General features: G+C 72.2%; 198 protein-coding genes, 3 pseudogenes and 2 riboswitches (2 of these 203 only partly in view). Of the genes and pseudogenes, 86 read left to right on the top strand and 115 right to left on the bottom strand.

Translation table 11 applies throughout. The features are described 5' to 3' along the window. Together BJ968_RS22900 and BJ968_RS22895 are read left to right on the top strand one after the other, a co-directional pair. Nucleotides 1–5,599, top strand: partial view of a DNRLRE domain-containing protein gene (locus tag BJ968_RS22900; RefSeq protein ID WP_179755840.1) — the 3' portion only. 2,525 nt of this gene lie to the left of the window's left edge; the window shows 5,599 of its 8,124 coding nt (coding positions 2,526–8,124); its start codon lies beyond the left edge, outside the window; it ends in the stop codon at nt 5,597–5,599. A gap of 857 nt (nt 5,600–6,456) precedes the next feature. Then, nucleotides 6,457–6,741: a hypothetical protein gene (locus BJ968_RS22895; RefSeq protein WP_179755838.1), complete on the top strand. Its 285-nt coding sequence runs from the start codon at nt 6,457–6,459 to the stop codon at nt 6,739–6,741. A gap of 51 nt (nt 6,742–6,792) precedes the next feature. Here the strand turns inward: BJ968_RS22895 and BJ968_RS22890 are convergent, their stop codons facing one another. The 7 genes from BJ968_RS22890 to BJ968_RS22860 form a co-directional block, all read right to left on the bottom strand. Beyond that, a complete protein-coding gene (locus BJ968_RS22890; RefSeq protein ID WP_218885257.1) occupies nt 6,793–7,848 on the bottom strand; it encodes a site-specific integrase in 1,056 nt (351 codons plus the stop codon). Between the two features lie 130 nt (nt 7,849–7,978). Continuing rightward, nucleotides 7,979–8,203, bottom strand: a complete 225-nt coding sequence (locus BJ968_RS22885; RefSeq protein WP_179755833.1) for a hypothetical protein — start codon at nt 8,201–8,203, stop codon at nt 7,979–7,981. A 45-nt stretch (nt 8,204–8,248) separates the two neighbouring features. Continuing rightward, entirely contained in the window at nt 8,249–9,520 is a 1,272-nt protein-coding gene (locus BJ968_RS22880; protein WP_179755830.1) for an SIR2 family protein, read from the bottom strand. Between the two features lie 49 nt (nt 9,521–9,569). Continuing rightward, nucleotides 9,570–11,003: an SAVED domain-containing protein gene (locus BJ968_RS22875; RefSeq protein ID WP_179755828.1), complete on the bottom strand. Its 1,434-nt coding sequence runs from the start codon at nt 11,001–11,003 to the stop codon at nt 9,570–9,572. 79 nt (nt 11,004–11,082) lie between these two features. Further along, complete coding sequence (locus BJ968_RS22870) at nt 11,083–11,646, bottom strand: Mov34/MPN/PAD-1 family protein (protein ID WP_179755825.1); 564 nt, start codon at nt 11,644–11,646, stop codon at nt 11,083–11,085. Further along, the gene (locus BJ968_RS27075) at nt 11,639–13,246 is read right to left on the bottom strand and encodes a ThiF family adenylyltransferase (protein ID WP_179755822.1); all 1,608 of its coding nucleotides are present in this window, start codon (nt 13,244–13,246) and stop codon (nt 11,639–11,641) included. The genes BJ968_RS22870 and BJ968_RS27075 overlap by 8 nt, the downstream gene beginning before the upstream one ends. Continuing rightward, complete coding sequence (locus BJ968_RS22860; protein ID WP_179755819.1) at nt 13,243–14,289, bottom strand: nucleotidyltransferase domain-containing protein; 1,047 nt, start codon at nt 14,287–14,289, stop codon at nt 13,243–13,245. Before BJ968_RS22860 ends, BJ968_RS27075 begins: the two co-directional genes overlap by 4 nt. Before the next feature lie 330 nt (nt 14,290–14,619). Here BJ968_RS22860 and BJ968_RS22855 point away from each other — a divergent pair, with 330 nt between their 5' ends. Further along, nucleotides 14,620–14,874, top strand: a complete 255-nt coding sequence (locus BJ968_RS22855; RefSeq protein WP_179755816.1) for a hypothetical protein — start codon at nt 14,620–14,622, stop codon at nt 14,872–14,874. A gap of 166 nt (nt 14,875–15,040) precedes the next feature. Then, nucleotides 15,041–15,271: a hypothetical protein gene (locus BJ968_RS22850; protein ID WP_179755813.1), complete on the top strand. Its 231-nt coding sequence runs from the start codon at nt 15,041–15,043 to the stop codon at nt 15,269–15,271. Between the two features lie 17 nt (nt 15,272–15,288). On the opposite strand, the gene BJ968_RS22845 is transcribed toward BJ968_RS22850, so the two are convergent. Further along, entirely contained in the window at nt 15,289–20,169 is a 4,881-nt protein-coding gene (locus BJ968_RS22845) for an RHS repeat-associated core domain-containing protein (RefSeq protein ID WP_179755810.1), read from the bottom strand. 25 nt (nt 20,170–20,194) lie between these two features. Here BJ968_RS22845 and BJ968_RS22840 point away from each other — a divergent pair, with 25 nt between their 5' ends. After that, on the top strand, nt 20,195–20,503 hold the full coding sequence (locus BJ968_RS22840) for a hypothetical protein (protein WP_179755807.1): 309 nt from the start codon (nt 20,195–20,197) through the stop codon (nt 20,501–20,503). 805 nt (nt 20,504–21,308) lie between these two features. Here the strand turns inward: BJ968_RS22840 and BJ968_RS22835 are convergent. After that, nucleotides 21,309–22,106 (bottom strand): hypothetical protein, encoded by a 798-nt coding sequence (locus BJ968_RS22835; RefSeq protein WP_179755804.1) that lies wholly within the window; start codon nt 22,104–22,106, stop codon nt 21,309–21,311. A gap of 1,488 nt (nt 22,107–23,594) precedes the next feature. Between BJ968_RS22835 and BJ968_RS22830 the strand changes: the two genes are divergently transcribed. Together BJ968_RS22830 and BJ968_RS22825 are read left to right on the top strand one after the other, a co-directional pair. Next, entirely contained in the window at nt 23,595–24,335 is a 741-nt protein-coding gene (locus tag BJ968_RS22830; RefSeq protein ID WP_179755802.1) for an HNH endonuclease, read from the top strand. A gap of 104 nt (nt 24,336–24,439) precedes the next feature. Further along, entirely contained in the window at nt 24,440–25,201 is a 762-nt protein-coding gene (locus tag BJ968_RS22825) for a hypothetical protein (RefSeq protein ID WP_179755797.1), read from the top strand. Between the two features lie 63 nt (nt 25,202–25,264). Here the strand turns inward: BJ968_RS22825 and BJ968_RS22820 are convergent, their stop codons facing one another. Both BJ968_RS22820 and BJ968_RS22815 read right to left on the bottom strand, forming a co-directional pair. Further along, nucleotides 25,265–25,981 (bottom strand): hypothetical protein, encoded by a 717-nt coding sequence (locus tag BJ968_RS22820; RefSeq protein ID WP_179755794.1) that lies wholly within the window; start codon nt 25,979–25,981, stop codon nt 25,265–25,267. Between the two features lie 227 nt (nt 25,982–26,208). After that, nucleotides 26,209–27,342, bottom strand: a complete 1,134-nt coding sequence (locus tag BJ968_RS22815) for a hypothetical protein (RefSeq protein WP_179755791.1) — start codon at nt 27,340–27,342, stop codon at nt 26,209–26,211. A 217-nt stretch (nt 27,343–27,559) separates the two neighbouring features. On the opposite strand from BJ968_RS22815, the gene BJ968_RS22810 reads away from it, so the two are divergent. Then, nucleotides 27,560–27,853 carry a hypothetical protein gene (locus tag BJ968_RS22810; protein WP_179755788.1) on the top strand — a complete coding sequence of 98 codons (294 nt, stop codon included), beginning with the start codon at nt 27,560–27,562 and terminating at the stop codon, nt 27,851–27,853. Between the two features lie 171 nt (nt 27,854–28,024). Further along, nucleotides 28,025–28,714 carry a helix-turn-helix domain-containing protein gene (locus tag BJ968_RS22805; protein ID WP_179755786.1) on the top strand — a complete coding sequence of 230 codons (690 nt, stop codon included), beginning with the start codon at nt 28,025–28,027 and terminating at the stop codon, nt 28,712–28,714. A gap of 282 nt (nt 28,715–28,996) precedes the next feature. Here the strand turns inward: BJ968_RS22805 and BJ968_RS22800 are convergent, their stop codons facing one another. The 7 genes and pseudogenes from BJ968_RS22800 to BJ968_RS22770 form a co-directional block, all read right to left on the bottom strand. Next, nucleotides 28,997–29,305, bottom strand: a complete 309-nt coding sequence (locus BJ968_RS22800) for a PDDEXK family nuclease (protein WP_179755783.1) — start codon at nt 29,303–29,305, stop codon at nt 28,997–28,999. Further along, the gene (locus BJ968_RS22795; protein ID WP_179755780.1) at nt 29,281–30,156 is read right to left on the bottom strand and encodes a PDDEXK family nuclease; all 876 of its coding nucleotides are present in this window, start codon (nt 30,154–30,156) and stop codon (nt 29,281–29,283) included. The genes BJ968_RS22800 and BJ968_RS22795 overlap by 25 nt, the downstream gene beginning before the upstream one ends. Next, nucleotides 30,153–31,024 (bottom strand): annotated as a pseudogene (locus BJ968_RS22790) (DNA-methyltransferase). The gene BJ968_RS22795 and the pseudogene BJ968_RS22790 overlap by 4 nt, the downstream one beginning before the upstream one ends. A gap of 1,034 nt (nt 31,025–32,058) precedes the next feature. Next, complete coding sequence (locus tag BJ968_RS22785) at nt 32,059–32,658, bottom strand: hypothetical protein (protein WP_179755777.1); 600 nt, start codon at nt 32,656–32,658, stop codon at nt 32,059–32,061. A gap of 16 nt (nt 32,659–32,674) precedes the next feature. Beyond that, nucleotides 32,675–32,950, bottom strand: a complete 276-nt coding sequence (locus BJ968_RS22780; protein ID WP_246314189.1) for a putative toxin — start codon at nt 32,948–32,950, stop codon at nt 32,675–32,677. Between the two features lie 256 nt (nt 32,951–33,206). Continuing rightward, nucleotides 33,207–34,016, bottom strand: a complete 810-nt coding sequence (locus BJ968_RS22775) for a transposase family protein (RefSeq protein ID WP_179755772.1) — start codon at nt 34,014–34,016, stop codon at nt 33,207–33,209. A gap of 84 nt (nt 34,017–34,100) precedes the next feature. After that, nucleotides 34,101–34,637 (bottom strand): RBBP9/YdeN family alpha/beta hydrolase, encoded by a 537-nt coding sequence (locus BJ968_RS22770; RefSeq protein WP_179755770.1) that lies wholly within the window; start codon nt 34,635–34,637, stop codon nt 34,101–34,103. A gap of 129 nt (nt 34,638–34,766) precedes the next feature. On the opposite strand from BJ968_RS22770, the gene BJ968_RS22765 reads away from it, so the two are divergent. Then, nucleotides 34,767–35,255, top strand: a complete 489-nt coding sequence (locus tag BJ968_RS22765) for an Lrp/AsnC family transcriptional regulator (protein WP_179755768.1) — start codon at nt 34,767–34,769, stop codon at nt 35,253–35,255. A gap of 163 nt (nt 35,256–35,418) precedes the next feature. On the opposite strand, the gene BJ968_RS22760 is transcribed toward BJ968_RS22765, so the two are convergent. Continuing rightward, entirely contained in the window at nt 35,419–36,507 is a 1,089-nt protein-coding gene (locus BJ968_RS22760) for a cell wall-binding repeat-containing protein (protein ID WP_179755766.1), read from the bottom strand. A 389-nt stretch (nt 36,508–36,896) separates the two neighbouring features. Between BJ968_RS22760 and BJ968_RS22755 the strand changes: the two genes are divergently transcribed. Then, complete coding sequence (locus BJ968_RS22755; RefSeq protein ID WP_179755764.1) at nt 36,897–37,778, top strand: CARDB domain-containing protein; 882 nt, start codon at nt 36,897–36,899, stop codon at nt 37,776–37,778. A gap of 343 nt (nt 37,779–38,121) precedes the next feature. On the opposite strand, the gene BJ968_RS22750 is transcribed toward BJ968_RS22755, so the two are convergent. The 3 genes from BJ968_RS22750 to BJ968_RS22740 all read right to left on the bottom strand — a co-directional run bounded on the left by BJ968_RS22750 (nt 38,122) and on the right by BJ968_RS22740 (nt 40,175). After that, nucleotides 38,122–38,913 carry an LGFP repeat-containing protein gene (locus tag BJ968_RS22750; RefSeq protein WP_179755762.1) on the bottom strand — a complete coding sequence of 264 codons (792 nt, stop codon included), beginning with the start codon at nt 38,911–38,913 and terminating at the stop codon, nt 38,122–38,124. A 660-nt stretch (nt 38,914–39,573) separates the two neighbouring features. Continuing rightward, nucleotides 39,574–39,864 carry a hypothetical protein gene (locus BJ968_RS22745; protein WP_179755760.1) on the bottom strand — a complete coding sequence of 97 codons (291 nt, stop codon included), beginning with the start codon at nt 39,862–39,864 and terminating at the stop codon, nt 39,574–39,576. A 71-nt stretch (nt 39,865–39,935) separates the two neighbouring features. Next, entirely contained in the window at nt 39,936–40,175 is a 240-nt protein-coding gene (locus BJ968_RS22740; protein ID WP_179755757.1) for a DUF2283 domain-containing protein, read from the bottom strand. A gap of 113 nt (nt 40,176–40,288) precedes the next feature. Here BJ968_RS22740 and BJ968_RS22735 point away from each other — a divergent pair, with 113 nt between their 5' ends. The 3 genes from BJ968_RS22735 (at nt 40,289) to BJ968_RS22725 (ending at nt 41,964) form a co-directional block, all read left to right on the top strand. Then, entirely contained in the window at nt 40,289–40,732 is a 444-nt protein-coding gene (locus BJ968_RS22735) for a hypothetical protein (protein ID WP_179755754.1), read from the top strand. Nucleotides 40,733–40,757: 25 nt separating this feature from the next. Next, complete coding sequence (locus BJ968_RS22730) at nt 40,758–41,429, top strand: hypothetical protein (protein ID WP_179755751.1); 672 nt, start codon at nt 40,758–40,760, stop codon at nt 41,427–41,429. Between the two features lie 130 nt (nt 41,430–41,559). After that, the gene (locus BJ968_RS22725; RefSeq protein ID WP_179755749.1) at nt 41,560–41,964 is read left to right on the top strand and encodes an alpha/beta hydrolase; all 405 of its coding nucleotides are present in this window, start codon (nt 41,560–41,562) and stop codon (nt 41,962–41,964) included. A gap of 75 nt (nt 41,965–42,039) precedes the next feature. Here BJ968_RS22725 and BJ968_RS22720 read toward each other — a convergent pair whose 3' ends face one another. Further along, entirely contained in the window at nt 42,040–42,186 is a 147-nt protein-coding gene (locus BJ968_RS22720; protein WP_179755747.1) for a hypothetical protein, read from the bottom strand. Nucleotides 42,187–42,799: 613 nt separating this feature from the next. Here BJ968_RS22720 and BJ968_RS22715 point away from each other — a divergent pair. Then, a complete protein-coding gene (locus BJ968_RS22715; RefSeq protein WP_179755745.1) occupies nt 42,800–43,276 on the top strand; it encodes a hypothetical protein in 477 nt (158 codons plus the stop codon). Nucleotides 43,277–43,542: 266 nt separating this feature from the next. Here BJ968_RS22715 and BJ968_RS22710 read toward each other — a convergent pair whose 3' ends face one another. The 4 genes from BJ968_RS22710 to BJ968_RS22695 all read right to left on the bottom strand — a co-directional run bounded on the left by BJ968_RS22710 (nt 43,543) and on the right by BJ968_RS22695 (nt 48,805). Then, nucleotides 43,543–46,023, bottom strand: a complete 2,481-nt coding sequence (locus BJ968_RS22710) for a transglycosylase domain-containing protein (RefSeq protein WP_179755742.1) — start codon at nt 46,021–46,023, stop codon at nt 43,543–43,545. 278 nt (nt 46,024–46,301) lie between these two features. Continuing rightward, nucleotides 46,302–47,372: a hypothetical protein gene (locus tag BJ968_RS22705; RefSeq protein WP_179755739.1), complete on the bottom strand. Its 1,071-nt coding sequence runs from the start codon at nt 47,370–47,372 to the stop codon at nt 46,302–46,304. Continuing rightward, the gene (locus tag BJ968_RS22700) at nt 47,365–47,838 is read right to left on the bottom strand and encodes a sigma-70 family RNA polymerase sigma factor (protein ID WP_179755736.1); all 474 of its coding nucleotides are present in this window, start codon (nt 47,836–47,838) and stop codon (nt 47,365–47,367) included. The genes BJ968_RS22705 and BJ968_RS22700 overlap by 8 nt, the downstream gene beginning before the upstream one ends. Nucleotides 47,839–48,496: 658 nt before the next feature. After that, a complete protein-coding gene (locus BJ968_RS22695) occupies nt 48,497–48,805 on the bottom strand; it encodes a hypothetical protein (RefSeq protein WP_179755734.1) in 309 nt (102 codons plus the stop codon). Between the two features lie 598 nt (nt 48,806–49,403). Here BJ968_RS22695 and BJ968_RS22690 point away from each other — a divergent pair. The 3 genes from BJ968_RS22690 to BJ968_RS22680 all read left to right on the top strand — a co-directional run bounded on the left by BJ968_RS22690 (nt 49,404) and on the right by BJ968_RS22680 (nt 51,676). Beyond that, nucleotides 49,404–49,889 carry an RNA polymerase sigma factor gene (locus BJ968_RS22690; RefSeq protein WP_281373416.1) on the top strand — a complete coding sequence of 162 codons (486 nt, stop codon included), beginning with the start codon at nt 49,404–49,406 and terminating at the stop codon, nt 49,887–49,889. A gap of 82 nt (nt 49,890–49,971) precedes the next feature. Next, nucleotides 49,972–50,931, top strand: coding sequence for a hypothetical protein (locus BJ968_RS22685; RefSeq protein ID WP_179755731.1), 960 nt, complete (start codon nt 49,972–49,974; stop codon nt 50,929–50,931). 97 nt (nt 50,932–51,028) lie between these two features. After that, the gene (locus BJ968_RS22680) at nt 51,029–51,676 is read left to right on the top strand and encodes a hypothetical protein (RefSeq protein ID WP_179755728.1); all 648 of its coding nucleotides are present in this window, start codon (nt 51,029–51,031) and stop codon (nt 51,674–51,676) included. A gap of 380 nt (nt 51,677–52,056) precedes the next feature. Here the strand turns inward: BJ968_RS22680 and BJ968_RS22675 are convergent, their stop codons facing one another. Together BJ968_RS22675 and BJ968_RS22670 are read right to left on the bottom strand one after the other, a co-directional pair. After that, nucleotides 52,057–53,394 (bottom strand): IS110 family RNA-guided transposase, encoded by a 1,338-nt coding sequence (locus BJ968_RS22675; RefSeq protein ID WP_179755725.1) that lies wholly within the window; start codon nt 53,392–53,394, stop codon nt 52,057–52,059. 270 nt (nt 53,395–53,664) lie between these two features. After that, nucleotides 53,665–54,132 carry a hypothetical protein gene (locus tag BJ968_RS22670; protein WP_179755722.1) on the bottom strand — a complete coding sequence of 156 codons (468 nt, stop codon included), beginning with the start codon at nt 54,130–54,132 and terminating at the stop codon, nt 53,665–53,667. Nucleotides 54,133–54,271: 139 nt separating this feature from the next. On the opposite strand from BJ968_RS22670, the gene BJ968_RS22665 reads away from it, so the two are divergent. Further along, complete coding sequence (locus tag BJ968_RS22665; RefSeq protein WP_179755719.1) at nt 54,272–54,865, top strand: hypothetical protein; 594 nt, start codon at nt 54,272–54,274, stop codon at nt 54,863–54,865. A 126-nt stretch (nt 54,866–54,991) separates the two neighbouring features. Here the strand turns inward: BJ968_RS22665 and BJ968_RS22660 are convergent, their stop codons facing one another. Beyond that, entirely contained in the window at nt 54,992–55,177 is a 186-nt protein-coding gene (locus tag BJ968_RS22660; RefSeq protein ID WP_179755716.1) for a hypothetical protein, read from the bottom strand. A 281-nt stretch (nt 55,178–55,458) separates the two neighbouring features. Between BJ968_RS22660 and BJ968_RS22655 the strand changes: the two genes are divergently transcribed. Next, nucleotides 55,459–55,857: a hypothetical protein gene (locus tag BJ968_RS22655; RefSeq protein ID WP_179755713.1), complete on the top strand. Its 399-nt coding sequence runs from the start codon at nt 55,459–55,461 to the stop codon at nt 55,855–55,857. A gap of 88 nt (nt 55,858–55,945) precedes the next feature. On the opposite strand, the gene BJ968_RS22650 is transcribed toward BJ968_RS22655, so the two are convergent. The 3 genes from BJ968_RS22650 to BJ968_RS22640 all read right to left on the bottom strand — a co-directional run bounded on the left by BJ968_RS22650 (nt 55,946) and on the right by BJ968_RS22640 (nt 58,108). Next, complete coding sequence (locus tag BJ968_RS22650; RefSeq protein WP_179755711.1) at nt 55,946–56,419, bottom strand: hypothetical protein; 474 nt, start codon at nt 56,417–56,419, stop codon at nt 55,946–55,948. Between the two features lie 558 nt (nt 56,420–56,977). Next, nucleotides 56,978–57,397, bottom strand: a complete 420-nt coding sequence (locus BJ968_RS22645) for a PH domain-containing protein (RefSeq protein ID WP_179755708.1) — start codon at nt 57,395–57,397, stop codon at nt 56,978–56,980. A gap of 117 nt (nt 57,398–57,514) precedes the next feature. Next, on the bottom strand, nt 57,515–58,108 hold the full coding sequence (locus BJ968_RS22640; RefSeq protein WP_179755705.1) for a hypothetical protein: 594 nt from the start codon (nt 58,106–58,108) through the stop codon (nt 57,515–57,517). 223 nt (nt 58,109–58,331) lie between these two features. Here BJ968_RS22640 and BJ968_RS22635 point away from each other — a divergent pair, with 223 nt between their 5' ends. Together BJ968_RS22635 and BJ968_RS22630 are read left to right on the top strand one after the other, a co-directional pair. Continuing rightward, on the top strand, nt 58,332–58,832 hold the full coding sequence (locus tag BJ968_RS22635; protein WP_179755702.1) for a hypothetical protein: 501 nt from the start codon (nt 58,332–58,334) through the stop codon (nt 58,830–58,832). Nucleotides 58,833–59,119: 287 nt separating this feature from the next. Next, the gene (locus BJ968_RS22630) at nt 59,120–59,692 is read left to right on the top strand and encodes a DUF6924 domain-containing protein (protein ID WP_179755700.1); all 573 of its coding nucleotides are present in this window, start codon (nt 59,120–59,122) and stop codon (nt 59,690–59,692) included. A gap of 166 nt (nt 59,693–59,858) precedes the next feature. Here BJ968_RS22630 and BJ968_RS22625 read toward each other — a convergent pair whose 3' ends face one another. After that, nucleotides 59,859–60,377 (bottom strand): hypothetical protein, encoded by a 519-nt coding sequence (locus BJ968_RS22625; protein WP_179755699.1) that lies wholly within the window; start codon nt 60,375–60,377, stop codon nt 59,859–59,861. 191 nt (nt 60,378–60,568) lie between these two features. Between BJ968_RS22625 and BJ968_RS22620 the strand changes: the two genes are divergently transcribed. Next, complete coding sequence (locus BJ968_RS22620) at nt 60,569–61,276, top strand: SMI1/KNR4 family protein (RefSeq protein WP_179755697.1); 708 nt, start codon at nt 60,569–60,571, stop codon at nt 61,274–61,276. Between the two features lie 169 nt (nt 61,277–61,445). Here BJ968_RS22620 and BJ968_RS22615 read toward each other — a convergent pair whose 3' ends face one another. From BJ968_RS22615 to BJ968_RS22580, 8 genes are all read right to left on the bottom strand, one after another. After that, nucleotides 61,446–61,979: a hypothetical protein gene (locus BJ968_RS22615; RefSeq protein WP_179755695.1), complete on the bottom strand. Its 534-nt coding sequence runs from the start codon at nt 61,977–61,979 to the stop codon at nt 61,446–61,448. 313 nt (nt 61,980–62,292) lie between these two features. Further along, nucleotides 62,293–62,694, bottom strand: a complete 402-nt coding sequence (locus BJ968_RS22610) for a hypothetical protein (RefSeq protein ID WP_179755693.1) — start codon at nt 62,692–62,694, stop codon at nt 62,293–62,295. Nucleotides 62,695–62,844: 150 nt separating this feature from the next. Continuing rightward, a complete protein-coding gene (locus tag BJ968_RS22605) occupies nt 62,845–63,213 on the bottom strand; it encodes a hypothetical protein (RefSeq protein ID WP_179757212.1) in 369 nt (122 codons plus the stop codon). Nucleotides 63,214–63,422: 209 nt separating this feature from the next. Next, nucleotides 63,423–64,097 (bottom strand): hypothetical protein, encoded by a 675-nt coding sequence (locus BJ968_RS22600; RefSeq protein ID WP_179755691.1) that lies wholly within the window; start codon nt 64,095–64,097, stop codon nt 63,423–63,425. A gap of 138 nt (nt 64,098–64,235) precedes the next feature. Then, nucleotides 64,236–65,744 (bottom strand): glycosyltransferase family 39 protein, encoded by a 1,509-nt coding sequence (locus BJ968_RS22595; protein WP_179755689.1) that lies wholly within the window; start codon nt 65,742–65,744, stop codon nt 64,236–64,238. A 661-nt stretch (nt 65,745–66,405) separates the two neighbouring features. Beyond that, on the bottom strand, nt 66,406–67,008 hold the full coding sequence (locus tag BJ968_RS22590; RefSeq protein WP_179755687.1) for a hypothetical protein: 603 nt from the start codon (nt 67,006–67,008) through the stop codon (nt 66,406–66,408). Between the two features lie 41 nt (nt 67,009–67,049). Continuing rightward, nucleotides 67,050–67,652, bottom strand: coding sequence for a helix-turn-helix domain-containing protein (locus tag BJ968_RS22585; RefSeq protein WP_179755685.1), 603 nt, complete (start codon nt 67,650–67,652; stop codon nt 67,050–67,052). Then, nucleotides 67,652–68,122 carry a nuclear transport factor 2 family protein gene (locus BJ968_RS22580; RefSeq protein WP_179755683.1) on the bottom strand — a complete coding sequence of 157 codons (471 nt, stop codon included), beginning with the start codon at nt 68,120–68,122 and terminating at the stop codon, nt 67,652–67,654. Before BJ968_RS22580 ends, BJ968_RS22585 begins: the two co-directional genes overlap by 1 nt. A 281-nt stretch (nt 68,123–68,403) precedes the next feature. Between BJ968_RS22580 and BJ968_RS27070 the strand changes: the two are divergent. Next, nucleotides 68,404–69,875, top strand: a pseudogene (locus tag BJ968_RS27070) (purine-cytosine permease family protein). A gap of 254 nt (nt 69,876–70,129) precedes the next feature. On the opposite strand, the gene BJ968_RS22570 reads toward BJ968_RS27070, so the two are convergent. Beyond that, nucleotides 70,130–70,975: an ABC transporter substrate-binding protein gene (locus BJ968_RS22570; RefSeq protein WP_218885252.1), complete on the bottom strand. Its 846-nt coding sequence runs from the start codon at nt 70,973–70,975 to the stop codon at nt 70,130–70,132. A gap of 343 nt (nt 70,976–71,318) precedes the next feature. Between BJ968_RS22570 and BJ968_RS22565 the strand changes: the two genes are divergently transcribed. Together BJ968_RS22565 and BJ968_RS22560 are read left to right on the top strand one after the other, a co-directional pair. Then, nucleotides 71,319–72,152, top strand: coding sequence for an MEDS domain-containing protein (locus BJ968_RS22565; RefSeq protein WP_179755679.1), 834 nt, complete (start codon nt 71,319–71,321; stop codon nt 72,150–72,152). Next, nucleotides 72,149–73,096, top strand: a complete 948-nt coding sequence (locus tag BJ968_RS22560; RefSeq protein WP_179755677.1) for an anti-sigma factor RsbA family regulatory protein — start codon at nt 72,149–72,151, stop codon at nt 73,094–73,096. The genes BJ968_RS22565 and BJ968_RS22560 overlap by 4 nt, the downstream gene beginning before the upstream one ends. Nucleotides 73,097–73,468: 372 nt before the next feature. Here BJ968_RS22560 and BJ968_RS22555 read toward each other — a convergent pair whose 3' ends face one another. The 3 genes from BJ968_RS22555 to BJ968_RS22545 all read right to left on the bottom strand — a co-directional run bounded on the left by BJ968_RS22555 (nt 73,469) and on the right by BJ968_RS22545 (nt 75,741). Further along, complete coding sequence (locus BJ968_RS22555) at nt 73,469–73,621, bottom strand: hypothetical protein (protein ID WP_179755676.1); 153 nt, start codon at nt 73,619–73,621, stop codon at nt 73,469–73,471. Between the two features lie 359 nt (nt 73,622–73,980). After that, complete coding sequence (locus BJ968_RS22550) at nt 73,981–74,508, bottom strand: hypothetical protein (RefSeq protein WP_179755674.1); 528 nt, start codon at nt 74,506–74,508, stop codon at nt 73,981–73,983. Nucleotides 74,509–74,553: 45 nt separating this feature from the next. After that, on the bottom strand, nt 74,554–75,741 hold the full coding sequence (locus tag BJ968_RS22545; RefSeq protein WP_179755672.1) for an MFS transporter: 1,188 nt from the start codon (nt 75,739–75,741) through the stop codon (nt 74,554–74,556). A gap of 56 nt (nt 75,742–75,797) precedes the next feature. On the opposite strand from BJ968_RS22545, the gene BJ968_RS22540 reads away from it, so the two are divergent. From BJ968_RS22540 to BJ968_RS22515, 6 genes are all read left to right on the top strand, one after another. After that, nucleotides 75,798–76,187: a MerR family transcriptional regulator gene (locus tag BJ968_RS22540; protein ID WP_179755670.1), complete on the top strand. Its 390-nt coding sequence runs from the start codon at nt 75,798–75,800 to the stop codon at nt 76,185–76,187. 741 nt (nt 76,188–76,928) lie between these two features. Further along, nucleotides 76,929–77,537 (top strand): exonuclease, encoded by a 609-nt coding sequence (locus BJ968_RS22535; protein ID WP_179755668.1) that lies wholly within the window; start codon nt 76,929–76,931, stop codon nt 77,535–77,537. 540 nt (nt 77,538–78,077) lie between these two features. Beyond that, nucleotides 78,078–78,533 (top strand): hypothetical protein, encoded by a 456-nt coding sequence (locus BJ968_RS22530; protein WP_179755666.1) that lies wholly within the window; start codon nt 78,078–78,080, stop codon nt 78,531–78,533. A gap of 146 nt (nt 78,534–78,679) precedes the next feature. Further along, nucleotides 78,680–79,558, top strand: a complete 879-nt coding sequence (locus BJ968_RS26085) for a cupredoxin domain-containing protein (RefSeq protein ID WP_179755664.1) — start codon at nt 78,680–78,682, stop codon at nt 79,556–79,558. A gap of 76 nt (nt 79,559–79,634) precedes the next feature. Continuing rightward, nucleotides 79,635–81,050 (top strand): multicopper oxidase family protein, encoded by a 1,416-nt coding sequence (locus BJ968_RS22520; protein WP_218885251.1) that lies wholly within the window; start codon nt 79,635–79,637, stop codon nt 81,048–81,050. Between the two features lie 131 nt (nt 81,051–81,181). Next, entirely contained in the window at nt 81,182–81,805 is a 624-nt protein-coding gene (locus BJ968_RS22515) for a TetR family transcriptional regulator (protein ID WP_179755662.1), read from the top strand. Nucleotides 81,806–82,172: 367 nt separating this feature from the next. On the opposite strand, the gene BJ968_RS22510 is transcribed toward BJ968_RS22515, so the two are convergent. Then, the gene (locus BJ968_RS22510; RefSeq protein WP_179755660.1) at nt 82,173–83,537 is read right to left on the bottom strand and encodes an MFS transporter; all 1,365 of its coding nucleotides are present in this window, start codon (nt 83,535–83,537) and stop codon (nt 82,173–82,175) included. 53 nt (nt 83,538–83,590) lie between these two features. Next, nucleotides 83,591–83,700: riboswitch (SAM riboswitch) on the bottom strand. A gap of 846 nt (nt 83,701–84,546) precedes the next feature. On the opposite strand from BJ968_RS22510, the gene BJ968_RS22505 reads away from it, so the two are divergent. Continuing rightward, a complete protein-coding gene (locus tag BJ968_RS22505; protein WP_218885250.1) occupies nt 84,547–84,843 on the top strand; it encodes a hypothetical protein in 297 nt (98 codons plus the stop codon). Nucleotides 84,844–85,133: 290 nt separating this feature from the next. On the opposite strand, the gene BJ968_RS22500 is transcribed toward BJ968_RS22505, so the two are convergent. From BJ968_RS22500 to BJ968_RS22470, 7 genes are all read right to left on the bottom strand, one after another. After that, complete coding sequence (locus tag BJ968_RS22500; RefSeq protein ID WP_179755657.1) at nt 85,134–85,892, bottom strand: iron ABC transporter ATP-binding protein; 759 nt, start codon at nt 85,890–85,892, stop codon at nt 85,134–85,136. Then, entirely contained in the window at nt 85,889–86,950 is a 1,062-nt protein-coding gene (locus tag BJ968_RS22495) for an iron chelate uptake ABC transporter family permease subunit (protein ID WP_218885249.1), read from the bottom strand. Before BJ968_RS22495 ends, BJ968_RS22500 begins: the two co-directional genes overlap by 4 nt. Beyond that, entirely contained in the window at nt 86,940–87,878 is a 939-nt protein-coding gene (locus BJ968_RS22490) for an iron chelate uptake ABC transporter family permease subunit (RefSeq protein WP_218885248.1), read from the bottom strand. Before BJ968_RS22490 ends, BJ968_RS22495 begins: the two co-directional genes overlap by 11 nt. Nucleotides 87,879–87,996: 118 nt before the next feature. After that, nucleotides 87,997–89,019, bottom strand: a complete 1,023-nt coding sequence (locus BJ968_RS22485; protein ID WP_179755653.1) for a siderophore ABC transporter substrate-binding protein — start codon at nt 89,017–89,019, stop codon at nt 87,997–87,999. Nucleotides 89,020–89,951: 932 nt separating this feature from the next. Further along, a complete protein-coding gene (locus BJ968_RS22480) occupies nt 89,952–90,350 on the bottom strand; it encodes a DUF2200 family protein (RefSeq protein WP_179755651.1) in 399 nt (132 codons plus the stop codon). 253 nt (nt 90,351–90,603) lie between these two features. Further along, a complete protein-coding gene (locus tag BJ968_RS22475) occupies nt 90,604–91,992 on the bottom strand; it encodes an APC family permease (protein WP_179755649.1) in 1,389 nt (462 codons plus the stop codon). Further along, nucleotides 91,989–92,930, bottom strand: a complete 942-nt coding sequence (locus tag BJ968_RS22470; RefSeq protein WP_179755647.1) for a proline iminopeptidase-family hydrolase — start codon at nt 92,928–92,930, stop codon at nt 91,989–91,991. The genes BJ968_RS22475 and BJ968_RS22470 overlap by 4 nt, the downstream gene beginning before the upstream one ends. Before the next feature lie 83 nt (nt 92,931–93,013). Between BJ968_RS22470 and BJ968_RS22465 the strand changes: the two genes are divergently transcribed. Beyond that, nucleotides 93,014–93,799, top strand: a complete 786-nt coding sequence (locus BJ968_RS22465) for a FadR/GntR family transcriptional regulator (protein ID WP_425491549.1) — start codon at nt 93,014–93,016, stop codon at nt 93,797–93,799. Nucleotides 93,800–94,003: 204 nt separating this feature from the next. On the opposite strand, the gene BJ968_RS22460 is transcribed toward BJ968_RS22465, so the two are convergent. After that, on the bottom strand, nt 94,004–94,762 hold the full coding sequence (locus BJ968_RS22460; RefSeq protein ID WP_179755645.1) for an SDR family NAD(P)-dependent oxidoreductase: 759 nt from the start codon (nt 94,760–94,762) through the stop codon (nt 94,004–94,006). A gap of 162 nt (nt 94,763–94,924) precedes the next feature. On the opposite strand from BJ968_RS22460, the gene BJ968_RS22455 reads away from it, so the two are divergent. Continuing rightward, nucleotides 94,925–95,788, top strand: coding sequence for an MmyB family transcriptional regulator (locus tag BJ968_RS22455; RefSeq protein WP_179755643.1), 864 nt, complete (start codon nt 94,925–94,927; stop codon nt 95,786–95,788). 57 nt (nt 95,789–95,845) lie between these two features. Next, on the top strand, nt 95,846–96,733 hold the full coding sequence (locus BJ968_RS22450; RefSeq protein WP_179755641.1) for a hypothetical protein: 888 nt from the start codon (nt 95,846–95,848) through the stop codon (nt 96,731–96,733). Nucleotides 96,734–96,886: 153 nt separating this feature from the next. Here the strand turns inward: BJ968_RS22450 and BJ968_RS22445 are convergent, their stop codons facing one another. Then, a complete protein-coding gene (locus BJ968_RS22445; RefSeq protein ID WP_179755639.1) occupies nt 96,887–97,723 on the bottom strand; it encodes a glycosyltransferase family 8 protein in 837 nt (278 codons plus the stop codon). A gap of 68 nt (nt 97,724–97,791) precedes the next feature. Further along, nucleotides 97,792–99,171 carry a D-arabinono-1,4-lactone oxidase gene (locus tag BJ968_RS22440; protein WP_179755637.1) on the bottom strand — a complete coding sequence of 460 codons (1,380 nt, stop codon included), beginning with the start codon at nt 99,169–99,171 and terminating at the stop codon, nt 97,792–97,794. Between the two features lie 173 nt (nt 99,172–99,344). On the opposite strand from BJ968_RS22440, the gene BJ968_RS22435 reads away from it, so the two are divergent. From BJ968_RS22435 to BJ968_RS22410, 4 genes are all read left to right on the top strand, one after another. Further along, nucleotides 99,345–99,575, top strand: a complete 231-nt coding sequence (locus BJ968_RS22435; RefSeq protein ID WP_179755635.1) for a hypothetical protein — start codon at nt 99,345–99,347, stop codon at nt 99,573–99,575. Further along, nucleotides 99,572–100,714 carry a glycosyltransferase family 9 protein gene (locus BJ968_RS27065; RefSeq protein ID WP_218885247.1) on the top strand — a complete coding sequence of 381 codons (1,143 nt, stop codon included), beginning with the start codon at nt 99,572–99,574 and terminating at the stop codon, nt 100,712–100,714. Before BJ968_RS22435 ends, BJ968_RS27065 begins: the two co-directional genes overlap by 4 nt. A gap of 49 nt (nt 100,715–100,763) precedes the next feature. Then, nucleotides 100,764–102,857 carry a PfkB family carbohydrate kinase gene (locus tag BJ968_RS22415; RefSeq protein WP_218885246.1) on the top strand — a complete coding sequence of 698 codons (2,094 nt, stop codon included), beginning with the start codon at nt 100,764–100,766 and terminating at the stop codon, nt 102,855–102,857. A gap of 243 nt (nt 102,858–103,100) precedes the next feature. Beyond that, nucleotides 103,101–103,649, top strand: coding sequence for a hypothetical protein (locus tag BJ968_RS22410; protein WP_179755633.1), 549 nt, complete (start codon nt 103,101–103,103; stop codon nt 103,647–103,649). Nucleotides 103,650–103,668: 19 nt separating this feature from the next. Here the strand turns inward: BJ968_RS22410 and BJ968_RS22405 are convergent, their stop codons facing one another. Continuing rightward, entirely contained in the window at nt 103,669–103,995 is a 327-nt protein-coding gene (locus BJ968_RS22405) for a hypothetical protein (protein ID WP_179755631.1), read from the bottom strand. Nucleotides 103,996–105,124: 1,129 nt separating this feature from the next. Between BJ968_RS22405 and BJ968_RS22400 the strand changes: the two genes are divergently transcribed. Further along, nucleotides 105,125–105,400, top strand: coding sequence for a hypothetical protein (locus BJ968_RS22400; protein WP_179755629.1), 276 nt, complete (start codon nt 105,125–105,127; stop codon nt 105,398–105,400). Nucleotides 105,401–106,306: 906 nt separating this feature from the next. Beyond that, nucleotides 106,307–108,091 (top strand): bifunctional metallophosphatase/5'-nucleotidase, encoded by a 1,785-nt coding sequence (locus BJ968_RS22395; protein ID WP_425491548.1) that lies wholly within the window; start codon nt 106,307–106,309, stop codon nt 108,089–108,091. 281 nt (nt 108,092–108,372) lie between these two features. Here BJ968_RS22395 and BJ968_RS22390 read toward each other — a convergent pair whose 3' ends face one another. After that, complete coding sequence (locus BJ968_RS22390; RefSeq protein ID WP_179755627.1) at nt 108,373–108,573, bottom strand: hypothetical protein; 201 nt, start codon at nt 108,571–108,573, stop codon at nt 108,373–108,375. A 142-nt stretch (nt 108,574–108,715) separates the two neighbouring features. Between BJ968_RS22390 and BJ968_RS26075 the strand changes: the two genes are divergently transcribed. Continuing rightward, a complete protein-coding gene (locus BJ968_RS26075) occupies nt 108,716–108,841 on the top strand; it encodes a hypothetical protein (RefSeq protein WP_281372766.1) in 126 nt (41 codons plus the stop codon). Nucleotides 108,842–109,309: 468 nt separating this feature from the next. Here BJ968_RS26075 and BJ968_RS22385 read toward each other — a convergent pair whose 3' ends face one another. Next, nucleotides 109,310–109,930, bottom strand: a complete 621-nt coding sequence (locus BJ968_RS22385) for an HDIG domain-containing metalloprotein (RefSeq protein WP_218885245.1) — start codon at nt 109,928–109,930, stop codon at nt 109,310–109,312. Between the two features lie 259 nt (nt 109,931–110,189). Here BJ968_RS22385 and BJ968_RS22380 point away from each other — a divergent pair, with 259 nt between their 5' ends. Then, nucleotides 110,190–111,878: a CYTH and CHAD domain-containing protein gene (locus tag BJ968_RS22380; RefSeq protein ID WP_179755625.1), complete on the top strand. Its 1,689-nt coding sequence runs from the start codon at nt 110,190–110,192 to the stop codon at nt 111,876–111,878. 348 nt (nt 111,879–112,226) lie between these two features. On the opposite strand, the gene BJ968_RS22375 is transcribed toward BJ968_RS22380, so the two are convergent. The 3 genes from BJ968_RS22375 to BJ968_RS22365 all read right to left on the bottom strand — a co-directional run bounded on the left by BJ968_RS22375 (nt 112,227) and on the right by BJ968_RS22365 (nt 115,984). Beyond that, on the bottom strand, nt 112,227–113,282 hold the full coding sequence (locus BJ968_RS22375; protein WP_179755623.1) for a substrate-binding domain-containing protein: 1,056 nt from the start codon (nt 113,280–113,282) through the stop codon (nt 112,227–112,229). Between the two features lie 81 nt (nt 113,283–113,363). Next, the gene (locus tag BJ968_RS22370; protein WP_179755621.1) at nt 113,364–114,440 is read right to left on the bottom strand and encodes an ABC transporter permease; all 1,077 of its coding nucleotides are present in this window, start codon (nt 114,438–114,440) and stop codon (nt 113,364–113,366) included. Then, on the bottom strand, nt 114,437–115,984 hold the full coding sequence (locus BJ968_RS22365) for a sugar ABC transporter ATP-binding protein (RefSeq protein WP_179755619.1): 1,548 nt from the start codon (nt 115,982–115,984) through the stop codon (nt 114,437–114,439). Before BJ968_RS22365 ends, BJ968_RS22370 begins: the two co-directional genes overlap by 4 nt. A 104-nt stretch (nt 115,985–116,088) precedes the next feature. Between BJ968_RS22365 and BJ968_RS22360 the strand changes: the two genes are divergently transcribed. The 3 genes from BJ968_RS22360 (at nt 116,089) to BJ968_RS22350 (ending at nt 118,673) form a co-directional block, all read left to right on the top strand. Beyond that, complete coding sequence (locus BJ968_RS22360; protein ID WP_179755617.1) at nt 116,089–117,309, top strand: ROK family transcriptional regulator; 1,221 nt, start codon at nt 116,089–116,091, stop codon at nt 117,307–117,309. Nucleotides 117,310–117,634: 325 nt separating this feature from the next. Then, a complete protein-coding gene (locus BJ968_RS22355) occupies nt 117,635–117,793 on the top strand; it encodes a hypothetical protein (RefSeq protein WP_179755615.1) in 159 nt (52 codons plus the stop codon). Nucleotides 117,794–117,857: 64 nt separating this feature from the next. After that, on the top strand, nt 117,858–118,673 hold the full coding sequence (locus tag BJ968_RS22350) for a DUF4240 domain-containing protein (protein ID WP_179755613.1): 816 nt from the start codon (nt 117,858–117,860) through the stop codon (nt 118,671–118,673). 124 nt (nt 118,674–118,797) lie between these two features. Here the strand turns inward: BJ968_RS22350 and BJ968_RS22345 are convergent, their stop codons facing one another. From BJ968_RS22345 to BJ968_RS26065, 3 genes are read right to left on the bottom strand one after another with little or no spacing between them, the layout of a single operon-like run. Continuing rightward, on the bottom strand, nt 118,798–120,048 hold the full coding sequence (locus tag BJ968_RS22345; RefSeq protein WP_218885244.1) for an aminotransferase class III-fold pyridoxal phosphate-dependent enzyme: 1,251 nt from the start codon (nt 120,046–120,048) through the stop codon (nt 118,798–118,800). 20 nt (nt 120,049–120,068) lie between these two features. Beyond that, nucleotides 120,069–120,575 (bottom strand): APC family permease, encoded by a 507-nt coding sequence (locus BJ968_RS26070; protein WP_179755610.1) that lies wholly within the window; start codon nt 120,573–120,575, stop codon nt 120,069–120,071. Next, on the bottom strand, nt 120,496–121,479 hold the full coding sequence (locus BJ968_RS26065; protein ID WP_179755608.1) for an APC family permease: 984 nt from the start codon (nt 121,477–121,479) through the stop codon (nt 120,496–120,498). Before BJ968_RS26065 ends, BJ968_RS26070 begins: the two co-directional genes overlap by 80 nt. Before the next feature lie 139 nt (nt 121,480–121,618). Here BJ968_RS26065 and BJ968_RS27060 point away from each other — a divergent pair, with 139 nt between their 5' ends. Further along, the gene (locus tag BJ968_RS27060; protein WP_179755606.1) at nt 121,619–122,215 is read left to right on the top strand and encodes a TetR family transcriptional regulator C-terminal domain-containing protein; all 597 of its coding nucleotides are present in this window, start codon (nt 121,619–121,621) and stop codon (nt 122,213–122,215) included. Between the two features lie 147 nt (nt 122,216–122,362). On the opposite strand, the gene BJ968_RS27055 is transcribed toward BJ968_RS27060, so the two are convergent. Then, nucleotides 122,363–122,674 (bottom strand): hypothetical protein, encoded by a 312-nt coding sequence (locus tag BJ968_RS27055; RefSeq protein WP_179755604.1) that lies wholly within the window; start codon nt 122,672–122,674, stop codon nt 122,363–122,365. Nucleotides 122,675–122,911: 237 nt separating this feature from the next. Between BJ968_RS27055 and BJ968_RS22320 the strand changes: the two genes are divergently transcribed. Next, a complete protein-coding gene (locus BJ968_RS22320; RefSeq protein WP_179755602.1) occupies nt 122,912–123,880 on the top strand; it encodes a substrate-binding domain-containing protein in 969 nt (322 codons plus the stop codon). Between the two features lie 58 nt (nt 123,881–123,938). On the opposite strand, the gene BJ968_RS22315 is transcribed toward BJ968_RS22320, so the two are convergent. Beyond that, nucleotides 123,939–125,882 carry an adenylyl cyclase gene (locus tag BJ968_RS22315; protein ID WP_179757192.1) on the bottom strand — a complete coding sequence of 648 codons (1,944 nt, stop codon included), beginning with the start codon at nt 125,880–125,882 and terminating at the stop codon, nt 123,939–123,941. 229 nt (nt 125,883–126,111) lie between these two features. Further along, nucleotides 126,112–126,930 carry a hypothetical protein gene (locus BJ968_RS22310; protein ID WP_179755600.1) on the bottom strand — a complete coding sequence of 273 codons (819 nt, stop codon included), beginning with the start codon at nt 126,928–126,930 and terminating at the stop codon, nt 126,112–126,114. A gap of 441 nt (nt 126,931–127,371) precedes the next feature. On the opposite strand from BJ968_RS22310, the gene BJ968_RS22305 reads away from it, so the two are divergent. Further along, nucleotides 127,372–127,989: a hypothetical protein gene (locus BJ968_RS22305; RefSeq protein ID WP_179755599.1), complete on the top strand. Its 618-nt coding sequence runs from the start codon at nt 127,372–127,374 to the stop codon at nt 127,987–127,989. 48 nt (nt 127,990–128,037) lie between these two features. Here the strand turns inward: BJ968_RS22305 and BJ968_RS22300 are convergent, their stop codons facing one another. Next, nucleotides 128,038–128,748 (bottom strand): SDR family NAD(P)-dependent oxidoreductase, encoded by a 711-nt coding sequence (locus tag BJ968_RS22300; protein ID WP_179755597.1) that lies wholly within the window; start codon nt 128,746–128,748, stop codon nt 128,038–128,040. 46 nt (nt 128,749–128,794) lie between these two features. Further along, nucleotides 128,795–129,157 carry a putative quinol monooxygenase gene (locus BJ968_RS22295; protein ID WP_179755595.1) on the bottom strand — a complete coding sequence of 121 codons (363 nt, stop codon included), beginning with the start codon at nt 129,155–129,157 and terminating at the stop codon, nt 128,795–128,797. Between the two features lie 98 nt (nt 129,158–129,255). Here BJ968_RS22295 and BJ968_RS22290 point away from each other — a divergent pair, with 98 nt between their 5' ends. Beyond that, nucleotides 129,256–130,101, top strand: a complete 846-nt coding sequence (locus BJ968_RS22290; protein WP_179755593.1) for an MmyB family transcriptional regulator — start codon at nt 129,256–129,258, stop codon at nt 130,099–130,101. 214 nt (nt 130,102–130,315) lie between these two features. Continuing rightward, entirely contained in the window at nt 130,316–131,170 is an 855-nt protein-coding gene (locus tag BJ968_RS22285) for an EthD domain-containing protein (RefSeq protein ID WP_218885242.1), read from the top strand. A 50-nt stretch (nt 131,171–131,220) separates the two neighbouring features. Here BJ968_RS22285 and BJ968_RS22280 read toward each other — a convergent pair whose 3' ends face one another. From BJ968_RS22280 to BJ968_RS22215, 14 genes are all read right to left on the bottom strand, one after another. Next, a complete protein-coding gene (locus BJ968_RS22280) occupies nt 131,221–131,601 on the bottom strand; it encodes a hypothetical protein (protein WP_179755589.1) in 381 nt (126 codons plus the stop codon). 220 nt (nt 131,602–131,821) lie between these two features. Then, nucleotides 131,822–132,775, bottom strand: coding sequence for a substrate-binding domain-containing protein (locus BJ968_RS22275; RefSeq protein ID WP_218885241.1), 954 nt, complete (start codon nt 132,773–132,775; stop codon nt 131,822–131,824). Nucleotides 132,776–133,044: 269 nt separating this feature from the next. Then, nucleotides 133,045–133,839: an SDR family oxidoreductase gene (locus BJ968_RS22270; RefSeq protein WP_179755585.1), complete on the bottom strand. Its 795-nt coding sequence runs from the start codon at nt 133,837–133,839 to the stop codon at nt 133,045–133,047. Further along, nucleotides 133,836–136,352: an ATP-binding cassette domain-containing protein gene (locus tag BJ968_RS22265; protein WP_179755583.1), complete on the bottom strand. Its 2,517-nt coding sequence runs from the start codon at nt 136,350–136,352 to the stop codon at nt 133,836–133,838. The genes BJ968_RS22270 and BJ968_RS22265 overlap by 4 nt, the downstream gene beginning before the upstream one ends. A gap of 68 nt (nt 136,353–136,420) precedes the next feature. Continuing rightward, entirely contained in the window at nt 136,421–137,542 is a 1,122-nt protein-coding gene (locus tag BJ968_RS22260) for an ABC transporter permease subunit (RefSeq protein ID WP_218885240.1), read from the bottom strand. An 88-nt stretch (nt 137,543–137,630) separates the two neighbouring features. Beyond that, a complete protein-coding gene (locus BJ968_RS22255; RefSeq protein WP_179755581.1) occupies nt 137,631–138,560 on the bottom strand; it encodes an NAD(P)-binding domain-containing protein in 930 nt (309 codons plus the stop codon). Beyond that, a complete protein-coding gene (locus tag BJ968_RS22250) occupies nt 138,557–139,675 on the bottom strand; it encodes a zinc-binding dehydrogenase (protein WP_218885239.1) in 1,119 nt (372 codons plus the stop codon). Before BJ968_RS22250 ends, BJ968_RS22255 begins: the two co-directional genes overlap by 4 nt. Next, nucleotides 139,672–140,649 (bottom strand): zinc-binding dehydrogenase, encoded by a 978-nt coding sequence (locus BJ968_RS22245; RefSeq protein WP_179755579.1) that lies wholly within the window; start codon nt 140,647–140,649, stop codon nt 139,672–139,674. Before BJ968_RS22245 ends, BJ968_RS22250 begins: the two co-directional genes overlap by 4 nt. Nucleotides 140,650–140,849: 200 nt before the next feature. Beyond that, entirely contained in the window at nt 140,850–141,638 is a 789-nt protein-coding gene (locus tag BJ968_RS22240; RefSeq protein WP_218885238.1) for a glucose 1-dehydrogenase, read from the bottom strand. A gap of 28 nt (nt 141,639–141,666) precedes the next feature. Beyond that, nucleotides 141,667–142,875: a metabolite traffic protein EboE gene (gene eboE / locus BJ968_RS22235; protein WP_179755577.1), complete on the bottom strand. Its 1,209-nt coding sequence runs from the start codon at nt 142,873–142,875 to the stop codon at nt 141,667–141,669. Between the two features lie 55 nt (nt 142,876–142,930). Continuing rightward, on the bottom strand, nt 142,931–144,370 hold the full coding sequence (locus BJ968_RS22230) for a M24 family metallopeptidase (protein WP_179755575.1): 1,440 nt from the start codon (nt 144,368–144,370) through the stop codon (nt 142,931–142,933). A 42-nt stretch (nt 144,371–144,412) separates the two neighbouring features. After that, nucleotides 144,413–145,480, bottom strand: coding sequence for a zinc-binding dehydrogenase (locus BJ968_RS22225; protein WP_179755573.1), 1,068 nt, complete (start codon nt 145,478–145,480; stop codon nt 144,413–144,415). A 75-nt stretch (nt 145,481–145,555) separates the two neighbouring features. Then, a complete protein-coding gene (locus BJ968_RS22220; protein WP_179755571.1) occupies nt 145,556–146,392 on the bottom strand; it encodes an SDR family NAD(P)-dependent oxidoreductase in 837 nt (278 codons plus the stop codon). A gap of 45 nt (nt 146,393–146,437) precedes the next feature. Continuing rightward, entirely contained in the window at nt 146,438–147,295 is an 858-nt protein-coding gene (locus tag BJ968_RS22215) for an SDR family oxidoreductase (protein WP_179755569.1), read from the bottom strand. Between the two features lie 217 nt (nt 147,296–147,512). Between BJ968_RS22215 and BJ968_RS22210 the strand changes: the two genes are divergently transcribed. Together BJ968_RS22210 and BJ968_RS22205 are read left to right on the top strand one after the other, a co-directional pair. Continuing rightward, nucleotides 147,513–148,571 carry a 2-dehydropantoate 2-reductase gene (locus tag BJ968_RS22210; protein ID WP_179755567.1) on the top strand — a complete coding sequence of 353 codons (1,059 nt, stop codon included), beginning with the start codon at nt 147,513–147,515 and terminating at the stop codon, nt 148,569–148,571. 32 nt (nt 148,572–148,603) lie between these two features. Then, nucleotides 148,604–149,317: a helix-turn-helix domain-containing protein gene (locus BJ968_RS22205; protein WP_179755565.1), complete on the top strand. Its 714-nt coding sequence runs from the start codon at nt 148,604–148,606 to the stop codon at nt 149,315–149,317. Nucleotides 149,318–149,384: 67 nt separating this feature from the next. Here the strand turns inward: BJ968_RS22205 and BJ968_RS22200 are convergent, their stop codons facing one another. After that, the gene (locus BJ968_RS22200) at nt 149,385–150,521 is read right to left on the bottom strand and encodes a substrate-binding domain-containing protein (protein ID WP_179755563.1); all 1,137 of its coding nucleotides are present in this window, start codon (nt 150,519–150,521) and stop codon (nt 149,385–149,387) included. Between the two features lie 271 nt (nt 150,522–150,792). On the opposite strand from BJ968_RS22200, the gene BJ968_RS22195 reads away from it, so the two are divergent. Beyond that, a complete protein-coding gene (locus tag BJ968_RS22195; RefSeq protein WP_179755561.1) occupies nt 150,793–151,866 on the top strand; it encodes an SDR family oxidoreductase in 1,074 nt (357 codons plus the stop codon). Between the two features lie 46 nt (nt 151,867–151,912). Here BJ968_RS22195 and BJ968_RS22190 read toward each other — a convergent pair whose 3' ends face one another. Together BJ968_RS22190 and BJ968_RS22185 are read right to left on the bottom strand one after the other, a co-directional pair. Further along, the gene (locus tag BJ968_RS22190) at nt 151,913–152,572 is read right to left on the bottom strand and encodes an FCD domain-containing protein (protein WP_179755559.1); all 660 of its coding nucleotides are present in this window, start codon (nt 152,570–152,572) and stop codon (nt 151,913–151,915) included. A gap of 58 nt (nt 152,573–152,630) precedes the next feature. Further along, nucleotides 152,631–153,164, bottom strand: coding sequence for a VOC family protein (locus BJ968_RS22185; RefSeq protein WP_179755557.1), 534 nt, complete (start codon nt 153,162–153,164; stop codon nt 152,631–152,633). A gap of 119 nt (nt 153,165–153,283) precedes the next feature. Here BJ968_RS22185 and BJ968_RS22180 point away from each other — a divergent pair, with 119 nt between their 5' ends. The 3 genes from BJ968_RS22180 (at nt 153,284) to BJ968_RS22170 (ending at nt 157,973) form a co-directional block, all read left to right on the top strand. Then, entirely contained in the window at nt 153,284–155,461 is a 2,178-nt protein-coding gene (locus BJ968_RS22180) for an alpha-ketoacid dehydrogenase subunit alpha/beta (RefSeq protein WP_179755555.1), read from the top strand. Nucleotides 155,462–155,494: 33 nt separating this feature from the next. Beyond that, complete coding sequence (locus tag BJ968_RS22175; protein WP_218885237.1) at nt 155,495–157,021, top strand: 2-oxo acid dehydrogenase subunit E2; 1,527 nt, start codon at nt 155,495–155,497, stop codon at nt 157,019–157,021. 64 nt (nt 157,022–157,085) lie between these two features. Further along, nucleotides 157,086–157,973 (top strand): hypothetical protein, encoded by an 888-nt coding sequence (locus BJ968_RS22170; protein ID WP_179755554.1) that lies wholly within the window; start codon nt 157,086–157,088, stop codon nt 157,971–157,973. 277 nt (nt 157,974–158,250) lie between these two features. On the opposite strand, the gene BJ968_RS22165 is transcribed toward BJ968_RS22170, so the two are convergent. Further along, nucleotides 158,251–158,979, bottom strand: coding sequence for a hypothetical protein (locus BJ968_RS22165; protein ID WP_179755552.1), 729 nt, complete (start codon nt 158,977–158,979; stop codon nt 158,251–158,253). 115 nt (nt 158,980–159,094) lie between these two features. Here BJ968_RS22165 and BJ968_RS22160 point away from each other — a divergent pair, with 115 nt between their 5' ends. Continuing rightward, the gene (locus BJ968_RS22160) at nt 159,095–159,757 is read left to right on the top strand and encodes a TetR/AcrR family transcriptional regulator (protein WP_425491596.1); all 663 of its coding nucleotides are present in this window, start codon (nt 159,095–159,097) and stop codon (nt 159,755–159,757) included. A 32-nt stretch (nt 159,758–159,789) separates the two neighbouring features. Here BJ968_RS22160 and BJ968_RS22155 read toward each other — a convergent pair whose 3' ends face one another. Further along, nucleotides 159,790–160,137 carry a hypothetical protein gene (locus tag BJ968_RS22155; RefSeq protein ID WP_218885236.1) on the bottom strand — a complete coding sequence of 116 codons (348 nt, stop codon included), beginning with the start codon at nt 160,135–160,137 and terminating at the stop codon, nt 159,790–159,792. Between the two features lie 131 nt (nt 160,138–160,268). On the opposite strand from BJ968_RS22155, the gene BJ968_RS22150 reads away from it, so the two are divergent. Beyond that, entirely contained in the window at nt 160,269–161,018 is a 750-nt protein-coding gene (locus BJ968_RS22150; protein WP_218885235.1) for an alpha/beta hydrolase, read from the top strand. A 4-nt stretch (nt 161,019–161,022) separates the two neighbouring features. Here BJ968_RS22150 and BJ968_RS22145 read toward each other — a convergent pair whose 3' ends face one another. After that, nucleotides 161,023–161,952, bottom strand: a complete 930-nt coding sequence (locus BJ968_RS22145) for an SDR family NAD(P)-dependent oxidoreductase (protein ID WP_179755546.1) — start codon at nt 161,950–161,952, stop codon at nt 161,023–161,025. A 101-nt stretch (nt 161,953–162,053) separates the two neighbouring features. On the opposite strand from BJ968_RS22145, the gene BJ968_RS22140 reads away from it, so the two are divergent. Further along, nucleotides 162,054–162,998: a cupin domain-containing protein gene (locus tag BJ968_RS22140; RefSeq protein ID WP_179755544.1), complete on the top strand. Its 945-nt coding sequence runs from the start codon at nt 162,054–162,056 to the stop codon at nt 162,996–162,998. An 81-nt stretch (nt 162,999–163,079) separates the two neighbouring features. Here the strand turns inward: BJ968_RS22140 and BJ968_RS26050 are convergent, their stop codons facing one another. The 4 genes from BJ968_RS26050 to BJ968_RS22120 form a co-directional block, all read right to left on the bottom strand. Continuing rightward, the gene (locus BJ968_RS26050; RefSeq protein ID WP_179755542.1) at nt 163,080–165,569 is read right to left on the bottom strand and encodes an AAA family ATPase; all 2,490 of its coding nucleotides are present in this window, start codon (nt 165,567–165,569) and stop codon (nt 163,080–163,082) included. Beyond that, nucleotides 165,569–167,038, bottom strand: coding sequence for a metallophosphoesterase (locus BJ968_RS22130; protein WP_179755541.1), 1,470 nt, complete (start codon nt 167,036–167,038; stop codon nt 165,569–165,571). Before BJ968_RS22130 ends, BJ968_RS26050 begins: the two co-directional genes overlap by 1 nt. A 1,375-nt stretch (nt 167,039–168,413) precedes the next feature. Next, the gene (locus BJ968_RS22125; RefSeq protein WP_179755539.1) at nt 168,414–170,996 is read right to left on the bottom strand and encodes a Hint domain-containing protein; all 2,583 of its coding nucleotides are present in this window, start codon (nt 170,994–170,996) and stop codon (nt 168,414–168,416) included. A gap of 182 nt (nt 170,997–171,178) precedes the next feature. After that, entirely contained in the window at nt 171,179–172,468 is a 1,290-nt protein-coding gene (locus tag BJ968_RS22120) for a hypothetical protein (protein WP_179755537.1), read from the bottom strand. A gap of 801 nt (nt 172,469–173,269) precedes the next feature. After that, nucleotides 173,270–173,364: riboswitch (SAM riboswitch) on the top strand. Nucleotides 173,365–173,678: 314 nt separating this feature from the next. On the opposite strand from BJ968_RS22120, the gene BJ968_RS22115 reads away from it, so the two are divergent. Genes BJ968_RS22115 through BJ968_RS22085 form a run of 7 tightly spaced genes read left to right on the top strand, consistent with a single transcriptional unit; the run spans nt 173,679 to nt 182,822 of the window. After that, on the top strand, nt 173,679–174,776 hold the full coding sequence (locus BJ968_RS22115; protein WP_179755535.1) for an LLM class flavin-dependent oxidoreductase: 1,098 nt from the start codon (nt 173,679–173,681) through the stop codon (nt 174,774–174,776). After that, nucleotides 174,773–176,146, top strand: a complete 1,374-nt coding sequence (locus BJ968_RS22110) for an NtaA/DmoA family FMN-dependent monooxygenase (RefSeq protein WP_218885234.1) — start codon at nt 174,773–174,775, stop codon at nt 176,144–176,146. Before BJ968_RS22115 ends, BJ968_RS22110 begins: the two co-directional genes overlap by 4 nt. Continuing rightward, on the top strand, nt 176,143–177,501 hold the full coding sequence (locus BJ968_RS22105) for an NtaA/DmoA family FMN-dependent monooxygenase (protein WP_179755533.1): 1,359 nt from the start codon (nt 176,143–176,145) through the stop codon (nt 177,499–177,501). Before BJ968_RS22110 ends, BJ968_RS22105 begins: the two co-directional genes overlap by 4 nt. A gap of 23 nt (nt 177,502–177,524) precedes the next feature. After that, complete coding sequence (locus tag BJ968_RS22100; RefSeq protein ID WP_179755531.1) at nt 177,525–179,135, top strand: ABC transporter substrate-binding protein; 1,611 nt, start codon at nt 177,525–177,527, stop codon at nt 179,133–179,135. Further along, nucleotides 179,132–180,181 (top strand): ABC transporter permease subunit, encoded by a 1,050-nt coding sequence (locus BJ968_RS22095; protein ID WP_218885233.1) that lies wholly within the window; start codon nt 179,132–179,134, stop codon nt 180,179–180,181. Before BJ968_RS22100 ends, BJ968_RS22095 begins: the two co-directional genes overlap by 4 nt. Continuing rightward, complete coding sequence (locus tag BJ968_RS27050; RefSeq protein WP_218885232.1) at nt 180,178–181,104, top strand: ABC transporter permease subunit; 927 nt, start codon at nt 180,178–180,180, stop codon at nt 181,102–181,104. Before BJ968_RS22095 ends, BJ968_RS27050 begins: the two co-directional genes overlap by 4 nt. A gap of 41 nt (nt 181,105–181,145) precedes the next feature. Then, nucleotides 181,146–182,822: an ATP-binding cassette domain-containing protein gene (locus BJ968_RS22085; RefSeq protein WP_218885231.1), complete on the top strand. Its 1,677-nt coding sequence runs from the start codon at nt 181,146–181,148 to the stop codon at nt 182,820–182,822. A gap of 46 nt (nt 182,823–182,868) precedes the next feature. Here BJ968_RS22085 and BJ968_RS22080 read toward each other — a convergent pair whose 3' ends face one another. Beyond that, on the bottom strand, nt 182,869–184,026 hold the full coding sequence (locus tag BJ968_RS22080; protein WP_179755529.1) for an FAD-binding oxidoreductase: 1,158 nt from the start codon (nt 184,024–184,026) through the stop codon (nt 182,869–182,871). Then, nucleotides 184,023–185,285 (bottom strand): SRPBCC family protein, encoded by a 1,263-nt coding sequence (locus BJ968_RS22075; protein WP_179755527.1) that lies wholly within the window; start codon nt 185,283–185,285, stop codon nt 184,023–184,025. Before BJ968_RS22075 ends, BJ968_RS22080 begins: the two co-directional genes overlap by 4 nt. A gap of 201 nt (nt 185,286–185,486) precedes the next feature. Here BJ968_RS22075 and BJ968_RS27045 point away from each other — a divergent pair, with 201 nt between their 5' ends. Next, nucleotides 185,487–186,269 (top strand): IclR family transcriptional regulator domain-containing protein, encoded by a 783-nt coding sequence (locus tag BJ968_RS27045; protein ID WP_218885230.1) that lies wholly within the window; start codon nt 185,487–185,489, stop codon nt 186,267–186,269. 31 nt (nt 186,270–186,300) lie between these two features. Here the strand turns inward: BJ968_RS27045 and BJ968_RS22065 are convergent, their stop codons facing one another. From BJ968_RS22065 to BJ968_RS22025, 9 genes and pseudogenes are all read right to left on the bottom strand, one after another. Further along, on the bottom strand, nt 186,301–187,917 hold the full coding sequence (locus tag BJ968_RS22065) for a BCCT family transporter (protein WP_179755525.1): 1,617 nt from the start codon (nt 187,915–187,917) through the stop codon (nt 186,301–186,303). 138 nt (nt 187,918–188,055) lie between these two features. Next, nucleotides 188,056–188,907 carry a formyltetrahydrofolate deformylase gene (gene purU, locus BJ968_RS22060; protein WP_179755523.1) on the bottom strand — a complete coding sequence of 284 codons (852 nt, stop codon included), beginning with the start codon at nt 188,905–188,907 and terminating at the stop codon, nt 188,056–188,058. A 67-nt stretch (nt 188,908–188,974) separates the two neighbouring features. Continuing rightward, nucleotides 188,975–191,443, bottom strand: a complete 2,469-nt coding sequence (locus BJ968_RS22055) for a GcvT family protein (protein ID WP_179755521.1) — start codon at nt 191,441–191,443, stop codon at nt 188,975–188,977. 108 nt (nt 191,444–191,551) lie between these two features. Beyond that, nucleotides 191,552–192,151 carry a sarcosine oxidase subunit gamma gene (locus BJ968_RS22050; protein WP_179755519.1) on the bottom strand — a complete coding sequence of 200 codons (600 nt, stop codon included), beginning with the start codon at nt 192,149–192,151 and terminating at the stop codon, nt 191,552–191,554. Then, complete coding sequence (locus BJ968_RS22045) at nt 192,144–195,026, bottom strand: FAD-dependent oxidoreductase (RefSeq protein WP_179755517.1); 2,883 nt, start codon at nt 195,024–195,026, stop codon at nt 192,144–192,146. Before BJ968_RS22045 ends, BJ968_RS22050 begins: the two co-directional genes overlap by 8 nt. Further along, the gene (locus BJ968_RS26040; protein ID WP_179755515.1) at nt 195,023–195,337 is read right to left on the bottom strand and encodes a sarcosine oxidase subunit delta family protein; all 315 of its coding nucleotides are present in this window, start codon (nt 195,335–195,337) and stop codon (nt 195,023–195,025) included. Before BJ968_RS26040 ends, BJ968_RS22045 begins: the two co-directional genes overlap by 4 nt. Nucleotides 195,338–195,350: 13 nt before the next feature. Beyond that, the gene (locus BJ968_RS22035) at nt 195,351–196,625 is read right to left on the bottom strand and encodes a sarcosine oxidase subunit beta family protein (RefSeq protein ID WP_179755513.1); all 1,275 of its coding nucleotides are present in this window, start codon (nt 196,623–196,625) and stop codon (nt 195,351–195,353) included. Next, nucleotides 196,622–197,062: pseudogene (locus BJ968_RS22030) on the bottom strand (serine hydroxymethyltransferase); the annotation flags it as partial. The pseudogene BJ968_RS22030 and the gene BJ968_RS22035, both read right to left, overlap by 4 nt. Nucleotides 197,063–197,431: 369 nt before the next feature. Beyond that, nucleotides 197,432–198,232: an IclR family transcriptional regulator gene (locus BJ968_RS22025; protein WP_179755509.1), complete on the bottom strand. Its 801-nt coding sequence runs from the start codon at nt 198,230–198,232 to the stop codon at nt 197,432–197,434. Between the two features lie 130 nt (nt 198,233–198,362). On the opposite strand from BJ968_RS22025, the gene BJ968_RS22020 reads away from it, so the two are divergent. Then, nucleotides 198,363–199,040 carry a GntR family transcriptional regulator gene (locus BJ968_RS22020; RefSeq protein WP_179755507.1) on the top strand — a complete coding sequence of 226 codons (678 nt, stop codon included), beginning with the start codon at nt 198,363–198,365 and terminating at the stop codon, nt 199,038–199,040. 12 nt (nt 199,041–199,052) lie between these two features. Here the strand turns inward: BJ968_RS22020 and BJ968_RS25260 are convergent, their stop codons facing one another. The 7 genes from BJ968_RS25260 to BJ968_RS27040 form a co-directional block, all read right to left on the bottom strand. Next, nucleotides 199,053–199,937, bottom strand: coding sequence for an ABC transporter permease subunit (locus BJ968_RS25260; protein WP_218885229.1), 885 nt, complete (start codon nt 199,935–199,937; stop codon nt 199,053–199,055). Next, nucleotides 199,934–200,818 (bottom strand): ABC transporter permease, encoded by an 885-nt coding sequence (locus tag BJ968_RS22010; protein ID WP_179755505.1) that lies wholly within the window; start codon nt 200,816–200,818, stop codon nt 199,934–199,936. Before BJ968_RS22010 ends, BJ968_RS25260 begins: the two co-directional genes overlap by 4 nt. Further along, nucleotides 200,818–201,987, bottom strand: a complete 1,170-nt coding sequence (locus tag BJ968_RS22005) for an extracellular solute-binding protein (protein WP_179755503.1) — start codon at nt 201,985–201,987, stop codon at nt 200,818–200,820. Before BJ968_RS22005 ends, BJ968_RS22010 begins: the two co-directional genes overlap by 1 nt. Continuing rightward, on the bottom strand, nt 201,984–203,129 hold the full coding sequence (locus BJ968_RS22000; RefSeq protein WP_218885228.1) for a polyamine ABC transporter ATP-binding protein: 1,146 nt from the start codon (nt 203,127–203,129) through the stop codon (nt 201,984–201,986). The genes BJ968_RS22005 and BJ968_RS22000 overlap by 4 nt, the downstream gene beginning before the upstream one ends. Beyond that, nucleotides 203,126–206,329, bottom strand: coding sequence for an FAD-dependent oxidoreductase (locus tag BJ968_RS21995; RefSeq protein ID WP_179755501.1), 3,204 nt, complete (start codon nt 206,327–206,329; stop codon nt 203,126–203,128). Before BJ968_RS21995 ends, BJ968_RS22000 begins: the two co-directional genes overlap by 4 nt. After that, on the bottom strand, nt 206,326–207,720 hold the full coding sequence (locus BJ968_RS21990) for an aspartate aminotransferase family protein (protein WP_179755499.1): 1,395 nt from the start codon (nt 207,718–207,720) through the stop codon (nt 206,326–206,328). Before BJ968_RS21990 ends, BJ968_RS21995 begins: the two co-directional genes overlap by 4 nt. A 75-nt stretch (nt 207,721–207,795) precedes the next feature. After that, on the bottom strand, nt 207,796–208,263 hold the full coding sequence (locus BJ968_RS27040) for an AsnC family transcriptional regulator (RefSeq protein ID WP_179755497.1): 468 nt from the start codon (nt 208,261–208,263) through the stop codon (nt 207,796–207,798). A 6-nt stretch (nt 208,264–208,269) separates the two neighbouring features. Here BJ968_RS27040 and BJ968_RS21980 point away from each other — a divergent pair, with 6 nt between their 5' ends. The 6 genes from BJ968_RS21980 to BJ968_RS21955 all read left to right on the top strand — a co-directional run bounded on the left by BJ968_RS21980 (nt 208,270) and on the right by BJ968_RS21955 (nt 217,574). After that, a complete protein-coding gene (locus tag BJ968_RS21980) occupies nt 208,270–209,721 on the top strand; it encodes an NAD(P)/FAD-dependent oxidoreductase (RefSeq protein ID WP_179755495.1) in 1,452 nt (483 codons plus the stop codon). 159 nt (nt 209,722–209,880) lie between these two features. Continuing rightward, a complete protein-coding gene (locus BJ968_RS21975; RefSeq protein WP_343078205.1) occupies nt 209,881–211,242 on the top strand; it encodes an SWIM zinc finger family protein in 1,362 nt (453 codons plus the stop codon). After that, nucleotides 211,239–212,879, top strand: a complete 1,641-nt coding sequence (locus BJ968_RS21970) for a DUF5691 domain-containing protein (RefSeq protein WP_179755491.1) — start codon at nt 211,239–211,241, stop codon at nt 212,877–212,879. Before BJ968_RS21975 ends, BJ968_RS21970 begins: the two co-directional genes overlap by 4 nt. After that, a complete protein-coding gene (locus BJ968_RS21965) occupies nt 212,876–214,006 on the top strand; it encodes an ATP-binding protein (protein WP_179755489.1) in 1,131 nt (376 codons plus the stop codon). Before BJ968_RS21970 ends, BJ968_RS21965 begins: the two co-directional genes overlap by 4 nt. A 26-nt stretch (nt 214,007–214,032) precedes the next feature. Beyond that, on the top strand, nt 214,033–216,354 hold the full coding sequence (locus BJ968_RS21960) for a DUF5682 family protein (protein ID WP_425491594.1): 2,322 nt from the start codon (nt 214,033–214,035) through the stop codon (nt 216,352–216,354). Then, nucleotides 216,351–217,574: a VWA domain-containing protein gene (locus BJ968_RS21955; RefSeq protein ID WP_179755485.1), complete on the top strand. Its 1,224-nt coding sequence runs from the start codon at nt 216,351–216,353 to the stop codon at nt 217,572–217,574. The genes BJ968_RS21960 and BJ968_RS21955 overlap by 4 nt, the downstream gene beginning before the upstream one ends. 92 nt (nt 217,575–217,666) lie before the next feature. On the opposite strand, the gene BJ968_RS21950 is transcribed toward BJ968_RS21955, so the two are convergent. Further along, entirely contained in the window at nt 217,667–218,356 is a 690-nt protein-coding gene (locus BJ968_RS21950) for a response regulator (RefSeq protein WP_343078204.1), read from the bottom strand. Beyond that, on the bottom strand, nt 218,349–220,025 hold the full coding sequence (locus BJ968_RS27035) for an ATP-binding protein (RefSeq protein ID WP_179755483.1): 1,677 nt from the start codon (nt 220,023–220,025) through the stop codon (nt 218,349–218,351). The genes BJ968_RS21950 and BJ968_RS27035 overlap by 8 nt, the downstream gene beginning before the upstream one ends. A gap of 259 nt (nt 220,026–220,284) precedes the next feature. Between BJ968_RS27035 and BJ968_RS21940 the strand changes: the two genes are divergently transcribed. The 10 genes from BJ968_RS21940 to BJ968_RS21895 form a co-directional block, all read left to right on the top strand. After that, the gene (locus BJ968_RS21940) at nt 220,285–221,325 is read left to right on the top strand and encodes a Bug family tripartite tricarboxylate transporter substrate binding protein (RefSeq protein WP_179755481.1); all 1,041 of its coding nucleotides are present in this window, start codon (nt 220,285–220,287) and stop codon (nt 221,323–221,325) included. Further along, nucleotides 221,322–221,849, top strand: a complete 528-nt coding sequence (locus BJ968_RS21935; RefSeq protein ID WP_179755479.1) for a tripartite tricarboxylate transporter TctB family protein — start codon at nt 221,322–221,324, stop codon at nt 221,847–221,849. The genes BJ968_RS21940 and BJ968_RS21935 overlap by 4 nt, the downstream gene beginning before the upstream one ends. Then, a complete protein-coding gene (locus BJ968_RS21930) occupies nt 221,849–223,402 on the top strand; it encodes a tripartite tricarboxylate transporter permease (protein ID WP_179755477.1) in 1,554 nt (517 codons plus the stop codon). The genes BJ968_RS21935 and BJ968_RS21930 overlap by 1 nt, the downstream gene beginning before the upstream one ends. Beyond that, nucleotides 223,399–223,800 (top strand): universal stress protein, encoded by a 402-nt coding sequence (locus BJ968_RS21925; protein WP_179755475.1) that lies wholly within the window; start codon nt 223,399–223,401, stop codon nt 223,798–223,800. Before BJ968_RS21930 ends, BJ968_RS21925 begins: the two co-directional genes overlap by 4 nt. Before the next feature lie 524 nt (nt 223,801–224,324). After that, a complete protein-coding gene (locus BJ968_RS21920; protein ID WP_179755473.1) occupies nt 224,325–225,458 on the top strand; it encodes an ABC transporter permease in 1,134 nt (377 codons plus the stop codon). 38 nt (nt 225,459–225,496) lie between these two features. Next, a complete protein-coding gene (locus tag BJ968_RS21915) occupies nt 225,497–226,480 on the top strand; it encodes a sugar ABC transporter substrate-binding protein (RefSeq protein ID WP_179755471.1) in 984 nt (327 codons plus the stop codon). After that, the gene (locus BJ968_RS21910) at nt 226,480–228,042 is read left to right on the top strand and encodes a sugar ABC transporter ATP-binding protein (RefSeq protein ID WP_179755468.1); all 1,563 of its coding nucleotides are present in this window, start codon (nt 226,480–226,482) and stop codon (nt 228,040–228,042) included. The genes BJ968_RS21915 and BJ968_RS21910 overlap by 1 nt, the downstream gene beginning before the upstream one ends. Continuing rightward, entirely contained in the window at nt 228,032–229,090 is a 1,059-nt protein-coding gene (locus tag BJ968_RS21905; protein WP_179755466.1) for an ROK family protein, read from the top strand. Before BJ968_RS21910 ends, BJ968_RS21905 begins: the two co-directional genes overlap by 11 nt. After that, complete coding sequence (locus tag BJ968_RS21900; RefSeq protein ID WP_179755464.1) at nt 229,087–230,088, top strand: Gfo/Idh/MocA family protein; 1,002 nt, start codon at nt 229,087–229,089, stop codon at nt 230,086–230,088. Before BJ968_RS21905 ends, BJ968_RS21900 begins: the two co-directional genes overlap by 4 nt. Next, nucleotides 230,089–230,686, top strand: partial view of a Gfo/Idh/MocA family protein gene (locus BJ968_RS21895; RefSeq protein WP_179755462.1) — the 5' portion only. The gene runs 464 nt beyond the window's last position; only the first 598 of its 1,062 coding nucleotides appear in the window; the start codon lies at nt 230,089–230,091; the stop codon falls past the right edge of the window.

Below are 230,686 nucleotides of genomic sequence, written 5' to 3'. Positions count from 1 at the left end.
CTACTTCCAGGCCGTCGGCGCTGACGGCGCCGGCTGGGCGGCCCCGTCCAACCCCGCCAACGCCTACAACGGCGCGATCTACTACAAGAGCGGCGCGGCGCAGGCGTTCTCGGTGCACGGCCGGATCTGGGAGGTCTACCGCTCCCTGGGCGAGACCGCATCCTGGCTGGGGTACCCGGTCAAGAACGAGTTCCACCCCACCGTGATGCCCGGCGGTGGGGCGGCCCCGGCCGATGCCAAGCAGAGCACCTTCGAGAACGGCATCATCTACGGCGACCCCCGCAACGGGTACACCGCCATCGTCAAGACCGCCGCGGCCACGATGCAGGCCCCGCGGGTCAACCAGCACACCGCCCGCCGGCTGCCGCTGGAGTTCACCATCAACGCCCCCGTCACCGACGCCGACACCGGCGCCACCGGCGTGGACTGGTCGGCGCGGCTGACCAACCCGATCGTGCAGTGGCGCCGCGGGGCCAAGGCACCGGTAGCCACCGGCGCCGGGAGCACCTACACCAGCCTCAGCGCCGGGTCGGTGTGGACCACCATCAAGGCCAGCGACCTGTACTGGCCCGACGGGACCCAGCTGGACGCCACCAACGACGCGACCCCGATCCCGATGGACATCAAGAACCAGACGATGACCATCCAGTCCGGGCACGGGGTGGGCCGGCTGTCCTGGGACGCCGGCAAGGCGCTGGGCGGCCAGGGCGGGATCCTCGACGTCCGCATCGTGTTCACCGACTCCACCACCGGCAAGCAGGTCCCCATCGCCTCGGTCGGTGGGGTCGAGTACGACCCCGACGCCGGTCAGTCCGGCAGCACCGCGGTCGGTCCGGGCAGCGTGAACCTGCTCACCGGCGCCTACGACCTGTCGGCCACCGACGCCTCCGCGTTCGGGGTCTCCATCACCCGCACCGCCTCCTCCCGCCGCACCGACGCCGGCAGCCAGAACCCGGCCGGGTCCGCGTTCGGCCCGCAGTGGGCCGTGGGCGGGGTCGATGAGGACGTCGACGTCGACTGGACTTCAATCCGGCAGACCTCGGCGTACTCCCTGGACGTCATGAGCGCCGACGGGGAAGCGACCTCCTTCGTCGTCGACGACGCCGGCACCACCTGGTACCCCGAGGACGGCGCCGAAGACCTCAAGCTCGTCCCCTCCGGCCCCAACTGGAAGCCCGAGACCCCGTTCAAGGCCGACACCTGGACCCTGACTGACGGCGAGGGCACCGTCACCACCTTCGGGCAGATGAGCACCGTCAACATCGCCGGTGCCAGCGACCCGATCCAGACCAACGACGGCACCAAGTCGACGTGGCAGACGACCGGCGTCATCCCCGCAGCAGCCTCGAGCGCCGAGGGGAACGCCGGGGCCGACGCCGCCAAGCGCAACGCGACCCGCTACGCCTATACCCAGCAGACCGTCTCGGGGGCCACCACCTGGCGGCCGTCCCGGATCGAGGCGGCCAACCCGGCCCTGACCGACGCCCAGCAAACCGCGTGCCTGAGCGCAGCCACCCCCGGGGCCGGTTGCCGCGTCCTGCAGCTCAACTGGGGTACCACCCCTGACAACAAATTCACCCGGGTGCTGTCGATCAGCCTGTACGCCACCGACCCCGCCGGAGGAGCCACGAGCCCGGCGACGTTGGCGACGTACAGCTACGACGGCTCCGGGCGGCTGGCCTCGGTCACCGACCGCGCCGGGCTGCAGACCCTCTACGGCTACGGCGCCGACTACACCGCCGCGCGCGGCACCACGTCGGTGGTCGTTCCCGCCCCGGTCACCAGCCTGACTCCGCCGCGGGAGCTGCCGTGGGCCTTCGAGTACGACACGACCGGGGCGGTGACCTCGGCTCACGACGCCGGTCAGGTCGGCGCCCAGGGCCGCCTGCTGACCGTCAGCCGCGACACCCTGGCCCCCTACACCACCGACACCACCAACGGGACCAGCGCGCGGGCGAAGTGGAACCTCGTCTACGGCGTCCCGCTGGACGTCACCGCCTGGGGTGCCTACCCCATGAGCGCGGCGGCGGCGACCACCTGGGGTCAGGACACCCCGCCGCTGGATGCCACCGCCGTCTTCGGCCCCACCGCCCAGGCCGACGCATTCGTGGGGGACCACGACGCCTACAACGACGCCCCTTCGAAGGGCAACACCGGCAACGCCACCGCCCGGAACTGGTCGACCGCGGCAGTGACGTACCTGGACGTCAACGGCCACACCATCAACGTCGCCGCCCCCTCCAAGGCCGCCGGCAAGTGGGTCCCGTCGGGAACCTGGGACCCCAACGCCTCCACGAGCGCGAACCTGAACACCGCCACGGACTACTCCCTCGATGGCGGCCGCAACAGCGACGGGGTCTTGGGCCCGACCGGGACCGGTGGCACCAGCCCCGGCACCAACGTGGTGGCGATCCCGGCCCGCGGCGCCCGCATCACCGCCGCCCTGGTCGACGACGCCGGCAACACCACCTTGAGCCTGACCGCCGCCAACCGGGCCCTGGCCCTGGGCCAGGACGACGTCGAGGCCGTCGCCGCGGGCGCCGCCGCGGCCAAGGACCAGCTGGTCAAGCTGTCCGGGACGGTGAACCTCACCCAGCTGCAGACCTGGCAGCGGGCGCAGCTGCTGTCCACCCAGACCCGGTGGGTCGTCTCGACCTCCGCGCTGGCCGGCCCGCAGGTCAACGCCCCCGCCGAGGTCGCCGCCACCACCGTGGCGCCGCTGAAGCTGACCATCACCAAGGACGGCATCGCCGACGGTTCGGCGACCGCCGTCCCGGCCCGCTCGGTCACCAAGACCACCTACGACCAGAACCGCCCCACCGACGCGACCGTCTCCGAACTGCCCACCACGGTCACCACCGGGTTCATCTCCGCCGGCGAGCTCATGGCCACCACCACCGACGCCCGCGAACGCGACAGCACCGGCACCTGGCAGACCACGACCGGCAAGGCGACCAGCTTCGCCGGGGTCAGCGGCTTGAGCACCGCCTCGGTGCTGATCGGCTCCCCGGTCCACGACGTGCGCACCACGACGACCACGTACGCCTGGAGCGGCGTCGCGGCCGGTAAACCCACCAAGGTCATCACCTCCTCGACCTACAGCGGGGAGACCACCGAGACCCGAACCGCCTACGACGTCTTCGGCCGGACCATCGCGGTCAGCATGCCGATCGCCCCCGGCCCCGCCGGTGGCGCGGCACCCGATGGCGCCGCGGCCTCCACAATCATCACCCGCTACTACGGGTCCGGGACGGGCACCAACGACTGCACCAGCGACCCGACCGGCGCGGCCAACACCCCCGCCGCCTTCGGCGGGCTGGTCTGCTCCACCGGCCCGGGCAGCCTGAGCGGCATCGCCACTCCGGGACTGCCGACCACCTTCAGCAGCTACAGCACCACCGGCCAGCCCACCCGGGTGGAGGAGAAGGTCGGCACCACCGTGCTGCGGGCCACCGTCAACACCTACGACGGCCCCAGCGACCGCCTCACCCAGACCACCGTGACCACCCAGAACGCCCTCGGCGTCAGCGCCGGCACCGAGGTCAAGAACCTCACCTACGACGGGGCGGGCAACGTCAGCACTGTCGACGACGGCAAGGGCACCACCAGCAGCACCGTCACCACGCTGTACGACGCCCTGGGCCGGGTCTACTCGGCCACCGACGCCACCGGCTTGACCACCAAGACCAGCTACGACAGCAGCGGCCGGGTCGCCGCCACCCAGCTGATCGACAACGGCGCCGCCAGCCGCGCCGGGTACTCAGCGCTGACCGCCGGTAAGACGTGGACGGCGACGAACACCTACGAGTCCACCACTGGCGACCTCATCGCCAGCACCGACGAGGCGCCGGCGGGGCAGGCCAGCACCGGGCCGGCCACCATGCGCCTGGACCTGGACGCCCGGACCGTGCAGACCCGGTACACCAACAGCGGGTTCACCAACCGGACCGTCTACGACACCACCGGCGTGGCGATCCGCCGCACCGTCAGCACCGGCTCCACCACCAGCTCCGGGGCGGGCACCGTCCTCCTGGACGATGCCTCCACCGCCGACATCGCCGGCTTCGGGCAGTACGGGGGCGGGGAGAGCACCTACGGCCAGCAGATCGAGTCCACTCAGATTCTGACCGCCATCCCCCTGGACAGCGCTGGCAACCCCGTCGGCACCGGCAGCGCCGCGGTCTCGACCCAGACTCGGCACCGCCGCTACACCTACGACGGCTTCGGCCGCCTGGTCGCGGCCGCCGACTCCCGCATCGCCCCCGCCGTGCCGGGGTCGACGACCTGCGCGATCCGCTCCTGGGCCTACGACGCCGACTCCAACCAGGCCGGTAAGGGCACCACCGCGAACACCGCTGGCGCCTGCGCGGCCACCGGCTACCCCGTTCCCTCCACCAGCACCGCCAGCGGCACCAGTAAGGCCTGGACCCACGCCTACAACGCCCTGGACCAGATCACTGACGCTGGCTACACCTACGACGGTCTCGGCCGCACCCTGGCTGTCCCGGCCGCCAGCCCCGGCAGCGGTACGGGCGGGAACCTGCCCGCCACGGCTACGACCGCGGTCGGTGGGACGTCGCTGGCGGTGACGTACAACCCCGGGGACATGGTCGCCTCCCAGACCCTGGCCGCCAGCTCGGGCAACGAGACCCAGACCTTCACCCTCGACCCCACCGGTGACCGGCTCCTGGCCTCGACCACCACGCTGTCCGGGACCGTGACGACGATCACCAACCGGTACAACGACTCCGACGACAATCCTGCTCTGCTCAACGAAGCCGACGGCAGCGTCTCGCGGTACATCACCGGACCCGACGCCAACCTCAACGCCACCGCAACCCTGAAGGCCGACGGCACCAGTGCCCTGAGCTGGCAGGTCATCAACCTTCACGGCGACGTCGTGGCCAACCTGTCAGACAGCAGCACCGCCGCGATCGCGACCCCCTCCACCGACGAGTTCGGGATGGTCATCGACACCACCCCCACCCGAGGCAACACCAGCACGAGCAGGTACGACTGGCTCGGCGGAAAGCAGCGCTCGACCAACGCGCGCGGCGGCCTCACACTGATGGGCGCACGGCTGTACAACCCAGGAACAAGCCGGTTCCTGTCGGTCGACCCGATCTTCGGGGGGAACGCGAACGCCTACGTCTACCCAAATGACCCTGTAGGGTCGGTTGACCTCGATGGTCATCAGTCCAAGGATGCAGATCCCGGCGGCGGGGGCGGTGCCGGCAGCGGTATTCGAATCACTGGCGGTCCGGGAGGAAAACTCTATTCTTCCACGCGGGTCGGTCAATTCGGCGAGGACTTTGCAAGAGCAAATCTGGAGAAAACTTATGGCAAGGGAAACGTGGCTTGGTCCGGCAGAAAGTCCGGCGCATGGAGAACTATTCCAGGCGTTGGAGAGCGTCGGTACGACGCGGTAGCTTTCGACAAGAACGGCCGACCTACCTACTATGAGGTTAAAGCAAACTCTGCTCGCCTTAGTAAGCGTCAGAAGCAGGCCGACGCTTGGATGAGGGCGCACGGATACCGCGTGAAAATCATTCGAGTTACTGTTGACAGAAAGACCGGGAAGACGGCGTACAAAAAATGAAACAGAAACCAAATGTGAACACCTTCAAACGAGAGCTGGCCGAGGCGCTCGGCCCCAGATTTGAAATCGGAAAGAAGGGCATACACTTTTCTTTCAGTCCGACGGCGACTTTGAGTATTACCCCGGATACCAAGACGGTTCTGGGAGTCAGGAGCGTTAGCGGGTCTATCGTGGTCTACCGACCACAAGACTGGGTCTCATGGCTCGAAAAGTACGATCAGGACTCTTCGCTAGAATTTTCGGGCAACGGAGAGGCGGGCGAATTTGGGTTGATGTTCGGACCCGAACATCTTCTCGATCGACCTCACGGCCACAGGTGGTCAATTGACGACCAAACGTCTTTACAATTGACTGTAGAACACATTTCGAATCTAATCGAAGAACGCCTGCTGCCTCGCCTTCCTGACCTATCTAGCAAACTACCGAATCGTGCAGGATTTCTGTCGGGTAAGAGGTCACTAAAAATCCCAGACAAATCATGGCTGGAAATTACGGAGCCCTGCCCATGGCCTCTATGTCTTGAACAGGGTCGACGACAATCCGCAGGCGGCGTCTACCCAGATGACGAATCGCCTTCTTACGCCATCTCGTCGCGTTAGACAGATTGACGCAATCTTGCGCATCAACCTCTGCGTGGCAGCTCCCAGATGCCATTCCCTAAACCTTCATGGTACGGGATAATGCACAGAATCGCATGTTCTAAGCCGCCTCAACAGCACGGTCTCCGTCGCGAGCATCCTGTGGCTGGGTGCAGACCAACGTCGATGACCCGGTCGAGGACGCCTCCGGCACAGAAGTGGGGGTCGGTAGCTTCCACGCCGCGACGCAAGCCCCCGACAGGCTCCACGATCTTCGGCATGATCAGCGACATGCAGCTCATCGGCTACCACGTTCAGTCCATCGGCGTTCCCCAGATCGGAGACCCGACCGAGATTCACACCTGGGGCGGGCAACGCTTCACGTGCCCGCCGGAGGCTGGCCGGGTGTTGTATGCCGCGTTGCGGCGTGTCCCCGGACAGATCATGGTCGATCTCAGCAACGAGGCTGAGATCCGCAGCCACTACCCGGCCTTCGACCTTGAGATCGATGACAACGGTGAGGTCGTTGCCTGGCTCGTGCCGCAGCGAATCCCTGTCACCTGACGAGGACTACGTTGCTCAGTGCCTCCGCTACCTGGTCGAGGGCGCCGCTCGTCACAAGCCGAGGCGGCTGGCGGCGTTGTCATCGAAGACCCCGCCACGGCGGATGTAGCCACGAGCCACGGCCAACGATTTCCAGCGTCCCTGTTCCATGATGGCCCGCTCGCTGGCTCCGTTGGCCGCGGCTTGGGTGGCGAACCCAGCCCGGGTGGAGTGCGCGCTGTAGTAGCGGCCCCCGCCGGGGGTTTGCAGCCCAGCGGCCTGCGCGCGGCGGGTGATGATGTCACCCACGCGGTTCCGGTGCAGACGAGCTCGGGTGGGGTCGGCGTCCGTGGTCGTGCCGAGGCGGTTGCCGCGAACGGAGCGGAACAAGGCGCCGTCGATGCCAGCGAGCAGCTTCCGGCGCCGAGCCAGGGACAACCGTGGGCCCGGATCGCGTTGGGCGGAGGATCGCTCGGACGTCCCGAACTGCTCCCCGTCGTCGAGAGGGTCTTGGGGACCAACTTCGAGGGCGACCGCGGGCGAGGCGGCTGCGAGTACCGCATACAGGCGCGTCAGCCAGGCGTCTACCGCGCGCACCGGACACACCTGCGGCCGTTGGGCCCATGGGATTCCTACGAAGGCTCCCTGACCGACCTGGTCGGTCTTGGACGTCCGCACCCGCACGATCAGTCCGTCGGTGTCCGGTTCGAGGTCGCCGACCTGCAACGCGGCCAGCTCTGATGCGCGCAGGGCGGAGGCGAAGGCCAGGAGCACCAGCGCGCGGTCGCGCACGTCGGCCAGCGACTCGCCACCGGCAGGGGAGTCGTCGATGGCGGCGAGGATGCGTTCGACGTCGGAGGTCCATAGTGGCGGAGCCTGGGCAGGAGCCCGGCGACGGTTACGTCGCAGTCCGGCGAGGGTGTCGCGCAGCTCGGCATCGGCCAGGGGACTGGTGTGCCCGGCCTGGCGGTGTACGAACCCGATCGCCGAGGTCCAGGTGGTGATGGTGGATACCGCGGCGCTGGCACCGTCATCAACGATCCAGCGGGCGACATCGCTTGGGCGGGCGGGCAAGATCGGCAGGTTGTGGGCGCTTGCCCACCGCGCCCATCGGTTCCACGCGGACATGTAGGCGTTCCAGGTGCTGTCGGCGACCGAGGCGTCGCGCAGGCGACGGACCTGCTGGTCGAGGGCCTGTAGCTGCGCCTGCGACTCGGGAGGTACTTGGTTGGCGCTCGATGCAGCAGTAGGGGCAGTTTTAGGCGTCATCGCTGGCTCGATTACAGACTGGAGCGCCAGTCAGTGCGCGGGCGTGGACGATCAAGTCGTTGTCGTCGCTGAGCCTCAGCCAGGTAGCGACCAGCAAGGGAAGGGTGGCGTCGCTGCCGGCGAGGTCGCCCGGGGTGAGGTTCGCAGGGGCGGCCGCGTGCCCGACGTCGTCAAGGCGACGGACGATGTCTTCCCTTTCGGTCTGCAGCGTCATGGTGGTCTCCGGGGTGCGTCGCGGTCTCGTGGATCGGGTCATGTCTCAGGCGTCGAGGACGGTGGGGACCTCGAACGGCGCGTAGGTTCCGAGCTCGGTGTCGGGGTCGTACTCCTGAACCGAGTCCGGCACCAGGGGATGCTTGGTGCTCATGGGGACCTGCTGGCGCAAGACGGGTGCCAGAGAGTGCACGGCCTCGGCGCGGCGTTCAGGCTGGTCGGGCAGGGTGCTGGGTGCCGAGCGGGCGAAGTGGGCAAACCCTCGGGTGTGCCAGGCGTGGCGGTTGAAGTTGCCGGTTCGCCACAGGTTGCCGGCGGTCTCGCGGGCTGCGTCTTCGGTTTCGGCCACGACGTGCAGCTGCCGACGCTGCGGCAGCTCGTCGGCGAGCAAGTCAATGATGTGCTGTTCGCGAGCCCGCCAGCCGATCGCCAGAACGGCGCTGGCGTGGTTCAGGTCGCGGCGCATCGCGGCTTCGTGCTCGCCGGGCAGGATGAGCCCAGGCTTCTTCTCGACCGGGATCGCCAATGCCGGCATGTAAGCAACCGACGAACCCCGGCCCAAGTAGGGATCGTGCCGCACCTCGGCTAGTGGGGCGTCGGTGGGTCTGCGCCACACTAAGGTCAGGTCGTCGTCGAGGGTGGGGTCGCTCGCGACGATCTTGTTGCGGTCCTCGTCGTACCTCCTCTCGTCGTGAAAGAGGTTATGCACCGCCTGCGCCCAAGGCAGCTCGTAGGCCCAGGTGATCGATCCGTGCGGCTTGTAGAGCCGGAACAGGTCATGGTTGAGGTAGTCGCCGAAGGCGGCGATGCGGTGGCCGAAGACCCGCTCAATGGCTCGCTCGAGCATGTCGTCGTAGTTGAAGGTGATCAAACAGAGCTGCTCGCCCACCTTGCGGGCCCAGCGGGCGAGCTGGGAGAGCAGAGACACGTAAGAGGTTTGCCCATGCGCCGCCTCGTCCCAGGCGCGGGGAGTGCGCGTCAGGACGCGTTGCAGGTAGTAGCGCAGCGACAGCAGCTGAGCGCGAACATCGGGGTCGTCGTCGAACTCGTCCTGCAACCGCTGCAGGGCGGCCTCGATGCTCAGGCCAGCGCGAACGTCGGCCCGTGCGTCCAGGAGAGCCGGGGCCGCCCGCGGAAACGCCATCGCGGCCTCGTGGTGCACTCGACGGTCCATCTCGAACAGCTGAGGAGCCAGCGGGGGGCGGGTTACCTCGGTGAGGTCGTCGACGAAGTCAAAGGCGAGCGAGTCCTTGAAGCTCACAGGGACGTCAAGGTTACTGTCATAGGAGGCGCCGGCGCCGAGGATGACCACGAGCATGAGGGTGACTTTCTTCGTCAGCAGGGATGTCGGCGGCTGGGTCCTACCGTCAGGGAAGACGGTAGGTGGGGAAATAGTTCCTTCTGTCGAAGTCATACAGGGTGGTGGGCGCCGGCAGGGTGTTCCACTGATGACCGAGCATGAGGGCCGCTACGGCTGGAGCGCTCATGAAGAGGTGGATCCGGGTGGCGCTGCCGGCTGCGCGCCGGATGCGGTCTCGCGCCTGGCGCACCCAGGCGATCAACCACCCGTTCGAGGCGACCGCATCCGGACCCGGCGTCGACTCTGGCGCGAGAACGAGGATCTTCCCGACCGGCAAGTCGTGATCCGTGATGCACCGACGCACCGGAGCGATAAGATCCTCGACCGGGTTCGACAGCGCCACCACAACAGCAAGTTCATCACCGCGACTGGTCGCCCGCGGCGAGGAGGATTTGACCACGACATTGGCGGCCAGTTCAGCATCGGTCGTCCATACCTCGCTGCGCTGTTGTATAGCAAGGACCCATCGGCGGACATCAGGCAGTTCATGACCGATCGCGAAGTGGGTCGACAACCGCGACGCACCTGTGACGAAGACACGCTGGGTCTGATAGGCCTCCAAGACGCTGCGCGCGCGACGCAGGTCCGCGGGGAACTCAACGGTCCACGCGGTGTCATCCTCTACCCGATAGCGCAGGCGCACGTCATCGCCCGGGAAGCGGTCGACCCAGTCGAGACGGACATGGGCCAACTCAGGGGAGGACGGTCGGTCAATCGCATCAACGGCCAGAACTAGCTGCGCGGTGGAAGCAAGCAGATTCTTTGCGGCCACTGCCTCCCGCAGCTCATCGACACCTCGCGGACCATCACCGGTCTTGACCAGCTCCCGCATGATGGCGACACCGGTGTTGACGGCCTCGTCGTCATCACGCAGGCCTGCGAGCTGCATCCGTGGTTTGGCGTCTTCCCGAAGTCGCTCCTCCGAGCCCGCCTGCTCCCAGCGAACCACAGCAAGGAAATCGAGGAGTTCCTGGGTGTCGATGCCCAAGTGAGTGGACCACCGGTCGCGGGCTTCTCCAAGGTCAGTCCTGGGCGTGGCTTTCGCGACGTCGTCGATGCGGATTCGGCTGCTGTAGTTGTCGCGACTCTTGCCGAGCAGCTGGTGCGTCGCATCGAAGCCCCGGTTGGTGATCAGTCGCAGCTCGAAGGGGCGAGATTGTCCTCGCAGTGTCTTCCAGGTGCGATAGAAATGTTGCAAGGGACTAGATCCCTTGCGGGTTGCGGACGTCGTCAACCAGTCTTCGTCAATGCTCACGTCGCCAGAATTTGAGCTCTTGACCTGGTCGTATCGGTCGGCGCGCTCGTCTCGTCGGCGAGTGACGACGTCGTCGAACTGGCCGGATCCGGCGTCTTCGACACTGATCGACTCAACGCCGGGGTCGTTCAGAGCATCGCAGGCCCGCAGCCAGGCCCACGCGTACTGGTAGTCGTCACCGCGCACGGCAGCACCACGGGCGGGAGGTTTCATGACAGCTTCCGAAGAAGAGGCGACAGGCTGCTTACGGTTGGTTCGTAGCTGGTCATGGTCGATCTGCTCCCTTTCCGGCCCGCAGAGTGTGGGCGGCTTCCGCTTCCAGGGTGGTGGTGCTGTCATCGGTGACGGTGGGGGTCACGGCGTTGACCGTGACCGGGCTGATCACGCGGATAGGCCAGGGGTCGCGCAGGGCAATGAGGCCGTGAACGTTGGCGAGGTGCCCAGCCTGGGTGTAGGTCAAGACGATCAGCGCGGCGGGTGCGTCCAGCAGCCGTGCGGTATCACCTAGCGCTTGGATGTCAGTCCGGCTCGGAGGGGAATCAGCGGGGTGGGTGTGCCACTCTCCGACGTAGCCCACCACCTGCAGATCCTGCGCCGGCATGGGGGCGGCGTTCAGCAGGGCCTGGGCCGGTTCGCGGCGGCGGAGATAGCTGCGGCTGTTGCTGCGCGGGTCAGGCACAGTCACGGTGCGGGTCACGACGACCAGATCAGGAGTGCGGAAGCCGAGCAGGATGCCGCCGGTCTCCATCGGGAGTGCGGCAGCTCCTGCCGTGGCCGCCTCGTGCAGTGCGGTGCGGGTGATAAGGATGCCAAAGCGGGAGTCAGGCATCAGCTGCCCCGGCGAGGTGAAGCTGGCGTTGTTCGCCGGCGCTGGTGGTCGTGGCGTTCAGCAGGACGGCGAGGCCGTGACGGGTGGCCATGGCTGCTGCTTCCCAGACTGCGGCGGGGGGTGTCGTGCTGACCGGGCTTCCGCATCCAGCTTCGTAGACAGCAGGAGCTAATGGAGGAAGGTCCGGCGCAGGTAGCACCTCGGTCCCCGCGGGCAGCGGGTGCCGGTCGACGCGGATGGCGTACCCATCGGCTAGGACGGCCACCGACACAAGGTGACCGGCTCCAGCTTTCGAGGCCAGAGTCAGAACGGCGGTGGCGGTAGAATCCGCGGTGGCATCGAGGACCAGGTCCGCTGTGGTGAGGACCCGCAGTGCCGCGCTTGCTGTCGCGACTTCGCCGTCCTCGACGGTCACCGCGCCACCGTGCGGCCGCGCAGCCCGTAGCGCGGTAGCCACAGCGTGGACCTTGCGTTGTCCGATGGCCTGCTCGCCGATCAGGTGCCGAGTGGTGTTGCCTGGCAAGACGATGTCGGCGTCGATGAGGTGAAGGTGCCCGACCCCGCTGCGGTGCAGTAGATCCGCAGCGACCGATCCGATAGCTCCCACTCCGACCACGGTCACCCTCTTCCCGCTCAGTCTGTCGGCTCCGGTGCCGGCGCGGATCCGGCGGGTGGCCAGGTCGTCAGGGGCGGTGCGCAGCGCCTTCAGCAGCAAGTTCCCGTCTGGTCCTTCGCTTACCTCCAACCCGAGTGCTGCTGAGACGCCTCGTCGGGTGTAGGTCATCAGAATCCGGGTCAGGCCGACCCTGCGGGCGCGGCTCAGGTGCTCAGCTCGGTCGACGCCGACCGCTGAGCACAGGTCGTCCCAGGTGCGCACCGGGCCGGTGAGCTCCCCCGCGTGTACGACCATGACGTCGGTACTGGTCCATCGGTGTCGACGAGTTCGTGACCCGCTGCGCTGCTGGCTGGCACGGTGCTGCAGGTGTAGGACGTCGTTGCGTTTGGCCTGGGCCCGCAGGACCACCAAGTCCAGGCCCTCCAGGGGGCCGTAGAGTAGGACACGGCGCTCCCCCGAGGCGGGAAGGTAGCGGTGCAGGTCGAGGGCGGGGGCGTCGTCGGGCCATCCCGCAGCGTCCTGGGCCAACCAGGCTCTCGCCTGCTCCAGCAGGGTACCTGTAGTGGCCCAGCGCAACCGCGTGCGGTCGGCGTCGTCAAACAGACACATCGCCAGATCCGAGTCGCGGTGCCAACCCCGACCCGCGTCGTAGTAGTCCGCCCCGAAGGTGTGTCCGCTCACCTCCTCACCCCAGACTCGGAGAGCCGGAGTGACCTTGGGTGGAGTGAACGGGAAGCCCTCGAGGATGGCGACGGTGACGAGGGTGCGCAGTTCTGGCCGATCGGCGCCGATCGGACGAAAGGTCAGCACCCCGTACCAGCCCTCGCCGGTGTCGACCACGTCGTCGTCGCGATGAAACCCCGCCCGCGCCAGGACGTCGACGAGGGCGTCGCGGGCGTCTGCTCGGGTCAGGCGCAGGGATTCCTCGGGCGTGACCTGTGGCTGGTGCTCCTCATTGAGAGGGCCAGCGTGGGGGGCGCTCACCCGAAGCGGCGGTCGGAGGGAACGACCCGGTCTCCGGCGGTGACGGAGGTAAACCGCTTCGTCGTTCCGTCGGGGTTGCAGGTCGCGGGCAGGGGGAAAACGAAGTCGGTGTCGCCGACGTCGTCGAAAGCTTTGCCCAGCAGATCGCGGAAGGTTTTCGCAGCCAGGCAGGTGTCGGTACTGGTCAGGGCGGCCTCGGCCTGGGCGGCCGCGTCGAGGAACGCGGTGGCCAGGTCCTGCTTGTCCTGATCGGAACCGCGGACCAAGATTTTCTCTCCGGGCAGGGTGGGGTCGTCGAGTCCCAGGCCGCGGTTGAAGGCGTTGAACAGGATGTTGCCGGTCTGTCGCAGGGCGCTGGCGTAGAAGTGGGCGGGGGTCGGGCCGTCGACGTGTCCGGAGTTGAAGGCGTGCAGGGCGGCGATCTCGACGGTGAGGCCGCCGGGCTTGCGCTTGCCGAGCAGAGTGCGGCGGGTCTGGCGCAGCAGTTTGATCGTGGGGACGTAGTGCTTGTCGAAGTGGTTGGCGTCGTTCAGTTCGGTCGTCAGCTCGCCCAGACGCTCCGGGTTGGTGGCCTGCCAGCCCTGCTCGTCGTCCTTCTCCTCGCGCATGGGTAGCTGCCACGCCTTGAGCCCCTCAGATGTGGTCCAGGGGCGGGCGGGGACGGCATCGACGTACAAGCCGTCGTACTCGGGGAAGCTCACCTGCAGGCTGCGGGCCTGCCGGTGCACCCGCACGACCCCGTCGACGGTCGGGAACGCTGCCCGGAGGACGGTCTCGAACGCTGCCAGCACCGTGCCCGGCAGGACGTCCTCATCCAGGTCCTTGAGGCGGCAGAAGACGTCGACGTCCTTCATGCGGCGGATACCGACCTGTCGGCCGTAGCTGCCGATGAGGATCGGCGTGAGACCCCAGCCGGCGATGGTGCCATCGGCGCGCAGGGCGTCACTGACCGCCTTGTGGGCCTTCGGGGCGTTGTTCTTGTCTGCTTTCGTCGGTTCGATGTTGCTCAGAGCGCTCTCGAACTGGGTGGTGAGCTCTGGCATCGTTCGTCTCCTGCGTGGTCCTCGTCGAGCACGGGCGGCGGGTCGAAGGCAGCCCATCATCTGCCCCCGACGGGAGGCCGACTCTAGCACCTCTACCGTGCAAAACGTATCTTATGCACGGTAGACGACCAGACCTGCGGCCTATCGCCAGCCGACTGCGAGCAAGAGATGACCCCCGCCCGGCCGGAGGGTGGCCCTTCGCATGGCCAATAGCGATGGAGCCGGACGCGCTGATGGCCAGGTGGGGTCTTCGCCGTCCATCACCTGTCCACCCCTGGCGCTCGTGAGCTTGAGACGGCCATCGAGCAGCTGGAGGAGCTGTACGCCCAGGTGCCGGCGCTCTCCTGCCTGGGCCTGTGCGAGGCCTCCTGCGGTGAGCACATCGACGCCTCTACCGCCGAATGCCGCCGCCTGCTGAACGCCGGGGTCGACCTGGACGACCCGTTGGTGGAGCTCACCCCGCAGCGGGCGTCGCTGGAGCAGACGGTGGTGCAATTGACCGCCGCCGCCACCGACTTCCCGCGAAATGGTTACTGTGCTGGAAGAATTGACGGCCAACTAACTATCTGGGCTCCTATTGGTTAGCGCTGATCGCGCAAAGGGGAGGGCTCTCGCGCTAGCGAGGAACCCTCCCCTTCTCAGTCAGAAGACATCACGTGTCTGCGATAGACAACACGATAATTCGAGTGTCCTCCTTACCTTGCCTCCGCCCGAAAATATGCAAGGCAGACTCGCTGAGGAGCGGAAATTCTTGATTATCCAACTCCTCTCTCTTTTCGAGCAGGAGCGAATCCAGCTGATCGATGGTCAGTTCCGCGCATGGCCCGAAGGACAACAGGAAGCTGCGGACACCCCGACGCGCCAACTTTCGACCATCCTCGCGCGTGAGCGGTCGGTTCCGCTTGCGCCGGATCCCATCGACGGTCAGGAATCTGGGCAGCTCCTGACCTACCTGCGCCTTCAAGTCCGGGTCATTGACTAGCGGCTCCATGACTGCTCTCACCTCAGTGGGTAATTGTAGTGGCTTGTCTGAAGAACCTCACCCTTGTTGTTGTAGTAGTCGACGTGAGCGTGCGGCAGCTTTCCCTTGCCGCAATCTTGAGGCCGGTAGACGCAGCGCGGCCCACCGTTCGCAGCCTCCCGCCTCGCTCCCTGCTCTGCCACCTCCTTCGACGGTGACATGGGACGAGTCACGGAACGGTAGGAGAACGCCTTCTTGATGCCCTTAGCTGCCCTACCTGCGGCGGGGGCGACCCGAGCAACCGCGGGCGCAGCTCGAGCTGCGAGGAGTAGCCCAGCAGCAACCGCCGGAACAATGGCTCCCGTCGGGTCAGCGAACGACTCGGGAGCTCCAACGGCGTACAGGTATGCGTACGGGTCCTGTCCGGTGGGATCTTGCTGGGTGAACCGGCCCTGAGCGGGGTCGTAGTACCGGACACCCAGCTTGATCAGGCCGGTCGCGGTGTCGGTGTAGCCGCCGGCGTAGCGGTAGGGCTGGCTAGCGCCGGTGGCCTCGTTCGCGGTCAGGGTGGTGCCGTAGGCGGAGTAGCTGTAGCTGTTGGCCAGGGTGCCGTCGGCCTTGACCATGGCCCGCACCGAGCCGACGTTGTCGGTGAAAGGGTAGTACTCCGTCGCCGAGGTCGCCGACGTTCCGATGCGCACGGCGATGAGGCCGCCGCTGGGGTCGCGGACCGTCCAGGTGGACTGGGCGCTGGGCCCGGTGCCGGTCGTGGACCAGGCCGGGGCCGGGGACAGCGGGGAGACGGCGAAGGAGGTCGCGCCGGCGCCGGATCCTGAGCGGATCCGTTCGCCGTTGCCGCCGTCGCCGGCGGCGTAGGCCTGGGCGATCGCGGCCCCACCAGCGGGGGTGAAGGAGCTGGCACCTTCCTGGGCGTTGTAGGCCGTGGCCAGACCGATCTGGGACTTGGCGCTGGTCTGGTTGCCGTTGCCGTCATAGGTGAACCCGGTCCCGGCCAGGGCGGCGCCGGTGGGGGTCACGCCGGTGGCGGCGGTGAGCTCGTTGCCGCCGTTGTAGGTGAACGTCGCTGCCGCGGTCCCGCTCGAGCACGTCGTGGAGGTGCTGTTCAAGTACTTGGTGCGGTTGCCGGCGCCGTCGTAGCAGAAGCCTTCGTAGCGGGTGACCGCTCCACCGGCCGTCGGGGCGGTGGAGGCGGCGGTGAGCCGGTCCAGCCCGTCGTGGCTGTAGGTGGTCTTGGCCGCCGCGATCGCGTCGGTGACTGAGGACACCAGGGAGGTGTCCTTGTTTGGGTTGTTCGGCTGGGACGGGGCGTTGGTGTCGGTCCACGTGTACGCCAGGTCCAAGCGGGTGGTGGCGGTCCCGCCGCTGGTGCGGGTGGTGCCCACGGTCCGCTGGATGCGGCCGGAGTCGTCCAACGTGGCGGCCAGAGTCTGCCCGCCGGGGTAGCGGGTAGAGGTGCGGCGTCCGTCGTCGTCGAGGCCGAACAGGACGCACTTCGTCGACGCCGCGCCCGGGGACGCGAGAGTCTGTCCGGTGCAGGACCCGCCGGGCAAGGCCAGGCTGGTCAGCTGGTCGGCAGCGTTGTAACCGTAATTGACGGTGCCGCCGGCGTCGACGTACTGGATCAGGTTTCCGGCGGAGTCGTAGTCGAGGTTGGTCGTGGCTTCGGGGGCGACGGTGGCGCGCAGCCGTCCGAGGTCGTCCTTGGCGTAGTCGACGTGCCGGTCGGCCGTGCTGGAGTTGGCGGGGTATTCATCGATCGCGCGCAGCCAGCCGTTGCCGGACTCGTCACCGAAGTAATGCGAGACGACCCGCCCGTCCTGGTACAGGGTGTAGGTGAGGCGGTCGGCGGAGTCGTACCCGTAAAACGTGGTCTGCCCACGCCCGTCAGTGGTGCTGGTCAGCCGGGACAGGTCGTCGTACTCAAAGGTTTGCTGCTGCTGCGCCGACGGCGTCCCCGGCAACAGGGTGACCAGCTCACCCTTGGCGTTGTAGCGGTAGGCGACGCGGTGGGCAGTGGTGGCCGCGGCGGTGGAGCCCTTGACGTAGGCGCCGTCGCGGGTCTCGCACAGCACCCCGGCCTTGGTCGCGGTCACGGCGTTGTTCACGGTCGGGCCGCAGTTGACGGTGCCGCCGTAGTCGGGGTCGGTGTTGCCTTGGTACAGGTTCTTGGTGGTCACGCCGCCGGAGGTGACGCTGGTCTGGTTGCCGGCGTTGTCGTAGGCGTAGTTGGTGGTGTTGCCGCGGGCGTCGGTGGAGCTGGTGACGTCGTACAGGCGGGCGCCGGTGCCGTAGGTGTTGGCGATTCCGGCACCGGTGGGCAACCGCGAGGAAGTGAGGTTCCAGGTGGCGGCCGAGGCTGCGGCCCCGGTCCCGCCGGAGAACTCGTTCACCGACTTCTGAGTCGTCGTCCCGCCAGCGGCACCGGGCGTAGCGCCGGTGGAGGTCTCGCCGTCGTCGTTGGCGGTGAAGGTGTCTAGCACCTTCTTGCCCAGAGCGTTGGTGTGGGCGCCGACGCGGCCACGGCCGTCGGAAGTGTACTCACTGGCGTGGCCGTTGGGGTCGGTGACCGTGGTCTTGGTCAGCGCCTGCCCGGTGGCGCGGTCGAAGGTGCCGTAGACGAACGTCCACGTCGGGTTCTGCCCGTTGTTGGCGATCCGCTTCAACGTCAGCACCCGGCCGGTGGAGTCGTAGGTCAGCTCGGTGCGCTGTCCTTCGGGCACCACGATGGCGGTGACCCGGTCGGAGGCGTCGTACTCGTACGACGTCGTCCCGCCAGCGGAGTTGGTCTCCGAGGCCAGCTGGTTGTTCGCGACGGTGGTGGACGGTTCGCGGTTGGTGACGTCGGTGACCCAGGAGTCCCAGTACCCGAAGTTCGTCAGGGTCAGGTCCCGGCCGCGGGTGTCAGTGACCTTGCGCAGGATCAGCCGGTCGTTGTACGGCAGCCGGGCCGAGGCGTCGTAGGTGAACGTGATCGTGTTGCCGTTGCGGTCGGTCACCGTGGACAACCCGTAGGAGGGGTCGGCGCTGGTGCCGATGTTGAGGAACTTTTGCGCGACCTTGGACTGGCGTTCGGTGAGGGTGAACGTCCCGTCAGCGTTGGCGACCAGGTCCGCGTCCAGGCCGGTCGGGCGGATCCAGGAGCCGTCCAGGGCCTTGTAGTAGGTCCACGCCGCGCCGGTGGCGTCGGTGTAGAACATCGACCCGGTATAGGGCTGAAGCGACACCCCGGACAAGGAGTTGCGCCAGCGGGCGCCGTTGGTGCCCAGCGCGGCCGTTCCGAGGCTATTGGAGGTGTGCGCCAGGTTCAGGTCCAGCCCGACCCCGGCGATGCTCAGCTGCTGCGTGGTGACCATCGCGTTGCCGGTGGCCGGGTTCACGCTGACGCTGGTCGCATCCGAGAGGTCCTCGGTGATGACCTCGTTGGCCTTGCGGTCCCCGCCGCGGGGGTTCCACTCAATCAGCAGGCTGGCGTCGTCGGGCTTGGTGAGGTTGACCGGCGCGCCGCCAGAGGCGGCGGCGGTCTTCTCCAGCTCGAACCCGGTGTAGTTGGCGGTAGTGCCCTCAGACCAGCGCTGCACGGCGTCGGCGACGTCGAAGGACAGCTCCCCTGCCGTAGCGGTGTTGATGGAGGCGCGGGCGATGGCCGCACCGCGGTCCCCGCCGGCGCTGGCCCAGGCGGTCGAGCCGTCGCGGGTGTTCCACGTCGCCCCAGCCGCGAAGCCGGCGGTGAGTTCCTTGGCGTCGACGCTGGTGGTGCCGCCCCCGGCGACGGCGGCGGTCTTGACCCGCAGCTTGGCCTGGGCGATCTGCGCGTCGGCGGGGATGACGTCCAGCAGGGTCGGGAAGCGCAGCAGACCGCGCTGCTGCGCGCCGGTCGAGGAGTTCCAGGACAGCGGGATCTGCGAGCCGTTGCTGCACGAGGTGGTCGTGGCCGCACTCGAGGAGATGCCGCAGCCCAGGATGGAGGCCGGGTACTGGATGGTGGGGTCGATGACCACCGGCCAGGCCCGGTCCGCGGCCTTCAGCCAGGAGGCGTCCGGGGTGACGGTCAGCGTCGTCTGGCCCACCCCGTCAGCACCGACCGCGCCGGGGGTGAGGGTGACATCGATGTTGTCCGAGTGCGCGCCCTTGGCGTCGTCCATGAACGGCGCTGGCAGGGTGAAGACGGTGGCGCCCTTGGCGTTGGTCACCGTGACCGTGTCGTCTGCCTCGGTCAGCTTCAGACCGGGTCCGGTCTTGACCGTGTAGGACAGCGCCCCAGCAGCCAGGGCGGCGGCGTTCGGGGAGTCCAGGGTGATGGTCTCCTTCACCCCCGAACCCTGCGCCTGCAGCGCGACGTCGGTTCCGGGCAGCACGTCGGCGTAGGCGACGGTGGCCCCGTCGACCTCACCCGCCACCGGTGCGACGTCGGGGGCCTCACCCGCGGCCGTGGCGACGGTGGCAGCGGCGAGGGTACGCGCCGTGCCCGTGGCCGAGGAGGCGCTCTTCGAGGCCGCCGGAGCCGCAGCGGGAGCGGTGGCGGGGTTCAGTTGCAGGGACACCCACTGCCCGGCGTTGGCCCCGTCGGTCAGCGTGACCGGCGCAGTCAGGTCCTTCGGCAGCGTCGCGTCGTACCCGGCGGCGGAGTTCGCCCACCCGGTGTCCGCTCCTCCACCAGCCGGCCCCCCGGCCTTCTGGTCAGCCGGGATGAGGGTGTTGTCCACCGGCTGCCAGGCCCCGGCGTCATCGCGGAAGTTCACTGCCTGCGGCGACAGCTGCGTCGTCCGCGTCCCCGTCGCCGGGTCCACCGTGGTCGTCGAGTTCGCCGTCCGCGCGGCCACGTCCTCGCCGGGCTCCGCGTCCGGTGCGGGCTGGGCCTTCGCGGTCTTCTCCGCCGCGGCCTTGGCTGCGTCTGACAACCCTGCGTAGTCGCCGTTGGTGGGCTTGACTGGCTTCGGTCGTCCCGCCTGGAGGGCCGCGGCAGCACTGGCCGCCGCGCTCCCGGCCGCCTCGGTGGCCGTGGGCGTAGCTGCCGGAGCCGCCGCAGCGGGCAGCGCGAACGCCACGGCCACCCCCGCGGCGACGGTGGCCGCGACACCGGCGGACAGCACCCGCGACGGAGCGCGACGCGGCGAGCTCGCGGTCTCCTTCTCGAACGCCGATCCAGAAAATGGCGACGATTCGACGCTCAAGTCGGCTGCGGCAGCGGCCGAAGTGTTCATCAGCTGCTCACTCAGCTGCTCGTTCAGCTGATTGTCTCGCCCGGCGCTGCCCCGCCCGGTTCGAGACGCGCGGCGCAGGCGGCCGCGTTCTGGTGTTGCCATGAGGTGTTCCCCCCTCGCGCACCCGAACCGGTCGCTGCCCCGCGAACCTCGAAGTTCGGGTGACTCACAGCTGTGGACTCTGCCGCACACAGCACCGTCACGGATAGCAACCGATCGGGTGACCGCCGTGACAAGTCTCACGCCTTAAACATGTAACGCTGCGTAGTACTTCGGCGATGGTGTCACCCACATGGGTGCCTCCCCTCTCGCCCCTGCCCCCCCTTCGAGGGGGCACGCCGAGCGGCGTGCCCCCTCAAAGGACGGGGCCTGGGCGAGTCATCTCCTACGGCCGTTCGGTGACGCCGCCTCACACATACCCCGGCAGCCTTCATCCGCACCACGGCCGGCGGAGTTTCGGCAGCAGCAGCGTCAGCACTGCGGGCGGCGCCGCCCGGCTGGTCCTCGCCGGCGTCTTGGCGCTGGTGCTGATGGGTGCCGTGGGCACGGCGCTGGGGCGGTCCGGGGTTGGCTCATCTGGCGGCCCGGAACGACTGCCTCGGCTGAGGCGTCGTGGCGCCAGGCCCCATGCGCGGCCGCCCGCCTGGACCTCAGCACCTGGCAGGAGACCACCGCGGGATCGGCCCGACCCGCTACGTCCCGCCGTCCTGCACCCGCGACGCGAAAGGGTGGGGCGCAGCCAGCCCGGCGGCGCCCCACCCTTTCGTTCAGGAGTGCTTCGTCAACGACCGCTCACCGCAGGCACCCCTTGCGCGCGGGGTCTGCTGCTCGCCTCCTCAGTTGTACGTGCCGTCGTCAGTCAGTCGCTCGTGCAGGCGCACACTCAGCTCCCGGGCCGTGTTGCCTAGGCGCTCGCCGGCATAGACCCCCGACAGCTCGTCCAGCAGCTGCATCACCACCTGGGCCTCGGCCTCGCTGAGGATCCGCAGACGAACGGAGTGCTGCTGGGCCGCCTTCTCCGCGTCCAGCTTGCGCCACAACGCCGCGTCGACGATGTCTCGGGACACCGGCCGGCCGGCGGGGTCCTTGACCGTGGTCGTCAGCCGTGCCGGCTCGACTGCGGGCGCGGGTGCGAGCAGGCCGACGACTTCCTGGGGCACCATGAACCCCGCCGTGCGCTGGTAGGAGCGCACCGTCGGGTCGTAGACCGGCTGGAGCAGGTCCGCGGCGTCCTCGGGCAGGTCGCCGCTGTCCCGGAAGGATCGGACGATCCGGTTGACCGGGCGGGTGAAGCCCTTCAGCGACCGCGAGGCCGGGTAGCCGGCCAGGTCGTAGACCTCAGCCCGGGCGATGAAGCCGCCCTGCTCGATGGCGCGGTTGATGACCTGAACCTGGATGCCGGCTCCTGCGACCGCCAGCTCGGTGAGCAGCTGGCGTGTGACCTCGAGGGTCCAGCCCGTCGTCTCGGACTCGACCTCCCCCTCGGACGTGAGCATCGGCCTACGAGCCTGGGCCTCCAGACTCAAGGCGCTCTTGTGCAGCTGAGCCCGCAGCTCTTCGGACCAGTCGGTGACGTCGGTGGTGTGCAGCAGACGTGGACCGAAGACCGACCCATTCGCATCGGGGTGATGCATCAGACATGCTCCTTTGTGGTGGTCCCGGCGCCGGACCGCGCCCGCGAAGTTGGGGCCGGCGCCGGGACTGCTGTTGCCGCTGTCTAGCGACACCACCAGCAGACACCCCAAACACCCTGGCGTCAACTGTACCCACTCAACACTGTTACACATCTACAGTTGGGGAGCGCTGTCGGGCGCCTCTCGCACCGGCCGCTGAGGGTGGCTCACCTGCTGGAGCTGCTGCCCCCCAGGGAGGGCGGGCGCTCCTGAAGACCCGGGCCACCGCTGTGCGCTACCAGGACTTCCTGGCCCACCTGCCGTCACCGCAGCCAGCCACATGGCCACGGGACCCGATCCACGACCCCCGGTCGACGACCTCCCGACGCTCGCGAGCGCAACCTCACGCGTCCTGGGCTGCTAGCCGGAAGCACCGCCGTCAGCGGCGTCGGTATCGGTATCGCAGTGTGGGTCATCGGCTTCAACGTCATCTAGTCCAGGTGAGAGTCCGGCTTCCCGACCTGGGCCGAGGTCCAGAACTGACGTCAAGCCGCCTTCCTCATCGGGTTCGTCATCTTGGCTGCGGTAACCATGTGCTCGGCCCGTTCTCCTTCGCCCAGCAATACCGCCGAATGCTGGAGAACCGTCGCGTCGACCGCGAGCGTGACAGGTTTGCCAGATGAAGTGGCCGATCAATCCACGCATGGGGTCTCTGACAACGAGTGAGCCCTCCAGCTCAAGTGCGGGGCTTGAAGTCGGTCTACAGCTCATCTGACCAGCCGCGGCGAAGCCGGCCTCACCGACGGCCGAGGTAGGTACTGTCCACGGATCGGGTTGTACGCCGGGCTGGGATGGTACGAGTGGTCGCAGAGTAGTTCGATGACCATCACTCGATTGGCGCAACCGTTCCTGCGCCCATCACCCTATTAGCTGAACAGTTCCTATCGTGTCGGACCCCACTGCGACAGTGACCCCCGTTAAACGGTGACAGGGTCAAGGTGCGAGGTGACGATGGACGACAGCAACGGCGACGGTATCGCCCAACCTACTGCGGAGAGCCAGGACAGTCCTCCTGCGGTGACGAGGAGAAGGCGCGGACGTGTCTCCCTGTCTTGTGCGGTATGCACGACTGCTTTCACCGTTGATGCCTACCGAGCGGAAACCGCGAAGTTCTGCTCACGGGCCTGCCAGGGCCTTGCGCGACGTGCCCCGGTCGCACCCTGCGACACCTGCGGGACACCGGTACCTCGTCCCCCGGCTGATCCTGACCGACGGTTCTGCTCGATGGCCTGCCGAGATGCCAACCGGCGTGTCACCGTAACCTGCCAACAGTGCGGCGTCGGGTTCAGCCGCAAGGCCAGCGAGGCCGAGAAGCGACTGTTCTGTTCGCGGACGTGCATGCAGGCAGCCTGGCGGTGCCGGTGGTGCGCTCGACTCGTCTCGGCCCGACGCCGGCAGGACCGTCCTCAAGCTGGGATGGGTCGGTTGTTCTGCTCTGACCGTTGTGAGGTGAGTGCTGCGCTCCACGAGGAGGCGGAGGTCACTGGCTACCGACGCGCCTACTGCTCTGCGTGCCAGCGGGTGAAGGCGGCCGAAGACTTCCATCACGAACAGGCCAACCGCAACGGGCTGTCAGGGCGGTGCAAGGACTGCACGCGGCTCAAGTACGAAGGGACCAAGGAGGCGTATCAGCGACGGCGCTACCGCTACCAGGCTGGCCCCGGTGGCCGGGTCCTGCCCTTCACCGCCCAGCAGCAGGAGGAACGATTCTCCCTGTGGGAAGGCCGGTGCTGGAAGTGCGGCATCGCCGAGGCCACCGAAGCCGACCACGTCAAGCCGATCAGCAAAGGCGGCTGGCACTGCCTGGCAAACCTGCGGCCCATCTGCCACAGCTGCAACGCCCGCAAACGCGAGACCTGGCCGCTAGCCGGCGAGTGGCTAGCGGCCAACTTCATCCACCCGAACCCGGCACCGGGATCCGATCGCCTGAACCGGCGGCCTCGCGAACCCCGGATGGAGCACACCTGCCCACAGTGCGGTAAAACTCAACTGCTTCGCGCCTGCGAGGCACGAATCAAGAAATACTGCTCCCGCGCGTGCATGAAGACAGCGAAGCAGGGTGGCCGACTGACCCTGATTTGCGAGCACTGCCGGGAGGAGTTCGAGGTTCGCGATCAGACGTGGGCACGAGAACGACGATTCTGCTCTCGATCGTGCGCCTATCAAGGGAACCGTCGCAGGCAGGCGTAACATAACCGGACTGTCTGTCCGTCGGCCACTGAATCCGCAGGGGCGGCAAGGTTGTAAGGCGGCGCGTCTCGTAGGTGCGCCCAATGATTGGTAGTGTTCACGTCATGGGACCGGACGACCTCGCGGAACTCGACCGCCTTCTTGACCTCTTTCAGGAGTGGCGCAAGCGGATCACCCTTCCCCGACTGGGCTACAACACCCCACGCCCAGGAGGCGCCCTCCTGACCGACCAGCCGCTGCCAAACGGTGACCTGCCGTGCACGCTGGCATGGCGTGCAATGGCCGGCGGGTGCGAACACCTGGCGTTCATCGCGGAATACTCACGCGCTAACGACCTCGAGGTCCGCCCCAAGCCCTTCGCCGTCCTTGCCCGGGCTGCCCTACTGGGAGCAGCCAAGGCCGCCTATCTCCTCGAACCTGACTCGGCACAGGAACGGCGCCATCGGTCACTCAAACTGTTTACCTCAGAAGTGAGCAACACCGAGAAGGTTCTCTCAGACATCAACCTTCTCCCAGCGTCGGAACGGCCTGACGACTATCTCCGGGCCGACCGGGAAATGCGGCAACTCATCGACGCATCAAAACGAGCGCTGGTCGCTGAAGGTTTCAAGGAGCGCACGCGCATCGACGAGACGCCCTTGCTCCTGACCGTCAGTCACCTCCTTGACATCGGCAAGGGAGACCCTGCCGCCGGTGTCATGACCTCTTGGCGGTACACCTCCGGTGTCGCCCACAGCATGTCGTGGCACTGGGACCTGCTCCCCGTGGACGAGGACCCGTCCCAGCAGTTGGCGTACACCATCGGTGCACCGGGAAGACTCATGGAGGAGGCATGGAAACTGTGGGAGTTGCGACGAGCTGAGTGAGGCTTGCTGTAGCCGCCGGCGGTTACTGACGAAACCTCACTCGACTACCAGCGCGCTTCAGCCTCAACGGTCCTCCTGCGGCAGAGTCCAGATGGGAACTTCCAGGGCACCCCAGTGCGTTCCGTGGCCGGTCGTAACGTCGGCTGGCGTTGGGCCATCAAACATCTGGATCGGGCAGCTACCACCCAGATGATGAGTGCGCCCGATCGTCCACAGTGCGTCGAGCAGGTCGGCCGCGACGATGACGAAGGCGAGCAGGCCGGCTGGGTCCACGGTGCGCAGCATCCGGTACCAGTGCTGCTGTTTCTCGGCGCCCTTGCCTCTGACCTTGTATTCCAGCGTCTCCAGGCTCGCTCCTCTGAGGAGGGGGACGTCCTCGGGGCCAGCGTCCCCGGCGAACGAGAAGCTGACGAGTTTGTGACCTGGCAGGGAGCTGAGCCCGTGTTTGGCGGAGTTGTAGCCGTTGGATGTGTCGAGATAGAAGTGGGCGAAGTGCCTCAACCACGACGCAACCCATGTCACCGTTCGAGAAACTTGTTCCACGCCCAGTTGTTGAGTGATCGCGGCCCGATCACCGAGGAAACAGAAGCCGATGCCTTCGTGGAGGTCGTCAACTCCAGAGGGTTCGATGATGCCTTGCAGACAGGTCTTGAAGCGGGGACCGCTTTGCAGTTGCGACAGGGCCAACCACGGGGAGCCACCCTGACGGGTGTCCAACAGAGCAAGATAGTGGCGCAGCAGCGACTCGCCCGCGTGGTGGGCAAGCATGAACGACTCCACGGTCAGGGCTGCCTTCTGCTGAGCAGGGTCGGCCGGCTCTTGCCCGAGAGACGAGCCTGGGAGGCGGTTCAAGACGTCACGAGTGAAGTCCCCGGTCGCTGACCCCGCGGGAAGCGATTCGTCACCGAACTGCATGAGAACTGATGCGCGGAGACGAAAGTGATCCGCGGGGGACGTCGAGAAGAACTCCTCGTTGAGTCTCCGAACGACCCGAGCCTCGTGATCACTCATGTTTTTTCCTTGTCGTCCTGGTCCACGGGTTTGAATAGGTCGTCCAGAGTGGTGCCCGCGTAGCGCGCCAGGCGCCGGGGAGTAGCCATCGCGCGCAACGACTCCACAGCAGCGGGGTGAGCTGCCTCCTTCAACTTGTCGTCCGTCAACTGGAAGCGGGAGACGTGCCGGGGGGAGTCCTCGTCCTCCACGTCGCGGGGATCGAAGGTCTGGGCGATGAGCCCGAACTCGACCAGCTCGTTCAAGGCGGTGTAGGTGTCGCTGGTGACCCCGTAGGTGCGGCGGAACCTAGGCGCGCAGCCCACACCGGTGCTTTCGTGCACGCCTGGGAAGCGCCAGGCGAGGTGACGGATCATGAAGTAGCTGGTGATCTCCGGTGGGGTCAGCACGTAGACCCAGCCGTTCGTCCAGAACTCGGCAGGGACACCGGGCCCCTGTCCAGGTTGAGGGGCGGTGTAGGGCACCGCCGAACCGTCCTCGGCAAGCAGCGTCCAGTCCTGCCACTGCGGCCGGCCATCACCGCGCCGGCGACTGACGTTCACCAGGTACTCAGCGTCCAGGCGCTCCAGTGCCCGCAGCATCCGTCGTCGTGCAGGGTCTTTGATCGCGGGGTCGGCAAGGAGGTGCGACCAGGACCCCGAGCCGTGGTTGACCATGTCGGACAGGTCCGGCTCGATGCCGGGCTCACTGCGGAAGCTGGCCAAGGCTAACGCCACCAACTCCAGCCGCTGCGCCCAGAGCCCACGGTGGGCCAAGCGAGCCAAGGGCGGGTGCGAGCGCACGTTGGCCTTGACGTGCTCGGCCAGCCGTCCCGGGTGCTGCTCGCTCCTGCTGGGCGATAGCTCCGGATCGGGCCCGTCATCCAGCTCCTCGGCAGGTAGGTCGGCCCAGATGAAGCCTGACCGCAAGATCACCTCCCCGTCACCCGACAGCTCACGCTCGCGCCGTAGCTGGTGGACGGCGCGGTTGATCACCGTCTTGCGTCGGGCGTCCTCCAGTTGGTCGATCCGGTCACGCCGGGCCTCGCGCTGCTTCGTGCCGGCCGCCTCGGTCCACGCCGTTCGCCGCACTCGATGCGGGTCTTCAGGGTCTTCACCGCCTACGTGCCGCACCGTCAAGACTGGACTCATCAGTCACCTCGTCGTTGGAGCGGCGTCGGTTGGAGCGGCCTATAGCAGCGCTATCGCTACGCGGAACGATGCTATAGGCCGCTCCGGCGTACGTCGAGGGCCGCTCCAGTGCACGTAGCGGCTAGCGCTGAGCCCGCGTCAAGGTGCCGGTACGGATCGCATCTTCGATCCGGCCGTCTGCACCGACGGGACTGCACGAGGAGACGCGAGGTACGAGATGGAATCGCACGAGAAGACCGGTGACCGCATCACCGCCGACCACCTCCAGGACGCCGACGGCGACCGGCTGGATGCTCACCGTCCGCGCCGTCACGCCATGGGCCACCGGCTCGGGCGTGGGCTGGCCTGGATGATGCTGGCGACGGGGACGGGGCTGTCGTGTGCGGTGATCGGCCTCGCCGTTGCCGCCGGAGAGCTCAACACAGCAGCGGTCGCGACGGCCGGCGCCCTGGTCGGTACGGGGCGAGCACTCCTCGGAAGCGCCAGTGCTTCCAGCAAGACCCGCTCATGAGCCTCAACGAGTGAAATCGCAATGGTGCGTATGCTGATGTGTAAGAGGGGTATCGCTACCGCGACGAACCCCGCCGATCTCAGCGGGAGAACCAGAGTGACCACGAATCGACGACTCACCTCGTCTACTCCGTCGACATCCACTTCTCCCACCCCTCCCGCCACTACCCCTGTGCTAGCGCACCGCGAGTACCGCTACTGGCGCCTGCTACGCGGCGACGACGTCCTAGGCCACGTCGGGCACCTCGACGAGGTCCAAGCCCTCACCGGAACGACCCTCGTCGAGACCGGCGGCGACGGCGCCGCCCTGGCCCCCGGCACCCTGCCCCCCGACCTGCACGCCGAGGTCAGCGCAGCCCGCACAGAGAACGAGGCCACCACAGCCGCCCTCGACCAGGCCCGCAGCCAGTGGCGCCACCTGGCCCTGTCCCTGCGCCGCGGCGGCCTGAGCTCCACCGAGACCGCCAAGGCCCTCGGCGTCTCCCGCCCCGCCGTCGACAAGCTCGTAGCCCGCGCCACCGCCGACACCGCACCCACCGACTCCCCGGCGCTCGCGGGCGCTGGCACGCCCCCGGGCACACCCTTGGACGCGGTGACCGGCGCACTGGAGGACGGCGCGCCGGACCCGCAGGCGATGGCTGCTCGCGTCGAGGCGGTCCGGCGTCAGGTGGCCGAGGCCACCGCACGTCAGGAGGAATTCTCCGGGCGCTGGCGACGGCTGGCGGTGGCCCTGCAAGACGCCGGCCTCACCAACCGGGACGTCGCGCACCTCATGGGGATCAAGGAGCCACGGGTGACCCAGCTCGCGCCTCGTGACGGCCGGCGCAGCGCGCCCACGCCCACCACAGCGAGGAGCAGATGAAGGTGTGGTGCCGGTGAAGGGCGTGCGGTTGGTGAAGCTGGGCGCCAGCAACTTCGCTCCGTGGCATGTGAGTCGCCGGGTCGACGGGGGCCATGTGACCGCGTGCCGCCCGAACGGTTTCCCGTTCGGGCTGGACTACACCCGCTGGGAGTTGGTTCCAGTGGACGACGTCTCGTCCTGGCGGTTGTGCGCGCGCTGCGTCCGGACGATCCGAGCGGCTTCCAAGAGGAAGGCAACCCCAGCACCGCCGTCTACTGGTGAGTGAGCCAGAGCCCTGCTCGATCAGCTGAAAAGAGTGGGGTCGCCTTCGCCGGCCTCGGCGGCTCCGGTGACTGCCGCACCGACCTCGGGCAGGTAGGCAGACAGGCGGACCCGGATGGTCGCCATGAGGCGATCGACCGACCCGCCTTCCTCCAGCGCGGCTTCTGGCGCGAGGTCCAGGGCGTAGTGGGACATTGAGCGGGCGTCGGTGGCGATGACGCGCCAAATGTCGAGGGAGTTGGGACTGGTGTCGGCCGAGACGTCGAGGTCGAGAACGTAAATCCAGGCTGGTGTCCTCCGCTCGTTCAGCTCCTCGGAGGACTCACCCAACTGCCATGTACCGTCGCCGCGGTCGACCAGCTCCGGGGCGGCGAGGTGCCGTTGCCAGGAGTCCCACACCGGCTTGGGATCGCGAAGACACACCCAGCCGAGGTCGGGTGCGCGCCGATCTGGAACTTGAACATCATCTGGTAGAAGGTCCGCTTGAAGACGTTCGAGATGTTCGGACCCTCCATCTTCTCGGAGAGCCACTGCGGTCGGGAAGCCAGCGCGTCGTGGAAGTCATTGTGGTGCAGACGCAAAGCGTCACGAAGGTTACTCACGGCGGCGCGGTAACTGCCGTGGTAGTCCATCGTCTGAATCTCGAAGATTCCGTACCGACCGAGCCGTAGTCCGCCAGCACCGTCGGGCAGAATCTCCACCATCGTCGCGTCGAAGGAGAACTCCGGCGAGCGCTCTGTCGCCGCCAGCGTAATCTCGCCGCCGAGCTTGGTCTGGAAGTAGGCGACGCACGGCGTGCCCGCTGTCACCGCCGCGCGGAACGTCGCCCGTCGCTGAGGATCAGCGAGCACCGTCACAGGCACTACCTCGACCTGGGCGTCAGCAGTGATATCGAACAGTCGCCGGGCGACGTCCTCGACGAGCGGGGTGTCGAGTGAGCGGATCGGGCACACCAGCCAGTCCTGGCGCCCGTGGGTCTTACTGGTGCTGCTGACCGTGCAGACCCCGGTGCTGTTCTCGTTCTTGACGCAGAGGCGGTTCTCCCCGGTGGCTTCGGTGAGGAACGGGCAGCGGCCCGCGCGCTGGTCGGCCAGGGCGTTGGGCGTGCCGGCAACCACCGGGAACACGCGATGGCCGTACCACTCGGCAACGTGGTTGCCGGGCTTGGCGGCCGGGCTCACGCGCGGGCTTCTGCTCGCGCCAGCGAGGCGGCGACGTTGGTCCGGCATGCATTGATGAAGTCGTCGGAAATCTCGAAGCCGACACCGTTGCGGTCGTTGTCGATGGCGACGGTCAGGGACCGGCCCGTGCCGGCGAATGGGTCAAGCACCGTGCCGCCCGGTGGGCAGCTCGACAGGATTCGCGGCTTCACGATGGCCTCGGGGAAGGTCGCGGAGTGCCCATCGGAGCCGGCGCGGGCGTTGACGGTGACGACGTCGAGAGCACCGTCCTCGACGGCGTCCAGGTCGTACCAGTAGCTCGCGCGGCCCTCCTTGGGCCGCTTAACGAAGTGGAAGAAGTGCTCGTGGGAGGAGCGCAGCCGGTCCTTTCGGGGCGGGGGGCGACGTTGGGCTTGTGCCAGATCAGGTCGTTGCGCAAGATCCAACGCTGCGACTGCATGGCGATGGCGAAGCGCGCCGGGATCATGAGGAGCTGCTTCTCCTGGCGGTAACCGCCCATCGGGGTCTTGCGCCGTTCCCGGGGGTTGTCCCCGAGGCCCTGGCGGCCGTTGTAGCGGATGCTGGCCCAGCGGGCGAAGTAGGTATCCCCGATGTTGACCCAGACGCTGCCGCCTGGCTTCAAGGCCGCGGCGCCGCGCTGGAAGATCTCAACCAGGTGGTCGACGAACCAGTCCGGGATGGGCTCCATCCCGAGCTGGCCGCCGTGGGCGCGGTACCACTCGTAGGGTGGACTGTGGGCTGCGTCGGGCTCCTCGGCCAGCCACTCCCGCGCGATCTCGGCGTTGTGCTGCTGCCCGTAGGTCCGAAGACCCCAGTACGGCGGGGACGTGATGATGAGGTCGACCGACGCGGGCGCCAACGTCCCCATCAGGTCGTAGGCGTCTCCTTGGCGGACGTCGCCCGTCACGCGCGGTGCAGGTGCGAGGGAGTCCAGCCCGGTGGTTACGGCAGTAGAACTTACCCGCCGCCTCCGACAGAGACCGCCACATGAGCTGGACACGCCCTCAGTCGCAGGCACCGCTGCCGCTGGCTCTCGCCGGTTGGGTCGACCTACTCGCAAGTTCAGATAGCTAGCATGTTGCTAGCAAGTAGCTACCATATTGCTTCCGATGAGCGAGATCTGGCTACCGCTGCCACAGCCACCCGGCGATAGCTGACCCAGCAACAGCAGCAGCACCAGGAGGCGCCCACCTCCGCAGAGCGTCCATGCGCCGCCAATGCCGTCGCCTCGCCTCCACCTCCTTGGGGGACGGGAACACAGGATCACGGCTTGCCTCGGGGTGTGAGCGGCGTAGCTGCGCAAGCTCGGATGGTGTCGGAACGTGGGTCTCCAGGTACAGCACACGCTCTCCGAGCGCCCGGCGGTGAGCCTGTGGGTTCCCACCGCGGACACAGAAGGTGATGTAGCCCTCCGCTAGTCCTCGGGCCTCATGCCGGTAGACCAGCGGGCGATGAGGGTCTTGAGCTACCCGCAGTAGACGCGCGGTCAGCTCCTCGTTAGTCGGTTCGCCGGCGGCACGCTCGTCGGGGGACGCGGTCATGGCGCAAGCCTCTCTCAGACGATGCGAAAGACGTCGGCCGCCGCCACGGCGACCTGCTTAGTGATCCGGCGGAGGACTCGAACAGGCGTTCGATAACGTGTCATCGTGGTGCTGTGCCAGGAGGTCAGCTCTCACGCGCTGAGCGTGCACGCATCGACAGCGAATGGGTGAAGGACCGGGCTCGCGCTCAAGAGAGTGCGCAGCAACGGGCCGCCGCGCACGCCGCTGCTCAACCCGGCGCTGACGAACGTCCCGCAGGTGATGGCACAGTCAGATATCGGCAGTGTCCGAATGGACGCTGCCGACACAAATTATGGCGGGACGACTCATCCAGCGGGATGCCATCAGTGAAGTTCGGTGGCTACTTGCGTGGTCGGCTCCTGAGCGTGGCCTCCTTGCCCAGGACAGGGTCGTCGCGGAAGCCAGCCAGGAAGGCGCGTCCCTCGTCGCGACCGACTCGTACTGCCGTACCAAGGAGGAGGATACGGGAGGGGCCATTGGCGGGGTCCGCAATGAGGCTCTTTAAGTCCTCGAAGTGCGCCTTCTTCGCGAGCTTATCCAGCGCCTCAGCCAACCCCTCACTCAGCTGCGACCCAGGAGGGGCAGCTTTGTACCGGTCGCGGAACTCGACCCACAGTTCAGGTGAGTACGGCTGCTTCAGCAGTCGCGCGAGTAGACCTAAGATCTCGTCCGACCGCTCGCCGCCCCGGAAGTGTTTGAACAAGATTGGCAGGGCTTCCGGATACGGGCGCCGCGCCCAGTCAAGCAGCCACAGCGACTTGATCTCGATGCCTGCGGAGTGCAGATCGTCGAGGACGGGTTGTGCTTCTGCTGTTCTTCTTGCTGCCGCTTGCTCGATGCGGCGATCACGTTCAGCGATGCGGGCTTGGTACTCGGGGTCGTTGGCGAGTTGGGCTAGAAGTTCATCCGCCTTGATCGGCCCTCTGCGAGGTGGGGTCATGGGGTCCCCCGTGGGGTCATGTGAACGGAATCCACTTCAAGTTCACCTCTCCGGAGCTGATGGCCTTCTGTAGGGTTCCGCTTACGGTAGCGCCTCGGCGCAGGTAGAGGTCGAAGCGCCGACCGGTGTCCTTCGCATACTTGATGTTGTCGAGGAGCTGCGCCGTCAGGTCTTGGTGCTTCACATTTTTGACTTCACTGACCGCGAACTCAGTGAGACCGTCCAGAACCCTCTTCTGGTTGCCGATCGTCACGGTTGGTTTTAGCCCGATGTCGTAGAATGATCGGACCAACTTCTCGCCGAGCTGCCCCGTCTCCTGTGCGTAGGACCACCAGTTGATGTAGCCCTGGTCGCCAGCGAGCAGGGCACGCCAGCCCCCGTGTGCGGCGGCACGGGAAGCAGCAAACTTCGCCGCGCTAGCGGCAGCGAGCCCGGCGTCGTAGACGCCGGCGGCAGTACCGACAAGGCGCCCGTACTTGTAGATGAACGCACCGGAGTCGACGTAGCAGCTTGCCCCGGGACTGATGGACTCGCGCAGTGAGCCTTTGTCAGTAGCGGTTCTCCAGTCGGCTCAGAACGAGGGCCGTGGCGGCGATGGCGGAGATGCGCCGCGGGCAGAGGCTGACGTGGCGCAGCGCCCGCCAGCGGGTCTTGAGGTGGGCGATGCCGTGCTCGACGAAGGCGCGTTCAGCGTTGACGTAGGAGTTCCAGCCCCGAGTGGACTCGTCAAGAACTCCTCCGCCCCTGGGGCACCGGACGGGAACCCGGATACCGGCCCCAGCGCCGGTGTACGCCTTGTCGGCCAGGGTGGGAACGCCATCACGAGCAGCTGCGTAGAGCGCCGACAGGGCGTGGATGCGCGCGGCGGTCAGGTCGTGGGCGCAGCCCGGTTCGACCGGTGACACCCACAACGGTCGCCCGTCAGGGTCGGTGATGACCTGCACGAGACCGCCATGGTGGCGGTGCTTTCCGGAGTACCACCGGTCGCGCCGGCCGCTGCGGTCGTGGACGCGGTCGGTTTCGATGAGCGTGCCGTCCAATAGGAGGTGCTCGGTTTGGTTGCTGACCGCTGCGGCGATCACCTCGGGCAGGTCGGGTGCTTGGGCGGCAAACACGTCCAGAGCTTCATGCAGATAGCGGTAAGCCGTCTTGAGGCTGACGGTGTTGTCGCGGGCCAAGTCGGTGACCGCGGCGCGTTGGCGCATGAACCGAAGCAGCAGGACCGCTTGGGCAAAGCAGCTCAGCGATCGGCGTCCTCGGCGGGTGCCGATACGGGCGCGGTGGGCGGACAGCAGACGGGCGATGACCTGGGCAAGGTCGCGGGAGACGTCAAGGTGGCTGCGGTAGGCGATGACCATGGCGGTAGGAGGCTTCATTGTGGGCGCTTGGGCTGGCGTCAACGGAGGTGAGGCCAAATTCGGCGGGTTGACTTCTCTGGGGCATCACAGTGCGATCTGGCCAGCGAAGTCCTGGATCACGTTCCAGCCGCGGTCCCACTGCCCGAGGCCTGCTGATTCATTGAGGTGTCCGTACGGGCCGAGGTCGACATGTTCAGCACCCCAGCGAACCGCGAGCTGGGTAGCGACAGTCGGCGTGCAGTAGGGATCGTTGCTGCTGGAGATCACTAGCGCCGGCACCGTGGAGGGCGCCGCGGCCAGATCGGCGAAGCCAAGGGCGACCGGAGGAAACGCCGGACCGTGAACATCAGGAGGTGCCACCAAGACAATGCCTCGGCAGGCCAACTCTTGTCCGGCCAGGTGCGCCACCGGTAGGCAGCCGAGGCTGTGCGCGACGATCAGGACTTCGGAGCCTAGGTGCTGCACTTCGCGGTTGACCGCTTCCAGCCAGTTCCCGGCCTGCGGTTGGCTCCACGAGGAAGGGGAGAAGCGGGTGCAGTCAGCGCCCTCCCGCTGCTCCCACAGGCTCTGCCAGTGGCCCGGTCCGGAGCCATCGATGCCGGGCACGGTCAAGATCTTCATCTGGTCTCCTCAGGTGACGGATCGGTCCTTGGGCTCCCCATGGCGGCTCGACGCCTCCGAAGGGCGGGTCGATCGTGCAGAATCATCGCCGCAGACTCAGCTCGCCCCGCATCTGGAAGGTGAAGACGAATGACTTCAAAGATCAAAACCCTGACAACCGGCAGGTCATTCGACGATCTCGATGTACGCATCCTCGAAGCTCTGCAAGTCGATGCCCGGACCTCCTTCAGCGACCTCGCGCGGCGGCTGTCGCTGTCACAACCGGCGGTGTCCCAGCGCGTGCGCAAGCTCGAGGAGGCCGGCGTCATCCGCGGCTACCGAGCAGAGGTCGATCCTTCAGCGCTGGGCATCGGCATCCGTGCCACTGTCCGTTTGCGCACCACCCACGCCCACCTCAAAGCAGCGCTGCAGCGCTTCGGCGAGCTGCCAGAGGTCCTGGCCATCTACCGCCTCACCGGCGAGGACTGCTTCTTGCTGCACGTCGCGGCCATCGACGCTCACCGACTGGAGGAGGTGGTTGACTCCATCGCCCGCTTCGGCCCCGTCACAACCGCCTTGGTGCTACGTGAGTACCCCACGAAACCGGTGGGCGCACAGCTGCTCATGGGCACTCGTTGACTGCCGTGGCGGCGACGGGAGCATCGCTACGCATATAGAACCGTTACTGACAAAGGCTCACTGACGGAGCCCTCGATGACAGAGGTCATGGAAGGCTCCGGCTTTGGCAAGCCTCCCCCACCAATGGCTAACCGGACACAAAACTGCCGGGCCGAGTGCTGGGTCAGGAGACGGGTGCCGCGTATCCTGGCGATCGGACACTGGTCAGCGCCTGGTCGGTCAGGGATTTCTCGTCGCCGAAGACGTAGGCCGTCGTCAGGGTCGACTCGTGCTCGGCGACATACCGGCGGGTGCCCTCACCGACGTCGTCGCGGGAGGGAGCCAGCAGGACCGGGAACCCACCTCGGCCGGCGGCCGGTCCGGCGGCCAGGGCGTCGACGGTGGTGCCGTTGGCGAAGCCTGCCGCGGTGGTCCCGATGCCGGCCTCTCGGGCCACGAAAGAGTCGGCGATGGCGGCTGCGGTCGCGGACCGGTCAGGCCCGGAGAAGCGGTTGATGGGCGGGATGCGGCCTTGCTGGTAGCTACTGGCCGCGCCGGCGGCCTGAGAAATCGTGAAGGCGTCGATGGAGTTGTAGTCACCCAAGACGGCGATGCTGGCCGGTTGCAGATGCTGCAGGGCGAACCGGCTGGCCTCGGGCAGGCCGGTGGCGGTGGTGAGCAGAATCGGGATGTGGCCGCGGTAGGCCGCCGGTGCGGCGGCCAACGCATCGGCGGCTACTCCCACCTTGTCACCGCGGGCCAGGAAGACGGTGGCCACGGTGGCACCCGGTGAGGGGTCGGCGACGGTGGAGGCGATGGCCGCTGCGGTGGCGTACCGGTCCTCCCCGGCGATGCGCTCTCCCGCAGCCCCGGCAGTGAGTTGAGTGTAGGTGGCGGCGGACACCGACGCGTCGGAGCCGACGACGATGACTTTCGAGGGGCGCAACTGCCGCAGAGCACCGGCGGTGGCCTCAGGCACGCTGTCACGGCGGGTCAACAGGATCGGGGCCTGCCGGTCCCCGGCCAGGTAGGACGCCGACAGCGCATCGACACCGTTGGTCTCACCATTGGCCACGATGACCGTCCCACCGGCCTCCGCTCCCCACCCTGAGGCGGCGATGAGGGCGGCGGTCTCATACCGGTCAGCGCCGCCGATTCGTACGCCCGGAGCGAGGGGGTCGAACCCCGGAGCGGCTTGGGCGGCGGAGGACACCACCGAGGACACAGCGGAGGGCGCGATGGCCGGCGCCGCCATGGTCAGCGCACTGAGCACAGCCACTGCCGCAACGCGGCGAGCGCTGCGCGTATGGCGAGCGCGGTGGGTACGACGAGTACCGTGGGTGTAGCCAGTACGGTGGCGCATGAGACTCCCTTCGATGACCTGACCATGATCGTGCCATTGACCTGACAGGTCACCTCGCGGTCTTCGGTCTGAGACGGCGGAGCGCGGAAGGCGAAGACGAGAACGGACCTGGTCAGGCGACGCGGCCTGCTGGCCCCTCGCCCCGTGGCCTTCTTTCGGGGGTCACGTCGGCTCGTCCCTGCGGGTCTAGAGTGACCGGTTGGGCACACCGTCGTCGCCCGAGCGCTCACCCTGGGGGGACCATGCGCGTCCGAGGCTTCACCACGCTCACCGCCACAGCCGCAGCCACCGTGACGGCAGTGGTCGCTGCCACCCTGCTGGGGGCAGGCACAGCCCACGCCGCACCCGCACGCCCCGACCTGGTCGTGACCGCGGTGGGCTGGGGACCGCAGCAGACCACCGCCCACGGCAACCCGCTCACCTTCACCGCCACCATCGAGAACCAGGGCACCGCCCCCACCCCGGCCGGGGTCATCCACGGCGTCGGCTTCCAGGTCGACGGCACGCTGCGCACCTGGTCCGACACCTGGACCCTGCCGCTGCAACCGGGTGAGTCCAGAACCGTCGAGGCCAACTCCGGCCCGACCGGCTCACGCACTTGGACCGCGACCACCGGAACCCACGAGGTCTTGGCCTACGTCGACGACGCCGGGCGCATCGTCGAAGCCAACGAGGCCAACAACCGCACCAAGAAGCAGCTCACCGTCGCAGCCACCGGGCCGGTTGTGTCCTCGACCTACCGCAACGGCGCCCCCTTTATGAAGCTGGCGTCCTTGCCGTACAAGACTGGCCTGGCCTCCAGCATCTCCGGCACCGGGTACGCCGCCTGTTACACCGGCGGCGTGGTGCGCTGGGGCAGCGAGAAGGCCATCGGCGCCTACGGAGCGGGGAACTGGATGTACCACCAGGACTCCTCCTGGGGCTGGTCCGGCATCGCCGACGTCCCCGCCCGCGCCACGCCCATCGCCTCCTCAGACATCGACCTGGGTGAGATCGTCCGCTGGAACTACGGCGACCCCGCCCAGAAGCTGACCTGCAACCCGGGTGAGACCCCCGACTTCACGCGCCTACACGCCACCGCCATCACGACCAACCGGTACGCCATCGCCGCCAACGGCTACAACGCCGGCGCGCTGCTGGGCACCTACACCGGACCCCTCAACATCGACCTGCCCATCTAGCACACGCCCCCGGCAGACTCTGACCTTGTCAGACGACCAGCCCCCGGCCCCTCACGGTGCCGGGGGCTGGCCATGCTCCTCCTGCCGGTTCTGCCCCGACAGCCCGGCGACGGCGAGCAGACCGACAAGGGAACCAGAACCGTGAGCATTCCCGATGGCCACCGGCCACCGCCCGCAGCCGTGGTGAAGGTCAGCCTGTGGTGATAGTTGCGGTGAAGCTGGACGCGGCCCGAGCGTTGCCGGCTGCTGGGCAGCGCTGCGTGGTCGGCGTTACGGCCGCGATCGAGGTTTCCCGCGCCACGCTGTAGCGGATACAGAGGCAATGGTCACGGCGCGATTGTCGTCAGCAGCACTCCTGCGGCAGGTACCGCCCATAGAAGATTTCTGCTCCGTAGCCGGGGGTGAAGCCGATGAAGCCACCCTCGAACTGCTGCACGACGTAGTCCTCATCCCAGACGTGCTCCTCCTGCACGGGGAAGCCCAGCCGGCCGTTCTCCCACCCTTGGCCCGCCCACGCATCGCGGATGGCTCCATAGACGGGGTGCGCCCCAGTCGCTGGGCTCCAATAGATGGAGCCCCACTGGAAGTGGTTGTAGGCGCCTCGCCCGTTGGGTGTGCGCGTTTCTGAGGAGATGGGGAAGCCCAGGACGTCTTCACCGAAGCCGCAGTCGTAAGAGCACATCACGTTGCCGTAGGTCTCTTGGATGTCTCCCCTGACCATGTGCGCACCCGACCAAGGTGCCCAGTACATCGAGCCACCCTCGAAGTCCTGCCACCTGCCACGCCCCGAGGAGGTGGCGCCCTCATCGGTGATCGGGAAGCCAAGGATGCCTCCCTCCCAACCCAGCCGGCCCCAGCCATTCCGGATCTCCCCATGCAGCTCATGAGCACCCGTCCACGGGCTCCAGTAGATGGAGCCACCCTGGAAGGCGACGTAGGCGCCCTTGCTGTTGGGTGTGCGGATCTCCGAAGTCAGCGGCTGTCCGAGGAAGCCGCGCGGCCCGTTGTACCGGTACTCGTAGGCATAGCCGATTTCACCGTTCACGCGCGGATCGGCCTGAGCGGGAGCGACGATGCCGAGCGCAGCAACGACGGCAGCGGTCACGCCGACGGCACCGGTCTTCCAAGAGGCCATGCACGCACCGTAGCCAACACTTGTGCTGTTGTGGAGTGGATCCTGAGAGTCACCACTGCTCGCACCGGTGACGGTCCTCTACCCACATGCCTCGATCCCAAGGCCGCACCAGAAGGGTCCTGCGCGTGCCGAGCAGATCCGGGCCAAGATGCAGACCAAGGTGGCGACCAAGGTCGACCACCAGCAACCGCGCCTTACAGGCGAGGTCACGGTCATGGCGCCTTCCGCGATCGGGTCGGGCACCTGCACCTCTCCTCGGACGGCGATCACGATGTCCATGGACAGCCGTAGCCTGGCCTGATGAGGACACGCATCCAGCGAGACCAGCCGAGCAACGCTCGGCTGACCCTGCGCCTGGCGGTACCCCTCGCACTCCTGCTGGCCGCTCTCGCTCTCCCAGCACACCGCCTCATCACGGGCGCTTGGACCGGCAGCTTGACGACCGCGGCCATCGTCTTCAGCCTCGCCCTGGCCTTCTCCCTCGCCGAGACGCTGCTGTACCTCTACCAAGCCGGCGCAGCCCGCGGCCGTCGACGTCGTCCCTAGCTTCGACGCTCCATCGACCGCACGGGCACCCCGCCGTCCGCGTGCTCGGCGACCTCACGGTCTTGCCGATGACCGAGCCTCAAGAGCTCGTCGCTGCTCCGTCGCCGCATCGCCTCAGGAGGCTCCGCCACCCCGACGCTTCATCACGGCAGCAGTGACTTGATAGGGCACGACCGCGGTCACCAGGATGATCGCCAGCACTGCCCAGAAGGGCAGCGACGAGTCGGCCGAAGCGACCCCAGCCATCACGGTGAACAGCAGGGCCGCGAAGTCGAAGGCCCTTGGCCAACCGCGCCTGGCTGGGTCCGTCTCCCACGAAGCTCGCTCAGAAGCTGCTCGGACATGACTCCAGGCCGAAAGAGCCGCGAAGACGGCCGCAGGCACCAGCCACAACATCCAGATCACACCGCCAGGATCTCCCCTACGACCGCAGCTACTGCGGTAGTCGAGTCAACAACCGCTCGGTCATCCCGCGTTCAGGACGCTTCTGGGGTCGCGTCGATGCGCCGCAGCGCCTGAAGCAGACCAGGGTCAAGAGCAGCCGCAGCGCCGATCACTTCCACCCCCAGCAAGCGTCCGGCAGCGCTGAAATCGAGGATTACCTCGTACTCGTCTGAACCCGTGTCGACGACGACCTGCTTGAGCGCAGGGTCGGTGCAGTCGCCACTGAGGTCGATGTAGGCGGCGTCGACGTCCGCGTCCCAGGTGCTGTCCACATCCTCAGCATGCCGCTATGGGACACGACCGACCTCACGGTCATCCCGCGAAGCGGCGCGATCATGTGGGCATGAGTGACCACGATCCAGCACCAGGGCCGCTCGACCGCGCCGTGCACGACCTGCTCCTCAACACACTGCGCCCCTACGGCTCCCCCGCCGAGGTCAGCCTTCACCTGGTCCCCCACACCCGGCTGTGGGTCACTGCCGTCATCCCCCACCGCCCCAGCGCCGCGCCCCTGTCCGTCGGCGTCGAAAGCCCTTCGGACGCCACCGGCACCGACGTCGCCTTCATCATCACCGTCGCCCACTCCTGGCTGGAAGTCGACGGCCTCGACGAGCCCCTGACCTGGCTACGGCAGCTGGCCGAAGCGGTCTTCGCCGGCCACCTGCAGGAGACCGGCTTCACGAAGGCCAGCGCCGTGCGCATCCACACCGTCGCAGGTCTCGTGGAAGGCGGTGCCTGGCAGCTGCCGCTGGTGCGCCGGTTGCTACCGCATCGACGCTTCACCGCCTACGCCGATACCGCACCCGCCGGCACACCCTCGCCTCGCTGAGGCGGCGCGCCATGACCTTACGGTCATGGCGCGAGCCGCGCTGCGCACGGTCATGGCGCGAGCCGCGCTGCGCACGGTCATGGCGCGAGCCGCGCTGCGCACGGTCATGGCGCGAGCCGCGCTGCGCACGGTCATGGCGCGAGCCGCGCTGCGCACGGTCATGGCGCGAGCCGCGCTGCGCACGGTCATGGCGCGAGCCGCGCTGCGCACGGTCATGGCGCGAGCCGCGCTGCGCACGGTCATGGCGCGAGCCGCGCTGCGCACGGTCATGGCGCGAGCCGCGCTGCGCACGGTCATGGCGCGAGCCGCGCTGCGCACGGTCATGGCGCGAGCCGCGCTGCGCACGGTCATGGCGCGAGCCGCGCTGCGCACGGTCATGGCGCGAGCCGCGCTGCGCACGGTCATGGCGCGAGCCGCGCTGCGCACGGTCATGGCGCGAGCCGCGCTGCGCACGGTCATGGCGCGAGCCGCGCTGCGCACGGTCATGGCGCGAGCCGCGCTGCGCACGGTCATGGCGCGAGCCGCGCTGCGCACGGTCATGGCGCGAGCCGCGCTGCGCACGGTCATGGCGCGATCCCAGCTGTCTCGGCTGCCGATGATCTTGCGGTCATGTCGATCTGCGCGAGGTGTTGACCTCGTAAGGTGCCTGCCAAGGAACGGGAGGCGGGATGCAACGGGTACAGCCCAGGGCAGTTGAGGTCCACACCCACCACGGCAGCAGCGATCGTGTCGCCACCGTCCTGCCCGGACGCGGATACACCTGCGAAGCCCCCCTGCTGCACTACACCCGCCTGCTCTTGCGCACCCGGGGCTGGACCGTGCGCACCGTGCACTGGAGCACCCCACCCACACCCGCACAACTGAACGGCTTCGCCCCTGACCTCATCGACGAGGTGCAGGCCCCGCAGCACCTGCTCATCGCCAAGTCGCTGAGCACCCGGCTGCTAGCCCTGGCTGTCGAGCGAGACCTGCCCGGCGTCTGGCTCACCCCGCTGTTACGCGAGGACGAAGTGCGTGCCGCCGCCGAGCAGGCCGGCGCACCCACCCTGCTCGTCGACGGTTCCGCCGACCCGTACTGGGACTCCACCGCCGCTCACGCCTCCGGACGGCGGGTGCTCGAGGTGGCTGGCGCCGACCACTCCATCGAGGTGCCCGGAGACGTCGGCGCCTGCCTGCAAGCCTTGCAGACGGTCGTGAACGAGATCGAAGACTTCCTCAACTCCTTGCCTTAAGACGCGCGGTCATCCCGCGATCAGCGCGCTCGACGACCTCACGGTCGTGCCGATGCGCGAGGTCGTCGAGACGCACTACTCGACAAGGTCGAGTTCGTCCTGGCCGAAGACGTTCAAGCCGGCATCGGGGAAACCCACGAGGAAGCCGCCGGCAGCGAGCTCCATGTCGATCACACCCACCGCGTCCGTCGTCAGACCATTCAGGCGACGCTCTTCGTCCACCGTCCTCAGCCGTACTCGGTCCCCCGCGCGCAGCTTGCGCGGAGCCTGTCCACCTGGGCCGAGAGTCACCATGCCTCGATGCTCCCGCACACCCAGGCAGCCGGGCCGAACTTCGCGGTCATGGCGCCGTGCGGGCGACGTCACGGTCATGGCACCCGACTCTGCCCCGATGGGCCGTGCGTGGTTGCCAACACCCAATGCGAGGCCAGCAGCCGGGACGAGCTGGGACCTGAGCGGTCCTTCGGCTCCTTCCATCACCGGCGACGACACGCGCACCCTGTTCACCAACCCAGCACTGGCCGACATACCCTGGCCTGACGCGACCTCGACCACCTCGCAGTGAAAGCACAGGCACGGCCTCCGCCCGCAATAGCGTTCAGATCGCCTCGAGCGGCGGCCACTTGGACACCTGACCCCTGCCCTCCGCTGGGAGGGTGGGACGCTGTCAAGGTGGCCGCCCTCCCTGCGATGCGAGCGTGCGGCCGGTGCACAGCCCCGCCGCCGCGCCTTCCGAACGCACCAGCGGACCGTCGGCTGCCCACCGCACAGTTTGCTGTTCGCCGGCGCGGCCCAGCGCCGCGGCCATGCCCATCGAGTAGGAGATGAGTGAGCATTGCACTACGCCGCCCTGGTGATGGTCTACGCAGTGGGCCTACTGCCGATCCTGGTCCTCAGCACGATCGGCTGGTGGCCCCTGCGGCCCTGGCAGGTCGTCGTGATCCTGCTTGTCCTGGCCCTTCCCGTCGTCTCGGTGGTCGACGACTCCCCTCTGGCCGAGCTGGGCTGGATCGGGGTGTACGGGGTGCCCTGGGCAGTGCACCTCATCGCGCCGTGGGCGATGCTTTTCACCACCCGCGCCCGGGTGCGCATCGCGATGCCGGTGACCGTCATCGCCGTCCAGCCCCTCTACTTCGCCACGACCGGCGCCATCTACCTGGTCGTCTTCGCTACCGTGCCGGTGCTCTCAGCCGGCTTTGCACTCCTGGTCGCCTGGGGCCGGCGGTTGGATGAACGCGATAAGGCGCAGGCCGACCAAGCTCTTGGCGGTGAAAGGGAGACAGCACCGGACGAACCGTCTGGGCGGCAGTAGCTGAATTACCGGGCTACAGGACTGATGGACTGCCGAGCTGCCGAGCTGCCGAGCTGCCGAGCTGCCGAGCGCTGATACCTCGCTGTCCTGATGCGCTGTTCATGACGCGTACGGCCACTTCGCCACCTGCGCACTCATCCCGCGTTGCAGGTTGCGGGTGCTCTCGTGGGGAGGTGATGACAGATGATCGTTGGCGGTGAGCTCCCAGGCCCAACCAGCCTGCAAATTCGCAGGCAGGTATTGCGACCGTGAGTAGGTTGCAGGAATCAGTTGACGTCAGGAGCTGGAGCCGAGGCCGTCGGTGATGGCAGCTGCTGGGCCGGCGGGGCCGGCGGCTGGGCTTCGGGTCTGTCGCTCGGCGTCGGCGTCTGCGATGGCACCGGGGCTGGCGTCTTGGCCGGCGTCGGCCCGGAGCTGCGGACCAGGGTGATCGTCGTCCCGGCCGCGGCCGCACGAGCACTCTGGGAGGCGATGAGCCCCTTGGTCACCGATGGGGAGGACGCCGTCTTGCTGGAGACGGCCACCTGAAAGCCTGCGGCCTCCAAGATGCTCCTGGCGTTAGAGACACTGCGCCCGACGACGTTGGGAACCTTAATCCGACCGTCGCTGGTGCTGGTCTTCAGGCCCTGGCTGGTGCCGGGAGTGAACGTCGCTTTCGGCAGGTTCAGTGCGTTCGAGGCGGGGCCGACAATGCCGGTCCAGATGGGGCCAGCGATCGTGGCGCCGAAGACCCGACCGCGCCGCAGGCCGTTAATCTTCTCCCCGATGGGCGACTTCGGTGTCTCATGACCCACCCACACCGCTGCGGCCAACTGTGGGGTGTAGGCGGCGAACCAGGTGTCTTTGCTCCCATTCGTGGTTCCCGTCTTGCTGGCAACTTGACGGCCGTTCAGTTGCCCCTTGCCGCCTACCGAGGCGGCAGTGCCAGCGGTCCACCCGCCCTGCAGAGCCTCGGTCACGTTGCGGGCGACGTTGACGTCGAGGACCCGTTTGCAGTCCGCTGAGGGGATGTTTAGCGGCTTGCCCTCGGTGTTGAGCATCTCGGTGATGGCCGTCGGTTTGCAGAAGTTGCCCTCCGCGGCGAACGCTGCGTACGCCCCGGCGACCGCGAGTGGGGTGACGAGGTTGGTGCCCAGTGTCAGCGAGGGGTACAGGTCGAGGTCGGCGTTGGTCTGACCGGTGGGGAAGTTCTCCTCCATCCGGCCTTTGTAGACGCCGAGCGACTGCGCGGTGGAGGCGATGTCGCACAGGTCGAGCTGCTTTTCCATGGCCACGTAGGCAGTGTTCACGGACCTGGCTGTGGCTTGGCGCACGCTCATCGATCCCTCACCTCCACCTTCGGAGTTGCTGTAGGGGTAGGTACCGCCGCGCATCTTTTGCCCACAGCTTGTGAAGGCGCTGAAGGGGTCGTTGCCTTTGCTGGGGGCAGCGACAGTAGAGTCCAAGGACCGGCCCGCCTTCAGCCAGGTCGCCAGGGTGAACGCCTTGAACGTTGAGCCCTGTTGGAAGCCTCGTGTGCCTCCCATGGCCTCGCCGACGTTGTAGTTGTAGGTCGTTACCCCCAGCTGGTCATCGTCGGGCGAATACGTGGTGTCTTGCGCCATCGCCAAGACGCTGCCCGTGCCCGGCTGGACGACGGAGGCCGCTGCGCGGGCCAGCTGGCCGGGGTTGACGCCCTTGTTGACCGAGTCCTGGGTGATCTGCTGCACGGTGCGGTCCAACGTCGTCCTGATCGTCAAGCCCCCGCTGCGCAGCAGCTTCTTGCGTTCCTCGGCCGTGGCGCCGAAGATGGGGTCGCTGTCGATGACGTGCACAACGTAATCGCAGAAGTAGGCTGCGGTCCCGGCGGCCAGACAACCTTGCCGGCTGGGGTTGCGGTTCAGCAGCAGTGACGTGGCGACGGCCTGGTCGTGGATGGCCTGGTCGATCTTGCCGACCTCCAGCATCCGGTCCAATACGACGTTACGGCGCTTGACGGCCGCATCGGGGTACTCCACCGGGTTGTAGGAGGCGGGGTTCTGCACCATGCCGGCCAGTAGGGCCGCCTCGGGCAGAAGAAGCTCAGCGGCGGGCTTAGAAAAGTAGAACTGCGCCGCGGCCTCGATGCCGTAAACATTGTTTTGGAAGTAGGCGACGTTCAGATAGCCGGTGAGGATGTCATCCTTCGACATCTCCTTCTCGACCCCCACGGCCAACTTCATTTCACGCAGCTTGCGGGCGTAGCCGTCGACGCCCTCGTGCTCGACCGCAGCGGCCGCAGCCTGGGTATCGCCCGCTTGAACGGCCTGCTGAACCAACACGTTCTTCACGTACTGTTGAGTCAGCGTCGACGCACCCTGGGTACTGCCCCCGCCGGTGTTGGACACCAGCGCACGGACGATGCCTTTGAAGTCCACGGCGCCGTGCTGGTAGAAGCGGTCGTCTTCGATGGAGACGATCGCGTCGCGCATGACGGGGGCGATCTGGTCGAAGCCGACGACGCTACGGTTCTGGTCGTAGACCCTGGCCATGACCGTCCCGTCGGACCACAAGATGGTGGAGGCTTCTGATAGGGACTGGTCACCCAGGTCGGTGGGCAGCTCGTTGAAAACGTCCACCCCCTTGCTGGTCAGGCTGCCCGTCACGGCCACCGCCGGGATCACCAGCCCTGCACTTAGGACCCCACCGACAGCGCTGACCGCGACGAAGGCGGCCAGCAGCTGCAGTACAGGACGGCGGGCAGGGGCAGCGGTGCGCGTGGCCTTCACACCTGTACAACGCCCGCTACCGTTGCCACTGTTGCACCCGGAAGCACGCCGATCACTCGTGGCCGCGACCAGAACCGAGCCGCTGAGCGTGCGCAACCCGGCCACCCAGCCGGGTCGGCCAGGCGGCTGCGCACCATGGCAGGAACAAGGCACCCCGCGCCAGGTCCTTGAACTCAAAGTCAATTCGTGGTACCGCCATATGATGAGCGGGAAGCGATGAATAGGCAGTCGATGCGTCGGGTGTCGCCGCTGCCCAGCCCGCTGCCTTACCCGCTGCCTTACCCGCTGCCTCGCCCGCTGGCGCGGACGTCGGCCACCGCGGCCGTGAGCACAGCGGTCAGGTCGCTGGTGGAGGCTGAGGTGGGTCCCTGGTGAGAGACGCCGACGAGCACGTCACCCACCCGTGCGATCCCGGTGACCTGGTGAAACGGTACTCCGGGGAACCCAGCGGCCGAGTCGGTCCTGGCTGCCCAGGCCTGCTCGGCGCCGGGGACCGTCACGGTCACGGGGTCGATGGCGTAGGCGAAGTGGCACGCCCCGGACCCGCCGGCCACGCCGTCGAAGGCGGCTGCCCCTTGGCCGGTGGGCCACATTGTGACCAGGACGGTGATGACCTCCTGCTCCTGGTCGGCGGTGGCCTGCCGTTCGTCAATCCACTCGAACTTCTGCGCGGCCACGGTCCGCGGCAGACTCGAGTGCGTATCGCAGCCCACGCCCAGCCCGGTCAAGGGGGTCAACTCCTCGGCGTAGGGGCCTTGGCTGGGCAGCGGTGTCAGACCCGCCGGCACCGCAGCCCGCGTCTGGGCCAGGTCCGGCAGGTGAACAGTCGCCGCCGAAGCCCCCGCCGAAGAGGAGCTTGGGTCCGGTGAGGCTGGCGTCGTAAGTGCCCCAGGGCCGGGAGATGCGCTGGAAGCTGGCAGGGAGGAGTGGCTTGGTGTCGGGCGAGAAGGGGTCGGCGAGAAGCCCTGACCGGCCGGGGTCGTGGACACTGTGGCGGTGGGCCAGGCCTGCAAGGTCACCGGAACCGCGGCGGCCGCGACCAGGACGGCGGCGGCCACCTGCAACCGGCGGGTACGGACCCGCCGGCGCAGCCGGGCGCGGGTCCCTGCGATCAGCTGCTGCTCGTTGAACTGCCGGGTGCGCACTTCGTGGTCGAAAGCGTCGTGCAACAGCGCGAGGACCGGCTCGAACCGGACATCGAGCAACGGATCAGACGGCACGTCGCCCCGCTCCTCACCTGGCATGTCGTAGTGGTCGAGCTCATCGTGGGACTGCATAGGGGGCTGGTCGGAAGACTCGTCGTAGGGCTGGTGCGAGAAGTCATCGTGGGGCTGGTGGTCATCAGGCACGGTGGGGGTCCTCCTCGGCGAGCAGTCGGCGCAAGGTGGCCAGGCCCCGGTGCACGTTGCTGCGCACCGTGACCATGGAACAGTTCATGAGGTCGGCGATCTCGGCATCGGGCAGGTCTTCATAGATGCGCAAGACCACCGCCATGCGCTGCTTGTCCGGCAGCCGCTGCAGCAACGCCAACATCCGCGCCCGCTCGGCGTGCGGACCGGCAGGGTCCCCCAGCGTCTGCTCGGGCAGGTCGGCGGGGTCGGCGGTGTGCTCGCGGCGCCACGGCCGGCGCCGGGAGGTGCTGACGGCGTTGACCAGCATCCGGTTCAGGTACGCCGAAGGATCCTCCAGGGCCTGGATGCGGCTCCACTTGGCCACGCACGCGGCCAGCACGTCCTGCACCACGTCTTGGGCCTGGTGCTCATCGCGCAGCAGCATCTGAGCCAGGCGCATCAGCTGCGGGCCCTTCCAAGCCACTAAGGACTCCAGGTCCCCTCCCCCTGTGAGCCCGCGGTCACCGCCGTGCTCACGACCCATACTCTGGTCGCGATCTTCCCGCTGCTGAGACATTCCCCATTCGCCTCGGGATGGCCCGCTGCTGGGCACGGCGGCGCCCACCCCTTTCCTCCTGCCGAAACCACTCCGGCTCACCGGCTCGAAGCTAGAAGCGTCGGTGACGAAGTCCCCTCCCACTTCCTCACCCACACCCGGACCTGCCTCCGGACCGCCACCGGAGCCAGCGAGTCGGTCCCACCACCCGAGGACAGGCGCGGAGGCGAGGCCATCGCGCCCGACATCGTCTGAACAGGGTGTCACTCCCGTACAACGCGATGACCCCGGCCAGCTGTTGCACGCCTCCAGCGATGACTTCACCGACACCAACATCTACAGCTGGACCCGCAACATCACCTAGACCCCCTAGTTCCCGGAGGCCACCGGCCTCGCGACGACCTCAGGCACGCCGATCGAACGCTCCGGGAAGGTCAGCATGAACGACGTCACGGTCATGGCGCGGGCCGCGCTGCGCACGGTCATGGCGCCCTGCCGGCGACCTCGCGGTCATGGCGCATTGAGCGCGACGTCACTGTCGTGGTGGTGGCCCGGGCCTCATGGTGGCCGCAGCCGGCAGGCAGGGCTATGCGCAGGTAGCGGTCGGGTCCCAGTAGCTGAAGCGCTCCATAGCGTAGCCACCCTCCACGCCGGCCGTGTACTCAGCAGCGGCGATGACCGTGCCGTGCCCATCGCGCGCCTCGGTCATCGTCTCAGTCGCCAACAGCGCCTGAGCAGCATCGAGGTGGGCCTGCGCTCGAGCAGTGTCCCCGGGAGTCTCGGCGCTAGCTGAACGCGTAGCCAGGTAGTCCAAGTCGTGTCGAGCTCCATCGACCATCGACTGCAGCAAGACCTGCTTGCTGGGGGCGCTGTGTGCCCCTTCGTAGATGGCCATCACCAAGCACCCTGCCCGTGGCGTAGCCCCACTTGACGTCGCATCTGCAGGACTGGGCTGAGCAGCGGTCAACCCCGCACCAGCGATCAAGGCACCGGCTGCGGCCACAACGATCACACGGCGCGACGTCCACCTAGTGCTCATGCCCACCCCATCGTCAGCCTGCAGCGCTTGACTGAGCTTCGACGCGAGCGTGACCAAAGGGGTTCCTCAGTCCCCTAGCCGCGAGTCGTTGCGCACGGTCATGGCGCGAGCCGCGCTGCGCACGGTCATGGCGCCGTCCGCGCGCTCGACGACCTCGCAGTCGTGTCGATCTGCGGGTGGTGAGTCGAGGTGAGAGGTCCAGGACATGTTGCTGGTCGTGACGTGCAACAACCGAGGGTGCTGATCGCGTTGTACTGCTGTGACACCTCCCGCCGCCAGCGCCGAGCACCCCAGCGCTGGCGCCTCCTCTCCCAGGGGTGAGCAGGACCCAGCTGGACAGGCCCGAAGCGACGGCGGCTCAATCAGCACCGACGCCTTCAATCGGCAGCGAGCCGGTACTGCGCCTCGCGGTGTGTGGGACCTGGAGTCCTTGGTGGCCTGAAAGGGGCCGCAGCTGGTCCGATTGGCCTGGACCCTGCTGCGCGATGAACACCAAGCCGAAGACGTCGTCCAGGACGTTTTGGCCACCTGCGTAACCAGATGGGCCCGCATCGAAGCCCTCGAGGACCCTTCGGCCTACCTCAACCGCATGCTGGTCAACGCCGTCACCACCTCCCGCCGCCGACCTTGGCGACGCGAACACGCCGCCGACCCCACCGACTTGGCCCAGCTCACCGAGCGGTCCCATCCCTTGCACATCGGAGCCGGTCTGGGTGATGTCGCCGGCACGCATGCGGAGCGGCAACGCTGCCTGGCCCTGCTGCGCCAGCTTCCGGACAAGCAGCGCATCGCCGTCGTCTTGCGCCTGTACGAGGGGCTGCCCGATACCGAGATCGCCGACCTCGTGGACTGCTCCACGGCCACCGCGCGCAGCAACGCCCACCGCGGCCTGGCCACGCTGCGCCGACTGCTCACCGAGGAGGGAATCACTCGTGCCTAAGCCCCCCGACCACCCCGACCTGCCTGGTCAAGGCCTCCCCCGCGGGGCAGGATCTGGCGGCACCAGCGACCCTGACGACCCGGTGACCGCGCTGCTGCTGGCCGCTTTCGACCACGACGTCCGCAGCCGGCCGGTGGATGAGCAGCGCCTGACCGCCGGTACCCGCGCCCGGCTGCAACAGCGCCGCCGGGTGCGGCGGGTGCAGGTCGCCGCCGCTGCCCTCGTCGTGGCGGCAGCGGTGCCGATCGGTGTGCAGGTCTGGCCTACCTCCATGCCTACGGTCTCAACCGTTCCGATTGCCCAGTCCCCCGGTCGGGACTCACCTCCGAGCCCGATCACCGGTCCACGCGCTGCGTCGCCCGCATCGACCCCCCAGCTCGGAGAGTTGAGCATCGCCGTCGTGACCTACGCCATCCCGGATATGACCCAAGCCCGCACGGCCCTGACCGGTACCCAGACGTTGCCGGACCTCGTCGGGTCAGCCGATCAGCGCCGCGCTCAAAGTCCCCTGGCCGGGCCGGTGGGGTGCTCCGGGGATTCCGCCGAGGCCGCCGAGGCCGCCGAGGCCGCCGAGGCCGCCGAGGCCGCCGAGGCCGCCGAGGCCGCCGAGGCCGCCGAGGCCGCCGAGGCCGCCGACGTGCACGACTACAGCATCGCCGGGCGGGAGTTCCAGTGGGCTGATCAAGCGGTGTCTCAACACGTCATCACCCTCACCGTCACCGGGTGGCCGGCCGGCACTGGGGCGGCGACGTTCCAGGCCGCCACCGGCAGACACCTGACCTGCGCGATGACCGGGCAGTTGGCACCGGTCGAGGTCACCGTCCCCGGGGCGGATCAGTCCTGGGCGGTGACCGCCGACCTCGGCGGACCGCCGTCCTACCTCACCGGCTCGGCTCGAGTGGGGGACCTCATCGTCAGCGCGTCCCTGCCTGCCGCTACCCGCGAGGCTGCGGCCGCTCGCTCCGATGAGCTCATCGCCCTGCTCAGCGCCGCAGTTCAGGACCTGCGGGCCAGTGACCTCGCCGCCGTCCGTGGCAGGTGAGCGGGGTCAGTGGCGCCGGCAAGCCTCGAAGGACCGTTCTCACCCCGGTGGAGCAGACGGTGCGTGTGCAGGGCCCGTGCTCACCTGAGGGGGTCCGGTGCAGCAAGACACCCCACTGCCCACCACCGGCGACGCTGATCCGGTGAGCTCCACCCGCGCCTCTCATGGGCTGGCCGACTGGCTCTGGCGGGTCGGTATCGTCAGCCTCCTCGCCTCGACCGTCGTCGCCTTCACGCCGACCGGCTGGGAAGACGTCTGGGTCATCGGGTCTTGGGTTCCCCGCGCCCTGCACGTGGTCGGCGCCCTCCTGGGTATCGGCGTGGTGTCCCTCATCGCCGGAGCCGGGTGCCGGATCGTGCTGGCCGACCGCGCAGTGCCCCGGCCACGACGGCACTGGGTCCGCAAGGTGGGGACTGGCCTGGTGACCGCCTTCGTCCTGCTGATCGCGTGCCCGCTGACCGCCTTGATCGCGTGGCTGGACTCTTCAGACCACTTCACCGTGCTGCCCGAACGCAGCGCCACCGGCTGCCGGCTGGTGGTGGATGAGGCGGCTGGCTCCGGTGGAATCGGGGTGAGGGTGTACGTCGTGCCGGGTGGGCAACACCGTGCGCGGGAGGTGGGCTACTACGTCAGCAGCACCCGGCTCGTGGAGGAAGGACAGTATGAGCTGACGTGGAAGGGGAACAGCGCCGCCCTGCAGATCCCCGACGTGGACACCTCCGGTCCGTGGGCGTGTTCGACCTGACCCTCAGCGCGGCGGCACGTCAGGCATCGGGACTGGGCTTGCACGGACAGATCAAGTCATGACGTCAGGCCAGTGCCTCTACGACCACCAACCCCACACTTCATCTAGATCGCGGCCTGCTCCAACTGCTTCATCCCTGTCACAACGTCGCTGCGCTGGAACCGCCCCGCGGTCACGGCGCCCTGCGGGCGGCGTCGCGGTCATCACGCCGTCCGAGCTGCACATGCGCCGGTGCAGACCATGGCCGTGATCGAAGCCCACCCTGGCCCCAGTGTCCCGAAAACCGGGAGTGTCTTCGGGACAGGCCAGCTACAGCTCGATCCGATGATCATGGTGCGACTTCACGGTCACGGACGTCACGGTCATGGCTCCCCTCTATGTCAAGGGCGGGTCTTGCGGGGTCGGCGAGCACGGGTCGAGGATGGTCGTGCGGGTCCGGGAAGTGACTTCTCCGAAGCGTCGACACCGGGGTTGCAGTCGACCGCGCTGGAGCCAGTAGCCGCCCCCACCTGTCCTCCCGGACCCGTCACCAGGGCCTCCGGTGATGCCTTCTCGTCCAGGGCCTCGACAAGGTCGACAACGAGCTCCGCCTCCTGCGCCAGAGCCGTCGCCGCAGGCTCCGGCGACGGTCCGTCCGGTGGTTCCAGCCCGAAGCGACGAACGTCCTGGTCGGCGACCATCTGGCGATAGACCACATCGGACAGACGCCGCTTCAACGCCCGCAGCGCCTCCATCGACGACTTGCCCGCCGCCTTCTTGCCGTCGAAGTATCGCCGGCCCTCGGTGTCGTGTCGCAGCTGAACGATGGCCATCGTGTGCAGCACCCGGTTCAGCCGCCGGTTGCCGGCCCGCGACAGGCGCTGGTGATCACTGTCGCCGCTGGAGGCATCGATCGGAGCAGTCCCGTTCCAGGACGCGAAGTGCCCCTTGGACGGGAAGCGGGCAATGTCCCCGACATCGCCCAGCAGCCGCGCCGCGGTCGAAGGACCGATGCCCTGCAGGTCCATCAACCGTGACCCCGAGGCGGTGACCAGTTCGGTCAGTTCCTTGTTCGCGGCCTTGATCAGCTTGTCCGTGGCGGCCAGCTCATCGATGAGCGCAACCACGATCCGCCGACGGGTCTTGCCCGCGACGTCACGCGGGCGGACGGGCGCTACCAGTGCTTTCGCCTGCGCTGCAGACAGGAACTTCTTCGCCCCGCCCGGCATCAACTCCAACAGCAGCTTGTGGATCCGGTTCACCGTCTCCGTCCGTCGGACCCCCAACTCGTCCCGCCGGTCAGCCAGTAGCCGCAAGGCGACGTGCTCCCCATCGACGGTCACCGCCCGCAAGGTGGTGGTCCGCAAGGCGACGACGGCGATGGAGTGCGCGTCGGTCGCATCGGTCTTGCGGCCCTGACCGGTGGAGAACACCCGCGCCCGCGCCGACAGCTTCGCCGGGACGTCGACGACGTCCTCACCGTCGGCGATGAGGCGCTGCGCCAAGTGCTTACCGATGCCGTTCGCGCCTTCGACCGCCCACAGGCGCGAGGGAAACGTCCGTCCGGCGGCCAGCATCGCTCGGTAGCCGGCGGTGTCGCTGGCAAAGCGCCCTTCGCCCAGGACGTCCTCGCTGCGGTTCAGGACCTCGATGGTGGCGGAACGTTTGTGCGGGTCCATCCCGATCACCACCGCCGGAGCGGTCCCTGTTGGCTGCGCTGCTGGCTTCGCCTGCTTCATGCTGACCTCCCCGTCGCGCTCGAGGACAGCCAGTCAGTCGTCCTCGGTGGTGCTGACGGTGGTGGGCAGCGCTACTTCGAGCATGACCAGACCCCTCTTGAGCCTCACCCCGCCGGGCGGTGCCCGACGCTTCGCACGCCATGAGAGAGCCACACCGGTGCAGCTGGTGGGCAGCCGATATGAGAGCGTCGCGCCGGGCACCTCGGCACAGCCTGGCCGGGCCGTTGCCGTGGGGGAAGTCAACAAGTAGCCGATGGCCGAGCGTTCGTCTCACCCGGACATGGACTCGAACGACGCGCTCTCCAGCTCCCCTACTCGGCAGACCACCTCACCGGTGCGCAGGCAAGTCCAGACCACGTCGACGTCCGGGTAGAGGGCTTCGTCCAGGTCTTGCTCGTGCGTCTGGTCGGGATCGTGCAGACGTGGGGTGAGGGGGTGGCTGGCCGGGTGCAGCGGGCATGGCGGCCAGGTCGTCATGCCCAACAGCCGGTCGTCGATGACGGCGTCGTGCAGGGCGTTCGCGGCGGCGAGCACTGCCAGCGCGGTCACCGGCTCGCCGGGTGCGCCGACGAAGACGCCGGTACCCGATCCGTCCGAGGTCCAGACCATCACGATCGCCGCGGCCGAGTCGGGGTCGTAGGGGGATGGAGCCCAGTCCTCCTGCACCCGGTAGCTGATCCTGTAGCTGTCCCAGTCGCGCAGGACAGGGCCGAGCACAGCGGCGGTTTCAGGTCTCACGTGACCATCGTGATCGATTGCCGCGAGGACTGCTGCGGTGGTTGAGAGGTCTGCATAGCTACCGCACGGTCATCCCGCTCTCTGGGTGCAGCAGCCTGGATCACTCCAGGACACGGCCCCATCTGCCGTAGCGTGAAGGGTGCCTTCCACCGCCACCGAGCGGATGCTGCTCACCAGCTCCGCCCGCCACGCCTGGCGTGCCTTCACTCCCGCCATGGTGCTCACCATCCCCCTGACGGTGGTGACCCTGCTGACCCGGGACCTCTTCTTCGTACAGATCGCCGCAGCACCCCTGGCGGTAAGCACTCTGCGCTGGCTGTGGTGGCGCCACGTCCTGGCCCACAACAGCGCCCACGACGACGGCACCCACCTGCTGTGGCGCAACCGGCGCCGGCTGCGCGGGCAGATCGCCTGGACGCAGCTGCAGAAAGTGGAGATGGGCCGCTGGGCCAAGCACCCGCAGTGGAGCCTGGGTGGCCGCGCTCCTGCGACGGCGCACACCTACCTCACCTTGTTCCACCAGCCCAGTGCCTCCTGGAAGGGCAGCGACGGAGTCTCCTACGTCACAGACCTGCTGCTGCTCGACGAAGACGAACAGGCTGAGGCGATCCAAGCTGTGCAGCGGGCGTGCGCTGAGCACGGAACGCCTTTCACCTCACTGATGGCACCTAAGACCGCCCCGGCTACGTCGGCTTCTCGCCGGTCCAGCTCGCGGTACCGCGGACGGCGCTGAAGAGAGGCAAGACCTTCCGGTCATCCCGCGGTGCGAGCGGCGCACGGTCATCCCGCGCAGCGCGCGGTCGGGGTCATACCGAAGTGCAGGCGGTCACTCAGTCAGTGGAAGATCACCAAGAGGCTTCTATGACGTCCCACCCACCGCACGCCGTCGACGGTTGTCGACGACGAGAATCGCGACCAACAGGCCAAGCCAGAAGACTGCGTTGGCAGCGGCGAGCCAGTAGAAGAAGTCATCTCCATCCCGGGCACCTCGAACGATGAAGACGAGGCCGCCACCCACGCCCACTACGGCGTAGACGAAGGTCATGATCCAGCGCACTCGGGGTCGAAGTGGACCTCCGGGTCGCTCCCTCATCCACATGAGACAGCCCACGATGCGAGAGGGCTGGAGCAGCTCACCATCACCCTGGCACCGTCTCACGTCGGCCCCGGGCATGGGCGACATCACGGTCATCCCGCGGTGCGCGAGACCGCACGGTCATCCCGCAGAGATGGTGCCGTCGCGGCGTCCGTCGTACGCAACCAGCACGAGCCACCGAACGTCCCAGGGCCGTGAAGAGACCGCCGAAGCGGCGCACTGGCGCGATCGTGATCACGATCATCACCGCCGGCTTGATTGCCGGCTTGAGCAGCTGTGCCCGTGACGACGCCAGCCTCGAGCTCACCGCCGCCCGAGAAGGCGAGATCATCGTCGCCTCCGACGACGGCAACGGGAGCATGACCGCGGTCATCACCGGCCGCTTGGCTCGCGTCGGTCCCTGCATCGGGCTGGAGGACCTGCTGGTGATCTGGCCGGCGGGCACCACCTGGGACACCACCACGTCCACCCTCACCATGCCCGGCGGGCACACCCTCACCCTCGGCGAGCAGACCGAACTCGGCGGGGGCGCGGTGCCGGCCTCATCGCTCAGCGCCAGCTCCGACGAGCTTGCTCAGGCCTTGACGGACTGCAACGCCCAGCCTGAGCAGGACGTCTGGCTCATCTGAGCCCCACCGCCACGCGGCGCACGGTCATGGCGCCGTCCGGGCGGTCGGCCACTCCGTGGCCGGGCAGACGAGCACCTCAGCGCCAGGCTCAGTGCCCTGTCACCGTCAGCGTCAGCACCACCTCTGCCCGCCTGTGATCAGGTCCCCACCGCACCGGTGCGGTAACGGTGAAGATTGCCGGCCCCGCGAAGTCGCTGGTGAAGTCCGCCCACACCCACCACCCGTCGAAGGGCCAGCGCATCCCCCAGTCCTCCGGGTCCCAGCCCAAGGCTTTCGGTCGCGGCTGCCACGGCTCACCTCCTGAGGCGCTGTCGAGCACCAACGCCGCCCCGGCCGAGGTCACGCGCTGCGACACTGTCTGGACTACGGCGTAGCGCCCCACGCCGGTGGGGCTGGCGAAGTCCACGCTGACCGGGAAAGGCCAGTCCTGCAGATCGTCCCGCTCGTCCTGGTCGTGCTGCAGTGGTCGGTCTGGAGCGGCGATGAGCCCCACTCGTGGCAGAGGCAGGTCAGGGCCGGCGCCGCGCATCTGTACTGACGCCATGACCGAGAAGCTGCTCATGCCGGCCAGGCTGCCGCACCGGTGCGGTCCGTGGTGGGACAAATCCCCCGAGGACGAGGTCGCGGTCATGGCGCGAGCCGCGCTGGGCACGGTCACGGCGCCGTCCGCATGCTCGACGACCCAGCGGTCATGCCGAAGAGCGCAAGATCATTAGCGCTTCAGATGGTGGAAGGTGACCACGAGACCTTGGCGCGGTGTCATGGTGAACGGGTGTCAGAACCATCTGATGGACCTCGTCGGCAAGGCTCCCTCGCCTGGTTGCCAGTAGTGCTGCTGGTCTGCTTCGTGACCTTCATCGGTCTTAGCTACCTACTGGACGCCCTGTCTTGGCCCCGCTGGGGGGAAGCATTGGTCCAGGCAGCTGTCGTGGGGACGGTGGCCTATGTGGCGTCCAAGGTCGGGCGAAAGGTTCGACGCTGATCGTTCGGACTGGCGCAGGCTCCGTCGCGGCATGTCACCGTCATGGCACCTTGGAGGCGAGGTCACGGTCCTGGCGCGAGCCGCGCTGCACACGGTCATGGCGCGATCCGCGCCTGTTTCCTCGACTCAGCGCCTACATCAGCCCTTACCAGCTCGGCGTCGCTCCGCAGCATCTACCAGACGCTGCACACGGCGGTTATGCCCAGCCACCGCGAAGCCAGCCAGTGCAGGCAACTCAACCTCGGTGGCGTCGTACAGCCGCACCGACACCCCCACCGTCGTGATCGGCAGTGCCGATCCGAGCTCGGCGACCACCACCTCACTCACCTGAGTCCACGGCACACGTCGCGTCCTTGCGTACCCGACGTACACCAGCCCCTCATCGGTCAGCCGAACGTGGCTTAGCGCAGCCCGCGCCCCGCAGAACAACCCCGTCGCCAAGACCGCAGCGCCGATGATCAGCCCGCCAGGAGTGTGGTCCTCACTCAAGATCATCGCGCCCATGGCTGCAAAGCCCAGCCAGATCACCGCCAGCAGCCACGACCACGGGCCCTTCATCCTCGCCACGGTCACCCATCGTGACAGTGCAAGGTCACGAGCCTCCAACAGCAGCGGCGGCCGAGACCCCAAGGAGCGAGTACCCACCTCGCGGTCATGGCGCCCTGCGGGCGACGCTTAGGCCAAGTCGTCGATGACCGGCTGCAGGAACTGCATCAAGCTCGCCTCGTCATCGAGGAGCGCGGAGCTGACCACCACAGCACCAGCGCTGAGGACCCACCCCCCGCGGCCTTCGACCGGCACCTCACGCAGGTCCAACCGGAAGGGCCGCACCGGACGACCCAGCCGCCGTTCGTAGCCGTTGACGAAGTGCACCAGCCCCAAGGAGCCACGCCGAGCACGGGCCTGCTCAGCCAGCTGCACCTGACGACTCCAGCCGCTGAACGCCTCGAAGTGCTCCTCGACCAAGGCCCGCAACACCGGCAGGTCCTCCAGGCCCGGCCAGTACGGCGGGCCGAAGGGGGCCGCGTCCTCAGAACGTTCAGCTAGCATCCGCGGCCACCATCGCTGCCACTGCCGGACCACCTCGGCCAGGTCCGCCTGCACCGGCTGAGCCGGAACCGGCGGTTGCAGCACCGGCAGGTCCGGCTCGGCGGAGGCGTAGCGGCCCAAGCCGGCGACGTCTCGCACGTACAAGGCCAGCGTCAGCGGGCCATCGAAGCCGCTCCGGACCTGCCAACTCGGCGCACCGGCCATCCGCATGGTGATCACTCTGGCTCAGACGAGAGTCGCGGACAAGGGCTGCATCCTGAGGCGCACTCGGCAACGGGGCACGGCTTGACCCGCACGGTCATGGCGCTGGCCAGAACGTCGTCGACCACACGCACATGCCGAAGAGCGCTAGGAGCGGACGACTCATCACTGTGCGGCTGAACGGATGAACCCGAGCTCCTGCCCCCAGTGCACGACACACGTGCCGTTCTAGCCTCAGCCGATGGGCTCCTTCTCCGAGGTCGTGCTCGGTTTCTCGTTCCGTCCGGACACCCCCGACCACGTCCTGGCCGCGTTCTCAGCCCTGGCGGTCCCGCGGGAGTCCTGGCAGGAGCCGGCCCCGCCGCTGCCAGCTCCGCACGTAATCGACCCTGACGAGGACTGGGAACCCAGTGACGAGCTCTCTGACCCCACTGAGGACCCCACTCCGTGGCTGCATGACTGGGCCGGCTGGTTCAGCCACTCCATGAGCGTCTCGTGCTCGCCCAGCGCACAGCTGGTGTGGACGCAAGCGCACAGGTGGACCCTGACCTGCCGGTGGGCCATCAAGACCTGGCCTGAAGGCATCGTTCCTGCTTTGCGCTGGTTGGGGCCCTACCTGCAGGGGCACCCGTTGCGTCCGATCTTGCTGGGCTACATCGAGTACGGAGAAGAGCCGCGGCCTGTCTTGCTGTGGTTGACCGAGGGCAAGATCGAGGCCGAGAGCTTGTCTCCGTACAGCTGAAGCTCGAAGCTCGGTTGCGGGAACGGAGTCCTGACGTGAGGTCACCTCGTGACAAGAGCGACTTCGCGGTCATGGCGCCGTCCGGGTGCTCGTCGACCGCGCGGTCTTGCCGACGAGCGGACGGCTGGTGCAGGACCGAATGGGTGACCTTCCGCGCTGGACACGGGTCCGCGTAGCCGGACGCGGTAGGCAAGTCCGGTCGCACCATCCAGGCCGCGGCGTGAGCGTCTCAGGGAGGTAGGTCACAGGTGCCGTCGGCGCGTCGGACGAGGGCCGCGCTCATCGCAGTGGCGCTCGTGCTGCCCGGCTGCGCCGGCACGACCTCCTCCCACCAAGGAGTCACCCTCGTCGAGGCGTCAGCCGCCTCCGGCCCGTCTGCGAGCCAGCCGACCGGCCAGGCAGCACCCGACCCGACGCCGATGAACGACACGGATGACGATCAAGGAGGCTCACAGTTGGCCGCACTACCGACCGAGCGAGGAACCGTGCTGGTGCGCACGGACTTCTCCCAGCCTCAGCGCTGGAACGCCCTGCTGGAAGCCCTGGAGACACCCAGCGAGGAGGGCTTCCTCCCCAGCTTCATCCCGGTCGAGGACCGCCGGTGGCAGGACGCCACGGCCGAGGACATCACCGCTGCCGCGCCGGACTACGCGTTGATCATCGTCGCCGACGCGGCCGCCCTGTCCTCACCGGAGCTAGCCGCTCTGGTGATCTACATCAGCGATGGGGTGGCGCACCAATTGCGCGCCGTGCCCGCGTCCATGTGGTCGATCGAGAACAACCTCTCGCTGGCGAACATGGACTGGGAGTCCTTCGCGGACGCCGCCGGAACCGACGGCGTCTATCGCGGCCTGGGCTGACGCGCACCGACCACCAACTGAGACCGCCCGCTCATGGCGCCCTGCGGGCGCGTCCGGTCATGGCGCCCTGCGGGCGCGTCCGGTCATGGCGCCTTGCGGGCGAGGTCACGGCGCAAGCCGCGCTTCCCGAAGACGTCGCCTCACGCACCCGGTCACCGACCACCTTCTAGAGGTAGTCGAAGTAGCGCTCAAACCAGGTGCGACCTGCCCCCAGGTGAGGCCCCAGCGGCCCGTCGCCGTCGTAGGCCCGCCACAACGGGTCCTCCGGCACCAGGGTCAGGTCCAGCCGCGACAAGACCGCACGGATCCGGACCGCGTCAGCGGCATCGACCAATAGGTCGGTCTCCTCATCACTGTGAGCACCAGGGTTGTCCACCGCGCACACGACCAGGCCGGCGAAGTTGCTGAGCACCACGACCAGCGGCACCCCCGAAGCCGTGGCCACGGCCGGGACGGTGATGCGCCCGTGGTGGCTGGCGTCCTGCACCTGTCCATCCACCTCGCAGCGGCAACCGAAGGCCGCTTCGAGGTCGGCGATCAGCTGCTCGAAGCGGGCCCGGGTCCTGGCGTGGTCGTAGTCGGCCGGGCGCTCCAGGTGCTGGTGGTCGTCGAGGGCGCCTAGCAGCGCCTGCAACGGTGCGCCTTGCAGATGCGGAGGGCCTGGTGCGTGCAGTCGATCCGCCACCCTTACAGCCTGCCAGCAGCACCTGACGAAGCCTGGGAGACGCGAAGACCCACCGGTCATGCGCCTTCCGGGCGCAGGCACGGGCAGCCGGCGACATCCGGACATGCCGATGACCGAGCACACCACTCATCAAGACCACCTCGGACTCCGAGTATCCGCTCGACCGCTGAACGGTGTCCTACCGTGGCCAAGTGGAGGACACGCACGACATCACCTCAGCGCTGCAGCGGCTCGATGCCGCACTCACCACCGGCGCACCCGTGCTGAAGTCCACCCTGCGCCCCCCAGCCACTGAGCAAGACCTGCAGGCGCTACACGAGGCCACCGCCCCCTGGCCGCTGCCCCCCGACCTGGTCGCCTACCTGCGCTGGCACGACGGACAGTCCGATGCATCGTCCATCGCGTGGTGGCCCACCCTCAACGCCGGCGTGCTCACCCCGGCGCAGTACATGACTAGGAACTACCAGGACTTCTGCTCCGACGGCTTCATGGGTCCCTGGCCCCGGGGATGGCTACCGCTGACACAGGGAGGCCACTACTCCATCGCCTTGGAGCTGACCGCCGAGCGACCAGCGATCTTGATCGACGTCGGCGTCGACGGTCGGCGCCTGATCGCTCCTTCGCTGGCCGCGATGTTCCACGCCACCGCCGACCTCGCCGAGAAGCACGCTCTCACCGCCACCTCTGGAGGTCCCGCGGCGACGCCTGACGATCCTGGCCTCTGGGAAGACTCGACCGCCTCCTCCGCAGCGGTCCAAAGCGTCATCTCCCTGCGCTATGCGGGTGCATGGCAAGACTGGCGTGCTGTGGAGGACGAGCACGGCGTCATCCACAGTCAGGACGGCTATCGGCACTACCTGGACGACCCGGCCTTCCACCGCAGCGTCGGCTGGTCCTGACCCCGCAGCGCTTCCGGCGACCATCCGCTCATCAGCTATGACCCGACGAGCCCCGTCATCTCGCGGTCAGCTGCAGCATCCGGCCAAGGCGCGCTGCGCATGCGTCCGGTCATGGCGTGATCTGGGCGTCTCGCCTGCCGGTGACTGGGCCCAGCAAGCCGCTCTCGGCTCAGGTCAGCAGCCCCGCCTCGTGGACCAGCCGCAGCGCCTCCTCAGGCTCACGCCGTAGATGCAGCTCCACATCCCAGCGACGGTCAGCTCCCCGCACCTCCCGGCGCAGCGACCACCCCAAGGCCATGGCTCCGCTGGTATCGACCTGGACACCCACCGCAGTACCGGCGACCGTCACGATCACGAAGTCCGACGCAGCCTGCAGGGGAATCACCGAACCGTCAGCGTCGAACTCCTGCCACCGCCGCCCCATGTCCCTCGGCCACTCTTGCTCATCAGCTTCTCTGACGTAGAGGGCCATGGTGTTGCTGCTCAGTACCGAAGACCTCCTCATGGTGCGCCACGTTGAGGACTCCGGGAGGTAGAAGACCGCGAACGACGAGGTGAAGGACCTGCCCGAGTCCTCACGCTGGAGGTGAGGCTTGCCGTGGCGCCCGGGCACGGCCAACACCTCGCACAAGCCTTCGATCGCCGCCGCCGGCACCCGCGGTGGGCAGAAGCCCGCCACGGCGGCCAACTCCTCCTCGCTCACCACCGCCCACGCGTGGGACAGGTGCCCTGGGCTACGCGACGCTGGCCGCAACGCCCAGGTCAGGGCATCAGTCGGCGTCAACGCCCGCAGGACAGCACTGACGTCATCCGGCACCGCGCCGGGCCCCGGCTGCTCAGACACGCGCCCTCCAGATCAACGACCACCCCTCCATCGCACGCTGCGACTAGCGACCCCTCCGCCAAGGGTCTCGTAACACCACTACGGGTCGGGAACGACTTCACGGTCATGGCGCCGTCCGGGCGATGTAGCGGCGCTGCTGCCTACCTCCCACCGCCACACCGCGGTTTCGCTCTCACGCCGTCCGGCAGGTACCTAGAGCAGCCAGCGACACAGCCTCAGGGCACACCTGGTGCTCCCACCCACCGCCGTAGCGGTCACCGCTCGTGTCGCTCCACACCTCCAACCCCGCGGTCCGCGGCACCGCCCGGTAGTAAGTGCGCACCTCATCGCCCTCATCGGTCATCGACGTCACGACCAGCTCTGCACCCTCGCGCCGGGCCCGCTCACCGAAGAGGCAACCTCCTGCCGCCTGCGGTGCGGCGGCCAACTGCTTAGCACTGACCGGCGGGCAGGTTGGCAGGTCAGCACGGGTGAGGAAGCGCAGCGGAGGCGGGGTCCACATCGACCACCCGATGACCACCAGCAAGGCCAGAACGATCAAGCCCATGCCCACTGCCGGCGCCTTCGTCGTCATCACCTGACCGTAACCAGCAGCGGTGCACAGCCGCAGGCAGATGCGAGCCCGTCAGCCACCTGAGATCACGAGGAGACGCCCTCGTGATCCAACCGGCTGCGGAAAAAGGCCAGCACCACCTGGCGGTCATCCCGCGGTGAGAGAGGCTCGTCAGGGAGCCTCGGCGCCCGCTTCGTCGATGTGCCCCGTGCGTTCCTGACCGGTCGTGAAGAAGTGATCGAGGTAGGCAGTCGGTGCCAGGTGACTGTTGCGCATCAGGCTGAAGACCTCCGCGCCGTCCGCCGGCTCGTCGGAGAGCACGTACGCCTGGGCAGTGCCCAGGTACTCCGTCACCCAGTCCGGCGGCCACGTCGTCTCGGCCGCGTAGGCCTCCGCCTCCGTCTCAGCCCTTTCGATGGCGCGGTCGACGTCGGTCTCCTGCCACAGCGTCAGGCGCTCCTCGAAGACGGCCTCGCCTTCCCCGTCCTCGCGGCGGCTGCGGAAGATGCATCGCACCGCGACCCACCCGGAGCTGTCCATGGTTGGCAGCGTGGCAGAAGCCACGTCGTCACGTGACCTTCCGGTCATCCCGCGGTGCGCGCGGAGCGCACGGTCATCCCGCGGTGCGCGCTGTCGCTGGCGCCCGCGACGTCACAGTCGTGTCGAGTTGCGGACGGTCTCGCAGCGCCATGACGCCGTCGCCCGAGGGCGCATCAGTGCGCGACCGCGCCGGCCTGACGGTCGCCGCCTCACGCCGCGCCGTGGGCGCTGAAGAGGTTGCAGCTCACCAGGAGACGGACCGCCGCCAGCGGCGTCAAACCGGTGAGGACCTCCACGTCGTACCCGCCGTCAACGCCTCCGTCGGCGCCGCCCCGTACCGCCCACGTCATCCGAGTCCTGCTCCACCACAGGTGCTGCACACCCACCAGCTGGCCTTGGACGTCGATGACCGTGAAGTCTCCAGAGGCCGGGTCACGTCGTGTCCGCGGCGTCGCCACCAGCGGTGGCCACGGATGCCCGTGGCCGTAGCGCACCCCCACACACGTCGCCCCCGCCTCCAACGCCTGCTCCACCGGCAGGTCGAGCACCGACTCGTGCGGAACGTAAGCGACCGAGACCGCAGCAGACTCACCCGCGGCCAGCTCGTGCACCGGACGCACTTCGTCGGGGTGAGGGCCGAAGACCTCCAGCTGGCCACGCTCACGCAGCGCCGACAGCGTCGGCACGGTAAGTCCCAGGCGCTGGCTGAGTGGGTCAGGACCCGGCCACCGACCCTGCTGTCCCAACGGCCGGCGGCTGGGTCTGCGGTGGTGGCGCGTGACGCGGACCGGCTCCAGCGAAGCCAGCAGCGCCTCGAGTGCTGCAGCCAAGGGCAACCCGGTGATCATGCCCAGGTCGGCGCCAGGTGCGGTGTCCTCACTCACCCGCCCACTGTGGGAGCAGGAACACCAGAAGTCACGGGCACGACGTCACGGTCATCGCGCGAGCCGGTCGCGGTCTTGGCGTCACGCAGCGCAGAGCAGGCGTGCTCGAGCACCCACGACACCTGGCTCGCCGGCCAGTCAGGGAGCCCCAGGTCCTGCCCACAGCTCGACCCGCAGCTGACCGTAGTCCTCGTGGAAGATCATCGTCCGACGGGTGTGAGCTGCGGTCGTCGAGGACGCGAAGACGACGTCCCACGGGTCGTTGAGGCGCACGCCCACCAGCCACACCCGGTTGAAACTTCCGAGGGCGGCGAGGCGTTCACCGTCGGGGATCTCGTCCCCGCCGATGGAGACGCTGACGGCGGGATCACTGCGGAGGAGGACGTCCTCGAGGCCGAGTCCGGGTGGGAGGTAGTAGCGAGCCATCGGGCGCGTGGTGTTGCCGAGGTAGACGACCGCGTCACCTGGTTGCACGCTCGCCGCCAGGTCCCGGGCCGCCGCGGGCATGTCGTCGATCACGTAGGCCTGCCGCCGGACCTGCACCAGGTGGGGGACCTGGGTCGCCACGAGCAACGTCACCGCCAGCCCCGCGCCGACGGACCGCCACCGCGGGAGGCCGAGTGACTGTGCCCCGCGTCCACGAGCGAGCACAGCGACCCCTGCCCCGCAGAGCACGGCCAGCCCCGGCGCGGCTGCTGTCGAGTACCTGGGCTCGAAGAGCTGCCCGCCCCACGCCGAGCCGGCGTTCGCCAGCACCGGCGCCGCGATCCACGCGATCACGAACACCGGGCCGAACCGGCGACCTCCCCGGTCCGCTCGACGCGACCACGCGGTGAGCCCCACCGCGCACAGCACGGCCACCACCACCAGCGCCGCGCGGCCTCCCGCTGCGGAGTGCCACAGGTCCAGCGTCCTGGACAGCACGGGGAAGTCGTCGCCGATGCGGTCCGGCGCCTGGCTGAAGCCGACAGCGACCAACGCGACGGCCGCTGACGCGGGGAGCACGGCACCGAGCAGGATGCGTCGCCGCGGTGCGCGAGCCGGCCACAGGAGCACGACGGTGATCAGAGCGGCGACAGCGGGCGCCCCGCTGAGGACGTGCAGCGCCGCCGCTGCGGTGGCCGCCCCCGTCCACAGGATCCACCAGCGGGTACGGGGTCCTTCCCGGTCGCGCAGGAGGGCGTACGCGGTGACGGTCACGCTCGCCACGACGAGGGGGTAGGGACGCGCCTCCTGGCTGTGCTCGACGAGCACCGGCAGCACGGCGCAGACGACACCCGCTGCCACCCCGGCCACCGGATCCAGCAGCCGACGCGCACACGCGGCGACGACCACCACCGCCACCACCGTCGCGACCGCCCCGGGCAGCCGCAGCCACGCTTCGCCCTGCGACACCCGCACCCAGGGGTGCATGAGCGCGTACCACGGCCCCAGGCCGGCATCGGTCACCCGCAGCCCGCGCAGCATCACCGACCAGCCCCGCACCGCGGTGGCGAGGGTGTAGATCTCGTCGCGCCACAAGGGTTTTGCTCCGTAGCGCCACGCGGTGATCGCCACGGCCAGCAGGCCCGGCAGCAGCCACCACCACCCGCCCGCGACGCGGTGGAGGAGCTGGTGGGGACGGAGGTGGTGCTCGGCACGGTGCACCTCGGTGCCGGCCCGCCCACCCCCTCGAACGCCGGATCCTGTCCGCGACCGCTCCCCCATCAGGAAGCGACGCCCCAGCCCTCGAGGTCGCCCCCGCGCAGACCACCGAGGCCACGACAGCGCCCTCGCGACCCACCCGCCGACGCTGCACCCCACGGCTTCCTCACTCCCACCCCGATGCCCCCCGCCGAGCCGGTGACGGCCCCTCGCAACCCACCTCGTCGACAGCGACGGACCCGCCGTGCGCTCGCACACAGTGTGGCGGTGACCGGTGTCGAGGGGCCGAGGACGCGCCCTCGTCCGATCGTCGTCCCGCTGACGCAGCTCCCGGTGGCCCGGGCCGTGCCGGTCGAGAATCGGGCCGCGTCCTGGAGACCCGCCTCGGGCGGCCTACGTGAAGACGCCCCAGAACGCAGGAGCCGGCTCGCGCAGCCGGGGTGGCGCAGCACCCCGATGAGGACGTGCACGAGAGCGGCGCTGGGAACGTCAGGGACGACGGCAGGACCCGCCTCGGGCTCAGCGCAGCAGCACGCCGCGGGTGTCCGGACCGGCCACGGCCAGCACGATCTCGTCCGAGGGAGCGATCGAGATCGTCCTGCACGTCAGCACGCTGGAGCCAGGTCCCGACCACGATCGACAGGTCCGGCCCACCGGGCCTACCTCACCGAGCGTGCAACGTCGCAGGCAGGGGCGAGGTCGCGGTGACGTCGGTGAGGCCACCATCAGCTTCCCAGCGGACCACCCCCCACCGGCCCGTGGTGGCGCACTCGGGGTTGACGTCCGAGGTGACCTCACGGGGCCTGACCGCGGTGCTGGCGGTCTGCGTGATCGAGTCGGCGGCATCACGCAGGCGCAGCTGTGCTGTCGGGTCGACGCTCATGGCCCGGTCGGTGATGAACAGGGCGCTGGGGTCCTTCGTCCGCTGTTCCACGGGGCCGGTGAACAGGCGGAGCGGAACGCTCCGGCAGACGTCGTCGAGGCAGTAGTCGGCGGTGCGTGGACCGGTGGGGCTCTGAGCCACGTCGCCCAGCGCACTCAGGTCGAAGGCCAGCCCGAACGGTGGGGTGAGGCTCGTGCACGAGGCCGCAGGATCGAGGGAGGAGCAGGCAGACGTGGCCACCACGAGGACGCACGTCCCGGCGACAGCCGCTGCACGGCGCGGGACCCGGAACGCGGCAGGCCACCTGTCCTCGAGCACGTGACCCATCATGACCACCTGGCGCCAACTGCTGGGCATCGGATCGGCGGCGGAAGCGTGGACCACCGGGTTCCACGGGGCGAGGACCCGGTGCCCGGCCAGGGGTGTCAGGCCTCCGCTCCACGTGGAGGGCCGAGCAGTCCGGGGCTGATGACCCAGAGCACGCGCGCGCCGCGCCGACCGGCGTTGAAGGTGTGCAACGCGCCGGGGTCGAAGGTGAAGGTGTCGCCCTCCTCCAGGGTCACCGGTTCGCCGGCGCTGGCGAAGAGGAGCTCGAGACTGCCGGAGAGCACGAAGCAGAATTCGACGTCCGCGGGCAGCGCGTACGGTTCGGCACCTCCGCCGCCGCCGGGCTCGATCTCGCTGAGGATCGCCGCCATGCGCTGCTCACCGCGGGGGGTGAGCAGGTGCTCGCGCAGGCCGTGACCGCCGAAACCGATGAGCGGGTAGTCGACGCGGCGCAGGACCTGCCCCGCTGGTGCCGGCTCGAACAGTGCCCCCACCGGCAGCTCCAGCACCTCGCAGATGCGGACCAGGACGGCGACCGAGGCGTTGGCCTGGTCACGTTCCAAGCGCGAGAGGAAACCCTTGGTGACCGCTGCGGCGGTGGCCACTTCCTGCACCGTCATCCGCCGGGCGGCGCGCACCGCGCGCAGTCGTGCGCCGATGGGTGCCGGTCCACCGGCGGAGGCGGCCCTGACCGGCTGCATCAGGAGACCGGGGCGCCGGGGGTGGGGGCCGCGACGGCGGTGCCGGTCGGACGGATCGCGCCGGGGTGCACGAACAGGTGCTCGTGCACCGCCCGCCACCCCTGGGCACGCCGGTGGAAGACGATGGTCCCGCGCTCGTCGAGCGCGGACTCGCTCCCCGCCGCACGCACCGTCGTCGCCACGCGGTGCACCAGGACCGCTGCGTCGCTCCACACCTGCCAGTGCGCTTCGCTGGTGGCGCACCCCAGCACGGTGAAGGCGTCCTCGTGCTCCCACCGCTGCCGGCGGTGGGCCTGCAGCGAGGTCAGCACCTCGGGGTGGGTGGGGAAGGCGAAGGTGGCGTCATCGGCGAAGCAGGCGAAGTACGTCTCCAGGTCACCGGCACCGAAGGCGGCCACGAGGCGGTGCGCGAGTTCTCGGACGTCCTCGTCCCGACGTGAGGCGGTGGAGGGGACCTCGTCTCCTGCCACAGCGCACTCCTTGCTCGAAGGTCGACCGGTCTGCGCACCGTAGCAGCGTTGCCTCGCGGGAAACACCGGTTGCGCGGACGTGCTCGACGAGATGCTACCCACGGCCCTCACGTTACGTTCTCGCTACACGGGGCGCGTTTCAGGAAACAAGGGTTGACTGGCAGGTGACCGAGCGGGACCGTGGTGCCCCGGCTCGGGCCTGCGAGTCGGTCCTGATCGACGACGCTCCGCGCACGCTCGTGTGCCGCGTGCGCCAGCCCCCTGCCCCCCCAGGAGCGCTCATGACTTCCCCGACTCCGCCCTCCCACTCCTCCGGCTCCCCAACCGTCCCCGGTGAGCGCTCCTCGGCGATCGAGGTCCGCTCACTGGACTGGGTCCCCACCGCCGAGCGCCACGGCAAGGTCTGGCTGCAGGGTCCGTTCTGGTTCCTGGGCAACTTCCAGCCGTTCACCGTCGCGATCGGCCTGATCGGACCCGCCGTCGGGCTCTCGCTGGGCTGGACCGCCGTCGCCGGGATCGCCGGCATCCTCTTCGGCACCTTCTTCATGGCCTTCCACGCCACCCAGGGCGCCCGGCTCGGCCTGCCGCAGATGATCCAGTCGCGCGCCCAGTTCGGCTACAGCGGCGTGCTGGTGCCCCTGATCGGTTCCCTGATCACCTTCGTGGCGTTCAACGTCGTCGACACCGTCATCATCGGCGCCGGGCTGCAGGGCATCTTCGGGTGGAACCCGGTGGTCGTCGGCATCGTCATCAGCGTCGTCGCCACGGTGCTGGCCATCTACGGCCACGACTGGTTGCACACCACCTTCAAGGTGCTCTTCTGGATCTCGCTGCCGTTCTGGGTCGTGCTCACCGTCGGCGTGATCACCGGGGCGGCCGGCGGGTCGCAGGCCGCCGCCGCCGGCGGTTCAACGGCACCGGGTTCATCATCATGTTCACCGCTGCCGCCAGCTACAACATCACCTACGCCCCGTACGTGTCGGACTACTCCCGCTACCTGCCCGAAGACACCTCCCCCGCCAAGATCATCGTCTCGGTGTTCTGGGGCGCCTCGGCCTCCCCCGCCTGGCTGATCCCCCTCGGCGCCTGGTTCGCCACCTCGCTCGGCGTGACCGACGCGCTGGTGGGCATCCACGACGCCGGCAACACCGTCTTCACCCCCCTGGGCAGCATCCTGGCGATCCTGTCCGTGCTGGCCCTGGTGGCCACCATGGGTCTGAACGCCTACAGCGGCATGCTCTCCCTCGTCACCGCCATCGACGCGGTGCGCCCGGTCCCGCGCACCCGCACCGTGCGCGTGACCGGCATCCTGGTCCTGGCCGTGGTGTGGACCGCCGTCGGCGTCGGACTCAGCGACGCCAGCGAAGCGCTGAACACCGCGCTGCTGGTGATGCTGTACCTGCTGGCCCCGTGGACGGCGGTGAACCTCGTCGACTACTTCTTCGTCCGCCGCGGCCACTACGCCATCGCCGACCTGTTCACCCCCGACGGGTTGTACGGACGCTGGGGCACCCGCGGGCTCGTCGCCTACGCCATCGGCATCCTCATGGAGATCCCCTTCATCTCCGTCGCGGGCTTCTACACCGGCCCCGTCGCCCACGCCCTGGGTGGAGTCGACCTGGCCGTCGTGGTCGGCCTCGCCGTTCCCGGTGCGCTGTCCCTGCTGCTCAACCGGCGCCTGGACGTGGCCACCGAACGCTCGGCCATCACCCGCAGCGAGGACCTGCTGGCCCAGGACGACAGCGCTCGGTGAACCCGGCGCACGGACCCGGGACCCGGCCTGGTCGACGGGCGCCGCACCGCTGGGCCGTCACCCGCCCGCGGCGCAGCCCTCCCCCGTCGACGTTCCCAGCGCCCGGTCCCCAGCGCTGACGACGGCGTCCACCCGGTAGCGCTCCGCCGGTCGACGGGCGAGGGAGCCAGGCTCACCGAGCAGCGTCCCCGCCGAGAACTCCTCGGCGCCGGCCCGTCCTCACCGACGGGAGGGCAGGCGACCACGACCGGCCGTCACGTCGCGAGGGTCGTTTCCAGCTGATCGAGCACCCGCCGCGCCGCAGTGGGGCCGGCGTTCAGGTAGAAGGTGTCGTCGTCGACCTCGACGGCACGACCAGCCCCGACGACGGGGATCGTCGGCCAGAGGGGCAGAGAGGTGAACTCAGCCTCGTCCCCTCCTTGGGCGGAGTAGAACAGGTAGTCCCCGTCCGCCAGAGGCAGCTCTTCGAGGCTGATGTCCCGGGAGGTGTCGTCGGTGAAGCTCTGGACCTGCGGCCGCGGCAGCCCGGCGTCCTCGGCCACCGAGCCGCTGAAGGAAGCGACCCCGAAGACACGGACCCGGTCGCCGTTCTTGCGCAGGAACGAGACGGTCGGAGCGTCGGTGAACCTGCTGCCCAGTGCTGCAGCGCGTTCGTGGTGCCCGGCCAGCCAGTCCTGCGCCTGCTCGCGCCTGCCGAGAGCATCAGCCAGCAACTGGAAGTCCTGCTTCCAGTACAGACCCGTTCCCCGCGTCACCACCGTCGGAGCGATCGCCGACAACGTGGTGTGCAACTGCCCGGTGTCCTGGCCGGCGGCGTTCACGAGGATGAGGTCCGGCGCCAGAGCGGCGAGGGCTTCGAGGTTGGGCTCGGTCCGGCCACCCAGTTCGACGACCGCCTCCAACGCCGCCGCTGACGCGGGGAAGGCCTCCTCCAGGTAAGCGGGCACCGTGCCGGCCCCGTCACCTGCGGTCGAGCCGACGGGGACGAGCCCCACCGTGAGGGCAGCGTCCATCTGCCCCGTGGAGATCACCGTGACGCGCGCGGGTGCACGATCGATGGTCGTGCGACCCCGCGCGTGCGTCACCGTGCGCGGGAACACGCCGTCGACCTCGCCACTGCCCCACCCGGCCGGCAGCTCCCGAGGGGTGACCCGAACCGTGCCGGCACCGGCCGGAGCGGCCGCCGACGACCCGGCGACGGAGGGGGCCGCAGCTGGAGCTGGGTCCTCAGCCGGGCTGCACGACGCGAGGGTCAGGCCACCGGCACCCAACAACACCAACACGCTGCGCCGGGAACGTGGGCGACTGAGCTGATCGTGAGACACGGTGCGTTAGCTTAGCCTCACCTTGTGAGGACCGGTCGGCTCACCACCTTCACGCCCGGTCCGGTCACGACGATGAGCGGACCACCCGCTCTCGGCACGACGCCGTACTGTTGCGCGCATGAGACGCACGGGGACTCCAGCTGACGCGCTGGGTGCCGAGGTCGGCGATCACGCCTGCGTGGCGTACGACGACCGAGCCGACTGGCACACCGCGGCGATCGCGTTCCTCGACGAAGGAGCCCGTGCCGGCGATCGGCTGCTGTACACCGGTGACGGGACGGTCGACGAACTCACCGCCGCGTTGGCAGCGCTCCCCGGCCGCGACGAACTCCTCGCGTCCGGGCGGCTCACCCTCACGCGGACCATCGACTCCTACGGGCCGCCCGAGACCTTCGACGCCGACGTCCAGAGCGCCGCCTACGCCCGCGCCGGCCGGAACGCGAAGACCTCGGGGCACCGCGCGCTGCGGGTCGCCGCGGACATGAGTCCCGTCGCCACGGGTGCTTCCGCCCTGCGCCGGTTGGTCGCCTACGAGCTCGCGGTCGACGCCGTCGTCGCGGCGGAGCCGTTGATCACGCTGTGCGGGTACGACGTCCACCGCATCGGCACGGCCGGCCGTGCCGTCATCGCCGCGCACCCGGTGCGCTGCGGCACCGACGTGCCGCCGTTCTCCGTGACCTGTCGCGAGAACCGCATCGTGATCGGCGGGGAGGTCGACACGTTCGACGTCACCGAGTTCGGCGAGGCGCTCGACGCCGCCGCACTCGTCGCCGACGACCCCGTGCGCATCGACCTGTCCGAGCTCAGCTTCCTCGACGCCGGCGCGACCCGGCGCCTGGCCCAGTTCGTCGGCGCCCAGGGCGTCGCCGGCCGGGAGGTCCTCATCTCGGGGGCGCACGGACCGGCCCGACTGTGCCTGTCCACCTTCGGGCTCACCGGGGACGCGTCGTGACCGTCGAGCTGCAGCCGTCCGGCGGCTGGACGGGGACGGGCCTGGCGCACGAGGCCTTCTTCTTCGCCGACGACGACGAGCTCGTGGCCCGGTGCCTCCCCTTCATCCGTGAAGGCTTCGAGCGCGACGAGGACGTCCTCCTCGTCGGCAGCCGCACCACCGTCGCCGCCCTGGTGTCGGTGCTCGGCGCTGACGCCGACCGTCTGGCGCTCTGCGCCGAGTCCGCGGACGTCTGGCAGGGCGGCCACGGGACGGTGCAGCTGTACGACCGCGTGCTCCGCGACCTGGCGCAACGCGGCAAGGCGTGCCGCCTCATCGGCGAACCGGTGTGGCTGGAGCACGCCGACGCGCAGGAGTGGCACCGCATCGAGACGGCGTACAACCGCGCCTACGAGGACGTGAGCCACTACGCGCTGTGCCTGCACGACCTGCGCCACCTCGCGCCGGCCCACGTGGCCGAGGTGCAGCGGACGCACCCCCTGGTCTGGGGTGGCGCGTCCCCCGTCCCGTCGGCGTCGTTCATGGACCCCGACGCCTACGTGCGCCTGGCGGAACCGGCGTGGCTCCAGGCGCCGCCCGACGCCTCCCGGGCGGTCGTCTCCGACACGCGGACGGCGCGCCGGTTCGCCCGGCAGGTCCTGACGGACGGCGGCCTCGACGACCGCGCGGACGACACGCTGCTCGCCGTCCACGAGCTCGTCGCCAACGCGCTCCGAGCCGCCGGCTCGGCCGAGCTGAGCGCGTGGACGGACGGTGAGGGCCGTCTCGTGCTCGAGGTGCGTGACGACGGCCCCGGGTTCACCGTCGGCGTGGCCGGCTACACCGTGCCCGAGCCGGACGGCGAGAACGGCCGCGGACTGTGGCTCGCCCGGGCCATCGCCGACGACAGCGCCGTTCGCAGCACGAGCGCCGGAACCGCGGTGCGGCTGTTCCTGCACCGCTGACCAGGACGCCGCGCGCAGCGGCGAGCAGGAACCACGGGGGTCGTCGCGGTCGGTCGCCCGCCCAGCGCGGAGCAGTCGCCCGCGGACGGCCACGGACGCGTGCCCTCGTCGAGCACGACCCCGGTGCGGGCTGCGTCGACGAGGCGGCCGCGGAGGCCCACGAACACCCGCCGGGTCAGCTGCGGCAGCGCCGTCAGCGGGGTACCACGGCCACCTCGCCGCGGGCTGCGCAGTCGTGCAGGACTTCGCGGAGGAACACCCCGTCCCCCTGCGCCGGTGAGGGCTGGTGCTGCTGGGCCCGGAGAACCCGTCGCGCTCGAACCCGCAGCCGCCCGCCGAGACGCTCGCCGGGACCGGGGCGCCGGGAACGGTTCACCGCCGGCGCCGCAGGACCCGCGCTCCGCGACGGGCGAGCGCACGCACCCGGTGCAGGTGGTGCGGGACCATCGCCCGCACCAGCGGCAGCGGGGCGACCGCCGCGGACAGGCGCCCGCGACGCGGGCGGGCCCGCCGTTCGACGTCCAACGGAGCGAGGACGAGCCCGAGGCACCCTGCAGCACGGGGAAGCCGACGACGGCATCACCCTGGCCCTGCTCATCGGTGAGGTCACCCACCCCTCCCTGGACTGGAGGTTCCTCACCAGGTGGGCCTTCCGACCGGTGTGTTCACGGCACGACGTCTGAAGCCAGCGACCTCACGGTCATCCCGCGGAGCGGCGCGTCCAGCTCCCGACGCAGACGCTCGGGGCACCAGTGGTGAGTCGACGACGTCAGCGCTGACGGGACTCTGCCTGCGCCACCACGTTCTCACTCGTGCACGGTGGCCGTCGCTCCCGTTTCAGCTCGAGGGCAGAGCCTCACGGTCACGGCGCCCTGCGGGCGCGTCTACTCGGCTGCACCGGCTCGCCAGGTCAACGACAGAGCAGGCTTGGTCTGCAACCACAAACCCCCCAGGGGCACCCGCTCATCGAAGACGACGCCCAGCAGCTCCCGCCCGGCCCGCTTCTCCACGACCAGCGACTGCACCGACTGCAGCTCCACGTCGACCAGCTCCGCACCCGCCGAGGTCAACGACAGCTTGACCAACTCAGACGCCGGCTCCACCTCCAGCTCCACCCGCGCGGCGCCGCGGGTCAGGGTGAAGCGGACGCAGACGTAGGGCCACGGTGCGTCCTCCATGCCGAAGGGGTACGTGGGCTCGCTCTCGAAGAGCCAGACCAGGTCCTCCAGCGCGGGCATCGGATCCATCACCTGACCACTGTGCCCGGCCGGGAGGCACGTCAGGGTCACGGCGCGGACCGGGTCGTGCAGGCACTCGGCCCACACCCCCCGCCAGCAGTGCGGAGTGCTCCTGCACTGCCCGATGTTGACGTTGGACCCGACGTCGACGACACGGCTGACCACCTCGCTCACCAGCACCTCAGCGTCGTCGACGCCACCGCCCGAAGACCGAGGCGACTACCTGCTCTGAGACATCGGTCCATCGACGACGCGACCAGCTGCCCTGGCCGGGCCGTCGTGCGCCCACAGCAACGCGGCCCCCACCGCCGCGGTGGCCGTCGCGACGGCGATCAGCCATCCGGTTCCGCCAGCTGCCAGAACCACCCCACCGACGCCTGCCCCGGCGGCGATGCCGACGTTGAGGGCGGTGATGGCCATCGCACCGGCCTCACCGCGGATCGCGGGCGCGGCCTGCCGAGTCACCGTGACCTGGAACACCGGTGGCAGCAGCCCGGTGAGGAACCCCCACGCTGTCACCGCCGCGACCGCGACGACCGGGTGCACACCCAGAACTCCGAGCGCGCCCAGTGCGGCGATGAACGCTGTCGCCGTCAGCCGCAGCGCGGCCCGCGGACGTCGGTCCGACAGCCACCCCGACACGGCGAGCCCACCGACGCCTGCGGCTCCGAAGACGAGCAGCAGGGGCGCAACGGCGTCCTGGCCGAACCCTGCTCGGGCGGTGAGCAGAACGGCGGTGAAGGTCGCCAGCGCGAAGTGACCGGCCAGCACCAGAGCCGTCGCCGCGGACGTCCACAGGACCGACCGAGCCGAGGGGTCCTTCCACCACCGGTACCCGGTGCGTCGTGAGGCCGACGGCGGCGCCCCACCGGCCCGCAGCAGCGGCGCCGTCGCGAGCACGGCCGGGACGGCGAGCGCCGCGAACGCTGCACGCCACCCCAGCGCCGCGGCCGAGGCGGTGACCAGGGGAACTCCGACGACGGTGGCGGCCGTCGGTCCGGCCAAGACGATCGAGATCGCCCGCCCGAGCCGTTCGGGCCTGACGAGGGAGCTGACGTGCGGCACCAGCAGGGCCCAGACGACACCGTGCGCGGCAGCGCCGACGACGCGGACGGCGAGGGCGGCGGCCAGGGTGGGGGTCAGTGCGGTCGCCACGGTGGCGCCGGCGCTGATGAGCACCGCCACCGCGATGACGCGCTGCCGGTCGAAGCGCGCGGTGAGCCGCACGAGCAGCACGCTGCTCACGGCGATGGTCAGGGCCCACGAGGCGACCAGGCTGCCCGCGGCGGCGCGGGAGACGTCGAGCCCGTCGGCGACCAGCGGCAGCAGCCCCGTGGGAGCCAGTTCGATGGTGACGGTGACGAAAGCGGCCAGGCTCAAGGCGGCCAGTTGCGCTCGGTGTTCCACGTCGGCGACGGTAAGGATTGACACCAGTGTCAAGGTCAACTGCGGAGGTGGCGAGGATGCGCATCGGACAGCTGAGCCGTCGTACCGGGGTGAGCACCCGGATGCTGCGCTACTACGAGCAGCAGCGGCTGCTGAGCCCGCGGCGTGGCGCCAACGGCTACCGCGAGTACGCCGAGGCTGACGTGGAGCGCATCGAGCAGATCAGCCACCTCGTGCGGGCGGGGCTGGGCACCCGTCTGGTGCGGGCCGTGCTCGACATGGGGTTGGCGTCTGGTGACGAGCCGGTGCAGGGGTGGTCGCCGACCTGCACGGCTGCGGTCGCCGACGACCTGCAGGGGGAGTTCGAGCGCCTCGAAGCATCCCTGGTCTGCCTCACCCGCAGCCGGGACACCGTGCGCCGCTACCTGCAGGAGGTCACGGTGGTCCGCAGCACCAGCGTGGCGTAGCCGTCCACACACTGCACCGGGCCTTGCACCACCTGCCGGCGGCAAGGAAGAGACCGCACGGGAAGGAGACCGCACGGGTAGCGGCACGAGAACGCCTCGATCCTCCCCACTTCGTGGGAGGCGCCCCGTCGAACGTCGCCGAGGCCAGCGCCGCTCGCGCGGACCAGGAGCGGCGATCCAGGACCTCGTGCTGCATCGTGGACCAGGAGGTCTCCACCAGCCCGTTGTCCAGCCCGCTGTGGACGCCCGAAGCAACTCGGGCCGTCGAACCCAGCAGACCAACAGCCGGCGTGGACGATGGTTCCTGGCCGCGGACGGCGTCGCCAGCGCGCCACCTGCACGGCGTCGGCGACGAGTTCTGCGCGAACGTGGTCGGCGATGGACCAGCCCACCACCACCCGGCTGAGGACGTGGACCTCGGCAGCACCGTAGGTCTTGCCCTCCGCGGTGGGGTCCCCGGAGGGGCACCTGCCGCTCGCGGGAACTGTCACCGACTCACGACCGGTCCGGTCTCCGGCGACGAACCGGTGCTGGACCGGATCCTCGTGCGGCTCCGGCACCGGCTCCGCGTCGGACCACCTGCGGCGAGGGCAGACACCCACCGGGCCAGCAGCCTTCACGGGTCTGCCCCGGTTCGGTCGACTCCGCGGTGGTGGAACACTGGCGACCACCGAGCCCCCACCGAGCTCCTGCGGTGCCTCGAACACCGCTCCACGTCCTGCACGGCGAGGAAGGATCAGCGTGACCGCGGAGGCGTACTTCTCCACCGACGTCGAAGCCGACGGACCCATTCCCGGCCCCTACTCGCTGTCTGCCATCGGCGTGGCCCTGTGCGGGTACCGCACCCACGCCGGCGACCTCGTCGACGTCCCCGCCGACACCGACCAGCCCACCTTCTACGCCGAACTGCGACCCATCAGCGACACCTTCGACCCCGAAGCCGCCGCCGTCGCCGGTCTGGACCGGAACCACCTCGTCAACCACGGCCGAGAACCCCAGCAGGCCATGCTCGCCATGAACGCCTTCGTCGACGGGACCTGCGCGCGCCTGACCCAGCAGCTGGGCGACCGCGTCCGTCCTGTCCTGGCCTGCTACCCCCTCGGCTTCGACGTCATGTGGGTCACCTGGTACGCCGTCCACTTCACCGGCCGCTCCCCCTACGGGCACTCCACGCACTTCGACGCCAAGACCGCCTTCGCCACCCGAGCCGGTCGCGGGATCGTCGGTTCCACCAAGCGCTTCATGCCCGCTCACCTGCGCAGCAGGCGACGGCACACCCACCACGCCCTCGACGACGCCCGCGAGCAGGGCGAGATGATCATGAACATCATGCGGTGGGACGGCACGTGAGACACCGTGCCGCTCGAGTCCGCGCAGGTCCCACGACTCAGGGGCGGCGGGGCTCAACGCCTCCGGTGCAGCGTCGAGGCGGTGGCGCGCCAGGCCCTCCCCGAGAACTCGCCGGATCGTCGCCCCCTGACGCCCTGCCAGCTCCTGCCAGGGCATCGGTTCGCGTCCGTTCCCGATGACGGCGAGCAGCATCGAAGGACCTGACGTTCACCGCCGACCCACCTCCGACCCAGCAGTGCGGGCTCGCCCACCCGGTTCTCGGGGTAGGTGTGGCGGTGGTTTCGACTAGCGCCCGGAAAAGGCGCCCGGCAGAGGCGCCCGACAGGGGCTTCCGGAACTCCGTGATCGTCACCTGCGGAGTCGATGAACAGCTCGTCACGAGCAGTCGGTTGACGTGCAGGTGCGCCAGGCCCGCCGGCCGGCGGGCACCCTCCCGGTACGTGGTGGCGCTGAGCGCGGGCGAAGGCCGACCGACTGCCTGGCGGTAGGTCCGCCCACGGGGGTTGACCTCGTCCCCGTTGTTAGTGTTTAGTCACTCACATGAGTCCACCGCGACGCTCCACCGCCGAGGCTCAGCGAGCGCGCGTCACCACCAGCGCCCTGCACGCCTCCGCCCGCACCGGTCACCACGCGACCGCGATCACGTCGATCGCCACCGACGCCGCCGGCGCCGGCGGGGATCCCGCGCAGCGACTGGCGGCGATGACCGACGCCTACGTCGACCTGGTCACCGACCGCGATCTGCTCGTGTTCCAGGTCCACACCCGGAGCGCCGCGGACCTGCCCGAGGTGCACCGAGCCCCGCAGCGCGGACCGGCCGTGCTGGTCGGCGTCGTCGAGCAGCACGGCACGGCCTCACCGGCGGCGATCCAGCACTCCGTGGCCCACGGACGGCTGTGCCACCTCGTCGTCACCGCCGACCTGGACGCCCTGGACACCCGATGGGCCCAGTTCCTGACCGCCGGTGTGGAGCACCTGCAGCCCAGCACCACCTGAGCAAGCCTCAGCAGCACTCACCCACTGCGGCACGGCCAGCCCACAGCCCGCAACCTCGACACGACGTCACGCACCAGCCACCCTTTCCGGCCCCACCAAGTGACTGTCCACTCAGTCACTCCGCTGACCACACCCTTGGAGTTCTCGTGAGCACCCTCGACCGATCCACCTCCAGTTCCCCCCGCAGCGCCTCGAGCACCTCCCCGGGGCCCGCTCGCTGGACCACTGCTTCCCTGCTCGCCCTGGCGGCAGCGAACCTGGTCGGCTACCTGGTGCTGGCCGGACGACCGAACCCCGGCATGGCCAGCGCGTCCCTGCTCCCCCTCATCGCCGCCGCCGCCGTGCACCGTGGTCGCCGGTGGGCTCCGCTGGCGGCACTGCTGGCCGTCGCCACCACCGTCGGCATCAGGACCACCGACCTGTCCTTCGACCTCATCCGCCCCGGGGATCCGGCACCCTTCGCCGTGGCCGTCCTGGAACTGCTCGTGGCCGGTCTCAGCCTCAGCGGCGCAGCCGTGACCTGGACCGCCCGCCGCCGCAGCGGGGAGACCTCCGGGCCGTCCGGTGCGGTGTTCGCGATCGCGGGGACCGCCGCGGCCGTCGCCGTCGGCGCCGTCCTGCTGACCGCCTCCCCGCAGGGCGAGCACACCGGCGGGCTGAGCGAAGCCCAACGGCGAGCGCTGCCGAGCGTCGACATGGTCAACTACCGCTTCGAGGCCGCCCAGCTGCGCGCCGGCGAGGGCGAACCGGTGGCCTTCCGCTTCACCAACGACACCGACGACTCCCACAGCTTCACCGTCGACCAGCTCGGCATCGACGTCACCGTGCCCAGCGGCCGGGATCGCGTGGTGGTCCTGGACGCCCCCGCCGGGGAGTACGAGTTCCACTGCTCGGTCGGCAGCCACCGCCGAGACGGCATGGAGGGCAGGCTCGTCGTGACCGCCGACGCCGGCGCCGCGAGCACCCGACCAGCCGCCTCGCTCACGCTCACCGGTGACCACCCGGGTGGGCACCACCATGGCTGAAGGAACAAGTACCGGTCCGGGTGGTCCGCGGCCCGCCGGAGCTGACCGGCGCACCTGGGACCGCTCGAGCCAGCGGGTGTCACCCAGCGAGCCGACTCCCCCGCCCGGGCCCGACCAGCCGAACCAGCAGCGCCGTCCTGCCGTCAGCCGGCGCGCGCTGCTGACCGGCGCGGGCGCTGTAGCCCTGGTCGGGACGTCGGGCGCCCTGGCGCTGGCCCGACGCGGCCCCCGGCTGCCCCTGGACGGCCCGGCCCTGCCCCAGCTGGCGGAGCTGGAGCTGACCACCGGTGCCGACGGGGCCCGCACCGGGCTGCTGAGCGCCGGCAGCACCACCACCGGGCTGGCCTACAACGGCAGCGCTCCGGGACCGCTGCTGCGGCTGCGCGAGGGCGAGCGAGTCCGCTTGAGCTTCCACAACGACACCGGTGCCCACAGCAGCCTGCACCTGCACGGGCTGCCGTTGGGACCGGCGGCCGATGCCCCCTTCGCCCACCTGGAACCCGGCACGGGCGACGTGCGCGAGTTCACGCTGCCGGCCGGCTGCGCGGGGACGTACTGGTACCACCCGCACGCCCACGGCGACGTCGAGCGCCAACTGCTCGCCGGCCTGGCCGGCCCCGTCGTGGTCACCGGCCCCCTGGACCAGACACCCGAGCTGGCCGCGGCCGACGACCGGCTGCTGATGCTGACCCGCCAGGGTTCCGCCCTGCACGCCAACGGGGTCCTGCACCCGGTCGTGCACGCACAGGCGGGACGGGTGCGGCTGCGCCTGCTCAACGCCACCGCCGGGGACCACCTGCTGATCGGCCTGGTCCGCGACGGACGGCGCCAGCCGATGCACCTGATCGCCACCGACAGCGGCTTCACCCAGCGCCCGGTGCCGCTGCAGGAAGTGCTCCTGGCCCCCGGTGAACGCGCCGAGGTGCTGATCGACACCACCCGGGCCGGCACCGTGGGAGTGCAGGCCCTGCCGTACTCGGTCTACGGGCCCGGCGGTGCCACCAGCGAGGAGCGCACGCTGGCCGTGCTGCAGGTTCCCGCCGGTCTGGCGCCACTGCCCCTGCCGCAGCAGTTGCTGCCGCTGCAGCGCCTCGACCCTGCCGCCGCCGTGCGCACCCGCCGCCTCACCCTGGGCGCGGACGGCCACGGGGCCTACACCCTCGACGGGCACACCTTCGATCCCGACCGCGTCGACATCAGCGCCCAGCTGGGAACGGTGGAGGTCTGGGAGCTGGTCAACGAGCACACCACCGACCACCCCTTCCACCTGCACAGCTACCCCTTCCAGGTCCTCCAGCGCGCCGGGACCCCCGAACCGTTCACCGCCTGGCGCGACACCGTCAACGTCCCCGCCGCCTCCACCGTGCGCATCGCGGTGCCCTTGCGCGGCGAAGCCGGCCGCACCGTCTACCACTGCCACATCGCCTCCCACGAGGACCTGGGCATGATGGGCGTCCTGGACGTCCGCGACCTCCGGGAGGTCCGGTCGTGAGGCCACCCCTCGGCTCACGACGGCTCCTGGCGGGAGGAGCCCGGCGGGCGAGGACGACCCGCCGGGAGCCGCCGGTTGACTCGCCTCGTACATTAGTGTTCAATCAATCACATGCTGTCCCGGAGCGCCTCGTGAGGTCCACCGCCGAGTCCCAGCGCGCCCGCGCCACCGCCAGCGCCGTCCGGGTGTTCGCCCGCACCGGGTACCACGCCACCCCGGTGACCTCCGTGGCCGCCGAGGCCGGGATCTCCGCGGCCTACGTCTTCCGGTTGTTCACCGACAAGCTGGGGCTGTTCGTCGCCGCCTTGGAGCACTGCTTCGAGCAGGTGCGCGCGGCCCTCGACGAAGGCGCCGAGCAGGCCACGGGAACCTCCCCCGAGGAGGTGCTCGAGGCGATGAGCGTCGCCTACGCCCGCTTGGTCGCCGACAAGGACCTGCTGATGCTCCAGGTCCACGCCCAGAGCGCCTGTGACGTACCGGAGGTGCGGGATGCCTTGCAGGAGGGCCTGGCCTCGGTGGTGCGCCTGGTCCAGCAACGTTCCGGGGCCGATGACGCGGCGGTGCAGCGCTTCATCGCCTACGGCCAGTTGTGCCACCTCATCGTCACCTCCGGCCTCGACGGGCTGAACACCTCCTGGGCCAAGGCCCTGACCACGGGCATGACGCACGTGGAGCCGACCCCGGCCCCCGGCCCGGCCCGGGCCCGGCGGGCACCGGTGGCGCGCACTCGAAAGACCGCACCCGCATCTGCCTGACCCGCTCCCCGGCCCGGAGCACCGGACTCGGTAGGGGCGGACGGGTACCGATCGACCGAGCCCCTGCGGCCGACGGAGACGCTCAGCGCCGCGAGGAACTGCTGCGCCGCAGCCGCCGTGGACCGGGAGTTCTGCGCGGAGACGAGGTTGCGGTCCACGACCACAGGGCTCGACCACGCCGGGCCGGTCTCCACGGGCCGCCTCCCACGCGCGCAACCGGAACTCGACGACGCACGGAGCCCGGTCGCCGAGCCCACGCTGCTGTTCTTCCTCGTCGGTGACGACGGTCGGGCGACGCCCGGATGGCCGACGCGCTCTGCGCTGCGGGGGCGCCCGGGCCGGTCCCGTCCGGCCCGGGCGCTGCGGGTCACACGCCGGCGGTGGAGGCTGCGCGGTCGAGCTCCAGGTCGCCGAGCGTCACGCCCCGCGCCTCGTTGCCCTTCACCCACCACGTCACACCCGCCGCCGCACCGATCATCCAGAACGCGGCGAGCAGCACGAACATGGAGGTCACGGAGAAGACGACTGCGACCTCGGCCAGCAGGACCTGCCCGACGACCGCGCCCATCCGCCCCACCCCGACCGAAGCGCCCACCCCTGTAGCACGCAGGTGGGTGGGGAACTGCTCCGAGAACGTGGGGTAGGCCGACACCCAGGCGCACGTCGCGAAGAACGCCGCAACCGTGAACGACGCCAGGACGAGCCCACGCGAACCGGTCGAAGCCGCCGCGGCACACCCGAGCATGCTCAGCGCCGCACCGCTGTAGCTGATGACCACCGAGGGCCGGCGGCCCAGGGCGTCCAGCGCCCACGCGACGAGCACACCGCCGGCCAGCGCTCCCACGTTGGCGACCAGGAAGTACCAGGGCAGCGCTGCGTCGGAGATCGGTACAGCGCCGGAGGCGGAGGAGAAGACGAAGACGCTCATCGCCGTGAAGAGGCCGTAGTAGCCGGCAGCCTCGGAGAAGTCCAGAGCCATCCCGAAGAAGAGCTTGCTGCGGTGGTGCTTCCACAGTTCGGTCAGCGCGCCTCGGCCACGCCGTCCCGAGGGGGGCAGCACGTAACCGTCGGCGCTGGTCTGGCCGGTGATCGCGACGACGACGGCGTCTGCCTCGGCCAAACGCCCGCGCGAAGCCAGCCAGCGCGGAGACTCAGGCACCAGACGCCGGGCGAGGAGACCGTAGACGGCGCTGACCACACCGAACAACAGCGTGTACCGCCAGGTCAGGCCGAACGTGGAGATCACCAGGATCGAGACGAGGGAGGAGAGGATCCCGCCCAGGGCCCAGAAGGTCATCACCAGGCCGTTGCTGCGACCACGGTTGCGAGCGGGGGTGAACTCCGAGATCGCCGAGGTGATCGCCGAGTACTCACCCCCGACGCCGAGCGCGGTGATGAAGCGGAACAGCATGAACACCTCGTAGGAGGGTGCTGCGGCACTGGCGACCGCGGCGAGGGAGTACACCAGCAACGTCGCGACGAAGAGGCGTTTGCGCCCCACCCGGTCAGCCAGCCAGCCGAAACCGAGGGCACCCACCGCGATGCCGAAGAACCAGACGACGTTGATCGTCACCGCCTGGTCGGCGCCCAGACCGAACTCCGACTGGATGCCCGGGATGACTGAGCCGATGATCTGCACCTCGAAGGCGTCGAGCATCCACCCGATGCCCAAGGCCGTCGCGATGCGGGTGTGCGCCGGTCTCCAGCGCGTGTGGTCGAGCCGTGCCGCCATGGGGTCCTCCGTGCCGTAGCCGAGGCACCGACGGAGGCAGGAGTCGCGGCAGGTGCTCGTCCTTACCCGCGCGCCGGCGCAGGTCAGGTCATCACCCGGGGCACCCCACGACGAGGAGGGTTGCCGCCCAGCAAGCCGGGGCTCGTCGCTGGGACTCGTGACCGAGCAGGAACCTAGCCAGCTCAAGATCTCGTTGTCAACGACTCCGGCGCCGCCCCGGTCCTCGAGCGATCCCGGCTCAACTCGTGAGCGCACGTCCTGCCGGGCAACAGCATGCGGGCAGCGGCGCGTGGCACCTCTGACGCACCCCTCACGCAGGCCCGGGCCCACGTGGTCACCGGTCGACGTCCGAGTTCCTGGACCACGGGAGCCGCCCGCGCCGCGCGCCCGTGCCGACGCCCTGCTTCCCCGTTGCGGCGGCACCGGTGCCGACCTCGACCACTCTGAACGGCACCGGTCGCGAACGCAGGGTCACGACGCTGCCTCCGCCTCCCCACGGCCGAGCGGGCTCGCTGAGGCCAGCCCTCGCGCCCGCGTCCCTCGCAACCGGCACTGCGCGGGTGCGCATCCGCTGGGAGTGCGAAGTGGGCACTGCTCGCCCTCGCGCTCCCGGCCACCGCGATGCTCAGGGGCTGCGCCACCAGCAGCGACGACGACGGCCCGCGAGGACTGCTCCTGCACGGCCCGCTCGTCGCCTCGACCGGCCACGGCGACGCCGCGTCGGCCGCCCGGACCGGGGCACCCTCATCCGTGACGGTGCGTGCCTGCTCCTCGCGACCCGCCCGGCGGAAGCCCTCAAGTCAGTGACACCTGATCCCGAAATGGTTAGCAAGTGCTCCACCAGACAGCTAGTCATCGGAGGGTTGCCATGTCGCTGCGCGTACGCCCGAGGCTCACCAAGGGCACTCCCGACGCACTCCCGACCTCGTCCGCTGCCACGACGCCGTCGTCAGCGACCACGCCCGCCCCCGACCCCGGGCCGGCACGCTCGTCCTGCCCCGACGAGCGGGTGGGCGACGTGGAGCGGGCAGCTGCGCTGCGCCGGGCGGTGCAGGACCACGTGGCCGCCGGCGCGGTGGTGCAGCACGCCAGTGCGCACCAGGCGGTCCTCACCTGCCGCGAGGCGACCGCGCACCGCCGGCACGCCCTCGCCGCGGTGTGCACCCTGGGGGCGTGGCTGCCGTTCTGGGCCGCCCTCAGCATCGCCCGGAGCCGCCGACGCCACAGCGTGCAGCTCGTCGTGGACGCCTGCGGCGTCGTCACCTCCCGCACGCTCGGGCCGGCCCCCCGCCCCGGCTCCAGGTGACCCCGACGCCACCCCGGTGATCCCTCACCACCACGACCGCAGCCTCGGCAGCGGTGGTCTGCCCACCGCCACGACGCAGGCGGCGGGTCAGCTCGGCCTCGACGCGCACCTCCGACGTGTCGCTCTCCAGCGACAGCCTCGCCCGCCCCGACACGCAGACTTTCGCGCCCTCGCTCAACAGCGGTCCCGTGCAGCAGACGAGCACTGTCTGCTGCCGCTGGAGACGCCGGGTTCGGGGAACCACCGCTCACCCACCCGTCGCGATGACTGCTCCACGACCCCCCGCGACGTCAGCGGTAGTACAGCGCCACCGGTCGTCCGTCGACCTGGCGGATGTCGACGGGGACGTCGTAGACGGCCTCGAGCACGTCCGGGCGCATCACCTCCCCGGCGGCGGCATCGGCGACGACACGACCCTGCCGCACCGCCACGATCCGGTCCGACCAGGTCGCGGCGAAGTTGACGTCGTGCAGGACCACCACCACCCGCTTGCCCAAGTCGTCGGCCATCGTGCGGACCAGGCGCATGGTCTCGGCCATGTGCCGCAGGTCGAGGTTGTTCAGCGGTTCGTCCAGCAGCACGTACCGGGTGTCCTGCGCCAGGACCATCGCGATGAAGGCCCGTTGGCGCTGGCCCCCGGACAGCTCGTCGAGGAAGCGGCCACGCAGCCCGTCCAGCTCGAGGTGGGCCAGCGCACGCTCGATCTGGTCGTGGTCGGTGCGGGTGAGGCGACCGCGGGAGTGCGGGAAGCGCCCGAACTCCACCAGGTCCTGCACGGTCAACCGGGCCGCGACGTGGTTGTCCTGCCGCAGCACCGCCAGCGTGCGGGCCAGCCGGGCCGAGTCGGTCGAGGCGACGTCCATCCCGTCGACGCTGACCCGCCCGGCGTCGGGCGCCACCAGTCGGCTGATCACGCCGAACAGGGTCGACTTGCCCGCCCCGTTGGGGCCGATGAGCGAGGTCACCCCCTCGGCCCCCAGTTCCAGGTGCACGTCGTGCAGCACCGTCTGAGCCCCGTAGCGCTTGGTGACACCGTGCAGGCGGATCATCGGGCTCCCTTGCGCAGGACGAGGTGGAGGAAGAACAGCCCGCCGGCGAACTCGATGGTCGTCGACAACGTCGCTCCCAGGGAGAACACCCGCTCCAGGACCAGCTGACCGCCCAGCAGGCACAGCAGGCCCAGCAGCACGGCGCTCGGCAGGGTCCACCGGTGCCGGAACGTCCCGGCCACGCTGTAGGCCAGGTTGGCGACGATGAGGCCGAAGAACAGAACCGGGCCCACCAGGGCCGTCGAGGCGGCCACCGTGGTGGAGACCACGGTGAACAGCGTCATCACGACACGGCGGTGGTTCACCCCCAGGCCCGTGGCGTTGGCCTGTCCCAGGACCAGCACGTCCAGGACCGGCAGCAGGGGCACAAGCACCGCCAGGCTCACGAGCACCAGCACCCCGGTCAGCACCAGCAGCGTCTCGTCCGGGCGGGTCAGGGAGGCGAACATCGCGTCGGTGACCACCTGGAAGTCCAGCGGGTCCAGCATCCGCTGCATCCACTCGGTCAAGGCGCGGAAGAACGTGCCCAGCACCAACCCGACCAGCAGCACGAGGTGCAGGGACCGGCGCTTGCCGCCGAACAACCAGGTGAACAGGAGCACGCTGAAGGCGACCATGACGACGACCTGGACGACCCACAGGGTCACGACGTCGGCGCCCAGGAACGCCGCGGACCCCAGGGAGAAGACCACGAACGTCGAGATCAGCGCGTAGAACGCGTCGAAACCCAGGATGGACGGGGTCAGGACGCGGTTCTGGGTGATGGTGTGGAACACGACGGTCGAGACTCCGACCGAGACGGCGACCAGGAGCATCGCCAGGACCGTCAGACCGCGCAGGCGCAGCGCGAAGGCCAACGAGCCGGGCACGTCGGTGAACAGGTAGAGCGCCACCAGCGCCAGGACCGCACCGGCCAGGACCGACAGCCGGACCCCCGGCCGGCACCAGGTGAGGCGCAGCCGGCTGCCGCCCGCCGTCCCGGTGCGGTCCGTGAGTCCGGCCGCCGCGCCGGCGCTGCCGGGATCGGCGCCGGTGCCGGTGCCGGTGTCAGTGGGCACGGGTCCCCCTGCGCAGCAGCAGCCACAGGAACACCCCGGCGCCGACGACGCCCACCACGACGGACAGCGGGATCTCGTAGGGGAAGCGCACGAGCCGGGCGACCACGTCGCAGCCCAGGACGAACGCGGCGCCCAGCGCGGCCACCCAGGGCAGCGACCGGCGCACGTTGTCCCCGACCAGCAGGCTGACCACGTTCGGGACGACCAGTCCCAGGAAGGGGACCGTGCCGGCGGTGACCAGGACGGTGGCGGTGATGACGGCCACGACCACCATCCCGACGGCCACCACCCGGCGGTGGTTCAGGCCCAGGTTCGTCGAGAACGCCTCCCCCATGCCGGCGACGCTGAAGCGGTCGGCGGCGATCCAGGCGATGACCACCATCGCCGCGGCGATCCAGAGGAACTCGTACCGCCCGGGCACGATGCCGGCGAAACTGCCCTGCGACCACTGCCCCAGGGACTGCACGAGGTCGGCGCGGTAGGCGAAGAACGTGGTCACCGCCCCGACGACTCCTCCGAGCACGAGGCCCACCAGGGGCACCAGGACGAGCTGACGGACCGGCACCACCCGCACCACCCGCAGGAAGACCCACGTGCCGAACACGCCGCAGCCGGCCGCCACCGCCGCCCGTGCGGGCACCGGTGCGCCCGGCCACAGGAACATCGTGGTCAGCATGCCCAAGGTGGCGAACTCGGTGACGCCGGTCGTGCTGGGCTCGACGAACTTGTTGCGCACCAGCATCTGCATGATGAGGCCGGCGATGCTCAGCGAGGCGCCGGCCAGGACCAGGGCGAGCGTGCGCGGGACCCGGCTGACGGCGAGCAGGAACACCGCCCGCCCCTCGTCCGCGCCGTTCCACAGAGCCAGCGGGGAGACGTCGGACACCCCGGTGAACAGGCTCGCCGCGGTCAGGAGGAACGAGAGCACAGCGATCGAGGCCGCCAGCCGGCGACGGCGGGACCGCCGCCGGAGGACCGACTCCGGACCGGTGCGAACGGTCGTGGCGGGAACCGTGGGGGGCACGGTGGTGGGGGTCACCGCCGGCTCAGGCGGCGGCCTGCAGGACGTCGTCGATCATGATCTTCGTGGTGTCGACACCACCGAAGACGATGTACCACGCCACCGGGTCCAGGTACACGACGTGCCCGTTGCGGGCGGCCTTCGTCTGCTTGACGATGTCGTTGTCCAGCACCGCCGCCGCCGGCTGCGCGCCCTGGTCCTGACCGGTGGCGGCGTCGCGGTCGACGACCCACAGGTAGTCCGGGTCGTGCTCGAGGAGGAACTCGAAGGAGACCGGCTCACCGTGCGTGGCGGCTTCCACGTCGGCCACGGCCGGGCGCACGCCGAACGCGTCGTAGATCAGACCACCGCGGGCGTTGCGGCCGCTGGCGTCCTCGCCGGCCGGGGCCTGCGCCGACAGCCGGCCACCGGAAACCATCAGCCCCAGACCGGTGCCCAGCTTCGCGGTCGCCGCCCTGGCCTGCGCCACACCGTCTTCGAGCTCGGTGATGGCCGCGGCCGCCGCATCGGGGGCGTTGAGCACCTCCCCCAGGAAGGTGACGTTGCGTTCGAGGTTCTCGGTGTAGGAACCGCGGGTGCTCAGGTCGACGGTCGGGGCGATCCGGCTGAGGTCGTCGTACAGCCCCGCGGAGCGGCCACCGATGACGATCAGGTCGGGTTGCTGGGCCTCGATGCCCACCAGGTCGGCCTCGAACAGGGTGCCGGCGTTGAACGCGTCGTCGGCCAGGTGGTCGCGCAGGTAGTCGGGCACCGAGTCCAACGGAGCGCCGGCGACCTCCCCGCCGAGAGCACCGATCGTGTCCAGGCTGGCCAGGTCGAACACGACGATCTTCTCCGGGTCCACCGGGACCTCGACCGTGGTCTCCTCGTAGACCGGGTCCTCGTCCTCCCCCGCGGTGTTGCGCTGCCACGTGAACGACGCCGTGGCCGTCTGCGCGGCGTCGCCGTCCGAGGAGGCGGCCTCGGAGGACCCGCCCGAACAGCCGGAGGCGAGCAACGTCGCAGCGGCGATCAGGGCCAGGACAGGGGTGGGACGCAGCGAGGGCATGGGGCGACTCCGGGGTGGATCGGCACGGGAACCGCGCGGACAGCAGCGCGGCGAGAGGCCACGCGTCGGGCTGTCCACGTCGGTCGAGGCTGGAACAGGTGTCATGATCACCTGCTGAAGTGAGCTTAGCCTATCCCAAGTCATCGCCGTATCGGCGAGGTGGCCGCTCGGACGCGGGAGCGCGCGGCGCCGGTGCTCGGGAGCAGCGGACGGAGCTGTCCACACGGCGGCCGACAGGAGTCGTGGTGCCGGACCCGTCCCCCGTCAGTGGCGCGGACAGGGGGTGGGGTCGGGGGTCGGGCCCCGTGCCGGCGGAGCGTCGCGCGGGCACCGGACGGCGCCCAGCACACCCGCGCGAGGTCGGGCTCTCGTGCCGTTGCCCGGGGGACACCGGCCAGCGGGCGGGCCCACCCGATCTGCGGGCGCGGGTCCTCGGCGGCCTCGGCGGAGGTGCCGGTGCGGTCGGCGACCTCGGCCGCAGCGAGCGGTTCGGCACCGCCCGTCGCCCGTCGGCACCGTGAACAGGAGAGGGCCGCCGAGTCCAGGACTCGGCGACCCTCGTGCTGATCGACCCGGCAGTCGCCTCTCGGCGAGTGGCCACTCGAGGTGGCTGAAGGTGAGGCCCGGGGACTTGCAGCAGGTCGACCACCCTCTACAAGGCGGAGTGGCGCGCCGGCATTCCCTCGTGCAGCGCCGCCCGATCGTGCTGCTCCGAGCGTTCAGCACTGCCCGGTGCGCACCGGCAGCTCCTGGTCGTCGTCGCTGACCCGACGCCCACCGGTCCAGACGACCTCGCCACCGGGCCGCGGCGCCTGACTGGTCACCGCCGACCGGCCGGAGTGGTCAGCTGCCCCGCCTCCGCGGCGTCCCACCGCCGATCCGCCGAGGTCGCTCGCACCGACTCAGGACGGCCGACGACCGCGCCGACTCGATCAGTCGGACGGCGGGGGTGACGACGTCCCCGCCGGGGCGCCGGGGGTACCGCTGCGCAGGATCGACGTCATCTTCTTGCCGCGAGCCACCTCGTCGACCAGCTTGTCCATCCACCGGATCTGCTGCATCAAGGGGTCCTCGATCTCCTCGACCCGGTACCCGCAGATCACTCCCGTGATCAGCGCCGCGTTCGGGTTCACGCGCGGCGCCTGCGCGAAGAAGGTCTCCAGGTCGACCTGGCGGGCGATGACGTCAGCCAGACCCGCCTCGTCGTAGCCGGTGAGCCAGCAGATCACTTCATCGACCTCCCTGCGGCTGCGGCCCTTGCGCTCGGCCTTGGCCACGTAGTGCGGGTAGACGCTGGCCACGGCAGTGCTGAAGATCCGGTGTCGTGCCACGACGGGCCTCCTGACCTCTCCTGCGGGCCGGCACCCCTGCACGTCCTGGCCCCTGCGCGCGGAGGCTAGTGCGCAGCTCGGACAGACACCCGACCCCACCCGTGCTGAGACCCGTGCTGAGTTCAGGGCACCCCGCACCCGGACAGGGACGGCAGTGACGGGTACCTGCACGATCAGACCGGCGGCTCCACCGCGTGAGGCGACCTGGTGGGGGGCGCGCCCGCACCAGGTCGCCCACGCCGGGGGCGTCCGCTCAGGGGCGGCCCGCCTCCGCGGGTTCGTCCGCCGGCAGGCTCGGGGCGCCGCGACCGGCGCGCAGGTTCAGCGCGAGGACCACCGCCCCGACGGCCAGCCAGGCGAAGCCGCCGATCTTGGCGGCCGCGTCGGCGTTGAGCAGCACGTACCCGATGATGAGGAACCCCAGCACCGGGGCGACGAGGTGCAGGAGGTAGTTGCGCGAACGCCCCCGCACCAGGTGGTGGACGACCACCGAGACGTGCAGCAGGCAGAAGCCGAACAGGGCGCCGAAGTTCACCAGCGACGAGATCAGCCCGATCTGCCCGACGAAGAACAGCACCAGGACCAGGGTCAGCCCGGTGACGACGAGGGTCGCCGCCATCGGCACCTGCCGGGCGCTGACGCGCGACAGGAACGCGGGCAGCTGCCGGTCGCGGCTCATCGAGAACAGCAGGCGCGAGGTGGCGGCCTGCGCGGCCATGGCGTTGGCGATGCCCACGGCCACGACGTTGACGACGAGGAAGGCGGTCTTCCAGCCGGAGCTCGACGCGGCCTCGACGAGGTCGAAGAACGCGTTGCCGGCGGCGTCGGCGCCGAAGGAGTCCCGTCCCGCCGCGAGCAGGCTGGCCAGCCAGGTCTGGACGACGAAGAGGAACGCGACGACGAACAGGGCGATGAGCATCGCGCGCCCGGCGGGGTTCTTGCGCCCGGTGGTCTCCTCGGCCAGGGTCGAGATGCCGTCGAAGCCGAGGAAGCTGAGCACGGCGATGGACAGCGCCGAGGCGATGAGCGGGCCGCTGACCTCCGAGGAGTTCCAGAACGGCGTCGCGCCCCACTCGGCGCCGGGGATCGTGCCACCGTTCAGCGCGGTCGCGGCGATGATCACGAACGCGACGACGAAGACGATCTCGATGGCCAGGAACACCCGGTTGGCCAGCTTGAGGGAGCTGATGCCCAGCAGGTTCACGACGGTGTTGATCGCCACGAACACCAGCGCCCACACCCACCGCGGGCTGCCGGGGAAGATGCCGACCATCGACTCGGCGGCGAACACGTACAGCAGCGTGGGGATGAGCAGGTAGTCCAGCAGGATCGCCCAGCCGGCGAAGAACCCCAGCGCGGGGTGGACGCCGCGGCCGACGTAGGAGAACACCGAGCCGGCCAGCGGGAACGCCTTCGCCATCTGCCCGTAGGCGAGAGCGGTGAACACCATCGCCACCAGACCGATGAGGTAGACGAGGGGGACCATCCCGCGGGCGCTGTCGTAGACGGTCCCGAAGATCGCCCACGGGGCGATGGGGACCATGAAGACCAGGCCGTAGACGAGCAGGTCGAGGGTGGAGACGGAACGCTTGAGCTCCTGCTGGTAGCCGAAGGACTCCAGGGTGCGCTGCTGGTCGCTCATCGCGGTTCTCCGGGGGTCTCGGCGGTGTCGTCGTGGCGGGCGAGGAAGGCCGCGACGACCGCGCGGAACTCCTCGGGCTGCTCGAGGTGGGTGCAGTGGCTGGCGCCGGGGAAGACGTGGCTGGTGACGTCGGGGATCCGCTCGACGAACGGGGCCCAGGTGGCGGGGGTGGCCTCGTCGAACTCGCCGGCGACGACGAGGGTGGGCACCTCGACCGCGGGCAGCCGGTCGACGATGCTCCAGTCGCGCAGGGTGCCGACGACGTGGAACTCGTTGGGCCCGTTCATGGTGTGGTAGACGGTCGGTTCCGCCTCCATCTGGGCCTCGCTGGCGGCGAAGTCGGGGTGGGTCGGGGTGACCCGGCTGACGTGGCGGGCGTAGAACACCCCGGTCGCGGCCAGGTACTCCGGGTCGGTCGTCGTGCCGGCGGCCTCGTGGCGCTCCAGCGCGTCGCGGACGTCGTCGGGGAGTTCGGCCCGCAGCTGCGCGGCGCCCTCCACCCACAGCTGCATCGACGCCGGGGAGTTGCAGATGGCCAGCGAGACCAGGGACGCCGGGCGGCGCACGGCGATCTCGGCCCCCAGCATCCCGCCCCAGGACTGGCCCAGGACGTGGCAGCGCTCGATCCCCAGGCCGGCCAGGACGGCGTGGAACTCGTCGACGAACAGCTGCGGGGTCCAGAACTCCGCGGGCGCGTCGGGCAGGTGGGTGCTGCGCCCGCAGCCGAGCTGGTCGTAGTGGACGACGGTGCGCCCGGTCTCCTCCGCCAGGGCGGCGAGGTTGGCGACGTAGTCGTGGGCCATGCCCGGTCCGCCGTGCAGGACGACGAGCGGCAGGGCGCCGGGGCGGGGGTCGGTGGGGGTGGTGACCTGCACCCAGGTCTCGTGGCCGAGGACCGGCAGGGTGCGGGACTCGACGGTGGTGGTCGCGACGGGCATGGCGAGAGCATGCTGAGCGGAAAGGTCCCGCACAAGACCATTGGCGGGAATTAACCTGGGGGAAACGGTGGGAGGGTGACGGGGTGAGGCAGACGGACGTGGAACGGGCGCGGGCGGGGACGCGGACGGGTGCTCCCGCCGAGCCCGACAGCCCCCGCGTGGCCGCGGTGCTCGAACGCCTCGTCACGGCCATCGCCACCGGGCAGTACCTGCCCGGCTCCCGGCTGCCCCCCGAGCGAGACCTCGCCGCCGCCCTCGGCGCGGGGCGGATGACGGTCCGCGCGGCGCTGGCGCACCTGGCCCGGCGCGGGCTCATCGAGACCCGCCGCGGCCGCACCGGCGGTTCCTTCGTCGTCCAGCAGTGGCCGGAGTCCTCCACCGCAATCGTCGGGCGCACCCTGTCGGCGACCTACGCGCAGCTGCGCGACCTGTGCGAGGCCATCGCCCGCCTGCACGGGGCCGTCTGCCGGGCCGCGGCCGAGTCCCGCTCCCCCGCCGACCTGGCGCGCATCCAGGACGCGCTGGAGGTGTACGCCGGCGCGGAGTCCGGCCTGGCCTCGCAGCAGGCCGACAGCGCCCTGCACCTGGCGATCATCGACGCCGCGCACAACGACACCCTCCGCCGGGTGCTGGCCGACCTCGAGGGCCAGCTCAGCATCGGCGCCCCCGCGCACCTGTGGGGGGCGCCGGAGGGCATGCGGGCCATGGAGGTCCGGGCGCTGCGCGAGCACCGCGAGCTCGTCGCCGCGATCGCCGGGCAGCGGGCGGACGACGCCGAGCGGATCGCCCGGGCCCACGTCGCCATCGACCTGGAGCTGCTGACCGCGGCTCTGGCCCGCACCGGCGTCCTGCCGGCCCCCGCCCGGTGACCGCGGGCCCCGGCCGCCCGGGGGTCACCGCCGCCGGGCGTGACGCCACCGCCGGGGTGCGGGCGCCCGTCCCGGGGAACTCGTGCCCGCGGCCTCCCGCGAGCGCTGGTGGCACGGGGACCGGCGCCGTGGCCGGTGGAGGCGGGGCGTCGACCCCCTGCGCAACGCCTGCTCCCTCGGGCCGTCTCCCGGGGGAGTCAGGGTTTAGAGGGACTGCCCGCCGGACAGTTCGATGCGGGTCCCGGTGGCCCAGCCCAGCCCGTCGGACAGCAGGGCGGGGACGGCCGCGCCGATGTCGTCCGGTTCGCCGACCCGCCCCAGGGCGATGGCTCCGGCCACGGCGCGGTTGACGTCGGCGTCGTCGCGCACCACGCCGCCGCCGAAGTCGGTGGCGATCGCCCCCGGCACCAGGGTGTTGACGCGGATGCCGCGCCCGCCCAGTTCGGCGGCCTGGTAGCGGGTCAGCACCTCCACCGCGCCCTTGGCCGCGGCGTAGGCGGCGTAGCCGGGACCGGTGAAGCGGGCCAGGCCGGAGGAGACGTTCAGGATCCGCCCGCCGGTCGTCATCATCGGCAGCAGCGCCTGGGTCAGCAGGAAGGGGGCGCTGACGTGCACGCGCAGCATCTGCTCCAGCTGCTGCGCGCTGGTCTCGGTGTAGGGGGCGTGGACGCCGTAGCCGGCGAAGTGGACGACGGCGTGCAGGTGCTCGACGTCCCAGCCGTTCAGCGCCTCGGTGACGGCGGCGGTGAAGGCGTCGAACGTCGAGGCGTCGGCGACGTCGAGCTGCAGGGCGACGGCGGGGACGCCGGAGGCGGTGACCTCGGCGACCATCGCCTCGGCCTCGGCCCGGTTGGACTGGTAGGTGCCGATGACGCCGACGCCGGCTCGCGCCAGGTGGCGGGCCGCGCTGCGGCCCAGGCCGCGGCTGGCGCCGGTGATGAGGACGATCTGCTGGGGAGCCATGGGAGGACCTCTCGTGGGGCGGTGACGTTCGCTGGTGGTGCGAGTGCTGGTCAGGTGCTGCTGGATCAGCGTGGGCCCGGTCCGGCCGGACGTGGGCGTACGGCTGTGCCCCGGACCGGCAGTACGGGGCTACCGGCACCTGGAGGCACCACACTGGCGGTCGTGAACTCCGGGGACCGTCAGGCGCTGGCCGCCTTCCTGCGCCACCGCCGTGAACAGCTGCAGCCCTCCGACGTGGGGCTGGTCGCCGGGGCCCGGCGCCGCGCCCCCGGTCTGCGCCGGGACGAGGTGGCGGTACTGGCGGCCATCTCCACCGACCACTACGAACGCATCGAGCAGGCCCGCGGAGCGCGCCCGTCGGCGGAGGTGCTGGGCGCGATCGCGCGGGCGCTGCGCCTGACGCTGGACGAGCGCGACCACGTCCACCGCCTCGCCGGGCAGGCGCCGCCGGCCCGGCACCGCTCCCAGGGCTACGCCGACGCCGGCCTCATGTGCGTGCTGGACGCCCTGGCCCCGCACGTCCCGGCGCTCATCACCGACGACGTCAGCACGGTCGTGGCGCAGAACCGGCTCAACGTCGCCCTCCTGGGCCCGCTGGCCGGCGAGCGGGGGCTGCGCCGCTCGTTCGTCTACCGCTGGTTCACCGACCCCGCCCTGCGCTCGCGGTACGCCCCGGAGCAGCACGAGCAGCTGGGCCGGGAGTACGTCGCGGACCTGCGCGTCACCAGCGGTGCACGTCCCGACGACCCGGACGTGCGGGCCCTGGTGGACGCCCTGACCGCCGAGAGCGCGGAGTTCCGCCGCACCTGGGCGCGGCAGGAGGTCCTGCCGCTGCGCGCCACCCGCAAGGTGCTGCACCACCCCGAGGTGGGCCGCCTGGAACTGCAGTGCGACGTCGTGGTGAGCCCGCCGTCCGGTCAGAGCCTGGTGCTGTTCCGCCCCCAGCCGGGCACCGGTACCGCCGAGCGCCTGCAGCTGCTCGGGGTCGTCGGCGTGCAGGACCTCGCGCCGGCCGCCGGGGCCTGAGGGTTCCGCCCACGGTCCTGGCGTGACGGCCCGGCGCCTTCGCCGTAGGTTCGGGACGTGGACGACCGGAGCGGGCAGCCCGAGAACTCCTGGCCCGACGAGGAGGGGCCGGGGGACCCGGACGGGCGGGGTCCGCTGGTGTGGGTGTCCTGGTCGCTCGTCGCGAGCGCGGTCGCCAGCGCGGTGGTCCTGGCCGAGGTGTTCCGGCGCTCGCTGACCGGCGCCTCGGACACGAGCTACTTCGGCAGCTACGTCTCGGAGGAGACGCTGCGCAGCCGGATCGACTTCACCTTCTCCGTGCGGTTCCGCCTGCTGTGGGCGACGGTGCCGGTGCCGGAGGTCCTGCTGGCCTCCTCGCTGGTGCTCGTGGCGCTGGCGGCCCTGGTCGCGGCGGGACGGCCCAGCTGGCTCGTGCCCTCCCGCTGGGCCGGCCGGGCCGCTGCGGGGGCGGCGCTGCTGACAGCGGTGGAGAGCGCGCTGTGCCTGGTGATGCTCTTCGACCTGACCGACGAACCGCCCAGCGAGCCGTTCGGGAACCTGCAGCTGACCTACGTCCTGCCGAACACCGGGGGGTTCCCCCAGATCGCCCCCGTCCTGGCGCTGCTGGTGGTGACCGTGGTGCTGCCGCTGGCCGCGGCCCTCGTGCTGTGGCGGGTGCGGGACCTGCGACCCGACACCGCCGGCACCGGCCCCACTGCCGGTCCGGTCCCGGTGGACCCGGCGCCGACCGGTCCCGCGAGCGGGATGCTGCCCGGGGCGACGGGCGAGACGGTTCCCCGGACGGCCCCCGGCGCGGCCCGTGACGAGGCCCCCGGCGCGGCCCGTGACGAGGCCCCCGACGCGGCCCGCGACCGGGCGACCGGGGAGGCACCGGCCGATCCGGTCCACGCGCTGCCCAAGCTCTCGGCCGAGCAGCTCGAGGCGTACCGCCGTCCTCAGGCGTGAGGCCGACGCGCTCGTCCCGGCCCGGTCCGCCCCCCACGGGCTCACGGTGACGCAGCCCACGATCCGCCGGGCACACCCGGGTGGGTCGTGGAGCGGACTCCGAGGGGCGCAGGGTGCCCCGCCGGTGGTGCACCGACGGGGCGCCCTCGGTCGTCAGGAGGAGAGGACGTCCTGCTCGGCCACCGCCCACCACATCTCGTGCAGGTCGTGGTAACGGCTCCCGGGCTCGGTCCTGCCCTCCCAGGGCTTGTCGATGATGTAGTGGATGTTCTTCACCCGGGCCGCGTCCCACAGCGCGGGGTGCTGGTGCGGAAGCGTCTTGAGCGCGTTGTAGACGTACGGCACCGGACGCCACCGGCCGTGGAAGAACTCGTTGAGGAAGTCCTGCTCGGCGAACTGGTAGCGCGCGAGGTCGGTCAGGCCCTCCAGACGGGCGATCATGGTCTCGAAGACCGCGCGGTCCGGCTCCACGACGAGGAAACCGCCGTTGAAGTAGTTGTCGACCACGTCCGGTTCCTCGGTGTGGTCGATGCCGCGGCAGTGCGTGTAGAAGCAGTTCTCCGGCTTCCAGGACGCGGGGTAGCTGGGGATGCGGTTGGGGTTGCAACGGCACGCGTGGCAGGCGGCGAGACCGCCGTCGGGCAGCTCCAGGGAGAACAACTCGTCCATGTTCGCCACGACGAGCATGTCGGCGTCGAGGACGACGAGGCGTTCGAACTCGGTCAAGCCCCACGAACCCAGCTTGCTCCACACCTCGGCGAACCGGGCGTTGGCGTAGCGGGCCTCGAGCCGGCTGTCCGGTCGCAGCGTCGGGACCTCCCGGACCAGGCACCCCTCGTCGAGGAGCGCCTGGCGGTCGGAGGCGTCGATGTCCGGGGTGACCATCACCACGAGGGGGTACGAGGTGCCGGAACGGCGCAGCGAGGCGTTCAGCACCCGCACACCCACCAGGTAGTCGGGCTGGGTCAGCAGCGTCGCCCACGCCTTCATCGGTGCACTCCTCGGTCGGGCTGGATCGGTCGGCGGGAAGGGTGGTCCGGGCAGGTGGTCCGGACGGGTCACTCGAACAGGCCGTCGGCGAACGCGTTGGCGAACCGGTGCGTCGGGTCCAACTCGTCGCGCACGCGACGGAAGTCGTCCCACCTCGGGTACAGGGCCCGCCAGTCGTAGAGCGGTGCCTCGAAGTACTTGCCCCAGTGCGGCCGCCCGCCCTGCACGGCCAGCACCTCCTCCACCGCGCGGAGGAACTCCATCCCGCCCTCGGACAGGGTCCCGTCCTCGGCGTAGTACACGACGAAGCCGAAGTACACCGTCTCCTGCCCGTGCGACGGACTGAGCCAGGCGGTCGACGGTCCGGTGCAGCGCAGGATGATCGGGTAGTGCATGTGCGGGCGGGTCCGGGCGTGCCACTCCTTCAGGGCCGCGACGACCTCGCCGGCCCGCTCCAGCGGGACGCCGATCTCCACGTTGATCTGCGGGGTGGCGATGCCGCGGCAGAACACCTGGTAGACGTCACCCGTCACGTCGGTGAAGTCCTTGAAGCGCTTCACCGTCCGGTACGGCTTGCTGTCGGTGTCCGTCAGCCGGGTGTCACCGCGCATGTTCGCCAGGGCGGCCTCGACCGTGCGGTTCATGGCGTCGCTGGCGCTCCCGCGCTCCACGAGGCGTCGGCCACCGCCCTCGTACTCGCGCCGCTCCTCCTCGTCCGCCTCCCGCGCCGTCCAGACGTGAACCAGGTCCTCGTCGGGGAACCACCACGCCTTGGTGAGGGCGCTGTCGCGGTTCCAGGCCGGCAGCCGGGTCCCGAGGTCCCCGGCGCTGACCGCCTCCTTGGCGCAGGTGTAGACGAGTGACGGCACGGTGCGCAGGGTCACCGCGCTGACGGCACCCAGGAGCCCGAGACCGAGCTGGACGGCCGGGAACGAGGGGTGGTCGCGGTCGAACTCGGCGACGGACCCGTCGGCGAGCACCAGCCGCGCGTCGAGCACCGCGTCCCCGATCGAGGACTGGCGCAGTCCCTGCCCGTGCGTCCCGGTCGCCAAGGCACCGGCGAGGGTCTGGGAGGCGATGACCCCGGGTGAGGAGGGCAGCATGCGACCCATCGCCGTCAGCACGTCGTACACCTCCTGCAGCGGCGTACCCCCGGCGAACGTGACGCTGTCCTCACCCGTCGTCAGCAGACCGCGCAAACCGGTGGTGTCCAGGAGGCGGTCACCTGCGCCGGCGAGTTCCAGCATCCTGCCGGCGGACATGCGGGACCCGGTCAACCGGACCCGGCCGGTGCTCGAGGCGATCGCCTCGCGCAGTTGGGCTTCGGTGGTCGGCCTCACGACAGCCGCCGACGGCGCGATGACGGAGTTCCGGGCCCAGTTCCAGATTCTCTGCCCGTCGTCGGTCGAGGTGCTGCGACGCGGGTAGGGAGCGACGGAGGTGCTCATCGACGACTCCTGCGGTCCAGGTTTCCTGAGGGCGGGAGACCGCCCGAGTTCCTCGGGGAACCTAACCCCCTCGGATCGGGGCAGCTCGACGGGTACCTGGAAAGTGGCGCACGTCTCACCCAGACCCGCCCGATCGCCGTGCGTCCGTCCTCCCCCTCGGCTATGAACAGCGAGTGAGGAATCCCGACAACAGGGTCCAACCGCGGGCCCTGATCTCCGACCGCGACGGGACGGACGTGCACGGCGTCCCCCACGACGGCGATCCCCGACCGGTCCACCTCGTCGACGGGGCGACCGGTCCCTGCACCCGGTCGGTGCCCGTACCGGGCCCGCGCACCCCCGCAGAACCCGCCGGGGTCCCCGACCTCGCCGCGGCGCTGGGCCACCTGACGGCCGCGCGGTGAGCGGTCCGCGCATCCTCGCCGTCCGGCTCGACAGCGACGGCGACGTGCTCATGACCGGCCCCGCCATCGCCGCGCTGCGGCACGGGCCCGACGGAACGGCCGCCTCCCGCGTCGACGTCCTCGCCGCACCCCCCGGCGCCGCAGCCGCCCGACTCCTGCCCGGGGTCGACGACGTGCTCGTCGCCGACGTCCCGTGGTCGGGGTACCACCCGCCCGCTCCGGACGCTCCCGCGCTGCGGGCGCTCGTGGACGTCGTCCGCGAGGGTCGCTACGACGAGGTGGTGGTCTTCACCTCCTACCACCAGAGCGCCCTGCCGATGGCCCTGCTGGCCCGTATGGCCGAGGTGCCGCGCGTGGTCGCGGCCTGCGACGACTACCCCGGGAGCCTGCTCGACGTGCGTCACAAGCGTCCCGGGAACCCGGACGGGACGGGCGGGGAGCACGAGGTGATCGCGAACCTCGGACTGGTCCTCGCCTCCGGGCGGGCGATCCCCGACGACCCGCGGATGGCGCTGCGCCACCCCCTGCCGGACCTGCCCGCGGACCTGGTCGAGGAACTGGGTGCGGACCTGGCCGCGAAGCGCTGCGTCGTCGTCCACCCCGGGGCCTCCGTCCCGGCGCGGGCGCCGCTCCCGACGGTGGCCGCGGCCGCCGTGGCGGCCCTGGACGCGGCGGGGTGGCGGGTCGTGGTCACCGGTGGCCCCGGCGAGGTCGAGCTGGCCGCGCAGGTGCGCGCCGGCGCACCGCGCGTCGTCGACGCCTCGGGCCGCACCACGTTCGGTCAGCTCGCCACCCTGCTGGCGGCGTCCGCCGTCGCGGTGGTCGGCAACACCGGACCCGCGCACCTCGCGGCCGCGGTCGGGACCCCCGTCGCGAGCTGGTTCTCCGCGGTCATGCCCGTCGAGCGCTGGGCCCCCTTCGGCGTGCCGGTCGTGGTCCTCGGCGACCTGTCCGCGCCGTGCCGCCTGACCCGGGCGCAGGTCTGCCCCGTCCCGGGCCACCCCTGCCTCGACGTCTCCCCGCAACGGGTCGTCGACGCCGTCGCGGCGCTGGCCGCGGGACGGGTCCCGGTGCCGCCGCCGGCCGCACCGCTCGACCCGCGGGCCGACGTCCGCGCCGGCGCGGAGCAGGCGCTGTGACCGCCCCGGCCGGACGACGCAGCAGGACCCGACAGCAGGAGGAGCAGGAGTGAACGACCCCACACCGGACCGGCCCGCGCAGCGGTGGCTGACCGGGCACGAACCCCAGGTCGCCGAAGCGGTGTCGAGCCTGACCGCCCAGGGCGAGGTGCTGGACGGCTGGGCCGCCCGGCTGGCCCGCGTGTTCGAGCGCGGGGGCCGCCTGCTGGCCGCGGGCAACGGCGGCAGCGCCGCGGAGGCCCAGCACCTGACCGCGGAACTGGTGGGCCGCTTCGAGGGCGAGCGGCGACCGCTGTCGGCGATCGCGCTGCACGCGGACACCTCCACCACGACCGCCATCGGCAACGACTACGGCGGGGAGGAGGTCTTCGCCCGCCAGGTCGAGGCGCACGGCCGGCCCGGTGACGTGCTGGTGCTGCTGTCCACTTCCGGCCGCAGCGCCAACGTCGTGCGGGCCGCGCAGCGCGCCCGCCGCCACGGGCTGCACGTGCTGGCCCTGACCGGACCGGCGCGCAGCCCGCTGTCGGAGGCCAGCGACGAGACCGTGTTCGTCGGGGTGGAGGGGTCGTCGACCTCCGCCGTGCAGGAGGGGCACCTCGTCGCGGTGCACGCCCTGTGCGCCGCGGTCGACGCGCACCTGCGTCGCGACGTCGTCCCCACCCGCATCCCCTCGCCGGCGACCCCGGAGCGGACGACCCCGCCGGCCCCGGCCCGGCCGCCGCGCGCCGCGGGAGCGCGCCACGTCGTCGTCGTCGGCGACAGCGTCCTGGACCGCGACCTCCTGGGGCGCAGCGACCGCATCGCCCCGGACGCCCCGGTGCCCGTCGTGGACCTCACCGAACGGCAGGAGAGCCCCGGCGGCGCCGGCCTGACGGCCCTGCTCGTGGCCGCCGGCGGCGCGGGAACCAGCGGCACCCGCACCACGCTGGTCACCCCGCTGGCTGACGACGAGGCCGGCCGGCGCCTGCGCACGAGCCTGGAGGGCGCTGCGGCCCCGGTCGCCCTCGTCGGGCTGGGGCACCGCGGCGCCACCCGCACCAAGACCCGCGTCCGGGTCTCGGGGCAGTCCCTGGTCCGGCTGGACGAAGGGGGCCCGGCGACGCCGGAGGACGTGGACGCCGCCGCCCTCGCCGCGGTCCTCGCCGACGCCGACGTCGTGCTCGTCAGCGACTACGGCGCCGGGACGACCCACGACCCGGTGGTCCGCGCGGCCCTGGCCGAGGCCGCCCGCCGGGTACCGGTCGTGTGGGACCCGCACCCGCGCGGCGGGCAGCCGGTCCCCGGCTGCGCGCTCGTCACCCCGAACCTGCCCGAAGCGCGCGCGGCGGCCGGGTCGTCCGCCCCGACGACGCCTGACGACCTGGCCGAGCACCTCGCCTCCCGCTGGGGCGTGCAGGGCGTCGTGGTGACGACCGGGGCGCAGGGGGCGTGGCTGGCCGCGCCGGGCACCGAGGCGCTCTTCGTCCCGGCCCCCGCGGTGGCCGTCGGCGACCCCTGCGGCGCCGGTGACCGGTTCGCGGCCTCCGCCGCCCTGGCGCTGGCCGCCGGGCGGGTTCCCTCCGACGCCGTCGTGACGGCGGTCGCAGACGCGTCGGCGTGGGTCGCGGCCGGTGGAGCCGCCGGGTGGCGCGGGGCCCAGCACCGTGTCGTGGACGGACCGCCCGTCGCCGAACCCGACGGCGACGCAGTGGCCCGGGTGCGTGCGGCCGGGGGGACGGTCGTGGCGACCGGTGGGTGCTTCGACGTGCTGCACGCCGGGCACGTCGCGTGCCTGGAAGCGGCCCGCCGGCTCGGTGACGCCCTCGTGGTGCTGCTGAACTCCGACGCCTCGGTCCGCCGGCTGAAGGGTCCCGGCCGCCCCGTCAACGACCAGGCCGACCGGGCCCGGGTCCTCGCCGCCCTGGACTGCGTGGACGCCGTGGTCGTCTTCGACGAGGACGATCCCCGGACCGCCCTGGAGACGCTGCGCCCGGACGTGTGGGCCAAGGGCGGTGACTACGGCGGCGCCGAACTGCTCGAGGCCCCGCTGGTGCGCAGCTGGGGCGGACGGGTGGTGCTGCTCCCCTACCTCGCGGGCCGGTCCACCACCCTCACGCTGGCCCGTGGCGCCGCCCCGGCGGAAGGGCCGCCCACCGTCCGCTGACGCCCACGAACCCCCTCGGTCGTCGATCGCGGAGCGACGCGCCTCGCCCGAACCCGGAACCCCGAACCCGCCGGGTGTGGCGCCGTCGTCCGGTCGGCGTCCGGCAGGGCGAGCGCTCCCCGACTCGCGGGGTGAGGAGCGCACCCCTGCCCCCCCGAGCCGGGGACGCTCGCCGTCGTCGACGTGGGCCGGGGGCCCCGGCTCAGGATTGCGCTCCGCGCGCACGTCAGGTAGCCAGGTCCGGTGAAGACATCGCGAGCAGTGCTCGACGTGGCGACGGGTCTGCTGGCGGGCTGGGTGGGCCTGCAGGCGAAGGCCAAGGCCGAATCCACCCTGCAGGCCTGGGGTGAGCGGATCCTGCCGCCAGAACCCGGCCAGAAGGAACTCCCCGGGGCCGACCCCGCCGGTCACGGCGACCGCATGCCCCCCTCGGTGCTCTACCGGCGCCTGGTCGACCTGCGCGGCGGGGACGGGGACGCCCTGGAGGGCGACGACCTGGAGGCGGGTGCCGTGTGGCTCCACCGCGCTCTGGCCTACGGCTACCCCGTCGTCTACTCCCTGGTGTCCCGGCCGCTGCCGCTGGTCCGCGCCGGCGCCGGGACCCTCGGCGGCGCCGCGTTGTTCGCCACCTTCCACGGCACGCTGCTGCCGGCGACGGGCGTGCAGGCCCGGCTGTCGGAACTGCCGAAGGCGTGGTGGGTCTGGGAGGGCGGGTCGCACCTGGTGTTCGGGATCGCCGTCGACGCGGTCGTGGGGACGGTCCGCCGCCTCACCGGCGAAGGGCACCGGTGAGGCGGGCAGGTCCAGCGGGTCACCGCTGACGAGGCACACGCGCACAGCGCGGGGTGAGGCGCTGTAGCACAGGCGTCTCGAGGCGACCGTCCCGGGGACCAGCGGTCGGGTCGCAGGGCACGCCCTGGGCCACACCGACCGGTTCGGGCAGCAGCAGTTCGACGTTCCGGTCCGCCACGCCGCCCCGCGGTCCATCGATCGAACTGTCGGGGCGAGCGTTCCCCTGCGGGTCGTCGGCGACCAGTTCCCGGGACGACGGGGCCAGCACCGCGGACGAATCGAGCGAACCGTTCCACGTCGCCGCCGGGGTGTCGAAGTGCGCCGCGACGACCTCGGCGCGCCTCACCAGTCGCCGGTCACGAGACCGTCGTGGTCGCCGTGCACCGCGTACCGGGGCAGCCGCAGGCCGACCGGGCTGAAGGGTCTGATCGCGGCGGCCGGCAAGCCCGGGACCACGGGGAAACCCGCGGCGCGGTGGACGTCCGTACCGCCGGTGGCGCCCGCCGGGGTTTCCCCGGGTGCCAGTGGGAGGGGTCGTAGGTGCCGGGTCGCCCGTCCGCGATCCCCTCGAAGCGGAGTCGGAGGTGCGGTCCAGCAACTCGAACCGCGCCGGGGCTGCGTGTCCTGGACGTGGATGTCGGTGGACTGCACGAACGCGGCCAGCATCCGGGGGGGGCGTGCGCGCGCCGGCGCGGCGGGACCGCCGAGGTCGGTGCGCAGGACGTACCGCTCCCCTGCGCTCACGACGTGCTGCCGGTGGCCCATCGCGTCCGGCGCGCCCCGCAGCGGTGTGCGGGCCGAGGCCGTCCCCGCGGGCTCGACCGGGCCACCGCGGCCGGAGCCGTCGCGATCACCGCGCCCACACCCAGCACGCCCCTGCGGTTGAGTCCTCGGCCGCGTCCGTCGACCGCCGTGTCCGCGCCACCCTCCACCGCACCGTCGTCCCGGCCCGGTGGGACGACCTGGACGATCCGCCGGCCCCGACCGTGGAGCGCCGCCACGGCCGGACGGTGACCGCGGCGCGAACACCGGCCGCAGGCCACGAGGGAGCCCGGGCCTCGACCCCGGCGCCGGGTACCCGTCGGGTGGTCACGGCACCTCGTGCGCTCACGCACCCCGCCCTGGACCGAGCTGGCCATCGCCTCGGGCCCGCACTGCCCGGGCCCGGACCTGCCGGCGGTTCCCGATCAACAGCTGCGGCAGGTGAGTGACTCGATCGTGCCGCAGACGTCGCCGCGGCGCGGCACCTCTCGTGGTCGACGCGGCTCAGGTGATCGGTGCCAGAGCGACGCTGACAGAGGGGGTGCAGAGCGCCTCGACCGGCGGCTGTTCCTCCGATCACCGCCCCGGTCCCGGTTCCCCGACGCCCGCAGCACGTGGGGGTACCGTTCAGCGGCACCGGAGGGCACACTACGGAGGACCGCCGGATCACCGGAGGTCCCCACCCACCTCGGGAGCTCAAGACCATGGGCGAGTTGCGCAACGAACCGGTCGTGTCGGGCCGGGAGTACTCCGTCGACGAGGTGCACGGACACCCCGCCACCGAGCTCGAGGACTTCGAGGGCAAGACCTCCTTCCGCGCCACCTACGGAACTCACCAGCACGACGTCGTCGGGGTCGGTACGGTCGAGGACGAGAAGGCAGTGGTTCACGAGAAGCAGGGCGACGACGGCGGGGGCCGCGACGTGCGTGTCTGGCAGGTCACGCCGACGACGGAGGGGTTCGCCGCCGAGCACGTCCCCAACGCCTGAGACGCCGGGACGTCGATCCGAAACCCTCCTGACGGAGGGGAGCGACCAGTCCTCGACGGGCCGTCCCGGGACACCGCCCGCTCCGACCCGGCACGGGGTGGTCGTCCACTGCGAGCGCCACGGCAGGCACCGGGGCGGCACCGGGACCGGTGCCGACGGTGAGCCGCTGCCTCGTTCCACGGCACCCGCTCCCTCGATCCACCGTCCCACCAGGACCTGCTGCGAACACGTGCGGTCGCGGCGTGAGCCGGGACGTCGGCGACCCGCGGTCCGGCCGACGGGCGGGTGTCCGGCGCCCGGTGCCCACCGGCGCCACGGCCCGGGACCTCGTCCGCCGGGTGACGCGGCTCCTCGCGGTGGCGGGGACCGAGCACCGCCTCCTCGGTGACCGACGAGACGGTGGGTCCCCCGTCGGCCGTCGGTGACGCCCCGGTTCGGCGCTGTCGCGCGAACCGGAGGAGCACGCCGGCGATGAACACGCTCGCCGCGACGACGGCGCTCACCGGTACCTCGACCGTGCCGTCCGGCACCGTCCGCTCGGCGACGGTGGTGGGTGCACCGGCGACAGCGGACGATCCTCACCCAGCAGGCACCGTCGCCCTGGTCGACGGGCGTGCTCGCCGAGGTGGTCGCGCTCACCGCCCGCGCCGCGCAGCTCGTCCGACACTCCCGTGCCCACCGGGTCCAGCGCGAGGCGGCGGCAGGAGTCGGCCGAGTCGGCCACGACCTCGGTCCACAGCAGCGACGAGCCGGCGTCGCCGACCAGCTGCGCGTCGTGAAGTGTCCATCCGCTGATCGCGCCCCGTTCACCTGTCGGCGATCAACGGGTCACGCCCGGCGCGATGATGGCCTCACAGCTTCCTCACCGGTCGCTGCCACCTACTCCTCACTCGCCCAGGAGCACCCGTGACGACCTCTTCCCTGCGCCGCCTCGCCCTGGTCGGCGTCGCGACGCTGGTTGCCGGCGCGCTGAGCGCGGCGGCCCACCCCACCGGCACCAGCGCCGGAGCCAACCGGGGAGGTCCTGCCGGGCCGCCGCCGGTGCAGGTGCAACTGCTGGCGCTGAACGACTTCCACGGCAACCTGGAGGCTCCCTCCGGTTCCGGCGGGCGCATCCAGACCGGCGTCAACCCCGACGGCAGCGCCGTCACCGTCGACGCCGGTGGGGTGGAGTACCTGGCCACCCAGCTGCGGGAGCTCGCCGCGCAGCAGAAGAAGCAGAACACCATCACCGTGGCCGCCGGTGACCTCATCGGCGCCTCCCCGCTGCTGTCGGCCGCCTTCCACGACGAGCCCAGCATCGAGGCCCTGGGCCTGGCGGGGTTGGACTACGCCAGCGTCGGGAACCACGAGTTCGACGAGGGAGCGTCGGAGCTGCTGCGCATCCAGAACGGCGGGTGCCACCCCGTCGACGGCTGCGCCGACGGCACCCCCTACGCCGGTGCGGACTTCCAGTACCTCTCCGCCAACGCCTTCGTCACCGAGACGGGTGAGCCGCTGCTGGCCCCCTACGCGATCCACCAGGTGCAGGGCGTGAAGGTCGGCTTCATCGGCATGACCCTGGAAGGCACCGAGGACATCGTCAGCCAGCAGGGTGTGGCCGGTCTCGACTTCGCCGACGAGATCGCCACCGCCAACCGCTACGCCGACGAGCTGCGGGCCCAGGGCGTGGAGTCCATCGTGGTGCTGCTGCACCAGGGCGGGCAGCAGACCGGTCCGCAGGCGTGGGACGTCAACGGCTGCCACGGCCTGACCGGACCGATCGTCGACATCGCCGAGGGCATGAGCGAGGCCATCGACGTCGTCGTCAGCGGCCACACCCACCAGGCCTACAACTGCGAGATCGACGGCAAGCTGGTCACCTCCGCCAGCTCCGCCGGGCGGCTGGTCACCGACATCGACCTGGCCATCGACCGGCGCAGCGGTGACGTCACCTCCGCGGCGGCCGACAACGTCGTCGTCACCCGCGACGTGCCGAAGGACCGCGCGCAGACCGCGCTGATCGAGCGCTACCGCACCGCGCTGGGCCCCATCGCCACCGCCGAGGTCGGCACCGCCGCCCAGGACCTCACCCGCACCCAGGAACAGCTGTTCCCCACCGGCACCTCCTCCACCGGCGCCCCCGTCTTCGCCCTCGGGGAATCGGCGCTGGGCAACGTGATCGCCGATGCGCAGTTGGCCGCCACCGACGACGAGCAGGGCGCGGTGGCCGCCCTCATGAACCCCGGCGGGGTGCGCGCGGACCTCGCCGCGGGACCGGTGACCTACGAGGAGGCCTTCACCGTGCAGCCCTTCGCCAACAACCTCGTCACCCTCGACGTGACCGGCGCGCAACTGCAGTGCCTGCTGGAGCAGCAGTTCCAGGTCGGGCGGACCCTGTACCCCTCGGCCACCCTGAACTACACCGTCGACGGCGGCGGCACGACCGCCGCCACCGGCGCGGACCCCTGCACCGGCAGCCGCGTGGTCGACGACACGGTCACCATCGCCGGGCAGCCGGTCACCGACGCAGCCACCTACCGCATCACCGTCAACAACTTCCTCGCCGGCGGTGGGGACGGTTTCAGCGTGCTGACCGGCGCCACCGACGCGGTGACCGGTCCCATCGACCTGGACGCCTTCACGGCCTACCTCGGCGCCCGTTCTCCCCTCAGCGCACCGGCCCTGGATCGCATCAGCACCCGGGGCTGACCGGCGACGGTCGTCCCACGCGCCGACCGGGTGGACCCGGTCGGGCCGAGCCGTTCGACTGGCTCGGCCCGGCCGGGTTCGGGTGACCAGCCCGATCCGACACGGCTGTTCGGGACAGCCCTGTGCAGAGAGGTCGGGGCCCTCCTCTGCCCGCCACGCCCTCCACCTGCTCCGCCCGTCCACCCACCTCACCCGACCCGGTGCGAACCGTCGGTGCCTCACCGGTTCGCACCGGGGCACCGGCGGCCGGCGACGCACCACGGCGGCCCACCCCGGCACGGTCAGGCGCTGCGGCGTTCGCCCTCCAGCACCCGCACGAGAGGTCCGGGTTGCTCGTACAGGGCGTCGTAGCCCTCGGGGACGGCGACCGTCCCCACCGCGAGCACCGCCACCCCGGCCATCTGCAGGTCCAGCGCCACGTCCGGGGGCAGGAAGTCGTCCACGTCCAGCTCCAGCAGGCGCTGACGGGTCGTCTCGTCCACCTGCCGCCACCAGGCCGCGGTCAACGCCTCCTGCGTGCCGCCGGGCTGAGGGCTGACCGAGCCCGGCGGTCGGTGAGGAGCCTGCCGGGTGGACGTCCCCTCACCGCCGGCCTCGGCTCCAGCGGCCGGTCCGACAGCAGCGGTGGGAGCGACCACCCGGGCGGTGGTGGTCCTGTCCGTGGTCGGCCTGCCGTTGGCGCGGCTCGCGGGGACCCGGGGGGACGTCGCCGCCTCGCACGTCGAGGTCGCGGCGGTGGACAGCCGCTGAGGCACCCGGCGGTGGCGCGAAGAGCCCCACTCGCGCTCCGCGCCGCGGCAGGAGCTGGTGCAGGCGGTGTGGCGGGCGGCGTGGCGGGTGAGGTGCCGTGCGGGTCGGGGCGCCAGGTGGAGCAGCAGGTGGAGCGCGAGCGAACGGACCATGGCCAGGTGGAGCATCTTCCGACACTCTCACATCACTTTGGGTAATCCCTGAGTGGCTCACCGTCATGTCTCGACGGCTGAGAGACCCGCCCGCCCCACCTCCGCGCCCTGGTGCCCAGGGCTGCGCCGACGGGGACGGTGCTCGGCGCCGAACGGGATCGCGGCGCGAGGCCGGACCGCGTCCCGCGCGGGGCGGTGGACCCCTCGGGCGCGGACCGACGTGAACGGGAGCCTGCCCGGACACGCGCCGTCCCGGCACCGACCCCGGTGACCGACCACCCCCAGCGCGCAGGCGGGTGCTGCGCCGACCGCCCCGTCAGGAGCACTCACCCAGCGGTGAGCGCACCGCCTCCCGCCGGTCCTCGACCCGCCGCACCGCTGCGCGCAGGTCCGGTTCCCGGTCGTGGTGACTGCGGGCGTTGGGACTGTCCGGGCCGTGACGGTGCAGCATGTCGGCCAGGCGCTCGTCCAGGCTGACCGGCTGCCCGTCCGGGCCGGTGGTCTGATCGGCCCAGGTCAGGACGTCGGCCAAGGCGCGGACCTCGGAGCCGCTCAGGCCGAGGGCGGGACCGGTGAGGGGGAAGTCGTCGAGGTCGTGCTCGAGCCGGCGGGTGCGGGCCACGAAGCGGGCTCCGGAGTGGTGCGCGACCAGCGTGGGGATCGGTTCGGGCCAGCCGTGCGCCCGCAGGTAGCGGGCCCCGTCGAGGGGGTGGAAGCCACTGGAGCGCAAGGCAGGGGCGTAGCCGATGTCGTGCAACCACGCCGCGGCCAGCAGCAGCGCCCGCTGGTGCGCGGGCACGACGACTGCGGCCTCGCCGGCGCGCGCGGCCACGGCACCGCTGTGGCGCAACCGGGCGCCGTCGTGCGCCAGCAGGTCGGCGGCGACCCGCGCGGCGACCTGGGCCAACGGCCCGTGCACGACCAGCGGCTCCGGCACCGCCCCGCCAGGTCCCGGTGACCCGTGCGGCATCGGTGACCGCTTCCTGCTCGAGTGATCGGCGCTGAGGAGTCGTGCTGCCTCGATCATCGGGGCAGGGTAGGTGCCGCGGGTGAACGGCCGGCGACCAGGGCGTGAGGGGCCCCGGGAAGACCGGCGCACCGGGCGCTGCTCGTCCCGGGCCTCGGCCCTCCTTCCCCCCGGCGGCGGCAGTGGTCGTGCGGCGGGCGTGCGGCGGGGGGCCGCGGTAGAACGGACCATGGTCAGCACCCACGAGGAGATCGAAGTCAAGTACGACCTGGCCCCCGACGCCGACCTGCCCGGGCTCGCCGCGCTGCTGGCGGACCTGCCCGAGGCCGCCGCGCGGGGCTACCGCGAGGGCGACCTCGGCGAGTTCGACCTCGAGGCCACGTACTTCGACACCCCCGACCTGCGCCTGAGCGCCGCGCGGGCCACCCTGCGCCGGCGCACCGGGGGCACCGACGCCGGCTGGCACCTGAAGACACCCGGCGAGGACGGGGCCCGCGTGGAGCAGCGGGTACCGCTGGGACGGGCCGTCAAGACGGTCCCGGCCGCCCTGCGGCGGCTGGTGGAAGCACACACCGACGGCCAGCCCCTCGTCCCCGTCGCCCGGGTGAACACCCGTCGCCACGTCCGCACGGTGCTGGACGCGGCCGGGACCCGGCTGCTGGAACTGGCCGACGACGTCGTCGAAGCCCGGCGGCTGCTCCCGCTGGAAGGTTCGGGCCAGGCGACCGGCGCGGTGCAGACCTGGCGCGAGGTGGAGCTGGAAGTCGTCGAGGGCGACCGCGACCTCTTCACGGCCGTGGACGCGGGCCTGCGCGCCGCGGGGCTGCAGGTGTCGGCGAGCAGCTCGAAGCTGGGGCGGGTCCTGTCCGGGGACACCACCCCGCCCGGAGCACCTGCGGCGCGAACGCCCGCGACGGACGAGCCCGCAGGGCAGGGACCCGCGGCGGGTCGGCCCGCCGCGCGCGTCCTCGACCACGCGGCCCCGCGCCGCAAGCACCTCAGCGCCCGGTCCCGGGCCGGGGACGTCCTGGTGCTGCACCTCGCCGAGCAGGTGCAGCAGATCCTCGACCAGGACCCGCGGGTCCGCGCCGACGAACCCGACAGCATCCACAAGATGCGGGTCGCCACCCGCCGCCTGCGCAGCGCGCTGCGCACCTTCGCCCCGCTCCTGGCCACCCCCACCAAACCGCTGCGCGACGAGCTGCGCTGGCTGGCCGCCGAACTGGGCGCCGCCCGCGACGCCGAGGTGCTGCGCGACCGGCTGGTGCGCTCGGTCGCCAGCCTCGACGTCGCTCCCGAGGCGCAGCCGGCCGATCCCGCGGCGGCGGGCGCGGTCCCGGCGCTGGTCGCCGACCAGCTGGGGCAGGCGTACCGCAGCGCGCACGACGAAGTGCTGGCCGAGCTGGACTCCGAGCGGTACCAGCTGCTGCTCGACGCCCTGCAGGACCTCGTGGAGCGTCCGCAGTTCACCGCCCGCGGCGGCCGGCGGGCCGAGGAGGTCCTGCCCCGGCGAGTGGCCAAGACGTTCAAGACGCTGTCCGACCTCGTCGAGAGCGCCCACCGCGTCGACGCCGGCGCCGAACACCGAGCCGAACGCGACGAGCTGCTGCACGAGGCGCGCAAGGCCGCCAAGCAGGTGCGCTACGCCGCCGAAGCGGTGGCCGTGGTGTTCGGCAAGGACGCCACCCGGTTCGCCCGCGCGGTCACCGATGCGCAGGAGGTGCTGGGTGAGCACCAGGACTCCGTGGTCACCCGCCAGCAGTTGCGCGACCTGGCCGCGGTCGCGCGGCCGGAGGTGGCCTTCGCCTACGGGCGGCTGTACGCCCAGGAGGAAGCTCACGCCGCCGCCAGCGAAGCCGACTTCGAGCAGACCTGGGCGTCGTTGCAGAGCAAGCGGCTGCACCGCTGGCTGCGCTGAACCGGCGGGTTGAACCGGCGGGGTGAACCGGCGGGCTGAGGTGGTGGCCCGCCAGAGTTCCCTGGACACCACGACGACCTGAGGCCGGCCCCGGTGCGGGGCCGGCCTCAGGTGGGTGTCACTTCTTCTTGTTCTTCTTGCCCTTCTTGTCCTTCTTCTTGTCCTTCTTCTTCGCCATCGGGTCCTCCTCCCCTCCACGCGTGTCACCGGGTGGCAACCTGCCGTTCAGGACAGGCAACCTACCCGACCCGAGAGCTCGATGTCGTTGCGCCACACCGCCGCGACGACCTCGGGCGTCGCAGCGTCGGCGACCACCCGGTGGAGGGGTCCCGGACTCCGCGAGCCCGGTCAGGACTCGAACGCGGTCGGCAGGTACTCCTCGACGTTCTCGGCCGTCACCACGGGGGCGTAGAGCTGGACGGTCCGGGGCACCTGCACCTCGACGAGGTCGGTCATGGCCTTCTCCTGCAGGATCAGCCGGGCCAGCCGGATGCCGTCGGCGGCCTGGGTGGACGGGTAGATGACGGTGGCCTTGAGCACCGAGTTGCCGGCCTGGATGTCGCGCATCACGTTGGCCGACCCGGCGCCCCCGACCATGACGAACTCGTCGCGACCGGCCTCGGAGATCGCCGCCATGACCCCGACGCCCTGGTCGTCGTCGTGGTTCCACAGGGCGTCGATCTTCGGTGCGGCCTGCAGGAGGTTGGCCGCGGCCGCCTGACCGCCCTGGACCGTGAAGTCCGCGGCGACGCGGTTGTCCACGTCGAGGCCGCAGTCGGACAGGGCGTCGGAGAACCCCTGGCTGCGGTCCTGCGTCAGGGGCAGGGAGTCGATGCCGGCGATCTCGGCGACGACGGCGTCGGGGTTCTTCCCGACCTGCTCGCAGATGTAGGTGCCGGCGGAGACGCCCATCCCGTAGTTGTCCCCCAGGACGGTGGTCCGGGCGGCGAACCGGCTGGAGAACTCCCGGTCGACGTTGACGACGGGGATGCCCGCTTCCATGGCCCGGGTGGCGACCTCGGTGAGCGCGGCCCCGTCGTACGGCAGCAGGACGATGGCGTCGACGCCGTCGTTGATGAACTGCTCGACCTGGCTGATCTGCAGGTTGACGTCGTTGGTGCCCTCGGCCACGCGCAGTTCCACGTCCTCGTACCGGTCGGCCTCGGCCTGGGCGGCCTTGGTGATGGCGCCCATCCAGCCGTGGTCGGCGGCCGGGGCGGAGAACCCGATGACGACGGGCTCGCCGGGTTCGTCGTTGGCGCCGGCCGCCGCGGCGGGAGCGGACGAGGTGTCCTCGGGTTCCTCGGGGGTGTTCGACGTGCAGGCCGCCAGCAGGGTGACGGTGGCCGCGGCGGCGCCGGCGGCGACGAGCCGGCGGCGCAGGCCGGTGCGGTGCGTGGACATGGAAGCTCCTTCGGTTCCTCGGTCCTCACGGGTGGTGCGACGGGACGAGCGGTTCAGGTGGTCTCTCGGGACGATCGCCGCTCAGGAACTGCGGGAGCGGACGGCGAGACGCTGCTGCAGCAGCACGGCCGCCACGATGATGGCGCCCTTGGCGATGGCCTGCACCGAGGTGGACAGGTCGTTCTGGACGAACACGTTCGTCAGGGTGGAGAAGATCAGCACGCCGAACACCGTGCCGACGATGGTGCCCTTCCCACCGGCCAGCAGGGTTCCCCCGACCACCACCATGGCGATGGCGTCCAGCTCGTACAGCTGGCCGTTCGTCGAGGACCCGGCGGTGGTGCGGGCCAGCATCATCACCGCCGCGATGCCCGCCGTGAGCCCGGACAGGGCGTACAGGTAGGTGGTGTGGCGCTGCACCTTGATCCCGGCCAGCCGGGCGGCCTCCGGGTTGCCGCCCACGGCGACGGTGCGGCGGCCGAACGTCGTGTGGTTCAGCAGGAACCACCCGGCCAGCGCGACGAGCGCGAACAACCAGACGAGCACGGGGACGCCGAGCACGTCACCCCGGAACACGTCGAGGAACGAGCGCACGTTCACCACCTGGGTCCGCCGGTTCGCGATGATCTCCGCGAGGCCGCGGGCGGCGACGAGCATCGCCAGCGTCGCGATGAACGCGACGACCCTCCCGTAGGCGATGAGCACCCCGTTCACCACCCCGCAGGCCGTCCCGACCAGCAGCGCCGTGCTCACCATGACCAGCCAGTGGGTGTCCTCGGCCATCGTCTGCGTCGCCAGCGTGGAGGCCCACACCGAGGCCAGCCCCAGCACCGACCCGACGGACAGGTCGATCCCGCCGCCGGTGATGACGAACGTCATGCCGATGGCCAGCACCCCGTAGACGGCGGCCAGGCGGAGGATGGTCAGCACGTTGTCGACGCTGGCGAACCGGTCCCCCGCGGTCGCCACGCCGACGACGCACAGGGCGGCGAGCGCCACGACGAGGCCGACGTCGCGTCCCAGGCCACCGCCGGGGACGGACAGGCGTCGCCCCGCCGGACCACCCGGCTGGGACCCGGTCCGCTGCAGCGGCGCGGGGTGGTCGGGGTCGGGGGGCACGCTGCCCGCGGTGGACAGCGGCGGCAGCTGCTCGCTCACGCGGCACTTCCTTCCATGACGAGGTCGAGCACCCGGTGCTCGTCGATCTGGGCGGCCGGTCCGCTGTGCACGACGCGGCCCTCCGCGAGGACCAGGACGTGGTCGGACAGGCCGAGCACCTCCTCGATCTCGCTGGAGACGACCACGACGGCGTTCCCGGCGCGCGAGAGGGAGTTCACCAGCTCGTACATCTCGGCGCGGGCCCCCACGTCGACGCCCCGCGTGGGTTCGTCCAGCAGCAGGACCCGGCAGCCGTGGACGAGCCAGCGGGCCAGCATCGCCTTCTGCTGGTTGCCGCCGGACAGGGTCCGCACGGGCCGGTCCGGGTCGACCGGGCGCAGGTCCAGGGCCTGGATCTGCTCGCGCGCGACCGCGCGCTCGGACCGCTCGTCCAGCACCGGTCCGCGGGCGAACCGCCCGAACGTCGACAGGGTGATGTTCCGGTAGACGGGTTCGTCGAGCAGCAGGCCCTGCGCCTTGCGCTCCTCCGGCGCCAGTCCCATCCCGGCACGCACGGCCGCCGGGACCGAGCCGGGGCGCAGCGGGCGGCCACCGACGAGCACCTGTCCCGCGGTGGCCCGGCGGGCCCCGTAGACGGTTTCCAGGACTTCCGAGCGACCCGACCCGACCAGCCCCGCCAGGCCCACCACCTCCCCGGCGCGGACCGTGAAGGAGACGTCGGAGAACACCCCGCGCAGGGCGAGGTCGCGCACCTCCAGCAACGGGGCGGCGTCGGAGGGCACCGGTGGCCGGGCGGGGAACGCGCGGTGCAGGGTCCGCCCGGTCATGAGCCGGATCAGGTCGGCGGTCTGCGTCCCCGCGACGGGCAGCCCGGTGGCGACGGTGCGGCCGTCCTTGAGGACGGTGATGCGATCACCGATCTGGCGGATCTCCTCCAGCCGGTGCGAGATGTACAGGACGGCCACGCCGTCGGCGGTCAGCTGCCGGACGACCCGGAACAGGTTCCCGACCTCCTCGGAGTCCAGCACCGCGGAGGGTTCGTCCATGACGATGAGCCGGGCGTCGTGGGACAGCGCCCGCGCCAGGCTGACGATCTGCTGGTCGGCGGCGGACAGGGAACCCACCTCGCGGCCGGGCGACAGGCGGTTGTGACCGAGCCGGTCGAGCAGTTCCCGCGTCCGCTGGTGCAGCTCACGGCGACGGGTGACTCCGCCCCGGGAGAGTTCGTGGCCCAGGAAGACGTTCTCGGCCACGGTGAGACCGCCGACCACGTCCAGTTCCTGGTACATCGTGGCGATGCCGCTGCGCAGCGCGTCGACCGGTGACGTGGGACGCACCTCGCGGCCCTGCCACTCCACGGTTCCGCTCGTCGGCCGGTGCGCACCGGCCAGGACCTTGATGAGCGTGGACTTGCCGGCGCCGTTCTGGCCCAGCAGGCAGTGCACCTCCCCCGGGCGCACGTCGAGGTCCACCCCGTCGAGAGCGCGAACGCCGGAGAACTCCTTGACGATGCCCCGGACCGCGAGCAACGGGGCGGTGGAACTGGGGAGCGCAGAGTCTCCCGGGCGGTCAGCGTCGACCATGGGAAGAAACTAGGAGCGCCTTGTGCCGGTCGTCAACCAGAAGTCGGTCACGGTTCGGCGTCACGGGTCGTCGGTTCGCCGGAACCGGTGGTTCACTGTCGGCCATGTCCGGCAACGGTGGGGGCGGCGGCAAGAACGAGGTCGACGGCCTCATCACCACCCTGCAACTGCTGCGCGACGGACGCCCCCGCACCCGGGCCGAACTCGGACGGCTCACCGGCCAGTCCCGGTCGACCGTCTCCCAGCGCGTCGACCGGCTCGTCGCCGCTCGTCTGGTGTCCCCCGTCGGAGGGGCGGTCTCGACCGGGGGGCGACCACCCGCGACCTTCGCCTTCAACCCCACGGCGTGCGTGGTGCTGGCGATCGACCTCGGGACGACCCGCGTCCGGGTGGCCCTCACCGACCTCGCCGCGACCGTGCTCACCGAGGAGTGCCGTCCCGTGTCCCTCGCGGAGGGACCGCGGGCGGTGCTCGACCTGGTCGCCGGGGTCGCGCAGCAGTTGCTGACGTCCTCGGGCCGGGCGCCCGGCGAGGTCGCCGGCATCGGCGTGAGCCTGCCCGGCCCGGTGGACCACACCACCGGCCGCCCCACCGACCCGCCGTCCATGCCGGGCTGGCACGACGCCGACGTCCGGGGTGGGTTGCGGGCGCGGCTCGGGGACGTCCCCGTCGTCGTCGACGACGACGTCAACGCCATGGCCGTGGGCGAGCACGTCACCGCCGACCCCCGCGTCGACCACCTCCTGTTCGTGAAGGCCGGCACCGGCATCGGCGGCGGGATCATCGCTGATGGCCGCCTCGTCCGAGGGGCCCAGGGCACGGCCGGGGACCTGGGCCACGTCGCCGTCCCCGGCGGACCCGACGTCCCGTGCCGCTGCGGCGGCAGCGGCTGCCTCGAAGCGGTGGCCGGCGGCCGGGCCATCGCCGCCAGGCTCGCCGCCAGCGGGTTCCCCACCCGCACCGGCTCCGACGTCGCGGCCCTCGCATCGGCCGGTGCGCCCGAGGCCCTGGCCGCGGTGCGTGACGCCGGTCGTTCGCTCGGCCGCGTCCTGGCGGGGTGCGTCAGCCTGGTCAACCCCTCCGTCGTCGTCGTCGGCGGCAGCCTCGCCACCGCCGGCGACGCGCTGCTGACCGGGGTGCGGGAGACCGTCCACCGCCGCCCACCGGATCTCGCCACGCGGCACCTGCGCATCGTCGCCAGTCGTGCCGGAGCGCGGGCGGGAGTCGTGGGAGCGAGCGCGATGGTCCTCGAGCCGCTGATGGCGGGGGCGCTGCTGACCGGTACCGCACGTGCGACTCGCGGCGGGGACCGCGAGCACCCGTGACCGCGGTGGTCGCGCCGCGCGTCGAACGCCGGGAACGGCGCTCCCCCGCGTCGAGACGGGAGAGGCTGCTCAGGACCACCGAAACCCGCTGTCCTGTCTCGGGGGAGCAGTCCTGGTCACGACGGACGTGTTCCCGCGACTTCCGAGCGCGCGGGGAACCCGGGGGTCGAGTCCGAGACGACGGGTGAGCCCCAGCGGTGCACGACCGGAACGCTCAGACCGGCCGACGTCTGACCACCAGCGAGTCGGCGGGTGACACCCACGACCGCGCCGAACACCAGGTACCCGGAACACGGGTGACCGCCGCGCCACACCCAGGACGCCGGTGAGCCCTCCGCGGTGGGCGCTGAGGGCCGTCGCCGGAACGACGGCCGGCAGCGCACCCCTGCCGTTCGAGGCGGCGTTCCAGCTTCCCCCGCACCAGCGCGGCGCGTCCGTGCGCTCCACCTCCACCAGCGACGAGCCGACGGTCCGGACGCGCTGAGCCGAACGGGCGGAGTTCGACGGGAGGACCGACTCGTCGCCCCGCCTCCTCTACCGTGAGCGGTGTGCGAGGCGGACTCGGGCGCTTCGCGTCACTGCTGCTGGCGACGGCCTTGGTCAGCGGGTGCGCACCCGGCGCGGCCGCCACCGTTTCTCCGCCCCCCTCCGAGCCCGGCGCCGACTCCAGCGCCGGTCCGGGCGACAGCTCGACCGGGGACGGGCCCAGCTCACCGGTCCGCGGTGAGCAGCCGGTGCTGGACGAGGCGTCCTTCTGGCAGCTCGTCGACGACGTGCGCACCCGCGCCCACGGCGACCCCGAGGTCACGGGTGAGCTGCTCACCGCGCGCCTCACCTCCCTCGACGACACCGCGCTCACCGCCTACCAGAACCGCTACCTGGACCTCTCGGCCCGCCTGTACACCTGGCGGCACTGGCAGGCCGCGGAGATGGCCTGCGGTTTCACCTCCGACGACGTGTTCACCGACTGGCGCGCCTTCGTCATCGCCCACGGCCGCAGCGTCTACGAGTCCGCGGTCACCGACGCCGACACCCTGGCCGACGTGGCCGACCTGCCCGCCGGCTGCGCAGGCGTCGGTGAGGCGTTCGGCTTCGCGGCTCTCACCGTCCACGACGACCGCCACGGCGGGGACCCGGCTGCACTGGACGCCTTCCCCTACGACGACCTCGAGGAACCGGACGGGCCGCGCCTGCGCGACCACACCGCGGTGCGTGCGGACCTGCCGCGCCTGGCGGTCCGCATCCCCCGCGACGGGCTGGGTCAGGCACCGGGGGTCTACGTCGATCACCGGTCCGGCGTGCTCGGCCGTCTGGTGAGCACCGTCACCGGCGCCTTCCTCGACCGTCTCGCCGGCCGAGGCTGACCCCTCACCCACCCGGACGACGTCGGCACCGACGACCCCGGCACCGACGACCCCGGTCCCGTGTCCCCGCGTGCGCCTCCACCGGCCGTGACCCGGGGTGGCAGCCCCGGGTCGGGGCCGAGGCTCACCGTGAGCGGGCGACCTCGGCGAACGCCTCGTCGGTCCGTTCCAGGACCGTGGCGATGTCCTCGGGCGTGTGCGCGGCGGAGACGAACATGTTGTGCCAGGGGTGCACCAGGACCCCTCGGCGCGCGGCGGCGTCGGTGAAGGCGATGGCCGTCTCGAGCCTCGGCTCGTCCTCGAAGCGCAGGAACGGCATGGACGTTGGACCGGTCTGCACGACGCCGAGGCCGTGGGCGGACGCCTGGGCCTGCAACCCGTCCCGCAGCACCTGGCCCGCGTCGAGCATGCGGGTCAGGCCGTCGGTCTGGACCATCCAGTCGAGGGTGGCGATCGCGGCGGCGAAGGGGACCCCGGCCATCCAGAACGACCCGGTGACGAAGATGCTCGCGGCCGCCTCGCGGAGGGAGTCGACGCCGACGACCGCGGACAGGGCGTGGCCGTTGGCCAGCGCCTTGCTCATGGCGGTCAGGTCGGGGCGCACGCCGAACCGTTCCCAGGCGCCGGCGAGGTCGACGCGGAACGTGGTCCGCACCTCGTCGAGGATCAGGGCGGCGCCGGTGCGGTCGGCCAGGGCCCGGACGCCACGGGCGAACTCCGCCGAGGGGAAGTGCTGGTCGACGAACCCGTCGTGCCGGAACGGGGTGACGACGATGGCCGCCACGTCCCCCTCGACCGACGCGGCGGCCCGTTCGAGCGAGGCGAGGTCGTCGTAGTCGAACTCGACGATGTCGGCGCGGTCGGAGCCGACCACCCCGGCGGTCGAGGGGGTGAACCACGGGTTCGCGCCGTGGTAGGCCTTCTCGGCCTTGAGGAGCTTGGTCCGGCCGGTGGCGGCGCGGGCGATGACGACGGACATCGAGGTCGCGTCCGTGCCGTTCTTGGCGAACATCGCCCAGTCGGCGTGGGCCACGGTCCCCACGAGCCTCTCGGCGTACTCGACGTACTTCTCCCCCGGCCCCGTGAGGGCGTCGCCGAGGGCGAGCTGGGCCCGGGCCGCCGCGTCGACGACGGGGTTCGCGTACCCGGCGACCATGGGGCCGAACGCGCACATCAGGTCGACGTACTCGTTGCCGTCGACGTCCCAGAGCCGCGCTCCGGAACCCCGGGCGAAGAACTGGGGGTACGACGGCGGCATCCCGCGGTCGGCGGTCACCCGCAGGTGGCCGTACACGCCGCCGGGGACGACGGCCTCCGCGCGGGCGCGCAGGGCCCCGTCGGCGACGAGGGTTCGTCCGGTGTCGATGGTGGTCACGGGTTCCTCTCCCTGGTGGTTCAGACGGATGCGCGGCGGCGCAAGGCGTTGCGGACCGGTCCGGCGAGCACGGCGAGCAGCAGGAGGACGGGCAGGACGTTGGCGACACCCGTCTCGGTGCCGGTCAGGACCGGGTAGTTCGCGACGATCGCGCCGACGGCGACGAGGACCCCGATCCCGCCGAGGACGGGGGCGACGAGGGTCGTCCACCACCGCACGTCCCGGGTCCGCCGGAAGTGCACGACGACGGCCACGGCCACCAGCACCTGGACCCCGAAGATCCCGACGGTGAACAGGCCGGTGAGGGAGGTCCCGAGGCCGACGTAGGGGTCGGCGCCGGTGAGGGCGAGGCCGCCGAGGATGACGACGGCGGCGAGCGCGAGCAGGTCGCTGGCCCGGGTCGGCGCCTCGTGCCGGGGGTGCAGGCGCCCCAGGCCGCGCGGCAGGTCACCGTCGCCGGCGAGCTTCTGGACGTAGCGGGCCGTCGCGTTGTGCAGCGCGATGAGGCAAGCGAGGCAGCTCGTCACGAAGAACACCTGCATGACGATGCGCAGCGGCGCCCCGCCGTACTGCCCACCCAGGACGAACACCAGGTCTCCCTGGGTCTGACCGGCGACGGACAGGACCTGGTCGGCTCCGATGCCGCCGATGATGAGTCAGGACGTAGAAGGCGCTGATCAGGCCCACCGAGACGAACGTGGCCCGCGGCACCGAGCGTCCGGGGTTGCGGGCTTCACGGGTGTAGAGGATGGCGCTCTCGATCCCGATGAACGAGGTGAAACCGCACATCAGGGCGGGGCCGAGGTTCCCGGAGGAGATCGTCGAGGGCGAGAAGCTCGTCGCCGGGAGCGCCGACAGGCCCTGCCGGGCGAGGATCGCGATGTCGAGGACCACCAGGATGACGAACTCGGCCACCATGAGGCCGACGAGCACCTTGGCGCTGAGGTCGGCGGCACGCCGGCCGAGGACCCAGGTCAACCCGATCCCGACCAGCGTCAGCGCCCACCAGGGCACGTCGATCCCGAAGGACGCCAGGATGAGGTTCCCGAAGTAGCCGGTCGCGACGGCCACCGACAGGGATCCGGCCCAGTAGGCGAGCGCGGTGGCGTAGGCGGCGCCGAGCCCGAGCGAGCGCCCGAGGCCGGCTTCGACGAACACCGCGAAACCCCCGGCCCGACCGAGGGCGGTGTTGAGCGCGACGTACCCGCAGGCCAGGCAGGCGATGACCGCTCCGGCGGCGAGGAAGGCGCTGGGCAGCCCGGCGCCGTTGCCGAGCAGGATCCCCAGCGGGACGTTGCCGATCATCGAACCGAGCGGTGCGGCGGCGGCCACGACGAGCAGGACGAGGTGGCTGGACGTCAGGCGCGCGCCGGGGCGTTCTCCGGGCGAGGTCCCGGAACTCAGTCCGGCTTCCGCGGGGGTCGTGGACATGGGCCCTCCTGGGGGCGGTTCGGGACTGCGACGAGCGGATCACCGACCCCCTGAGATTATTTGGGACACCTGTCCGACGAAAGCGCCCCGGTGTAAACCTCCTGTTACAGGCGTGTTGCCGGCCACCTAGGATGGGGCGGTGCCGAAGATCGTGGACCACGAGGAACGCCGGGCCGAGATCGTCGCCGCCACGATGCGCGTCATCGAGAGGCTGGGCCTGGACGGCGCGACGGTGCGCGAGATCGCCCAGGAGGCGGGTCTGTCCCGCAGCGTGCTGGCCCACTACTTCACGAACAAGGCCCAGATCCTCGTCACCGCCCACCAGACGGCGTTCGCCGCCGTGCGCGACCGGATCGCCGCGCAGCGGGCGGAGATCGGGGACCCCGTCGAGTTGCTGCGCGTCGCCCTCGAGGAGGCCGTGCCCGTCGACGCCCGCCGCATGCTGGAGGCCAACATCGACGTGGCGTTCTGGGAGTTCGCCCGCCACGACCCCGAACTGCGCGCGATCCGGCTGGACAGCCACCTGCAGGCCGTCGAGATGTGGGAGTCCATGGCCAGGGACGTCCAGGCGGCGGGTTCCGCGCGCGACGGGATCGACGTCGAGGCGTTCGGCGTCGAGACCCAGCTCGTCATCGACGGCACGTCGCTGCAGGCCGTGCTGTTCCCGGAGGCGATGCCTCCCGAACGTCAGCTGGCCGTGGTGGCCACCCACCTGCGGCGCGTCCTGCGGCAGTGAGCCTCCCCGCGGTGCACCGCCGGGGCAGGACCGCCGCGACCACCGCACCCGCGACGAGCCCGATCACCGTGCCGGGGAACCGGCCTCGGCGGTGCCGGGAAGCCCCGGAGCGCGGACGGCGTGAGCGGGCAGCCGACGGGCCAGCCATCACCCGCACGCCGATGAGCCCCGCGGACAGCGCCAGCACCACCGTGGAGGCAGCAACCACACCGGCTGCCACGCCCCACCGACGGCCAGGCCCACCGCCCTCGCGCGCCCCCGTCCCGCACTGCCGGTCACGCCGGCCAGCAGGTGCAGCACCGTCCCGGCGGCCTGGATGAGCTGGGGGGTGATGACCACACGGCGGGGCCCGGAGCGGTCCACCACCGCACCCACCACCCAGGGAGCGCCCAGGCCGACGAGGGTGCCGCAGAACAGCAGCGTCCCGGCCAGGCCGACGGGGAGGCCGACGACTCGCACGCCGTGGACCAGCGACAGGGGCAGGAACAGGCCCGAGCCGAAGTCGTCGACGGCCGGCGCCAGCAGCAGCCCTTCGCGGGAGCGGTCGTCACCCGACCAGGTGGGGTCTCCTCGGCGCCCGGCTGCTCCCCGGGTGGCGTCCGCTCGGTGGCGGCGCGGGAGGCCCGCGCGGGGTGGAACCCCGCGCGACGCGGGGGTTCGGCCCCACCGCCCCGCCCGGCGGGCCAGGATGGGGTCGTGCCCCGGGTGACCAGCGCGGACGTGGCCCGCGCCAGCGGTGTGTCGCGCACCACCGTCAGCTACGTGCTCAACGGTGCCCCGAAGCCGATCTCCGCCTCCACCCGCGAGCGCGTCCTCGCCGCGGCCCGCGACCTCGGCTACGCCCCGTCGGCGGCCGCGCGCGCCCTGCGGTCGGGGCGCAGCGACCTCGTCCTGTGCGTCCTGCCGGACTGGCCGATCGGCTCGGTCCTCGACGCCCTCATCGAGCACCTCACCGAGGAGTTGTGCGCGCGGGGCCTGCTCCTGCTGCTGCACCACGGCCGCGACCCCCGGCCGCTGGCCGACCTGTGGCGCAGCGTGCAGCCACGGGTGGTGGTCGGCCTCACGCCGTTCTCGGCCGAGGACGAGCGGGCGATGGCCCGGGCGGAGGTCCAGGTGCTCACCACCGGCGAGCACAGCGGGCTCGTGGCCCTGCAGGAGCGCACCGGCGCGCTCCAGGTGCACCACCTCGCGGCCACCGGCCACCGGCGGATCGGCTACGCGGCACCGGACGACGCCCGGGTCGCCGCCTTCGCCGCGCAGCGTCTCGCCGGGGCCCGGGCCGCGTGCGCCGAGCTGGGCCTGCCGGACCCGGTGGCGCTCGAGGTCGCCCTGGACGCCACCGCCGCCGCGCGCGCCGTGCGCGCCTGGCACTCCGACGGGGACGGCGCGGTCAGCGGCGTGGCCGCCTACAACGACGACGTCGCGCTCGCGGTGCTGGCCGGGCTGCGCGCCCACGGGCTGCGCGTGCCCGACGACGTCGCGGTCGTCGGCGTCGACGACACCCCGCTGGGTCGCCTCGCCGACCCCCCGCTGACCACGGTCTCCCAGTCCGCCGAGGTCCAGGCCCGCCACCTCGCCGCGCAGGTGATCGCTGCCCTGGACGGGCAGGCGGCGCCCCCGCGCCCGGAGCAGGTGGTGCACCTGGTGCGGCGCGCGTCGGCGTGAGGCGGCCCGGGAGGGTGGGGTTCCCCGCCCTCCCGGGCCGCGTCCGGTGTCCGGCCGCTCAGCCGGCCGGGTAGGCGACCACGTACTGCGGGGTCCCGGTGTTGCTGTTGTCCACCTGCCCGCCCACGCCGTTCACGACGTGCCGGGTGGTGCCCGCCCCGAGGTTGACGGTCAGCACGTGCTGCAGCTGCACGCCCGGGGTGGTGGGGGCCTCGAACCCGTTCTCGGTGACGATCGAGGGGTTGTTGCGGTTGTAGACGTAGGAGCCGCCACCCTGGAGGTGGTGGGTCTTCACCCCGGGGGCCACCACGTAACCGGGGTAGCCGAGCGTTCCGTCGGGGCGGGTCCAGTCGGCCTGCGTGGGCGGGTCGTACGGCAGTTCGTTCTGGTACAGCACGGTGGTCCCGCGCTCGCCGTTCCAGGTGGTGTTGTAGCGCTGGAAGTGCTCGACGAACAGACCGGTCGCCGTCACGTCGTCGCCGTTGACGACGACCCCGTCGCGCCCGGTGTTGGTGTTCCAGCGGTCGGTGTCGCCCTCGACGCCGGCGGTGAAACCCTCCTCGCCGTGGTCCGCCCGCCAGACCCAGGCGTGGTCGACGAGGACGCGGTCGGTGTTGATCTCCAGGGCGGTGTCGGCCTTGCCGACGTGCGGGCCGCCGACGCGGAAGAACACGTCGGACAGGGTCGTCGGGTTCGCCGGGTCGACCTTGCCCTGCCCGTGGTTGCCGTTCTTCGTACCGACCTGGAGCAGCACCGGGGACGTCCGGGTGCCCGCGTCGATCGTGACCCCGGCGACGACGACACCGGGGACGTCGGCGACCGTCATCGCCGCGGTGCCGCCGGTGGCGGTGATCGTGGCCAGGCCCAGGCCGAGGACCACGGTGCCGGCCCGCTTGACGGCGATGGCCTTGTCGACGTCGTAGACGCCCGGGGTCAGCAGCAGGTTCTCCCCGCGGGCCAGGGCGTTGTTGATCTGCTGCACCGGCGTCGCGGGGGTGGCGGTGAAGAAGTCGCTGAGCGGGATGGTGCGGCCCTGGGTCCGGTCCTGCAGCCACGAGGTGCCGCGGGTCGCGGTGTGCGCGGCCGGTACCTGCACCTGGTAGGCGCCGGAGGAGTCGGTGAACAGGTACGGCTTCTCGCGGCTGACCGGGGTGGTCTCCAGCGTGGTGTACGGCGGGCTCGGGAAGGTGGCTGCGCTCGGGGCGCCCTCCACGCCGGAGAAGACCTGGTTCCACACGCCGTTGCTCCAGCTGCCGATGCTGCTGTTGCGGGTCAGCCACTGCTGCTGGGACCCGTTGACGATCGTGTCGGCCTGGGAGTCGGCGATGAAACCGCCGCTGGCGTACTGCGGGCCCTCGGTGCAGTAGTCCATCAGCGACAGGTTCCCGCCGGTGACGTGGACCCGGCGCATCGGGGAGGCCTGGGAGACGGCGAAGAAGTTCGCCGAGGCCCGGCAGTCGGCCTGGCCCTTGCCGTTGACGGCGAGGTGGAAGTTCGACACCGACCTCCAGAAGTTGTCCAGCGCGATGCAGTTCGGCTCGCCGTCGGCGGTGCTGAGGCAGCGGTTGTAGACCTCGACCTTGCCGTTGATCGTGACGTCGTCCGGCGAGGCGCCCAGTCCGGCGACCTCGGTGTAGTAACCGACCTTGATCTGCAGCGGGTGCGCGTCGGTGCCGTAGGTGCCGGGCGCGAACAGCAGCGCGTACCGCTGGGTTCCGAACTGGTTGTTCACCTGCTGGCGGTAGACCTCGTCGACCTTCGCCTGGATCTCGGCGAGGGGGGTGTCGGGGGTGAACACCGTCGTGGTGGTGCCGAGGGCGGCGGCTCCGGTCGCGGGCGCGGCAGGCACGGGGGCGGCGACGGCGGCGCCGCCACCGACGGCGGCGATCAAGGCGGCGCCGGCCGCGGCGACCTGCGCCGCACGGGGCAGCCGCCACCGGGGATGGCGAGGGGAACGGGGGGTGGGGAGTGCAGGCAAGGTCAGCCTCCTCGTCGAGGTCATCACGGTGGTGACTCGTGTCACCACCGCCCGTCCACAGTAATCGGCGCCGAGCGCGTCGCGTCAAGCCCTGCCCCGGCCGCGGGCGCGGCCCACCACCCGACGCGGGCCGGCGAGCGACTCAGCCTCCCCCGCAGCCCGTTCCACCACCACGGACAGCCGCGGGGTCCGCGGTCCCCGGGAACCGCCCGCACGGCGGTCAGCCCCGAGCTCGGCGGCGGGTCGGGCGCGATCAGGACGAGTGCGTCCGCCGGGAGGCGCGCCGCCCGCGGGCGACGACGACGGCGGCGGCGGCGCCACCCGCCACCAGGAGCAGCCCACCGCCCAGGAGCACCCGGTCGCCGCGGCTCACGGTGCGGGCGGTGGGCACCTGGTCCACCGGTCCCCCACCGCCGACGGCGTCGGGTGCCCCGGCGGCTGCCTCGACGCCGGCCGCCACCCGGGCAGCGACCACCGGCTGCAGGTCGTCGACCGTCGCCTCGCCGGGCAGCTCCCGCTTCGACGCCTCGTTCACGGGCAGCACCGCGTCACCGTCGAGGGCGAAGAACTCACCGACCGAGGCGTCCTCCACCACCGGCAGGTCTGCGAAACCTTGCAGCGCCTGGCCGAGCTGGACGTCACCGTTGAAACCGGCGACTTCGGCGGCAGCACCGTCCGGCTTCCAGACCCGAACGGTGCCCAGGACGTCGGAGCCACGCAGGACGGGAGCCAGCCACTGCGGTGTCGGTGCGGCCGGGTCGGCGCCCTGCTCGCCCCCCACCCAGGCGCTGGTGAAGGTGTAGACCTGGTGGACCCGGCCGGCCCGGAGCGGTGCGGACACGTCCGGGACCTGCAGGACGTCACCACCGGTGGCGGGCTGGGCGGCGAAGTGCGCGAGGTTGCTCCGGACCTGGCGCAGGGCCTCGTCGGCCAGCAGGTCCCGGACGTCGTGGGGGATGGTCGGCTCGGGGGTCGCCGCCGCCGGGGAGGACAGGACCAGGACGGTGACCGCTGCGGCGAGAGCGGTGAGGGAACCTCGCCGGGCGGCCCGCGCGCTGTGCGTGCTGTTCACCGTGCGCCTGCTCCCCGGTGGTCGCGCAACGGGGGCGGCCACCCGTGGTCCAGCGCCTGCCCCACCCGGGGGGAGCCGAACGGGGAGCCGGAGTTCTCCGGTCCGGCGCCGCTGACCGTCGACCCGCCGGTGGTGGAGGTACCGGTGACGTGGGGGCACGCGGAGGAGGGGGGCGAGGCCACCCGGGACTGAGTTCTCACCAGTCGTCTCCTCGTCGTCGAGGGTGGTCACCTCCACCGTCCCCGGCCGTCGGTACCGGTCCCCTGACCGTAGCGTGCGCCCGGCAACCCCGTGGCCCTTCGCCGTGGTGTGCGGTCCCGGCCGCCCGCGCACCCGGTCACGGCGCGGTCCGCGCGCGTCGGTGCCCTCCGGGAACCGGTACGTGCGCCGCCCGGACCGGGCATGCTGGTCCCAGCCGACCACCCCGGCAGGAGGATCACCGTGGACTTCTTCCCCGACCCGCCCCAGCCCGCTCAGCGCGACGAACTCGACGAGCCCGCACGCCCGGCGTGGTCGGGCCCACCGGACGACGTCCTGGCCGGGGTGGTGCCCGTGGAGCTCGTCCTGGGCCGCTCGGACAGCACGGTGCTCACCCTCAGCGGGTTGCGCGCCTTCCCCACCGGGCTGGGCATGGTCCTCGGTGTGCGGGTCCGCGGGCCCCTGGGACGCCGGGACCTCAACAGCGAGGTCTTCGACGGCCCCTACGAGCACGTCCAGGACGCCGCCTGGCAGCGCGGGCGGCTGAAGTGGGGTTTCGAGCTGGCCGACGGTCAGCGGGTCACCAACCTCGACCCCGGCCCCTGGGGTGAGCAGCCCACCGGTCCCGACGGCGCCCCGGACGACACCTGGCAGCCCTCGCGCCCGCTGCTGACCGGGGGCGGCGGTGACGCCTCCCGCCGCTCGGCCAACCGGGACCACTGGTTGTGGCCGCTGCCACCGGCCGGGCGGTTGCGGGTGGTGTGCCAGTGGCTGGAGCAGGGCATCGAGCTGACGTCCCACGAGCTGGACGCCGATCTGCTGCGACAGGCCGCCGAGCGAGCTCGGCCGCTGTGGCCGTGAGGCCGCGACGGGCGCTCGCGCCCGTACCGCGTCGCCCGTGGGCGCGGTTCACCACGGCAGGACCCCGACGCGGTCGGTGACGGTACCCGTGGGGGTTTCGTCCCCGAGGAGAGCCATCCGCACGGCGGCCTCCGCGCCCTCCTCGACCCCGGCGCCGAGGTGACCGGTGAAGTCGGTCGCGGTCTGCCCCGGGTCCACCGCGTTGAACCGCACGTCGGTGACCGTGCGGGCGTACTGCACCGTCAGCATCGTCACGGCGCTCTTGGAGGATCCGTAGGCGGCCAGCGGGTACTGCGACTCCACCCGCTGCGGGTCCGAGGTGAGGGTGAAGGAGCCCAGGCCGCTGGTGACGTTGACGACCGAGGGGTTGGTGCCGGCCCGCAGCAGGGGCAGGAAGGCGCGGGTGACGCGGACCAGCCCGAAGACGTTGGTCTCGTACACGGACCGGACCTGGTCGGCGGTCATCTCCTCGGTCGGGGTCACCTCCCCGAGGACGCCCGCGTTGTTGATGAGGACGTCGAGGTGACCGACCTCGGTCCGCAGCGTCTCGACCGCGGCTCCGACGGAGTCGTCGTCGGTCACGTCGAGCTGGACGAAGCGGGCGCCGAGGGCCTGCGCGGCACGGCGACCGCTCTGCTCATCGCGGGCGCCGATCCAGACCGTCTGGCCTGCCTCGACGAGGCGGCGGGCGGTCTCGCGACCGAGACCGCGGTTGCCGCCGGTGATCAGGGTGGTGGTGCCGGTCCTCGTGGTCGTCACGGTGTCTCCTGTGCTGGTGCGGTCGTCGGGTCGAGGGGTGCGGGCGTCAGTGCGCGGGACGGAACGGCCGGAGCAGGCGGATGCCGTCCTCGACCGAGCCCTCGATCAGCTCGAGCACCGCGGGGACGAGTTCGCTCATCCGGGGTGCCGCGAGGTGGGCCTCGAGGTGAGCGCGGGACTCCCAGCGCTCGAGGACGACGAAGGCGCCGGGCTGTCCCTCGACCTCGTGGGCCTCGTAGTCGATGTTTCCGTCGTCGTGGCGCGAGGGCGTGACCGCGGCGGTGATGAAGGCCTTGAGCTCGGCTTCACGGCCGGCCTTCGCCCTGGCGTCCCAGAGGACGGTGACGTACCCGCCGGTGGTCGCGGTCGTGGACGTGGACGTGGTCGCGTTCGGGGTGGTCTCGGTCATGGGGGTGAGCTTCGCCGGTCCCGCGCGCGCCAGGCAGGCACAACCTGTACCTGCCTGGCCGCCCACGACGCGGGTGGTGGGCGGCGCAGGATGGGGTCGTGGACAAGAAGGAACTGGGGGACTTCCTGCGCAACCGGCGGGAACGGCTGCAGCCCGTCGACGTGGGCCTGCCCAGCGGCGCCCGTCGCCGCACGCCGGGCCTGCGCCGCGAGGAGGTGGCTGTCCTCGCGCACATCTCGATCGAGTACTACACGCGTCTGGAGCAGGGACGGGCGCCCCGGCCCTCCAGCGAGGTCCTGGCCGGCATCAGCGACGCGCTGCTGCTGACCGAGGCCGAGAGCGCCCACCTGCACGAGCTCGCCGGCACCGCGCGGAAGAAGGACGCGGTGCACGACCGCACGGTGCGGGCCAGCATGACCGCGTTGATCGAGCGCCTGCCCGGCGCCGTGGGTTTCGTCCTGTCCGCAGCCTTCGAGGTGCTGGCGTGGAACAGCCTGGCCACGGCGGTCCTGGGGGACCTGGCGGCGGCGACCCCGGCCGAGCGCAACCTCGCCCGCCGCGCCTTCCTGCCCGAGGTGGCGCGCAGGACCGGCGCGGAGGTCGCCGACATGACGGAGTTCCGCCACCACGTGGTCGCCCAGCTGCGCACGGCGGCGGTGCGCTACCCCACCGACCCGCTGGTCCAGGACCTCGTCGCCGAACTGCGGGCGGGCAGCGCGGACTTCGCCCGTCTGTGGGAGCGTCACGACGTGCAGGCCCGGCCCGTCATCACCAAGACGTTCCGGCACCCGGGGGTCGGCTCGATCACCGTCGACTGCGACACCCTGCTGCTGCCGGACCGGGACCAGCAACTGGTCCTCTACACCGCCGTCCCCGGCTCCCGCGACGCCGAGTCCCTCGAACTGCTGCGCATGGTCGTCTCGGGGTCGCTGACCGGCAGCTGATCCTCGTCACCCGCCCGCGCCGGCCGACGTCACGGTCGCGGCACCCTGCGGGGCTCGGAACCCCGGCCGGGGGGTGGCGAGGGGCCGAGGTGCGGCCGCACCGGCCGTGCGGTGCACTGCTGCGGTGCCGACCGACCCCGAAGACCGCCCCCGCGCTGACGCCCCGGGGGATCGCACCCCGCCCGACCACAGCGCGCGTGACGCCTCGATCGGGGTGAACACCTACACCACCGTCGTGCGCCGCCACCACCTGGCCCACGAGGACTTCACCGCGTACTGGCGCGACGCCCACGGCCCGTTGTGCTCCCGCCTGCCGGGCCTGGGTCTCTACGTGCAGCACCACTTCAGCCGCACCCACGACGCCCACCTGTGGCCCGGCCACGACGACCTGCCGCCGCTGCCGCACCACGTCCTGGACGGTGCCGTGGAGATCGGTTTCGCCTCACCCGACGACCAGGCCGTCTTCCAGGACGCCAGCCCCCTGCTGTTCAGCGACGAGCAGAACGTGTTCGCCCAGACCCTGGCCTACGACCTGCCCCACGGTTCGCAGACCCTGCGCGACACCGACCCCGACCCCACCCCCAACCGGGCCGAGCCCGGTGACCGGCTGCACGTGCACCTGCACGCCCGTCCCGGCGCGCTGGCCGACCTGGCCGCCGGCGTGCAGCAGGACCTGGCCCCGGCCCTGCTGGCCGACCCCGGCCTGGTCAAACTGCGCCTGCACCTGCCCACCGCCCGCGACGGTGACGCCGAGCAGCCGCCCGCCCCGGACGTGGACCACCACGCGGCCCCGCAGCGCCGGGAGCTGGTCGTCGCCGAGATCGCCTTCCCGGACGCCCTCACCCGACGACGCGCCCTGGAGGGGCCCGCTGTGCGGCGGGCGCTGCGCGTGCTCGCCGGGTCGGCCACCCACGCCACCGCCTTCGCGGTCAGCGGCGTCTACACCTTCGTCCGCGACGGGCGGCTGACCACCGCCGGTCTGCGCGGCAGCCGCACCGCCGAACTCATCACCGCCCTCGCCGCGGTCAACCAGCTCGACGGACGGGTCGAGCGCCTCTTCCACCCCTGACACCGGTCCCGGCCGCGGGGCCGGCCGCGGAGGTGAGGGTGGGTGGCGCTTCACCCCCACGGAGAGGAAGGAGGTCTCCGCGACGAGTCGGGTCGAGCGGGCCGCTCCCCACGACCGGCCAGCCACACGCCCAGAGCGCCCAGGCAGACGCCGGCGGCGGCGTCGGCCCGCCCCCAGCCCTGGAGCTGGACCACGACCGCGCTGAGGACGGTCACCGCGCACGCGCTCAGGACCAGCACACTGCCCGTGCGGCGCCCGGGTCCTCCGGCCCCCGTGCCGGTGGAGTCCAGCCCGATGACGGTCAGCACGCACACGGCGACCGTCCAGGGGATGGACAACTCCGAGGACGCGGCCCACCCGGGCACCCACCCGGTCATCGACCGGGTGAGGCCGACGAAGAAGCAGCCGCCGCAGGCCAGTGCGGTGACCACGGTGCTCCGGCGAAGTGCACGAGGTGGGAGCGAGGTCGCCAGTCGTCCCAGCAGGAAGAACCCCAGTCCCACCATCGCCAACGAGCCCCCGAGGAGTCCCGTCAGCGCCGACGTCCCACTTGCCGCGACGGGCACCCAGAGCGGCAACCGCTGCGCCGGTACCGGCAACCGTGGCTCGTCAGCCGGGTTCAGCACGACGACCCACCGGGCGACAGACCGTTCACTTCAGCGCGGCGATCTGCTGCTCGGTGGTCAACGTCTGCCCGGCGGAGGTGAACGCGTCCGGCGGCAGCGACTCGTCGCACAGCACCGGGTTGGGCGATCCGGTGAGGGAGTTCTCCCACGCCGCCTGCGGGTACGTGGCCGAATCGGGCACGACACCCCCGGTGGCCCGGGCCACGGCCTGCTGGACGGCCAGACGGACCATGCCGTTCTGGGAGTCGACGGTGAACAAGCCGAACTCCTTGCCTGCAGCCTCGGCGTCCCGCCAGTCGCAGGCGAGCTGGTTGGAGTCCTCGGTGGCGATGATGGGGATCTGCCGGCCGGCCTGCTCGAAGGCGGGGAAGGCGCTGGCCAAGGCGGAGCCGAAGTCGGTGGCGATGGCGTCGATCTGCGGGTAGCGGGCCAGGGCCGCGGTCACGACCTGCTGCGTCTTGGCCGGGTCCCAATCGGTCACCTCGTAGGGCTGCTGTCCGATGACCTCGATGTTCGGGTGCTGCGAGAGGACCTCCATCATGCCCTCGTGCTCGGCCAGGCTCTGGGAGTTCGCGGCCGGACCACCCAACTGGAGCACCTTGCCGCCTTGCGGCAAGGCCTGGACGAGGAAGTCGCCCCACAGCTCGCCGGCTTCGGCGAAGTCGGTGTCGACGTAGACGTCGTAGTCCTGCCCGGCGTTTCCTTCGGGGCTGACGCGGTAGGGCACGGTGACGACGCCGGCCTTGTAGGCGCTGCGGATGGCCGGCAGCATCGCTTTGCCCTGGTGGGGGAACACGACCAGGGCGTCGACGCCCTTGGCCACGAAGCCCTGGATGTCGGAGATGCCCTTCTGGGTGTTGTTCTGCCCGTCGCTGTAGTCGAAGGACGTCACGCTGGGGCACTTGGAGACCTCGTCGGCCGCTTCGGCGCGGGTGACCCGCTGCCAGTTGTTGGCTCCGAAGCCGTCGGCCAGGGCCATGGTGATCTTCTTCTCCCCGCACCAGGAGGGCGCGCCCGCCAGCGCCGTGCCTTGGCCAGGAGTGGCATCGGTGGCGCCACCGCCGGAGCTGCCCGTGCCGGTCGAACCGCATCCTGCGGTGAGCAGGGCGGTGGCCGCCAGAGCAGCTGAGCGTGCGAGCCGTGCGCGTCGTCGAGACATGGCTGCCTTTCCTCGTGGGTCGGCGTCCAGCCGCTGGAGCGGCGCGAACGCTGGGGAACGTCGTCGGTGAGCGGCTGTCGGTGGGCGGATCAGTGGAAGACGACGCCGCCGTTGACGTCGAGGGAGGCCCCGGTGATGTAGGAGGCACGCTCGGAGGCGAGGAACACCAGGGCGTCGGCGATGACCGACGGGGCTCCGGCCGCCGCGAGGGGGATCTTGCCCCACTCGATGTCCTGCATCTCCTGGACGCTGATGCCCCGCTCGGCGGCCTCGGACTCCAGCGCGTCGCGGTGCATGCGGGTGTCGATGTTCCCCGGGCACACCGAGTTGACCCGGATGTCGGGGGCCAGCTCGTCGGCCAGGGACTGCACGTACAGCAGCAGCCCGGCCTTGGAGGCGCAGTAGGCGCCGAAGTAGGCGTGCCCGGAGCGGGCCCAGAAGGAGGAGACCGCCCCGATGGTGCCCCCGCCGTCGCGGCGCAGCAGCGGCACGAGGTGGTGGCACAGCAGGTACGGGCCGACGAGGTTGACGTCGAGCACCCGGCGGAAGTCCTCCGGGACCATCTGCTCCACCGGGGCGGCGCCCTGGTTGATCCCGGCGACCAGGGCCAGGCTGTCCAGCCGCCCGAAGTCGCGTTCGACGTCGGTGGCCAGAGCCGCGACGGCGGGGTCGTCGGTGACGTCGACGGCGTACGGGACGACCTGGCGGGATCCCGTGCCGAGGGCGGTGAGGGACTCGTCGCGGCGGACGTCGACGGCGGCGACGTCGTACCCGGCTTCGACGAAGGCGGTCACCACGGCCCGGCCGATGCCCCCGGCAGCGCCGGTGACCAGGACGACGGGCGCGGTGCTGACGGGTGCGGTGGTGACGGGCGCGGCGCTCACGCGACGGTCCGCCGCGTGCTGCGGGCCCGGGTGTAGATGGCGGCGGCGATGAGGATCAGCACTCCCTGGAAGACGTACTGGTAGGTCTGGGTGAGGTTGAGGAAGGTGGTGGCGTTGAGGATCTGCTGGATGAGCACAGCGCCCAGCAGCGTGCCGATGAACGATCCCCGCCCCCCGAGCAGGCTGGCTCCGCCCAGCACGACCGCGGTGATGCTGGACAGGGTGTAGGTGACGCCCTGGGTCGGGTCCCCGACGCCGATCTGGGCCATCAGCAGCAGGGCACCGCAGAACGTCATGACGGCGGCGCCGACGTAGGCCAGCACGTGGGTGCGGTTGACCTTCACCGCGAGCCGGCGGGCGGACTCCTCGCTGGAGCCGACCGCCCGCAGGGACCGGCCCCACGCGGTGCGGCGCAACGCGACCTCGAGCCCGACGGCGACCAGGACCACCGCGAGGAAGGCCACCGGGACCGGGCCGACCGTCGTGGTGAGGGCGTCGCTGACGGCGACCGAGATGAAACCGCCCTGGAAGGGGCGCAGCAGCAGCGAAACGCCCTGTAGAGCGATGTAGAGGGTCAGCGAGGCCGCCACCGGGGTGAACCCGGCGTACCGCACCAGGGTCCCGTTGAGCAGTCCTGAGGCGATCGCCACGACCAGCATGATCCCGAAGGCGAGGTAGACGACGGCGTACGGTCTGTTGTCGTTGACGAAGAACGAGGCGATGACGACGAGCAACCCGGCCAGCGGCCCCAGCGAGAGGTCGATGCCGCCGGTCATGATGACGATCGCCTGCCCCAGGCTGATGAACGCCAGCGCCGTCAGCAGGATGAGGACCGAGGAGATGTTGAACGTCGCCAGGTACCGGCTGTTCTGGCTGTAGACGTAGGCGCCGAACCCGACGATGACGGCGGCGAGGATGAGCGCCGGGGCGTAGTCGCCGCGCAGGAAGTGCGCCCAACGGCCACTCCCCCGCCCCGGCGCCGCTCCGGCTGCGCTGCGCGCCGACGTCGCACCGGCGGTGGACGCGGTCCGGTGGTCGGCGCCGACGACAGCCCCGGTGATCGCCTCCTCGGTGACCTGCGCACCGGTCAGCTCGGCGACGACGTGGCCGCGAGACATGACGACCACGCGGTCGCACAGCCCCTCCAGCTCCTTGGCGTCGGAGGAGACCACCACGACGGGGACACCCTCGGCGGCCACGGCGCGCATCAGGGTGTAGATCTCCGAGCGGGCGCCCACGTCGACGCCCTGCGTCGGTTCGTCCGACAGCAGCAACCGGGGTTTGGACAGCAGCGCCCGGGTCATGACGACCTTCTGCTGGTTGCCCCCCGACAGCGACATGATGCCGGACTCCAGCGAAGCGGTCTTCAGCGCGAGCTTGCCCGACTCGGTGCCCACGACCTGCCGTTCACGGCGGCCGTCGACGAAGCCGTGGCGGGCCAGCGAGCGCAGGGAGGCCACGGCGGCGTTCTCCCGCACCGACAGGTTGGGCATCACGCCCTCGCGGTGCCGGTCGGCGGGCATGTAGGCGGTGCGGGCGACCAGGGACCGGCCGTGGTGGGCGGTGCCGTCCAGCTGCACGGTTCCCCCCGTCACCGGGGACAGGCCACCGAGGGCGCGCAGGAACTCGCTCTGGCCGTTGCCGACGATGCCGGCCAGCCCGACGATCTCCCCGCGGTGGGCGCGCAGGGCGACGTCGCGGAAACCGTTGCCGGACAGTCCCTCGACGGACAGGACGACGGAGCGCTCGGCACTGGGACCGAGTTTGTCGGGGAACGTCGACGTCAGTTCCCGGCCGATGATCATGCGCAGCATCTGCTCGTCGGTCAGGTCCTCGACCTGGGCGTGGCCGGTCACCTTCCCGTCGCGCAGGACGGTCACCTCGTGGGCGATCTCGCGGACCTCGGCGAGGCGGTGGGTGATGTAGACGACGGCTGTTCCGCGGTCGACGGCGGCGCGGACCTGCGCGAACAGGTCGTCGACCTGGTCACCGCCCAGGGGGGCGGTCGGTTCGTCGAGGATGAGGACGGCCGGTTCGAGGGCGATGGCCTTGGCGATCTCGAGCACGTGCTTCTGCGCCACGCTCAGGTCGTCGACGCGGTCCTGCAGGTCCAGGTCGGCGCCGACCCGGTCCAGCACCGCGCGCAGGTCCCGGCCCCGGCCGCCGCCGGGCAGGGCGGCGCGCAGGTTCTCGGCGACGGTGAGGTCGGGCAGGACCGCGGGGTGCTGGTGGACGATGGCGATGCCCCGGCGGCTGGCGACGTCGGGGGTCAGGGTCCCCACGGGTTCGCCCTGGACGACGATCTCGCCGGTGTCGGGGCGGGTGACGCCGGTGGCGACGCCCATGAGGGTGGACTTGCCGGCGCCGTTCTCCCCCAGCAGGGCGTGCACGCGGCCGGGTTCGACGCGCAGGTGGACGTCGGACAGGGCCTGCACGGCGCCGTAGCGCTTGGACACCCCGCGCAGTTCGAGGACCGGGCGTGTTCCGGTGCGGGCGGTGGTGGGAGTGGACACGTCGGCTCCTGGGTCCGGGACGGGGTGGTCGGAGGGGTCGGGCCGCTCGCGGGGGCCGCTGGCGCTGCTCACGAGGCACCGGCCGCTCGGGGTGCGCCTCGCCCACCGCCCACGGGCAGGCGCGCCAGGGCACCGGCCCAGTTCACGCTGTACACCGCGACCCCGACGGCCAGCGCGACGGCCTGCACGATGTTCTGCACCGCGGTGCTGACGCCCAGGGTCAGGACGAACTGGTCGAGCTGGCTGAGGAAGAGCGCGGCGACGGCGCTGGCCACGGCGCTGCCCTTGCCGCCCAGCAGCGAGGTCCCGCCCAGCACGACCGCGGCCACCGAGGGCAGCAGCAGGGAGTCGCCCTGGAAGGCGCTGGGGGTGGTGACGATCCCGGCCAGCAGGACACCGGCGGTGCAGTAGAGCAGCGCGGCCAGCACGTAGGCGGCGGTGCGGTGCCGGTGGACCCGCAGCCCGGCCAGCCGGGCGGCCAGCGGGTTGTCCCCGACGGCCTCGAAGCGGCGGCCGGGCACGCTCTTCTTGACCAGCACCGCCACCACGGCGGTGAGCACGACGGCCGCCACGACCGAGTGCGGCACGCCCAGGGTGCTGCCGGCCACGGCGCGGCGCAGAGCCCCGGTGGTGTTGCGCGGTGAGCCCCCGGAGATGCCCAGGACCACCGCGTACAGCAGGGCGTTGGTGCCGAGCGAGGTGACGATGGCCGACATCCCCAGCCGGGCCACGACCAGGCCGTTGAGCAGGCCGGCGAGCAGGCAGATGCCGTAGGCGGCCGCGACGGCCGGCAGCAACCGGCTGTCGTCGCCGTCGGGCAGGTGGGTCACCACCACGACGGTGACCGAGACGAAACCGGGGACCGACAGGTCGATGCCGCCTTGCTGCACCACCAGCGTCTGCCCCAGGGCCAGGACGGCCAGGACCGCGGCGAAGGGGAGCATGCCCCGCACCGAGCTGCTGCCCAGGCTCTCGGGGGCGGCGACGGCGCTGACGAGCAGCAGCAGGACGGTGCCGGCCAGGATGGTCAGCAGGCCGCGCGAAGGCCGCCCCCCGAGACCCCCGGGACCCCGCAGGCCCCGGCGGGCGCTGGCGGTGCGTGGGAGCGGGTCGGTGGGGACCTCGATGGTGGTCAGGCCCGCGGGCGCACCGGGGTGCTCCTGCGGCGTTCCCCGCTCGGTTTCTCGCACGACCGACTCCTTCGTGGGTTCTGCTGCGTCTGCTGCGGCGCCACCGCGCCGAGGTGACCGGAGTGACCCGGCGCGGTGGCGGCAGCGTTCAGGGGTGAGTGGGGTGGCTGAGCTGACCTGGCCAGCTGGTGGCCAGCTCGCGCAGGTGCACGGCCAGTGCGGCCATGTCGGCGCTTCCCCTGCCGGCGGCCGAGACCGCGTCGGCGAGTGCGGTGACCTGCTCGGCCAGCGGCAGCGCCGTCCCGGTCAGCTGGGCCTGATCGGCGATCAGGCGCAGGTCCTTGCGCATGAGGTCGACCGACATGGCCACCGGCTCGGCGTCCAGGTCGGCGAAGGCGGCGGCCTTGTAGCGCACCAGGGGGGCGGCCACGGCGCTGGAGGTGAACACCTGCAACGCCGTCGCCCGCGCGACTCCGCCGCGCTCGGCGAGGACGAGGGCCTCGGCCACCGCGGCGTTGAGGCTGTAGACGATCGAGTTCACGGCGAGCTTGGCGGCCTGGCCGCTGCCGACGGCACCGGTGTGCACGACGCCGGCGGAGAACGCCGGCGCGACCTCGGCCAGCCGTCCCACCGCGTCGTCGGGCCCGCCGGCCATCACCAGCAGCGTCGCGGAGCGGACGCTGGCCACGCTGCCGGAGACCGGGGCGTCGCAGTAGACGGCGTCCGCGGCCCCGGCGGCGGCGGCCAGGTCGTGGGCGGCGGCGACGCCGATGGTGGAGGTGTCGGCCACGACCGTTCCCGGTCGTGCTCCCGACAGCGCTCCGTCGGGGCCGGTGAGGACCTCGCGCAGCGCCGCGGCGTCGGCCAGGGACGTCAGGACGAGGTCGGCGCCGGCGGCGGCGCGCGCCGGGGTCGGGGCGCGCTCGATCAGCGCTTCACGCAGAGCCGCTTCCGCGGCCAGGCGGTGGTGGCCCTGCTCGCTGCGGTTCCAGACCAGCACCTCGCGGCCGGCGGCGCTCAGCGCGGCGGCCACCGCCGCTCCCATGCGGCCCAGGCCCAGGACCGCGACCTTGTTCACCGCCACGGGTCCACCAGGACCTTGCCCGGGGCGGTGCCGGCCGACAGCGGCTGCAGGCCTCGGGTGACCAGGTCGTCCAGGCCGATGACCTCCCCGAGCAGCAGGTCGGCGATGCGTCCGTCGCGCAGGAGCTCGACCGCCTCGGGCAGGTCCTGGGTGCAGACGTGGGCCAGCGTGGTGGTCATCTCGACCTCGCGCAGGATCGTGGGAGCGAGGTCGAGCGGCTGGGGGGCGTGGGGCAGGCCGACGAACAGGACGCGGCCGCCGCGGCGGGTCGTGTCCAGCGCGCGCTGAGCCGAGCCGTCGCGGCCGGTGGCCTCGATGGTGATGGAGGCTCCGACTCCGTCGGTCAGCTCGTGCACGAGGGCGACAGGGTCGCGGTCGGACACGTCGTGCGTCTCGGTGGCGCCGAGCTCGCCGGCGGTGGCGAGCCGGTGGGGGTCGACGTCGAGGGCGATGATGCGCTCGGCGCCGCTGCCGGCCAGTCCGCACAGGATGAAGGAGCCGATGGCACCGGCGCCGACGAGGACGACGACGTCCCCCGGCCCGGCGCCGGAGCGCCGTGCGGCGTGCAGGCCCACCGCGAGGGGCTGGGCCAGGCCCATGGCGTCGTCGTGGGAGGCGTCGGGGATCTCGACCAGGGTCGTGGCCGGGACGGTGACGAACCCGGCCAGGCCACCGTCGGCGCTCAGGCCCGCGGTCCAGTAGCGCTCGCACAAGTTGATGCGCCCAGCTCGGCACCAGGGGCACTGCCCGCACCACACCCCGGCGCCGCTGGCGAAGCGGCGGCCGGTGAACTCCTCGGCGCCGGGCCCGGCGGCGACGGCGTCGCCGATGAACTCGTGGCCGATGACCATGGGGCCGTGGTGGCCGGTGACCGGGTGGGCGCGCTCGACGGGGAACATCGACGGGCCGTGGGTGAACTCCCCGGCGTCGGTGCCGCAGATGCCGGCGCGGGTGACGCGCAGCAGCACCTCCCCCGACCCGGGGGTGGGCACGGGGCGTTCTTCGATGCGCACGTCGCCGCGGCCGTGCATGACCGCGGCGCGCATCCGCTGCGCGCTCCCGGAATCGTCCGGCACGGTGGTGGACAGGGGTGTCGTCGTGGCGCTCACAGCGTCGCCTCGCTCGTGAGGTGCACCTTGACCTGGCCGGTGCCGCGGTGGACGAGGTCGACGGCTTCGTCGGCGCGGCTGAGGGGGAAGCTGGCGGTCACCAGCGGCGACAGGTCGGTGCCGGTGCCTTCCAGGAACCGCAGCGTCCGTTCCCAGACGCCCGGTGAGCCGATGGTGCCGCGGACGGTGAGTTCCTTGGACTGGATGAGCCCGAGCTTGGCCGGGGCGCTGCCGCCGACGTCGATGCCGACGTTGACCAGCCGGGCGCGGAACCCGGCGATCTCCAGCGCCGAGGCCATCGCGGCGGTGGAGCCGCTGGCCTCCACCACGACGTCTGCGCCTCGACCGGCGGTCAGGGAGCCGATCGCGTCCTGCAGTCCGTCGCCGGGTTCGAGGGTGTGGTGGGCGCCGAGCTTGCCGGCCAGTTCCAGCCGGTCGGGGTTGCGGTCCACGACGACGACCCGGGCGCCGCGGCCGGCGGCGGCCGCGACCACTCCCAGACCGATCGGTCCGGCACCCAGGACGACGGCGGTGTCGGCGGCGTCCACGTCACCGGCCTGGGTGATCGCGTAGTAGCCGCAGCTGAACGGCTCGACCAGGGCGGCCTGCGTGCTGGTCATCGAATCGGGGATGCGGTGCAGCCAGGAGGGTTTGGCGATGAAGAACTCCGCCGCGGCGCCGCTGATGCTGAAGCCGAAGTGGTCGGTGCCGATGACGCACTCGCCGATGACGCGGTCGCCGACGGCGAACTCGGTGACGTCGCCGCCGCGGGCGACGACCTCACCGGACCACTCGTGCCCGGGGATGACCGGGTACTGGAACGGGATGATGTACCGGCCCTCGAGCAGCTCGATGTCGGAGTGGCAGATGCCGACCGACCGGGAGGCGACGAGGACCTCGTCGGCTGCGGGTTCGGGGATCTCGAGGTCGGCGACACGTCGGTCGGTGCCGCCGGTGAACTGCAGGGCTTTCACGGTTTCTCCTCCGCGTCCACGGGCCTTCCGGGTGTCGGCTCGAGGCCGACTCGACGTCGGCTCGTGTCGCCGGGTGTCGGCTCGGTGTCGGCTGCGATGACGACGTTCAGCAACGAGGAACGTCCTGAACTGTATGCTGGCATTGAACACAGGTCAATGCGGTCGAGGTGCGAAGCTGAACACCTCGCCTTCCAGCGGCCTCACACCAGGACCATCCCCCCGTCGATCATGACGACCTGACCAGTCAGGTAGTCCGAATCGTCCGAGGCCAGGTACAGGGCGGTACCGGCGATGTCCTGCGGGGTGGCGACCCGGCCCCGCAGGATGTCGGAGCCGAAGTCGGCCATCGCCTGCCCGGGACGTTGCGAGACGCCCATCGCGAGCAGGTCCTCGTCCAGCCGGTCCCACAACGGGGTCCCGACGACGCCGGGGGCGAAGGCGTTGCAGGTGATGCCGTGCTCGGCCAGCCCGCGGGCCGCGGCCTGGGTCAGCGAGATGACCGCGGCCTTGCTCGCGCTGTAGGGGGCGAAGTTCGGGTACCCCTGCCGTCCGGCGATGGAGGCGGTGTTGACGATCTTCCCGCCGTGCCCAGCAGCGATCATGAGCTTGGCCGCCTCCTGGATGCCGATGAGACAGCCCAGCGCGTTGACCTCCATGATCGAGCGCCAGTTCTCCTCGGTGACGTCCAGCAGGTGCATCGGCCGGTTGAACCCGGCGTTGTTGAACATCACGTCCAGGTCGCCCAGTTCGCCGGTCACCTGTTCCAGAGCCGCGCTCACCTGCTCGCGCCGACTGACGTCGGCACTCGCGGCCAACGCTCGCCCGCCGGCGGCCGCCACCGCCTCCACGGTTCCCCGCGCGGCGGCTTCGTCGACGTCCAGGACACCGACGGCGGCGCCCTCGCGGGCCAGGGCCACGGCGAACGCGCGGCCCATGCCGCTGCCCGCCCCGGTGATGGCGATGACCTTGCCCTCCAGCCGTCCGGTCACGTGCGTACCTCCTCGGTCGGTGTCGTCCTCACGCGCGGGTCAGGACGTCGCGCACGAACTCCAGCTCGCGGCTGACGTAGTCCACGATGTCGCCGGTCTTCAGGTGCGCGGGCAGGACGTCCCACGTGTAGGTCTCGATCTCCAGGTGCGCCGACTGCCGCGCGGCGACGTGGGCGCGCAGCGCGTCCTCGATCATCGGGCGCGTCGTGCGGAACGGGCCGATGCGGTCCATGAACACCGGGACGTGGAAGTGCGTGCGCCACTCCACGTCCGCTCGCGGGTCGGCACGCCAGGCTGCGATGGCCTCCGACAGGTTCAGGAAGCGGCGCAGCCGGCCGTCCGGTCCCCGTTCGGTGGTCTGGCTCAGGTAGATCGTGTCGGTGAACCCTTCCAGCTCGGCCACCTCCTCCTCCCCCACCTGCGGCACCCAGAGCGCGGCCGCGGCCTGGAGCTTGAAGATCGGCACGCCGTGGTCGGCCAGCAGCTGCAAGGAGACGGTCAGGTCGTCGAACTCCACGCACTGGTGGCCCATGTCCAGGACGATCCCCAGGTGCCGGCGCAGCGCCGCCGGCGCCTCGGACAGGGGGATCCCGGCCCGGCGGGCCAGCTCCTGCGAGGCGCTCCCGCTGAAAAGGTGGGTGTCGAAGTACTCGACCGTCTCGGCGACGGTCTCCAGGTAGCAGAAGGGTTCGGGCTCGATCGCCAGCACCACCCGCCGCCCGGTCCGCTGCTCCAGACCCACCAGGTGGGCCGCGACGTCGAGGACGTGCCCGGTGAACGCCTCCACGTACCCGGCCGAGCCGGCCTTGGGTTTGAAGGCCAGCGGCATCGTCTGGATGCTGGGGCTGACACCCTCGGGGGTGATGTCGGCCAGCACGTCGGCGACCTGCCGGGTGTAGTCGGCGCGGGCGGCCGTGGACCAGTCCGGTTCGTACACGTCCTCCATGACGACCCGGTTCTTGAACGCCCCCTGCGGGAAGGCGTTGACGGTGTAGACGTACAGGTCCTGCTCGGCCAGCCAGTCGCGCAACCGGTGACGCTCGTCCTCGTCCCCGGCCAGGGTCCGCGCCGACTCCCCCGACAGCCGCAGGGAGACCCCGAAGGGCCCGTCGGGGTTGACGCGGGCCTTCACCTGCGGGACGAACGTCTCCAGGCTGTGGCGCATCTCCGGCCAGGTGTCACCGGGGTGGACCAGGGTGGAGTAGGTCAGGTCACCCAGCGCGTCGGGAAGCTGCACGAGGACTCCTCTCAGGTCGTGGTGTGCGAGTCGCGGTGCTCGTGTCCGGCACGGTTCAGCCCGCGGGGGTGGCGACGGCGCCGTCGCGGGCACGCCCCGAGCCGGCGGCGGTGTTCAGGTGCGACTGCGGTTCACGGCGGGTGGGCAGCGTGCCGCTGACGGTGTGGTAGCGGGGTCCGGCCACCAGCAGCTCCTCGGCCGGGAACTTGGTGATGACCTCGCACCCGTCAGCGGTGACGACGACCTCCTCCTCGATGCGCGCCGCGCCCAGCCCGTCGGCCGAGGGCCAGTACGTCTCCAGCGCGAAGACCATGCCCTCCTGCAGGACCTCGGGGTGCTCCAGGGAGACCAGCCGGCTGAAGATGGGCTTCTCCCAGATCGACAGCCCGACCCCGTGGCCGTACTGCAGCGCGAAAGCGGCCTCCTCGTCGGGGAACCCGAACTCCTGGGCGGTCGGCCACACGCTCACCACGTCGGCCGTCGTGGCGCCGGGGCGCACCAGGGAGATCGAGTGGTCCATGTACTCCCGAGCCCGCACGTAGGCGTCCTGCTGGGCGCGGGAAGCGCTGCCCACCGCGAAGGTGCGGTAGTAGCAGGTCCGGTAACCCATGTAGGAGTGCAGGATGTCGAAGAACGCAGGATCACCGGGGCGGATCAGCCGGTCGGAGTAGACGTGCGGGTGCGGGGAGCAGCGCTCGCCGGAGATGGCGTTCACCCCTTCGACGAACTCCGATCCCAGGTCGTACAGCGTCTTGCTCACCAGGCCCACGCACTCGTTCTCCCGCACTCCCGGACGCAGGAACCGGTACAGGTCGTCGTAGGCCGCGTCGACCATGGAGGCGGCCTGGGTCAGCAGGCCGATCTCGTCGCGGGTCTTGAGGCGGCGGGCCTCCAGGAACACCTGCTGGCCGTCCACCACCTCGATCCCGACGGCCTGCAGCGCGAGCAGCACCGGCATCTCGACGACGTCGACGCCCAGCGGCTCACCGAGCACGCCGGCGGCGTCGAGCTCCTCGCGGACCTTGCGGGCCACCTCCTGCGCGATGCCGGCCTCGGGAGCGATGGCCCCACGCAGGGTGGAGATCCCGGCGCGCGAGCGGCTGACCGTGCCCGGCGCGCTGCCCGCAGCGGCTCCGGTCGCCGTGCTCGGCCTCGCGCCGTGGTGGGGGGCGTGCGGGTCGTCGCTGCCCACGGCCGGGGAGTCCAGCCACGGGCTGTACATCTGGTGGTGGCGGGCGGCGGAACCGAAGTCCCACACGACCGGTTCCCCCCGGCGGGTCAGCAGCGAGAACCGGATGAGCTTGTCGACGGCCCAGGTGCCGATGTGGGTGGCCGTCATGTACCGGATGTTGGTGAAGTCGAACGCCAGGACGGCGCCCAGGTCGGAGCGTTCGAGCTCAGCCCGCAACCGGTCCAGTCGCTGCGTGCGCAGACGATCGAGGTCCAGGCGCTGCTCCCAGTCGACGGCCGACTGACCGTACGTGGCGATGGCCATGCGTGCTCCTTCTCAGCGGTGAGGTGGTGCCGGACGGGACGGTCAGCTGGCGGGAACCCGCACCAGGACCTTCTGCGCGTCCGACGTGGGGTCCAGCAGGCGCTCGAACCCCCGGGAGACGACGTCGTCGATGTCGATGACGTCCGAGAGGACCTTCTCGACGGGGAAGGCGCCCCCGGCGATGAGCCGCAGGACGCGGCCGAAGTCGTTCACGGGGTAGCACCACGTGCCGACCAGGGTCAGGTCGCGGTTGGACAGGTCCATCGGGTCGATGCTGGCCGGCCGGGTGTGCAGCCCGGTCTGGGCGACGGTCCCGGCAGCCCGCACCGCCGCCAGGGCGCTGCGCAGGCCCGGCTCACTGCCGGAGCACTCCACGGCCACGTCGGCGCCGACGCCCTCGGTGCGCTCACGCACGAAGTCCGCGAGGTCGACGGCGGCGGGGTCGACGACCTCGACGACGCCGAACGCTTCGGCCAGCGCGCGGCGGCGGGCGTTGGGCTCGGAGACGATGACGCGCGCGGCCCCGGCGGCGTGGGCGTACAGCGCCGCCAGCGCCCCGATGGGCCCGGCGCCGGTGACGAGCACGGTGTCGCCCGGGCGTGTACCGGCCCGGTCGACGCCGTAGGCCGCCACGGCGGCGGGCTCGACGAGGGCGCCCTGGACGTCGCTGACCTCATCGGGCAGCCGGGTCAGGAGCTGCTCCTCCACGACGACCTGCTCGGCCAGGCCGCCACCGTCGTGGCTCAGCCCCACGCAGGCCATCACCACGCACAGGTGGTTCAGCGCGCGGCGGCAGAAGTAGCACTTGCCGCACGTCACCAGGGGCATGACGACCACCCGGTCCCCGACCGCGACCGAGGTCACCTCCGGGCCGGTCTCCAGTACCTGCGCGGAGAACTCGTGGCCCATCACCTGCGGCAGCACCGAGCCGTTGAGGGGGTGCGGTGCGGCGGGGGTGACGATGGGACCGGCCGCGAACTCGTGCAGGTCGGTGCCGCAGATGCCGCAGACGACCGGCCGCAGGCGCACCGCCGTCGGGCCCAGGGCCCCCGGTTCGGGGACGTCCTGCACGCGCAGGTCACGGGCGGCGTGGAAAACGGCGGCCTTCACGGTCTCTCCTCAGTGCTGGGCTCAGTGCTGGGCTCGGTGCTGCGGTCGGTGCGGGTTCGCGTGGCGGGCGGCTGTTCACACGGCGGTGATGCCGCCGTCGACGGAGACGGCGGCGCCGGTGAGGTAGTCGACACCCGGGGACAGCAGGAAGCGCACCAGGTGCGCGATCTCCTGCGGCGTCCCGTAACGGCCCAGCGGGGTTCCCGCGATGAACCGGCGCCGCTCGAACTGCGGGTCGTCGGGGTTCACCAGGTGCTCGGAGCGGCTCATCAACGGGGTGTCGACCGGGCCGGGGCAGATGCAGTTCACCCGCACCCCGGCCGCGGCGCCCTCGGCCGCCGCCACCCGGGTCAGCCCGAGCACGGCGTGCTTGGTCGCGACGTAGTCGGCCCGGGCCGGAGCGCCCTTCAGGCTGAGCAGGGAGCCGGTGTTGACGATGGCCCCGCCGCCGGCGGCGGCCATCACCGGCAGCACCGCCCGCAGGCCCAGGAAGACCCCGTGCAGGTTGACGTTCACGACCGAGAACCAGGACTCCAGCGTCGTGTCGGCCAGCGTGGTGTGCGCGCCCTCGACCCCGGCGTTGTTGAAGAACAGGGTCGGCGTGCCGAAGACCTCCTGCACGCGCGCGACGTAGGCGTCCACCTGAGCGGGGTCGGTGACGTCGGCGGCGAAGGCGTCGGCACGGCCCGCCCCGGCGGTGTCCGGCGACTGCGCCGCCGTCCGGCGCGCGGCGTCCCCGTCGACGTCCACGGCGAGCACGTCGGCCCCGGCGGCGCGCAGCGCGAGCGCGGTGGCCCGGCCCAGACCGCTGCCGGCGCCGGTCACGATCGCGGCCCGGCCGTGGAGGGCGGGCTCCCCGATCGTCGTGTCGTCCGTCGTGGTGTGCGGCGAGGCGTGCGCCGGCTGGCTCATCGTCAGGCTCCGTGGTGTGGGCCGGGCCGGTCCCGGCCCGGGTGGTCAGTGGAAGACGACGCCGCCGTTGACGTCGAGGGAGGCGCCGGTGACGTACCCGGCCTGCGGGGAGGACAGGAAGAACAGGGCGTCGGCGATCGCCTGCGGCGGCCCGGCCACCCGCAGGGGGATCTTCGCCCACTCCTCGGCCCGGACCTGCTCGACCTCCACGCCCCGGGCACTCGCCTCGGAGGCCAGCGCGGCCCGGTGCATGGCGGTGTCGATGTTCCCCGGGCAGACGGTGTTGCAGCGCACCGCGGGAGCGAGCTCGGCGGCCAGGGACTGCACCAGGACGATCAGCCCCGCCTTGGCGGCGCAGTAGGCCGCGAAGTAGGCGTGCCCGGAGCGTCCCCACCAGGAGGACACCGCGGTCAGCGATCCGCCGCCACCAGCGGCCAGCAACGGAGCGAAGGCGTGGGCGAGCAGGTAGGGCGCGGTCAGGTCGTCGCGCAGCACGCGGTTCCACTCGCCCGGCTCCAGGTCGGCGATGCCGGCCGCGGTCTGCACGGTGCCGGCGACCAGCAGCAGGGAGTCCAGGCGCCCGAAGTCACCTGCGACCGCGGCGGCCAGCTCACGCACCCGGGTGGGGTCGCCCAGGTCCAGCCGGTGGTCGCTGACACGTGCTCCGGTGCGCGAGCGCAGGTCCTCGGCCACCGCGTGCACCGACTCGCTCACGTCGGCCAGGACGAGGTCGACCCCGGCGGCGGCGAAGCGTTCAGCGGTGGCGCGGCCGATGCCGCCCGCTGCCCCGGTCACGAGGGCGACGTGCCCTCGGGTCCAGGACTCGTCCGGGCGCTCGTCACCGGGCCGGGTCCCAGGCGGGGTCCCGAGCTGAGTCCCGTGCTCGCTCACGTGCTGGCTCACACCGTCTCCTCCGCGTCGAGTCCCGGCCGGCATCGTCGCCCAGCCCTGGTGTTCGCTGTCACTGAACGCCGTTGGGGATTCGATGTCAAGGGGACGGCCGGTTCAGGCGCGCCGCGGCCCCGATCGTTCACCGGTACGCGACAAGACGTCCTCCGGGGGTTTAGCGTGGTCCCGAGTTCGCGGTGCCGCGCAGCACCACCGAGACGAGGGGGTCGCAGTGGGCAGGACCAGGATCGCCGTCCTGGGCACGGGCGCCAACGGCGCCGCGGTCGCGGCCGACCTGGTCCGGGCCGGGCTCGACGTGACGCTGATCGACCAGTGGCCCGAGCACGTGGAGGTGATGCGGCGCGACGGGCTGACGGTCGAGTCCGAGCACGGCTCGATCACCGTGCCCGTCCGCGCCCACCACCTGTGCGACGTCGCGTCGATGCGCACCCGCTTCGACGTCGTGCTGCTGGTGCTCAAGGCGTACGACACGCGCTGGGGAGCGGAGCTGGTCAAGAGCGTCGTGGCCCGGGACGGCGTGGTGGTGGCCCTGCAGAACGGCATGACCACCGCCGACGTGGCCGACGTCGTGGGGACGCACCGCACGCTGGGAGCCGTCCTGGAGATCTCCTCGACCCTGTTCACCCCCGGCGTCGTCGAGCGTCACTCCCCGCGGGAGCGGTCGTGGTTCGCCGTGGGGTCCGTCGACGGCGCCACCCGCGGACGGGAGGAGGAGGTCGCCGGGGTGCTGCGGCACTGCGGCACCGTCGAGGTCTCCCGCGAGATCCTGTCGGCGAAGTGGATGAAACTCGTCCTCAACGCCGCCGAACTGGTGCCTTCCGCCCTGCTGGACCTGTCCATCGCGGAGGCCGCCCACCAGCCGGGCATGGCCGAGCTCATGACGCGCGCCGGCCTGGAGGCGGTCGCCGCGTGCCGCGCCGAGGGGTCCCGGCTGGTCGGTATCTTCGGTCTGGACGACGTCGACGACGCTCGACCGGAGGACTACGTGCGGGACCTGGTGGACAAGCTGCTGACGGACTACGTCCGTCCCACCACCCTGTCGACGGTGCTGCAGGACTGGCGGCGCGGACGCCGTTGCGAGGTGGACGAGATCAACGGCCGTGTCGTCGCGACGCTGCGTGCCCACGGCGCGCCCGCACCGGTGAACGAGGCCGTCGTGCGACTGGCCCACGCGGTCGAGTCCGGCACCGCGCACCGCGGACTGCACAACCTGCGACCGCTGCTGGACTCGGCCGGGGTCGGCCCGGACCGGCGGACGGTGTCCCGGTGAACCTCGATGAGCCCGGTCGGTGAGGAGTGACCATGGACCGCATCGCTGAGGCCATCAAGGCCCGGCGCACGAGCATGGGCTGGAGCCTGCGCGAACTGGGCACCCGCGCCGGGGTGTCGGCGAGCCTGCTCTCGCAGATCGAGACCGGCAAGTCGCAGCCGTCGGTGAACACCCTGTACGCCCTGGTCAACGTCCTGGGCCTGTCCCTGGACGAGGTCCTCGTCGACGCCCCGGCCAACCCCGCCGGGCACGAGGAAGCCCAGCAACCTGTGGCGGCTGCCGGTGGGCTCAGCGTCGTCGGGGCCGACTTCACGCAGGTCGCCGCCGAACTGGACGCCGACGACCGCCCGCACTGGGACACCGTCATGCGCCCGGGCACGCGCCCGACGCTGGAGCTGGAGTCGGGCGTCGTGTGGGAGAAGCTGACCGATTCGGCCGACGCGCTGGTGGACTGCCTGCTGGTCACGTACCAGCCCGGCGGCAGCTCCTCCTCCAGCGGCAAGCTCACCCAGCACACCGGGGTGGAGTACGCCTACCTGCTGGAGGGGACGTTGAGCCTGCAGCTGGAGTTCACCCGGCACGTGCTGCGCCCCGGGGACTCGCTGTCGTTCGACTCCTCGCGCCCGCACCTGTACCGCAACGAGAGCGACCGCCCCGCCCGGGGCGTGTGGTTCGTGCTCGGGCGCCGGCCGGGCGGACTGCCACCGGCAGCGCTGCAGGCCCTGGGCCTGTCCACCGACCGCTGAGGGCCGCAGGGCCGGCAGGACGTGTGGAGGGGCCGGTCCGGTGGGCCGGCCCCTCCACACGCTCACCTCACTCCAGCGCGGCGATCTGCTGCTCCTTGCTCAGGGTGCTGGACACGAAGGCGTCCGGAGGGAGCTGGTCGTCGCACGTCACCGGGTGGGGCTGACCGCTCAGGGAGTCCTCGAACGCGGTCTGCGGGTACTCGGTGGAGTCCGGCAGCACCCCGCCGGACGCCTTGGCCACGGCGTACTGCACGGCCAGTCGTCCCATCGCGTTCTGGGAGTCGACGGTGAACAGGTCGAAACCGGTGCCGGCCGCCTGCTGGTCGCGCCACGCGCAGGCCAGTTGGTTGGAGTCCTCGGTGGCGATGGCGGGGATGGGCCGGCCGGCCTGCTCGAAGGCGCCGAAGGCGCTGGCCAGGGCGGAGCCGAAGTCGGTGGTGACGGCGTCGATCCTCGGGTTCGTCGCCAGGGCGGCGGTGACGACGCGCTGGGTCTGCGCGGGGTCCCAGTTGGTCACCTCGTACGGGGTCTGACCGATGAACTCGATGTTCGGGTGGTCCTTGAGCACCCGCTGCATGCCCTCGTACTCGGCCTGGCTCTGGGAGTTCGCCGCCGGGCCGCCGAGGTTGAGGACGGTCCCGCCCTGCGGCAGGGCCTTGACGAGGAAGTTCGCCCACAACTCCCCGGCCTGGCTGAAGTCGGTGCTGATGAAGGCGTCGTAGTCGCGACCGGGCTGACCGCCGGGGTCCACGCGGTAGGGGACGGTCACCACACCGGCGTCGTGGGCGCTGCGCAGGGCCGGCAGCATCGCCTGCCCGGCGTCGGGGAAGACGACCATCGCGTCGACCCCCTTGGCCACGAAACCCTGGACGTCGGAGATCGCCTTCTGGGTGTTGCCCTGGCCGTCGGCGTAGGAGAACTCGGTGACGCTGGGGCACTTGGAGGCTTCGTCGCGGGCCTCGGCGGCCGTCACCTGCCGCCAGTTGTTCCCGCCGAACCCGTCGGCCAGCGCCAGGGTGATCTCCTTGCTGCCGCACCAGGAGGGGGCCCCGGCCAGCGGCGTGCCCTGCGCGGAGGCTTCTTCCTGCCCGCCGGCGGTCCCACCGCTGCCGGTGGAGCCGCAGGCGGCGAGGCCGACGACGAGAGCGCCGGCCAGCGCGGACAGCCGGCGCCGTGAGGTGGTGCGGGGGTCCTTGCGGTTCATGAGCAGTCCCTTCGACGGCCTGCCCCGGGACGGGGCGGCGGGCGGTGGATGCGAGCGGCGCACCGGGTGGTCGTCGGTGGCGGACGTCTCGCGGCGTGAGGGAGCAGGTCCGCGGACCTGTTCAGCGCGCGTCGCTGCGCCTGTCCAGTATGGTTGAACACCCGTGGGGTGGCAAGGTCCGCCCCACGACGTCCTGAAGCCCACCCCGGCCGGTCCCGCCGGCCGGGCTGCGCCGCCGGGCCCGAGGTCCGGCCCGTCCCCTGGAGGTCACATGGCCGATCGAACTCCCGCCGCCACCCTGGTCCTGGGTGCCACCGGCATCTCCGGAGCGGCGGTGGCCCGTGCCTCGCGCGCGGTGGGCTCCGAGGTGTGGGGCGTCTCCCGTCGCACACCGCATCAAGAGGGCGTGCAGCACGTGCCGGCCGACCTGCTGGACGACGGCTCGGTCCAGGCCGCCCTGTCGCCGTTGCGGCCGGACACCGTGCACATCACGACCTGGGTCCGCCGGCCCACCGAGGCGGAGAACATCGAGGTGAACTCGGCGATCGTGCGCCGCGCACTGGACGCGGTGGGCCCGGGCGGCAGCGTGCGGCACGTGGCGCTGATGACGGGGCTGAAGCACTACCTCGGCCCGTTCGAGGCCTACGCGCAGGGCGCGGTGCCGGACACACCCTTCCACGAGGACGAACCTCGCCTGGACGCGCCGAACTTCTACTACGCCCAGGAGGACGCCCTGTTCGAGGCGGCCGCCCGGTACGGGTTCACCTGGAGCGTGCACCGCTCGCACACCGTCATCGGGCACGCGGTCGGCAACGCCATGAACATGGCCCTGACCATCGCCGTGGCCGCCTCGATCGCCCGCGAGACCGACCGCCCACTGGTCTTCCCCGGTTCCCAGCAGCAGTGGAACGGGCTGACGGACGTGACCGACGCCGACGTGCTCGGCGAGCAGATGGTGTGGGCCGCCTCGACCCCGGCGGCCGCCGACCAGGCGTTCAACGTGGTGAACGGCGACGTCTTCCGCTGGCGGTGGATGTGGCCGCGCATCGCGGACTGGTTCGGCGTCGCGTGGGAGGGCTGGGACGGGCAGGACCGCCCCTTCGAGCAGCAGATGGCCGGCGCGGCGCAGCAGTGGAGCGCGATCGCCGAGCGCCACGGGCTGGCGGAGGCCGACGTGGACCGGCTGGCCAGCTGGTGGCACTCCGACAGCGACCTGGGACGTCCGATGGAGGTGGTCACGGACATGGCCCGCAGCCGGGCCGCCGGGTTCACCGTCCACCGCTCCTCCTGGGACTCCTTCACGGCGCAGTTCGAGCGCTACCGCCGCGAGCGGCTCATCCCCTGACGCGGCCCGTCGCGATCTCGGCGCCGCGACGGAGCTCCCGCGTCGCTCAGCCGGTGAAGAGGTCGGGGTGGCGCTGCAGCTCGATGCGGGTCCGCTTGATGTGCCCGGCCAGGACGTGTTCGGCCGAGTCGGCGTCGCGGCGACGCACGGCGTCGATGAGCAGCCGGTGCTCGGCGTTGATCACCCACCGGCGCTCCTCCCCCGCCAACCGGGCGAAGGCGCGACGGTAGGACTGGGTGGTGTCCCAGTACCGCTCGGCGAGCAACGTCAGCTCGGTGGACGTGGTGCGGCTGTAGGTGAGCCAGTGCAGTTCGCGGTCCAGCGCGAGGAAGACCTCCACGTCCTGGTTGCGCTCGATCTGCTCCTGCAGTTCCTCCAGCCGCGCCACGTCGGCGTCGGTCAGGTGCGGGACGCTCTCGGCCAGGGCCAGGGGTTCGATGCGCTCGCGGATCTTGTAGGCGATGTCGAGGTCGCCGGGGTCCATGCTCGTCACCCAGGCCCCGCTGCTGGAGCGCAACCGCACCAGACCGGTGCTCTCCAGCATGCGCAGCGCCTCGCGGACCGGCAGACGGCTGGTGCCGAACTCGGCGGCCAGCTCGTCCTGCACGATGCGCTGGCCGGGCTGCAGGTGACCGTCCAGGATCAGTTCCCGGATCCGGTCGGCGATGCGCCGGCTCACCACGCCCGCGCGCTCCGGCGTCGCCACGGCTCCTCCCTCCCGCCGCCCGGGCCGTCCGGAGGCGGGACCCAATCTACGGGGACGGTCAGCGGTCCGACCGCGGCCCGGCCGGACCAGTCGCCGCCCGGTCGAAGGCCTTGCCGAGGGGGTAGGACACCAGCTCGAACTGCATGCCCCAGGGGGACAGGAAGTAGATCCAGCGCTGCCCCTCGCTCGGCCCGCGGCTGCTGGTGGGCTCGCCGAGCACGGTGACCCCGGGCTGGGTCCGCAGGTAGTCCACGGCGGCGTCGAGGTCCTCGACGTACAGCGCGACGTGGTGCCCACCGACGTCGCTGTTGCGCGGCGGGTCCGACCGCTGGTCGGCAGCGTCGTACTCGAACACCTCGAAGACCGCGGCCGGTCCGCAGCGGAAGAAGTGCAGCTGGCGCATGACGGTGTCCGGAGCGACGTTCAGGTGCGTGCGCATCCAGTCGTCCTCGTGGGCGAAGGGCCCCAGGGAGTACAGGTACTCGCACCCCAGGACGTCGACCAGGAAGTCGCGGGCCTGTCGCAGGTCGGGGACGGTGAAGCCGACGTGGTCCAGGCGCTGCAGGCCCGGCAGGGTTCGGTGGGTAGCCATCGCATCCTCCTTCGGATCCGATCGAATGCTGATCGTTGGTCATTGTCCAGCATAGTCTTGCCGTTGGATCCGATCAGTGCCAGAGTGCTCACATCCACGAGGCCGTTCGAGGAGGAGCCATGGCCACGTCCCGACCGCTCGACGCGTCCGCGCCCTGGGTGGAGCTGAGCACCACCGAAGAGGACTGGGACCGCGCCGACGGCGACGTCCTGCTGCAGGCGCTGGGCCAGCTGATCTGGATCCGCACGTTCGAGCAGCACGTCCTGGACCTGGCCGGCCAGGGACTGGTGCACGGCCCGGCGCACTCCAGCATCGGCCAGGAGGGCGGCGCGGTCGGTTCCATCCTCGGCCTGCGCAGCGACGACCAGATCACCGGTTCGCACCGCGGTCACCACCAGTTCCTGGCCAAGGCCTTCGGTCACGTCGCGAAGGCCTCCCCGGGGTCGCTGCCGGAGATCACCCCCGACGTGCGGACCGTGCTGGAGCGGACGCTGGCCGAGATCTGCGGCCTGGCGCGCGGGTACTGCCGCGGGCGCGGCGGTTCCATGCACCTGCAGTGGCGCGAAGCCGGGGCGATGGGCACCAACGCCATCGTCGGCGGCGGGGTCCCGCAGGCGGCCGGTTTCGCCTGGGCCGACCGTCAGGCCGGGACGGACGCGGTCTCGGTCACCTACTTCGGCGACGGAGCGGTGAACATCGGTTCGGTGCTGGAGACGTTCAACCTGGCCGCGGCGTGGAAGCTGCCCATCTGCTTCTTCATCGAGAACAACCAGTACGCGGTCTCCACCCACGTCAGCGAGGCCACCGGCGAGCCCCGGCTCTCGGCGCGGGGTCCGGGTTTCGGCATCCCCAGCTGGCGGGTGGACGGCATGGACCCCCTCGCGGTGCACCTGGCGATGCAGCAGGCGCTGGAGTTCATGCGCGGTGGCGGGGGTCCCACGCTCATCGAGGCCGACGTGTACCGCTTCTTCCACCAGAACGGTCCCTACCCAGGCAGCGCATTCGGTTATCGCGGCAAGGACGAGGAGCGCGCCTGGCGTGAGCGCGACCCCCTGCTCGCGGTGCGCCGGCACGTCGAGCGCCGCGGCCTGGCCTCGGCCGAGGAGATCGACCGGGCCCTGGCCGACGTCGAGACCGTGATGGGCCAGATCGAGGCCGACCTGCTCGAACCGGACCCCGACGGCAAACCCTCCGCCCGCCGCATCAAGGCCTCGGAGTGGCCCGACCGCGACTTCGTCGACGTGGGGATCCGCGGCGACCTCAGCGAGTTCGACGGAACGCGGCACGAGGAACTGGCGACCTTCACGGGCCCGACCCGGGAGTGGCGCTTCATCGACGCCGTCGCGGCGGTCATGGACCGGCGCATGAGCACCGACGAGTCGATCGTCGTGCTCGGCGAGGACGTGCACAAGCTCAAGGGCGGCACCAACGGCGCGACGCGGGACCTGGCCGCCCACCACCCCGGACGGGTGCTGGGCACCCCCATCAGCGAGAACGCCTTCACCGGTCTGGGGTGCGGCATCGCGCTCGACGGGCGGTACAAACCCGTCGTGGAGTTCATGTACGCCGACTTCATGTGGGTGGCCGCCGACCAGTTGTTCAACCAGGTCGCCCGGGCCCGGCACATGTTCGGCGGTCACAGCGCGGTGCCCTTCGTCCTGCGCAGCAAGCTGGCCGCCGGCACCGGCTACGGTTCGCAGCACTCCATGGACCCCGCGGGGATCCTCACCACCTCCGCCGGTCTGCGGGTCGTGGCCCCCAGCGACCCCTTCGACTACGTCGGGCTGATGAACGCTGCCCTGCTGTGCCAGGACCCGGTGGTGGTGCTGGAGAGCGTCGAGCTGTACGCGACGAGGGGTACCGCGCCCGCCGACGACCTCGACCACGTCCTGCCCGTGGGCCGCGCCGCGCTGCGCCGCGAGGGGAGCGAACTGACGGTCGTCTCCTACCTGGGGATGGTCGCCAAGTGCCTGCAGGCCGTCGAGACCACCGGCGTCGACGCCGACGTCGTCGACCTGCGCTGGCTGGACCGGGCCAGCCTCGACTGGGAAACCCTCGAGACGAGCATCAAGAAGACCAACAACGTGCTCATCGTCGAGGAGGGCGCCATCGGCACCTCCTACGGCGGCTGGCTGGCCGACGAGATCCAGCGGCGGCTGTTCGACTGGCTCGACCAGCCGGTCCAGCGCGTCACCGGCGCCGAGGCCTCCCCCAGCATCAGCAAGGTCCTCGAACGCGCCGCCATCGCCGGCGTCGAGGAGATCGTCGCCGCGCTCGAGCAGATCCGGCCGGCCTGACCGGCCCCACGACGCAGTCCGGAAGGAGGAGTGGTGCCCAAACTGCTGAACATGCCCGAGGTGTCCACCGGCGCCACCGAGGCCGTCGTCTCGGAGTGGCTCGTGGCCGAGAACTCCAGCGTCCGCCCCGGCGAGGCGCTCGTCAGCATCGAGACCGACAAGGCCGTCGTCGAGATCGAGGCCGAGGAGGCCGCGACCTTGGCACGCGTGCTGGCCCCGGCGGGAGCGACCGTCGACGTCGGGGCCCCGGTGGCGCTGCTGCTGGCTCCCGAGGAGGAGATCGCCGACCTCGACGCGCTCCTGGCCGAACTGGGGGTGACCAGCGCGGGCGCCGGCGCCGAGCCGCCGGTGGCGCCGGCCGACCCTCAGCACCGGGACGAGCCCGTCGTCACCCTCCCCGCTCCCGCGGCCGAATCCGTCCCCCGACCCACCGAGGAACCCGAGGGACGGCCCACCGCGGCGCCCCCGGAGCACCCGCGGTCCGGGCAGCAGCGGGTCTTCGCCAGCCCGCTGGCCCGCAAGATGATCAAGGACGCAGGCATCGCGCTGGACGACGTCACCGGGACCGGGCCGGGCGGGCGGATCGTGCGCCGTGACGTCGAGCAGGCGCTCGCCACCTCCCCCGCGGACGGTTCCCGGCCCGCAGCGGACCGGCGAGCGCCGCAGAACCCCCCGGAGGCGGGGGAGCAGCCGGACGGGACCGCCGACCTGGCCTCCACCAGCCTGGCCCAGACGCCGCCCGAGGCGCAGACCGAACACCCCGTGCACGCCCCAGCCACGCCACCGGTCGCCGGTGCCGACGCGGACCGCAGCGGCACCCCGGCGGGTGCACCGGGAACCTCGCTGCCGGTGCAGCCGCCGGCGGCGCCGGGGTCGGCGGCCGGCGCGGTGCCGCACAGCCGGCTGCGCAAGGCCATCGCCGCCCGGCTGGTCCAGAGCAAGCAGCAGGCCCCGCACTTCTACCTCAAGGCCTCGGTCCACCTCGACGACCTCCTGGCCCTGCGGGCCCGGGTCAACGAGGTCGCGCCGGTGCGGGTCTCGGTCAACGACTTCGTGCTCAAGGCCGTCGCCCTGGCCTCCGCGCAGGTGAGCGACGTGAACGTCACCTGGGGCGAGGAGGCGCTGAACCGCTTCGACAGCGTCGACGTCGGTGTCGCGATCGCCTCCTCGCGGGGACTGGTGACTCCGGTGCTGCGCTCGGTGGACACCACGCCGATCACCCGGATCGCCGCTCAGGTGCGGGACCTGGCCGCCCGGGCCGATGCGGGCAAGCTGGTGCAGCGGGAACTGGAGGGCGGCACCATCGCGGTGACCAACCTGGGGATGCACGGCGTGGAGGAGTTCAGCGCCATCATCAACCCCCCGCACGCCGCGATCCTCGCGGTGGGCGCCGGGCAGCGCCGCCCCGTGGTGGACGAGGACGGCGGCCTCGCCGTCGCCACCGTGATGAACGTCGTCCTGTCGGTCGACCACCGCGCCGTGGACGGCGCGCTGGCCGCCCGGTGGTTGCGCGTCTTCACCGACACCCTCCAGCGGCCGCTGATCACGCTGGCCACGTGAGCGCTCCTGCCCACGGTGACGGCAGCGGCGCGACGCGACACCTGCGCCCGGGCCACGGGGCGCCGTGAGCTGGGCCGACGTGCTGCCCCCGCACATCCCCTGGTTCCGGCCGACGCGGGGCTGCGTGGAACTGCCCGCGGTGGGTCTGCGTCTCGCGGCCCGGCCGGGCACGGGACCGCGGCTCGGCGGTGCGGTCCTGGCCGGTGTGCTGGACGGGCCGTTCACCTTCCTGGACCTGTCGGACCTGACGGACCGGCAGGTCCAGCAGGAGGTGCGTCCCGCCTTCGACCGGGTGGAGGACCCCTCCTCGATCACCGTGGCGACGACGATGCCCCTGCGCGACGGGGCGCCACCGTCGAGGTGGCGACACCGTCTGGCCACGTTCGGCGCCCGGCTCGGACGCCACGGCCCCGACGTCCTGCTCCTGGACGACAGGGACGGGGCGCCGGGCCCGCGCACAGCCGCGGGCAGCGCGAGCGTGCTGGCGGAGGAACTGGCACGGGCCCGTGACGAGGGAGCGGTGCGCCTGGTGGCGCTGAGCGGTGCCGCAGCCGCGCTCGAGGCGTGCCTGGAGCGAGGGCTGCCCGCACTGGTGCTCGACCACGACGACCGCCTCGCACGCACGACCCGCACCGGGCCGGTGAGGGGGAACGCCACCGCCGGGCTCGAGGCCGTACGGGTACCGCTCCGGCGGTCCAGGGCCTCCGGCGACCTGGGCAGCGCCGCCCTGCCGTCCGCGCGCCTGCGCGCCGTGTGCGCCGAGTTCGGCATCGACCCGCGCACTGCGCTGCTGCAGTCGCACCTGCGCGACCTCGCCACGACGACCACCGTGCTCCGGGTCGCCGACGAGAAGGCGGTGCGGGCGGTGGCGAGGTCGGCCGGTACCTGGGTGCCGGAGGAGTTCTGGGTGGAGCTGGCGTCCGTCGGAGCACCGCCCGGCCCACGCCGCTGAGGTCACCGCGCCGGGCGCTGGTACCACCCGGGGACAGGACGGCGATCTCCTCTCAGCAGCTCTGCCGTGGACCAGCACGACGCCACGTCCGTACCGGTGCCCGGCTCGGTCGAAAACTCTCGTGGGTGTCCGCCTGACCGGTCGTCGGCCTCCTGGGCCGCAGCAGGCTCCTCCACCCCACCGCTCCGGACCACCGCGCCTGCCGGGCTCGACGGCGGTCCCCCGGCCGCGCGCGGTGCACGCCGCGTCCGCTCGCGCGGTCCCCGCAACCACCTCCTCACCCGTCCAAGCGGTACAGGACCGGGTTCGCGGCGGTCCTGTGGTCGGCGAACGTGCGCAGCACGAAGCGGCGGAAACTGGGTTCGAGGACCAGTGCGGGCAGGACGTCGCGCAGGTGCTCCCAGCGGCAGTGGTTGATGAGGCTGTAGCCACCCGCAGGCCCCGCCGGCTGCAGGACGGTGGAGTTGTCCAGGCCGGTCTGCTCCTGGAACCAGCCCGCGGTGTACTGCCAGGCGTGCAGGTTCTCCTCGGTGTCCTCGGCGCTGAAGTAGTTGAACAGGAAGATCCCTCGGCGGTCGTGCTCGACGTCACCGATGCGGCGCACGTTGCTGCCGGTGAAGACCACGGTGGCGGCGCCGGCGGCTTCCAGACGCCGGCGCAGATCGCCGATCGCGTCGCTGCGCAGTCGGGCGGCGGCGGTGGACGGGTCCCGGGTCTGCACCAGCAGCACGGCGTCGAGGAGGTCACCGCCCCCGGCGTCGCCGGCACGATCGGCGGTCCGCCGCGCGAACGGGCGTCCCCGGCCCGGTGGGCGCAGCACGGCGCGGAAGACGTCGGCACGCTCGACACCGGCTTCCCGCCCCGCCGGGGAGCGCAGCTGCTCCGCGCCGGCGTGCAGCAGGCTGAGCAGGGCGCGCCGGCGAGCCCGAGGCAGAGCCACCGGCAGCGGCCAGGGCCCGGAACTGGCACCGATGAAGAGGTAACCGGCGCCGGAGGGCTCGATCAACCGCACGCGGGTCCAGCGCTGCCTCTGGCCGCGCTCCGGCTGTGGGTGTCGAGCGCTGCGGCGGAGCACGGGGCCACCGGTTCGCGGGAGACGGGCGAGGTGCGGGTGAGTGGACATGGGGGAACGTTCCGCCCCGCACCCGCTAGCTTCAACGGTGATGAACACCAAGCGCGGACGGCCACCTGTCGATCCGAGCCGGGCAGGCGCTCCGGGAACCCGGGAGCGGATCCTTCTGGCGGCGCGCCGACGACTGCTGAGCCGCGGTTACACGGGGACGACCCTGCGCGCGGTGGCCGCGGACGCGGGGGTGGACGCCTCGCTGATCAGCTACTACTTCGGTTCCAAGCAGGGCCTTTTCAGCGCCGTGATGCGTTTGACCCTCAGCCCGCCGCAGGTGCTGACCAGCGCCCTGGCCGGAGACCCGGCGCGACTGCCGGAGCGGTTGCTGGCCGCGTTGACCGCGGCGTGGGAGGACCCCGACAGCGGCCCGGCGTTGCGCGCCCTGGTCGTCATGGCCCTGGAGGAACCCGCCGTGCTGCGCGCTGTCGTTGAATTCTTCGAGCAGGAGGTGATCGCGCGCCTCGCCGAGCAGATCGGCGGGCGGCGGGCCACCGCCCGGGCCGGCGCCGCGGTGAGCACGCTGGCCGGCGTGGTCTTCACCCGCTACGTGCTGCGACTGCAGCCCTCGGCCGGGATGTCGCGCGAGCAGCTGATCCACGACCTGGCCCCGGCGCTCCGCGCCAGCCTCGCCGGGCCCACCAGCCCACGGCCGCGCTGATCGAACCCGCCGACCTGGCCCGGCCCGCACCGTCACCCGGTCGCCGACGGCCCGGCCAGCGGAGTCGTCTGCGCCAGCACGATCCGCCAGCCCTGCTCCGAGCGCGCCACCACGTGGGTGGGAGCCCCCGTGCACCGCAGCGCACGGGGGTCAGCGCCGTCGCGCAGCGGTGACGCCATCGCCTCCTCCGGGGCGACGGCCAGGGGATCGCGCCCCAGCACCCGCCGAACGGCGAGGTCGACCACGACCGCCCCGGGTGCGTGCAGCGCCGGCAGGGCCGCCGGTTCAGCTCGAGCGGCGTCGGCGCGGGCGATGAGGTCGCGGACGGCCTCCTCATCGGCAGCGCTCAGGTCCGACCCGTCGATGGTCGTGCCGGTCACGCCAAGAGCTGCAGCGCGCTGGAGGTCAAGGGGCGCGACCGCCGCCGGTCGAGCCGGTCGTGGTCCCGGACTGTTCTCCTCAGGGGTGACCGGTCAGTTCCCGCCGGTCCGCGGGTCTGGAGTGGATGACGATGTTCGCGTTGATCCACGGTTCCGGTGACGGCGGCTGGGCCTGGCACCTGGTGCGACGCGCGCTGCGTGAGCGCGGCCACGAGGCACTGGCACCGGACCTGCCCACCGACCGGGACGGGGCGACGTGGGACGACTGCGTCGACGTGTTCGCAGCCGCTGCCGCAGGGGCCGAGGACCTCGTGGTGGTCGGCCACTCCTCCGGGGGGTTCCTCGTCCCGCTGGTGGCGGAGCGGCTGGACGCCTCGCTGCAGGTCTTCCTGACCGCGATGGTGCCGCGCCCGGGTGAGAGCGGCATCGAGTGGTTCGCCGACGTCGGGTGGGAACGAGCGGTGGCTGAGCTGGCGGCGGCGGACGGCGGCCTGACGGGCAATCCCGACCCCTTGATCGCCTTCTACCACGACGTGCCGCCGGCACTGGCCGGCGAAGCCCTGGCGAGGCAGCGGCCGACCGGTGGAGGGCTCGGTGAGGCGGCGTGGCCCTCGCACGCGCTGCCGGGGATCGCGGCGAGGTACGTCGTCGCGACTCGTGACCGGTTCATCCCTCCCGCTGTGCAGCGTCGGGTCGCCTCCGAACGCCTCGGCATCACCGGGCCGGACGAGATCGACGCAGGGCACTGCGCAGCCCTGAGCCGGCCCGAGGAACTGGCCGACCTCCTCGCCGGGTACGTCGACCGCGCCGAGCCGGGTGCCGGTCCGGGCGGGTCGAGGGCGACCCGCGCTCCGGCGGTTCCCCGCCGCACGCCGGGGTGAGCGCTCACCCCACCTGCTGAGCGGTGTCCCACAACCGGTCCGCCACGTCGGGGTCGACCGCCCACCGGGCGACACCGCTGGTGGTGCCGGCCCCGCCGTCGACGACCTCCGCTTCCTGGTTGTCCTGGAAGTAGCGGCCGCTGACCCCCTCCACCAGGGGCGAGGCGGCCAGCAGGACCGACGTCGCCGCCCCCTGCGCAGGGGTCTTGTAGTACTCCGGCGTCACCAGTTCCCCGGCCTCGTCCATCGCCCCGAAGGAGCGCATCGCGTCGGCGTCGAGGTGGCGCTGCAGGTTGGTGTGGATGAAACCCGGCTCCAGGGAGTTGGCGGTGATGCCGTCCGCGGCCCAGCGGCGGCTCACGGCGACGGCCAGCAGGGCGGTGGCCGTCTTGGACTGCGCGTACGCCGTCCACGGGTCGTAGGGGCGGCGGGCGAACTGCAGGTCGTCCAGGTCGACACCGTTGACGCGCTGAGCCCCCGAGCTCACCGTCACGATCCGCCCACCGCTGGCCGCCAGCGGCGCGTGCAGACCGGTGACGAGCTGGAGGTGGCCGAGGAAGTTCGTGGCCAGCTGCAGTTCCCAGCCCTGCGCGCTCAGCTGCCGGGTGGGCAGGGCCATGACGCCGGCGTTGGCGACCACGGCGTCGAGGCGGCCGGTCCAGGCGGCGGTGAGGGCGTGCACGGAGGCCGGGTCGGCCAGGTCGAGGGCCACGGCGCTGACCTGCGGGAACTCCTCGACGAGGGTTTCCGCAGCGCCCGGGGCGCGGGTGGCGACGACGACCTGCGCGCCGGCGCGGGCCAGGGCGCGGACGGTCTCGGCGCCGATGCCCGAAGCGCCACCGGTGACCAGGTAGCGCCGGCCGGTGAGGTCGACCCCGGCGAGCACGTCGTCCGCGCTCGCCCGGGGGCCGAAGGGAGTGGTGAGGCGAGTCATGACTCGACCGTAGGTCCGGTGAGCTGGACGGTCTATGATCAGGCCACCGGACTACTTTTGCCATCGTCCAAGACGTGTCAGACCCCTGCGAGGAGGGACCCGTGGATCCGCTGGAGGACGTCCTCGCCCTGGTCGGGGTGCGGAGCTCGGTCTCGGCGGGACTGGTCGCCGGCGGGGACTGGGCGATGAGCTTCCCGCCCCCGGCGGGGGTGAAGTTCGTCGCCGTCCGCGCCGGGTCCTGCCACCTCGCCGTGCAGGGCAGCGACCAGCACCACCCCCTCACCGCGGGGGACTGCTGCCTGCTCACCCGCCGGGCCCGGTTCACCCTGGCCAGCGACCTGTCACTGCCGGCTGCCGACGCCCGCACCGCCTTCGCGCAGGCCAGGAGCACGGCCGGTGACGGCCTGGCGCGGACGGGCACGGGCGAGGACGTGTTCGTCCTCGGCGGCAGCTTCGACTTCGGCGAGCGCGCGCACGCGCTGCTGCTGGACGCCCTGCCCCCGGTCATCGTCGTGCCCGCCACCTCCCCCGCCGCGCACACCCTCGACTGGGCTCTCGCGCAGATCGAGCACGAGGTCCGCACCCAGCCGCTGGGGGCCGGGCTGGTCGCCGAGCACCTGGCCACCGTCATGCTCATCCACGTCCTGCGCCTGCACCTGGCCCGAACTCGTGCCCAAGCCCCGACCACCGGTGGAGCGGGACCCGGGTTGCTGGCCGGGCTGTCCGACCCGGTCGTGGCGGCTGCGCTGCGCGCGCTGCACACCCACCCCGCACGGTCGTGGACGGTCGCAGACCTCGCCGCCTCGGTGGGGGTTTCCCGCTCCACCCTGGCGGCCCGCTTCTCCCGCTCGCTGGGTCAGGGGCCACTGGAGTACCTGACGCAGTGGCGCATCGCCCTGGCCGCGCAGCAGCTGCAGGCGGGTGACCGGACGCTGGCGTCCATCGCCACCGCGGTCGGGTACGGGTCGGAGAGCGCGCTGAGCACGGCGTTCAAACGGGTGCTGGGGAGTTCCCCCCGGGCCTACCTCGCCCTCAGCGGTCGTTGACCGTCGCCACGGCAGCGCATTCGCACGAGGCGGCGGACGCGACACCCGGAACCGGTCACGGCCGTCCCGACCCGGGCGACGTCACGCGGTGCTCGCCAGACGATCGTCCGGAGTGGTCGGCCCCGGCACGAAACCCTCCTCGTCGATGCCGGCCAGCACCGCGTCGGGCGCCTCGGTGAACGCCGAGGCTGCTTCGATCCGCGCGCCGGTCTCCTCGTCGGGGACGACGTCGAGCACCAGGTCCACCATGTCGGTGGCCTCGGAGGCGTGGTTGATGAGGATGACCTGCCGGTTCGGCAGGTCCCGGATGGCGGCCATCATCGCGGTGCGGCTGGCGACGTCCTGCGCGGTGAACGGCTCGTCGAGGAACAACAGCCCCCCGCGCTGACCGGCCCACAGCTCACCGAGCGCCACCCGCAACGCGAACGCCACCACGGACTCCTCACCCCCGGACAACCAGGTGACGGGGCGCGTCTGGCCGGTGTCGTCGGTGACCACCGCGGTGAACTCCTCGTCCAGCTCGATCGAGACGTACCGGCCGCTGGTCATCCGCGCGATCAGGTCGGTGGCCACCTCCGAGACCTCCGGGGCCAACCGCGCGATCCGGTCCTTGCGGAAGGTGTCCAGCGCCTCGCGCACCGCGGTCCGGCGCTCGTACTCCGCCGCGGCGGCGGCCCGGTCCTTCAGCCGCCGCTCCGCCTGGTCCCGCGCCGTCCCGCTGTGCTTGACCTGCTGCTCCGCCAGCCGGTGCTCGGCCTGCGCGGTCTGCATCGCCGAGCGGAGGTCCTGCACGCGCTGGCCGGCCTCCGTCAACGCCGCCTGCGCCTGGACCCGCTCGGTGTCGGGCACGGCGGCGGCCGCGGCCAGCGCGGCGGCCTGCTCGGCAGCGGTCACCGCGGCGGCCGCCGCGGTCTGCGCCTCCTGCGCCGAGGTCGTGGCCCGCCCCAGCGCCGCGGCGGCCTCGGCGGCCGACTCGGCCTGGCGCAGCCTGGCCGAGGCCGCCTCGAACGCGGCCTGGACCTCACCCTCGGCAGCCGCCGCCTCCTCGGCGCGCGCCTGCGCCTGCTGCGCGTCCTGGGCACTCGCGGCAGCTTCGGCCTGCAGCGCGGCCGCGACGGCCTCGGCCTCCTGCGCGGCCGCGAGCGCCGCCTCGTGCCGCTGCCGGGCGAACCCGGCTGCCTGCTGCAGCTGCTGGGCCCGGGCGATCTGCCCGGTCAGCGCCTGCGCCCGCCCGTCGGCCTGCTCCTGCTCGGCCTTGGCCGTGAGCCCCTGCTCGCGGACGCGGTCCAGGGCCGTGCGCAGGGTCTGCAGCAGCTCGTGCGGGTCGGCCAGTGGCGTCGAGCAGGTCGGGCAGGTGGGGTCCACCGTGGCGCTGAGGGCCTTGATGGATCCCTCGAGGCGCTGGTACTCCCCGCGCAGGACCCCGCGCTGCTCCTGCAGCTCGGCGGCCCGGGCGGTGGCGGCCTGGACCTGCTCGGGCAGGTCCGCCGGGACGGCGGCGGCCAGCCGGGCCTGCTCGTCGGCCTCGGCGCGCGCGGCGGTGAGCGCCGTCTGCGACCGTGCCGACGCCGCCTGGGCCTGCTGGGCGCGCCGCGCGTCGGCGGTGGCGGCGGCGGTGGCCGTGCGGGCCGCCGCACGCGCGGCCTGGTTCTCAGCGACGGCCTGCTGGGCCCGGGTCAGCGCGGCGCGGGCGGCGTGGACGGCTTCGGCGCTGCCGCCGGCGGAGGCGGCCGTGAGCCGGTCGACCTCGCGGGTGGCGTGCTCGGCGCGCTCGGCGGTCAGGAGCCGGTGGTGCTCGGCGCGCTGAGCGGCCTGGGCGGCTTCCTGGTGGACGCGGACCCGGGCCGTGACGTCCTCGAACCGCTCCCTGGCCAGCGCGAGGGCCTCGTCCTCGGCTCCCACGGCGGCGCTGGCGGTCTCGAACTCCTCCCAGGCCCTGGCGGCGTGCTCCTGAGCGCGCTGCAGGTCGGCGCGGGCGGCGTCGACCTCCTCGGCGGAGCCGGGCAGGTGCTCCAGCGTGGTCCGGGCGGCGGCCTCCTCCGCGCGGGCGGCCTTGACCGCGTCGCTCATCCGGTCGATGCCCGCCAGCCGCTCGAACAGCGCGCGCCGGTCCGCGGCGCGGGCCTTGACCAGGGCGTCCAGCTCCTTCTGCCGCACCACGAAGGCGGCCAGGAACCCGGTGGCGTCCAGGTCGCCGAAGCGGCGGACCACCCACTCGTTCGCGGCTCTGATCTTGCCGACGGTCTGCTCGACCCCGTCGAGGGTGACCTTGGCGTACGGGGTGTCGTTCCTGCCCTTCAGCCCGCGCTCGAGCACGACGCGCTGACCGCCGTGGACGAACGTGACGACGACCTTGACCTCACCCTCGCTGCCCTGCCGGCGCAGCGCCTGAGCCGGTACGCCGTCGGGCGTCGTGCCGAACAGGGCGTACAGCAACCCGATCAGGACCGTGGACTTGCCCACCCCGCGGGGGCCGTTCAGCGCGGTCACTCCCCCGTCGGTGAGCGGCTCGACGACTGCCCGACCGATGCTGCGGACGTTGACCAGTTCCACCGACTCGATGGTGATCATCAGAAGAGCTCCTCCCCGGCACCGGCGTCCGCGGGGACCCCGGGTGCTGGCTCCGTGCCCGGGTCCGTGCCCGGACCGGTGCCCGGCGCGTCCGCACCGGCCACCGTCCGCGAGGGGGAGCGCAGCGCCGCAGCCCGGAGACGTCGTGCCTGCTCGGCGGCGGCCTGCTCCTGCCCGGTGCGCTCGGCCGGGGCGTCCGGGACCGCGAAGTCACCGGTCTCGGCGAACTGGGACGCGGCCTTCAGGTGCCGGACCCCCTCGGTGACCACGATCGGCTTCACCTCCGCCGCCAGCCCCACGGCGGTCGCGTAGTCCTCGACCCACGAGCCGTACACCTTGGGCAGATCGGCCGACCCGGCGGTCGTCAGCGACGCCGCGACGCTGTCGGCGGTCCTCACGGTGACCGCTCCCGCGGCGTCGTCACCGGCCGGGTCGACGCCCTGCCCGTCGGCCCGGTCGGCCGCCTCGTCGACGGCCAGGGGGCGCACGAAGTCCGGCATCCACATCAGCGCCGACTCCGTCAGCGCGGCCAGGGCCGGCTGGTCGATGCCCCGGCGCGTGCTGGTCGAGCAGTTGACCACGACCTGCCGGATGATCGCGCCGGCGACGTCGACGCTGTCCAGGTTGGCGCGGATCTCCTCCTCGACCTGCGCCCCGGTCTTCCCCTTCGCGTCGATGCGCGGCAGGTCGAACTGCGGTCGCTGGTCGATGTACTGCGGCTCGACCACGACCTGGCCGTCGGAGAACACCTTGCACAGCAACCAGCCGCGACCTCCCGCGGGGTCGGCGAACCCGCGCCGCACCAGCGACCCGGCGTACCAGACGTTCGGCAGGATCTCCCCCATGCCGTGGTAGTGGCCGAGCGCCTTGAACGCGAACCGGTCGTCGGCCAGGATGTCCAACCCGATCGGCACCTCCCCGGGGGAGTCCACCGAGCGGAACACCTCGTGCCCGGGCAGCATCGCCGCCCCGTGCGCGGAGAGCAGGTTGACGACCCCGTCGATCGGCTCGGGCAGCAGGCGCTCGCTCTGCGCCAGCCCGTAGTGGCTGATCACGTGGACGGCCAGCCCGTCCAGGGGCTCGAAGACCTTGTAGGGCTCGGTGACGTAGGCGATGCCGCGGGCGGGGTCGTCGATGGCCGCGGTGGCCGGGGACTTGCTGCGGTCCGCCGAGGCGTCGTGGTTGCCGGTGTTGCCGATGACCGGGATGCCCGCGGCGGCGAGGGACTCCATCTGCCGGCGGGCCCAGACGATGGCCCCGATGCTGGGGTGGGACTGGTGGAAGGTGTCCCCGCCGTCGATGACCAGGTCCACCTCCTTGGCGATCATGTCCCGCACGACCGCGCGGTAGCTCAGGTAGCCGTCGCGGACCCGGTGGTTCAGCCCTGACGCGGGGTGGGAGCCGCACCGGGCGGCGTACCCGAGGTGGGCATCGGCCACGAAGCCGACCTCGTAGACGGGCTCACTCACCTGCACTGGCTCCTTCAACCGTGATCACTCGCTGCGCCGACACCGTAGGGGCACCGTCGGACACGATGTTCTCACCGGGCGCCGCGCGCCCGGGCCCCCGTCCCGGGGCGGTCAGAACGGCGGCGGGTCGTCGTCGTCGATGCTGCCCAGTCCCCCGCTGAACCCGGCGTCGCCGGCCAGCCCGGCGAAGGCCCCCGCGGCGATCCCCCCGGTGGCGGCGTTCTCGCGGACGCGCTCCAGCGCCTCCTTCGTCCCCCCGGCACGCTTCCCGGCGCCGGCCGGGGCGGTGGACCGCGGGACCTGGGCGGCCACCACCGGTCCGGCGCCGCGCAGCCGGGGAACGCCGGACAGGACCGGCAGGCCCTGACTGCGGCGGGCCTGGCTGATCCAGGGGTGGTTGTCGGCGCGGAAGACCTCGAAGTCGGTGTAGGCGGCCAGGAACACCGGAGCCTTGGTGAAGGACAGCGGTGAGACGGGACCGGTCACCATGAAGGGGTACACCTTGGGCCTGGTGGCGTCCGGCGGCGCGAACGCCCGGTAGAGCTTCAGGTGCTCCGCGTCGTCCATCTGCTCGGCGACCTTGGCCAGGTCCGCGCCACCGAGGCCGTAGCCCATGACGCGCACCGCCATCTGGTCGAAGCAGTCCGCGTTCACGCTGCGGGGCGACTGGCTGATCAGCGTCCAGCCGATGCCGAACTTCCGGGTGTCGCGGAAGTAGCCGGCGATGTCCGCCGACAGGGCCTTGACCTCCTCGTCGCCGGCCAGGTGCAGCGGCGGGGCGTAGCGCCACGCCTCGTCGAAGACCACCATCGTGTTCAGGGTTTCCCCGAGCCGGAAGGCGGACTCGGAGGCCTCCTTCAAGGTGCGGCACGCCTTGCGCAGGATCGCGGCCTTGATCGAGTCCTGGTCCAGGACCCGCAGCGCCTCCACGGCCGCAGCCTGCTCGGGCCCGGCCAGCAGGGAGGACACCCAGGAGACCTGCCCGGAGGTGGACATGTCCAGGACGAGCATCGGCGCCGGCGCACCGGCCCGCTGGGCCTTGTCGAAGACGTGGGCGATCGTGCCCCACATCGAGTGCCGCCTCCCACCACCGGGGTTGGCGGGGCTGAACAGGTTGTGCAGCGGCTGGAACTGGCTGAACACGTCGCCGAACCGGTCCGCGTCGTCGAGGACGTCCAGGACGGCGTCCCGGAGCCGGGCCTGCCGGGTCTCGTCGACGTAGATGCGCCCCAGGACACCGGCCTCGGTCAGCGAGCCCAGCAGTTCCCTCAGCAGGCCGGCGGAGTCCTCGGTGTCCCAGCCGCTGCGCTTGCGCAGCAGCTTGACCAGCTCGTCGATGAACAGGCCGGCGGTCTCGGGAGCCATCTTGGTGATCTCACCGGTCAGCTTCGTCTTGCCCAGCAACTCCCCGAACAACGGGGCGTCCTTCTCCAGCCGCAGGTCCTCGCTCACGCGGCGCACGACGACCTCCCGGCCCATCTCCGCGGCCCAGGCCTGCAGGGAGAACGGGAAACCGGTCTCGGAGGCGAACTGCCCCTGCGGGTCGACGACGATGAAACCCTGGTCGGGATTGCGCATCTGCCCGGCCAGGAAGTACGCCGAGAACGCGGTGTTGTGCGTCGGGATCATGGTGCGGCCGGCCAGGTACAGGCGGTTCGGGCTGTCCACGGTGATGCACCGGACCGGCACCGACGGCACGGGCCGGACGTCGACGACGTACCGGTGCGACGTCCTCGCCGGGTGGTGGCCGGCGCGGCGCTCGGCGTGCAACGTCCGCTTGCGGCTCAGGGCGAAGACGTCGTCGGCCACGGTGAAGGCGACTCGGTAGGTCGGACCGCACGCCTTGCCGTTCAGCGTCGCGGTCCTGCTCGTCAGGGTGGGGCGGTAGCCGAGGGAGGCCGCCAGCTCCTGGACGTGCTGCGCCAGCCGGAGGTTGGTGTTGTCGAAGTAGGACCGTCCCCTGCGGCGCGGGCGTGCCGTCGCTGTCCAGCAGGCCCGCCAGCAACGCCCGGCGCTGCGCCTGGGAACCGCGCAGGTACCGGTCGGGAACGTGCTTGTCGTGGAGAACACCGAGGTGACGCAGGACGCCGGTGGGCGTGGCCGTGCGGTGGCAGCTCATGCAGCGCAGCCCGCTGACGCCGCTGCGGCCGCAGTCGGTGCACCGCCCGGCACCGTCCGCGCGGGTAGCACGGGGGCCGTCGAGCCGGCACGCGTTCGAGCAGTACCGCCGGCGCGGTCCAGCCGGGGTGAACGGCGCCGCGCACCGGGCGCAGGGCCGCGCGGCGCGGGCCGCCTCCTTCGCCGGGTCGCCCCAGGTGACGCGGAACTCGAAGTCGCGTCCGGTGGCGGTCACCACGAACCCGCGGCCGCGCAAGGTGTCGAGAACCTCGGCGTCAGCGGTGTAGATGCGGGCGTCGGACGCCTTGCCGTCCCCGAGCCAGTACCCGAGGAAGTACGGGTCCAGCGGCAGGCGCTGCTCGGGCAGGACGAGGGGCCCGGCCACCGGCACGGCGTGGTTGCTCTCCCCGTCCGAGGTCCGCAGGGTTCGCCGGATCTGCTCGGTCGTGACCACGCGGCCGGTGATCCGCTTGTGCCGCTGGTCGCCCACAGGCCGGTCGGCGTGGTCGGCGAGGGCGGTGAGCAGTCGCCGCCTGGGGTAGGTGAGCACCGCGTTCGCCGGAGCGCGCTCGACCGTGTGCGCCGGGAGGGTCACCCGGACGGGCATCGGCCGGCGGTGCGCCGGGATCGAACAGGTCTCCACCTTGCGCCGCAGGTTGGCGTTGCGGGCAGGTAGACCGATCAGGCGCGCGACGTCGGGCAAGCTGAGCCAGTCCGCGGCGTCCGCGGCGGCCTCACGCAGTCGAGGTGCCAGGGACGGGTTGAAGACGGGGGCGCTCGGGCGGCCTGCCTCGGCCACGCTCGCCAAGGCGGTCAGCAGCTCGCGTCCGGGCCACGCGACCAGCGTTCTCGTCTTGGTGTACTGCTGCGCGCGGTACTCGAACCGGGCGGTGGCCCTCTGGGCCCCGAGCGTGCCGACAGCAGTGGTGACGGTCGTCAGCGCGCTGCTCCTGCGGTGCAGGCCCGTCAGCGCGACGACCTCGGGCACGGTGATGACGTCCTCGGGCGCGGCGGCCGCGGCGAGGCGGCGCAGGCGTCCGGTGATCGCGGGAGCCAGCAGGGGGCGTCGCTTCCTGGTGCCTTCCGAACGCCGGGCCGTGCCTGCGGACCGCCGGGCAGCCTCGTCCTCGGTGTACCAGTTGTGGTCCGCGTCCGCCACGATGACCGAACCGTCCGAGAAGACGACCTCGTAGCAGGGGCGGTCGAGGCGCACCTCGTGCGCCTTGACCACCCGGGTGGGTCGGCCCGTCTCGTCGAAGACGAGGTCGCCGTCGGACAACTCCCCCATCGTCGTCCAACCGCCGGGAGTCGCGACGGGGGTGTCCAGCGCCAGTGCCTTCCCGCTCCCGCTCATCCCGAACAGACCGGCGTGGAAGGCGCCACGGTCACCGGAGAAGTCACGGATCGACAGGGGGATGCGCACGTCGGCGGTCCCGTGCAGGTGCCCGAGGTAGTGCAGGTCCTCCTCACCGCTCATCAGCTCGTCGAGGACCTCGTTGGTCACCCGCCGCACCGCCGTGCCGGTGGGTGGGGACATCCGCAGCGACGGCCCGGCCTGCACCCACGGCTGGGGCTGGCCGAAGGCGTTGCGCTTGTAGCAGGCCTGCAGCTTGATGCTGGCCGCCCGCACGTCCCCCAGGTCGCCGGACATGCCGGGGATGTGACCCCTGGCCTTCACGACGCCGCGCAGCAGGGGCTGGGAGTGCCACTGGTTCATCGTGGTCACCTCGGTGACCGTGCCCAGTGCGAGTTCCTCACCGCCACCGGAGGGCTGGGTGAGCAGCAGCATCGACCCGACGAGGGGTTCGTGGACGGCGGTGTCGAGCAGGTCGAGGGTCACCTCGTAGTTCGACGACGGGGTACCGACGACGGCGACCTGCTCGGCGGTGGTGATCGGGTCCACGGAAAGACTCCCTCGCGCTGCTCGTGCTGCTCGTGCTGGTGCTGCTGGTTCTGTCGGTGACGGTTCAGCGGCTGGAGCCGCCGGGGTGGGACCCGTGGCCGCGGTCGGCCCGGCGCCGTTCACCGGTTACCCGCCGGCCCGCCGGGCCCACCGGCACGCCCGACGCCGCCGGGGCGCGTGCCGCCCCCACCGCCGCCACCTGCCCGGGTGCGGTACGAGCGGGCGAGCAGCGTCAGGTAGTCCTCCGAGCCGGGCGGCAGCATCGCGATCATCGACTGGTTCAGCGCCTCGGCCCCCACCGACACGCTCTTGGCGAGCAGGTCCACCGCGTACTGCGCGAACGGTTCCTGCAGGTGCGGGCCCGGTGTCTCGGCCGACAGCAGCCCCGCCAGCCGCTGCGCCTCACCCAGCGCCCTCGAGGACGCCCGGGAGGACGCCGGGGCGCCCGCGTCCACCAGCGGCTCCGAGACGCGGAACTCGACCTTGAGGACCGTGTCGGCGGTGGCCGGCTTGACGTAGGTGACCAGCAGCTGCGCGCTGCCGGCCGCCTCGCGCAGGGGCGCGATCGCCTGGTCCAGCGTCGAAGCGGCCTCCTGCACGCGCTGGGGAGCCTCCTCGCGGACGGTGAAGTGCACCCCGGCCACCTCCGCGGCGGCCCGCGGGTAGAGCATCTCCCCCGGCTCCAGGACCTGCGCGGCCAGGAAGCGGTCCCCCCCGGGCAGGTCCAGCCCGTACCGGGCCCGGTACACGCCGGCGAAGGCGTGCGCCGAGTCCGCCTTCGGCAGGGCCACGACCTCCCCGGGGTGGACCCGCTGGTCCGGGTCGGCCAGCGAGCGGACAGCGGCGACGACCTCGTCGGTCACCAGCTCGGCCGCAGCACCGGCCACCCCGCGGCTGCGGGCGGCCAGGGCCGTGGACAGGGCGATCACCGGGGTGCCGTGGGAGCCGTCCAGGATGCGCACGTCGTGGGACAGGTCCGCCAGCAGCTGCAGCTCCAGGCTCGCCATCGCCGCCGACAGCAGCCGGTCGTTCTCCGACTCGTGCTCACGCACGTGCGCCCAGTGCCGGTGCGACAGCGGGTGCCCGCCGACGCTGGTCATGCCCTCGGCCGCGACGGCGACGGCGACCACGAGGTCCGCGGCGTACAGGTGCTCCCGCACCGACGCCCCGTCCACCGCGGCGATGCTGTGCCGGGGAGTGAGCGCCGCGGCCCGGTGGGCGAAGGGGACGATCTGCCCGTCGACCAGGAGCCGCTCACGCAGCGTGCTGCGGAAGGCGGCCACCGGCGACAGGAGCCGGTGGGCCTCCGTCGCCAGCGGGCCGGCCTCGCCCAGCAACGCCGCCATCAGCTCCACGGCGACGGGCCCAGCGGGCCCGCCGGCGTCGCCGGGGCCAGCCGACCGGCCCACCGCCACCCCCTCCGGCACCCCCTCCGGCACCGCTGCGCTCACCGGCGTCCCCCGGGCGTGGTGCTGCGGGCCGCAGCGCGCGGGGCTCGCCGCCGCGGGAGGCCGTCGCGGCGCCGGGGCGGGAGCACTCGGCTGAGGGGAGTCACGCCTCCCTTCTACACGCAGGCGGCGACAGGGGGTCGTCCCCGGGTGGGTGGAGCGCCTCCGACCACCGCCGCGGGGTCCGCAGGCCGAGCGGCGCGGCGCACCAGCTGCCGTCGGGGCGGCCCGGCCCGCGACGTCGCCGACCGGCCCCCCTGCTCCCTCCAGCGGTGGGCGGCCCTGCCCCCCGGGGGGGCCGAGACGGGTGCGCCGCCGATGTCCGGGGAGCTGATCGCGACCGACGGGACCGGCACGATCGTGGCCCGGCACCTCACCGACGCCCCGACCCGCCTCGTGCCGGTCAGCACCTGCGGCCGCCGGCGGACGACGACAACGCCCGGTACCGGCCGACGACGGCCGAACCGTGGGCGAACCCCACCCGCGAGTTCCGCGCCGGAGACGGATCGTGGTCCTGTTCCGGGCCGGCGAGGTGGGCGGTGCCGCCGGGGGGTCGAACTCCGTGGCACGGACCACCGCAGCCGGAACAGGGGCAGCGGGTCGTCGATGCCGGTGGGTGTGTCGGCGACGCCGCGGAACTCGCCGGCGCTGGGAAGCAGGTAGCCGGCGGAGGGGGTGGGTCCACCGCCGGCGCGGATCACCGCGGCGCCGGCCCGGTCACGGCACGGTTGACACCGGTCCCCGCGATGGGATCAAATTCACGCACCATCCAGAGCGGCCGAGAGACTTGGCTCGACGACGCCGCAGCAACCACCAGTCCCCTGGGCTGACAGGTGCTTCCGCCAAGACGATGGAATGCGGAGGTCAGCGTGCACCACCTGAACACGGCGATCGCTGGACCACGCCCCCGGCTGCACCTGGTGCGGCGGCGTCACGTCGACCTGGCGCTGCAGTCCAGCGACTGCTGTCCGGCCCGACCAGCGACCTGATCCCCGTTCCTCGTCCTGCACTGCGAGCGGTCCGCGCCTGAGCGGTTCGCGGCGGGCCGACCTGCGCCGGGCCGTCGACGGACCGTCCGCGCCCGTCCCGTCGCCCACTCGTTCCGTCGCCGCACCCGTCAACCGTTCCTCCCCCACCCCCTCGACACTCGAGCGAATCGGAGCGCACCGCCGTGAGCGCCACCCCGGGGTTGTCCCTGGCCATGTTCTCCCACCTGCAGGCCGTACCCGACTCCCACTCCTACACCGACGAGCTGGAGCTGTTCATCACGGCCGAGCACCTCGGCTTCGACACCGCCTGGGTCCGGCAGTTCCACCTGCGCGAGGCGTCCGGCCCGCACACCAGCGGCGGGTTGCCCTCCCCGTTCGTGCTGCTGGCCGCCCTGGCGACCTGTACCACCCGGCTGCACCTGGGGACCGCAGCGGTCACCCTCCCGCTGGAGAACCCGGTGCGGGTGGCCGAGGACGCCGCGGTGCTGGACCGGCTCAGCGGCGGCCGCGTCGAACTGGGGGTGGCCAACGGCGGCGGGGCGCCCGGGCTGCTGGAACTCTTCGCCCACGACGGGGACCCCGTTCCCGGTGGCGCGGACGTCGAGGCCGCCAAGGACCGCTACGGGCAACTGCTGACCCGTCTCCTGCACGCCCTGGACGGGCACGCCCTGACCACCCGCGGGCAACGGCTCAACCCGCCGGCGCCGGGACTGGGTGATCGGGTGTGGGAGGCCGTGCTGACAGCGCGCAGCGCCGCCGAAGCCGCGCGCCGCGGCCACGGGATCCTGGTCGGCACCACCCAGACCGTGCCGGCCGAGGTGACCGCCGCGGCCTACCACGAGGCCCTGCCGGCCGGGGTCGTCCCGCGGGTGGCGGTCTCCACCGCGATCCACCCCGCGCGCAGCCGGGAGGAGGCCCTGCGGAAGGCGGCGCCGGGCATCGAGGCCAAGTACGCCTGGGGCGCCTCCTTCCTGGGCGAGGCCACCACGCTGGCGCAGAAGGCCGCGCGCCTGAACCTGCACCACGGCACCGCGCAGGACATCGCCGCCTCGCTGCTGGCCTCACCGTGGCTGGAGCACGCCACTCAGCTCAACGTCCAGGTCGAGCTGGGTCCCGCCGACTTCGGGGCCCGCGCCGAGGCGCTGGCCCTGTTCGCCGAGCAGGTCGCCCCGCACGTGGGCTGGACCGCACCGTCCGCGGACCCGCCCACCGGGCCCCCCGGCGCTCAGGTGGCTGACCCGGGTGCCCGCCGGGCCGACCTCGTCGGGACGCGCGCGTGAGCGCGGACCGGGGCCCGGAGCGGCAGCAGCAGGAACGGCGCGAGCGCGGGCTCGTCCTGGGGGCCATGCACTTCTACCCCGGCGGGGAGCACGCGACCAGCTGGCGCCTGCCCGGTGCCCAGCCCGAGCGCTACCTGGACGTGGACTACTACGCCGACTTCGCTCGCACCGCCGAACGGGGCGGGTTCGCGACGATCTTCCTGGCCGACGAGCTGTACGTGTGGGACCGCTTCGCCAGCGGCGTGGAGCACGTGGTGAACGTCCGCACCGAGCCCTTCACCCTGCTGGGCGCCCTGTCGCAGCTGACCGAGCGGATCGGGCTGGCCGCGACCGTCTCCACGACCTACCACGAGCCGTACCACGTGGCCCGCAAACTGGCCTCGCTGGACTTCCTGAGCCAGGGACGCGCGGCGTGGAACCTGGTGACCAGCGCCGCGGACGAGGAGGCCCGCAACTTCGGGGCCGGCACCCACCTGGCGCACGCCGACCGGTACCGGCGCGCCGGGGAGTTCGTGCAGGTCGTGCGCGGGTTGTGGGACAGCTGGGACGACGACGCCTTCACCTACGACAAGGGATCGGGGTTCTTCGCCCGCGCCGAGAAGCTGCACGTCCTGGGCCACCACGGGGAGTTCTTCGACGTCCGCGGGCCCCTGAACATCGCCCGCCCGCCCCAGGGGCACCCGGTGCTGTTCCAGGCCGGCGCCTCCCCGGCCGGCCGGGCACTGGCCGCGGCGAACGCCGACGCGGTCTTCACCCCCTGGGAGCACGACCTCGGCGCGGCGCAGCGGCTGTACGCCGACTACGCCGCCCGCACCAGCGCCGCCGGCCGGGACCCGCGCGAGCTGCTGGTCCTGCCCGCCCTGTCCCCCGTCCTGGGGCGCACCCCGGCCGAGGCGGTCGAGAAGCTGGAACTCATCGAGTCCCTCACCCCCGACCGGGTCGCGCTCGACCTGCTGTCGCACCACCTGGAGGTCGACCTGTCCGACCGGCCGCTGGACGAGCCGTTCACGCACGACTTCTCCGGCGGCACCAACCAGGTCCAGAGCCTGTACGCGACGGTGCAGGAACTGGTGGGCGAGGGCCGGCGCACCCTGCGGGACGTCTACCGCACGCTGCTGCGTCGACGCTTCCTGCCCGGTACCCCGGCGCAGGTCGCCGACCACATGCAGGAACGGTTCACCCGCGGCGCCGCCGACGGCTTCATGCTGGCCTTCTCCTCCCTGCCCGAGGGCATCGAGGAGTTCGTCGACACCGTGGTCCCCGAACTGCGCCGCCGCGGCGTCTACCGCGGGGAGTACCGCGGGGAGACCCTGCGGGAGAACCTGGGGCTGGACGTGCCGTCCAGCCGCTGGACGCAGGTGAGCGCGTGAGCGCCGACCACCTGGTGCTGGGGGCTTTCCTGTTCCACCCCGGCGGTGCGCACGTCACCGGCTGGCGGCACGAACGGTCCCGCCCCGCTGAGCACCTGAGCCCGAAGTACTACGCGCACTTCGCCCGCGTCGCCGAAGCCGGCACGTTCGACCTCGTCTTCCTGGCCGACGGGCTGTACTTCTGGGACCGCTACCGCTCGGGGGTCGACCACTACGGGTCGCTGCGGCCCGAACCGTTCACCCTGCTGGCCGCGCTGTCGCAGGTGACCCGCCACATCGGGCTGGCCGCCACGGTGTCCACGACGTACAACCCGCCGTACCACCTGGCCCGTCAGATCGCCTCGCTGGACCACCTCTCCCGCGGCCGCGCGGCGTGGAACCTGGTCACCTCCCGCTACGACGAGGAGGCCCGCAACTTCGGTGGCGTGCAGCACCTGGACCACTCCCGCCGCTACGAGCGGGCCCACGAGTACGTGCAGGTCGTGCACGGCCTGCTCGACAGCTGGGACGACGATGCCCTGGTGCGGGACAAGGTCTCCGGCCGCTTCGCCGACCCCGCCGGGTTGCACGTCCTGGACCACCACGGGGAGTTCTTCGACGTCCGCGGCCCGCTGAACGTCGCCCGCCCGCCCCAGGGGCACCCCGTGCTGTTCCAGGCCGGCGGGTCGGAGTCGGGGCTGCAGCTGGCGGCGGCCACCGCCGACGCCGTCTTCGCCCGCGGCGGCTCGCTGGAGGCCACCTCGCGCGCCACGACGGACCTGCGGGCCCGCGCCGCCCGGCTCGGGCGCCGCCCTCCCCTGGTGCTGCCCTCGGTCATGCCGGTCCTGGGCCGCACCCGCGCCCAGGCGCGGGCGCTGGCCGACCAGTTGCTGGCCGACACCCCCGACGCGCTGGTGCTTGAGGCGGTCGGGCACAGCATCGGCCAGGACCTCGGCGGCATCACGGCCGACGAACCCTTCGCCTACGCCCCGGACCTGGACACCTCCAACGAGACCCGCTCGCCCGACCCGGTCCGCGAGCGGTTGCGAGCGCAGGGGTCGGCCACCGCGCGGGAGGTCTACGCCTGGCAGTTCGAACGCACGGTCGTCGTCGGCACCGGCCCCGACGTCGCCGACCACCTGGAGGAGCACCACCGCGCGGGGGCCGCCGACGGGTTCGTGGTGCAGTTCCCGCACCTGCCCGGCGGCATCGAGGACTTCGTGGACCTGGTCACCCCCGAACTGCGACGCCGCGGGCTGGTGCCGCCGGCCTACCGGGACGGGACGCTGCGCGACCGGCTCGACCTGCCCCGTCCCGCCTCCACCTTCGCCCCGTCACCGTCCCCCGCCCCCACCGCTCCCGCCGTCGCCGGCTGAGGCCCCCGAGAAGACGAGACCCCGTGAACCCCTTCCACAGCACCCCGAGCGCCCCGAGCGCCAGCGCCCCGTCGACCAGCACGACCGCCCGCCGCACCCTGCTGGGTTTCGCCCTGTCCATCCCCACCGTCGTCGTGGCCGGGTGCTCCTTCGGCTCCGGCGAGGCCGGTGCCGCCGGCGCGGGTGGGGCGTCCGGCGGCTCGTCGGCGGGCGGGACCTACGCGCTGGGGCTGGCCGAACCGGACAGCACCATCAACCCGTTCACGGTCTCGGACTGGAACGCCATGTTCGTGGTCGGGCTGGTCAGCGAGGGCCTGATCACCCAGGACGGCAAGGGCGGCCTGGTGCCCCGGCTGGCCACGGCGTGGGAGGTCTCGGGCGACGACCTCACCTGGACGATCACCCTGCGCGAGGGGGCGACGTTCAACGACGGCACGGCCGTGACCGCCGACGACGTCGTGGCGACCTTCACCACGATCACCGGCGCGGACAGCCTGTCCCCCGGAGCCAGCGCGTTCAAGGACGTCCTGGCCACGGTGGCCCCCGGGCCGGGCCCCGGGACGGTCGAGTTCCACCTCGCCCGTCCCTACTCCGACTTCCCCGTCCTGCTGACCGGTTCCAACACCACGATCCTGCCCGCGGGGACCAGCGAGCAGGCCGACTGGAAGGCCGACCCCGTCGGTGCCGGGCAGTTCCTGCTGACCGAGTACACCCCCGGGCAGGGGGTGCGGTTCACGAAGAACCCCCGCTACTGGGACGCCGGCAACGTCCTGCTCGACGAGCTGCACGTGAAGTTCTACGCCGACGCCCAGGCGCAGCTGCTGGCCTTCCAGGCCGGGGAGGTCGACCAGGTCGCGGCCGACCCGACCGTGCTGCGGACCCTCGGCGCCGAGGTGAAGCAGTCCGCGCCGGGGTACACCAAGTTCGACGGCATCTTCCTGGACGTCACCGTCGCCCCCTTCACCGACGTGCGGGTCCGCCAGGCCATCGCCTGGGCGCTGGACCGCGACGCCATCGTGGCCACCGTCTACGGCCGGAACGCGACCGTGGCCAACGACGCGCTCTACTTCCCCGACTACGCCGTGCAGCCCGGCGGGCTGACGCAGCGCCGGGCCGACACCGCGAAGGTCGCCGAACTGCTCGGTGGGCGCCGGGTGTCCTTCACCATCACCACCGTCGACACCCTGCAGACCCTCGCCGAGGTCGTGCAGCAGCAGCTGAACGCGACCGGGTCCTTCGACGTGCAGCTGTCGGTGCTGCCCAGCGCGCAGTACTACGCCGACGGGGCCGACACCCCCTGGCTGAGCGCACCGGCGACCATCACCAACTGGGCCCGCCGGCTGCCCTCGCAGTACGTCTCGCAGCTGTTCGCGACCGGCGCGGCGTGGAACGCCTCGAAGTACTCCAACCCGCAGCTGGAGCAGCTGTCGGCGCAGTACGACGCGACGACCGACCCCGGGCAGCGGCAGGACCTCGCCGACCGGATCGCGGCGATCGAGTGGAACGACGTGGCCGTCGTCGTGCCGGCGTTCGCCTCCTCCCGACTGGTGCTGGCCCAGGACGTCGAGGCCGACTTCGCCAGCGGTCAGGACTTCTCCGGCGGGTTCGACTTCCGGCACGTCAGGCTCTCGTGAGCACCACCGCACCGGCCGCGTCGAGCGGGACCGGAGGACCGGGCGGACCGGGGGCAACCGTCGGCGCGGCCGGCGGGGGCCGCTCCCGGCGCGTGGGCCGGCTGCTGCTGACCCGGGCGGTGCAGCTCCCGGTCGTGCTGCTGGTCATCTCGGTCCTGACGTTCTGGCTGGTGCAGGTGGTCCCGGGGGACCCGGGGCGCAACGCCCTGGGCCCGTACGCGACCGCCGAGCAGGTGGCGCAGTGGAACACCCGCAACGGCCTGGACGGTCCGGTCGCCCAGCGGTACCTGCACTGGCTGGGCGGTTTCCTCACCGGTGACTGGGGCACGAGCCTGCGCTTCTCCGGTCCCGTGCGCGACCTGGTCATGACCCGGCTGGGCAACTCCCTGGCACTGGGCCTGTACGCCTTCGCGCTCCTGGTCCCGCTGGCGCTCGTGCTGGGCGTCGTGCAGGCCCGCCGGCGCGGGCAGCGCGTGGACCGCGGGCTGACCATCGGGCTGCTGACGGTCTCAGCCGTCCCCGAGTTCGTCACCGGCGTCCTGCTGCTGCTGGTGCTCGCGGTGAAGTGGCCGCTGTTCCCGGTGCAGAGCTCCCCCGACGCCGGCTCGGGGCCGCTGGAGCAGGTGAGGCTCATGACGCTGCCGGCGGTCGTGCTGGCCGTGGCGCACCTGGCGGTGCTGGCCCGGATGGTGCGCGCCGGGACCATCGAGGCGATGGCCGCGCCGTTCCACCTCACCGCGGTGCTCAAGGGGCTGCCGCCGGGGCGGGTCGTGCGCTCGCACGTGCTGCGCAACGCCCTGGTGCCGACGCTGTCGGTGGTGGGGACCTACCTGGGCACCCTGCTGGGCGGTGCCGCCGTCGTGGAGACCTTGTTCAGCTACCCGGGGCTGGGGGCCCTGCTGGTCGCGGCCGCCGACCGCAAGGACGTCCTGCTGCTGACCAGCGGGGTCGTGGTGACCGGGCTGGTCTCACTGCTGGCCCTGCTGCTGACCGACCTGGTGTTCCTGCTGGTCGACCCGCGCATCCGCTTCGGCGGCCGCACGTGAGCGCCCCCTTCGAGCAGACGCAGCTGGCCGGGCGGGCTGGGCACCTCCCGCCGGCCGGACCCACCCGTCCCGCGGCCCAGCTGCCCCCCGCCGGCGCCCCGCGCGGGCAGGTCCTGCGCGCCCTGGCGCACCGGCCGACGTTCGTCCTCGGCGTCCTGGTGCTGGCCTGGTGGGTGTTCTGGGCGGTCGGCTGGCAGGCGGTCGGGGTGGAGCCGTTCGAGCGCACCGGGCCGCTGCTGGCCGCGCCGAGCGCCGCGCACCCCTTCGGCACCGACGACCTGGGCCGTGACGTGTTCGCCCGCGTCGCCGCCGGAGCCCGCCCGGCCCTGCTCGTGGGGCCCTTCGGCGCCGGGCTGGCCACCGTCCTGGGCGGGGCGCTGGGACTGGTGGCGGGGTACTTCCGCGGCTGGGTCGACAACGCCCTGATGCGCTCGTTCGACGTCCTGCTGGCCCTGCCGACGTTGATCTTCCTGGTGGTGCTGGTCGGGGCGTTCGGGACCTCCACCCCCGCCCTCGTGGCGATCGTGGCGCTGCTGTTCGCCCCCGGCATCGCGCGCATCGTGCGCGCGGCGGTGCTGGTGGAGATGGGCAAGGACTACGTCACCAGCGCCCGCGTCCAGGGGGAGACCCACGTCCGGGTGCTGCGCACCGAGCTGCTGCCCAACATCGCGCCGCTGCTGCTGGTGCAGGCGCTGCTCAGCCTGGGCGCCGCCGTCCTCATCACGTCCTCGCTGTCCTTCCTGGGCCTGGGGGCGCAGCCCCCCTCCCCGGACTGGGGACTGGCCATCAACGAGAAGCGGGTGCTGCTGCAGGCCGCCTGGTGGACGGTGGCCGCCCCCGCGCTGGCGGTGGCCTCCCTGGTCGTGGCGGCCAACGTCGTGGCCGACCACGTCGCGGAGACCGCCTCAGCAGGTCAGCGGTGAACCGGCACGGGCTGGAGCGGCCCGCGCACGAGGAGAGGCCGGTGGGAGGACCCGCCGTGCCCGAGCCGGCCGTGCCCGGGCCCGCCGGGCCGGTGGAGGGCACCGACCCCACGGGTGCGCTGGTGCACGTGCGGGGCCTGCGGATCGCCGTCCCCTCCCGGGGCGGAGCGCGCCACCTGGTCGACGGGCTGGACCTGGACCTGGCGCCCGGCGGCGCGCACGGCCTGGTCGGGGCCTCGGGGTCGGGCAAGACGACGGCGGCCCTGGCGCTGGCCGGGCACCTGCCCCCGGGGGCCGAGGCCAGCGCGACGCGGTTCCAGGTCGCCGGTCACGACGTCCTGGCCCTGCGTGGGGAACGGTTGCGCGCCTTCCGGGCCGGGACCCTGGGCGTGGTGCACCAGGACCCGGCCCGGGCGCTGAACCCGACCGCGCCGGTGGGCCCGCAGGTCGCCGAGGTGTTCCGGCTGCACGGGCAGGACCGGGCCGCGGCCCGCGCGGGTGTGCTCGCCGGTTTCGAGCGCGTCGGGTTGCCCGACCCGCCGGCCCTGGCCCGCCGGTTCCCGCACGAGCTGTCCGGTGGGCAGCAGCAGCGCGTCGTCATCGCCATGGCCCTGGCCGCCCGCCCGCGGTTGCTGCTGCTGGACGAACCGACGACCGCCCTGGACGCGCGGGTGGCCGCCGGGGTGATGCGCCTGCTGGAGGACCTGCGCGCCGAGCACGGGTTCGCGACGCTGCTCATCAGTCACGACCTGCACCTGGTCGCCGCCCACAGCCGGCAGGTCACCGTCCTGGCCCAGGGGGAGGTCGTGGAGACCGGCCCGGCCGGGCGCGTCCTGGCCGCACCGTCGCACCCGGTGACGCGCGCCCTGGTGGCCGCCCTGCCCGACGTCCGCGCCTCCCTGGGAGCGCCCGGCCCCACCACCGCCGCGCCCCGGCCGGCGGCGGGTCCGCCGGCGAGCACCCCGCCCGAGACCGACCCGCCCGCGACCGACCCGCCGGCGGTGCCCGTGCTGCGGTTGCGCTCGGTCGGCGCTGCCCACGCCGGTCGGCCGGTGCTGCACGACGTCTGCCTGGAGGTGGCCGCCGGGGAGGTCGTGGCCCTGGTCGGGGAGTCCGGCAGCGGCAAGTCGACGCTGGGACGGGTCGTGGCCGGGCTGCACCCGGCCACCGGCACCGTGGAGGCACCCCGCGGGGTCCAGGTGGTCTTCCAGAACCCCGACGCCTCCCTGAACCCCCGCCGCCGGGTGCGGCAGGTGCTGCGGCGGGCCACCGAGCTGCTGGGGGGTGAGGAGTCCCCCGAAGCGCTCGCCGCCCGGGTCGGGTTGCCGCCGGACCTGCTGGACCGGCTGCCCGGGCAGTTGTCCGGCGGGCAGAAGCAGCGGGTCGCGATCGCCCGCGCCTTCGCCGGGCCGGTACCGCTGGTGGTGTGCGACGAGCCGACGTCGGCGCTGGACGTGTCGGTCCAGGCGCAGGTGCTGGACCTGCTGGCCGAGCTGCGGGAGCGGACGGGAGCGGCGTACCTGTTCATCAGCCACGACCTGGCCGTCGTGCGGCGCCTGGCCGACCGCGTCGCCGTCCTGGACGCCGGCCGGCTCGTGGAGGTCGCTGCCACCGAGCGGTTGTTCTCCGACCCCCAGCACCCCGTGACGCGCGACCTGCTCGGCGCGGCCTTCGCCCTGCACCGGCGCGCGGGGACCCCCGGTGGTGGTCGCGGGTGAACCCGGGCCGGCGCAGGGCAGGACCGCTGCGCGGACCGGACGCGCCTCACCTGTCGAGGCTGACGTCCCCCAGGGGTTTGCTGCAGCAGATCAGCACCTTGCCCGCCGCGATCTCCCGGGGGCGGATGCCGCCGTTGTGCTGCATGTCCACCTCCCCGGAGAGCAGCACCGTCTTGCACGTCCCGCACATCCCCTGGCTGCAGGAACTGGGCGGGGAGATGCCGGCGCGGAAGGCGGCGTCGAGGATGAACTCGTCCGGTGCGCAGGGGAAGCTCCGGCCGGACGCCGCCATCGACACGGTGAACACCGCCTGCTCGGCGTCACCGCCGTCGGCTCCCTGGGCTCCGCTCGGCTGGAAGTCCCCGATGTCCTCGACACCCTCGGCCACCGACCCGGCGAAGGCGGAGGGGCCCAGCGACTCGAAGACGAAGGTCTCCTCGTGGTACCGGGTCATGTCGAACCCGGCGTCGCGCAACGCCTCGCGCACCACGGACATGTAGCCCTCCGGTCCGCAGACGAAGACCTCCCGCTCCTGCAGGTCGGGCACGACCTGCGCGAGCAGGGCCTGGTCGAGCCGGCCCCGGTGACCGCGCCAGTCCTGCCCCGGCGCGTCCGCGGAGCACACCTGCACGACGTTCACCGTCGGGAACTGGGTGGGCATGCCCCACTGCTCGGAGCGGAAGATGATGTCCGCCGGTGTGCGTGCGGAGTGGACGAACAGCACGTCGACGTCGGAGCCGAGGTCCACGAGCGTCCGCGTCATGGACATCACCGGCGTGATCCCGGAACCCGCGGAGAGGAACAGGTACTTCCTCGCGGGGTGGCGCACGACGCTGAACGCACCCAGCGGCGCCGAGGCGGTCAGCCGCGTCCCCGGGACCACGTGGTCGTGCAGCCAGTTCGAGACCAGCCCGCCGGGCTGGCGCTTGACCGTGATCGCCAGCCGATGGGGTCGCGTCGGGGGCGAGGAGATCGTGTAGGACCGCTCGACCCGCTGGCCGTCCACGTCCAGGTGCAGGGTGATGAACTGCCCCGGGTCGAAGAAGAAGACGTGCCCGCCGGCGGACTCGAACCAGAAGGTCTTGACGTCGTGGGTGATGTCGCGCACGCCGAGGCAGACCAGTTCCCCCGAGTCCTCCTCGTCGCCCCAGACACCGACCCGGCCGGGGTGGCCGAGCGTCCCGAGCGGGTCCACGACCGTCATGCGGAAGCCTCGCGCAGCCGGGTGACGTACCAGTTCACGAAGGCTTCCACGTCGTCCTCGACCATCGAGTACGGACCGGGGAGGTACCCGGGGTTGGCGCAGCCGGCCTGGGTGCCGGCCACCAGCGCCCGGTCCTGGTCGTTGGTGGCCCGCCAGACCGCCGTCAGGGCGTCCAGGGTGTAGTCCACCCCTTCGACGGCGTCGGGGTGCACCAGCCAGGTCGTCCGCAGGACGCTCGTGCCGGTGGAGGTGGGCAGCACCGAGAAGACGACGGCGTGGTCGGACAGGAGGTGGAACCAGGAGTTGGGCTGCATGTGCAGCGAGAGGTCGCCGAAGGCGGCGTCCTGCACCGACCCCAGCAGCTTCGTGCACACCGCCGCACCGTCGGGGGCGAAGGACTTGCCCTCCCCGTCCAGGGGCAGGTGCGAGAGCTGGTAGCCGACCACCCGGGTGTCGAGCTCGCGGTGGTCGGTGAGCGGTAGGCCGTGAGCAGCCCGCACCTCCGCCAGCGCGCCGGCGGCCTTGACGTAGCGGTCGTAGAGGGGTTTGAGGCGCGGGGTGATGTCCTCGGGTTCGTAGGCGAAGAGGGGGAAGTACGCGGTGGTGAGCTCGGGGTGCCCGTCGCAGTGGTAGCACTCGCGGTTGTTCTCCATCACCAGCTTCCAGTTGCCGGCTTCCTGCAGGTCGTAGCTGACCGCGACCTTCGCCCGGTCGAGCTCGTAGGGCGCGAGGTGCGGCGCGACGACCTCGGCCACGGCGTCGAAGTCGTCGGGCGCCTCCTGCGCGAGGCAGACGAACACCAGGCCGGACAGGTTGCGCACGTGCACCGACCGCAGCGAGAAGCAGCTCTTGTCGAAGGTGGGCGGTTGCGACTCGGCGAACATCAGCTTGCCGTCGACCCCGTAGGTCCAGCGGTGGTAGGGGCAGACGATGTTGCCGACGGCTCCCTGGCGCTCCTGGAGCAACCGCGAACCGCGGTGGCGGCAGACGTTGTGGAAGGCCCGGACCTCCTCGTCGTCGTCACGGACCACGATGACCGAGTACGCGCCGACGTCGATCGTGACGTAGTCGCCGGGTTCGGGGACCTCGGCCGCAGCCGCGACGAAGATCCAGTTCCTGGCGAAGATGACGTCGAGGTCGCGCTGGTACACCTCCGGGGAGGTGTAGAAGGGCGCTTCGAGGCTCTGCCCGGCGACGCGGCGGGCCACGAGGTCGTCGACGGTCTCCGCAGGCGCAGCGCCGACGGTGGGAGCGGTCACGCGGTTCCTCCCGGGGTGTGCGGTAGCACCAGTCTGTTCCGCGATGCGAAACAGTTCCTCATCACGGAACGAGTCTGCGGCGACGGGCGGCGGCTGTCAAGGGTGACCCGCCCCCGCCCGGACGATCTCCACCACCTGCGCCGCAACGCTTTGCGGGGTAACACGGCCGTAACGCGCGACGGCGCCGGGTAGGGTCGACGCGTGCCCCCCCACCAGGCTCACCGCCCCTCGACGGTGCAGTCGGTCGACCGGGCCGTGTCGCTGCTGCAGGCCCTGGCCCTGCGCGGCTCGGCCGGTCTCACCGAACTGTCCCTGGACGTGGGGATCCACAAGTCCACGGTCTTCCGGCTGCTGGCGACGCTGGAGGCCCGCGGCCTGGTCGAGCAGGACGCGGGCCGCGGGCGGTACCGCCTCGGGCAGACGGCGCGCCGGCTGGCGGCCGGCGCCACCGGGAGCACCGACGTCGCCGCGTCGGCCCACCCCATCGCCCAGGAGCTGGCCACCACCGCGGGCGAGACGGTGAACGTCGTGATCAGCGACGGGCAGGAGGTCGTCACCGTCGACCAGGTCACCGGTGGTGCGATCGTGAGCAGTTCGGACTGGGTGGGCCGGCGAGCTCCGCTGCACGCCACCGCCGCCGGCAAGGTGTTCCTCGCCGCGATGGCCCCGGCGCAACTCACGGCCGCGCTGCGCGCGGGCCTGCCCCGCCTCACCGACGCCACGATCACCGACCGCTCCGCCCTGCGGGCCCAGCTGGCGGAGGTGCGCGCCCGCGGGTGGGCCTCGGTGTTCGAGGAGCATGAGGTCGGTCTCGTGGTGATCGCCGCCCCCCTGCGGGACGCCGACGGCCGGACCGTGGGGGCCCTCACCCTCGGGGGCCCCAGCTACCGCGTCAACGCCGCGACGCTGCCGGGGCTCACGGAGCTCCTCCTGGACGCCGCGGCCCGGGCCTCCTGGCGGCTGGGGCACCTGAAACCGGGCTGACCCCCGGGGCGTCGGGGGTCAGCCCGGTACCTCAGTCGCCCGCGGGGACCTCGACCTTGCGGTCGGTGCCGGTGAGGTCCACCGCGGTGACCGGGTCGCGGAACTCCGCGACGGGCCGGGGGTCGACCGGCCGCACCAGGCGGTCGGAGCGGAGGTCCTTCACCAGCGCCACGCACATGAACACCATGACGACCAGGAACGGGGTCGCGGCGATGATCGTGACGTTCTGGAGGGCCTGCAGACCCCCGGCGAGGAGCAGCACGATCGCCACCGCCCCGGTGAGCGCTCCCCACACGGCCGTGAGCCAGTGGCGCGGTTCGTCGTCGCCGTGGCTGGACAGGGACGCCATGACGATGCTGGCCGCGTCGGCGCCGGAGACGAAGAAGACCGCCACCAGGACCACGACGAGGACCGAAGTCACCCCCGCCCAGGGGAACTGGGCGAGGAGGTTGAACATCTGGGCCTCCTGGGAGTCGCCGGCGAGGACGTCCAGGGCTCCGGTCAGCTGCTCGTGGATGGCCGTCCCGCCGAAGACGGAGAACCAGACCACGCTCACGAGGGTGGGGATGAGCATGACGCCCCCGACGAACTCGCGGATCGTGCGCCCGCGGGAGATCTTCGCCAGGAACGCGCCGACGAAGGGCGTCCAGGAGATCCACCAGGCCCAGTAGAAGATCGTCCAGCCGGCCAGCCAGTCGCCCCCGCCGTAGACGCCGGTGCGCAGCGACATGTGCGGCAGGCTGTTGAGGTAGTCACCGGCCGCGTTCGGCATGAGGTTCAGGACGAAGACCGTCGGGCCGACGACGAAGAGGAAGAGCAGGAGGAGCCCGGCCAGCACCATGTTCGTGTTGGAGAGGAGCTTGATCCCCTTCTCGATGCCGCTCACGGCGCTGATCACGAAGCACAGGGTCAGCACGGCGATGATGCCGACCTGCCAGCCCGAGCCGCTGCCGGCGCCGAAGACCTCCGTCAACCCGCCGTTGATCTGGGCCGCGCCCAGGCCCAGGCTGACGGCGGACCCGAAGATCGTCGCGAAGATCGCGAGGACGTCGATCGCCCGGGCGGCGCCGTGGGCGCGGGGCCCGCGCAGCAGGGGCGCGAACACCGCGGAGAACCCGCCGGTCCGGCCCTTGCGGTACCCCGAGTGGGCCAGTGCGAGACCCACGACGGCGTACACGGCCCACGGGTGCAGACCCCAGTGGAACAGCGTGTAGCTCATGGCGGTGTCGGCCGCGGCCTCGGTGCCGGCCTCGACGCCCGCCTCGGGCGGGGTCATGAGGTGCGTGACCGGTTCGGTGACGCCGTAGAACATCAACCCGATGCCCATGCCGGCGGAGAACATCATCGCGACCCACGACGCCCGGGAGTGCTCCGGCCGCTCGTCGTCGCGGCCCAGGCGGATCCTGCCGGTCGGGCCGAAGGCCAGGACCAGGGCGAAGGCCACGAAGCCGGTGGCCCCGACCACGAACGCCCAGCCGAGGTTGGTCGTGATCCAGGTCAGCAGCGATCCGCTGCCGGAGGCCAGTCGCTCGGGGATCGCGATGCCCACCACGAGCAGCACGGCCACGACGGCGACGGACACGAACAGGACGGGTTTGTCGAGGGGGAGCGTGGAGCGCTTCTCGTCGGCCCCTGGTTCGATCACCATGCGGGGGTCCTCTCCGGAGGGGTCCGTTGGACCTGTGAGTGGGAGTGGCGCTGACCGCAGCCTAGGACTGCTGTTGCGCGATGAGCAACGAGTTCACGTGATTGGAACCAGGCCCGAACGCCCGCGAAACACCGCCCGTCAACGGAAGACGACGGTGCTGTGCCCGTTGAGCAGGACCCGCTGCTGGCAGTGCCACCGGACCGCGCGCGAGAGCGCGAGCGCCTCCGCGTCCCGGCCGACGGTGGCCAGGGCCTTCGGGTCGTGGGTGTGGTCGATGCGGATGACCTCCTGCTCGATGATCGGGCCCTCGTCCAGGTCCGGGGTGACGTAGTGCGCCGTGGCCCCGACGAGCTTGACCCCCCGGTCGAACGCCTGGTGGTACGGCTTGGCGCCCTTGAACCCGGGCAGGAACGAGTGGTGGATGTTGATGGCCCGGCCGCGCAGCACCCGGCACAGGTCGTCGGAGAGCACCTGCATGTAGCGGGCGAGCACCACGAGGTCCGCGTCGTAGCGGGACACGAGGTCGAGCAGGGCGCGTTCGGCGCCCGCCTTGTCCGTGGGGGTCACCGGGACGTGGTGGAACGGCAGGCCCGCCGCCTCGGCCATGGGGCGCAGGTCCTCGTGGTTGGAGACCACCGCGACGAGGTCCCCGCCCAGGCTCCCCGAGCGCCAGCGGAAGACCAGGTCGTTCAGGCAGTGCCCCATCTTCGAGACCATCACCAGGACCCTCGGGGCGCGGTCGCCCCCGAACGTGGCGTCCATGCCGAACTCGCGGGCGGTGGGGGCGAAGTCGGCCGCCAGGGCCTGCACGTCGATGTCCCCGGACACGGTGCCGAACGCGGTGCGGGAGAACAACCGCCCGCTGTGGGCGTCGTCGAACTGCTGGTGCTCGGTGATGTCGCACCCGTGCCGGTACAGGAACGAGGTGACGGCGTTGACGATGCCGGGGCGTTGCCGGCAGTCGAGGGTCAGGACGGCGGAACTGGGCACAGGGAGCTCCTCAGCGCTCGGCGTTGTTCGGGGCGGGACCGCCGCGGGCGGTCCCCGCGGGGCGGGTTCAGCCGCGCAGGCGCCGCATCTGCGGGTCGACGACGGGTTCGGCGGTGACGGTCGCCTCGACGCGGCGCCCGAAGTACTCGATCTCGACCGCCGTGCCGACGGTGCTCGCGGCGGCCGGCAGCCAGGCGTAGGCGATGGGCCTGCCGATGGTGTGCCCGAAGGCGGCGCTGGTGACGTAGCCCTGCACCCGGCCGTCGACGAGGACCGGTTCGGACCCCATCACCACGCTGCGGCCGTCGTCGACGGTGAGGCAGGTGAGCCGGCGGGTGACGTCCTCCGCGGTGCGGCCCTCCAGCGCCGGTCCCCCGGTGAAGGAGTCCAGCGGCGAGCGGACGGCGAACCCCAGCCCGGCCTCGTAGGGGTCGTGCTCGGGCGTCACGTCGGTGCCCCAGGACCGGTACCCCTTCTCCAGGCGCAGGCTGTTGAAGGCCGCCCGCCCGGCGGCGACGACGCCGAACTCCCGGCCCGCCTCGAAGAGCTGGTCCCACAGCCGGCCCGCGACGTCGGCGCCGGTGTACAGCTCCCAGCCGAGCTCGCCGACGTAGGACAGCCGCAGCGCGGTGACGGGCACGCCGCCGATGGTCGCCCGCTTGCCCCGGAAGTACTTCAGCCCCTCGGCGCTGAAGTCGTCCGTGGTCAGCTTCTCCACCACGCGTCGCGCCTGGGGGCCCCACAGGCCGATGCAGGCGGTGCCGCCGGTGGTGTCGCGGACCTGGACCGACCCGTCGCGCGGCGCCTGCCGGCGCAGGTGCACGTCGTCCTGGTGACCGTTGACCCCGACCTGGAACAGCTGCTCCCCCAGCCGGGCCACGGTGACGTCGCTGCGGACCCCGCCGCCCTCGTCCAGCAGCAGGGTGTAGGTGACCGCCCCGACGGACTTGTCCATCGGGGACGTCGTGAGGCGTTCGAGCAGCGCGAGCGCCCCGGGGCCGCTGACCTCCAGCCGCTTCAGGGGGGTCATGTCGTACACCGCGACGGCCGTGCGCGTCTTCCACGCCTCCACCGCGGCGATCGGGGAGTGGAACCTCGCCGACCACGCGTCGCGGGCCGGGGGCTGCCACTCGGCGGGCAGGTCCTGCACCAGGTGGGCGTTGGCCTCGTACCAGTGCGGCCGCTCCCAGGCCCCGGACTCCAGGAACACCGCGCCCAGGGCCTCCTGGCGGGAGTGGAAGGGGCTGACCCGCAGCCCGCGCGGGGACAGGCGGGGCTGCAGGGGGTGCAGGACGTCGTAGATCTCCACGAAGTTCCGCTGCGACGTCTCGCTCACGTAGTCGTCGGTGAGCTGCACCTCCTCGAAGCGGTGGACGTCCAGGGTGTGCAGGTCGTACTCGCTGTACCCGTCGACGAGGGTCTGCGCCACGGCCTTGGCGACCCCGGCCGAGTGGGTCACCCAGACGGCCTCGGCGATGTGGAACCCCGCGACGTCCGCGGACTCCCCGACGAGGGACCCGCCATCGGGGGTGAAGGAGAAGATGCCGTTGAAACCCTCCTGCACCTGCGCGTCCCGCAGCGCCGGGAGCAGCAGCCGGCTGTCCTCCCAGCAGGGGGCGAAGTCCTCCGCGGTGAACGGCAGCATCGACGGCATGGAGTCGGCGGTGACCTCCCCCCCGGGCAGGTCCTCCAGCCGCACCGGCATGGGTCGGTGGGCGTAGGAACCGATGCCGAGGCGGTCGACGTGCTCGCGGTAGTACAGGTCCCTGTCCTGGTGGCGCAGGATCGGCATCCCGGCCTCCATGAGCTCGGTGTTGCGGCCGGCGAGCGCGGGGACCGGGCCGGTCTTGACGTACTGGTGGGCCAGCGGCAGCAGCGGCACCCGCATCCCGACGAGTTCACCCACCTGCGGTCCCCAGAACCCGGCGCAGGACACGACGACGTCGGCCGGCACGGTGCCCTCGGCGGTGCGGACCCCGGTGACCCGGCCGTGGGCGTGCTCGACCGCGATCACCCTCTGCGAGCCGCGGAACTGCGCGCCGCGGGCCGAGGCCCGGCGCACGAGGGCGACGACGGCGCGCGGCGCCTTGGCCAGGCCGTCGGAGGGGACGTGCAGGCCGCCCAGGACCTGCTCGGGGTCCAGGAGGGGGTGGATCTTCGCGCACTCCTCGGGGGAGACGACCTCCGCCTCCGGCACGCCCCAGGCCTTCGCCCAGCCCAGCTTGCGCTGCAGGTCGGCCAGCCGCTCGGGGGTGGTGGCGACCTCCAGGCCACCGACCTGGTTGAAGCACCACTGCCCGTCGACGTCGAGGCCCTTGAACTTCTCGACGGTGTACCGGGCGAGCTGCGTCATGGTCCGGGAGGCGTTGGTCTGGAACACCAGGCCCGGCGCGTGCGAGGTGGACCCGCCGGTCAGCGGCAGCGGGCCCTGGTCCAGGACCGTGACGCGGTCCCAGCCGCGCTGGGTGAGCTCGTCGGCGAGGTTGGCCCCGACGATGCCGCTGCCGATGATCACCACGCGAGGGGTTGTGGTCATTGCTGGTCTCCCTTCGCCGACGTCGCGTCGGTCGGTCGCTCGGTTCGTCCGCGGTGCGCTTGCGCAGTGCTCTCGCGCTGGGTTCTCGCGCTGGGTTCTCGCGCTGGGTCAGGACGGGTGGGGCCCGAACTCCAGCGCGGTGTCGATCAGCCACGCCGCCAGGTAGCCCGCGAACGAGCTGCGGACCAGGACCTCGAAGTCGTCGCCGGTGGCGGCCAGGGCCAGCAGGACGACCCCTGCCCGCGCGAGGTTCACCTGCGCCGCCGACCCCGGGCCGAAGACCCGCGGGTGCACGTCCAGGGAGCACCCCGCGCGCAGCACCTCCTCGGCGTGCGGGCCGTGCAGGCGCAGGCAGGTGCGCTGCGCCGAGACGTCGGTGGCGGCCCCGCCGAGCGGGGCCAGCACCGACCGCAGCCGGTCCTCCAGGACCCACGGCTCGGTGGTGTCGTCCAGGACGAGCCACTCGTCGGGCCCGAGCCAGACGACCTTGCCCCGCTCGGTGGCGACCCAGGTGTTCGCGCGCACCGGGAGCGCGGCGCCCAGGACCTGCGCCGCGGCCGCGGCGGCGGGTCCTCCCGGGAGGGCCCGGACCAGGACCGACGACAGGTTCGGGCGGGGGGTGACGAGCCCACCGGTCAGCGCGGTCAGCTCGGTGCGGTCGGCCAGCGGGTGGGTGCGGGGCAGGACCGCTCCCGGGGTGTCAGCCATCGCGGCGCGCTCCTTCGGGGTCGACGAGGACGGGACCAGTGACCTCGACGGCCACGAGGCGGTCACCGACCGGGACGTGGAGCGTCTGCCCGTGCCGGGACGCACCGCCGGCGAGCAGGGCGAGCGCGAAGGGCCGTTCGAGGAACGCGCTGCGGTAGCTGGACGTGACGTGCCCGAGCATCGGCACCGGCGGCGGCGGGAGTCGCCCGTCGTCCTGGAACGCGATGAGCTGCGAGCCCTCCGGCAGGACGGTGTCCCGGTCCACCGGCAGGAGCCCGACGAGCTGCTTGCGGTCGGGGCGCTGGTTGTCGGCGCGGGCGAAGGAGCGCTTGCCGACGAAGTCGGGCTTCTTCTTCGACACCACCCACGACATCCCGAGGTCCTGCGGGGTCACGGTGCCGTCGGTGTCCTGCCCGATGATCGGGTAGCCCTTCTCCGCGCGCAGGACGTGCATGGTCTCGGTGCCGTAGGGGGTGAGGCCGTGCTCGCGGCCGGCGGCGACCAGGCGCTCCCAGACGGCCGTCGCGAACCACGCGTTCACGTGCACCTCCCACGCGAGTTCGCCGGAGAAGCTGATGCGCGCCAGCCGGACCGGGACGCCGCCGAGGGTGGTGTCCTGCCACGTCATGAAGGGGAACGCCTCGTTGCTGACGTCGACGTCGGGGAACACCGCGCCGACGAGGGCGCGCGACGCCGGTCCCGCCACGGGGAACGCGGCCCACTGCTCGGTGACCGAGGCCAGGTGGACCCGCAGGTGCGGCCACTCGGTCTGCAGCCACTCCTCCATCCAGTCCAGGACCTTCGCCGCCCCGCCGGTGGTGGTGGTGACGGTGTAGCGGTCCTGCGCGATGCGCAGCACGGTGCCGTCGTCGAGGACCATCCCGTCGGCGGCGCACATGACGCCGTAGCGGATCCGGCCCACCGGCAGCGAGCTCATGACGTTGGTGTAGAGCCGGTCGAGGAACTCCCCCGCGTCCGGGCCCTGCACGTCGATCTTGCCCAGCGTGGAACCGTCCATGATGCCGACGCCGGTGCGAACGGCGGCGCACTCGCGCAGGACCGCCGCCTCCAGGTCCTCCCCCGGCCGCGGGTAGTACCGGGGACGCTTCCACTGCCCGACGTCCTCGAAGACGGCGCCGTGCTGGACGTGCCAGTCGTGCACCGCGGTGGTGCGCTCGGGGTCGAACAACCGGCCCCGGTCCTGCCCGGCCAGGGTCGCGAACGCGACGGGGGTGTAGGGCGGGCGGAAGGTCGTGGTCCCCACGGCCTCGGGGCCGCGTCCCAGGAGCTCACCGAGGACGCCGGCGGCGACGATGCCCGAGGTCTTGCCCTGGTCGTGGGCGGTGCCGATGGTCGTGTACCGCTTGACGTGCTCGGGCGAGCGCAGCCCCGCGCCGACGGCACGGGCGATGTCGGCGACGGTCGCGTCGCGTTGGACGTCGACGAACTGCCGCTCCGGCGGCCCCTCCACCCGCCACAGCAGTGCCGGGGCGTCGCCGGTGGGTCCGAAGGTGGCCACCGGCGGCGTCGCGAGGCGGCCGGGGTCCAGGCCGAGGCTGGACAGGACGGCGCCGGCCGCCTCGTGCGCGCCGGTCAGCACCGCGGCGAGGTCGAAGGTGCCGGCGGCGGAACCGGTGACGGTCATGCCGCGGACCGCCTCCGCCGGCACGAAGGCGCCCAGGGCGGCGTCGAAGCGCAACCGGCCGCGGGCCTGGCTGAACAGGTGGACGGCCGGGTTCCAGCCGCCGCTGACCAGCAGCAGGTCGCAGTCCAGCGTCTCGGTGGGGGCCGCGGGGGCCTCCAGCGGGGCGACGAGGGCTGCGCTCACCCTCTCCTCGCCCCGGGTCCCGGTCACGACGGAGCCGGTGCGCACGGGGATGCCGCGGCGGGTCAGCTCGCCGGCCCACCGGGAGGGCACCGTCGGGCGGACCTCGACGACCGCGGCGACCTCGACGCCGGCGTCGGCGAGGTCGACGGCGGCGGCGTAGGCGCTGTCGTTGGTGGTGAACACCACCGCGCGGGTCCCGGCGAGGACGCCGTAGCGGTGCAGGTAGGTGCGCGCCGCACCGGCCAGCATCGTGCCGGGGCGGTCGTTGTCGGTGAACACGACGGGACGTTCGTGCGCGCCGGTCGCGACGACGACGTGCTCGGCGCGCACGCGCCACACCCGCTGGCGCGAGAGGTTCTGCGGCGCCGCGGTGCCCAGGTGGTCGGTGCGACGCTCGACGGCCAGGACGAAACCGTCGTCGTAGACGCCGAAGGCCGTGGTCCGCTGCAGGTGGGTGACGTCGGGGTGCGCGCGCAGTTCGGCGACGGCCCCGGCGACCCACTCCAGCGCCGGGGCGCCGCCGAGGACGTCGGTGGAACCCAGCAGCGTCCCCCCGGCCTCGGACTGCTCGTCGACGAGGGCCACCCGGGCCCCGGCGCGGGCCGCGGTGAGCGCGGCCTGCAGACCGGCCGGACCGGCCCCGACGACGAGGACGTCGACGTGCAGGTGCCGGGAGTCGTAGCGGGCGGTGTCGGCGACCTCGGCGAGCCGGCCCTGGCCCGGCAGGCCGTGGGCGGACAGCCCGTCGAACAGCTCCAGGGTGCTGGCCAGCAGCATGGGCTCGGGGAAGGGTTCCTCGACCTGGACCAGGCCGCCGGGGTCCTCGGCCCAGGCGGCGCCGATCCCGCGGGGCCGGCCCAGCTTGATGCTGGTGCCGACCTGGTGCCGGCCGCCGGCCAGCAGCGCCGAGGCGAGGGTGTCACCGGGGTGGCCCTCGTGGGTCCGGCCCTCGAAGGTGAAGGTGATCGTGCGGGAGCGGTCGACGCGCCCACCGGTCCCGGTGCGGAACCCGGGGCGCGTGCCGGCGCCAGGGGTGGTGGGGGTCACGGGTTCAGCGCTCCGGTCGGGGTCGTGGGGCCCGGGGTGGCCAGGGGGTCGGCGCTCCCGGGGGCGTAGACGGTCTTGAACTGGTAGGTCACCGTGTCGCGCACCGCGTTGAACCAGCGGCGGCACCCGGCGCCGTGCTGCCAGCGCTCGGCCAGCAGTCCCCGCGGGTTGTCGCGGAAGAAGAGGTACTGCGCCCACTGCTCGTCGGACAGGGCGGCCGGGTCCGGCGGGTAGGCCACGTGGGCCTGGCCGCCGTAGTGGAACTCGACCTCCTCGCGGGGGCCGCACCACGGGCACTCGATGAGTTGCACGTCTCCTCCTGACTCAGTGGGCCACGGCGGCGGCGCCGTGCTCGTCGACGAGCCGGCCGGTCACGAACCGGTCCAGGGTGAACGGCGCGTTGTACTCGTGCGGGCTGTCGTGGGCGATGGTGTGCGCGAAGCACCACCCCACCCCCGGGGTCGCCTTGAAACCACCGGTCCCCCAGCCGCAGTTCAGGTACACGTTCTCGTAGGGGGTCTTGCCCACGATCGGCGAGGCGTCCGGGGTGACGTCGACGATGCCGGCCCAGGTCCGCAGCAGGTGGGCCCGGGCGAACACCGGGAACAGCTCCACCGCCGCCGCCATCTGCCGTTCGACGATGTGGAAAGCGCCCCGCTGCCCGTAGCCGTTGTAGGAGTCGACGCCCGCCCCCATGACCAGCTCGCCCTTGTGCGCCTGCGACACGTACACGTGCACCGCGTTCGACATGACGATCGTGGGGTGCACGGGTTCGAGGAGTTCCGACACCAGCGCCTGCAGCGGGTGGGACTGGATCGGCACCCGGAACCCCAGCATGTCGGTCAGCACCGAGGTGCTGCCCGCGGAGGCCAGCGCCACCTTGCCGCAGGCGATGTCGCCCCGCGTGGTCCGCACGCCCGTGACCCGGTCACCGTCGACGGTGAAACCCGTGACCTCGCAGTCCTGGATGATGTCGATGCCGGCCTCGTCGGCGCGCCGGGCCAGGCCCCAGGCCACGTAGTCGTGCTTGGCGATGCCTGCCCGTGGCTGGTACGTGGCTCCGAGCACCGGGTAGCGGATGTCGCCGGAGGTGTTGACGATCGGGCAGATCTTGCGGACCTCGTCCGGTTCGACCCACTCGGCGTCGATGCCGTTGAGCCGGTTGGCCTGCACCCGCCGCACCGAGTCCCGCACGTCCTGCAGCGTGTGGGCGAGGTTGAGCACCCCGCGCTGGCTGAACAGGATCGGGTACCCCAGGTCCTCCTCCAGGCCCTCCCACAGCTTCAGGGAGTGCTCGTAGATCCCGGCCGACTCGTCCCAGAGGTAGTTCGACCGGATGAGGGTGGTGTTGCGGGCCATGTTCCCGCCCGCCAGCCACCCCTTCTCCAGGACCGCGACGTTCGTGATCCCGTGGTTCTTCGCCAGGTAGTGCGCCGTCGCCAGGCCGTGCCCGCCGCCCCCGACGACGACGACGTCGTAGGACTTCCTCGGCTCGGGGTTGCGCCACAGGAAGTCCGGGTGCTCGGGCAGGTCCGCCCCCGGGGTGCGGGCGGCGACCGCCCGGGCCGGATCGCGGGAGAACGCGTCCACGGTGCTCATCGGTCGGCCTCCGTCAGGTCGGGGTGGAGCGGGTGGCGGCGGGCCAGGGCCCTGACGCGGCCGCGCAGGGCCAGCCGGGCCAGGTGGTCGGTGCCGGGTCGCAGCGCGGCGGCGACGACGTCGGCGACCTCGGCGAAGTCCGCGGCGGCGAACCCGCGGGCGGCCAGGGCCCGGGTCCCGATCCGGACACCGGAACCCGCTCCGGGGGTCGCCGGGTCGCGGGGGACGGGGTGGCGGTCGACCGCGATGCCGATCTCGTGCAGGCGGTCCTCGGCCTGGCGGCCGTCGAGGTGGGAACCGCGCAGGTCCACCAGGACCACGTGGACGTCGGTGCCGCCGCTGACGACGTCGAGACCGGCGGCCCGGGAGTCCCGGGCGAGCAGGCGCTCGGCCAGCAGCTCCGCCCCGGTGAGCGCGCGCTCCCAGTGCTCGGCGAAGCCGGTGGTGAGCACCGACCCCGGCGCCTCCCCGACGGCGCGGGGCTCGGGGTCCCCGCTCGCCGTCATCTCCAGCGTGGACTGCCGACGCGCCGGTTCCGACGCGGTCGCCGCCGCGACGTCGGGAGCGGCCCCGGCCAGGGGCCGTCCGGGGACGGTGCCGTCGGCCCTCGACCTGCCCCCGTGCTGCACCGCGGTCGTCATCGCCACCCCTGGTCGCTGTCAGGACACTGATATATCTGTCCGGACTCTAAGAGCCGGCTGCTCACAGGTCAAGGTCCGGCGTCGCCCCGGTGCGGCGGGCGCCCGTCCGGGCGCGACGTGGGGCGGGCGACGTCGAGGAGGCGTCGCCCCGGTCCGCCCCGGAGGTCAGGGGCGGGGGGTCCTGGCCCGCCAGCCGAGGTTCGCCGACGCCGTCTCCGCGGCCGCCACGACCTCGGGAGCCACCTCCAGGAGACGCTCGGGCGTCAGCCGGTACGAGGGGCCGGACACGCTCAGAGCGGCCAGCACCGTCCCGTCCGCGCCGCGCACCGGCGCCGCGACGGCGTTGAGCCCCACCTCCAGCTCCTCCTGCGTGACGGCGTACCCGTCGACGGCGATCTTGCCGAGCGCCTCCTCCAGGTCGCGGCCCCGCACGACCGTGGCGTCGGTGAACCGGCGCAGCCGCTCGGTCAGCCCGGCGGCGCGCACGGGCGGGCAGAACGCCATGAGCACCTTGCCGCTGGAGGTCGCGTGCAACGGGGTGCGCTCCCCCACCCAGTTGCGGGTCACGACCGAGGACGTCCCGCGGACCTGGTCCACGTTGATGGCGGCGTCCCCGTCGGCGACGGCGAGGTTCACCGTCTCCCCCGTCGCCGCGGCGAGCGCCTCGCAGGCCGGGCGGGCCCGGCGCGCCACGTCGAGCTGCTCGGTCACGGCCCCGGCCAGCCGGACCACGGCCATGCCCAGGCGGTACTTGCCGCGGTCGCCGACCTGCTCGACCAGCCCCCTGCTCTCCAGGGCGGTGACCAGCCGGAACGCCGTGGACTTGTGCACGTCGAGGCGCTGGGAGATCTCGGTGACGCCGGACTCGCCGAGCTCGGCCAGCACCTCGAGGATCGTCACGGCCCGGTCGACGGACTGGACGGGTGAGGTGCGCGGGCCATCAGCAGTCCCCGGCGTGCCGCTCATGCCCCCACCATCCCAGCATCGTCGCAACACCACCGCCACGGGCCGCGCGGGGCGCAGTCCCCGCGACCCGGCTCACGGGGACCCCGGGACACTGATGTACCAGTGCGTGGTCACTCGTACCATCGGTCCCATGAGCGCCGTGACCACCCAGGGGCCGTCGTCCACGCTGGCCGACCTCGCCTACGAGCAGCTGCGCGACCGCCTGCTCGTGCTGGACATCCGCCCCGGGGAACCGCTCGACGACGACGCCCTGGCCCAGCAGCTCGGGGTGGGGCGCACCCCCGTGCGTGAGGCCTTCAAACGGCTGGAGGCCGACCGGCTCGTCATCGCCTACCCCCGCCGCGGCACGTTCGCGACCACCGTCGACATGACCGACCTGGGGCAGATCTCCGAAGTGCGCCGGGCCCTGGAACCCCTCGCCGCCGCCGGGGCCGCCCGCCGCGCCGGGGACGCCGCCCGGGCCGAGATGAGCGCCCTGGCCCGCACCGTCGCCGGCCTGCGGGTCACCTCCGCCGACGGGTCCGCGGTGGTGTCGCAGCGCGAGCTCATGCGTCACGACATCGAGGTCCACCGCAGCATCTACCGGCACTGCGGCAACGCCTACCTGGAGGACGTCCTCGTCCGCCACGACAACCTCGCCACCAGGATCTGGTGCCTCGTCCTGGACCGGTTGCCCACCTTCGCCGGTCACGTCGGGGAGCACGTGGCGCTGCTGGAGGCCATCGTCGCCGGCGACGAGGCCGAGGCGGCCCGGCTGGCCGTGGAGCACGTCACGGGTTTCGAGGAGACCGTGCGCAGGGTGCTCTGACCCGCGGACGGGTCAGCCGCCCGCCATCGTGCGGGCGATGTCCGAGGCGGAGTCGCCCGACCGGCGCAGCACCAGCGCGACGACCGCCAGGGCGACGAGGGTGAGCAGCAGCAGGAGGGTCGACACGGCGGCGATCTCCGGCCGCAACCCGGCCCGCAGGGCCGAGAACACGTACACCGGCCAGGGGCTGGCGCCCGGTAGCGAGACGAAGCTCGCGACGATGGTGTTGTCCAGGCTCAACGTGAACGCCATGAGCCCGCCGGCCAGCACCCCCGGCGCCGCCAGCGGCAGCGTGACGTCCCGGAACCGGCGCCACGGCGTCGCGTACAGGTCGGCCGCGGCCTCCTCCAGCCGGGCGTCCAGACCGGCGACCCGGGCGCGCACGATGAAGGTGACGACAGCCGTCGACAGCACCGAGTGCGCGACGACGAGGCGGGCGATGCCGTTGCCGAACAGCGGGAGCCCGGCCTCGGTGTCGAGGGAGACGAACCAGCCGAGCAGCGAGATCGCGTCGACGATCTCCGGCGTGACGAGGGTCAGGCCGAGCAGGAGCGTCAGCCCCGCGGCCCACCGCCCGCCGACCCTGGCCAGGGCCAGACCGGCGAGGGAGCCGATGACGGCGGACAGCAGCGCGGCCCCGACCGCGGTCTGCAGGGACGTCGCCACCGCGGCGCGGATGACGGGCCGGGACAGCCCGGCCGTGTACGCCTCGAACCCGGCGCCGCCCCAGGAGGTGAGCAGCCGCCCGGAGTTGAACGAGTAGACGACGATCACCGCGATCGGCAGGAACAGGAACAGCAGCACGAGGACGCCCCAGGCGGTGAGCAGGACGTCGGAGCGCGTGCGGCGCCGCGCGGGCCGGGACCGCACGAGGACGGGGGGACGGTCGTCGATCACAGGGTCACCTCCACGTGGCGACGGGCCCGTCGGACCCGGCGGACGACGAGCACCGCGACGGCGGTGAGCAGCACGGTGCCCCCGGTGAACAGGATGAGGACGACGGCCATGGCCGACCCCAGCGCCCAGTTCTGCGCGGACTGGAACTGCCCGGCCACGAGCTGGCCGACCATGTTGCCCTTGGCGCCGCCCAGGACCGTCGCCGTGACGTAGTCGCCCATGAGGGGCACGAACACCAGCAGGCTGCCCGAGGCGATCCCCGGGAAGGCCAGGGGCAGGGTGACGTCGACGAAGGTGCGCCAGCGTCCGGCGCCGAGGTCGCGGCTGGCCTCGCGCAGCGTGTGGCTCGTGCGTTCCAGCGCGACGTACAGCGGCAGGAGCATCAGCGGCAGGTAGTTGTAGACGACGCCGAGCTGCACGGCGCCCCGGGTGTAGAGGAGGTCGAAGGGGTCCCCGCCGAGCGCCTGCCACGCCGTCGAGAACGGGCCCTGCGGTGAGAGCGCGATCTGCCAGCCGAGGGTCCGGACCAGGAAGTTCGTCCAGAAGGGCACCATGACGAGGGCCAGGACGAGCCCCCGCCACCGCGCGGGCACCTTCACGGCCAGCCAGTAGGCGAAGGGCAGGGCCACGACGAGGCAGACCAGGGTGCCCACCACGGCGATGCGCAGGGTGTTCCAGAACGTGCGGACGAACGTGCCGGAGAGCGCCTCGCCGTACCGGTCCAGGGACAGCACGTCGTTGGCGTGGGTGCCGAACATGCCCGGCTTGTACCCGAAGCTGTACCAGACGACGAGCGCGACGGGGGCGACGAAGAAGCCGAGCAGGAAGACCCAGGCCGGCAGGGCGAGCGCACCGTGGGGCGTCCGCAGGCGGCGCAGCATCAGTTCCCCGCTGCGGCGCGGATCGCGTCGACCGCCTCGACGATCGCCTGGTGGCCCTCGTTGAGCTGGCTGACGGTGAGGCGGTCGACGATGCTCTTGTCCGGGAACACGAGCTCGGAGCGGTCCAGCCCCGCCGCCGCGGCCTTCGCCGCGATGTCCTTCAGCGCCGTCGGGTAGCCGATGTAGAGGACCTCCTTGACCGAGTTCGCCTCGTCGAGCATGAAGTCGATGAAGGCGTAGGCCGCGTCGGGGTGCTCGGCGCCCTTGGCGATGCACCAGTTGTCGATCCAGAGGTTGGCCGTCGGCGTGGGGAAGACGTACGTCCACTTGTCCGGCGTGTCGGAGCCGTCGATCCCGAGCCGGGCGTCGCCGTTCCAGCACTGCATGAGGGCGAAGGTCGACTGGGCGATGGCGCTGCTGCCGGGGTTGGACTCGAACCCCTTCAGGTGCGGAGCCAGGCCCTGGACCAGCCCCTCCTTGGCCGCGGCGATCTCCGCCGGGTCGGTGGTGTTCGGGTCGATCCCGTTGGCGGCGAACCAGATGCAGGTGACCTCCCAGGGGTCCTCGAGGATCGAGGTGTTCCCGGACGCCTCCTTCTGCGCGGCGTCGAGGAAGTCGGCCCACGAGGTGAGCTGCCGTCCGATGACGGTGTTGTCGTACACGAACCCCGTGGTGCCCCAGTCCTTGGGGACGGAGTACTTGTTCTCCGGGTCCCAGTCGCGGCCGAGGTAGGCGGGGTCGAGGTTGCCGAAGTTCTTGAGCCTGCTGTGGTCGAGCTCCTCCAGGAGCCCGTTCTGCGCCATCTGCGGGATGAACAGCCCGGTGGGGACCACGATGTCGTACCCGCTGGCCCCGTTGGCGGCGACGAGCTTGGCGATCATCTCCTCGTTCGAGGCGTAGCTGTCGACCTGCAGCTTCGGGCCGGTCCCCTCGAACGCCGTGAGGTTGTCCGGGTCGTCGTAGTCGGCCCAGCTGTAGACGTTGAGGCTGTCCTCGAGCTCGCCGTCGGGGGTCGCCGCGGCACCGCCCGCCCCGTTGGAGTTCCCGCCGCACGCCGCGAGCGCGGCGCTGGAGGCGAGGGCGGCGAGGACGCTGCGGCGCCGGGTCAGGGTCCGGTTGAGCCGGCCGGCGGTCGCCGCGGGGACGAGGGCGGTGGGGTGGTCGGTCACAGGGGGCTCCCGGGGGTGTGGGGGGCGGGGAAGACGTGGACGTGCTCGGGGGTGAAGGCGCACCAGACCTCGGTCCCGACCTCGCCGGTGCCGGGGCCGGCGGCACCGCGCGGGGCGCGGGCCAGCACCTCCGCACCCGAGCTCGTCACGACGACGCGCTGGACGACGTCGCCGAGGTGGGCGACGCCCGCGAGGCGGCCGCGGACGCGGTTGGCCGCGCCCGCCGGTTCGCCGGCCGTGACCTGGACGGCCTCGGGGCGGACGGCGGCGAGGACGGGGGACCCGGCCGGCAGGTCGACGGGGCGGGTGGCCAGCGTGCCCTCCGGGCACGTCACCACGCCCGGCTGCACGACCTGGCCGGGCAGGAAGTTCTGCTTGCCGATGAACCCCGCGACGAAGGCGCTGACGGGTTCGGCGTAGACCTCCTCGGGGACCCCGAACTGCTGCACGCAGCCGTCGAGCATGACCGCGATGCGGTCGCTCATGGACAGCGCCTCCTCCTGGTCGTGGGTGACGAAGACGAAGGTCGTGCCCAGCGACGTCTGCAGCAGCTTCAGCTCGACCTGCATCTCCTCGCGCAGCTTGCGGTCCAGGGCGGAGAGGGGTTCGTCGAGCAGCAGCACCTGCGGGCGGTTGACGAGGGCGCGGGCGAGCGCGACGCGCTGCTGCTGACCGCCGGACAGGGCGCTGGGGGACCGCTGCGCGAAGGCGCTCATGCGCACCATCTCCAGCGCCTCGCCGACGCGGCGGCGGACCTCCCCGGCCTCGACGCGCCTGCGCCGCAGCCCCTTCTGCCGCAGCCCGTAGGCGACGTTCTCGGCGACGGTCATGTGCGGGAACAACGCGTAGGCCTGGAACACCGTGTTCACGGGGCGCCGGTGCGGGGGCAGGCCGAGGACGGACCGGCCGTCGATGGCGAGGTCGCCCGCGTCGGGGTGCTCGAACCCCGCGAGCATCCGCAGCAGGGTGGTCTTGCCGCAGCCGCTGGGACCGAGCAGGGACAGGAACTCCCCGGACCGGACGTGCAGGTCGACGCCGTCGACGGCCGTGGCCGCGCCGAACCGCTTGACGACGCCGGTGATGTCGACCGACCCGCCGCCGGTGCCGGCGAGGGAGGAGGTGTCGGGGGCCAGCACGCTCACCGTCCCACCCCCGCCAGGTCCGTCGACGCCTCGTGGACCGGGGTCCCGGCGACGAGGGTCAGGTCGGTCCGCACCCGGTGCAGGTCCCGCGGTTCCACGGAGTAGGGGTCGACGCTGGCGACGGCGAGGTCGGCGACGGCTCCCGCGGTGAGCGTGCCGGCGTCGTCGTGCCGGTTGATCCAGGCCGATCCGGCGGTGTACGCGTGCAGGGCCTCGGTGAGGGTCAGCGCGTGCTCGGGGCCGAAGGGGCGGGCGTCGACGCCCGGCGGGGTGCGGTTGACGGCGACGTGGACGGCCTGCCACGGGTCGGGGGTGGACACCGGCCAGTCCGACCCCATGACCAGGCGCGCCCCGGTCCGCAGCAGCCCCCCGAACGGGTACTGCCAGGAGTTCCGCTCCGGTCCCAGCAGGGGTGTGGTCAACGCGGTCATCTGCTCCTCCTCGCAGGCCCACAGCGCCTGGGCGTTGGCGGTGACGTCGAGCGCGGCGAACCGGGGCACGTCGTCGGGGTGGACGACCTGCAGGTGCGCCAGGTGGTGCCGGCCGCCGCGGGAGGCGGGGGACCGCCGCGCCAGGGCGACGGCGTCGAGGGCGTCGCGCACGGCGCGGTCGCCGATGACGTGCACGTGGACGTCGAAGCCCGCCGCGTCCAGCGCGGGCACGGCGGCCAGCAGCAGGTCGCGGTCCAGGTAGGACAGGCCCGTCTCCCCCGAGCTGCAGCCGCAGCCGTCGAGGTACGGCGTGAGCATCGAGGCGGTCCGGTTCTCCGCGACCCCGTCGAGCATGATCTTGACGCTCGTGGTCCGGAAGCGGTCCGAGCCGGCCGCCGCGACCCGCTCGCGGTGGGCGACGAACCCGGCGACGACGTCGTCGACCTCCTCGGCCGTCCGGCCGCGCGGCCACCACAGGGCGCCGACGACGCGGGCGGTGAGGGTGCCGGCGGCCACCGCGTCCAGGTAGACCGGCGTGGTGTCGGAGTGGCCGGCGTAGGCGCCGACGATGGCGTCCTGCCAGCCGGTGACGCCCACGGAGTGCAGGTACCGCTGCCCCTCGGCCAGCCCGGCCGCGAGGTCGGCCGGGGTGACCGGTGGCAGCAGGCGGCTGACGAGGTCCATCGCGCCCTCGTGCAGCGTGCCGGTCGGGGTGCCGTCGGGGTCGCGCTCGATCCGGCCGTCGACGGGGTCGGGGGTCCGCGCGTCGACCCCGGCCAGCTCCAGGGCCCGGCTGTTGGCCCACGCGCCGTGGTGGTCGCGGTTCAGCAGGAACACCGGCCGGTCCGGCACGACGCGGTCGAGGTCCTCGCGACGGGGGGTGCCGCCGGGGAAGTCGGCCATCGACCAGCCCCCGCCGGAGACCCACTCCCCGGGGTGGGCCGCCGCGTGGGCCGCGACCCGGTCCAGGGCGGCCTGCGCGCCGTGGACCTCGCTGAGGTCGCAGCCCAGGCGTTCCAGGCCGCCCATGACGGGGTGGACGTGGGCGTCGGTGAAACCGGGCAGGACCAGCCGGCCCGCCAGGTCCACCGTCCGGGTGCCGGGCCCGGTCCAGGACCGGAGCTCGGCGTCCGTCCCGACGGCGGCGACGCGGCCGTCGCTGACGGCCACCGCCGTCGCCGAGGGGTGCAACCCGGTCCCGGTGAAAACCCGTCCGGAGTGCAGGACGAGGTCCGCAGTACCGCTCATGGCATCGGAAGGTACAAGCGGATGGCCTCCGTGACAACGGATTCGGTGTTTCCATCGTGTTGCCGCCACGGGTTCCGCCCCTCGAGCGGCCTCCGGCCGACCGATCGCGTGAGGACGCCACCACGGCGAGTACCCACGGGAGGGGCTCAGTGCGCCGTGAGCCGGGCCAGGGCGCTCGACAGGGGCGTCGGACGGCCCAGGGCGGTCTCGGCGGCGTCGGCGGCCCTCGGCGGCGTCGGCGGCCCGCGCGACCAGCAGGCCGGCATTGACGCCCAGCCAGCGCAGCGGCTCGGGCTCCCACCGGGGCGGGACGTGGCCGAACCACGGCAGCCGCAGCAGCTCGGGGTCGGCGCCGGTGATGCTGGCCGCCAGGGTCCGGCCCGCGAGGTTGGCCGTGCCGACGCCGTCGCCCACGTAGCCGCCGGCGCTGCCCAGGCCCGACACCGGGTCGTGCCGGACCGCGGCGTGCCAGTCGCGCGCGATGCCGAGCGGCCCGCCCCAGGCGTGGGTGAACCGGGCACCGGCGACGGCCGGGAACAGGTCCCGCAGCGTGGCCCGCAGCTTCCGGAACACCGCCTCGTCCCCGTCGAACTCCGGCCGGATCGAGGACCCGAAGTGGTACGGGGCACCGCGCCCGCCGAACACGAGCCGGTCGTCGGCGGTCCGCTGGCCGTAGACGACGACGTGCCGGTGGTCGGAGAACGTCTCCCCGTTCTCGAGCCCGGCCTGCTCCCAGAACCGGGCCGGCAGGGGTTCGGTGGCCACCATGAGGGAGTAGACCGGGACGACCTCGCGCGAGCCCGTCGTCGCCGTCCACGCCTCGGTGGCCCGCACCACGTGCCGGGCCCGGACCGTGCCGCGATCGGTGCGGACGCGACCGGCCGCCACCTGCGTGGCGCGCGTGCCCTCGACGATGCGCCCCCCGCGCCGTTCCACGGCCTCGGCCAGGCCGCGCGCGAGCCGCAGGGGGTGGATGCGCGCGCAGTCGGGGGTGTACGTCGCCCCCAGGGCGCGCGTCATCCCGACGGTCTTGCGGGTCTGCTCGGCGTCCAGCAGGCGCAGCCGCTCCGGGGACCCCGCGCGCTCGTCGGCCGCGACCTCGGCGACGGCCCGGGCCAGCTGCGGCTCGCTGCGCGCCACGACGACGGTGCCGCCGCGGCGGAAGTGGCAGTCGATGCCCTCGGCGACCACGACGCGCTCGACCGCGTCGATCGTCGCGCGCATCGCCTCCCGCATGGCCCGGGCCGCCGCGGGACCGTGCTCGGCGGCCAGGGCGGACTCCCCCTGGGGCAGCAGGGCCGAGCACCAGCCGCCGTTGCGGCCGCTCGCCCCGAACCCGACGCGTTCGGCCTCGACGACCAGGACGGAGGCTCCGGGGTCGTGCTCGAGGACGTGGTACGCCGTCCACAGACCGGTGTAGCCGGCCCCGACGACGCACACGTCGACCTCGGTGTCCCCGTCCAGCGGCTCGCGGGCGGGGCCCGGCGGCGCGGTGTCCTCCCACAGCGAGCGCACGGTCACAGCAGCCGGCCCGCCTCGACGAGCACCGACCGCAGCCGCTGCTCGATGTCGTCGAACTCCGGCGGACCGACGACCAGCGGCGGCGCGAGCTGGATCACCGGGTCCCCGCGGTCGTCGGCGCGGCAGTACAGCCCCGCCTCCCACAGCGCGGGTGAGAGGAAACCCCGCAGGAGGCGCTCGGACTCGGCCTCGTCGAACGTCTCCCGCGTCGCCTGGTCCTTGACGAGCTCGATGCCGTAGAAGAACCCCGCCCCCCGGACGTCGCCGACGATCGGCAGGTCGAGCAGGCGCTCGAGCGCCCGGCGGAACAGCGGGGCGTTCTCGTGCACGTGCTGGACGAGGCCCTCGCGCTCGAAGATGTCGAGGTTGGCCATCGCGACCGCCGCCGAGACGGGGTGGCCGCCGAACGTGTAGCCGTGCGCGAACACCTCCCCCGGCGCGCGGAACGGCTCGAACAGGCGCTGGGAGGCGATGACCGCCCCCAGCGGGGAGTACCCGCTGGTGAGCCCCTTTGCGCACGTGATGATGTCCGGGACGAAGTCGAAGTCCTTGCACGCGAACAGCTCACCGATGCGGCCGAAGGCGCAGATCGTCTCGTCGCTGACGAGCAGGACGTCGAGCTCGTCGCAGATCTCGCGCAGTCGCTCGAAGTACCCCGGCGGCGGCGGGAAGCAGCCGCCGGCGTTCTGGACGGGTTCGACGAAGACCGCGGCCACGGTGTCGGGACCCTCGAACTCGATGGCCTCCCCGACCCGGTCGGCGGCCCAGCGGCCGAACGCCTTGGGGTCCTCGCGCAGGTGTTCCGGCGCCCGGTAGGAGTTGGTGTTGGGGGCGCGGAACGTCCCGGGGACCAGGGGTTCGAAGTCGGCCTTCACCCCCGGGATGCCGGTGATGGACAGCGCACCGTGGGTGGTCCCGTGGTAGGCGATGGAGCGGCTGACGACCTTGTGCTTGCCGGGTTTGCCGATGCGCTTGAAGTAGGCCTTGGCGAGCTTCCACGCCGTCTCGACGGCCTCGCTGCCGCTGCCGGTGAAGAACACCCGGTCCAGGTCGCCCGGGGCCTCGTGGGCCAGGCGCTCGGCGAGGTCGATCGCGGCCGGGTGGGCGTAGGACCACAGCGGGAAGAAACCCAGGGTGGAGGCCTGCCGGGCCGCGGCCTCGGCCAGCTCGGTGCGGCCGTGGCCGACCTGGACGGTGAACAGGCCGGCGAGACCGTCGAGGTACTCCCGGCCGTGCTGGTCCCAGATGCGGGCGCCCTCACCGCGGACGATGACGGGCACCTCCTCGCCGGCGTCGAAGGGGGCGTGCCGCGTGAAGTGCATCCACAGGTGCTCTCGGGCGGCCACGGAACGGTCCGTGCCGCGCGGGGTCTTCGCGAGGAGGCTGGACATGCGCCGGACACTAGACCGGCCGGTACAGTTCCACAAGGGATTCCGTCGTTACGTCTTCGTTTCGCGACGGATAGGTCAGCGGGTGCCCCAGTTGTACAGCTGTTTGCGCAGGCTGAGGTAGACGAAGGTCTCGGTCGCGACCACCCCGGGGACGGCGCGGATCTTGGCGTTGATGAGCTCGAGCAGGCCGTCGTCGTCCTCGCAGACGGCCTCCACGATGACGTCGAAGGAACCGGCGGTGACCACGACGTAGTCGATCTCCGGGACCTCGGCGAGCCGGTCGGCGACGATGCGGGTATCCCCCTCGGCCCGGATTCCGATCATCGCCTGCCGGGCGAAGCCCACCTGGACGGGGTCGGTCACGGCGACGATCTGCACCACGCCGCCGTCGAGGAGGCGCTGCACGCGCTGGCGGACGGCCGCCTCGGACAACCCGACGACCTTGCCGATCGCCGCATACGACATCCGGCCGTCCTCCTGGAGGACCTCGATGATCCGCTTGGAGAGGTCGTCGAGGGCGGGCGCGGGCTGACGGTTCGGCACGGCCCGATGCTACGCGGAACCCCTTGTCCCACCGCGAGGCGTCGCGGTACAACTCGGCGCGTGCCGTTCCTCACGTCGAGATCACCGGCCGTCGACGACGCCCTGCGGGCCGTCGCGAGCACCCCGTTCTGGCTGGACGACCCCGGCCGGCCGGACGCCGAACCACCCCTCATCACCGGCACCCGCACCGACCTCGCCGTCGTGGGCGGCGGGTTCACCGGGCTGTGGACGGCCCTGCGCGCCAAGGAGCGCGACCCGGGGCGCGACGTGCTGCTGCTCGAAGGCGCCTGGATCGGGTGGGCCGCCTCCGGCCGCAACGGCGGGTTCATCGACGCGAGCCTGACCCACGGCCGCAGCAACGGTGAACTGCACCTGCCCGGCGAGGTGGACCGGCTCGACGCCCTCGGCCTGGCGAACCTGGACGGTCTGCAGGACAGCGTGGCCCGCTACGGGTGGGACTGCGACTTCGAGCGCACGGGCGGTCTGTCGGTCGCCACCGAGGCGTATCAGGTCGACCAGCTGCGGGGGGAACCCGGGTTCCTCGACACGGCCGCCGTGCGGGCGCAGGTCGACTCCCCCACCTACCTGGCCGGGGTGTGGACGCGGGACGACACCGCCCTCGTGAACCCCGCGCGGCTGTGCTGGGAGCTGAAGCGCACGTGCCTCGAGCTCGGCGTGCGGATCGCCGAGCACACCCCGGTGCGCCACATCTCCTCGGCGGACGGCGACGTCGTCCTGCGGACACCCGGCGGGGACGTGTGCGCCCGGCGCGTCGCCCTGGGCACCAACGTGTTCCCATCGCTCCTGCCGCGCTACCGCTGGCACACCATCCCCGTCTACGACTACGCCCTGGTCACCGAACCCCTGTCGGGCGCGCAGCTCGCGGCCATCGGCTGGCGGAACCGGCAGGGCGTCGGGGACCTGGGGAACCGCTTCCACTACTACCGGCGCACGGCGGACGACCGGGTCCTGTTCGGCGGGTACGACGCCGTCTACCACTACGGCCGGCGGCTGTCGGCCGAGTACGACCAGAACCCCGACTCGTTCCGGACGCTCGCCGCGCACTTCCAGCAGACGTTCCCGCAACTGGAGGGCGTGCGGTTCACGCACGCCTGGGGTGGCGCGATCGACACCTGCACGCGGTTCTTCCCGTTCTTCGGGACCGGCCACGGCGGCCGCGTCGCGCACGTCGCCGGGTACACCGGTCTCGGCGTGGGGATGACCCGCTTCGCGGCCGACGTCGTCCTGGACCTGCTGGCCCGCGCGGAAGACGGCCCCACCGAGCTCACCGAACTCGAGCTCGTGCGGACCCCGCCGGTGCCGTTCCCGCCCGAACCCCTGGCGTGGGGCGGGGTCGAGGTGACCACCCGGTCGCTCGACCACGCCGACCGGCACGAGGGTCAGCGCAACGTCTGGCTGCGGACGCTGGACCGGCTGGGGCTGGGTTTCGACTCCTGACGCGACGGTCCCCGGGGGCCGGGCCGGGCGCGCCGCCCCCGGCGGGGGCACCGGCCGGCTGCGCTCCCACCCGGGTCGGGCGCGGGGGTCGCCTGCCGACCGGGTGAACGTCCCGCGGGGACCCGGTGCGTGTCGGTGGCGGTCGATACCGTCGACGGCGTGATCGACCGCTGGAGCGTGGAGCAGGTGCTCGCGCTGGCCCCCGACGCCTCGAGCGCCACCGCCGGGCGCAAGCTCGGCGTGCCCGCCCCGTGGTCGCAGACCGGCGCGCTCGACCCCGGCGAGGGGACGGGCGGCGCGGTGTGGGGTTCGTGCAAGGGGTCGGGCGCGACGCCCTACCAGACGGTCGTGGACCTGTCCGGCCCGGCGTTCAAGTGCTCCTGCCCGAGCCGCAAGTTCCCCTGCAAGCACGCCCTGGGCCTGCTGCTGCTGTGGGCCGGCGGGGCCGTTCCCGCGGCGAGCACCCCCGCGCCCTTCAGCGAGGCGTGGCTGGCCTCCCGGACCGAGAAGGCCGCGCGCCCCGCGGCGGCCGCCCGGGCCGGGGGGCCACCGGCGGACCCGGCCGTCGCCGCCCGCCGCGCCGAGCAGCGCACCGCCCGGGTCCGCGACGGGGTCGAGGAACTGTCGCGCTGGCTCCACGACCAGACCCGCACGGGGCTGGCGGGCGCCGACCACGCTGGCTACCGGCGCACCGACCCGGTCGCCGCCCGCCTCGTCGACGCGCAGGCCGGTGCGCTCGCCGGTTCCGTGCGCCGGCTCGCGCGGGTCGCGGTCAGCGGGGAGGGCTGGTCCTCGCGGTTGCTGGAGGAGCACGCGATGCTGCACCTGCTGGTCGAGGCCCACGCTCGCGCGCAGGAGTTGCCCGCACCGCTGGCCGCCACCGTCCGGTCCCGCGTCGGCCACCCCGTGCGCACCGAGGACGTCCTCGCCGGGACCCCCGTGCGCGACCGCTGGAACGTGCTCGACCTGCGCGACCACGTCGAGGACCGGCTGGTCACCCGGCGCGCGCACCTCAGCGGTGGACGCAGCGGGCGCACCGCGGTCGTGCTCTCCTTCGCCCCGCCCGGACGTCCGCTGGACGCCTCGCTGGTCCCGGGCACCAGCGTCGAGGCCGACCTGCACTTCCACCCCGGCGCCCACCCGCTGCGCGCCGTCGTCGGGACCCGCCACGGCGACCCCGGTCCCCTGGGCGCCGTCGCGGCCGAGACGGTGGCCGCCGCGCACGCCCGGTGGGCCGGTGCGCTGGCCGCGGACCCGTGGCTGCCCGAACTGCCCGTCGTGCTCGCCGACGTCGTCCTGTCCGCACCGCCGTCCGCACCGGTCGCGGGCACCGTCCCGGCGCAGGAGGGCTGGGCGCTGGTGGACACCGCCGGGCACGCGGTCCCCCTCACCGGCCCCGACGGGGTGTGGACGTTGCTGGCCGTCACGGGGGCGGCGCCGTGCGCGGTGGCCGGGGACTGGACCCCGGAGGGGCTGCGCCTGAGCGCCGCCGTGACCGGGGACGGGCTGGTCCGGCTGTGACGACACCCCCGACCACCGGCCCCAGCGCCGGCGGGGCCGGCTGGGACGCCCTCGTCGGTGCCGCCCTGCTGGGCACGGACCGCCGTCCCGCCGACCTGTCCGCGCTGCCCGCCCCCGTGGCCGCCGCGCTCGCCGACGTGCGCGCCGCGGTGGGCGCGCGGGACGCCACGACCACCCTGCTGGACGCCGCCGCCCTCCTGACGGTCCACCGCCGCGCCGGGCGGACCCCGCTGCCCGGCCGCACCCCGCTCACCCCCGCGCCCACCGGTGACGACGCTCCACTGCCCGCGGCGGCCGCGGCCCGCCTGGGGTCGCTGCTGGCCCGGCTGGGCCCGGGAACCCCCGGCGGCGGTGAGGGCGGGAGGACCGACACGCTGCTGCGGACGTGGCTGAGCCTGGCGGCGGACGCCGGCTGCACCCTCCCGCCCCCGCGACTGCCCGCGCTGCTCGACCTGGCCCTGCGGCGCGACGGGATCGCCGCCGCAGTGGCCCCGGTGCTGGGCCCGCGCGGCTGGTGGCTGGCCGGGCTGCGCGCCGACTGGGCCGGCGCCGTGGAACCCCACCGCCCAGCGGCTCCCTCGTCCCCCGGCGGTGGGCCCGACGACGCGCAGGTCCCGGACCCGGTGTGGGAGCACGGCAGCCCCGCGGATCGCCGCGCCTGGGTCCGGCGGCTGCGGCGGCAGGACCCGGCGGCCGCCCGCACCGCGCTGCTGGCCACGACCTGGCGCTCCGAACGCGCCGAGGACCGCGCCGCCTTCGTCGCGGCGGTGGCCGTCGGGCTGTCGGCGCAGGACGAGGAACTGCTCGAACGCGCCCGCGCCGACCGCAGCCAGGACGTGCGCCGCGCCGCCGAGCAGCTCCTGGCGCGGCTGCCCGGGGCCGCGTGGACCCAGCGCGTGCACCGGGCCGCGCTGGCCGCCGTGCACCTGGAACGGCACCGGCTGCGGCGCACCCTCGTCGTCACCCTGCCCGACCCCACCGACCCGGCCCTGCCGCCGGTGAGCGCCGGGGCCGCTCCCGCGGGGGTGGGCCCGGGCGCCTGGGCCCTGCAGCAGCTGGTCGCGCTCACGCCGCCCGGCGCCTGGGAGCAGGCGCTGGGCGAGAGCCCCGAACGCCTCCTCGCGCTGCCCGTCGACGGCGGTCCGGGCCAGGACCTGCACACCGCCTGGGCCCGCGCCACCGTCCTGCACCGCGACGGGCGCTGGGCGCGGGCGCTGCTCGACGCCGGCGCCGACGGCGGGTACGCCACCGGCCACGACGCCGAGCTGCTGGCCGTCCTGCCGCCCGCCGAGCGGGTCGCCGCCGTCGTGGCGGTCGTCACCGCCGCCGCGCGCAGCAGGCGCGACGACGCCGACGACCGGGTCGTCGCGGTCGTCGCGGCCTGCCCGGGGCCGTGGCCGCAGCCGCTGGCCGACGCCGTGCTCGGCTGGCTCACCGCGGCACCCCGTCGCAGCCGGTGGGTCACGCACGACCTGCTGGAGCGGGCCGCGCACCGCCTGCCGGCCACTCCCGCCACCGCCGACGCGCTGCGCGTCGTCGCCGACGCCCTGCCCGACGACACCCCGTGGCGCTCCGCCCTGACCGACGTCGCCGACACCGTGGCCGAACGCCACCAGATGCTCGAGGAGTTCCGTTGACCGTCCCCGCCACCGCTACGACCGGCGCCACCGAGGACCGTCCCGGGGAGGTGGTGCTGCGCCCGCACGCCGAGCAGGCCTTCGCCGCGGAACTGGCCGCCCTCGCCGCGGCCGACGACCGCCCCCGCCCGGCGGCGTGGCGGCTCTCACCGTGGGCGGTCACCACCTACCTGCTCGGCGGAACGCTGTCCGACGGCACGGTGATCACCCCCAAGTACGTCGGCCCGCGCCGCCTGGTGGAGGTGGCCGTCGCGACCCTGGCCACCGACCGGGCGCTGCTGCTGCTCGGGTCCCCCGGCACCGCCAAGACGTGGGTGTCGGAACACCTGGCCGCCGCCGTCAGCGGCCGCTCCACCCTGCTCGTGCAGGGAACGGCCGGCACCGCCGAGGAGGCCATCCGCTACGCCTGGAACTACGCGCGCCTGCTGGCGGAAGGGCCCAGCGCCGCCGCGCTCGTCCCCTCCCCGGTGATGACCGCCATGCAGGGGGCCGGCATCGCCCGCGTCGAGGAACTGACCCGCATCCCCTCCGACGTGCAGGACGCCCTCATCACGGTGCTGTCGGAGAAGACGCTGCCCGTCCCCGAACTGGGGATCGAGGTCCAGGCGCGCCGGGGTTTCAACGTCATCGCCACCGCCAACGACCGCGACCGCGGCGTCAACGAGCTGTCGTCGGCGCTGCGCCGGCGCTTCAACACCGTCGTGCTGCCGCTGCCGGCCAGCGAGGACGAGGAGGTCGACATCGTCACGCGCCGGGTCGCCCAGCTCGGTGCGGCGCTCGAACTGCCTCCCGTGGCGACGGCGGGCGAGGAGATCCGCCGCGTGGTCACCGTCTTCCGGGAACTCCGCTCGGGGCAGACGAGCGACGGGCGCACCCGTCTGAAGAGCCCCTCCGGCACGCTCTCGCCCGCCGAGGCGATCTCGGTGGTCACCCACGGCATCGCACTCGCGGCGCACTTCGGCGACGGGCAGCTGCGCCCCGACGACGTCGCCGCCGGGATCCTCGGCGCCGTCGTCAAGGACCCCGTCGCCGATCGCGCCGTGTGGACGGAGTACCTCGAAGCCGTCGTCCGCGAACGTCGCGACTGGGCGCCGTTCTACCGCGCCTGCCGCGAGGTGAGCGGGTGAGCACGGCTCCCACGGGCGGGACCGGGATCCTGGTGACCGCACCCGGTGACGGCGGACCCGGTGACGGGACGCCGGTCGTGGAGGTCCTCGGCGTCCGCCACCACGGCCCCGGTTCCGCGCGCGCGGTCCGGGCCGCGCTGGAACGGCTGCGGCCCGACGTCGTCCTCGTCGAGGGCCCCGCCGACGCCGACCCGCTGGCCGTCCTCGTGGGCGACCGCGACCTGGTGCCGCCCGTGGCGCTGCTCGCCCACGTCACCGACGAACCCGGCACGGCGGCGTTCTGGCCGTTCGCGGTGTTCTCCCCGGAGTGGCAGGCGCTGGTGTGGGCCCGGGAGCACGGCGCGCACGTCCGCTTCTGCGACCTGCCGTCCAGCAGCAGCCTCGTCCAGCGCACCGACGCGGAAGAACCCGCGGCCGAACCCGCGGGCGGACCCACCGACGAACCCACCGGTGAACTCGCGGACGAACCCACCGGTGAACTCGCGGACCCGCTGGGGGTGCGCCGCGACCCGCTGGCCGCCCTGGCCGCGGCGGGCGGCTACGACGACCCCGAACGGTGGTGGGAGGACGTCGTGGAATCCCGCTCCGACGCCCCGGCCCCCTTCGCGGTCCTCACCGAGGCCATGGCCGAACTGCGCGCCGTCACCCCCGCACTGCCTGCGGTGCAACAGCTCCTGGAGGACCGCCGGGAAGCGCACATGCGCCAGGTCCTGCGGGAGACCCTCAAGGGCGGGGCCCGCCGGGTCGCCGTCGTCTGCGGGGCCTGGCACGCGCCCGCGCTGAGCGGGACGCTGCCCTCCGCGGCCTCCGACGCCCGGCTGCTGCGCGGGACCCCGAAACGGCGGACCACCCTGAGCTGGGTGCCCTGGACGCACTCGCGGCTCGCGCGCGCCTCCGGGTACGGGGCGGGCATCACCTCCCCCGGCTGGTACCACCACCTGTTCACCGCCCGCGACGAACCCGTCGCCCGCTGGCTGACGAGGGTCGCCGGCGTCCTGCGCGCCGAGGACCTGCCCGTCTCCAGCGCCCACGTCATCGAGGCCGTCCGGCTGGCCGAGACCCTCGCGCTGCTGCGCGGGCGTCCGCTGCCCGGGCTGGCCGAGGTCACCGAGGCCACCCGCGCCGTCCTGGCCGAGGGAGAGGAGGCCCTGCTCGCCCTCGTCACCGACCGCCTCGTGGTCGGCGAGTCGATGGGCACCGTCCCCGACGGCGCCCCGACGGTGCCGCTGGCCGCGGACCTGCGCGCGAGCGCGAAGCGGTTGCGCCTGGCCCAGGAACCCGCCGAGCGGGCGCTGGAACTGGACCTGCGCAAGGACACCGACGCCGCCCGCAGCCGGTTGCTGCACCGGCTGCGGCTGCTGGGCGTGGGCTGGGGGGTGCCCACCCGCTCGCAGGTCCGCGGCACCGGCACCTTCCGCGAGGCGTGGCGCCTGGTGTGGGCGCCCGAGCTGGCCGTGGCCGTCGTGGAGGCCTCCCTCTGGGGCACGACGGTGGCCGCCGCCGCGAACGCCAAGGCGGTCGCCGACGCCGCCGACGCGTCGCTGCCCGCGCTCACCGGTCTCGTGGAGCACTGCCTCCTGGCCGACCTGGCCGAGGCCCTGCCGGCGGTCGTCCGCGCCGTGGACGACCGCGCCGCGCTCGACCTCGACGTCGCGCACCTCGTGGCCGCGCTGCCGGCGCTGGTGCGCGCCGCCCGCTACCGCGACGTCCGCGGCACCAGCACCGAGGCGCTGAGCGCCGTCGCGAGCAGCCTGCTCGTGCGCACCTGCGCCGGGCTGCCGGCCGCCGTGACCAGCCTCGACGACGCCGGGGCCGCCGCGCTGCGCGCCGCCCTGGACGACGTCCACGCCGCCGTCGCCCTCTGGCAGGACCCCGACGCCGACGAGCGGTGGTCCGGCGCGCTGGCCGGGGTGTCGGCCCGCACCGACGTCCACGGCCTCCTGTCCGGCCGCGCCACCCGCCTGCTGCGCGACACCGGACGGCTGCTGCCCGCCGAGGCCGCCCACCGGCTGCAGCGGGCCTTGTCGATCGGCACGCCCGCCCCTGCGCAGGCGGCCTGGGTCGAGGGGTTCCTGGGCCGTGACGGGTTGCTGCTCGTCCACGACACGGACCTGCTCGCCCTGCTCGACGGCTGGGTGTGCTCCCTGCCGGAGCGGGAGTTCACCGACGTCCTGCCGCTGCTGCGGCGCACCTTCGGCGCCTACGACCGCGCCGAGCGCCGCAGCATCGGCGACGCCGTCACCCGCCGGCCCCCGGCCGGCACCACGACCGGGGCCGCCGACGTCGACGACGCCCTCGCCCTGCCCGCGCTGCGCACCGCGGCGTTCCTGCTCGGAGGCCCCGCATGAGCACCGGCACCACCGACGGGACGGGTGCGGTTCCCGTGCCGGTCGTCGACGAGGCCGGGCGCGCCCGCCGCTGGCGGTTGCTGCTCGGCGACGCCGCGGACGGTTGCGCCCCGCGCCTGACCGGTGCGGACGCCGCGGTGGACGCCGCGCTGGCCGCCCTCTACGACCAGCCCGACACGGCCCCCGGTGCGCGGGGACGGCGCTCGGCCGGGCTCGGCGGGTCCGCCCCGTCGGTGGCGCGGTGGCTGGGCGACATCCGCACCTACTTCCCCTCCTCCGTCGTGCAGGTCGTGCAGCGCGACGCGGTGGAGCGGCTGGACCTGACCCGCCTGCTGCTGGAACCGGAACTGCTCGGCGCGGTCCAGCCCGACGTGAACCTCGTCGGAACCCTGCTGTCCCTGAGCCGGGTCCTGCCCGAACGCACCCGGGAGACCGCCCGCCAGGTCGTCGCCGAGGTCGTGCGCCAGATCGAGGCGCGCGTCGCCGACCGCACCACGTCCGCGGTGGCCGGGGCCCTGGACCGTTCGGCGCGCACGCACCGCCCCCGGCTGCACGACGTCGACTGGGGCGCCACGATCCGCGCCAACCTCGCCCACTACCTGCCCGAGCACCGCACCGTGGTGCCCGAGCGGCTCGTCGGCCACGGCCGCCGTCAGCAGGTCGTGGCCAAGGAGGTCGTGCTGGAGATCGACCAGTCCGGGTCGATGGCCGAGTCCGTCGTGTACGCCAGCGTCTTCGGCGCGGTGCTGGCGAAGATGCGCACCCTGAAGACCACGCTCATCGCCTTCGACACCGAGGTCGTCGACCTCACCGCGTCCCTCGCCGATCCCGTCGACGTCCTGTTCGGCGTGCAGCTCGGCGGCGGGACCGACATCAACCGCGCCATCGCCTACGGCCAGGACCGCATCACCCGTCCCGCGGACACGCTGTTCTTCCTCATCAGCGACCTGTACGAGGGCGGTGTCCGCGACGAGATGGTGAAGCGGATGGCCGCGATGAAGGCCGCCGGGGTGCAGGTGGTCGTCCTGCTCGCCCTGTCCGACAGCGGGGCGCCCGCCTTCGACCGCGAGAACGCGGCCGCGCTGGCGGCGCTCGGCATCCCCGCGTTCGCCTGCACCCCCGACGCGTTCCCCGACCTGCTGGCGCTGGCCATGACCGGCGGTGACGTCGGTGCGTGGGCGCAGCGGGAGATCGCGGCGGCCACCGCCCCGCACCGGTAGGCGCGCTGCGGTGGCCGTCCGTCGCCACGACCACGACCACGACGCCCCGCGCCCCACCTCGTCGGCGTCGAGGGCCGTCGCTGAGGGCCCGCTCACCGCACTGCTTCGTACAACCTCTCCGGGCGCCCCGCTCCGTAGCGCAGCCGCACCTGGGCCCGGCGTTGCCCCGCGAAGTGCTCCAGGTAGCGGCGCACCGCGACCCGGGACAGTCCCAGCTGCGCGGCGACCTCGCTGGCCGACACCGGGGCGCTCGCCCGGGCCAGGACGTTCGCCACGAGCTCGGCGGTCTCCACGCTCAAACCCTTCGGCAGGGAACTCCCGGGACCACCGCCCGCGAGGGGGGCCGGGACGCCCAGGGCGCGGTCCACGTCGGCCTGCTGCAGGACGCCGGTCGTCAGCGTGCGGCGCGCACCCCGGACGTGCTGCAGCCGTTCGGCGAGCTGCTCGGCCCCGAACGGTTTGATGAGGTAACCGGCCACCCCTCCTCGCAACGCCTCGCGCACCGTCTCGGCCTCGCGGGCGGCGCTGATGACGACGACGTCGACGTCGGCGCCGGCCTCACGCAAGCGGGCGAGCACCTGCAGGCCGGGGACGTCCGGCAGGTACAGGTCCAGCAGCACCACGTCCGGGCGCACCTGCTGCACCAGTTCCAGCGCCTGCGCCCCCGAACCCGCCGTTCCGACGAGCAGGCAACCCGGCACCGCCCGCACGAACCCGCCGTGGACCGAGGCGACCATCGGGTCGTCGTCGACGACCAGCACGCGCAACGTGTCCTCAGGCACGGACCACCGCCGACGGGGGTGAGGGCAGGGTGGCGGTGAACGTGGCGCCACCGTGCTCGCCGCGGTGCAGCTCCAGCTTCCCCCCGCGGCGGTGGCACACCAGCTGCACCAGGGCCAGACCCACGCCGTGACCACCGGGCGGTGAGTCGTCCTTCGAGGTCGTCCCCCGTCGCACGAGGTGCGGGAGCAACCGCGGGTCCACCCCCGGGCCGTCGTCGCGCACCAGGACCACCGCGCCCCCGGCACCGTCGTCGCGCACGTCGACCTCCACCGTGCCGCCGCCGGTCCCGGCGGCGGCGTCCACCGCGTTGTCGACCAGGTTGCCCACCACGGTCACCAGGTCGTCGGACAGGTCGTCGGGCACGGCGGGCAGTTCGGCCTCGGCGGCCAGGACGAGTTCCACGTCCCGCTCGTCGGCCACGCTGGTGCTGGCCAGCAGCAGCGCCGCCAGCGCGGGGTCGCCGACCTGCGCGGCGATCTGCTCGCCGAGTTCGGCGTGGGCGCGGCTGACGCGGTCGATGAAACCCACCACGTCGTCGTAGCGGCCCAGCTGCACCAGGCCGGAGATCGTGTGCAGCCGGTTGGCGAACTCGTGGGTCTGCGCGCGCAGCGCCTGCGTGGTCGTGCGGCTGAGCCCCAGCTGGTGCTGCAGCGCCACGAGTTCGGTGCGGTCGCGCATCGTGGTCACCGTACCCACCGCTTCGGCACCGGCGCCGCTGCCCCGGTGCAGCACCGTGCGGTTGAGCACGAGCAGTCGTCCACCGGCGACGACGGGGCGGTCGCTGGGGGCCGGACCGTGCAGCAGGAGGTCCACGACCTCGCGCGGGAGGGACAGCGCCTGCACGCGCTGACCGACCGCGCCCGCCGGCAGGTCCAGCAGTTCGCGGGCGGCGTCGTTGGCGACGGTGACGACCCCTTCGCGGTCCAGGGCGATGACGCCCTCGCGGATGCCGCGCAGCACCGTCTCGCGGTGGGTGGCCAGCGAGGCGATCTCCCGCGGCTCCAGCCCCAGCGTCTGGCTCTTGACCCGGCGCGCCAGCAACCAGGCCCCCAGCAGACCCACCAGGGCCGACATGCCCAGGTAGGTGGCCAGGTCCGGCAGAGCGGTGCGCAGCTGCACGCTCCACGGCACGGCGTCCTGCCCCACCAGGACGGCTCCCACGACGCTGCCCGGCACGCGCCCGGCCCGGCGGCTCACGTCGGCGAGGACCGGCACCCGCGCGGCGGTGGTGACCGCCCCGCCCAGCCGGACCCTGCCCAGCCAGGAGGAGTCGTCGGCCGGACCGGCCGGTGCCGCCGGCAGCGACGTCCCCAGCGAGCGCGGGTCAGCGGGCGAGGCGATCACCCGGCCGTCGGGTCCGGCCAGGAGCAGCACCGCCACGTCGGAGGTGGTGCGCAACTGCTCGGCGGTGACCGCGAGCGCCGCCGCGGTGGTCCGCCCGTCGGCCGCGTCGGCCAGCTGCTGGCGCACCAGCGGCAGGGAGGCGACGTACTCGGCGACCTGGCGCACCCGGCGCTCCTGGGCGTCGGTGGAGGCCTGCCGCGACTGGGCGACCGACACCGCCCCCACGCCGACGAGGACGACGGTGAACAGCAGGACCTGCACGATGAGGATCTGCCCGGCCAGGCTGGTGTGCCTGCGCCTGCCGTGCCCGCTCGGTCCGCCCACTCGTCCCCCTCCACGCGCCGCCCCGGCACGTCGGCGCGACCTCGCGGTCGGCTCACCGGTGAGCCGTGCCGTCCCGTCCCGCCGTGGGTACGACGCGCCGGGATCCTACTCGTCGCGACCACAAGGACCGCAAAGACCACTGCCACCGCAAGGGTGACCTCGCGAAGGCACCGGGGCAGCATGACGGGCGACGGGAGGGCACCGGCTCCCCGTCCGCCCGGGCCGACCGGCTCCGGCGCAGGCCGTCGACGAGGACGCCATGACCGACACCACGACCCGAACCGGTCGCCGGGCCCCGGGCTCACCACCGGGCCCCCCGCGCCGGGTCCTGCTCGGCGCGCTCGCCGCCCTGCCCGCGCTGACCGCCACCACCGGCTGTGGCGTCACCCGCCGGGCCGCCGCCACCAGCGGCACCCTGGACCGGCTGCAACTGCTGGTGCCCAACGCCCCGGGAGGGGGGTACGACACCACCGGCCGCTCGGCCGTGCGCGTGATGGAGGAGGTGGGCGTGGCCGAGGGGGTCGAGGTCACCAACCTCTCCGGCGCCGGCGGCACCGTGGGCCTGGCCCGTTGCGTCAGCGAGAGCGGCAACCCGCAGTTCCTGATGTCGATGGGCCTGGGCGTGGTGGGCGCCTCCTACACCAACGACGTCGACGTCACGCTGGACCAGACCACCCCCGTCGCGCAGCTCATCGAGGAGGCCGGCGTGGTGCTCGTGCCCACGAACTCGCCGTTCGCCACCCTGACGGACCTCGTCGACGCCTGGCGCGCCGACCCGGGCGCGCTCGCCGTCGGCGGCGGTTCCTCCCCGGGCGGACCGGACTTCCTGCTGCCCATGCAGCTGGCCGACGCCGTCGGTGTCGACCCCACCGACGTGAACTACATCGTCTACGACGGTGGTGGGGACCTGCTGCCCGCGCTGCTGGGTGGTCAGATCGCCTTCGCCACCAGCGGGTACGGCGAACTGCTGGACCAGATCACGACCGGCGCGGTGCGCGTCCTGGCCGTCTCCAGCGAGCAGCGGGTCCCCGTCCTGGACGTGCCGACGTTGCGCGAGCAGGACGTGGAGCTGACGTTCACCAACTGGCGCGGGCTGGTCGCCCCACCCGACCTGGACGAGACGGAGGTGGCGAGGCTCGTGGACGCCGTGAGCCGGATGCACGACTCCCCGCAGTGGCGGCAGGTCCTCACCGACAACGCCTGGACCGACGCCTTCACCGCCGGCGACGCGTTCGGCGCGTTCCTCGACGAGCAGGCCGCGCGGGTCCGCGACGTGCTGGCCCGCCTGGGGCTGGTGTGAGCGCCGCGGTGGCGCCCGGCGCCACGGACCTCGCGCCGCGGCGACGCGACCTGTCGCAGCTCGGCGTGTGCGCGTTGCTGCTCGGCCTGAGCGCACTGGTGGTCACCGACACGGCGACCCTGTCGCAGGGCCTGGTCGACGAGGGGGTCGTCGGTCCGCGCCCCGTGCCGTACGTCGTGGCTGCCGGTCTGGCGCTGACCGCGGTCGTCCTGGCCGTGGACGTGCTGCGGGGTGGGCGCGGGGAGGCCGAGGGCGGGGAGGACGTCGACGTCTCGGCCCGCACCGACTGGGCGCGCCTGGGCACGCTGGGACTCGTCTTCGCCGCCAACGTCCTGCTGGTGGAGCGGCTGGGCTGGGTGGTCTCGGCCGCGTTGTTCTTCGGCGCCACCGCCAAGGTGCTCGGCGGGCGCAGCCTGCTGCGCGCGATCGCCGTCGGTGCCGTGCTCTCGTCGCTGACCTTCTACTTCTTCTGGGTGGTGCTGGGCATCCAGCTGCCACCCGGCATCCTGGACGGGATCCTGTGATGGGTGACATCGGGTTGTTGATCGGCGGGTTCGGCGACGCGCTGACGCCCGCCAACCTCGCCTTCGCCGCCCTCGGCGTCGTCCTGGGGACCGCGGTCGGTGTCCTGCCCGGCATCGGCCCGGCGATGACGGTGGCGCTGCTGCTGCCGCTGACGTACACCCTGGAACCCACCAGCGCCCTCATCATGTTCGCCGGCATCTACTACGGCGGCATGTACGGGGGGTCCACGACCGCCATCCTGCTGAACACCCCCGGCGAGTCGTCCTCGGTGGTGACGGCGCTGGAGGGCAACAAGATGGCCCGCAGCGGCCGGGCGGCGCAGGCGCTGTCCACCGCCGCCATCGGCTCCTTCGTCGCCGGGACCATCGGTTCGGTCCTGCTGGTGGCCGCCGCCCCCCTCATGGTGAACCTGGCGGTGAACCTCAGCGAGGGCGACTACTTCGCCTTGATGGTCCTGGCCCTGCTGGCGGTGACCGCGGTCCTGGGGTCCTCGCGGGTCCGGGGCTTCGCGTCCCTGTTCATCGGCCTGACCATCGGCTTGATCGGCCTGGACGCCATCAGCGGCCAGGCCCGCCTGACGTTCGGGGTGCTGCAACTGATCGACGGCATCGACATCGTCGTCATCGCGGTGGCGATCTTCGCCGTCGGCGAGGCGCTGTGGGTGGCCTCGCGCATGCGGCGCTCCGCGGTGGAGGTCATCCCCGTGGGCCGGCCCTGGATGGGCCGGGCGGACTGGAAGCGCTCGTGGAAACCGTGGTTGCGCGGCACCGCGCTCGGTTTCCCCTTCGGCGCGGTTCCCGCCGGCGGCGCAGAACTGCCCACGTTCCTGTCCTACGTCACCGAACGCAAGCTGTCCCGGCACCCCGAGGAGTTCGGCAGGGGAGCCATCGAGGGGGTCGCCGGGCCGGAGGCGGCGAACAACGCCTCGGCCGCCGGGACCCTCGTCCCCACCCTCGCGCTGGGCATCCCCACCAACGCCACCGCCGCGGTCCTGCTCGCGGCCTTGATCTCCTACGGTTTCCAGCCCGGGCCGCTGCTGTTCGAGCGCGAGCCGGACCTGGTCTGGGCGCTCATCGCGAGCCTGTTCATCGGCAACGCCCTGCTGCTGGTGCTGAACCTGCCGCTGGCGCCGGTGTGGGCCAAGCTCCTGCGGATCCCCCGTCCCTACCTGTACGCCGGGATCCTGTTCTTCGCCACCCTGGGCGCCTACGCCGGCAACCTGCAGACCTTCGACCTGTGGCTGCTCCTCGCCTTCGGTGTGCTGGGCTTCGTCATGCGCCGCTTCGGCCTGCCGGTGCTCCCCCTGATCATCGGGGTGATCATCGGTCCGCTGGCCGAGGAACGCATGCGCACGGCGCTGACCATCTCCCGGGGGAGCTGGAGCGGCCTGGTCGCCGACCCGTTCTCCATCGCCGTCTACGTCGCGGTGGTCCTGGTCGTCGCGTTCCCGCTGTACCGGCGCGTGCTGCCGGCCCGGCTGGGAGGTCGGCGCCAGGCCCGCACCACCGACCTGCGCGCCGCGGGCGCCCACCACGAGGAGGCCCACCGGTGACCGTCGTCGTCGCGTACGCGCCCACCCCGGAAGGAGAAGCCGCCCTGGAGGCGGGGGTGGAGGAGGCGCAGCGCCGGGGTGAGGACCTGTTCGTGCTCAACGCCCCCGCGGGCGCCGCGCTGGCGGAGAAGACCTACGCCTCCCCCGACCAGTTGGAGCAGGTCCGTCGACGCCTCGCCGGTACCGCCGTGCGGGCGCAGGTCGTGCAGCGCGCAGGGCAGGGGGACACCGCCGACGTCGTCGTCGACGCCCTGCACGAACTGAACGCCTCCGCCGTCGTCGTCGGTCACCGCCGCCGCACCCCGGTGGGCAAGTTCCTCATGGGCAGCGCCGCGCAACGCATCATCCTCGACGCTCCCTGCCCGGTGATCAGCGTCAAGCCGGCGCTGCGGGGGTGAGACGCGGCGGGCGGAGGGGCGGGCGGACGTCGTTCGCCACCTCCGCCGCCCTCTCCTGCCGGTAGCCGGCCGGGGTCGACGGTCAGCACGCCCGAGGTCGGCGAGCGGTTCCACGCACCCCTGCGCCGGGTCGGGACCGGTGGTGCCCGAACTCCCCCCGCGGTGGCGGCCGCCCAGGCCGCCGGGCGGCCCGCGAGCGACCTGCGACGCCGGTCGTGGCCCGCCCAGCGAGGGGCGGGGGGAACGTGCTCCCGAGCCGGACGGTGACGGCGGGTTCGCCCGGAACTGCGATCCCGGCGGCGCGGTCCGGGGCCGGGCCTCGCGCAGCCCGGCGTCGTCGCCGCGGGTGGTGCCGCGCTGCACACCGGTACCCGCGCGGAGCGGCGGCGACCGTTCCGGCCCCCCGTGAACGCAGTTGCTCCAGAGCGTTGACACGGCCGGACGCCGACCTTAAGGTCCCGCTATACGCAAGGCAAATGCCTTTCGGAACAACTCGGGGCACGGTCCCAGCGAAGGAGCCTCCCTTGCCCGCCTCAGACTCCCCCCGCACCCACCGACCCGTCGCGCCGCCGGCCGTCCCCGCCCGCGCCGCGGCCGACGAGCGGGCACGCCCCACCGCCCGCACGACGTTCCGCAGCACCCTGCGCACCACCTCCCGCGCCGGCGCGCTGCGCCGCCTGGGGCTCTGGCTGGTCCTGGCCGTCGTCGTGGCGGTCCTGTCGATCGTCTCCCCCACCTTCCGCTCGACGTTCAACCTCCAGAACGTCCTCGAGCAGAACGCCCTCATCGGCGTCGTCGCCTGCGGGATGACCATCATGATGATCTCCGGGGGTTTCGACCTCTCCGTGGGCGCCACCGGTGCCACCGCCGCCGTGACCGGCGCCGCCGTGGCGAACCTCGGGTGGGGCACCGTGCCCACCGTGGCGGCCGCCCTGCTGGTCGGGCTGGTCGTCGGGCTGGTCAACGGCGTGCTGATCGCGCGGTTGCGCATCAACGCCTTCGTGACCACCTTCGCCATGGCCAGCGTCGTCCTGGGTCTCCTCTTCGTCTCCACCGGGGCGCAGTCCATCCCCGGCGGGACGCCGGCCCTGCAGTGGGCGGCCACGGGCCGGCTGGGACCGGTCCCCGTCAGCTTCGTCCTGTTCGCCGCCTGCCTGCTGGTGGTGTGGCTGCTGCTGACGCGCACCAAGTTCGGGCACTACGTCCACGCCGTGGGCGGCAACGCCCAGGCCAGCCGGTTGTCCGGCGTCCCGGTGGAACTGGTCCAGATCGCCTCCTTCGCCCTCGGCGGCGTCTTCGCCAGCGCCGGTGGCCTCATCCTGCTGGGCCAGACCAGCGTGGGGCAGCCGTCGGCGGCCGCTGACTGGCCGCTGCGCGCGATCGCCGTCTGCGTCGTCGGCGGGGTCGCGCTGACCGGTGGCGTGGGGCGGATCGAGGACGTCCTGGCCGCCACCCTGCTGCTGGGCGTCATCGCCAACGGCATGAACCAGCTGGGCATCGCCAGCGACTGGCAGCCCATCGTCACCGGCCTGGTCATCCTCGTCGCCGTCGTGCTCGACCAGCACAGCCGGCGCAAGCGGGTCACGGCCCCGGCACCCGCACCCGCACCCGCAGCCACGCCGTCACCGGCGACCGGCACCGCCCCGCGCACCTCCTGAGCCCCCTCCCCGTCCTCCGCCCCGAAAGCGAGCACCCGATGCACGAGCACGTCACGCGCCGCACCGTCATCCGCTCCGTCTCCGCCGCGCTGGCCCTGGCGGCCGCCGGCAGCACCGCCGCCTGCGGGCAGTCCGACACCGCCGCGGGCCAGGAGCGCCTGCTGATCGGCGTGGCCCAGGCCGACACCACCGTCTCCTTCCTGGCCACCCTGGACAAGGCCATCGAGGAGGAGGCCGAGAAGCTGGGCATGGACACGGTCATCCTCAACGGCGAGTACGACAACGCCGTCCAGGCGGCCAACGTCAACCAGCTCGTCGCCCGGAAGGTGGACGTCATCCTGGTGATCTCCTCCAGCCCCACCGCCGTCGTGCCGGCCATCCGGAACGCGGCCGACGCCGGGATCCCCGTCATCGCGGTCAACGCCCGCCTGGACGAGGCCGCGGAGGTCGTGACCTACGTGGGAGCCTCGGACTTCGACTACGGCAAGGGCGAGGGCCAGCTGCTGGCCCAGGCCCTGCCGCAGGGCGGCGACGTCGCGGTCATCCTCGGCCCCCTGGGCTCCACCCCCCAGGTCCAGCGCCTGGCAGGCCTGAAGGAGGCGATCCAGGACCGCCCCGACATCAGGATCGTCGCCACCCCCAACGACGACTTCGACAGCAGCAAGAACCTCGCCGTCACCCAGGACCTGCTGACCAAGTACCCGCGGGGCGAGCTGGCCGCGGTCGTGGCGCAGGGACCCCAGATGTACGTCGGCGCCGACTACGCCTTCAAGAACGGCCGCAGCGAGGTCAAGTTCATCGCCGGTGACTACTCCCAGCAGGTCGAGGAGTCCATCCGCTCCGGCGCGATGTACGGCACGGTCAACCAGAGCCCGGAACTGGAGGGCCAGCTGGGGGTCCGGTACGCCCACGCCTGGCTGACCGGCAAGCAGGACGACGTGCCCCGGCCCGAGCACCTCATCGACCTGCCCGCCATCACCCGGGAGAACGTCGACGCCAACCCGTCGTCGTGGAGCAACTGATGCCCGGGCCGCACCCGCCCGGGCCGCAGCCGCCGGGTGCGCCGCGCAACCCCAGCCTCGCCATCTCGGGACTGACCAAGAAGTTCGGCGCCTCCACGGTCCTGGACGGGGTCGACCTCGTGGTCGGCCGCGGCCGGGTCCACGCCCTCATCGGCCAGAACGGCGCCGGGAAGTCGACGCTCGTCAAGACGCTGGCCGGCCTGTACCCCGACTACTCCGGTGACATCCAGGTCGACGGCCGGGACGTCACCATGCGCAACCCCCGCCAGGCCCGTCGCGACGGCGTCGCGGTCATCCACCAGGAGTTCAGCCTGGTCTCCACCCTGACCGTGGCCGAGAACCTCCTGCTGGGCCGCGAAGGCGCCGGCTGGAGGTACGACGGGGCCCGGCTGGTCGAGGACGCCGCCGACCTCGTGCGGCGCGTCGGCATCACCCTGGGCGCCGAGCTGACCGCCCCCACCGAGGGGTTGAGCCCGGCGGTGCACCAGCGGATGGAGATCGTCAAGGCGCTGGCCGAGAACGCCAAGGTCCTCGTCATGGACGAACCCACCGCGCGCCTGTCCGAGGCCGAGCGCGTCGCGCTGTTCGACCTGGTGCGCGACCTGGCCGCCCGCGAGGTCGGCATCGTCTTCATCTCCCACTACCTCGACGAGGTGCGGGAGATCTGCGACGAGGTGACCGTGATGCGCAACGGCACCGTGGTCGCCACCCAGCCGGCCCGGTCCTCGACCGTGTCCGAGCTGGCCACCCTCATGCTCGGCGAGGAACTGGCCCACGACCTGCAGACCGACCACCGGCCCGTGCCCGACGCGGAGGGCGAGGCGGTCATGACCGGCCACGGCCTCACCGTCCCGGGACGGCTGCACGGCATCGACGTCACCCTGCACCGCGGGGAGGTCCTGGGCGTCGCCGGCCTGGTCGGCTCGGGCCGGACCCGCCTGTGCCGGGTGCTGGCCGGAGCGGACCGCCCCACCTCGGGCACCCTCACGTTCCAGGGCCGGGAACTGCGGCTGCGCTCCCCGCGCGCCGCGATCCGGCGCGGCATCGCGCTCATCCCGGAGGACCGCAAGCACCAGGCCCTGAGCATGGAGGCGTCCCTGTCGCAGAACCTGGTGCTCATGGCGATCCAGCGCGGACTGGGGCGCTGGGGTCTCGTCTCGCGCCGCTCGGTGCGCCGCGTCAGCTCCCGGGTGCTCACCGACCTGGAGGTCCGGCCGCACGACGTCGACGCCCCGGCCGGCACGCTCAGCGGCGGCAACCAGCAGAAGGTCGTCCTGGGCAAGGCCCTGCTCGCCGCCCCGGACGTGCTGATCGTCGACCAGCCCACGGCGGGGGTCGACGTCGGGACCAAGGCGCAGATCCACCGCCTCATCAAGGAACGGGCGCGCGCCGGGGCCGCCGTGCTGGTCGTCTCCGACGACCTGGAGGAGCTGTACGGGCTCGGCGACCGGTTCCAGGTCCTGCACCGCGGCCGCACCACCTGGACCGGGTACGCCCAGGACGTCACCTACGACGAGCTGGTGCACTCCATCGCCAGCGGCGAGGCACCCCGTGCGACCTGAACCGGCCGGGCCGGGGTCTCCCGCACCTGCTCCCACCCCGGCCCGCACGCGGTCCCGGGCCGCCGGCTCGGCCTACCTGGCGATCGACGTCGGGGGGACCACCGTCAAGGCGGCCGCCCTGGCCGACGACGGTCGCGTCGTGGTCGAGACCCCCGTGCCCACCGGCCGCGGCGCGGCGGCGGTCGCGACCGTCCGCGCGCTGGCCCGACGCCTGGCCGACGCGGTCGGTGACCACCGCGTGCGCAGCGTCGGCGTCGCCGTCCCCGGGCTCGTCGACGGCACGTCGGGGACGGTGCGGTACGCCGCGAACCTCGACTGGCGCGACGTGCGGCTCGGGGACGTGCTGCGCCGCGACCTGCAGGCGCTCGTGCGGGTCGAGCACGACGCGCGCGCCGGTGCGCTGGCCCACGTCGCCGACGGGTCGTTCGGCCCGACCGCGTCGTTCGTCTTCGTGCCGATCGGGACGGGCGTCTCGGCCGGCGTGGTCGTCGCCGGGCAGGTCGTGGACGGGGCCGCCGGGGAGTTCGGGCACGTCCCGGCCGTTCCCGGCGGGGAACCGTGCACCTGCGGCGCCCGGGGGTGCGTGGAGGCCTACGCCTCGGCGCACAGCCTCCTCCGCCGCTACCGCGCGTCGGTCCCGACGAGCCCACCCGACCTGACGGCGGCCGACGTCGTCGCCCGCACCGGCGTCGACCCCGTCGCCGACCGCGTCTGGGCCGAGGGCGTCGACGCGCTGGCCAGCGGCCTGATCGCCGTCACCGCCCTGCTCGACCCCGACGCCGTCCTGCTCGGCGGAGGGGTCTCCCGCGCCGGAGACGAGCTGCTGCGCCCCCTGTCCCGCAGCCTGCGGGTGCGCATGCCCTGGCGCCCGGCGCCGGCGCTGCGGATCAGCCCGCACCTCGACCGCGCCCCGCTCACCGGTGCCGCCGCCCTGGCCCTGCGCGGGGTCGTGAACCCCTCCGACGCCGCGGAGCACCTGCGTCGCCTGAGCGCGCACCTGGCCCGACCCACCCGTCCACCGACCGAACGAGTGAGCACGTCACCGTGAACCCTTCTCCTGCTCCCGCTCTCCTCACCGCGCCGCTGCGCGTCGGGCTCATCGGCGCCGGCGGCATCGCCCACCACCACCTGCCGCACCTGCTGCGCCTGGGGGCCGACGTCACGGTCCACTCCAGCCACGGCGCCGACGAACTCGTCGCGGCCTACGGCGGGACGACGGCCGCGAGCCTGCCCGAACTGCTCGAACGCGTCGACGTCGTCGACGTCGTCACCCCCACCCACACGCACGGCGAACTCATCCGGACCGCTCTCGCGCACGGCAAGCACGTGATCTCCGAGAAGCCGCTGACGCGTCACCACCGCGATTCCCTGGCCGTCGTGGAGGCGGCCGAGGCCGCCGGCCGGTTCCTCCTGCCGGCGCACGTGGTCCGCTTCTTCCCCGAGTACGCGCAGCTGAAGTCCGCGGTGGACGCCGGTCTGCTCGGGGACCTGGCCGTGCTGCGCTTCACGCGTTCGGGAGCCGCGCCCACCACCGCGGCCCCGTGGTTCGCCGACGAGGAACTGTCCGGCGGCATCATCGTCGACCAGCTCATCCACGACCTGGACATCGCCCGCTGGGTCGCCGGCCCGGTCGCCACCGTGTCGGCCGCCACGGCCGGCAAGGGCGGTGTCCGCTCGGCGCACATCACCCTCGTCCACCACAGCGGGGCCATCACCCACGTCTACGGGGAGTGGGGCGCCCCCCACCTGACCTTCAGCACGTCCTTCTCGGTGACCGGCACCGACGGGCAGCTGGAGCACAGCAGCCGGTCGGAGTCCACCGTCACCGAGGACCTCGACCGCTCCGGCGCCGGCGGAACGCTCGTGCCCGTCGTCGACCCCACGGCCAGCCCCTACTTCCTGCAGCTGCGCGAACTCACCCGGCAGCTGACCACCGGCCGGCCCAGCCGCGTCGACGCCCGCGACGGCGCCGAAGCGGTCCGCCTCGCCGTCAGCGCACTCGAAGCGGCCACCACCGGCCGGCCCGTCCACCTCGCAGGAGCCTGAATGCCCACCGCCCACACCGGCCGCCCGCTGCGGATCGGGCTGTTCTCCCTGGCCCACGTGCACGCCGAGACCTACGCGCGGATCCTGCGCAGCCGCCCCGACGTCCAGCTCCTGGCCACCGATCCCGATCCCCACGCCGACGCCCCCCACACCCGCGGCCGCTCGCTGGCGCAGTCGCTGGGAGTGGACTACGTCGAGTCCTACGAGGAACTGCTGGACTGGCGCCCGGACGGGGCGGTCCTCACCGCCGAGAACACCCGCCGGCCGGCGCTGCTGGCGCGGCTGGCCGCCCGCGGCGTCCCGGTCCTGACCGAGAAACCCCTGGCCACCACCTCGGCCGACGCCGACGCCGTCACCCGCCTGGTCCACCGGCACGACCTGCCGCTCATGCTGGCGCTGCCCGTCCGGTACTCCTCCGACTTCACCCGGCTCCAGCAGGACCACCGCGCCGGCGTCCTGGGCGACGTCGTCTCGGTCCAGGCGGTCAACACCGCCCGCCTGCCCGACCGGCGCCGCTGGTTCACCGACCCCGCGCTCTCCGGCGGCGGCGCCTTCGTGGACCACCTCGTGCACGTCCTGGACCTGGTCGACCGGCTCA

The sequence above is a fragment of the Kineococcus aurantiacus genome (assembly GCF_013409345.1).
In the GTDB taxonomy this organism is placed as follows: domain Bacteria; phylum Actinomycetota; class Actinomycetes; order Actinomycetales; family Kineococcaceae; genus Kineococcus; species Kineococcus aurantiacus.
The sequence above is the reverse complement of the archived record's forward strand: the minus strand, read 5'-3'. Positions and strand labels throughout refer to the sequence as shown.

Bases quoted from the DNA above. Each gene is read 5' to 3' on its own strand.
- BJ968_RS22895 (WP_179755838.1), top strand. From the start codon at position 6,457: ATGATCAGCGACATGCAGCTCATCGGCTACCACGTTCAGTCCATCGGC.
- BJ968_RS22890 (WP_218885257.1), bottom strand. From the start codon at position 7,848: ATGTCCGCGTGGAACCGATGGGCGCGGTGGGCAAGCGCCCACAACCTG.
- BJ968_RS22885 (WP_179755833.1), bottom strand. From the start codon at position 8,203: ATGACGCTGCAGACCGAAAGGGAAGACATCGTCCGTCGCCTTGACGAC.
- BJ968_RS22880 (WP_179755830.1), bottom strand. From the start codon at position 9,520: ATGCTCGTGGTCATCCTCGGCGCCGGCGCCTCCTATGACAGTAACCTT.
- BJ968_RS22870 (WP_179755825.1), bottom strand. From the start codon at position 11,646: ATGCCTGACTCCCGCTTTGGCATCCTTATCACCCGCACCGCACTGCAC.
- BJ968_RS22860 (WP_179755819.1), bottom strand. From the start codon at position 14,289: ATGCCAGAGCTCACCACCCAGTTCGAGAGCGCTCTGAGCAACATCGAA.
- BJ968_RS22835 (WP_179755804.1), bottom strand. From the start codon at position 22,106: ATGCATCACCCCGATGCGAATGGGTCGGTCTTCGGTCCACGTCTGCTG.
- BJ968_RS22825 (WP_179755797.1), top strand. From the start codon at position 24,440: ATGGGACCGGACGACCTCGCGGAACTCGACCGCCTTCTTGACCTCTTT.
- BJ968_RS22815 (WP_179755791.1), bottom strand. From the start codon at position 27,342: ATGAGTCCAGTCTTGACGGTGCGGCACGTAGGCGGTGAAGACCCTGAA.
- BJ968_RS22810 (WP_179755788.1), top strand. From the start codon at position 27,560: ATGGAATCGCACGAGAAGACCGGTGACCGCATCACCGCCGACCACCTC.
- BJ968_RS22785 (WP_179755777.1), bottom strand. From the start codon at position 32,658: ATGACCCCACCTCGCAGAGGGCCGATCAAGGCGGATGAACTTCTAGCC.
- BJ968_RS22775 (WP_179755772.1), bottom strand. From the start codon at position 34,016: ATGGTCATCGCCTACCGCAGCCACCTTGACGTCTCCCGCGACCTTGCC.
- BJ968_RS22770 (WP_179755770.1), bottom strand. From the start codon at position 34,637: ATGAAGATCTTGACCGTGCCCGGCATCGATGGCTCCGGACCGGGCCAC.
- BJ968_RS22765 (WP_179755768.1), top strand. From the start codon at position 34,767: ATGACTTCAAAGATCAAAACCCTGACAACCGGCAGGTCATTCGACGAT.
- BJ968_RS22750 (WP_179755762.1), bottom strand. From the start codon at position 38,913: ATGGCCTCTTGGAAGACCGGTGCCGTCGGCGTGACCGCTGCCGTCGTT.
- BJ968_RS22730 (WP_179755751.1), top strand. From the start codon at position 40,758: ATGGCGCGAGCCGCGCTGCGCACGGTCATGGCGCGAGCCGCGCTGCGC.
- BJ968_RS22695 (WP_179755734.1), bottom strand. From the start codon at position 48,805: ATGGCCATCTACGAAGGGGCACACAGCGCCCCCAGCAAGCAGGTCTTG.
- BJ968_RS22675 (WP_179755725.1), bottom strand. From the start codon at position 53,394: ATGAAGCAGGCGAAGCCAGCAGCGCAGCCAACAGGGACCGCTCCGGCG.
- BJ968_RS22660 (WP_179755716.1), bottom strand. From the start codon at position 55,177: ATGACCTTCGTCTACGCCGTAGTGGGCGTGGGTGGCGGCCTCGTCTTC.
- BJ968_RS22650 (WP_179755711.1), bottom strand. From the start codon at position 56,419: ATGAGCAGCTTCTCGGTCATGGCGTCAGTACAGATGCGCGGCGCCGGC.
- BJ968_RS22645 (WP_179755708.1), bottom strand. From the start codon at position 57,397: ATGAAGGGCCCGTGGTCGTGGCTGCTGGCGGTGATCTGGCTGGGCTTT.
- BJ968_RS22635 (WP_179755702.1), top strand. From the start codon at position 58,332: ATGGGCTCCTTCTCCGAGGTCGTGCTCGGTTTCTCGTTCCGTCCGGAC.
- BJ968_RS22610 (WP_179755693.1), bottom strand. From the start codon at position 62,694: ATGACGACGAAGGCGCCGGCAGTGGGCATGGGCTTGATCGTTCTGGCC.
- BJ968_RS22605 (WP_179757212.1), bottom strand. From the start codon at position 63,213: ATGGACAGCTCCGGGTGGGTCGCGGTGCGATGCATCTTCCGCAGCCGC.
- BJ968_RS22585 (WP_179755685.1), bottom strand. From the start codon at position 67,652: ATGCAGCCGGTCAGGGCCGCCTCCGCCGGTGGACCGGCACCCATCGGC.
- BJ968_RS22565 (WP_179755679.1), top strand. From the start codon at position 71,319: ATGAGACGCACGGGGACTCCAGCTGACGCGCTGGGTGCCGAGGTCGGC.
- BJ968_RS22540 (WP_179755670.1), top strand. From the start codon at position 75,798: ATGCGCATCGGACAGCTGAGCCGTCGTACCGGGGTGAGCACCCGGATG.
- BJ968_RS22530 (WP_179755666.1), top strand. From the start codon at position 78,078: ATGAGTCCACCGCGACGCTCCACCGCCGAGGCTCAGCGAGCGCGCGTC.
- BJ968_RS22510 (WP_179755660.1), bottom strand. From the start codon at position 83,537: ATGGCGGCACGGCTCGACCACACGCGCTGGAGACCGGCGCACACCCGC.
- BJ968_RS22500 (WP_179755657.1), bottom strand. From the start codon at position 85,892: ATGATCCGCCTGCACGGTGTCACCAAGCGCTACGGGGCTCAGACGGTG.
- BJ968_RS22485 (WP_179755653.1), bottom strand. From the start codon at position 89,019: ATGCCCTCGCTGCGTCCCACCCCTGTCCTGGCCCTGATCGCCGCTGCG.
- BJ968_RS22475 (WP_179755649.1), bottom strand. From the start codon at position 91,992: ATGAGCGACCAGCAGCGCACCCTGGAGTCCTTCGGCTACCAGCAGGAG.
- BJ968_RS22470 (WP_179755647.1), bottom strand. From the start codon at position 92,930: ATGCCCGTCGCGACCACCACCGTCGAGTCCCGCACCCTGCCGGTCCTC.
- BJ968_RS22460 (WP_179755645.1), bottom strand. From the start codon at position 94,762: ATGGCTCCCCAGCAGATCGTCCTCATCACCGGCGCCAGCCGCGGCCTG.
- BJ968_RS22445 (WP_179755639.1), bottom strand. From the start codon at position 97,723: ATGAAGGCGTGGGCGACGCTGCTGACCCAGCCCGACTACCTGGTGGGT.
- BJ968_RS22440 (WP_179755637.1), bottom strand. From the start codon at position 99,171: ATGAGCACCTCCGTCGCTCCCTACCCGCGTCGCAGCACCTCGACCGAC.
- BJ968_RS22380 (WP_179755625.1), top strand. From the start codon at position 110,190: ATGGTCAGCACCCACGAGGAGATCGAAGTCAAGTACGACCTGGCCCCC.
- BJ968_RS22375 (WP_179755623.1), bottom strand. From the start codon at position 113,282: ATGTCCACGCACCGCACCGGCCTGCGCCGCCGGCTCGTCGCCGCCGGC.
- BJ968_RS22365 (WP_179755619.1), bottom strand. From the start codon at position 115,984: ATGGTCGACGCTGACCGCCCGGGAGACTCTGCGCTCCCCAGTTCCACC.
- BJ968_RS22360 (WP_179755617.1), top strand. From the start codon at position 116,089: ATGTCCGGCAACGGTGGGGGCGGCGGCAAGAACGAGGTCGACGGCCTC.
- BJ968_RS26065 (WP_179755608.1), bottom strand. From the start codon at position 121,479: ATGTCCACGACCCCCGCGGAAGCCGGACTGAGTTCCGGGACCTCGCCC.
- BJ968_RS22315 (WP_179757192.1), bottom strand. From the start codon at position 125,882: ATGACCTCGACGAGGAGGCTGACCTTGCCTGCACTCCCCACCCCCCGT.
- BJ968_RS22295 (WP_179755595.1), bottom strand. From the start codon at position 129,157: ATGACCGAGACCACCCCGAACGCGACCACGTCCACGTCCACGACCGCG.
- BJ968_RS22275 (WP_218885241.1), bottom strand. From the start codon at position 132,775: ATGGCCCTGGCCGACGGCTTCGGAGCCAACAACTGGCAGCGGGTCACC.
- BJ968_RS22230 (WP_179755575.1), bottom strand. From the start codon at position 144,370: ATGGCCATCGCCACGTACGGTCAGTCGGCCGTCGACTGGGAGCAGCGC.
- BJ968_RS22220 (WP_179755571.1), bottom strand. From the start codon at position 146,392: ATGAGCCAGCCGGCGCACGCCTCGCCGCACACCACGACGGACGACACG.
- BJ968_RS22205 (WP_179755565.1), top strand. From the start codon at position 148,604: ATGGACCGCATCGCTGAGGCCATCAAGGCCCGGCGCACGAGCATGGGC.
- BJ968_RS22200 (WP_179755563.1), bottom strand. From the start codon at position 150,521: ATGAACCGCAAGGACCCCCGCACCACCTCACGGCGCCGGCTGTCCGCG.
- BJ968_RS22195 (WP_179755561.1), top strand. From the start codon at position 150,793: ATGGCCGATCGAACTCCCGCCGCCACCCTGGTCCTGGGTGCCACCGGC.
- BJ968_RS22185 (WP_179755557.1), bottom strand. From the start codon at position 153,164: ATGGCTACCCACCGAACCCTGCCGGGCCTGCAGCGCCTGGACCACGTC.
- BJ968_RS22180 (WP_179755555.1), top strand. From the start codon at position 153,284: ATGGCCACGTCCCGACCGCTCGACGCGTCCGCGCCCTGGGTGGAGCTG.
- BJ968_RS22160 (WP_425491596.1), top strand. From the start codon at position 159,095: ATGGGGGAACGTTCCGCCCCGCACCCGCTAGCTTCAACGGTGATGAAC.
- BJ968_RS22150 (WP_218885235.1), top strand. From the start codon at position 160,269: ATGTTCGCGTTGATCCACGGTTCCGGTGACGGCGGCTGGGCCTGGCAC.
- BJ968_RS22145 (WP_179755546.1), bottom strand. From the start codon at position 161,952: ATGACTCGCCTCACCACTCCCTTCGGCCCCCGGGCGAGCGCGGACGAC.
- BJ968_RS26050 (WP_179755542.1), bottom strand. From the start codon at position 165,569: ATGATCACCATCGAGTCGGTGGAACTGGTCAACGTCCGCAGCATCGGT.
- BJ968_RS22080 (WP_179755529.1), bottom strand. From the start codon at position 184,026: ATGACGGTCGTGGACCCGCTCGGGACGCTCGGCCACCCCGGCCGGGTC.
- BJ968_RS22065 (WP_179755525.1), bottom strand. From the start codon at position 187,917: ATGGTGATCGAACCAGGGGCCGACGAGAAGCGCTCCACGCTCCCCCTC.
- BJ968_RS22055 (WP_179755521.1), bottom strand. From the start codon at position 191,443: ATGACCACAACCCCTCGCGTGGTGATCATCGGCAGCGGCATCGTCGGG.
- BJ968_RS22050 (WP_179755519.1), bottom strand. From the start codon at position 192,151: ATGGCTGACACCCCGGGAGCGGTCCTGCCCCGCACCCACCCGCTGGCC.
- BJ968_RS22035 (WP_179755513.1), bottom strand. From the start codon at position 196,625: ATGAGCACCGTGGACGCGTTCTCCCGCGATCCGGCCCGGGCGGTCGCC.
- BJ968_RS22025 (WP_179755509.1), bottom strand. From the start codon at position 198,232: ATGAGCGGCACGCCGGGGACTGCTGATGGCCCGCGCACCTCACCCGTC.
- BJ968_RS22020 (WP_179755507.1), top strand. From the start codon at position 198,363: ATGAGCGCCGTGACCACCCAGGGGCCGTCGTCCACGCTGGCCGACCTC.
- BJ968_RS22010 (WP_179755505.1), bottom strand. From the start codon at position 200,818: ATGCTGCGCCGCCTGCGGACGCCCCACGGTGCGCTCGCCCTGCCGGCC.
- BJ968_RS21990 (WP_179755499.1), bottom strand. From the start codon at position 207,720: ATGTCCAGCCTCCTCGCGAAGACCCCGCGCGGCACGGACCGTTCCGTG.
- BJ968_RS21980 (WP_179755495.1), top strand. From the start codon at position 208,270: ATGCTACGCGGAACCCCTTGTCCCACCGCGAGGCGTCGCGGTACAACT.
- BJ968_RS21955 (WP_179755485.1), top strand. From the start codon at position 216,351: ATGAGCACCGGCACCACCGACGGGACGGGTGCGGTTCCCGTGCCGGTC.
- BJ968_RS21940 (WP_179755481.1), top strand. From the start codon at position 220,285: ATGACCGACACCACGACCCGAACCGGTCGCCGGGCCCCGGGCTCACCA.
- BJ968_RS21930 (WP_179755477.1), top strand. From the start codon at position 221,849: ATGGGTGACATCGGGTTGTTGATCGGCGGGTTCGGCGACGCGCTGACG.
- BJ968_RS21915 (WP_179755471.1), top strand. From the start codon at position 225,497: ATGCACGAGCACGTCACGCGCCGCACCGTCATCCGCTCCGTCTCCGCC.
- BJ968_RS21910 (WP_179755468.1), top strand. From the start codon at position 226,480: ATGCCCGGGCCGCACCCGCCCGGGCCGCAGCCGCCGGGTGCGCCGCGC.